Origin of the sequence: Gordonia bronchialis DSM 43247, assembly GCF_000024785.1 — a bacterium.
Classification (GTDB): domain Bacteria; phylum Actinomycetota; class Actinomycetes; order Mycobacteriales; family Mycobacteriaceae; genus Gordonia; species Gordonia bronchialis.
Map to the genome: position 1 here is coordinate 854,283 of NC_013441.1, position 228,665 is coordinate 1,082,947.

The window sequence follows — 228,665 nt, forward strand, 5'->3', positions numbered from 1 at the left end:
CTCCCCACTGAATCGGCGCACCGTGCTCGCCGCTGCCGGCCTCGGCGTCCTCGGCGTTGCGGCGGCCGCCTGCTCGGGCTCGTCGTCGAACTCCGGCGAGGCCAAAAAGCCTGACGCGCCCGTCGTCGGCATCACCTTCACCCCGGCGCTCGACGCCGAGGCGCCCAACCCGACCGCCGAGTTCTCGGTGAAGGTCTCCGACGGCGTCCTGAACCCCGACGTGAAGCTGAGCAACCCGCGCGGACGCGCTGTGGCCGGCAAGCTGTCCGACGACCGAACGACCTTCACCGTCACCGAACCACTGGGTTACGACACCGAGTACACGTGGAGCGGCAGCGCGACCGGCACCGACCGCAAGACCAAACCGATCGAGGGCAGCTTCACCACGCTCGCGCCCCGCAGCCAGCTCAACGTCGTCGTCAACATCGCCGACGGTCAGGAAGTCGGCATCGCGGCCCCGATCATCCTCAAGTTCGACGGCACCGTGGAAGACAAGGCCGCCGTCGAACGCGCGCTGACGGTGACCACCACCCCGCACACCGAAGGTGCGTGGGCGTGGCTGGGCGAGGACAACGGGTCACGCGTGCACTGGCGGACCAAGGAGTACTACGCACCGGGCACCAAGGTGCACATGGCGGCCAAGCTGTACGGCCTCGACCACGGCGACGGCGCGTACGGTGCAGCCGATGTGACCAGCGACTTCACCATCGGCCGGGCCCAGGTGGTCAAGGCCGAGGCGTCGTCGCATCAGATCGTGGTGGTCCGCGACGGGTCGACGCTGATGACGCTGCCGTGCAGTTACGGCGGCGGCGACCTCGACCGCAACGTCACCAGATCCGGCATCCATGTGGTGAGCGAGAAGTACGAGGACTTCTACATGTCCAACCCGGCCGCCGGGTACTTCAACATTCGCGAACGCTGGGCCGTGCGCATCTCCAACAACGGTGAGTTCATCCATGCCAATCCGGAAACCGTTGGCGTGCAAGGGTCGTCGAATGTGACCAACGGATGCATCAACCTGTCGCTGGACAACGCGCAACGCTACTTCGAGTCTGCGATCTACGGGGACCCGGTGGAGGTGACCGGTACCCGCATCGCGCTGTCGGAGGCCGACGGCGACATCTACGACTGGATCTTCGACTGGTCGACGTGGAAAGGGATGTCGGCGATCCAGGGCGAGGCCCGCAGCACATCCGCCCCAGCGACTCCGCGCGGCGCCCCGACCCCCAACGCCACCACCCCGGCGCCGCCACGCTGAGGTTGCGGTTTGGCTCGCTGAGCGAGGCAAACCGCGACGTCGACCTCAGCCCGTCTTCACATTCCGCCGCGCCGACGCCTGATCGCGGGGTTTGAGCACGATCTGATCGAGGTTCACGTGCGGCGGACGGGACGCGACGAAGCCGATGACCTCGGCAACGTCGTCGGCGGTCAGCGGGGTCAGTCCCTCGTAGACGGCGTTGGCGCGTTCTTTGTCGCCTTCGAACCGGACCAGGGAGAAGTCGGTCTCCACCATGCCGGGTGCGATCTCGGTGAGCCGCACCGGTTTGCCGAGCAACTCGTAGCGCAACGTCCGGTGCGTGACGGCTTGCGCATGTTTGGCCGAGGTGTACCCGGCGCCGTTGTCGTAGGCCTCCAGAGCTGCGATCGACGTGATCGAAACGATCAGACCGTCACCCGACGCGATCAGCGCCGGGATCAGCGCCTTGGTGATCCGCAGACTGCCGAGCACGTTGGTCTCCCACATCCAGCGCCAGTCGTCGAGGTCGGCGTTCGCGACCGGATCGAGTCCCTTGGCGCCGCCGGCGTTGTTGACGAGGACGTGCACGGTATCGAGGCCGTCGACGAATCGGGCCACCGATTCCTCGTCAGTGACGTCGAGTTGTCTTCCGTCACCGCCGATCTCGGCTGCGAGTGCTTTGATGCGGTCGACGCGGCGGGCGCCGAGGACCACGTGATACCCCTGCCGCGCGAGTTGTCGGGCGGTGGCCGCGCCGATGCCGGAACTGGCGCCGGTCACCACTGCGATCTTCGACGACGCGCCCGAGCGCGCCCCGGTGGTTTCCGAATCTGTGTCAGTGCTCATGGAATTCAGCTTACGACCGGGCGCCGAGAGGCCCTGCTAGATTCTCACCATGATCGGGGTGGTGCCGGCGACGTTGCAGGTCACGTCTACTCCCGCGGCCGCCGTCCTGCACGCGGTGCGGATGGGTGGTCCGATGACCCGCGATCACATCACCTCGACGACGGGACTCTCGGCGGCCACCGTCAACCGGCAGGTGCATGCGCTCGCCGCGCACGGGCTGATCGTCGAACGCCCCGACCTCACCGACCCGGGCGCCATCGGGCGCCCCAAGAACCCGCTGACCATCGACCGGGATTCGCTGTGTGTGGCCGGGATGCACATCGGGGCCCGACGCACGGTACTGGCGATCGCCGACCTCGGCGGGCGCACCCTCTACAGCCATGCGGTGCTGACGCCGGAGGGTGAGGCGAGCGCAGCCGTCGACGCCCTGTGCGCGCTGCTCGCCGAACTCGCCGGACGATTCAGCGGTCGCCGCCTGCTCTGGGGTGGCGTGGCGATCGGCGGAGCGGTCGACACCGAGACCGGTGTGGTCAGTCACCCCGTCCTCGGCTGGCGCCAACAGCGCATCGGCGCGCGGCTCGCCGAGGCGCTCGGCGTGCCGGTCTCGGTGTGCGAACACGTCGAGGCGATGGCCGCCGCCGAACTGCTGCTCACCTCACCGCGCGCCGACGACGGGTCCGGCCTGTTCTTCTATGCACGCGAAACCGCCGGTATGGCAATGACTCTCGACGGCCGAGTGCACGTGCCGCAGCGGGGAGCGGGAACCATCGCGCATCTGCCGGTGCAGGCGCCGGTCCTCCTCGGCGACGACGCGCAGGCCCGCCTGCAGGACGTCATCGGCGACGAGCCGGCACTGGCCGCCGCAACCCGCCTGGGTGTGGGAGTCGACGATCCGCGCATCGTCGACGAACGCGCGCGCCTTCTCGGCCGGTGTGTCGCGATGATCCGCGACGTCATCAATCCCGACTCGATCGTCGTCGCCGGTGACGCCTTCGCGGCACATCCCGCCGGGCTCGCGCCGGTACAGGCCGCCTTCGACGAGGCCACCACCCTCGCGTGGCCGTTGGAAATCTCACCGTCGAGATTCGGTGTGCGAGTTCAGGAAGCGTCCGCGATCGTGGTTGCGCTCAGCGTGATTTATGCCGACCCGGTGGCGGCGGTCGTGCCGATCTAGGCAGATCACCCGTGGCCCGATGTGCCCTGCGCAGCGGATTACCCTACGGTGGGGTCCATGACCCTACCCCGCGATGTCGCCGCCAAGCTCGAGGTATTCGTCGGCGCGCCCACCGAACTGGAAATGCAGATCACCGTCGCCAAGCTGCCGGGCCTGGAGCTGACCGAGGAACTCAAGGTGGAGGTCGACGGTTCCGCCATCACCCCCGAGGAGATCGTCGACGAACACGGGTCGCGGATCCATCGGCTCGATCTGCAGGGCGGACTGGTCACCATCGACTACTCGGCCTCGGTCACCAAACCGGCCGACCCGCTGGCGGTGAACATCACCGACCGGTCGAAGTATTTGCGGCCCAGTCGGTATGCCGAGTGCGACAAGTTCTTCGGCTTCGCTGCCGGCCAGTTCGACCCGTCGCTGCCGGACGCCGAGCTGCTCAATCAGGTGACCGCCTTCGTCGAAGATCGGCTGAGCTACATCCCGGGCGCGAGCGACCCGATCGACGGGGCCGCCGACACTCTACTGGCCGGGGCCGGCGTCTGCCGTGACTATGCCCACCTCGTGGTGGCGCTGTTGCGCGCACTCAACATCCCCGCCCGGCTCGTGGCCGTGTACGCACCCGGCTGCGATCCGATGGACTTCCATGCGGTGGCCGAGGCCATCATCGACGGACAATGGGTGGTCGTCGACGCCACGCGGCTGGCTCCGCGGCAGAGTCTGGTCCGGATCGCCACCGGACGCGACGCCGCGGACACCGCGTTCCTGGACAACCATCGTGGTTCCATCACGCTCAACTCCTATGAGGTGACCGCCACCGTGCGCGGTGACCTGCCCGTCGACGACGGGTCGCAGCGCATCTGCATCGGTTGAGCCAGGTGCGGCAGCCGTGACATAGGGTGAGCGCGTGCATGCGCTCACCTGCCCGATCTGCAACGGGCTGTCGGGGTTCGACCATCGTGAGTGTCCGTTCTGCGGAACGCCCGTCGGGGTTCACCTGCCCAGCCGGTCGCTGGTGGTCGCGTCCGACGAGGGCGTCGAGATCGGTGGCCGGCGCTGGGCCACCTGTTCCAACCGCGCCGACACCGGCTGCAACTGGATGACGCTGGCCGAGGTCGACGACGCCAGTCTGGGATTGCGCGGCCGCTGTTTTCCCGGGTCACTCGTACGTAACCGTCCGGATGCCGGTGACACCATCGCGCTGGAGAAGCTTCGGCCGGCCACCTTCGATCTGCGGATGCTGATCTATCAGCTCGTCGACCTCGGCCTGCCCGTGGAACCGTTCTGGCGCTCCGACGGCGGACTCGCCTTCGACCTGCTCTCCAGCCAGACCCTCGGCCGACCCGTCACCATCGGACATGCGAACGGCGTCATCACCATCGACCTCGCCGAGACCCAGGACGCCGGACTTCGCGGAATGCTTCGCGCACTACCTGCACATCACCGGAACCATCGACACCGCACGGGAATCCGGCCTCATGCTGGAGAGCGATCAGGTGCGCTTCTCGATGGACCGCGACATCGTGCCGCTGGAATCCTACGCCGATCAGCCCATCGAACGTCTGCTGTATGACTGGAAGTGGTTGTCCACCATGTTCAATCGCGTCAACGTCGCGATGGGACTCTCGCCGCTGTACCCCTTCGACATCCCCACGCCCGTTGTACGAAAACTGGGTTTCGTGCACCGCGTCATCCGGGAGTCGGCCAAGCGGCACCCATCGTCGGATCCGTTGGTGGTGGCGCCCCCAGCTGCTGAGTGAGCTGCTCCCTGTTCGGCTGGTAGCCGCTTTCCGTTCTGCTGGTTGAGCCGCGACCGGCGAGCGCAGCGAGACGGCCGCGTGTCGAAACCGCCAGTGAGACAACGATGTCAGCGCCCACCGGCTTCCTGTGGTGGCGAATACTTCTGTCTCACCGGTGGTTTCGACACGCGGCGGACATCGCTCCGCTCGTCCGTCGCGGCTCAACCAGCGAAACGGGCTGCGGCTCAACCGGCCTGACCGGGGGCCGCCCGCATGGCCTCACGCAACTCGCGCAGCGACCGTTCGGCTCTCGCCACCTCGTCGGCGGTGCCCGATGCCCGAAGGCGCTCGAGCGTGACCAGCCAGTCGTCGATCTGCCGCACGGTCCGCGCGGTATCCGACGACGTGGTCGGAGGCGAGGACAGGGTGGTCGCGAATTGCATCACGCGATAAGGCCAGTGGGTGCGGGTATTCCATTGCGACACAGCAAGATGAATCCCGCCCGGGGTGTCGAGGGATGAGCCGGGCACGATGTAGCCGCCGTAGGCCTGGGCGACGCGACCGGCCGGGTGATCCTCCTTGCCCCAGTCGGAGATCTCGGATATCGGCATCGTCTTCACCCGCGCACCGACGTCGTCGGTGGGGTCGGCGAGCACTCGGTAGGAGAGTCCGCGGTCGGAGATGCAGTAGCCGCCGAGCACCCACCCGACGCCGGCAGTACCCCGAAGTCGCCGAAAGGTGGTCTCCCGCCACAGTTCTCCCTGCGGAGTGATCACCGTGGGCGGATTCCCCCAGTCCCATCGGCCGTCGCGGAAACCCCAGGTCTCATACAGGTGGCGATCGCCGATACCTGCGGGCCGGACGCGACGCAGGATCATTCCCGAACCCGACTGGAACGCCGACGACATGACGTACACCCAGCCGTCGTCGGGGTCGAAGTCCCATGTCCACGACTGCGCGAAACCGCCGTACAGATCGGCACCGAAGACGGCGTCGCGACCCATGTGTCCCCAGGTGACGCCACCGTCGGAGGAGCGCCAGATCTCCGTCCAGTGCACATGCGGGAATCCGCGAATCACCATGACGTGCAAGAAGAGATCGTCGCCGACGCGCAGGATGTCGCTCGGGATCACGGTGGAGAAACCCCCGCTGCGCCACGGCGGCGAATCATGTACATACGGCCAGAGTTGCCGCGCGTACTCCGGGTCGGGCCCGCCGGCACGGTCCCAGACGAGTTGCCCGGCGTCGTCGCGGTGGCCGATCAGGATCACCGGTGACCGCCAGTCCGGCGATCCGGCCCGCGCATCACGGTAGGTGTCGCCGAACACCGAGATGATCTCGCCGCCCGGCAGATCGGTCATCGCCCCGAGATCGGCTGCGCCGACGCCGAACCGGTCCGAACACTGCGGGCCGGTCAGATCGCAGACCTTCATTCCGCCGACATCGTCGGTGGCCTGCTCGGTCCGTCGCCAGCGCATGGGCGTCGCCTCAGGTCCCGCCTGTGAGGAATGTCCGGCGTCGGGCCGCGACGAACTCCAGAACCGTTGCGACGTCATCGGTGTCGGTGATCCGGTACGCGGCGACGGTGTCCCCGTCGCCGACCTTGATGCCGACGTCGCCGGCACGCAGGTGGGCGAACGCCTTCTCGTCGGTGACGTCGTCACCGAGGTAGATCACCGAGTCGGCACCGAACTTCGCCCGCAAGGCGTCGATGGCGTGGCCCTTGCTGGTTTCGATGACGGCCAGCTCGATGACCGATTTGCCCTCGGTCACCTGCACTCCCGTCCAGCCGGCCGGGCCGGAGCGGGCCGCATCGAGCGCGGCGTCGGCGTCCTGCGCCGACGCGTTGCGGACGTGCAGCACCGTCGACGCCGGTTTGGTCTCGACCATGGTTCCGGGGAACCGACCTGCGATGGAACGCAATTCGTCGATGAGTCGAGCGAGCAGGGCACGGTGGGCGTCGGTCACCTCGACCGCGAAACCGGTGTCGAACTCGCTGCCGTGACTGCCGACCAGACTCACGGGCGTGCCGAGACCGGACAGTTCGGTCAACACCGCGAGTTCACGCCCGGACACCACGGCCGCGTATGTGCGGGGCAGTGCGGCGGCCGCCTCGATCGCGGCGATCGACGCAGGGTTGGGCACGGCGTCCTCGGGTCTCGACACCAGCGGCGAGATGCACCCGTCGTAATCCGAGGACACCAGCAGCGTTCCGCACTCGGCGGCGGCCACCAGCGCGGTCCGCAGGTCTGGGGGAATCCCGTTGGCGCTCATGCGTTCTGGTCGGGCGCGGCGACGAGTTGTACCCCGCGGTCGGCGGACGTCGTGGTCTCCGCATCCGCGGACAACGCACCCAGGAACGACTCGGCCCACTTGGCCACGTCGTGGGTGAGGACCTGGCGACGCAACGCCCGCATCCGACGACGTCCCTCGTGCGGGGTTTGATCAACGGCGGCCGCGATCGCATCCTTGACGCCGTCGAGGTCGTACGGATTGGCCTGGTAGGCCGACTTCAATTCTGCTGCGGCACCGGTGAACTCACTGAGCACCAGGGCTCCGCCGAGATCGCTGCGGCAGGCCACGTACTCCTTGGCCACCAGGTTCATCCCGTCCCGTAACGGCGTGACCAGCATGACGTCGGCGGCGACGAAGAATGCGATGAGTTCATCGCGGGGGACCGGGCGGTGCAGGTACTGGATGACCGGCTGCCCGACGACGCTGTAGCTGCCGTTGATGTTGCCGACCAACTGCTCGATCTCGGCCCGCATCTTCACATAGCTGTCGACGCGTTCGCGGCTCGGTGTCGCCAGCTGCACCATCACCGTCTCGTGCGGGTCGATCCGTTTCTCGGCGAGCAGTTCGGACAGCGCGCGCAACCGGACGTCGATGCCCTTGGTGTAGTCGAGGCGGTCGACACCGAGCAGGACGGTCTTCGGATTGCCGAGTTCCGCCCGGATCTCGGCGGCGCGTGCGCGGATCTCCTTGGAGCGCGCCTTCGCGTCGAGTTCGCCGGAATCGATGGAGATGGGGAAGGCACCCACGCGGACCGTGCGGAAGCCGACCTGCACCACACCGAAGCGGGACCGCACGCCGACGCTGCCCTTGCTGGTGGCCTGTCCGGCGAGGCGCCGGGCCAGGTAGAGGAAGTTCTGCGCACCACCGGGCAGGTGGAAACCGATCAGGTCGGCACCGAGCAGACCTTCGATGATCTCGGTCCGCCACGGCATCTGCATGAACAGTTCCACGGGCGGGAACGGGATGTGCAGGAAGAAGCCGATCCGCAGATCCGGCCGCAGCATCCGCAGCATCTTCGGGACGAGCTGCAGCTGATAGTCCTGCACCCACACCACGGCGCCGTGACCGGCAGCCTTGGAGGTCTCCTCGGCGAAGCGGCGGTTGACCTCCACGTAGGTGTTCCACCACTCGCGGTGGTACTCGGGTTTGACGATGACGTCGTGATAGAGCGGCCACAAAGTGGCGTTGGAGAACCCCTCGTAGTACTCGGCGATCTCGCTCGTCGACAGCGGCACCGCATGGATGTCGATGCCCTCGATGTCGGGGTTGTCGTCGGAGTCGGCGATGCCCGACCAGCCGACCCAGGCACCCGTCCGCGATCGCAGGATCGGTTCGAGTGCGGTCACCAGTCCGCCGGGACTGCGTTTCCAGTGCACCGTCCCGTCGGCCTGGACCTCTTTGTCCACCGGCAGCCGATTGGCCACCACCACGAATTCGGCACCGCGGTGCCCGTCTGCGCGGGGATCGGCCGTCGGCTGAAGTTCCTCGCCCGGCTGTGGCGTCACCGGGTTAGGCGTTCTCGCCCGGCGCGATACCCAGCATGGACAGCAGCATCCGGCACTCGTCGGCGTCGGTGGCGTACGCGGCGACGACGCGGCGCGCCGAGTTGGCGGTCTCGTCGGCTACCGGCGCGAGCTCTTCGTCGGCGGCGATGTCGGTGGTCTTCGCGGGCATCTCGTCCTCTCGTCGTACTCATGATCGGTCGTCATGAAGGCTGGTCGCGGCGGTCTCGTCCGAGGTGGACATACAGACACGCCCCGAGGTGATTCTACCTGGCCATCGGCGTGCCCCGGTCCGGCACCGGTCGGCGTACTCAGACGCGCGGGCGCCGCCGCTACTCACGGGCGGACAGCCGCCGGCGCAGCAACCACTCGGGATGCGGCGGGGTGAATCGCGGACGCCGCATCGTGCGCGCGACGAACTCGCCCAGAGTGACGCCGGCGGCCAGCGCGCACCCCACAGCGAGTGCCGACGCGACCCAGGTGAAACCTTCGAGGGTTTGCTCGTTGAGGATGCCGTAGAGGCCGCGGTACACGGCCAGACCCGGTAGCAGCGGGGTGATGCCGGCGACGGCCACAACAAGCGGCGGAACCAGTGCGCGACGGGCGAGCAGACCACCGATCAGGCCGACGCAGGCAGCGGCGACACCATTGGCGATCACGTCGCCCACCGAGAGGAAATACGTCACGGCCACCACCACACCCGAGCCGATCAGACCACCGAGGAAGGCCACCGGCAGCGCCCGTCGCTGCGCATAACAGCCCAGCGCATAGGCCCCGGCGGCAACCGCACCCGCGGCCACCCGGGCCGGGATCTCGACCGCATCGAAGGCTGTCGACGTGGTGATGGTGGGCAGATAGATGCCGGTGATCTCGAGTCCGCGCAAGGCGATGCCGACGCCGGCGATGATGCCGCCGGTCATCAGCAACAGTTCGAAGAACCGCGCGACACCGGTGATCGGAGCCCCGGTGATGGCATCCTGCACGGACCCCACCAGCGACAACCCGGACAGCAACACCACGATGCCGGCGGCGATGACCTGCGAGGGTGCGATGGTGATGCCCAGGCGCTCGGCATTTCCGTACACGACCGCCGCCGGGACCACGGCGATGAACCCGCCCATCACCTGCTGGAAGAAGACGGGGGTGCCGATCCGGTTCAGCTTGCGGTTCACCGTGATGGTGACGACAGTGCTGACGAAGGCCAGCACCGCCACCAGGACGTGCCCGCCGAGCAGGACGCCGATGGCCGACGCCATGACCCCCCACGCGGCGGTGGCGATGGAGTACCGGTAGGGGTGCGGCGCGGTGATGATGGCGTCGACCAGCCGGTGCGCGGTCGACGGTGTGATACCGGTGTCGCGGATCTTGCGGATCAGCCGGTCCACCTCGGCGAGGCGAGTGAAGTCCATCGAGCGGTAGTAGACCTGCTCCATCGTCGTGATCGGCGGGAGGGTGGCGCCGCGCCGGGCGCTCACCACGATCGTGTTGTAAGTGACGTCGACGTCCACATCGGCCAGGCCGTAGACACCGGCGACGAACTTGATCTGACTCTGGGTATCGACGGCCGCGGTACCCGAATCCAGCAGTACCGCGCCGATCTTGGTGGCGAGATCGAGAACCTCGGTGATGGCCGCGACGTCGAACCGATCGATCGGTTTGCGCGGCGACACCATGATGCTGCCGGGTTCGATGGTGTCGATCGTCGCCTGGCTGGTGCCGGTGAGGCGACGCAACGCGCGGCCGATATACTCGCGCACGCAGGCCTCCTTAGCTCAGTGGTAGAGCACTCGCCTTGTAAGCGAGCGGTCGTCAGTTCAATCCTGACAGGGGGCTCCACTACGTTTCGTGGCGGGAACCCCGACGGCAACGACCTCCGACGTCGCGTGGGTTCCGACGTGTGACGAGGCTCATCGAGCTTGTCGCGACCCCCGGCCGGGGGCATCAGTACACCAGTCACACCACGCAGCGAAAGCCCAGATGTGACGTCGCGCTGTCGTCGGATTGCGCCGACCGCGCCGCCGGACGATACCGCCGGCAGTACTCGGGGGCGCAGATGTAGGAGCCGCCCTTGGTGACCCGCATGATCCTCGGCGAGGTCGTCGGCGCCAGGAGGTCGGGGCGGCCGTCGGCGTCGACGTGGACGTCGTCGGGCCGGACGTGACGGGGTGTGAAGACGTCAGACGTCCGCTCCCACACGTTGCCGATCATGTCGAACAGCCCGAAACCGTTGGGCGGGCACGTCCCCACCGGTGACGTGGTGCCCCAGCCCTCGTTGCGGTACGGGAAGCGGCCCTTCCAGGTGTTGGCCAGGTCGGCACCGTCGGGGTGGAGTTCATCGCCCCAGGCGAATTCGGCTGCGGCGAGCCCGCCCCGTGCCGCGTACTCCCATTCGGCTTCGGTGGGCAGTCGGCGGCCCGCCCAGCCGGCGTACGCGGCCGCGTCGCGGTAGGCGATGTGCACGACGGGGTGATCCGGCCGGTCCTCGACGCCGGACCCCGGACCCTCGGGGCGATGCCACGCCGCGCCGGGCTGCCACCGCCACCACTGCTGCCAGTCGGCCAGGTTCACCGGACCGGCGGTCGGGGTGAAGACCAGCGCACCGGGGACGAGGTCGCCGGGGTCGGCGCCGGGGAAATCGGCGGGGTCGATCGGTTCCTCGGCGACGGTGACATATCCGGTGTCGGCGACGAACTCGGCGAAGGCGGCGTTGGTCACCGGATGGCGTTCGATGGCGAAGGCGCCGACCGCCCGGTCATGGGCGGGGCGTTCCTCGGCGTAGTGACGGTCCGAGCCCATGCGGAAGACTCCGCCGGGCAGGTCGACGAGTTCGGTGAGCGCCATGGCTTCGACCATAAACCTGTATGGGTTCCTCGCTCGCGGCATGATCGGACCATGTCGACCGACAACACGCCCCGAGCTGCGGCCCCCACCGCCGACGATGCCGCCGTCCCCGCCGATGGTGCGCAACCGGCGGTGCGTACGCACCTCGGTCCGGTCCGTGGTCGACGACGGGAATCCGGAGCCGGCGCGGTTGACGTGTGGCGCGGCATCCCGTTCGCAGCGCCGCCGGTCGGCGAGTTACGGTGGCGGCGAGCCCGGCCGGCGACGCCATTCGAGGGTGAATTCGACGCCGCGACAACCGGTCCGGTGTGCCCGCAGGAACGCAACCCGGCGATCCGGCTCGGCGCCGACACGGTCATGGACGAGGACTGTCTGAACTGCAATGTCTGGCGACCGGCCGATACCGGGCCGGACGCGCGCTTGCCGGTGATGGTCTGGATTCACGGTGGTGCTTACGTTTTCGGCTCGGGGAGTCAACCGCTGTACGACGGCGCCCGGCTGTCCGCGACGGGCGGCGTCGTCGTCGTGACCTTCAACTACCGCCTCGGCGCCCTCGGATTCGCCGACCTGTCCGCTCTCGGCGACGAATTCGAGACCAATGCCGCGCTGAGTGATGTGCTCGCCGCGCTGGGCTGGGTGCGCGACACCATCGGCGCCTTCGGCGGAGATCCCGCCAATGTGACCGTCTTCGGCGAGTCCGCCGGTGGGGGCATTGTCACCACGCTGCTGACCATGCCGGCCGCACACGGCCTGTTCCACCGGGCCATCGCGCAGAGCTCGCCGGCGACGTCGATGTACGAGCAGGCCCGGGCGCAACGCGTCACCGCAGCCTTCCTCGAAGCGCTCGGACTCGGTGACTCGCCGAGCGTCGATCAGCTCCGTGAGGTCGATGCGGCGGCCACGGTGGTGGCCTCGATGCGCGCGTTCACCGACGTTCCGAGCACCAACCCCGGCACCATCGCCTTCGCCCCGGTGATCGACGGTGACCTGGTGCCGCAGCATCCGCTCGACGTGTTCCGGGCGGGGGAATCCCACCCGGTGCCGTTGCTGATCGGTACCAATCGCGATGAGGCCAATCTGTTCAAGTGGATGAAATCGCCACTCATGCCGATCACGACGGCCGACATCGAGCGCATGTTCGCCGACATCGCGCGTGAACACCCGGAGGTGACGCTGCCCGCCCGGGCCGAGGTGGCCGCGGCCTACTCGGGGTTGCGCCCCAAGGTGGCCGGGCTCGGCGTCGCCCGCGATGTCGCGTTCCGGATGCCCACGATCTGGGTTGCGGACGCGCATTCGGCGCGGGCGCCGGTCTATGTCTACCGGTTCGACTGGGCCACCCGAATGCTCCGGATGCTGCGCCTCGGGGCCGCACACGCAACCGAATTGCCGTATGTCTGGGGCAATCTCGTCAGTGGCTCCAAGGACATCACCTTCTTGCTGGGTGGTCGTGCCGACGGTGAGAAGCTCTCGCGCCGGACCCTGGGGCGGTGGGCGGCGTTCGCCCGGACCGGTGTGCCGGACGTCGACGACGACAATCAGGACGCGCCGGAGTGGGTCGGCTACACCACCGACTCGCGAGCCGTCCTCGTCATCGACGCGCAGGATCGGGTGGTCGACGATCTCGACGCAGATCTGCGTCGCGCGTGGGGAGCCGACGTCCTGGGCTTCCGCTGAGGCGACCACTCTGCGGCCGCCGACTGTTCACTCGTTTGTCACGTTGTGGCGCAGGAGAATTCGACGTTCCCCTGCGATCTGCATCACATGCGACGACGGGCGTTCGCGAATCGGGGGCGGCGATCGTAGATTGAGCATGCCATCAGGCAGCAGTCTTCAACTGAACAGGAAAGGCAGTCCAATGGGTCGGGGAATCAATGGATTGGATATGTCCGCAGGGGGATCGGCGATCGCGTCGTCGGGCACCGCGGCGGGACGCACGTGGATGGGCCGCGCGGTGGGCGCCGGACTCGCCGGGATCGCGATCACCGGCGCGCTCGCCGTGGCCACGCCGTCGGCGAGTGCCGGGGTGACCGCCACGCGGGCGGTCACTGAGACGGTGATCTCCGCGACCTCGTCGGTGGACCAGGTGTCGTCGAAACTCGTTCGCACGGTGGTGATTCCGGCGAGCCCGGTGGACCTGACCGCCGCCGCACCGGGTCGGACGGTCGTCGCCTATCTGCCCGGGCGCCATGAGGTCGCCTCGCCGGAGGCCATCGGGACGTCGACCGCCGTCGGCGCCGGTGTGGGTGCGGTGGTGGGCTTCGGTATCGGCTTCCTGGCCGCCCCGCTGGTGGGCACCATCGGGGCGGCAGTGGCGGGAGCGGTCAGCGCGGCGGTCTGCGCCGGCGCCACCGCGGGTCTCACCTGCGGCATCGTGATCCCACTCGTCGTCGCCATCTCCTGGCCCGTTGCGGTCATCGCCTCACCGCTGGTGGGCATGGGGATCGGTGCGGCCATCGGTGCCGGAATCGGCGCGGCCGTGGGCACCACCTATGCATCCGCGGAGGTTTCCGCGCCGAAGGTGCCGCAGGCCACCCGGGTGCAGGCGCCCGCAGCGGTTGTCGCGCCGAAGCCCGTTGCGGAGATCGCCAAGGACCCGACGGTGCAGAACATCGTGACCGCCGTCGACCGTGCCATCGCCACGAACCCGCAGCTGGGACCGGTCGGCGACCTCGCCCGGTCGTTCCTGCCCAAGCACTGACGCGAACGTCCGGGGGCGCGACGCTGGTCGTCTCGTCCCCCGGATCAGTTCGTCGGACGTGACCTGCACCACGGCAATTTGCGATCGGCGTGAGACGCAACCTAAGGTTCGTCTCGTTGTCAATGAATGATGTCGTGATCACCTGACTCGCGGGGGTCTGCCGGGTGGGCGCATCCCGCGAGCAAAGGTGTGCAGTCGTGATCAGTCCCCGTGCCGGAAAAGATCGTCGACGGTCGCCGAATATGTTGTGGCGAACCGTGATCGGCCTGTCGGTGGCCGTTGCCGCGCTTGTCTCGGTCGTCATGGCGGCCGGGGCGCCGGCCGCCGCCGCGCCACCCAACCGGACTCCGAATCCGAACGAGATCTTCAACGGATACGTCCTCGGCACCTTCACCAACGGCCGGGTGGCCAGTCCGCAGGAGATCTTCACACCGCTCGTGTCGGCGGATCCGTGGTACGTGGAACCGCGTCTGCGCGGTACCGAGAAGCCCGGCGCGATCGTGAAGGCGCGCAAGGTCGCCGTCCAGTTCACCGGATTCCGGCCGGGCAATCTCGACGCCTACCAGCTCATGTACGTCACCCGCGGGCTGCACGGTGAACCGGAGATCAGTACCGGAATCCTGATGGTCCCGGTGGACGGCCGCGCGAATGCGACACGCCGCGTCGTCGGCTATCAGTTCGCCAACGACAGCGTCGGAGCGTGGTGTCATCCCTCCACGATGTGGACCGGCAAGGACCCGATGGACGGTGCGTCGTGGTCGGCGTTGGGTCCGCTCGCGCTCATGTTCGGCAAGGGCTACGCGGTGATGATCAGCGACGTCGGCAACAACGGCGACCCGCATCCGCACGGCGTGTTCGCCGGGAAGTTCGGCGGTAACGCACTTCTCGACGGACTTCGGGCTGCGCTTGCCCATCGCGACGCCGGACTGTCGGCTTCGGCGCCCATCTCGTTGTTCGGCATCGCCGGCGGCGGTGTGGGAGCCGCCTTCGCCGCGGAGAACGCGGCAGCCTATGCGCCCGAACTCAACATCAGGGCAACGGTTCTCGAGGGCATGGCTGTCGATCAGCGCAACTTCATCCGGACGTCGTCGGGCTCGATCGGTTCCGGTTTCGCCTTCGCCACCCTCCTCGGTCTCGAACCCCGCTACCCGGAGATGAAGATCGACGAAAAGCTGTCCCCGGCGGGCAAAGCCCTTGCCGACGTGTTCCGCACGCAGTGTCAGACGCCCGCCTATTTCGCCACCCCATTCCTGCCGCTGCAGGCCTTGTTCAAGAACGGGCAGCATCCCGCCGACATCCCCGACTTCCAGGCCGCCTATCGCGACAATGTGTTGGGGCACAAGGCACCCAAGGCGCCCGTCCTCATCGCGTCCTGCGCCGCCGACGACTCGTTCATGTCGATCGTGCCCGCCGCCGACGCCCGAAAGCTGGCCAGGCAGTACCGCCGCGGCGGCACACACGTCGACTACCATCCCACCAACTGCAGCATGGTGAACTTCCTGACCAACATGTACGGCTGGGGCACAGACCTTTTCGGCATGCAGACGATCGATTGGATGGCGGCACGGCTGGCTTAGCCTCGATCCACCGATTTGCTTGTGATCGGTCGGTGAGGGATAAACGAAATGCCCTGTCTGAGTGACAGAATGGGACTTCTCTAGGGTTCCATCCACACACACAGGAGGGCATGTCGTAGATGCGATTGTCTCACACTCACCCGGTCCGGTCTGCATCCTGTGACGATCCGAATCTCCTCGCCGCTGCGGGGGTGGTGCCGGTGATGGCGCTGGCCGAACGCGCCAGCCTGTCGGAGTTGGCCCGCGAGCATCTGAGCGTGCCCACCGACAAGGGCGCCCATCCGGATCGGAAAATGTTTTCCCTGGTGGCGGGGATGGTGGCGGGCGCCGACAGCATCGACGACATGGCCGTGTTGCGACACGGCGCGATGGGCAAGGTGTTCGACCATCCTTACGCCCCGTCGACGTTGGGATCGTTTCTTCGCGAGTTCCGGTTCGGGCATGTCCGCCAAGCCGATGCGATCGCCACCCGGCTGTTGGCGGGACTGGCTCGCCATACTCCGGTGCTGGCGGGGATCGACGGGCCGGTGATGATCGATATCGACGACTCGATCATCGAGGTCCACGGCCCGGCCAAGCAGGGCGTCGGATTCGGCTACACCCGAGTGCGTGGGCTGAACTCGGCGATCACCACCCTCACCTGTGGTGACGGTGCGCCGGTGATCGCCGCTCAACGCCTGCGCAAAGGGGCGTGTAACTCCGCGCGCGGGGCGCATCGGTTGATCGCCGACACCCTGGCCACCGTGCGGCGGCTACGGTCGTCCGATGCGTCGGGACCGATACTGCTGCGAGCGGATTCAGCGTTCTACGGCCATCGCGCGATCACCACCGCGCTCCGGGCCGGTGCGCAGGTGTCGGTCACCGTGCGTCAGGATTCCCACGTCCGAGCAGCGATCAGCGAGATACCGGCAGATGCATGGACGCCGATCGAGTACACCGACGCCGTCTTCGACGAAGACAGCGGCCAGTGGGTCTCGCGGGCCGAGGTCGCCGAAGTACCGTTCACCGCGTTCACCTCCAAAGCCAAGCGCCTGCAGGTATCCGGACGGCTGGTGGTGCGCCGTATCCCTGACTTCGCAGCCGAGGGAGACGGCTTGTTCGACGTGTGGCGGTTTCATGCGTTCTTCACCACCAGCGACCTGGACACCGTGACCGCCGACAAGACTCACCGCGGTCATGCGATCATCGAGCAAGTCCACGCCGACCTCAAAGCCTCCGCATTGGCGCATCTGCCCTCGGGAAAGTTCTGCGCGAACGCCGCATGGCTGGTGTGTGCGGTCATCGCGTTCAACCTGACCCGCGCCGCAGCCTGTCTCGGTGGACAGCGTCTGGCGAAGGCGACTACCTCCACCATCCGACGCACCCTGATCTGCATACCCGCTCGAATCGCGTCCTCAGCGCGGCGCATCACGATGCATCTACCCGCCCGATGGCCGTGGGAACGCGAGTGGAACCTGTTGTTCAACAACACGATCAAACGACAACACTCAGCCTGACCCCTAACCATCGGCCAGAACCGGCCCCGACACGAAACCCAGTGAAACACGCCGACACCAGAGATCGGCGACTCACCCACGCCCACCGCCACCCCGAACATACACAACACATTTCACGAGACATCAAAAAGCCGATCGGTGGATCGAGGCTTAGTGGTCCCCACCGAATACCCCCGACGAATTTCCGGTGGCAACCACTCAGGGTCCGGGCGTGTTGGTTGAGCCGGCGCGGCGGTTTCGCTCGTCCGTCGCGGTTCAACCAGCAGTAACGCAGTGGCGGCCCGACGAGCGGTAGGAGGGCGGTCGGGTCAGTCCGAGCAGTCGGCACCGATCTCGGTGTGCGGCAGGTAGGCCTGGCGCTGGGCGGGACGCAGCGGTGGGGTGGTGCCGCAGATCCAGGCGCGGGCGTCGTCGACGCGCAGCGTCTGCAGATAGATGGCGCCGGTGGTGTCACCGCCGGTGAGGATCACGTCGTCGGTCGTCGTGCGTGCCGGGAACTGCCAGGTGGTGGTGCTGTCGGTGGTCGCCAGCAGTGGCCGGACGGCCTGCGGATCGGCGATCCGGCCGTCGGTGGTGACCGCGATACTCAGCAACTCGTGGGTGGCGGTGCCGACGATGACGCGTGACGGCGCCAGCGACAGGGTCGACACGTGCATCTCCGGGCGCCGGTCGATCTGGGTCGGCCGGCCGCCGCCGTTGAGGTTCCAGGTACTCAGGTCGCGTGCACCGACCACGAGCACCTGTCCGCCGTCGGCGAAGACGGCCTGGGTGACCGGTGCGTCGTCGGAGATCACCGCGATCGGGTCCGGACCTGGTCGTCGCAGGTCGTAGAGATAGACGCGTTTGTCGTCGGAGGTCACCGCCAGACGGCTGCCGTCGGGACTGAAGGCGACACTGCGGATGAGGTCGGACGGACCGACGAGTCGTGGTCCCAGCGGTGTCGGCCGGTCCGGGTTGTCGGTGTTCCACAGACGGATGCTGAAATCGTCGGTGAACCGCCCCGGGTTCGTCGGAGGCTCTCGAACCTGTGAAGGATGGAGAGCATGGCAGCACCTCGGAAGTACAGCATTGAGCTGAAGGAGCGAGCGACGCGGATGGCGGTGGAAGCCCGCAAGGACCCGGCCACACGGCCGGGAGCGTTCAAACGGATCGGCGATCAACTCGGTGTGCACCCGGAGGCGCTACGCACCTGGGTCAAGCAAGCCGAAATCGATGGCGGGCAGCGGCCGGGTACCACGAGCAGCGATTCCGAGCGGATCGCGCAGCTCGAGCGGGAGAACCGCGAGCTGCGGCGGGCGAACACGATCTTGAAGCAGGCGTCGGCTTTTTTTGCCGCGGAGATCGACCGCCCACAGCGTTGATCGTGGAGTTCGTCGCCGCTTCTCGCGACGAACACGGAGTCGATCCGATCTGCGCGGCCCTACGCGACACGGCCGCCCAGATCGCTCCGTCCACGGTACGAGCCCACCTGAGTGCGAACAAGACCGAGGCGCCACGCACGGTGCGTGACCGGGAGATGCTCGGCGAGATCCGCACCGTGCACGCCGACAATCTCGGCGTCTACGGTGCCCGCAAGGTCCACGCCGAACTACGCAGAAAGGATATCGACGTGGCGCGCTGCACTGTCGAACGATTGATGAAAGCCGATGGACTGCAAGGGATACCGAGGTTGAAGACACGCAGGACCACCCGCAGCGATGGCGCCGAAACCCCGCAACCGGCCGACCGAGTCGGCCGGCAGTTCACCGCCGAGGCGCCGAACACCTTGTGGGTGGCGGACCTGACCTACATCCGCACCCACTCCGGGTGGGTGTACGCGGCGTTCATCCTCGACGTGTACTCGCGCGTGGTCGTCGGCTGGCAGGTCTCGACCACGATGCACACCGACCTCGCATTGGACGCCTTAGACATGGGATTGTGGGCGCGTGATCGTGCCGGCCAGGATGTGGCCGGACTGATTCACCACTCGGACCGCGGAGTGCAGTATCGAGCGATTCGTTACACCGAGCGTCTCGCCGAAGCTGAAGCGGTGACTTCGGTTGGCTCCAAGGGTGATTCGTATGACAACGCGATGGCCGAGGCGTTCAACTCGTTATTCAAGGCGGAATGTATCCGCAACCCGATCATGCGCCCGAAGAGCGGGTGGGGCGGTGTCGGCGACGTCGAGATCGCGGTCGCCGAGTACATCGAGTGGTTCAACCACCGCCGTCTGCACGGCGAGATCGGACACGTCCCGCCGGTCGAGTACGAGGCCGCCTACTGGGCGGCCCACACGGTCACCAGCTACCGTGAGAACCCGGTCCCAGCAGAGGCCGGAACCAACTAACCGAGCCTCCAGCAAACCCGGGGCGATTCACGGCGCCGGTGGCGAGTATGTTGGCGCCCGACGTGGGTCCGCCCGGCGATACCGGCGCGAATGCCAACGGGAACGTGTAGCGGGTGTCGATCGCGAGTTCGGCTGCGCGACGGGGCCGTGCCGGATCGCGGGTGTCCCACAGTTCCACCGAGCCACCGTTGTTGACGGTGGCCACCTGGGTGCCGGATGTGTTGACGCTGACCCGGGATGGTCGTTGACCCGACGCTGGATCGGTGTGCGTGACCGCAGGGTCAGCGAGCCGCCGCGGGCGGACCACAGATTGAGTGTCGTGTCGGTGCCCACGGTGGCGACCGTCGTACCGTCGGCGCTGAGTCCCATCCCGGTGATGGTGCCGCCCCGGTCGGCGAGGGTGGTCTGGGGCAGACTCCACACGTCGATCGTGCCGTCGGATCGTCCGGATACCAATTGCGTTGCGTCCGGACTGAACTGGGCCGAGAAAGTCCGGACCGAGCCCTGCTCGGAGGCGGTCTGCAGTGCCCATCGGGTGATGGGGGTGCTCGGTTGGCGGTGTTCCACACGGTCACCGTGCCGTCTGCGCGGGCCGAGGCGAGGGCGGTGCCGTCGCGATTGAAGGTCATCGACCAGGATCCGGCCGTGGTGTTCGGCAGCGACGAGCTGATCGGGGTCGGGCGCGCCGGGTCGGCCACGTTCCACAGTTGCGCGTTGGGGCTGTCGCCGGTCACCGCGAGCGACCGACTGTCCGGGCTGAACGCCACCGCGTGGGTGATGCTGGGGAATCCGGTGATCGGCGGTCCGGCCGGAACCGGGCGATCGCCGGTGGTCCACAAGTGCACCACCTGGTCGTCGCCGCCGCTGGCCAGCAGGCGCCCGTCCGGACTGAAGGCCAGGGTGCGGGCTGCGGCGTTGTGCCCGCGCAGCACCGCGGTCTGCACCGGAACCCCGGCCGTCGGGACCGCGAAGATGGTGACCGTACCGTCGTCCGACGACGCTGCGAGGGTGGTGCCGTCGACGGCGAAACGGACCATGTACACGGTGCCCCGCCCGGGTGACATCGTCGCAACGAGACGCGGGGAGGTGGCAGAGCTGATGTCCCACAACCGAACCCGGCCGTCGCCGCTGCCCGCGGCGAGGATCGGACGAGTCGGATGGAAGCTCACCGACGTCACATACTGGCCGAACCCGGTCATCACCGCTCGCTGCTGATATCCGGCGGCGGCCGGCACGCGCTCCCAGAGCCGGACTTCCCGATCGCCGCCCGCCGACGCCATGAACCGGCCGGTCGAGTCGAAGTTGATGTCGTAGACCGGTCCGGTGTGACCGGTCAGCGGCAGGGCAAGTGGGCTGGTGGCCGCCCCGCGGATCCGGCTGGTCACCGTCGGTTCGTCGGGGTAGAGACCGTGGGCCACGAGCAGCAGCCGCGCGGCCAGCGACGGGTTGGACTGCTGCATGCTGTCGATGTGGGAGAGCAGGGCGGCGCGTTCGGCGGCATTGCGCTGCAGGGTGAGGTCGTGGGCCTGACGGAAACTGATCGCGGCGGTGATCGTCGACGCGATGGCCAGACCCGACGATCACGGCGGCGACGATGACCAGCACCCGGCGTCGACGTTGCCCGCGGACCGCGGCGTCGAGGAACTCGTCGTTCTCCCGGCTCAGCAGGTGCTGATAGCTGCGGCGCAGCGATGCCCGATGATCCCGCGCGTCCTCCAGTCGTGAACCGGTGTAGAGGAACGATCGGCTCCGCCCGGCCGCCAGCCACGACGCGGTGTCGGCGTCGAGCTGCTGCCGCCACAGGTGGGTGCCGGAATCGGCGGCGATGGATTCGGCCAGCCGTGGCCACGCGGTCAGCACCACGTCGTGGATCAGCATCACCGAATCGGAGGAGACGGTGAGCAGGCGTGCCTGCGCGAAGACGTCGATCACCGACGACACGTTCGGCGGGAACCGGCCGGCGATCGTCGCCGGCGAGAGCGGGACACGCAACGCGATCCCGGCCGGTCCCACATGGACCAGCGCGAGCAGCAGGGCCCGCGCCACGTCCCGGTCGGCCGGTTGTAGGGACGTCCACGCCGATTCGGCGGTGTCGGCGACAGCCCGCGCGATCCCGCCGGTGGCCCGTCAGGCCGACAGCGTCATCCGGTTGCCGGACCGGCGTGTCCAGGTGGCCTGCAGGACGTGTGCGAGCAGCGGCAACCGGCCGGCCCGGTCGCTGACCGTCGACGCCTCGTAGAGGTCGGTGATCATGACGTCGGCCAGACCGGATTCGATGCGGCCACCGGCCAGCCGAACCGGCCCGGTGATGACCTCGCGCAACTGGCTGCGCGTCATCTCCGAGACGATCACGCAGCGCGACTGCCACGCCTCGGCGAGCAGGGGGAACTCGACGCACTGGCCGAAGAAGTCGGCGCGTATCCCCAGGACGACCACGGTGTCGCGGGCCATCTCGGCCACCTGCTGCATCGTCGACGCGAGGACGGCCGGGTCCGAGGAGAAGACGTTCTCGAACTGGTCGATGACGATCGCCGTGCCGGGCCCGGGTGGCCGGTCGTCGCCATCGCAGGCGGGCTCGGAACCGGGCTCAGTGGATTCGTCAGCGTCATCGAGGCGGATGCCGTCGGGTGTGACGGTGGCATGGCGGGGCGGCGCGATCCGGGTGTCGCGCGCCAGGCCGGCCCGCAACAGCGACGACTTCCCCGACCCGGAAACACCGGTCACGATGACCAGTCGGCAGGCGGGCGCCGCGTCGTCGGGACCCGTCTCGGCTGCGCTGAGAATCGTGTCGACCAACGTGCCGATGAGGTCGTCGCGGCCGAACAGCGCACGTTCGGCGGCGGTGAGGGTGGCCAGACCGGCATACGGACGAGTCAGGACGGGTGCCGGTTCGGCCGCGTCGAGCCCCTCTTCGGTGACGCGGTGGTCCCACAGCTCGCGCCACTGCGGGATGCTGAGTACGTCGGCCTCTCCGGCGGCCACCGCCCGCGAGGTCAGCCAGAGGAGCAGCGGTTCGACGGTCGCGAAGTCCCGGGGCAGATGCCGCCCGTTGCGCCAGTCGCTGATCCGCTGGGCCGACACCCTGGCCCGCGACGACGCGGCGCGCAGCGTCGGCCGTCCCGCTTGGACGACAGACGCGCGAGCGCCTCACCGAAATCCACTGACCATCACCCGCGACCCCGACCGACACACACCCGAGGAGAACCGGGTACCGCACCATCATCCGGTACCCGTCCCGGCGACGCCAACACAGGTGGGCCGGCCCACTTGCGGTCCGTCCGGCCCCAGTTGGTCATCTGACCTGATTTTGTCCGGATCCGGCGTGAATCCTGTCCGGTCCGGAATCTCCATTCCGCCCTTGACCTGGTGTTTTACGGTCCTCGGCGGGTTCGGGCTGGAGTCCGGGTGCGCGGTGGGGTGAGCTTACGGAGCGCCCCGGGGGGAGCGCGCGGAGTCGGACGGCCGGACGACACACGGAGGTGCGGTGCACCGCCTGTCGGGGGTTGTGTGTCGCACGGCGGCCGCATCCGCAGGGGGTACCGGGGCCGGGGCCGATGGGGGTCGGTCCGGCCCCGGGCGACCCACCTCCGTCGATACGATCTCCGCATGACCAACCCTCCGGACTCCTCCGGGACCGGCGTGCCGCGGGTGATGCGCCACGCCGCGGCCGGGCTGCCCGACGGCGGATTCCCGTACAGCGCGACCGTCACCGCCGGGCCCCTGCTCGTCACCGCCGGCATCTCGCCGTTCGACACCCCGCCCGCCGATCCCGGCAACCCGGCCATCTCGGCTCCCGGAGACGTCGCCGCCCAGACCCGACGATGCCTGCGCAACCTGCGTGACGTCCTCGCCGAGCGCGGTGCCGGATTCGACGACCTCGCCAAACTGACCGTGTACGTGGCGACCGGCGAGCGCTCGGAGCTGGCCGCGGCGTGGGGTGCGGTCCTCGAGGCGTTCGGTCCCGACATCGTGCCACCGGCCATGCTCGTCGGGGTCACCGTCCTGCCCTATGACGGTCAGGTCGTCGAGGTCGATGCCCTCGTCGCGCCACCGGTGTCGACATGAGCGCGCGACCGTTCGTATCCGACGAACAACGCCGAACCCGGCTCCTGCGCCGGCATCGCCTGGCCACTGAAACCCGCGCCGGCACGGTGGTGGAGGCGGTTGACGCGATGGTCGGCCTGCACGCCACCACCCCATCGACGGTGTATCTCTCGGCCTGGGCGCGGGTCGCCGGATTCACCCCGGACGCGATGAGCGCCGCACTCTACGACGACCGCACCCTGATCAAGCAGCTCGCGATGCGGCGCACCCTGTTCGTCTTCCCCCGGCCCGTCCTGGCCGACGCGGTCGGTGCCATCGGCCGGCGGGTGTGCGCGTCCGAGCGCACCAACATGCTGCGCGACCTGCGTCGCAGCGACGACTTCGACGATCCGGAGGGATGGATCGACGCCGCGAGCGCGGCCGTCCTCGACGAACTGTCCGACGGCAGCGCGCTCACCTCGAGCCAATTGCGTGACCGACTGCCCGCCCTCGACGGATATGTCACCTACGGCGTCGGAACCTCGTGGGAGGCACGCACCCCGATGGGACCACGGGTGCTCAACATGATGAGCGCGGCGGGTGAGATCGTGCGCGGGCCCAACGGCGGCGGCTGGCACGTGTCGCGGCCGTCGTGGGCGCTGATGTCGGCATGGCTCGGTGAGCCACTGCCGGACGTCGACGCCGCGCAGGGGCATCGGGCGATGATCGCCCGATGGTTACGGTCCTTCGGACCGGGGACCGAGACCGACCTGGTGTGGTGGCTGGGTTCCACCAAGACCGCGGTCCGCGCCGCGCTGGCCGACCTCGACGTCGTCGAGGTCGATCTGGTCGGCGGCGGCACCGGATACCTGCATGCCGACGACCTCGACGCCGACGATCCGGTGGAACCGTGTGCGCTGCTGTTGCCCGAGCTCGATCCGACCACGATGGGACACAAGGAGCGGGATTTCTACGTCGGCGATCACGTGCGCCACGTCTTCGACAGCAACGGCAACGGTGGTCAGACCGCGTGGTGGGACGGTCGGATCGTGGGCGGCTGGTCGCAGCGGGAGGACGGGACGGTGCGGGTGTCCTTGTTCGAAGACGTGCCCGCCGCGGCGCGGAACCTCTTCGACCGTCGTGCCGAGGAACTCTCCGCTTGGCTCGGTCCGGTGCGGCCGCGCCCCGGCTACCCGGCGCCGTTCATGCGTTAGGCATTTCTCCTGGTCAACACTCACAGATTTCTTCCAGGAAGTATCCAGGGCCATGTCAGACTGGTGCGGGAGTGTGATGACGTGAGTGAATCCGGCAAGAACCAGAACCCGGGACAGGGCGCCAAGATCCTCGTCGTCGACGACGAGGAGAACATCCGCCAGCTGTTGTCGGTGTCGTTGAAGTTCCAGGGCTACGAAGTGGAGACCGCCGAGAGCGGTCCGGCCGCCATCGACCGGTGCCGGACCTTCAAACCCGACGCCCTCATCCTCGACGTCATGATGCCCGGCATGGACGGCTTCGGATTGTTGCGCCGGCTGCGCGCCGACGGTATCGAGGCTCCCGCACTGTTCCTGTCCGCGCGAGATTCGGTGGAGGACAAGATCAACGGTCTGACCATCGGCGGCGACGACTACGTGACCAAACCCTTCAGCCTCGAAGAGGTGGTCGCCCGTCTGCAGGTCCTGCTGCGCCGCAGCGGCTTCGACGCCACCGAGAAGCAGGCGTCGCGTATCACCTTCGCCGACATCGAACTCGACGACGAGACCCACGAGGTGTTCAAGGCGGGCAACCTGGTGTCGCTGTCGCCGACCGAGTTCACCCTGCTGCGTTACTTCATGGTCAACGCGGGCACGGTGCTCTCCAAGCCCCGCATCCTCGACCATGTGTGGAACTACGACTTCGGTGGCGAGGTCAACGTCGTCGAATCCTATGTGTCCTATCTGCGCCGCAAACTCGACACCGGCGACAAGCGTCTGATCCACACCCTGCGCGGTGTCGGGTACGTGATGCGTGAGCCCCGCGACTGATGTCCACCGAGTCACGCGGCATGCGGCCGGCGCTGCCCGTCGATGACCTGGCGACGCAACGTACCCCCAAGCGTGGTCTCCCGCTGCGTATGTCGCTGGTGGGGCTCACGCTGATCCTGGTGACGCTCGGTCTGCTCGCCTCGGGTATCGCGGTGACGTCGGCGATGAAACAGGATCTGGTCGACCGCACCGATGCGGGTCTGGTCAACGCGATCAACACCTGGGCCAAGCCTCGTAACCAACAAATGGAGCCACGGCCGGGACCGCCGGGGCCGCGTCGGCCACCGTCGCCGTACTACGTCGTGTCGATCACCAACGACGACGGTGCTTCCGGTACCACCCGAGATGTCTACAACTATTTCTCCGACGAACCCGATCTCAGTTCGCTGTCCGGAAACAACGTCGGGCCGATCACCGTCTCGTCGACCAACGGCGACGGCCCCGACTGGCGGGTCATCAAGCACACCAACCAATTCGGGCAGTCGATCGTCGCGACCCCGCTGACCGACGTGCAGAAGACGCTGTCGAGACTGATGTGGCTGCAGGCCGGTATCGGGCTGATCGTCGTCGTCGTGCTGGGGGTGCTGAGCTATCTGCTGGTGCGGTCGAGTCTGCGCCCGTTGCGCCGGGTCGAGGAGACCGCGCACGCCATCGCGGCGGGCAACCTCAACATGAGGGTGCCGCCCGCCGCCCCCAACACCGAGGTGGGAAGTCTGTCGTCGTCGCTGAACACGATGCTCGGGCAGATCCAGCACGCCTTCGCCACGACGGCCGCCTCCGAACAGCAGGCCCGGGCGTCCGAGGAGAAGATGCGCCGGTTCATCGCCGACGCGAGTCACGAACTGCGCACGCCGCTGACCTCGATCAAGGGGTTCGCCGAGTTGTACCGGCAGGGCGGGGTGCCCGACGCGACCGACGCCATGCGCCGCATCGACGACGAGGCCGGCCGGATGACCCTGCTCGTCGAAGATCTGCTGGTGCTGGCGCGTCTCGACGCGCAGCGGCCGGTGGACAAGCAACCACTGGATGCGCTGGCGCTGGCCGCCGACGCCGTCCAGTCGGCCCGGGTCGCCGCCCCGCAGCGAGAGATCACCCTGAAGGTCGGCGAGTCCGAACTGCCGCCGATGGTGACGGGCGACGCCGCACGATTGACCCAGGTCATTCGCAACCTCGTGAACAACGCGGTGGTGCACACCCCACCCGAGGCGTCGATCACCGTCGGGGTTGGCGTGGAGGGCGACGAGGTGGTCCTCAGTGTCGCCGACACCGGCCAGGGGCTGACCGCAGAGGAGACCGCCCACGTCTTCGAGCGTTTCTACCGCGGCGACAGCTCACGGTCGCGCGGCGACAGCTCCGCCGGCGGCAGCGGCCTCGGATTGTCCATCGTCGCCGCCCTGGTGGCCGCGCACGGCGGGCGCGTCGGGGTGGACTCGACTCCCGGTGCGGGAGCGACGTTCTGGGTGCGTCTGCCCCGACTCGACGACTGACGCCCGCATCGATCGTGCAGGCGAACACGTTCATCGTGCAGGCGAACACGTTCACTGGGTAGGCGAACACGTTCACTGGGCGCCCCAAACCGTTGATCGTGCAGCCATTTTCGTTGATCGTGCAACGCGGCGCCGGCCCGTGCACGATGAACGTGTTCGCCTGCACGATCGACGCGGCTTGGGGCGTCGTCGACGCCGGTCCGATCAGATCAGCCGACGCAACTGCGCGAACTCGGTGACGTCGTCGCGGAAACGGTCGAGTCCGACGAGGGTGTACATGCCGTCGATCTGCCGGTCCGCCCAGAGTTGATGGATGCGACGAAGATCGGATTGTCGTGATTTCCAACCGATCCCGTCGATCACGGCCAGCACGAGCTGCTTGGGTAACCGCACCTCGGCCATCTCCTCGATCTCGCGTACGGCGTCGGTGAGTTTGGAACCGGTCGAGTCGAAACCCTTTGCGGCGACGACGATGTCGGCAGTTTCAGGATCACCGATGATCAGGTCGGCCGGGGCGGTGCGTCCGTTGCGTCCGGTGAACCGTGAACGGGTGGTGTAGTCGAGCCCGAGATCGCGTGCGATGTCCTCGATCTCGTCCTCGATTCGACGACCCGACGCGCCGGCCCGGGTGGCGGTCACGCGGCTGCCGGCGCGGGCCACCAGTATGTCGGCGAAGGTGTAGGTCCGCGTCATCTGCACCCGCAGCATGCGGACCAGATCGAATTCGGCGTCGAGCCACGACACCAGCTCGACCGGTTGCGACCGCGCCAATCCGTGCCAGCCGGTGGTGTCGAAGCGGTCACGCAGGGCGTTCTTGAGTTTCTCCTGCGACAACCCCACCGCGAGTCCGAGGACGGGAACCTCGCCGGGGTTGTCGCGTACCCACGCGGCCAGCCCGGTGAGGTCGGTGTCGAGCAGTCCGCCGAGACGGTCGGCAGCCGCCACGATCCGCTCGGCCTCCGGCGTCGACGCTGTCGGATCGACATGAGAAGTCAACCGTCCCAAGGTTTTCAGGTAGTCGTCGAAGTCGCCGGCGTCGCTCATGGCGCAGATTTCAGTCCCGACCGATGAACAGATACTCGCTGACGTCGCGTCGGGTCGCCGATGCATGTGTCCCGAAGCTGTACTTGTGATCGATGGCGATCACCTCCACCGACGGTTTCACCTTGCCGAGCAGGTCGACGATGCGATCGGCGCCGGGCAATGCGTTCGACGAGTAGGACAGCACGATCGCTCCGGCATCCTCGAAATGCTCGAAGGTGCGGCTCAGCGCGTCCTCGATGGTGCGTTTGTAGGCGAACGGCGTGAAGCGTTTGGGGAGCTTCTTGGTCTTGGTGTTCTCCATGATGCTCATGCCCTGCCAGTACGCCGAGAGCCCCTCGAGGAAGTGGTAGCGCTTGATGTAGTCGTTGTCGTCGGTGGGCGGCGCGTAGGGCGGGTCGAGGTAGACCAGGTCCGGCGGCGACGACCAGCCGGTGTCCAGCTCGAAGACGTCGCCACTGACGCTGCGGCTCGAACGCCCGTTGCTGAACACCGTGGCGTTGTACTCGGCGACGGACCGCAGCCGGAAGTGATCCCGCAGGCTCATGGTGAGGTCTCGGCGACCGTCGGCGTAGCGGGTGGAATCGGTGAAGGTGAAGACCCCCCGGGGTTGCTTGCGCGCCGCGGACAGCACCAGCGCCGAGATCGCGAGGTCCCGCCGGTAGCCGCGAAGGCGGTCGATGTGCGACCAAGCGGAATCGAGGAACGCGCGATCGGCCGGGGTGAAGTACAGGCCGTCGAAGGTGGTGGTGATGAAGTCGCGGTCGTCGGCGGGCGGGCCGCAGATCTGCTCGACGAGGTCGGGCTCGAGGCGGACGCTCGAATTGGCCACTGTCGCACGGGTGATGATGTGCGGGAAGGTGAGGAAGTCGTTGCTGACGACCTCGAAGCCCTGCGCCTTGAGCAGGTAGGAGACGACGCCCGAACCGGAGAAGGCGTCCACCGCGGTCTGTCCGCCGATGTCGGCGAAGACGCGTTCGAGGTGGGGGAGCAGCCGGTATTTGGAGCCCATGTAGCGCAGACGCGGAAACCGTTGAGCACGCGCGACGACGTCGCTCGAACTGATCTCGCGCCCCGATGTGGGGGTGAACTCTGGCCGACTCACATGCAAAGAATGTCATGGACCCCCGACAGTGTTCATTGCGACTGGCCGGATGTGCGCCTGGACCATCGCTCTTCGTCGTCATCGCATCGTCGCTGCGCTCCTTGCTCCTCCTCCTGCATCGCGGTGCGGCGCACATCCGGCCAGTCGCGGGTGCCACCGCCTAGACTCGACGTCATGGCATCGGTCTTCAGCATGATCATCAACGGTGAACTGCCCGGACGATTTGTGTGGAAGGACGGCCAGGCGGTCGCCTTCCTGACCATCGAGCCGGTGACGCCTGGACACGTGCTCGTGGTCCCGCGCAAAGAGGTCGATCACTGGGAGCAGATGGACACCGCCGCCTTCACCCATCTCTCCGACGTCGCGCAGAAGGTCGGCCGGGCGGTCAAAGAGGCCTTCGACGCCCCGCGGATGGGTCTGCTGGTGGCCGGCCTCGAGGTTCCGCACGTGCACGTCCACGTGTTCCCCGCGCTGAGCATGGAGGCCTTCGATCTCGGCAACGCCCGCAAGGACGTCACCGGCGAGGAACTCGACGCCGACGCCGAGAAGATCCGAAAGGCGCTGCGCGGCCGCGGTTTCGGCGAGTACGTTCCGGACTGAGCGTTCCCGCGTACCCGTTTCCTTCCCGCTTATTGGACGCAATAAGCGGGAAGGAAATGAGGGTGCGGGAGCGTGATCACACCGTCCGGTGGATCAGCAGCGGCAGCACCGCCGTCGCCCCGGCCTCGCGCAGCCTGGCCGCGGCCAGGGTGATCGGCCAGCCGCTCGACGACGCGTCGACGACGAGCAGCACCGCCTGCCCGGCGACGTCGGGGGCGTCGCCGAGATGATCACGCCAGTAGGCGGCCTCGACGGCGCCGGTGGCATCGGTCGGCGGGTCACCCATCCGAACCGGGAAGGTGCCGCCGCCCCGTCGGCCCACGTCGCGCAGATGAGCCGCCAGCGTCTCGGCCAGATTCGTGCCGGTCAACCTGAGCGACACGATGACGTCGGGACGCATGCCGGTGTCCCGGACCCACGCCGACAAGGTGGCCACCGCCGCGTCACCCAGTTCGCCCAACGCATGCTCGTCCCCGTTGCGCGCGGCCGCGAGCACTTCCGTCCATTCCGGTGCGTCGGCATGGGCCAGAACCCGCCCGGGCTCGGCCGCCACGCCCGCCGGAACCCGGCCACGCGTCCCGAATTCCCCGCCCGGCCACATCTTTCGCGGCTCGAGGACCATCGATGATCTGCGCAGCACCGATGTCACCGACCGGACGATCTGCGGGTCGACGGCGTCGGGCAGCCCCTCGCTGAGCCGGCCGCGGCACACCGAGCAGCGGCCGCAATCGGCGGCCTGCGGATCGTCGAGCGATTCGGTCAGCAACCGCATCAGGCAACGCCGGCCCGCGACGTAGTCGCGCATGATGTCGGCCTCGCGGCGCCGGACCGCGATGATCCCGTCGTAGTGCTCGGCGTCGTAGGTCCAGGGCGTGCCCGTGCTCACCCAGCCGTCCGGCGTGCGTTCGGTGGCTCCGTCGACGGCGAGCTGCTTGAGCATCAGTTCGATCCGGGTTCGGCGAAAACGCGTCGACGCCTCCAGCGCGACCACGGACTGGGGTTCGTCGGCGTCGTCGAGCGCGGTGATCAGATCGCGCATCTTGTCCGGGTCGGGGATGGTCGCGGTGGCGAAGTACTGCCAGATCCGGTCGTCGGTGGCCGACGCCAGGAGCATCACCACGGCGTCGTCGAGGGCACGGCCGGCACGTCCGACCTGCTGGTAATACGACACCGGGGACGGCGGCGAACCCACGTGGACCACAAAGCCGAGGTCGGGTTTGTCGTAGCCCATGCCCAGCGCCGACGTCGCGACCAGCGCCTTGACCCGGTTGTGCAGCAGCGCGTCCTCGAGTTCGTGACGACGGTCGGCGTCAAGCTGCCCGGTGTAGGCGGCGACCGCGATGTCGTCGCCGTGCACCGCCCGGATGGCGTCCACCAACCGGTCCGCGTCGGCGACGGTGAGTGCGTAGACGATCCCCGATCCGGGTAGCGCCGGCAACGACTGCGCTACCCAGGCGTACCGCTGAATCGGCGAGAGCCCGTCGAGAACGTTGAGGTGCAATGACTTTCGGGCCAAGGGGCCGCGCAACACCAGGGTCTGGGTGCCGAGCTGCTCGGCCACATCCGCGGTGACCCGCGCGTTTGCGGTGGCCGTGGTCGCGAGCACCGGGGTGGCCGGGTTGAGATCGCGCAGCACATCGGCGACGCGGCGGTAGTCCGGGCGGAAATCGTGACCCCAGTCCGACACCGCGTGCGCCTCGTCGATCACCAGCAGCCCCAGGTTCCCGGCGAGCGCATCGAGCACGCGCCGCCCGAACCCCGGATTCGCCAGCCGCTCGGGCGAGACCAGCAGCACGTCGAGGTCCCCGCCGCGCAACCGCTCCTCGATTGCCGACCACTCACCGATGTTCGACGAGTTCAGCGTCGCCGCCGACAACCCGCCTCGATGAGCCGCGGCGACCTGATCGCGCATCAGGGAGAGCAGCGGCGACACGATGAGCGTCGGACCGCCGCCGGCCGCCCGGATGATGGCCGTCGCCGACCAATACACCGCCGACTTGCCCCAGCCGGTGGCCTGGACCACCAGGACCCGGGCACCCGGTGCGGTGAGCGCCGACACCGCGGTGAGCTGGTCGTCGCGCAGCCGTGCACCCGGCCCGGCGAGACTGGTGATCACCGCATCGGCGGCATGCTGCTGGGCGGCGGTCAGGGTCGCGGGGGCCGTCATGGGTTCCACCGTAGTGGCCGCCTGCGACATGGTCGGAGGTTGTCCACAGGCGTCCCCGCGAGCCACCGGAACGCTCACAGCAATCTGGCAGGTTCGACCCAGAACCACGGCAGCGAGGGCCACCACTGTTGTACCCATGACAGCACAAGCACTCCCTCGCGCGGCTTCGCCGACCACCACCGTCGCCGACAGCTCGGCGCAGCTCCCGATCCTCGACATCGTGGTCCCGGTGTACAACGAGGAGGCCGATGTGGCCGACTCGGTCCGCCGCCTCGCCGACCATCTCCGCGCTCACGTCCCGTACTCGGCGCGAATCACCGTCGCCGACAACGCGAGCACCGACGCCACGCTGGCCATCGCGGCCGCCCTCGCCGAGGAGATCGACGGCCTGCGCGTGATGCACCTCGACGAGAAGGGGCGCGGTCGCGCCCTGAACGCGGTGTGGCGGGGCAGCGACGCGGAGATCGTCGCCTACTGCGACGTGGACCTGTCCACCGACCTGAATGCGCTGATGCCGTTGATCGCGCCGCTCATCTCGCGGCACTCCGACATCGCCATCGGCACCCGCCTGGCCCGGACCTCGCGGGTGGTGCGCGGACCGAAGCGCGAATTCATCTCGCGCTCCTACAATCTCATCCTGCGGACGACGATGCGGGCCAAGTTCTCCGACGCCCAGTGCGGCTTCAAGGCCACGCGCACCGACATCGCCCGCGAACTGTTGCCCTACGTCGAGGACACCGGCTGGTTCTTCGACACCGAACTGCTGGTACTCGCCGAACGGATCGGCCTGCGGATCGCCGAGGTCCCGGTGGACTGGGTCGACGATCCCGACAGCACCGTCGACATCGTCTCCACCGCCGTCGAGGACCTGAAGGGTTGTGCGCGAGTGGGTTACGCACTGACCGCCGGCCGGCTGCCGATCGCCGAGCTACGGACCACGATCGGTCGCGATCGTGCGCCGGGACCCGAGATCGCCGGGGTGCCACCGGGTATGGTCGGGCAGCTGGCGCGGTTCTGCGTGGTCGGCGTGGCGTCGACGATCGCCTATGCGGTGCTCTACCTGCTGCTGCACTCGTTCCTCGGTGCGCAGGTGTCGAACTTCGTGGCACTCGCGGTGACCGCGGTGCTCAACACGGCGGCCAACCGTCGCTTCAGCTTCGGCGTGCGGGGGCGTGAAGATGCCCTCCGACACCAGATGTTCGGACTCGGGGTGTTCCTCTTCGGCTGGATCGTGACCGCCGGATCGCTGCTGGGGCTGCACCACTTTGTCCCCGACGCCACCAAACACGTCGAGCTGGCGGTGCTGGTGATCGCCAACCTGGTGGCCACCATGACCCGCTTCGTCGGATTGCGCTGGGTCTTCCGCTCACACCTGACCCCGGCCACCGGGCAGATCGCCCAGTGACCGCCACCGTGGTCACCGAGCGGCCGTCGGATTCCGCACCCGCGGGACCGACGGCCGCCGGTCGTCGAGTCGATTCGGTTCTCTGGCAGCGTATCTCGCTAGCCGTTCTGCTCGTGGGTACCGGAGTCCTGTATCTGTGGAACCTCTCGATCAACGGCTGGGCCAACTCCTTCTACTCGGCCGCCATCCAGGCGGGATCGCAGTCGTGGAAGGCATGGTTCTTCGGGTCGTCGGACATGGCGAACTCGATCACCGTTGACAAACCTCCTGCCTCGCTGTGGATTCCGGCGATTGTCGTGCGGATCTTCGGGCTCAACTCGTGGTCCATCCTGGTGCCGCAGGCCCTCATGGGTGTTGCCTCGGTGGCGCTGCTCTACCTGATCACGCGAAAATACTTCGGCCACTGGGCCGGTATCTTGGCCGGCCTCACGCTGGCCCTGGTCCCGGTGTCGGCGATGATGTTTCGGTTCAACAATCCCGAAGCCCTGCTGATCCTGCTGATGATCGCCTCGGTGTGGGCGATCCTCAAGGCGGTCGAGACCGGGCGGCTGCGGTGGCTGATCCTCACCGGGGTCTTCGTCGGATTCGGTTTCCTGACAAAGCAACTGCAGGTCATGCTGATCGTTCCGCCGCTGGCGATCACCTACCTCGCCTTCGGGCCCCGCGGGTGGTTGCGACGTCTCGGTGAACTGTTCGCGTCGCTCGCCGCGATGATCGTCAGCGCGGGCTGGTGGCTGCTGACGGTGGAATTGTGGCCGGTGTCGTCACGGCCGTGGATCGGCGGTTCGCAGGACAACTCGATCCTCGAACTGACGCTGGGGTATAACGGCCTCGGACGTCTCAACGGCAACGAGCGCGGCAGTGTGATGCCCGGTGGTGGCCGCGGCATGGAGGCCGGAATGGGCGGGCCGGCAGGCTACTTCGGTAACGCCGGCCCCGGCGGTATGGGCGGACCGGGTGGTCGCGGCAGCATGTGGGGTGAGACCGGGTTCTTCCGCATGTTCGAGCCTGCGCAGGGCGGTCAGATCGCGTGGCTCATCCCGACCGGGCTGATCGTCGGCATCGCCGCGCTGGTGGTGATCGGCCGGGCCGCACGCACCGACATGCGCCGCGCGTATCTGGTCGTGTGGGGGTTGTGGTTGCTGGTCACCATGGCGGTGTTCAGCTACATGGCCGGCATCTTCCACAGCTACTACACGGCGGCTCTGGCGCCGGCGGTCGCGGCCGTGGTGGCCGGTGGTGCGGCGGTGTGTTGGCAACAGCGACAACGACTCTGGGTGCGTATCGGGCTCGCGGCCGCGGTCTGGGTTGCCGCGATCTGGGGCTTCGTGCTCCTGGACCGGTCGCCGGACTTCGTGCCGTGGCTGCGCTACCTCGTGCTCGTCGTCGGGCTGATCGCCGGTGGCGTGCTGATCGCGGCGCACCGGATGTATGTCGGTGCCGTCGCGGCGACGCTGGCGATCCTGGCCGGCCTCGCCGGACCGCTCGCCTACACCATCGACACGGTGGCGACGGCCAAGCAGGGCTCGATCATCAGTGCCGGTCCCCGCGTGGCCGGCGAGTTCGGCCCGGGTGGCATGGGCGGACCCGGACATCACGGCGGACGCGGCGATAGGGGGATGCCGGGTGGCATGGGCATGCCGGGTGGTCCCAACGGCATGCCGGGGATGCCCGGTGCGACAGGACAGTACCGCGGCATGGGCGGACCCGGCGGACCGGGCGGGCTGCTGAACGGTACGCGGCCCAGTGCGGCGATGGTCGACCATCTCACCCGGGACGCAGATCAGTTCACCTGGATGGCCGCGGCCGTCGGCTCCAACGAGGCGTCGGGCTACCAGTTGGACACCGGCTACTCGGTGATGCCGATCGGCGGCTTCAACGGTACCGACCCGTCGCCGACCCTCGAGCAGTTCCAGAAGCTGGTGGCCGAGCGCAAGATCCACTTCTTCATCGGTGGCGGACGCGGCTTCGGCTTCGGCGGCTCGGATACGGATCGGCCGTCGTCGCAGATCCGGACCTGGGTGACGGAGAACTTCACCTCGACCACCATCGACGGTGTGACGATCTACGACCTGACGTCGCCGAAGTAGTCATCGATCGGGTGTCCGAACACGTTCATCGGGCACAGACGGGGTGCTCGGCGGCGATACCGCGCGCCGTCCCCTAAAGTCATGCGTCATGAGTTCGGATGGCATGAACCCCGACGGAATGAATCCCGGCGGCACCGTGGTCGATTCGACGTCCATCGGCCACCGGTTACGCGCGATGACCGGTCGCGATCCGCACCAGGAGGGGCGGGTCGCGACCAGTCTGGAGCTCTTCTACGACCTCGTCTTCGTCGTCGCGTTCTCCTTCACCGGCACCGCGGCGGCACATCAGATCGCCGAAGGTCACTTCCGCAACGCGCTCATCGGCTTCCTGCTGTGCACCTTCGCGGCCATCTGGGCGTGGATCAACTTCGCCTGGTTCGCGTCGGCCTTCGACACCGACGACTGGTTCTTCCGCATTGTCACCCTGGTGCAGATGATCGGTGTGGCGCTGATCGCGCTCGGCGTCCCCGAGGTGTTCCATTCGCTCGATGAGGCGCACCTCGAGAACCGTGTGATGATCCTGGGCTACATCATCATGCGCGTCGGGATGGTCGCCCAGTGGCTCCGCGTTGCAGTGCAGAGTCCGCGGTACCGGCGGGCGGCCCTCATCTACGCCGGGATGACGCTGCTCGCGCAGCTCGGATGGGTCGTGATCCTGATCGCCCACATGGCGTTGCTGCCGACGGTGATCGCCATGATCGCCTGTGTGGGCGTGGAACTCGTCGGCCCGTTCCTGGGCGAGACCCGAACTCGCGGCGGGACGCCATGGCATCCGCACCACATCGCCGAGCGGTATTCGCTGCTCACCATCATCACGCTCGGCGAAGGTGTGGTGGGAACGGTCACGGTGCTCGGAGCGCTGATCGAGGTGCAGGGGTGGTCGACGGACACGGTCCTGCTCGGCACGTCGGCGATGACGGCCACCTTCGCCATGTGGTGGGTGTACTTCATCGTGCCGGTCGGCGACGCCCTCCATGAACACCGCCACAAGAGTTTCTGGTGGGGGTACGGCCATATCCTGATCTTCATGGCGGCGGCCGGGTTCGGCGCCGGGCTGCACGTCGCCGCGCTCTACATCGAGCACGAGTCACATGTGGCGGGCGGCGCCGTGGTGGCGTCGGTGGCGATTCCGCTGGGCTTCTACTGCCTCGGGATCATCGCCATGTACGACTATCTGCTGCCTTTCGATCCGTTGTCGCTGGTGCTCGCGGTCGTGGTGGTCGTGGTTCTGGCCGGCGCGGTGTGGTTGTGCGTGGCCGGGGTGTCGGTGGTGGTGGCCGTCGCGGTGGCTGCGCTTGCACCCGTGGCCATGGCGATCGTCGACGAGGTCCTCGGCGCGCCGCGGCGCGCCTCGGCTTCGGCGGACTCGAGCTCGCCCGGTCTGCTCTGAGGCGCGCTCGGCCGTTAGAGTCGTGGGCGTGCGCGTACTCGTGATCGGCTCTGGTGGCCGCGAACATGCCCTGCTCATCGGACTGGCCAAGGATCCCTCGGTCACCGAACTGCACGTCGCTCCGGGGAACGCCGGAACCTCGGCACTGGCCACCAACCACGACGTCGACGTCGCCTCGGCCGATGCGGTCCTGGCCCTCGCCCGCCACGTCGACGCCGACCTGGTGGTCATCGGACCCGAGGTGCCACTGGTCCTCGGCGTCGCCGACGCCCTGCGCGCCGCCGGGATCGCGACCTTCGGACCGGGTGCGCAGGCCGCGCAGATCGAGGGTTCCAAGGCCTTCGCCAAGGACGTGATGGCCGCAGCCGGGGTGGCGACCGCGCACAGTGAGGTGGTCGACAATCCGGCCCACCTCGACGCCGCGCTCGACCGTTTCGGTCCGAGGTGGGTGGTCAAGGACGACGGCCTGGCCGCCGGCAAAGGTGTGGTGGTCACCGCCGATCGTGCCGCCGCGCGCGACCACGCCGCCGAATGCCTCGAGAGCGGCCACCCGGTCCTGTTGGAGAGCTTCCTCGACGGGCCCGAGGTGTCGCTGTTCTCCTTCGTCGACGGCGAGACGGTGGTACCGCTCATCCCGGCGCAGGATCACAAACGCGTCGGCGACGACGACGCGGGCCCCAACACCGGCGGGATGGGGGCGTATACGCCGTTGCCCTGGCTGCCTGACGAGGTGACCCGCCAGATCGTCGACGATGTCGTGAAACCCGTTGCGGCCGAACTGGTCAGGCGTGGTACCCCGTTCTCGGGCCTGCTGTATGCGGGGCTGGCCATCGGCAAAAACGGGCCGTCCGTCGTCGAATTCAATTGCCGCTTCGGCGATCCCGAGACCCAGGCGGTCCTCGCGTTGCTGAAATCCCCACTCGGACAGGCTCTTCACGCGACCGCGACCGGCACGCTGGCCGATCTGCTGCCGCTGGAATGGATCGACGGTGCCGCCGTGACCGTGGTACTCGCCGCCGAGAACTATCCCGGCAAGCCGCGCACCGGAGACGTCATCACCGGAGCCGACGGCGACGGCGTGCTGCACGCCGGCACGGCACGTAACGCCGACGGTGCGGTGGTGTCGTCGGGCGGCCGTGTGCTGGCCGTCGTCGGAACCGGGGCCGACCTCGCCGAAGCACGCGCCCAGGCCTACGAGCGGCTGGCGACCGTCAAATTGCCCGGATCGCACTACCGCACCGATATCGGCCGCAACGCGCTCGAGGGCCGCATCAGCATCTAAGTGGTCCCCACCGGAAGTCACTGAGCACCCGTTCATCGGGTGCCCCAACCCGTCGATCGTGCAGGGTGAACGTGTTCGGCAGCACGGTCAACGGGTCAGCGGGCGAGATTGCGGCCCAGGAACTCCACCTGATCGGGTAGCGCGCTCCGCCAGTAGCGATTGGTGTGTCCGCCCGCGGCGGTGCCGAAGGCGGCCGGCGGGTGCAGACCGGCAGCCCACTGCCGGGTGTAGGTGAAGAACTGGTCGCTCGAGCCGATCGAGATCATCAGCGGGATCTTGGCGAAGGCATTCTGCGCCCCGAACAACGAGTGGGCCTGATAGTCGGCCAGGTTGTCGAAGGCGCGCGGCGGGAAGTTCCGCGGATCGGCCCACAAAGCGGGGGAGCTGACCGCGACGGCAGCCACCCGCGGCGCGCCGAGCAGCGACGCGAGGCGCAGTGCGCCATAGCCGCCCATGGACCAGCCGAACAGTCCGATGCGGTCGGTCGAGACGTCGAGGTCGCGGTTGTGCGCGAGCATCGGGATGAACTCGTCGAGCACCATCGCCGCGGCGTCGGTGCCGTCGGCCCGTGGATGGTAGTAGTTGCGCCCGGCGTCGGCCGCCGCGATCGCGAACGGCGCGTTGCCGGCGTCGACGTAGCGCTGCAACACCGTCTGGATCTCGAGCTTCGACGAAAAGATCGATTTCTCATTGGTGTTCAACGCATGCAATACGACGACCACCGGCATCCGACCGGTCACGCCGTCGGGTCGGACCACCGCCCACCGGGTGGGGCGGCCGCGCATCTTGGCCGAGACGAAACTGCCGGTGACCAGCGGCGGACCACTGGCGATCTGTGGCGGGGTGGTCTCGGCGGGCAGTTCGTCGTCGGCGGCCTGCGCCTCCAGCTTGCGTGGCTCGACATCCGTGGAGCGCTCGTCACGGGTGCAGGCGGCCAGCCCGAGGGCGGCCGTGCCGAATCCGGCCGCGAGGACCGAACGACGACGCACCCGGGCGCGGTCACGCTCGGGTGCGGGGTTCGTCTGGGTCAATCGAGGCATCGAGTCAACAGGGTACTGCCGTCGCGCCCGCGGGCGCGAAACCGACGACGAACCCGCCGCGCAGGTGTGGCGGATTCCTCAGCTCGGCGTCGGATGTCAGGAGTTCGTGGACGCGCCGACGGTCGAGTTCTCCAGTGTCGCGATCGCCGCCCGCAGGAGCTCCGCGGCGCCGTCGGCGATCTCGGGCAGTCCGGGGGCATCGGCGACGGCGACCATCACGCCGGGATTCATTGCCTCCACGATCACCGTGCCCTCGTTCTCGGTGTCATCGCGAACCACCACGTTGCACGGCAGCAGCAGGCCGATCTGGCGTTCGACGCCGAGCGCCCGGTGGGCGAAGCCGGGATTGCAGGCACCGAGGATGAGGAATTTCTCCATGTCCTCGTCGAGCTTCTTCTTGAGTGTGGCGGTCACATCGATCTCGGTGAGCACGCCGAAACCCTGTTCGCTCAACGCTTCTCGGGTACGTGCGACCGCGTCGTCGAAGGTGGTGTGCAGGGTGGTTCCGAATCCGAGTTGCATGGTCGGTCCTTTCTGATGTGGCGTTCTTCAGGCCAGTGCCAGGAACAGCTTCTCCAGTTCCGCGGTGGTCATGGGTTCGGAGTTCTCGGCGGTCTCGCCGGTCAGGCACTGCCGCAAGCCGGTCGCCACGATCTGGAACCCGGCGCGATCGAGGGCACGTGACACCGCCGCCAGCTGGGTGACGACCTCCTTGCAGTCGCGGCCCTGATCGATCATCGAGATCACCCCGGCGAGCTGGCCGTGCGCACGTCGAAGACGGTTGCGTACCGCCGTGATCGATTCCTCATCGCCTACCACGATGTCTCCTCTCGCCGGCATCGTCGATGCCCCAGGGGGTATTGCCGGGACGACACCGACTATACCCCAGGGGGTATATGGGGTTACGCGCGGACGACCACTCAGCCTGCGGTGGCGAGATCGCACCGGTACCCGCGCGGCCGGCCCTTCCGGTCGAAATCGATGTGCGCCGTGGATGTTCCGTCGGTGAGTTCACATACCGGTGAGCGTGTGCTGTCGTCCCCGGACACCCACGAGATGTGCCAGCCGAGTCGCGCGGCCAGCCCGTGCACGGCGACGCGGGGATCGTTGACGGTGAGCGCGTTCAGCAACCCGGGCATTCGGGTGGCGAAGTCGGCGAAGGTGGGTTCGGGTAGTTCGATGCCGTCGAGCAACAGCACCGCGCGACTGCCATCGCCCAGTCGAGCGGTGACATGCGGGCTGATGCCGGTGCTGCCGACGGCTGCGGCCGCGACGATGTCGGTGGCCTCGTCGAGGAACTGGTCGGACGCGGCGCCACTGAGGTGACCGGGCAGGCCGACCCGGGGATGCACCAGGTCGGCGACGCCAAACCGTTTACCGGCCTCGCGCAACGCGACCGCGACACCGTGCGGATCGCCGTCGGGGTGTGCCCAGCCCCAGGTGATCTGATCCTGGTCGAGGACCGCCGCGAGCGTCGTCGTGGCGCGGATCTCGGACCGGTCATCGGCGGCGAAGGTGAGCTGGCGGCCCGCGATGTCGGCATCGGTCCGGTAGTCGCCGAGCTCGTCGTCGAGGAACCTCTCGAGGGCGTCTTGCCGGAGCAGCGCGTAGAGCGCGGCGTAGTCGGCGACAGCATGCAAACCGTCGAACTGCATGCCGTCACGGTAGTGGCCCCGACCGGGTATCCCCGTACCTGTCCGACGTCCGACTGACACGCCCCTGATCAGTGCAAACACTGCACCGCCGTGCACTTATACGGCAGTTGCCGTGCGCACGGACAGCTTTCGTGAAAGCACCCCGGCCGTCGGGATCGCTTTGGCAGCATGAGCACATGACGTCGGCGGCCACGCCCAAAGGGACGCGACGGCGGTCTCGCCTGATCGAGGCCGCCGGTGCACTGCTGCTCGAGGGGGGATTCGACGCCGTGCGCCACCGCGCGGTCGCCGAGCGCGCGCAGCTCCCACTGGCGTCGACGACCTACTACTTCGCCTCACTCGACGATCTGATGGCCGAGGCCGCGGCGTACCTGTGCCGCAACGACGAACGCTGCATCGCCGAACGCACCGATGCGGTTCCGCGCCGTCGTCGTGGTAACGGTGCGACGGCCGGGGTGCTCGCCGAGGTCTTCGTCGGAGAGGCCACCTCCATCGAGGAACTCGCCGCCCGGTACGAGATGATCGCGCTGGCCGCCCGCTATCCGCGCCTGCGCGAGGTGGTGACCATCCGCAGGCAGACGCTGGCCACGCATCATTCCGATGTGCTGACCCGATCGGGCCGGGTGGCCGAACCCACCCACGTCAACCAGCTGATCGCGATCGAGGACGGTGCCATCGTCGGCGCGCTGGGTCAATCCTCGATCAGTCCGATGGTCGCCACCCGCGACGCCCTGCACGAGGTGGTCGACGTGCTGGCGCCGCGGACGTGACGTCGGGTCGGCCGGGCGGCTGTCGGCGATTCGCTGTGCGCCGGCGCGCAAGAGTGTCACCATGGGCAGACGGGCGCCCGGGGGAGTGGCGCCCACGACGGACAGGGGTGGTGGCGGTGCGGTTCTCGACGACAGGCCGGATGATCGGTGCGACGATGCTCGGACTCATCTGCGCGGCTTCGGTGCTGGTGGGCACGGCGAGCAACGCCGACGCCGCACCGGCCGGACGCCCGAACGCGGGGGTCCCGTTGTCGTCGGTGGTCTACGGAACGGGATGCACCTACCCGGTGACCCTCGCGGTCAACAGCTCCGGCTGGGTGGCGTTCTACGAACAGCGCACCGGTTATCCGCCGATCTTCGTCGGACGTGACCTGCCCAGCGGTGCGCTGGCGAGCATCACGTGGGTGCCGCGGCGGATCGGTGATCGCTACCTGTATGCCGTGCAGAACGGCGTGAAGTCGCCGAAGACGCTGGTCCGGGTACGGCAGGGCTACGGCTCCAACGGCCTCTGCTTTGGTGTCTGACCAGCGGCAACTACACTGGCGGGGTGCCCACCACCGCCGGTAAACCGGTCATCTCCAACGTCCTGGCCAACCGCTACGCATCTGCTGAGCTGACCGCGATCTGGTCGGCGAGCGCCAAGATCGAACTCGAGCGGCAGTTGTGGATCGCGGTTCTGAAGGCACAGCGCGATCTCGGGATCGACGTCCCCGCCGACGCCATCGCCGATTACGAGCGGGTGGTCGGCCAGATCGACCTTGCGTCCATCGCCGAGCGAGAGCGCGTCACCCGCCACGACGTGAAGGCCCGGATCGAGGAGTTCAACGCACTCGCCGGTCACGAGCAGATCCACAAGGGCATGACGAGCCGCGACCTCACCGAGAACGTCGAACAGCTGCAGATCCTGCGGTCCCTCGAGCATGTGCACGCCCACGGGGTGGCGGTGTTGGCGCGGCTGACCGAACGCGCCGCGCAGTACTCCTCGGTGGTGATGGCCGGCCGCAGCCACAACGTCGCCGCGCAGGCCACCACGCTGGGCAAGCGGTTCGCGTCGGCCGCAGACGAACTGATGATCGCCCTCACCCGGCTGCGCGAGCTGATCGACCGGTATCCGTTGCGCGGCATCAAGGGTCCGATGGGCACGTCGCAGGACATGCTGGACCTGCTCGGCGGCGACGCCGACAAACTCGCCGACCTCGAGAACCGCGTCGCCGATCACCTCGGCTTCGCGCGGACCTTCACCTCGGTCGGCCAGATCTATCCGCGTTCGCTGGATCACGACGTCGTCTCGGCGCTGGTCCAGATGGCCGCGGCCCCATCGTCGCTGGCGCACACCATCCGGCTGATGGCCGGCCACGAGCTGGTCACCGAGGGCTTCCAGCCCGGCCAGGTGGGGTCCTCGGCGATGCCGCACAAGATGAACACCCGCAGCTGCGAACGTGTCAACGGGCTGGCCGTGGTGCTGCGCGGTTACGGTTCGATGGCCGCCGAACTCGCCGGCGCCCAGTGGAACGAGGGCGACGTGTTCTGCTCGGTGATCCGACGCGTCGCGCTGCCCGACGCCTTCTTCGCGATCGACGGCCTGATGGAGACCTTTCTGACCGTGCTCGCCGAATTCGGTGCCTACCCGGCCGTGATCGCCAACGAACTCGACCGCTACCTGCCATTCCTGGCGACCACCAAGGTGCTGATGGCCTCGGTGCGCGCCGGCGTCGGCCGGGAGACCGCGCATGAGGCCATCAAGGAGAATGCCGTGGCCGTCGCCCTCGCCATGCGCGAGGAGGGACGCGAACCCGATCTCCTCGACCGTCTCGCCGCCGACGACCGCATCCCCCTCGATCGATCCCAGCTCGACGATCTGCTCGCCGACAAGGCGGCATTCGTCGGCGCCGCACAGGCCCAGGTCGCCGACGTCATCGCGGCGGCCGAGAAGATCATCGCCCGCTATCCCGAGGCTGCGGCCTATGTGCCGGCGCCGATCCTCTGACCTCCGGCTACGACTCGTCCGCCCGGTCGGCGTGCCCGATGTTCCAGTCCGGTAGCGCGACGTCGCGGACGAGCTTCTTGAGGGTGACGACATCGGGGAAACCGCCGTCGCGCTTGCGTTCCCACACCTGGGTGCCGTCGACGTCGATGTGGAAGACGCCGCCGGTGCCCGGCACCAGGGTCACCGACCCGAGTTCGGTGCCGAAGGTGTTCAGCAGTTCGCCGGCCATCCAGGAGGCGCGCAGCAGCCAATTGCACTGCGTGCAGTAGGTGATGGTGATCTGTGGCCCCGTCATGGCTGACAGCGTGGCATACCTCTAGGGTCGAGTGCATGCGACCCGATTTGCAGTCCTACCGGCATCTGGCGTCGGGCAAGGTGCGCGAGATCTACGAGATCGACTCCGACACCCTGTTGCTCGTCGCCTCCGACCGGATCTCCGCCTACGACCACATCCTGAGCCCGGCGATCGGCGACAAGGGACGCATCCTGACGGCGATGAGCTTCTTCTGGTTCGACGTCCTCGGCGTGCCCAATCATCTTGCCGGCGGACCCACCGACGAGCGCATCCCGGCCGAGGCCGTCGGCCGTTCGATGGTGGTCCGACGACTCCCGATGGTGCAGGTGGAGTGCGTGGCCCGTGGCTACCTCACCGGCTCGGGCCTGCTCGACTATCAGGCGAGCGGAGCAGTGTGCGGTATCGCGTTGCCGGCCGGGCTCGGCGAGGCGAGCAAACTGCCCGAACCGATCTTCACCCCGGCCACCAAGGCAGAGCAGGGGGAGCACGACGAGAACATCAGCTTCGAGCACGTCGTCGCGCAGGAGGGCGCCCAGCGTGCCGAGGCCCTGCGCCAGGCGACCCTCGACATCTATTCGCGCGGCGCCGAGATCGCCGCCGAACGTGGAATCATTCTGGCGGACACCAAGTTCGAGTTCGGTCTCGGCGACGACGGTGAGTTGGTGCTGGCCGACGAGGTGCTCACGCCGGATTCCTCCCGCTACTGGGAGGCGGCAACGTACCGGCCGGGTGAGGTGCAGCCGAGCTTCGACAAGCAGATCGTCCGCAACTGGCTGACTGGCCTCGATTCCGGTTGGGATCGAGCCTCCGATACACCGCCACCCGCGTTGCCCGACGACGTGGTCGCACGGACTCGGCAGCGCTATATCGAAGCCTACGAATGGATTTCGCAACGCAGCTTCGCGGATTGGCCGGATGCGGAGGTCAGCCGATGAGCGCGCCCGTCGCCAAGAAGATCCCGACCGAGCGAATCCACCACGGGGAGACGGTCGTCGACCACTACGAATGGTTGCGTGACAAGGACGATCCCGAGGTGATCGCCTATCTCGAGGCGCAGAATGCGTTCACCGAGAAGCACACCGCTCATCTCGATGGGCTGCGCAAGCAGATCTTCGCCGAGATCAAGTCGCGCACCAAGGAAACCGACATGTCGGTCCCGTCGCGTCGTGGAAAGTACTGGTATTACGGGCGGACCCAGGAGGGCAAGCAGTACGCGGTGCATTGCCGGTGCCCCATCGCCGACGACGAGGACTGGACGCCGCCGGAGGTGTCCGAAGAGGTCGAACTGCCCGGCGAGGAGGTCCTGCTCGACTCCAACGCCGAGGCGCAGGGGCACGACTTCTACAGTCTCGGTGCGCTGTCGGTCAGCGACGACGGTGACTGGCTCGCCTACAGCACCGACGTGGTCGGTGACGAGCGATACACGTTGCGTTTCAAGAACCTTCGCACCGGAGAGTTGCTCGACGAGTACATCGCCGACACTGCGGGGGGTGCGGTGTGGTCGGCCGACGCCCAGCACGTCTTCTATCAGACCGTGGACGCGGCGTGGCGCCCGGACACGGTGTGGCGCCACGACTTCGGCACCGACGGGCCCGACGTCAAGGTGTTCCACGAACCCGATGAACGCTACTGGGTCGGGATGGGGTCCACGCGCAGCGACCGCTACCTGGTGATCGGGGCGGGCTCCAAGGTCACCTCCGAGGTGTACGTTCTCGACGCGCATGATCCGACGGGCGAATTCCGCAGCGTCGCACCACGGGTCGACGGTGTGGAGTACAGCGTCGAACATGCCGTCATCGACGGCGCCGACTACTTCGTCATCGTGCACAACGACATCCGCGACGGTGCCAAGGCGGAGAACTTCGCCATCGACATCGCTCCCGTCGACGATCCGGCAGACCGTCGCGAGCTCATCGCCCATGACGCGACTCGGCGGATCGAGGACCTCGACGCCTTCCGTGACTATCTGGTGCTCTCCTATCGGCGGGAGGCGTTGCCGCGCATCGCGATCGCCGATCTCCGCACCATCAGCGGGGTTCCGGCGGACCGGGATTTCCACGAGGTCGTCTTCGACGAGGAGTTGGCCTCGGTGGGACTCGCCGGGAACCGCGAATGGGCCACACCCAAGCTCCGGATCGGATACGGCAGCTTCACCGAGCCCAGTGAACTCATCGAACTCGACGTCACCACCGGCGAGCGCACGCTGCTCAAGCGGCAACCCGTGCTCGGTGGGTACGACGCCGCCGACTATGTCCAGTCCCGCGAATGGGCCACCGCAGCCGACGGCACTCGCATCCCACTGTCAATCGTGCGTCGCAAGGGAACCGACGAGCGAAAACCTGCCCCGTTGCTGTTGTACGGCTACGGGTCGTATGAGAGCAGCATCGACCCGTACTTCTCGGTGTCGCGTCTGTCGATGCTCGATCGCGGCGTGGTGTTCGTGTTGGCGCATGTGCGCGGCGGTGGCGAGATGGGCCGATATTGGTACGAGAACGGCAAGGAACTCAGCAAGAAGAACACCTTCACCGATTTCGTCTCCGCGGCACAGTATCTCGTCGACTCCGGCTGGACGACTCCGGCCCAGATGGTGGCCGAGGGCGGCTCGGCCGGCGGACTGCTGGTGGGTGCGGTGGCCAACCTCGCGCCACAGCTGTTCAACGGAATCCTGGCCGCGGTGCCGTTCGTCGACGCCCTCAACTCCATCCTCGACCCGTCCCTGCCGCTGACCGTCATCGAGTGGGATGAGTGGGGCGATCCGCTGCACAACCCGGATGTCTACTCCTACATGCGTTCCTACTCGCCCTACGAGAACGTCGTGGAGCAGCCCTATCCGCGGATCCTGGCGCTGACCTCTCTCAACGACACCCGGGTGTTGTTCACCGAGGCCGCGAAATGGGTTGCGCGGCTCCAGGAGTGCAATACCTCCGGCAACCTGATCTTGCTGAAGACGGAGATGTCGGCGGGGCACGGTGGGGTCAGCGGACGCTATAAGCAGTGGGAGGAGGTCTCGTTCGAGATCGCCTGGATTCTGCAGCAGACGGGTGCGTTGGCCGCGACCTGACGTTGCGCCGCACGTGACAAGCACAAAGGCTCCGCCGGGAGCAATCACCCCGGCGGAGCCTTTGTGCGATCGGTGATCAGTGCATGATGACCGGTGCCGGCTTGTCCATGTCCTCTTCGACCAGCGGCGAGTCGATCTTCTTGCGGGGCAGGAAGAACGCCGGGATCAGGGTCACCGCGACGAGGACGACGGCGACGATGAAGGTGTTGGCGAACCCGGAGGCGGCTGCGTCCATTCCGCCGGTGGCGGCGGACTTGAGGTTGTTCACCAGTAGCACCGAGATGACCGCGGTACCGATCGACGACGCGGTCTGCTGCACGACGTTCATCAGCGTCGAGCCGTCGGGGACCTGCGAGTTCTTCAGGGTGGCCAGTGCGGCCGACATGATCGGCATCATCGTCATACCCATACCGAGGCCCTGGACGAACAGTGCGCCGCAGAGGAGCCAGTAGGAGGTGTCGGCGGCCAGGAACACGAACGTGCCCATGCCGACGAAGATCAGCACGATACCGGCGAGAACGAACTTGCCGGGCCCGATCTTGTCGGTCATGCGCCCGGCGATCGGCATGGTGAGCATCGCGCCGAGACCCTGTGGGGCCAGCAGCAATCCGGCCATCAGGGTGGTCTCACCCCGCACACCGATGAAGTACTGCGGGTACAGCAGCGACGCGCCGAAGAACGCGATCATGAACAGCGTCATGGTGATGACGGCGATGGACAGGGTCCGGTTGCGGAAGAGTCGCAGATCCAGCAGCGGATTGCTACTGCGCAGGGCATGGAAGATGAACCCGGCGATCAGCGCGGCACCCACGATGGCCGGCCCGAGAACCTTGGCGGCGATGAATGTGCCTTCTTCGGCGCTCGAGGAGATGCCGTAGAGGAACAGTGCGAGACCCGGTGACAGCAGCAGCAATCCGACGATGTCGATGGACGGTCGCGAGGTCGCCTCGTCGTCGCGCAGCACGATCCACGAGTAGATCAGCGCGGCGATGCCGATCGGGACGTTGATCAGGAACACCCAGTGCCACGAGGTGGTCTCGATCAGGAAACCACCCAGGATCGGTCCGCCGATGGGGCCGAGAAGCATCGGGATGCCCAGCACTGCCATCACGGAGCCCACGCGCTCGGGCCCGGCCGCCTTGGTCAGGATCATCATGCCGATCGGCATGAGCAGTCCGCCGCCGAGTCCCTGGATCACACGGAACGCGACCAGCATGCCGATGTTCTGGGCGAGCGCGCACAGCGCGGACCCGAGCACGAACAACACCAGCGAGGTCATGTAGACCTTCTTGATGCCGAATCGGGCTGCGGCCCAACTGGACAGCGGGATCACCGCGGCGAGGGCGAGGGTGTAGCCGGTGGCGGTCCACGCCGCTCCGGCGGCGTCGGTGCCGAACTCGGACTTGAAGGTGTCCTGCGCGACCGCGACCACGGTGACGTCGAGGATCGACATGATCGCGCCGAGCACGACCACGCCGGCGACCATCAGCACGTGACGGTCGAGCTTGGTGTCCGGCGGCCCTTGGTGGAGGTGCCCGCCGGTGGAGGTTTCGGACATGGATCTTCCTGTCGTTTGTCGGGAGCGTCGGGTGAGGTTGTGGTTCAAGGTTTTTCGGCTGCGGCGACGATTTCGGACAGTTCCTCGTCGGAGATGTCGAAGTAATCCACGTCGTCGTCGACGATGGGCCGCAGGGTTCGGCACAGGTCGCCGCGCATGTTCGCGGGGAGTCCGCTCACGAATCGCCGCACGATCTCCTGCTTGATGGTCAGCTGTGAGTCGAGGAACTGCTTGCCGTCTGCGGTCAGGGAGACACGTTTGACACGGCGATCGGTACTGTCTTCGCGGCGGTCCACGAGATCGCTGACAACCAGCTTGTCGACGGTACGTCCGGCTGCGGCCAGCGAGAGGTGTACGTGGTCGGCGATCTCGTTCACCGACATCGGCGCCTCGTGGGCTCCCAGCGCGAACATCACCTTGAGCTGGGAGAAGGTGAGGTCGGTGGCCGCCAGTGAGTCCATTGTGTGCGCCTTGCCGAGACAGGCGAGGCGGTCGAGGAATTCCAGCAGCGCCGCGTACGCGGCGTCGACGGAGCACGAACGCTCGTCGTCGGACGCGGTGGGCACGGCAGAGTCAGGCACTGGAAAATGCTAACTCCGATGCAACTATTTCTCTAACGCAATTATCGGTGACGTTGGGCACACTTGACCCGCCGGCAGTGTGCGCGGTCACAGCGAGTGCGGCGCTACATCATGTGCTTCGGGTGGACCGACGACGGCATCAGCTGCAGCATCGACATGTTGTAGCCGACGAGCCGCATGCCCTCGGTGGGTTCCGCGTAGACCTCGGCACGTGCCGCGGACCCCAGGTTGTGTGGGCCGACCACGCGATAGCAAGACTGGTTGAAACTTCCGAACCAGATGCGGATGAACAACTTCGGGTTGAGCATCAGCCTCCACATGGGGATCAGGCAGCCGATCTCGCGCGCCAGTGAATCGAGGTAGACGACCTGCGACGGGATGGACTCGGTGTGACGTGGGCTCAGCGCGGTCCAGTACGGGCGAACGAAGCCGTACACAGGACGATGGTGTCGAACTGCGCCGACGTCGAATTATCTTGGTGGTGAGCGCGGACGGTTCCGTGATCGGTCGACTTGTCACCGTCGAAGACGCGCGGCAACAGCCAGGTGCAGGAACGGATCGACAGCGCGCAGGACTCGGCGACATCGCCGATCTCCCGGACGATATCGGCGCCGGATTCGGCCAATCCGACAATCAGGACCTTCGTGCCGCAGAATCGGTCACTGTTGCGGTATTCGGCCGAATGGACGATTTCGCCGGAAGAGTCTTCTATGCCCGGTAAGTCAGTATTCGGGGTTTTGAACCGGAACAGACGGCGACTGCGCCGAATTCCTCGAACAGGTCGGCGTACTCCCGCAGATAGCCGTGATATTGACTGCGCGAGGTGAGTCCCGAGCGGGGCCCCGTCCTCCTCGTGAACCTTCCGCTAGCGTTGTGTGACGTGAGCAACGTCAAAGACATCCCGGTTACCGCGCTCGATGGCAGCGCACTGAATCTCACCGACTTCACCGGCCCACTGCTGGTGGTCAACGTGGCCAGTAAATGCGGCCTGACACCCCAGTACACCGGACTGGAAGAGCTGGCCAAGACCTACGGCGATCGCGGCCTCACGGTCGTCGGTATGCCGTGCAACCAGTTCATGGGCCAGGAGCCGGGCACCGCCGAGGAGATCGCCACCTTCTGCTCGACCAGCTACGGCGTGACCTTCCCGCTGCTGGAGAAGGCCGACGTCAACGGCGACGACCGGCACCCGCTGTACGCCGAGCTGACCAAGGCGACCGACGACTCCGGCGAGGCCGGCGACGTGCAGTGGAACTTCGAGAAGTTCCTCGTCAACGCCGACGGTGAGGTGGTCAACCGCTTTCGGCCCCGCACCGAACCGACCGATCCCGCGGTGGTCTCGGCTATCGAGAGCGTCCTGTAGAGGATTCACCCCGATGTGTAGTAGAAGGTCACTCCTGAGATGACCTTCTACTACACATTGCCGCCCGGGTGGACGGCAGGCGCTCTGCTCGACACCGTCGATTCCGGAGCCACCCGGTAAGGTGATCGCTGGAGATGGCAGCAGTGAGAACGGAGCATGTGCCCATGGCGCGAGTGGTGGTCGACGTGATGCCCAAGGCCGAAATCCTCGACCCCCAGGGGCAGGCGATCGTCGGAGCCCTGGGACGCCTCGGATTCAGCGGCGTCGCCGACGTCCGGCAGGGCAAGCGGTTCGAACTCGAAGTCGATGACACCGTCGACGACGTGACACTCGAGCGCATCGCCGAGGAACTCCTCACCAATACGGTCATCGAGAACTTCAGCGTCTCCCGGGTCGCGGAGTAAGCGAGCGATGACAGCACGTATCGGGGTCATCACTTTCCCGGGCACGCTCGACGATGTCGACGCGAGCCGCGCCGTCCGGCTTGCCGGGGCGCAGGCCGTCGAGTTGTGGCACGGCGATGCCGACCTCAAGGGTGTCGACGCGGTCGTCGTACCCGGCGGATTCTCCTACGGCGACTATCTGCGCGCCGGTGCGATCGCCCGCTTCGCCCCCGTGATGGGGTCTGTGGTGGAGGCCGCCGCCAAGGGGATGCCGGTCCTCGGGATCTGCAACGGTTTTCAGGTGCTGTGCGAGGCCGGCCTGCTGCCGGGTGCCCTGACCCGCAATGAGGGTCTGCACTTCATTTGCCGCGATCAGTGGCTGCGCGTCGAATCCACCACCACGGCATGGACATCTCGATTCGAGCGTGGCGCCGAGATCCTCATCCCACTCAAGTCGGGTGAGGGACGCTACGTGGCACCTCAGCGCAAACTCGAGGAGCTCGAGGGCGAAGGACTGATCGTGTTCACCTACGCCGGTGACAACCCCAACGGATCAGCCCTCGACATCGCCGGCATCAGCAGCCCCGACGGACGCATCGTCGGCCTGATGCCGCATCCCGAACACGCCACCGAGGCGTTGACGGGTCCCAGCGACGACGGCCTCGGCCTGTTCTATTCGGCAATCGACGCCGTCCTCGCCGCCGCACCATGATCACGGCCGTCTTCGCGCTGATCGGGGTGGCTGTCCTCGCGGTCGGCGTGATGGCGATGCGGATGCGGTGGCGCGTCGGATCGGTGGCGCTCGCGGTGGCCATCATCTGCGCAGGTATGGCCTACGACAACTTCGCGGTCGCCGTGGGACGGTTCATCGGGTACGGCGACGCGTTGATGGCGATCAACGTGCCGCGCTACTGGATTCACGCACTGTTCGTCCCGATGCTGATCCTCATCGCCGGTGTCCTCGTGTATCGGCTCGGGGTGCGCCAGATCGGTTCTCGCGGCACCGTGATCGCCGGCTCGGTACTCGTCGCGATGCTCCTGGTTATCGGCATCATCACCGACATCGCGCGTCTCGACCTGAAACCCGAGGACACCGGTGACGCACTGCGGTATGTGAACGAGGGCGCGAGCGGGCCTCCGGTGGCGGCGGTCGTCACGGTGCTCGCCCTGATCGTGCTGGGCGGGATGGCCTGGCGCTACGGCTATTTCAAGTGGTTGCTGGTGGGTGCGCTGATCATGCTGGTGGCAGCCGCGGCCGGTACCGCCGTCGTGTGGCTGGGCAACCTGGGTGAGCTCGCGCTGATGATCTCGCTGCTCGCGACGATGGCCAAGGTCGGCGACCGTGAGGACGATCTGCGTGCCGAGGCGGCCGCGAAGGAGGAACTGGAGTGAAGGTCACGACAACGGCCACCGCTGCCGGACTGGGCGAGTTCATCGACGCCTCACCGTCGCCGTTCCACGTATGCGCAAGCGTCGCAGCCGAACTGGAGCAGGCCGGATTCCGGCGACTCGACGAGGATCGCGAGTGGCCCGCGCCCGATTCGGCGGAGCGGGGCCGCCATTACGTGATCCGCGGCGGTTCCATCATCGCGTGGGACAGCGGCGACGGCGATACCTTCCGGATCGTCGGCGGCCACACCGACAGCCCCAATCTGCGCGTCAAGCAGCGCCCCGACCGGAGTTCGGCCGGGCTGGCGATGGTGGCACTGGAGCCGTACGGCGGTGCGTGGCTCAACTCCTGGCTCGACCGTGACCTGGGGTTGTCCGGACGCCTGGCCTATCGGGTGGACGACCGGGTGGAGCGCACCCTGGTGCACGTCACTGAGCCGGTGATCCGGGTGCCGCAGTTGGCCATTCACCTCTCCGAGGACCGCAAGGGGGTGTCGCTGGACCCGCAGCGCCACGTCGACGGTCTCTGGGGCCTGGGTGACGCGGTGCCCGACGTGCTCGGCTGGGTGGCGCAGTACGCCGGTCTCGACCCGGACGCCGTTCTCGGCTGGGAGCTGATGACCCATGACGTGACGCCCAGCCGACTCATCGGCGTGGACGAGAACCTCCTGAGCGCACCACGATTGGACAATCAGGGCACGTGCTATGCGGGGCTGCGTGCCCTCCTCGACGGCACGCCGTCCGCGCACACCCGCATGCTCGCGCTGTTCGACCACGAGGAGGTGGGCAGCGGGTCGGAGCGTGGCGCCGCGTCGGATCTCCTGGCCACGGTCTGTGAGCGAATCGTGCTGGCCCGCGGTGGATCTCGCGCCGATTACCTGCGTGCGATGGCCGGCAGCGTGTGCCTGTCGGGTGACATGGCGCACGCCACCCACCCCAACTACCCGGAACGCCACGAACCCGGCCACCGCATCGCGATCAACGGCGGGCCGGTGCTCAAGGTGAATCAGAACCTGCGCTACGCGTCGGATGCGTTGGGCGAGGCCATCTTCGCGCTCGCCTGTGACACCGCGGGAGTCCCGATGCAGCGCTACACCCATCGCGCCGATCTGCCCTGCGGCTCGACGATCGGGCCGATCACCGCGACGCGCACCGGGCTGACCACCATCGACGTCGGTGCGCCACAACTGGCCATGCACAGTGCACGGGAACTCATGGGTGCCGACGACGTGCCGATGTATTCGGCTGCCCTGCAGGCGTTTCTGTCCGCGTCCTGATGCTCCCGGAGCCTGAATCCATGGACGCGCCGCCAGTTCCGGCTCAGTAGGACCGCGCAAACCCCAGCACGTTGTCGACGTAGGTCATCGAGTTGTTGTAGCGCAGGATGGCGGTCACCCGGGAGGCGTCGTTGCGCAGATCCAGGTTGCCGTCGCACAGATAGCGGGCGGTGGTGAGCGCGGCGTCGAAGATGTTCTGCGGGTCGGCCTTGCCGTCGCCGTTGGCGTCGGCTGCGTAGTGATTCCAGGTCTCGGGCAGGAACTGCATCGGGCCGACGGCGCGGTCGTAGGAGGCGTCGCCGTCGAGCCGTCCGTGATCGGTGTCGGTGATGACCTGATTGCCGGCCAGCGAGCCGTTGAGGACCGGCCCGAAGATGGGGTCGCGCAGGGTGCCATGGCTGTCGACGTTGCCCTCGTCGGCGTGATGGGACTCCACCTTGCCGATGCCGGCGATGAGGCGCCAGTCGATGCCGCAGCGCGGGTTGGTCCGCGACATGATGTCGGCGGCGTTGACGTAGGCGTCGTAGTTGCTGACCGGTACCTGGCCGTCGACCACGCTCACCGGGCGCACCGGGGCGGGCGGGGGCGTCGGCGCCGGCGTCACCCGGGGTGCGGTCTCCTTGGTGACCACGGCCTCGGCGAGGACGACGTTCTTGTGGTGGGCGGCCGCCGGTGCGGACGGTAGCGCCGAGGGGGTGGCGTCGGGTGCTGGACCGGCTTCCGCGGTTGCCGCGGCGGCCAGGATGCCGATCGGCAGAAGTGCCGTGGCGACGAATGGCGCGCGTGATTTCCGTGGTTTCGAGTGCTTACCCAAACTGATCGACCTCGTGTGTACTGCTCGTGGTGCGGTGAACTCCGGCCGACCGTACATGAATCCGTTAGCTGGCCGTTATTTCACCGTTACCAAATGGCGCCGCGGGGCCGACGGGGGAGTCCAACGGCGCAGGCCGTCGCAGCCGTCGAGACATCTTTGTGAGACGGACCACAGCGGCGGGTCCGACGCCGCGACCACAGGAACCGCGTGTCCCGTCAGAAATCGCGTTCACGGAGGCGGTTTCTGACGGGACACGCGGTTCCTGCGTGGCGACACGCCGAGTCACGAGCCCGAGTCAGGACGGGCGCAACACCGACAACGTGGTGCCCTGCGTGAGCACGACATATCCGTCGACAGCCGACGCGGCCCCGTCACCGGAGAGCGCCACCGCCCAGCGCACCTGGCCGTCGGGCGCCATCGCGCTCACCTGTCCCCATCCCGCGACGACCATCAGGTCCCCCGACGACCCGACGCACCGGAGCAGATCGAGGTTGGTCTCCGGGTGGCGTGGATCGGGCGGCAGCATCCCGCCGAGCCGCGAACCGTCGGAGAGCTCGAACATCACCCGGGAGCCGTCGATGCGCGCCAGCGAGAGCAGCGACCCGCAGGGCCGCGCGCCGGCCTTGGACACCTGCTCGTCGACGACCTGCCAGGTCTCGTCGTGGCCGGCCGGGTCGTATACCGAGTAGACGCCGTGCGACGCGAACACCGAACCCTGGATCGCGAGCACCGGCTTCGTCGAGGTTCCCGAGACAAGGCGGACGCCCGGGACCACCGACGTCGGTGCCGAATCGAGTCGCCCGTTCGCCAGTCCGTACATCGCCACCCGCTGGTTGACGGCCTCGTCGTACTGCACCACGAGACCGCCCGGGTAGAGCTGCATCCGGCACTGCGTGCAACTCACGCGCGCCTCGCCGTCGCTGCGCCGCAGGGCGTACTCGCTGCCGTCCGCGGTCGGGAGGACCGCCACACCGTCACTGATCTGCACCCGGTCGCGCACGACCGCCTGCGCGAAGCGTTGGGTCCACAGGGTGCGTCCCCCGGGGGCGACGAGGCTGACCTGATAGCCGAACTTGTTGATCCGCAAGAAGTTCGATGCCCATCCGAACACCGTGCTGGTGCCGTCGAGCGCCGAGCTGCCGCTGATCGTGCCGTCGGGGTCGACGAGATAGAAGGCCGGAGTGGGCGGGTCACCGAGCTCGATCGCGCACCCGACCTGCCCGGTCTCGGTGAACGCACAGTCGCCGAGTCCGGCCCGGACGATCTGATCCCAGCGGGCCCGGCCGTTGCGGCGGTCGACGGCCATGAACGCGCGACCGATCCCGCTCGGATACGACACCAGCCAGGTGTCGTGGTAGGTGTCGGTGACCTTGATCTGTCCGGCTCCCGCATAACCGGGCAGATCGGCGTCGGTCAGGGTCCAGGCGACATCCGGCGTCGACCGGTAGTCGCGTAGCAGCCCGAAGTCGTAGTCGGTGTCGTCGGAGTCGGTGGGGCCGCCGATCAGCACCGCACCCGCGCCGACCACCATCACCACGCACAGCACCGCAACCACCGATCCGATGCCGAATGGGAGCCGACGCGCAACAGCGGAGACCGACGAGCCGATGGACATGCCGATCAGTCAATCATTGCCGTCTCGCCCAGACGGTCTCGGGTGGTCGAGCGATGTGCCGCATATCGGGTGGGACTCATGCCGAACTCGCGGGTGAACGCGGAGCTGAGCGCAAACGGGCTTCCGTATCCGACGCGATGGGCGATGGCGCGCAACGAGATGTCGGGGTCGGCGAGCAGGTCGGCGGCGAGCGCGAGTCGCCACCGCGTCAGATATCCGATCGGAGGTTCGCCCATCAGCTCGGTGAATCGACGTGCGAGCGTGGCCCGCGAGACGCCGACGCTCTGCGCGATCCCCGCCAGGGTCCACGGGTGTCCGGGATTGGTGTGCATCAGCGCGACGGCCGGCCCGACGACCGGGTCCCGCGACGCCCGGAAGTAGGCGGGCGGGGCGTCGGAGCGATCCATGAGGTCGCGGATCGCGGTGATGAGGATCAGGTCGACGAGCCGGTCGATGACGACCTCCTGCCCGGGCAGGGTGCGCACGATCTCCGCTTCGGCCAGCGCGACGAGCGGATCGTCGGGATGGTCGAGCACGCTGATCCGCGGCAGTGATTCCACCACCTGCCGGCTGATCTCGCCGGCGCGATAGGTGGCGATGAGCATCGTCGTATCGCGCGAATCAGAAGCCGCCTGCGGTCGCCGGTTACCCCACGTGCGTACCCCGACGCTCATCTGCTCGGCGACGCTGTGGCGTCCGGTCGGGTCGAAGCACCGTCCGTCTTCGTCGATGTGGGCGATGACGGGGCTACGCGCGCGGTCAGACACCGTGTACGGCTCGGTCCCCCGGATCAGGGCGACGCACCCGACGCCCAACTCGTACTCGGTGCCGTCGTCGTATCCGGCGACGCCGACGCCCTCGGTGACCGCAACGAGGGTGAGCGCCGAGGAGTCCTCGATCCGGATCGCCCAGCGGTCGGTCATCGCCATCCGCAGCGTGGTCGGGTGGGTGGCGGCCGGACCCCGCAGAAGCCCGTCGAGCGCGTCCATGGCTGTCAGATTAGCCGTGATGAGACGATGACGGATGTCTTTGCGTTTTTCGACCATGGATCGTCTCACGCTTTCGCGGTGAGATGAGTTCATGAACGGACTCAAGGACACCCTGCTCACCCTCACCGTCGTGACCACCGGTCTCAGCGCCGGACTGCTCGCCGCGTTCGCGTACGCGGTGATGCCCGGCCTGGACCGGGCGGGCCCGTCGGTCGCCGTCCCGGCGATGCAACGCATCAACGTCGCGATCCTCAACCCGCTCTTCGCCGTCATCTTCGTCGGCGGCGTCGTCTTCGGGGTGCTGAGCCTCTGGGCGTTCTGGCGCGACGATCTGCGCTGGTGGATCGTCGCCGCGGTGATCCTGGTCGTCATCGGACTGGTGATCACCGGCATCGCCAACGTGCCCGCCAACAACAGGCTCGACGCGGCCGGCGATGTCCACGGGCCCGACGCTGCCCGCGCGTGGTCGGATTTCTACGGAAACTGGGTGCGCTGGAACGTTGTTCGAGCCGTCGCGACGGCGGCGGGGTGTGCGACGCTGGTCGTGGGGGTGCTGTCCACGCGGTGAGTCATCCTGCCGGGTGAGTGGCTCGGTCCTGTTGGTTCCTTCGTGCTGGTTGAGTAGCCTTCTCCCGCTGGCTGAGTCGCTTCCTTCGTGCTGGTTGAGTAGCCTTTTCCCGCTGGCTGAGTCGCTTCCCTCGTGCTGGTTGAGTAGCCGGAGCGCTAGCGGAGGCGTATCGAAACCACTCGCGAGTCAACCGTGTCGGTGGGTGCGGATCAACCAGTCAGGTGTTCCGGTCAGAAGAGTTGTCCCAGATAGAATTCCGCACCCTGGTCGTCGGTGCAGCGGGCGGTGATGCCGTACGGTGCACGTTCTGGTTCGTCGAGAACCTGCCCGCCGGCGGCGCGGACCCGCTGCACGGCGGCGGCCACGTCGTCGGTGTTCCACATGGGCACTGCGACAGCAGAATCGGCGCCGCCGGCGACACCGATCTGCGGCCGCACATCGGTGACCTCCCAGCCGTCGTCGATGCGTCCGGGACGGAAGTCCCAGCCGAGCACCGCGCCGTAGAAGGCTCGATAATGCGCACTGTCGGGGGTGTGCACCGTCAAGTACGACATCTCGCCGATGCCCCGCGGGTGTTGCGCGCCTCGCGGTGCCCCTGGGTCGGGGACATGAACCGCGAAGGCAACCCCCTGGTTGTCGACGGCATCGACGACGCGTGCTCCGTCGGCCGACACCTCGCCGATGTTGCCTGCCCGGCCGCCGGCGGCGACGATGGCGGCCTGCGCGGAGGCGAAGTCGTCCACCGCGTACACGCAGAACAGGGTGTTGGAGCCGTAGCCGGCGGCGTTCGAGATGCCAAGTCGGTGACCGAGATTGGTGACCTGACGAGTCTGGGGGTCGTACTCCCAGCCGAGCACCGCACCGTAGAAGCGGGCAGCGCGCGCTGCGTCGGGGGTCTGCAGGGACATGTAGACGATGTCGCCCGGATGAATCCGTTCGGCCGCACCGACTTTCGATGGTCCCGTCAGCATCCAGCGATGGCCGAAGGGGTCGACGATGGTCCCGGTCCGAGCGCCGTAGGCCTCGTACGGTTCCCGGGTGACCGACCCGCCGCCCTGCTCAGCGCGTGCCATGGCGGCGTCGGTGTCGGCAACCGGCAACATCAGGCTCACCGAGACGTGGCCGGGCGCCGGGGCCCGCAGCCCCATGTCGGGGAACTCGGTGGCCAGATAGATGACGCCGTCACCCATCTCGAGTTCGGCGTGACCGATCGAACCGTCGTCCATGACGATCGGTTCACCACGCAGCCGGGCGCCGAGATGGTCGACGTACCAGTCGATGGCACGGCGCGCGTCGACGACGGTGAGATAGGGGAGAGCGCCGGGGCGTTCCACGGTGGAGGAGACCGAAACTGTTGTGTCAGAGATCGTTTCCACTGTGCTCACGATGACTTCCTTCGGTAGGGTCGCGCCGCGGGAGAGCCGATCACGCAGTGCGCGGGCGAAATCCGGGTCAGGTGCGACGGGGTCGTCGAAGCCAGGGGTATCCGCGGCGCGCAGGATGCGCAACGGGTCGCCGGTCGGGTCCGGGTACTCGGTGCTGTTCATGCGTGACCTCCTCTCCGGCTCGACGTTGTCTGATCGGGTTGGTGATCCGGGTAGGCGGCACGAAAGGCGCGCTTGGCCCGGGTGAGCAGTGCCTCGGTGGCGCCGACGGTGCGATCGAGGATCTCCGCACACTCCGCCACCGGCAGATCGTCGACGTAGCGCAGAGTGAGTGCGCTGCGATGGATCGGCGAGAGTGTGGCGAGGGTGTGGTGGGCCACCATCGCGTCGAGATGGGCGTCCCACGCGTCGTCGGCGGATTCGGGAAGATCATCCACCGGCTCCGGTGTGCGCTGCATCCGCCGCCAGTGATCGGCCAGCTTGTGGCGTGCGATCCCGATCAACCACGGCGTCGACGGTTCGGTGGACTCGTCGCGGCGGACGGTGTCCATCGCCGCCAGGAAGGTCTCCGAGGTCACGTCCTCGGCGACCGCACGATCACGGCAGCGGCGCACGACGAAGCCGTACACCGCCGGAAGCGCCTCGTCGTAGACCGCCAGCAGCCCGTCCGGGCCGCTGCGGGAGACCGTGTGGTCACTGCTCACGTCTCTATCGTCGTGTGCGGGGCCCGGAATCCGACGCCGGATTGGGAAGAATTTCTCGCCGGGCGTGTCAGCGCACGCCGAACCAGCCCGTCACCCCGGGCCGACGGTTCTCGTAGACGTGTTTGGCCTCGCGATACTCGTCGAGACCCGACGGCCCGAGTTCACGGCCCACGCCCGAGCGTTTGAACCCGCCCCACTCGGCCTGCGGCAGGTACGGCCCGAAGTCGTTAACCCACACGGTGCCGTGGCGAAGGCGGTCGGCGACCCGACGTGCCCGGGCGGTATCCGACGACCACACCGCCCCGGCCAGCCCGTATTCGGTGTCGTTGGCAATGCGAACGGCCTCGTCCTCATCGGTGAAGGTCTCCACGGTGACCGTCGGCCCGAAGGCCTCGTCGTGCACACAGGCCATGTCGCGGCGGGCATTGTCGATGACGGTCGGCAGATAGAACCAGCCGTCGTCGAGTGACCCGGACCCCTGGTCGCCGGTGGCGAAGGCGCCTCCGGTCCGGATGTCGGCGCCCTCGGCGCGGGCCTGCTCGACGTAGGCGTGGACCTTGTCGCGGTGTGCCGAGGAGATCAGTGGGCCGGTCTCGGTGCCGTCCGCGAACGGCCGCCCGAGCCGAATCCGTGCGGCACGACGGACGAGTTCGTCGACGAAGCGGTCATGCGCCGACGCCTCGATCACGAGTCGGGCGCCTGCCGAACAGACCTGGCCGGAGTGCAGGAACGCGGCGTTGAGGGCATTGTCGACGGAGATGGCGAGCCGGTCCGGAGTGTCGCAGGCGTCGGCGAAGACGACATTCGGGTTCTTGCCGCCGAGTTCGAGAGCGACCTTCTTCACGGTGGCCGCGGCCTCGCGTGCGATGACCCGGCCGGTGGCCAGCCCGCCGGTGAACGACACGAGGTCCACGTCGGGATGCGAGGCCAACGGCGCACCCGCGATGGCCCCGGCGCCGAGAATCAGGTTCGCGACGCCCGGCGGCAGGTTCAGGTCGGCGAAGACGCTCATCAGCAGGATGGCGGTGTGCGGCGTGAGTTCGGCCGGTTTCAGCACAAAGGTGTTGCCGGCCGCCAGCGCGGGTGCGATCTTCCATGCCGCTTGCAGCAGTGGGTAATTCCACGGCGTGATCAGACCGCACACCCCGACCGGCTCGTAGACGATGCGAGAGTCGATGTCCGGTGATCCGGCGTCGACGACCCGCGTGGTGTCGTCGCCGGCGAGTGCGCCGAAGTAGCGGAAACAGTGGGCGATGTCAGACATGTCGATGTCCGACTCGCGCAGACGTTTACCGGTGTCAAGGGACTCTGCCCGGGCGAATTCTGTTCGGCGGCTCTCGATCTCGTCGGCAACCCGAAGCAGAAGGGCGCCCCGCTCGGCGGCCGGGGTGTGCGGCCACGGCCCGTCGTCGAAGGCGCGGCGGGCCGCACCGATCGCCTCCTCGGTGTCCAGGGAGTCGGCCTCGGCAACCAGGCCGACGACGGAAAGATCTGCCGGGCAGCGTATTTCCCGCGTCTCACCCGATGCGGCGGCCCGCCACCGGCCGTCGATGTAGAGCGTCTCAGTCATGAGCGGCGGTGCTCGGGCCACCGTTGGCCGACGACCCTCGGGTGCCGATGTCGACGATGGCCGCAACGACGGCCTGCGGCCGGTCCATGGCGACGAAGGTCCGCGCGCCCGGGACCTCGGTGAATGTCGCGTCGGGGAACACGGCGGCCAGGCGGCGGCCCAGCGGCGGACGGAAAGCCCGGTCGGCGGTGCCCCACACCACCGATACCGGTACCGTCACCGCGGCCAATCGTGCTGTGAGCGCGGCGAGTTCACGCTTGTCGATGGCGCGCAGGAAGGCGGCGAGGTCGTCGCGGACGCGCTCATCGGTGCGCAGCGGGTCGAGGATCGACGCGGACAGGTCGGGATCGGGATCGGTGACCAGCAGCCCGAATCCGAGCGGCGAGTGCCGCAGGGCACGCGACCTCTGGAGGAGTCCGGCAAGCCGCCGCGTCAGGCCGGGGCGTCGGAGAAGGGCGAAGACGACAGGATAGGGCTGCGGTGGAAACTGTTCGAACGCATCGCAATTGGTGAACACCACGCGCCCGGCCAGGGTCGGGTCCCCGTCGAGCGCGAACTGGCAGATCGCGCCACCGGTATCGCATCCGACGAGAGTCGGTTCATTCAGCCGTAATTCGGCGATGAACTCGGCGACAATGTGCGCCGCGCCGCGCGGGCTGCGGTCGGCCGCGGGACCCCACGGGATGCGATGTGCGCCGAGCGGGAGGGTTGGTACCAGGCAACGGAACCCGTCTTCGGCGAGACGCTGGGCGACTGCGGTCCACATCCGTCCGTCGACCACCACCCCATGCACGAATACGACCGGTGGATGCGGCGAATCCGCGGGACCGAATTCCTCGAACTCGATGGTCGCCGAGGGGAGTTCGATGGTGGTCATGGCCGCCTCCGTCGTAGGCTGGTCGAGGTCACTTACAAACACTCGGTATGAAAGTTACGTGCAGGCTGTATGAAAGTCAACCGTCGGACCCAGGCAGAGCGCACCGCGGCGACTCGCGCCGCCCTCATCGGTGCCGGTCGCGAACTCTTCGGCGAACACGGTTACGCCTCGGTCGGCACCCAAGTCATCGTCGAGGCCGCCGGGGTCACCCGCGGAGCGCTCTATCACCAGTTCGGGGACAAGAAGGGGCTGTTCACGGCGGTATTCGATGCACTGGAGCAGGAGGTGGTCGCACTCTGCGCCGACGCGATGACCGACCTCGCGCCCACCGACCCGATCGCCGCGCTCAAGGTCGGCATCCGGGCGTTTCTCGAGGTCTTCACCGATCCGGTGCGTCATCGTATCGGCCTCGTGGATGCCCCCTCGGTCCTCGGCTGGCAGGAGTGGCGTGCGCGCGGTGAAGAGTTCGGCTTCGCCCTGATCGAGGGACTGCTGCAGGCGTCCATCGAACTGGGGCAGATGGCCGATCAGCCCATCCGGCCGATCGCGCACGTCGCCATCGGAGCGCTCGACGAGTCCGCGCTCTATGTCGCCGCGGCCGCCGACCGCCAACAGGCCGTCGCCGAGGTGACGGTGGTGCTCGACCGCATCGTCGATTCCTTTGCGATCACCTGAGTGTCGCCTGGCCGATGGGTCATTCGCCCGAAATGCGGCTCCCTCAGGACGTTCATAGCGATCCGGCATACGTTGATCGTCGTCACGCTGACTGGAGGTGATCTCGGCGTGGGGAGATACGGGTGGATGAGGGAGGTGACGAATGCGTCCGTTCCCGGAAAGGTCGCGGTCGCAGGGCCGGAGATCCGCGACCGCAGGGCCCGGCGGGCGCGGTGTCGGACGTGCGGGCGGTCCGCCGGCCAGTACGCGTCTCACTGCCGGTGAGGTGGCCCGGCGGGCACGCGAACGCGGCAACCCGTGGATCGTGCCGGACCCGCAACACCCCCGTCCGTATCACCCGCGCCCACCACATCCCCGGCCGTCCGAAGCCGGCGCCATGCCGGTGCTGCCCCGACCCGAGTCCCGACCCGAGTCCCGGCCCGAGTCCCGGCCCGTGGCATCGTCTCGGTCGTCGGCCGGGCCACGGGGAAAGCCGGTGTCCTCGGCCCTGCGCTTCGCCCGGCTCGGATGGGCCGTGCTGTCGGTCATGACGCTCACGATCGTCGTGGCGCTGTCGAATCCTGGTACTCGCGCGCCGTGATTGGCACCGTGTTCACTTCCGTGTCGCCCGTTCGTACGAAAGGGGGTGGAAACAAGGGTTTTTCGTCCAAACGGGTGATGCTTCGGCCCCTCGGTCCTCGATAGCGTGGCCGCGTCGGGGACGACCCACTCCATCGCCATTCCGCTATCGAAACCCTTGAGGTGTGAAACGTGAAACGCAAACTCATATCTGTCGCAGCGGCCGCTCTGGTGAGCTGCGGTATTGCCACCACCGTCGCGGCGACGCCCGCCTCGGCCGACCCGTTGTCCGATCTGATCGCCACCCTGCTGGCGGGATCCAGTGACGGCGGAAACGGCGGCGGGCCGGCCAATCCGGGGCCGGCGTCCAACGGGGTGACCGCAGTTCAGGTGACGACCGGGGTGTATCGCGGCCCGGGGAATCAGTATGGCCGGAAGCTCGGTCCCGATCTGTACGCCATGACAAAAGGGAAATTCCGGGTGTCGGTCAAGTACAACGCCGTGACGTCGGCCGGCGGCGAGAACCGAGCCGACAACTGCCGAATCGAGTTGCGAGTCAGCGGACCGCAGAACACCGACGTGTACAAGACTGCCAAGTGCAGCGGGTATGGCGATGGGCCGGTTGTCACCCAAACCGGCCGCTACACCGCGACCGTCACCGACCGGGTCTCTGGTCGTACCGGGCAGTCCACCTTCACCATCGAGTGATCCACCATCGCTGCGCCCCGTCGATGAGTTTCGCGGGGCGCAGCGGTCTATCCCGGTATGGCAACCGCAACGATCAACTCCATGCTCCTGTCCACCGACGATCCCGCCCGATTGTGCGAGTGGTACGCGGCCGCTTTCGAGGCCGCCCCGCAGACGACGCCCGGTGACCCCGGTGCGTCGTACCGCGTGATCGCCCTCGACGGCTTCTACCTGATGTTCGACAAACGTGACGACGTGTCCGGCCGCAACACCGGCGGGGCACGGGCCATCTTGAACGTCGAGGTCGACGACCCGCAGGCCACCGCGCAGCGCCTCGACGACCTCGGGGCCGAGTGGATCAGCCCGCTTGAGAATCGCGACGGCAGCTTCTTCGGCACCGTCGCCGACCCCGACGGCAACTGGCTGCAGATCCTGCGGCTCTCCGACGAGCACGAGGTCGAGATGAGCCAACCGGAGTCCGCGTTCAGTGGCTTCGCGGTGCGTGACCTCGACGCCGCGGAGACGTTCTACCGGGATGTGCTCGGGATGCGTGTGCTGCGGTTCCCGATGGGCATCTTGGGGATCCGGATCAACCGTCAGACCACCGTGATGGTGTACCCCAAGCCCGATCACGAACCCGCCACCTACACGATCCTCAACATCCCGGTCCCTGATCTCGAGGCCGCCGTCGACGACCTCACCGCCAAAGGCGTCGCGTTCCTGCGCTACGACGGTTTCGATCACGACGAACGCGGCATCGTCGGTTCCGGTGCGCACGGCGGACCCGACCTCGCCTGGTTCACCGATCCATCCGGCAACGTGCTCTCGGTGCTGCGCAACTGAGCGTCGTCGAACCCTCCGACCGGCGAGAACGCGGGAATCCGGGGCGCCTCGCGGGCGTTCGCTCTGGGCGTAGCCAACGGGGAACAGCGCCGCAGCCTGCGCGGTTGTACCCGGCAGACCCCTGTCGCACCCGATGTCCGCCATCATCTGGACGGACGTTAACCATAGGTGCACTCCCGACGACCACTAGAGTGGAAGCAGGCTGGTCGTCGGGAAGTGCATGATTCGCACACCATGTTGTCGCTGACGCGTCTGACACGGCGGCCGGGGCGCTAGCAATGTGAGGGAGAACAATGTTCGAACGGTTCACCGACCGCGCGCGACGGGTTGTGGTTCTGGCCCAAGAAGAGGCGCGGATGCTCAACCACAACTACATCGGAACCGAGCACATCCTCCTCGGCCTCATCCACGAGGGCGAGGGCGTGGCCGCCAAGGCGCTCGAATCACTCGGGATCTCCCTGGAAGGCGTTCGCAGCCAGGTCGAGGAGATCATCGGCCAGGGGCAGCAGGCGCCGTCGGGACACATCCCGTTCACGCCGCGCGCCAAGAAGGTCCTCGAGTTGTCGCTGCGTGAGGCCTTACAGCTCGGCCACAACTACATCGGCACCGAGCACATCCTCCTCGGCCTCATCCGTGAGGGCGAGGGCGTGGCCGCGCAGGTCCTGGTGAAGCTGGGCGCTGACCTCAACCGGGTCCGCCAGCAGGTCATTCAGCTGCTGAGTGGCTACCAGGGCAAGGAGCCGCAGGAAGCCGGCACCGGCGGTCGCAGCAGCGAGTCCGGCACCCCGTCGACCTCGCTCGTGCTCGACCAGTTCGGCCGGAACCTGACCGCCGCCGCGGGCGAGGGCAAACTCGACCCCGTCATCGGCCGCGAGAAGGAAATCGAGCGGGTCATGCAGGTGCTGAGCCGCCGCACCAAGAACAACCCGGTGCTGATCGGCGAGCCCGGCGTCGGCAAGACCGCCGTCGTCGAGGGTCTCGCGCAGGCCATCGTCAACGGCCAGGTGCCCGAGACGCTCAAGGACAAGCAGCTCTACACCCTCGACCTCGGGTCGCTGGTGGCGGGCAGCCGCTACCGCGGTGACTTCGAGGAGCGCCTGAAGAAGGTGCTCAAGGAGATCAACACCCGCGGCGACATCATCCTGTTCATCGACGAGCTGCACACGCTCGTCGGCGCGGGTGCCGCCGAGGGCGCGATCGACGCGGCGTCCATCCTCAAGCCGAAGCTGGCTCGCGGTGAGCTGCAGACCATCGGTGCCACCACGCTCGACGAGTACCGCAAGTACATCGAGAAGGACGCCGCTCTCGAGCGCCGGTTCCAGCCGGTGCAGGTCGGCGAGCCGTCGGTGGAGCACACCATCGAGATCCTCAAGGGGCTGCGCGACCGCTACGAGAGCCACCACCGGGTGTCCATTACCGACGGAGCCCTGGTGGCCGCGGCGACGCTGGCCGACCGCTACATCAACGACCGGTTCCTGCCGGACAAGGCGATCGACCTCATCGACGAGGCGGGCGCGCGGATGCGCATCCGCCGGATGACCGCGCCGCCGGACCTGCGCGAGTTCGACGAGCGCATCGCTGATGCCCGCAAGGAGAAGGAGTCCGCGATCGACGCGCAGGACTTCGAGAAGGCCGCCAGCCTCCGGGACAAGGAGAAACAACTCGTCGCCGAGCGTGCCGAGCGTGAAAAGCAATGGCGCAGTGGCGATATGGACGTCGTGGCCGAGGTCGACGACGAGCAGATCGCCGAGGTCCTGGGCAACTGGACCGGCATCCCGGTGTTCAAGCTCACCGAGGAGGAGACCACCCGTCTACTCCGCATGGAGGACGAGCTGCACAAGCGGATCATCGGCCAGGAGGATGCGGTCAAGGCCGTCTCCAAGGCGATCCGCCGTACCCGCGCCGGACTCAAGGACCCCAAGCGTCCGTCGGGCTCGTTCATCTTCGCCGGCCCGTCCGGCGTCGGAAAGACCGAGCTCTCCAAGGCGCTGGCGAACTTCCTGTTCGGCGAGGACGACGCACTCATCCAGATCGACATGGGCGAGTTCCACGACCGGTTCACCGCGTCGCGTCTGTTCGGTGCCCCTCCCGGTTACGTCGGCTACGAAGAGGGTGGCCAGCTGACCGAGAAGGTGCGGCGTAAGCCGTTCTCGGTGGTGCTGTTCGACGAGATCGAGAAGGCGCACTCGGAGATCTACAACACCCTGTTGCAGGTCCTCGAAGACGGTCGGCTCACCGACGGTCAGGGACGCACGGTCGACTTCAAGAACACCGTGCTGATCTTCACCTCGAACCTCGGTACCTCCGACATCTCCAAGGCCGTCGGGCTGGGCTTCACCAAGGGCGACGATTCGCAGTCGAACTACGAGCGGATGAAGCTCAAGGTCAACGACGAATTGAAGAAGCACTTCCGTCCCGAGTTCCTCAACCGCATCGACGACGTCATCGTGTTCCACCAGTTGACGCGCGACGAGATCATCCAGATGGTTGACCTGATGATCAACCGTGTCGAGACGCAGCTGAAGAACAAGGACATGGCACTCGAGCTCACCGACCGGGCCAAGGCGTTGCTCGCCAAGCGCGGCTTCGACCCGGTGCTCGGTGCGCGTCCGCTGCGTCGCACGATCCAGCGTGAGATCGAGGATCAGCTCTCCGAGAAGATCCTGTTCAACGAGATCGGCGCCGGGCAGATCGTGCTGGTCGACGTCGAGGGCTGGGACGGCGAGGACGACGGTGAGGATGCCAAGTTCACCTTCACCGGCTCGGAGAAGCCACGTGAGTTCCCCGATGCTCCCGTCGAGCTGACCAAGGCAGGAGAGGGCGGCAGCGAGTCGAGCTGAGCTCGATAAGCGCCCCGACACACAGCGGCACCACCTTCGGGTGGTGCCGCTGTTGTGTACGGCCCGGCCACCCAACCGTCGGAACGCTCGCTCGGTCCATCGGATAGGTTGTGTGGGTGACGTCACGTACCGAGAACTCCGATACCGCGCCGATCATCGTCGAACGCGACGACGAGATCGCCATTATCCGGCTCAACCGGCCCGACCGCCTCAACGCCTTCACCGTGCAGATGGGGCAGGCACTGATCGACGCCTTCGACGAGACCGACGCCGACGACTCGGTGCGCGCGGTGGTGCTCACCGGTAACGGTCGCGCGTATTGCGCGGGCGCCGACCTGGGCAGCGGGGGAGACACCTTCGACGCGTCCGGGATCACCGACGAGGTGCCGCCCGACGAGGGCGGGCGGCTCTCGTTGCGGATCTTCCGGTCGCTGAAGCCGGTGGTGGTGGCGGTCAATGGTCCCTCGGCCGGTGTCGGGGTGACGATGACCCTGCCTGCCGACGCCCGAATCGCCTCGGAGGACGCCAAATTCGGGTTTGTGTTCGCCGCCCGCGGCCTGGTCCCCGAAGCCGCGTCGAGCTGGTTCCTGCCGCGCCTGGTGGGTCTGCCGACCGCGTTGCGCTGGACCATGGGCGCCCAGATGGTCTCGGTCACCGAGGCTTTCGAGCACGGTCTGGTGCAGCAGGTCGTCCCCAAGGACGAGGTGTTGTCCACCGCGATCGCCGTGGCCCGCGAGATGACCGCCAACAGCGCGCCGGTGTCGGTGGCCCTGACCCGACAGCTGTTGTGGCGCATGGCCGGTGCTCCGTCCCCGCTGGACGCGCACACCGCCGATTCCAAGGCGATCTACTATCGCGGGCAATCGGGCGACGTTTACGAAGGGGTGACCGCCTTCCTGGAGAAGAGAGCGGCGGTGTACCCGAACACCGTGTCGAAGGATCTTCCGGAGATCTTCTGACCCGTCGTGCGGCTACCGCCCAGCAGGGTGAGACCGCGTCGACCAGCGGCGTGAGCCAGGAACTGTCGGTCGGCCGGACCGATACCGGGGCGGCATCGTCGAAGGTGACCCCGGATATGTGAAACTGTGCAGCATGAGTCGTCGTCGCTGGTGGTCGCGTGGTGCCGCGCTCGCGGTGTCCGCGGCTGCGGCTGCGGCGCTGGTGATCCCGGGTTCCGGGGTCACGCCGGAGCCCAGCTCGCCGGTACGGACCACCGCGTCCGGGGCGGAGACCCCCGTGCTGGACGTGTATGCGTTGAGTAAGTACGTGTCCCTGGGCAGTTCGTACGCAGCCGGGCCGGCGGTGTCGCGGCTGCACACCGTGTGTCAGCGGTCGGCGGACAACTATCCGCATCAGGTGGCGGCTGCGCTCGGGATGCGGCTGTCCGACGCCTCGTGCAGTGGGGCGCGCACGGTGAACATCCTGCGCGTGCCGCAACGGCCGCTGCGGATGCCGCAGATCAGCGCGGTCACCCCGGACACACGCCTGGTGACGATCACCACCGGCGGCAACGACCTCGACTACATGGGACGCCTGCTGGCGATGGGATGCGCCAACAGCGATCCCCGCCACATCAGCCCGCTGACCGTGCGTGCTTGTGCCCGCCCCAAACCGATCCGCCCGGAGCCGGTGGCCCGTGACTATGTGGCCGTCGAACAGTCCATCGCGGCGACCGTCGGCGCGGTCCGCGCCCGTGCACCGCATGCGCTGGTCGTCATCGTCGACTATCTGCCGCTGGGGCCTGTCGGCCAGCGATGCGCCGGGCTGGCGTTGACGCCCGCGCAGGCGATCTCCACGCGCCGCGTGTACGACGCGCTGGTCGCCGCGACCGCCCGGGCGGCCGCGGCCTCGGATGCGGTGCTGGTTCGTGCGTCGCGGGCCGGCGCGGGACATGGCGTGTGCTCGAAGTCGCCGTGGCTGAGCGGCTTCGGTACCGGTGGGGTTTCCTATCACCCGAACGCGCAGGGCAAGACCGCCGTCGCCGACCTGGTCCTCGCGGCTCTGCGTCAGCCCTCGACGGTGGCCGAATTCGTGACGCTGGGGGTGCTGCCTGCCTCGGGCGTCGTGGGGCCCGGCGTGGCACCGTCGCGGTAACGCCGCCAGAACACCGCGAGCGCCGACACCACCAGCAGCGCGCCGGTGGCCATCACCAGGTTGCCGGGTAGCGGCTCGACCAGGATGCGGATCGCGGCACCGACGATGATCCCGAACACGCCGACGAGCAGGGAACGTCCCGCGTTCTGAGTGCGCCAATCGATGCGATTGCGCCCGGTGGTGATCAGGCTGATGGGGCTGCGGCGCAGGACCTCGACGATGAACACCGTCAGCACCACGGTGCCGACGAAGGACAGCAGCAGCAACGGCCACGGCGCGCCGCCGGCGTGCTTGGTGATGACCGGCATCAGAGCGCTCAACGCCAGCGCATGCGCCAGGTAGATCCCGAAGGAGCGGTCCGCGGCGGTCCGCATGAACCCGTCGGCCACCGAACCCGGCCGGCGTCGGTCCTGCCATAGGGTGCCCAGGCAATACAGGATCAGGATCACCGCGATGTAGGCGAAGACGTTGTGCACGAGGAAGACGTTCGACGCCCGCTCGATGGTGATGCCGAGGTCCACCTGGTGCACGAAGTAGATGATCGTCGCGGCGATCACCGCAACCGACACCACGATCACCGGCAGCCGCCACCGCACCATGAACCGCTGGAAGGCGGGGTAGTGCATGGCGGCGACACAGCCGGCCAGGATGAAGAACTGATACGGCAGGATCGTCGCCACGAGGTGGCGGGCGATGGTCATCTGCACGCCGTGGTCGAAGAACGGCACCGGCGGACTGGTCATCAGATAGATCAGCCCGAGGTGGAAGGCGAAGCTCCCGACGAGCAGATAACGGTGGTAGTCCCAGGTGCGGCGCAACACCCACAGGATGCCGGGGAACACCAGGTAGATCTGCATGCTCACCGACAGGAAGTACAGGTGATACCAGGCGTTGCCGGTGATGAGGTCGTAGCAGATGGATTTCAGCGCCAGGCCGATCGACGCGGCGGAATCGAACAGCGCCCGCAGGTCGGTCCAGCCGCCGGCGATGTAGCGGCCGTAGACCCAGTAGAACAGGCTCCACGTGACGAACGGCAGGCCGATGAGTTTGTAGCGGCGCCGCCAGAAGGTCAACGCCTTCAGTTCGCGATCCCGGTACTGATAGGTGAGGACGAAGCCGGTGAGCGCGAAGAACGAATACCGCGTGTACCGCATCATCAGCCCGACCGCACCGGTCGACATGTTGACGATGTGCGGGATGTTGAGGATGACGTGATCGAGGATGACCGACGCGAAGGTCACCAGCCGGACGAAGTCGATCTGATAGAGATGCTTGTCGGGCTTCTTCGCAGGCGCGGGCGGGGTAGATGTCGCCGGGGCCGATGCGCCGTCGTCACGCTCGTCGGGGTCGAGATAGTCCTCGGTGACCGTTGCGCGTCGCTCGCTGACGATGATCGGCCTCCGCTCTCCCTCGCCGGCCGTCTCTCGGCCGGGTGCCCGCGGAGAGGGTACTCCCTCTACCTGTGAGGTTCCTCGTCACCCGGGACGCGACACGGCCGGAGATCTCAGTTGATCGGCCCGGCCTGCGACGCGAGGGCGAAGACGACCGGGATCAGCAACAGTTCGAGGACACACCCGGCGAGCGCGAACGGGAACGCGCGGTGTCGGTGAGTCACCCGACGGATGACCAGGAACAACGACGCCGCCAGTAGTGCCAGACTGCCCAGGATGCCCGTCCAGGCCGCCGCGTCGATCCATCGCGGACTGCCGCAGTCCTCGTAGGCGCAGGCGTCGGTGCCCATCGCCGATGCGAAGGTCACGATCAGCACACCGCCGGCGATCGCGACATGGCAGGCCAACAGCAGAACGGACACCGTGGTGTCCGCGACGCGGATGGGCCGCTGGTCGGTCATGTACTGACGATATCGGTGGGATTGTTCGGTCGACCTGGAAAATTCACTTGGGCATGACCCGCCCGTCGCGCTAGCGTCATCCGTCGCGCCGACTATCGTCGTCGGCACAACCCCTAACACCCAGCACGATCACGACCCAGCGAGAGGAGGTGGCGCAGATGTCCTTCGTCGACGACGAGACCGGCGGCAGCCGAGATCGGGACGAGAAATGTCTGATCGAAGCCACCACCGCTCGCGCCGAGAATCGCGGGATCGACCTACCAGGCTGATCCCAGACCGTTGGCGCACCACCAGTTCGCCACGTCTCGAGGAGAAGCCATGACCATCTTCGTCACCAACGCCGGGTTGCAGATCCTGGCGCGGGTCACCTGGCGTCGGGCCGCCGTCCTGCTCACCGCCGAAGTCGCCCGCAACGTCGAGGGCACGCCCCTGGTCCGCGAGGTACATTCGCCGACGCTGACCCTCCCGATCCACAAGGTCGTCGCGATCAAGCGCAACGCCTACCGCCCGTTCGCGGGCAAGTCCATGGACTCCTACGCGTCGTCGCCGACGATCCTGCGCCGCGATCAGTGGATCTGCGCCTACTGCGAGGGCCCGGCCGACACCGTCGACCACATCGTCCCGGTGTCGCGGGGCGGGCGGAGCACCTTCGGGAACCTCGTCGCCGCCTGCCGCTCCTGCAACGGCTTCAAAGCCGACCGCACCCCACGCGAGGCCGGGATGGCGTTACGTCACGCGCCCTTCGTGTACGACCCCTGGGCTGCGGATCAGAAAGAGGTCTGGGAGCTGTTCACGCTGCGCTGGAAGACCGACTGAATTCGTAGTAGAAGGTCACTCCTCGCGTGACCTTCTACTACGAGGTGCGGTTAGGTCGGGAGCGGATCGGCGTTGCGTGCCTTGAGCATCAGCGTCATCTGGCCGATCTCGTCGCCCTGATCGCCGATCATGGTCAGCGCCCACTGCTTGGTGGGGGCGCTCGCCCGCTCGTCGTTGTAGGCGGCCTGCGCCATCTCGAGGCCGCCGTGGTGGTGACGGATCATCAACTGCAGGAAGTAGATCTCGGCCGCGCCGCCGGTGAGGGTGGACAGTCGGCCGAGTTCGTCGATGCTCGCCATACCCGGCATCGGCGGCTGATCGGAGGCATCGGCGGCGTCGGCGGATGCCGCAGGAACGCCACCATGATGATGTGCCGCACCGTGATCCATCCACGACATCGGGCGGTCGATGCTCAGCGGCTCACCGAACCACTGCAGCCAGCCACGCATGGTGGCGGTCTCGGTGCTCTGCGACAGGATGAGCCGGTCGGCGAAGACGCGGATCTCCCCGGAGACCCCAGGTAGTCCGGAGACGGTGCGCGCCATCAGGATCGCCTGATCGTGGTGGGTCGACATGTCCTGGGCGAAGCCGATGTCGACGGCACTCGGGGCGTGATCGTCGGCGTGGCGCGACGACTGCCAGGCCACGCCCGCGACGGCGCCGATGGCCAGAATCAGCACCGCGACGGCCACCAGCCCACCGATCCGCAGTGGACCGGACAGCCGAGAACCGGATGGGCGAGAACTCGTCATCCGATCGTCGAATCCTGGTCGGCCGGCGGGGTGTACACGCGAGGACTCAGTTCCAGTGCGTAGAACCCGCCGTCGGCGCAGGTGGTCCAGATCTGGTTGCCGCGCCATTCCGGTGGTGAGGAGCACCAGTCGGTGGCCATGTCGCCACCGATGATCATCCCGGAGCGCGGTCCGATCATCTGCGGCAACGACACCTTGCCGTGCAGGATCGCCATACCGAGGCTGAGGAATTCCACCGCCGGAACACCTGAGATGGATGCCAGGACGTGCGGCGAGTTGGGGAGCTCAGCGATGGTCGCATTCTTCTGGGCCGGCGGATTGTAGTAGCCGATCTCCTTGATGCTCTTCAGGTTTCGGATATCGAAGACGCGGATGCCCGACGATTCCCAGGAGCAGGCCAGCGCCGTGGGGTTGGCCGGCCGATCCACGGTGCAGTAGTGCGGATTGCTGTTGAACACGCTGCCGCCCATGCCCGACCGGAAATTGGTGTCGAGGTTCTTCGGCAGATTGATCTCGAGTTTGATCTGCGCCACGTACTTCGGACGATCGGGTGCGGTGACGTCGAAGAACTTCACGCCACCGGAGCCGAGCTCGTCGACCGTGATGATGTGTGACACACCGCGATAGGTCACCGGGATGGTGTGCTGATTGACCTGCCCGTCGGGCCACAGGTACGTGGCGATCACCGGTACCTGCGGATAGGGCGCGCGCCGCTGGATGGCGCGCGTGTCGAGGATGTTGATGCCCAGCCCGTTGGAGATGAACATGCGGTTGCCGTCGGGCGTCATCCCGAAGCCATGACCGAGGAAACCGTGCAACCCCTGCCAGATGACCCGAGGCACAGCCGGATTCGAGATGTCGATGGCCGAGAGGTGTCCGGGCCAGATCCCCGATGCCCAGTAGGTACGGCCGTCGGGGGAGAAACCGCCCTCATGTGAGGTGAACGGGAGCGGGGTGGCGATGCCGGGCCCACGGTTGAGCAGGCGCGGATGCTCGCAGTCGGAGATGTCGTAGACCGCGAAGAATCCGCCACCCCACAGCAGCGGCACCGAGGTGGCGGCGAGCAGTTTGCGTTTCTTGTTGACCTTCAGGGTCTCCCACGTGCCGCCGCGCATCGCGGTGTCGGCGAGCGAACCGACCACCCGGGGCCGTGCAGGATTCGACGCGTCGATGACCTGTACGCCGGGCTGCCGGACGACGTTGTTGCCCGGGAAGAGGCTGCCGGTGTAGCTGCAGTGCTCGAAGGTCGCCGACACGATCCCGCCGCCGGAACCACGCAGGTTGCCGACCTTGCTCATGTTGCAGCGGTAACCGAGGCGACTGCGTCCGGAGTTGCGGTCCTCGGCGCTCACGTCGCCCTGCAGCCCGCGCTCGGGCAGTGAGCCGGGTCCGCAGTCCGCACGCGGCACCGACACCTCGGAGATGTCCGGGAAGTAGTGGGTGGCAGCTGCGGCCGGCGTTGCGGTCACCGCGGTGGCCGCCAGCACCGCGCCCACCGCGAACATCCCGGCTGCACGCAGCCCCCGACTATGACCTGCACCCCAGCGACGCCTCATCACATACCCCCCGTTGTTCACCAGATCGTGACCGGTGACACAGCCTAGTCTCAGGAATCCAGGGGCGGACGGGATTCGACGATTTGTATGGTCAGGACTCCAGCCGGACGCGAACCCAGTCGAGATTGGCCTGCATACCCCGACGCCAGTCGGACATCCGGCGAGCGATGATCCGCCCCTCGAGATCGGGCTTGGACTCGATGACCTGAGACAACCGGGACGGACCGGGCCCAAGGCGCGCCCATTGCCGCACGATGACACCGTCGGAGGCGCGGTCGATCTCGAAGGCCCACGTCGCCCACGGCTCACCCGTGGGTCCGCCGGCCGTCCACGTCCAGCGTCGAGGGGGTTCGACCTCGGTGATCACGCACTCGGCCGTCCAGGTGCCGAGTCCGTCGGCCGAGTTGGTGCCACGGAACCGGGCTCCGACGACGACCTCGGCGGGCGACCCGACCCAGTCCACCGACACCAGTTCGCCGTCGGTGTGGGTGGGCAGTTCGATGTCGGTGACCACGGCCCAGGCGTCCTCGGCCGTCACCCCCCGGATCAGTTCGGACACTTCGACACTCGGCGCATCCCGATAACGCATCACGATCCCTTCGTCGGCACCCTCAGGGTCACATGTGCCGGATCCGCGCCGGCTGGCGGGTACGGATCCGAAAGACCGTGTACGCCATGGCGGCGGCGACAAAGCAGGCCGCAGCACCCACCCCGAGCGCGACCCGGGCGCCGGCGTATTCGCTGATCGCGCCGATGATCGGCCCGCCGATGGGGGTCGAGCCCATGAACGCCACCGACCACAGCGCCATCACGCGACCACGCATCTGTGGTTCCGATTCGAGTTGCAGCGTGGCGTTGCCGGTGGACATGAACGAGACGGACAGCCACCCGACGAAGAACAGCGCGACGATGGCCATCATCACCAGCGGCACCCACAGCGTGGGCCGGCCGCCCACATACCGCAGTCCCTCGCGCAGTTGCCCCTTTGCCCGGGCGACGGGTTCCTCGTAGGCGATCTCGTCGGTGCGCATCATCCACAACGAGACGACCACTGCCACGAAGCTCGCCGCATTGATCGCGAAACACCAGCCGGCACCGACCGCCGCGAGGATGACGCCGGCTGCGGCCGGCCCGATCGCGCGGGCCGCGTTCACCAGCACCGAGTTCAGGGTGACAGCATTGCGGATGAGGTCATTGCCCACGATCTGATGGATGAATGCCTGGCGGGCCGGATTCTCGAAGGCATTGTTGAGCCCGAGGAGGACCGCGAGCACCGCCACCTGCCAGACCTGCACCCAACCGCCGAGGGCCAACACGGCGAGCACCGCGGCGAGTAAACCCATGACCGACTGCAGGACGATCATCAGCTTGCGCCGGTCCACCCGGTCGGCGACGACGCCCGCATACGGACCGAGGAGCAACACCGGCAGCGCCTGCAGTGCGACGACCACACCGAGGACCGCCGCCGAACCGCTGAGGGTGAGCACCAGCCAGGCCTGCGCGGTGGCCTGCATCCACGTGCCGATCAGCGACAGCGCCTGCCCGCAGAAGTACAGCCGGTAGTTGTGATTGGCCAGCGAGGCGAAGACCGCATCGGAGGTGCGACGTGACCGGCCGGGGGCAACGTCTGTGTCGTCGGCCGGGGCGTGCGGTCATCGGGCATCACCCGCCAGCCTGATCAGGGCGTGGGTACTACCGGTTGTCCTGATGGGCGGTGAGCAGCAGGTTGTCGAAGGCGCGCCGTTCGTTCTCCGGGAGCACGACGTGGCGATCCACACCGGTGACCACGTTGCGGCACAGTTCGTGCAGCTTCACGTTCTCGTTCTGCGACAACCACTTCAGCACCTCGAAGGCGCGGTCGGCGTCCACCCCGTAGGCGAGCATGATCATGCCCTTCGCCTGTTCGATGACCCCGTTGTGCTCACGAAACCTCGACACGTGCGCCGCGACCCGATCGTTCACCCCGTCCTCGATGTCGCTGACGTCGAGGTAGAAGCCCTCGGTTCCGACGGCCGTGCCAGTGGTGTCGGTGAGGGGTTGGGCGATGACCACCACATGGTGGGTGTCTCCCTTGCGGTCGACGATCCGGTGCCGACTCGAGAAGGGCGTTCGCCGGGTGATCATCTCGTCGAGTATCGCGAGAAAAGACTCACGGTCGTCGGGGTGCTTGTGACCGACCACGAGTTCCGTGGTCGGGGTGACCTCGCCGGGCCGGTAGCCGTGTAGCTCGGCGACCTCCACGGACCATTCCCAGTTCTGGGAGTCGAAGAAGAACCGGAACCGTCCCACGTGCTGGGGCCGTCGGCTCGGCGCACCGCCGGCTCGAGCGCGATCATCGATCACTGGTCCACCCTTTGCGAACAACAGCACCAACAAGTAGTCGCCACCGGTCTCGGGCGGATCACACACTACTGGTTGGGCCGCGGGTAGGTCCCGGGTGGGCCTCCTACCGGCGATGCCGTCGACATCGGATCAGCGTGCGAGCCTCACCCAACTCTCGGATCGCCGCCCGGACCAGTTGGCCAGTTGCTCGGTCAGGCCGGCGCCGTCGCGGGGTTCGACGACGGGGCCGAAGGGCACAGCGTCGTCGCCGCGGATGTCGGCGGAGATGAACTGGCGGGCCACGGCGAGGGCGGGGGCGACGACGGCCGGGTCGGCTTCGGGGTCGGCGCCGATGGCGACGGCCAGATCCCAGCCGTGCACCAATGTCTCGTTGACATAGCCCCAGAGTGCGCCGGCGCCGGGCACGGTGCCCCACGGCACGCTCACCATGGCACCGAGTTTGGCGTCGTCGGACCAGAGTTCGATCGCGTGAGCGACGGTGTCGGCGTAGGTCGCAGCGTCGTGGACGGCGGGAAAGCCGTCGATGGCGAAGATGTCTGCGCCGGCGGCCAGTCCTTCGGCGCGGCGTGCGGTGCCGATCAGGTGGCCACAGAGCGCTTGCACGTCGAGCTTGGTGCACGGCGTCCGGTTCTGGAGCTGGTCGGGGGCCACGCGCTCCATCAGCGACGCTGTCCAGCTGGTGGCAGCGGCATAGACGGGACGCGGGTCGGTGGGCTGGTTCATGACGATCCTTTTCTCGGTGGTGTGCTGTCAGAACCCAGTCAACGACCAAATCCTGACACCTTCTGTCATGTTTTGCAGGAGAATGTTCAGGCATGCGTGCCGAACGTCTGCTGGCTGTCCTGATGCTTCTCAAGACGCACTCGCGGATGACGGCGGCCCAACTCGCCGACGAGCTCGATGTCTCCGAACGGACCGTGTTGCGCGACATCGATGCCTTGTCGTTGTCGGGGATACCGGTCTACGCCGAGCGCGGCCGGCACGGTGGATTCGCGCTGCTGCCCGGCTATCGGACCGACCTCTCCGGTCTCACTCTCGACGAGGCGCGGACCCTGGTGGCCGGGGGTGGGCGCCTCGACTCGCCCGCGTTTGCCTCGGCGATGCGCAAGGTCGCGGCCTCGCTTCCTGACGCATTTCGGACCTCGGCGGTCCGTGCTGCCCAGCGAATCCTGTTGCGGCCCGAGGGGTTTGTGCATCCACCGCGGGAGATCGATGCGCTCGGTCCGGTGCAGCAGGCGGTGTTCGACGGTCGGCGGATTCGCGTCCGATATCGCCGGCGTGGGGCCGAACGCGCCGCCGAGCGCGTTCTCGACCCGATCGGATTGATTGTCGCCGGCGACACCTGGTATCTCGTCGCCACCGCCGACGGCACCGAGCGGATGTACCGGATGTCGCGGATGTCGGACGTGGAGATCCTCGACGAGCCCGCGGCGCGCGCCGACGATGTCGACCTCGAGGAGATCTGGCAACGCCACCGCGCCGAGTTCCGGGCCGGTTTCACCGAGGTGCCGGTGATGGTCCGCGCGTCGCCGGAAACCGCCTCAGCGCTGCGGGGGATCGCCTCAGAGATCGCGTCGTCGGCACTGCCGGACGGCCGCGTCGAACTCACGCTCGGGTTCATGGGCGAGGGGCATGCGGTCAACGCGTTGTGGACGTTCGTGGCCGACGTCGAGGTGAGGCAACCGGACGGGGTGCGGACCGCGATGGTCGAGCGGGTGCGCGCGATGGGGCGGGTCTATGCCAAGGATGACCGGCGCGACAATGACCGGCCCGACGACGGCTCACCCGAGGATGACCGGTGAGTACCGCAACGACACGGTCACAACTGGCTAACGGGAGCCGCCACGAGTTGGGGAACTCCCTGAGAGCTGGATAAGCTGTGACAGTTGTGACAAATGAGACTAAAGGGGTTTGTGGTGCATAGTCGGTGGATGACACGAGCGCTGGCTGTCGTCGGGTCCGTCGGAGTCCTGGCCGGCCTGTGCGCCGGCGTGGCCGCAGCCGACCCCGAACCCGACCCCGGCGTCTCGCGGATCGACACCGTCATCCACGACGGACCACAACAAGCGACCGTGATCGTGTACTCGGCGTCGATGCACAAGATGATCCCGGTCAACGTGCTCCGCCCCAAAGATGCGAGCAAGCCGCGACCCACGCTCTATTTGCTGAACGGCGCCGGTGGTGGCGAGGACTCCGCGACGTGGGCGGCCAAAACCAGCTATGTGCAGTTCTTCGCCGACAAGAACGTCAACGTCGTGACACCCATCGGCGGTGCCTTCTCCTATTACACCGACTGGCAGCGCGACGACCCGGTGCTCGGTCGCAACAAGTGGACAACGTTCCTCACCAAGGAGCTGCCGCCGCTGATCGACAAGGAGTTCAAGACCACCAAGGTCAACTCGATCGCCGGCATCTCGATGGCCGGCACCTCGGTCCTGAATCTCGCGATCGCCGCTCCGCGTCTCTACCGGTCCGTCGCGGCCTACAGTGGATGTGCGCGCACCAGTGATCCGTTGGGGCAGGCCTACATTCGGATGGTGGTGGCCGATCGTGGCCAGGGCAACCTCAACAACATGTGGGGCCCACCTGCCTCGCGTGGCTGGCGGGACAACGATCCCTTCATCAACGCCGCCAAACTCCGCGGGACCAAGGTCTATATGACCAGTGGCAGTGGACTTCCCGGCAAGTACGACCGTGCCGATTCGCCGCTGATCAACGGTGACCTCATCACGCTCGGCAACCAGATGATTCTCGGTGGCATCATCGAGGCCGCGGTCAACGACTGCACCAAGCAGATGGCCGTGCGCCTGAACAAACTGCACATCCCGAACAAGGTGTTGTTGCGACCCAACGGAACCCATTCGTGGTCGTATTGGGAACATGACCTGCACACCACCTGGCCGATGATCGCCGCCGACCTGCGGTGAGCGGCGTCTACGCCGACGATCTCGAGGTGGGCCGGGTCTACCAACTCGACTCGTACACGCTGACCGAAGACGAGATAGTCGAGTTCGCGAAGACGTGGGACCCCCAGATCTTCCATGTCGACAAGGCTGCGGCCGAGGCCGGCGCCTACGGGGGTCTCATCGCCAGCGGCCTGCACACCCTCTCGATCTATCAGCGCCTGGCCGTCGCCGGCTCCTTCGGCGAATGGAATGTCATCGCCGGAAAACGATTCAGCGACGTGCAATTCCTGCGCCCGGTCCGTCCCGGTGACACCCTCACCGGGACCCTGGTGATCGATGCCGTCGACATCGATCCGCGCGGTCGCGCGTTGGTGACCACCACCGCCGAACTCGTCAACGACCGCGGCGCCGCCGTCCTGAGCGTCACGGTCGACGCCTACGTCCGCACCCGTCCCACCGGTTGAGCGGGTCCCGCCCCCCATTCTGTTGGTTGAGCCGGCACATGCGAGCGTAGCGAGTGCGCGCCGTGTCGACACCATGTGGTGTTTCTGGGATGGGCAGGTGTTGCGGATGCTGTTGTGTTGTTTGTGGTTTCGACGCGCGTCGTGCTCGTTCCTCGCTCGTCGCGGCTCACCAGCAGGCGGGGGTGTCGGCTCAACCAGCGGGTGGAGGCGTGGATCGTCGCGCGTGAGAGGCGCTACCCGAACATCCGCCGCAGTGCGGGCGCCACGTCGTGGTGATCGCGCACCGGCAGGCATCGGCCATGGCCGACAAGGGCGAGGTCGCGTCCCAGATCGGTGTCGTGCTCGCCGGAGACGTCGAGCAGCACATCGAGCCGGGGGAGACGGGCCGCGGTCGAGCGCGGGTCGGGACCGGCGTTGTGGACGCAGTCGCTGAGCAGCAGAACCCGCGCATCCGCGACCGGAACCCCGGCGAGTTCGTCGGCGGCCACTGACAGTGCGAAGTCGAGATTGGTGAGTCCCTGGGCGGGCAGCGTCAACAGCGCATCGACCACACGGTCGGGTGACATCGGTTGACCCAGCCGCGAGATCACGGCGGCGTCCGACCAGAATGCGATGACGCCCACCGCATCTCGGCTCAGCTCTCCGGCCAGCGCACCGGCGGTGGCGGCCGCGGTGCGCACCTGCTCACCGCGTGCGGAACCGGAGACGTCTACGACGAGAACGATCGAACGCCGACGACGGACCCGCTCGCGCACCAGGATGTGGTCGTCGGTGGGCAGCGGTGTCGCGGCGACGGCCTCGAGAGTCCGGTCCAGGTCGATCTCGTCGGACACACCGCGCCAGCGCCGGGTCGTCAAGGTCCCGGTTGCCGATCGCGGTGCATCACGTGGCCGGATCACCTGCGACAGTGCGAGTTTCCGGGCGATCTGCCGCGCCCGCCGACGGGCGTCCGGATCGGCCGTCACACCGGGCGAGTCGGTGTCGCGCTCCCCGGTTTCCTCGGTCACCCCGGGTGCGCCGGAGCCGACGCCCCGTCCGCGGTGCCGGCCACGGTCGGACCGGGAGGTCACCACGAACCCGCCACCGCCGGTGGCCACCAGCAGATCGGGCTCGCCGTCGAGCTGCTTGGGTTTGCGGCGCAACGGTTTCAGAGTGTGTGCCGGGCGCGGTGCGGATGTCCGGCGGGTCAACGGCGAGTCGGCCTCGACGGCTCTTCAACCGGGCTCGGCCGCGGCGGGCGAGAGCAGGAAGTGGTCTTGCCAGATCTCGGCGAGAATGGCTTCGGGTGTGGCAAAAGCGGTGTCGTCGAGGTGGATTCGACCTGACAGCGACACCGTCATCGCGTCGAGGAAGCATCCGGTGTAGTCGGTCGGGAGGTCGCGCGGCGGATCGATGGACTCGACCTCCGGAATTCTGATGGCGCGCATCGCGCACAACTGCGTCGCCACCAGCGCCAGGTCGATCGCGCCGCGTACACTGCTGCCCTGGCGGATGTCGTCTCGTTCGCGCGTGGCCCGGGTGACCGCCACCGCATCCGCGACGACTCGCGCAGCGACGGGATATGCTCGGCGGCTGACGATCTCGCGTTCCGCGGCGGCATTCTGGTAGTCGACGACGAGCCGGCACATCCGGTCGTACACCGACGTGGACAGACGCGTCGTGCCGATGTTGTCGTACGGGTTCATCGACGCCACGATGCGGAACGAGTCCTTGGCGGCCACCGTCCCCACCCGCGGCACGGTGATCACCCGCTCGGCCATGGCCGTCAACAGTGTGTCGATGGTGTCCTCGGGGGCTCGGTTGAACTCCTCGACGTAGAGGAAGCCGCCCACCCGCATGGCCTCGAGGAGCGGGCCGTCGACGAAGTTGTCCGCGCTGTAGTCCTCCCGCAGCACACGAGACGGATTGTGGTGGCCGACGAGCCGGCTCGGCGTGAGGTCGGCGTTTCCTTCGACGAGTACCAACGGGATCCCCCATTCCGCGGTGATCGCCCGCAGCAGCGTCGATTTCGAGGTTCCCGGCGGCCCCTCCAGGATGAGGTCGCGACCGGCGGCGACCGCCGCGAGGACCAGGTCGAGTTCGCGGTCGCGGCCGACGACCTGTGCCGCGATCGCCGATCGGATCGCGGCCAGGTCGAGCAGACCCATGGTGACTCCTTTGTCAGCGGCTGTGGTCAATGCCGGTTACAGACGTCCGCCGGCGTCGATGGTCTGGGTGGAGTCCGCTGCCGAGCTGGCCCGGTTCCGTCGGCTCCTGACCGAGGCCGACCCCGCCGATGATCCAGCGAAAGTGGTTGCCGCGGCGTTCATCTCATCCATCGATCACGGACGGGACAAGGATGAATGGGCGCGGCACCGTGCCGAGCTGATCCTGCACGCGCCCGCGGTGCAGGCGCAGGCCAACAACGTCTATCGTCAATGGCGCAGCGCAGTAGCGCATTTCGTCGCCCACCGGCGCGGCGAAGGACCCGACGCGCCTTATCCGGTGGCGGTATCACATGCGGTGCTGGCGGCTTCGGCTGCCGGACATGAGATCTGGCTCGCCGACCCGACCGCCGATCTCGTGAGCTGCCTACGGAAGATGTTCGCGATGATGATGCCGACGGACGACGCTCAGGTGGCCATGAAGAGGATCTCATCCCGCGAATAGTCATGTCCGGGATGGTTTTCGGTCAGGTGGGCGCGCACCTTCTCGACCAGTTCGTCCTCGTCGGCGCCGCGCAGCATCTCACCGCACGGGCAGGTCAGTCGTGTCTTCATGATTCGCGTATCCGATCTTTGAGCAGTAGTCGAACCGTCAGTTCGAGCCGGTTGGTGACGTCGGTCGCCGATGCCCGGCGGGTCAGCCACTGCACCAGATTCGACATCCACACATCGGCGAGCACCCGGGCGATGGCCAGATCTTCGTCGGTGGGTTCACCCTCGTCGACGATGGCGCCGGCGAGAAGTCGGTCGATGATGCTGGCCACCTGATCGACCTCGGCGGTGGCCGACGCGTCGGCGAACATGAACGCCCGCGTCATCGCCTCGGTGAGCAGGGGATCGCGCTGCATCGCGAAGGTGATCATGTCCAGGACGTGCCGCAGTCGCTCGATCGCGTTGTCGCCACGCAGCTGGGACCGGTCGACCTTGGATTCGACGCGGCCGAGTTCGCGGGCCAGCGAGGTGACCAGCAGGTGCACCTTGGAGGGGAAGTAGCGATACAGGGTGCCCACCGCGACGTCGGCTTTGTCGGCGACGGTGCGCATCTGGACGGCGTCATAACCGCCCTTGGAGGCCAGCGCGAGAGTCGCGTCGAGGATGCGGCGCCGGCGTTCGCGCTGCGCGCTGGAACCTGCTTCGGGGACGGAGGTGTTCGGCGCCGCATCCTCGTCGGGAGCGTCGATCGCGGCATTGCCTGATGCGGAACGGGCCATGTGCTCTTCGGACATCCTCACGTTTTCGAAGTCGGGATGGACGCTATCGGGTGGGTACCGAATCTACATCCACTCATGGCATATTAGAACAGGTTCTATTTATTCGTCACTCGACATTCGCAAGGAATCACCGTGACAATCGCCACGTCCGAAGAGCAGAACGCTGTCCGTCAAGCGATCGCCGACTGGGCGCGGACCGTCGGCACCGCCGACCTCGTCCGCTCCGATCTCGACAAACCACGCGATCAGTGGGCCGATCTGCTGGCACAGCTCGCCGACTTCGGGGTCTTCGGTGCCGCGGTCGGCGAGGATCGCGGCGGACTCGGTGCCCGCTTCGCCGACGTGGCGGCGATGCTCGAACAATGCGGCACGAGTCTGGTGCCGGGTCCGCTCGCACCGACGGTGGCCGCGGCCGTTGCGCTCGGTCGCGTCGACGGAACGCGTGCGCAGCAGGTACTCGACGCGCTGATCGTCGGTGGGTACGCCGCGGTGACACCGGCGGCGGCCACCGCCGGTGATGCGCCGGTGATCGTCGACGGTGTCCTGGATCTGGGTCTCGTCGCCGGCTTCGTCGATGGCGCTGCGGTGCTCACCCCGCTCGCGTCGAACGGGACCTGGTACGTCATCCCACCGGGTTGCGGTGTCGCCGAAGTGGTTCCGCAGTCACCGGTGGACGGCACGTCGTCGGTGTCGCGGGTGCGCATCACCGACATCGCCGACGACGATCTCATCGCCCTCGATGACTCCGTGTTGGTGACCGGCCTGATCTCGGCGGCGCTCGCGGCATACCAGAGCGGCGTCGCGCGCTGGTGCCTGACGACGGCCGTCGACTACGCCAAGGTGCGGACCCAGTTCGGAGCCCCGATCGGGTCGTTCCAGGCGATCAAGCACATCTGCGCCGAGATGGCGTGCCGCAGCGAACGGATCACCGCCGTCGCATGGGATCTGGCGCGTGCCGTGGACGCCGTGCTCGACGGCGAGGAGGACGCGCACGAGCAGATGCGGATCAGTCGGGCCGCGGCCGATGCGGTGGCCGCCGCCGACCCGGTCGCCAACGCCGAGGACTGCATTCAGGTGCTCGGCGGCATCGGATTCACCTTCGAGCACGACGCCCACCTGTATCTACGCTCGGCGCTGGCCGCCCAGATCACGCTCGGGTACGGCACCGCTGCGCGCATTGAACTCGCCCGTCTCGGTCTCGCCGGAGGGCGTCGCCGATTCCGGCTGGATCTATCCGACGTCGAGCACCGGCGCGCCGAGGTCCGGGCCGACATCGCCGACATCGCCGCCGCCGATCCGGCTGATCAGCGTCGGCTGCTGGCCGAATCCGGTTACCTGACCCCGCATTGGCCGGCGCCGCACGGACTCGGGGCCGACGCGGCACTGCAGTTGCTGATCGACGCGGAATTCGACCGTGCGCAGGTGCACCGGCCCGACCTGGTCATCGCCGGCTGGGCGATCCCGACGATCCTCGAACACGGCACCGACGAGCAGCGCGACCGCTTCGTGGGTCCGACGCTGGCCGGCGACATCGTGTGGTGTCAGCTGTTCAGCGAACCCGAGGCGGGCTCCGACCTCGCGGCACTGCGCACCCGCGCCGAACGCGTCGACGACGGCGAGAACGGTGCCGGGTGGCGGCTGACCGGACAGAAGATCTGGACCTCGCAGGCCCACAACGCACAGTGGGCGATCTGCCTTGCGCGCACCGACCCGGACGCCCCCAAGCACAAGGGCATCACCTACTTTCTCGTGGACATGGCCTCACCCGGTCTCGACATCCGGCCGCTGCGTGAACTCACCGGCCGCGCGAACTTCAACGAGGTGTTCCTCGACGACGTGTTCGTGCCCGACGACTGCGTGGTCGGCGAGGTCAACGGCGGCTGGCGGCTGGCCCGGACGACCCTGGCCAACGAGCGTGTCGCGATGGGCGGATCGGGGTTGGGCAAGGAGATGGAAGCCCTGCTCGCGCAGCTCGCCGACAGTCCCCGCGAGCCGACGCCGGCCGATCTCGCCGATCTCGGGGCGATGGTCGCCGACGCCCATGTCGGCCGGGTGCTCGATGCGCGCGCCGTCACCGAGCGACTGGCCGGACACGACCCGGGTGCGTTGTCGAGCATCCGCAAACTGATCGGCGTCGAGCATCGGCAGGCGGTCCCCGAACTCGCGCTGCGACTGCTCGGCGTCGAAGGTCTCGCGGCGTCGGAGGCCTCCGATCTGCTGCTCCAGAACCGCTGCCTGTCGATTGCCGGTGGGACGACGCAGATCCTGCGGACCGCGGCAGCCGAACGCATTCTCGGTTTGCCCCGCGGCTGAGGCCGGGGTCTGGGTGGAGAACCGCTGCTAAACCCCCGCGACGTTCGCTTCGGCACGCTACTCTGATACAACTAGAACAGGTTCTAATTCCGGGTCGGTCTCCGGCCCTGGCACGAGGAGGCTCCGGGGTGGATTTCGCCCTCGATGGCACCGCGATCGCGGTCCGCGACGTCGCCGACGACGTGTTCGCGCGACATCAACCCGATTGGGAATCGACCTTCGGCGCCGCCGGGTCCGATGCCCCGCGATTCGACACCGAACTCTGGCGCGCGCTCGTCGACGCCGGGCTGCTGGCGCTGCCGTTGCCCGCCGAGTTCGACGGTGACGACGTCGGTGTGCTCGGCCTGCTGCCACTGCTGCGTCGGATGGGCGAGTCCGCGGCGGTGACCCCCGCGCTCGGCACTCTCACCGCAGCGCTCGTGTTCGCCGCGGCCGACACGAATCCATGGCAGCGATGGCCGGAGGCGCTGATCGGCGGCCGGTGGGCGGCCATCGCACTCGGTGAGCCCGGCGACGCGCTGACCGCCACCCCGCACACCACGGTCCGGGGCGGGCGCTGCAGCGGAACCAAGGTCGGCGTGCTGCACGCCGACGGCGCATCGGTGTTGCTGGTCGGCACCGACGCCGGGGTCGCCGTCATCTCGGCCGACGCCGACGGGGTGAGCATCACGCCCACCACGTCATCGAGCGGCTGGGGCGAATCCACCGTCGTCTTCGACGACGTGGCCCTCGACGACGCCGACATCGTGACCCGCGATCTCAGTGTGCTCCGCGACCGCTACCGCCTGGCGCTGTGCGCCTACGCCGACGGACTGATCGCCGGTGCCACCCGGCTCACCGCCGACCACGTGTCCACGCGCGAACAGTTCGGCAAACCGATCGCGTTGTTCCAGGCGGTCGGCCAGCAACTTGCCGATATCTACGTGATCGGCCGCTCACTCGATCTCGCGGTCACCTCCGCAGGTTGGCGCCTCAACGAAGGTCTCAGCGCCGCAGACGATCTCGCGATCGGCATGTACTGGATCGCCGACGAGGTGCCCGCGACGATGCGCACCATGACGCACCTGCACGGCGGTGTCGGCGTGGACATCACCTATCCGTTGCACCGCTACTTCTCCATCGCCAAGGACCTCGCGCGGCTGGCCGGAGGTGCCACGCAGCGCCTCGACGAGTTGGCCGATGTGCGCGACCTGGCCACCCACGAGTCCGACGACACCGCCGAGGATGCCGCCGATGTTCATTGACCTGACCCCCGAGCAGCGGGCTCTACGTGCCCAATTGCGTTCCTACTTCGCCGATCTCGTCACCCCCGACGAGGCCCGGGTGATGCTGACCGAACGCCACGGACCCACCTACCGCGAGGTCATCCGACGCATGGGCCGCGACGGGTGGCTCGGCGTCGGGTGGCCGACAACGTACGGCGGGCGGGGGTTCGGTGAGATCGAGCAACAGATCTTCACCAACGAGGCCATCCGTGCCGACGTCCCGCTGCCGGCGGTGACCCTGCAAACCGTCGGCCCGACCCTGCAGGAACACGGCACCGAAGAGCAGAAACAGAAGTTCCTGCCGGCGATCCTGGCCGGCGAGGTCCATTTCGCCATCGGCTACACCGAACCGGAGGCCGGGACCGATCTCGCCTCGTTGACCACCAGTGCGGTCCTCGACGGCGATCACTACATCGTCAACGGGCAGAAGATCTTCACCACCGGCGGCCATGACGCCGACTACATCTGGCTGGCGGTCCGCACCGACAAGGATGCGCCCAAACACAAGGGCATCTCGATCCTCATCGTCGACACCAAGGATCCGGGTTTCAGCTGGACCCCCATCATCACCGCCGACGGCGCCCATCACGTCAATGCGACGTACTACAACGATGTCCGGGTACCGGTGTCGATGCGCGTCGGTGACGAGGGTGGCGGCTGGAAACTGATCACCACCCAGCTCAACCACGAGCGGGTGATGCTCGGGCCGGCCGGCCGGATCGACGGGCTGGCGGCACGGGTGCGTGCCTGGGCGCAGCGACCGGGACCCGACGGCACCGTGATCGCCAAGCACCCCGACGTCCGGCGCGCGCTCGCGCAGATCGACGCCTATGCCCGCATCAACGAACTGCTCAACTGGCAGGTGGCCTCCACCGGCGAGGCGATCTCGATGGCCGACGCCGCGGCGACCAAGGTGTTCTCCACCGAACGGGTGCAGGTGGTGTGCCGCATGATCAACGAGATCATCGGCCGCAACGGCGATTTCACCGATTCGGAGACCGCCGAACTCGTGGACTGGCTCGACGTGCAGCAGAAGCGACACGTGGTGATCACCTTCGGTGGCGGTGTCAACGAGGTGATGCGCGACATGATCGCCACCGCCGGACTGGGATTGCCGAGGGCCAAACGATGACGACCAGCGCCGACACCATCCGCGCCGCCGCGCAGACCATCATCGACGACGGGCCCAGCGCGCCGATCGCCGGCCGCGACCCGATCAATCAGCCGATGATCAATAACTGGGTCGAGGCGATGGGCGACGAAAATCCCATCTACACAGACGAATCCGCGGCTCGGGCGGCCGGGCACCCGGGGATCGTGGCGCCGCCCGCAATGGCGCAGGTGTGGACGATGCGCGGCCTGCACGGTGCCCGCACCGACGACGATCCGCTGGGCCGTGCGTCGCAGCTCTTCGACGACGCCGGGTACACCTCGGTGGTGGCCACCAACTGTGACACCGTCTATCACCGTTACACGCAGCTCGGGGAGGAAGTCAGTCTCTCCGCGGAACTGCTGGATGTGGTGGGCCCCAAGAACACCGCGCTGGGGGAGGGCTGGTTCTTCACCACCCGCAACGTGTGGTCGGTCGACGACGAGGTCGTCGCGGAGATGCGCTTCCGAATCCTGAAATTCCGTCCGGGTCAGCAGAAGCCGGCCGGACCGACGGTGCCCGAGGACCTCGATCCGTCGAAGATGCTCAAACCCAGTGCATCTCGCGACACCGCCTTCTTCTGGGAGGGCGTTGCCGCCCACGAGCTGCGGATCCAGCAGACCGGAGACGGCACGCTGCGTCATCCGCCGATCCCGGCGACGTGGAAGCCGCGTGGCGAGGACGGTTCGGTACCCGAGACCGACTACGTGGTCGCGGCCGGAACCGGCACGATCTACAGCTTCGTGGTGCATCGCGCGCCCAAGGTGCCGGGTCGTGCGCTGCCCTTCGTCGTCGCACTCGTCGAACTCGATGAAGGTGTGCGCATGCTCGGCGAGCTGCGCGGTGTCGACCCGGCCGACGTGCGGATCGGTATGCCGGTGACCGTGACCTTCCTGGACTTCCCGGCCGACGACGCAGCCGGCCAACCCGCGTGGACCCTGTATGCGTGGCAGCCCGCCGACCAGGAGGATCGACGATGACAAGCCTTGCGCCACAACCGGTCGCCGTATCCGACGCGTTGCCGCCGCTGGTCATCGAGGCCACCCCGACATTTGTGGTGTCCACGGCACTGGCCACCCGTGACTTCCAGGATGTCCACCACGACCGCGATCTCGCACAGGCCAAGGGGTCGACGGACATCTTCGTCAACATCCTCACCGACACCGGACTGGTGGAGCGTTTTGTCACCGACTGGGCGGGCCCGTCTGCCCGAATCCGTTCCATCGCACTGAAACTCGGCGTCCCCTGGTACGCCTACGATGCGGTCACCTTCACCGGTGAGGTCACCGCGGTCGACGGAGGACTGGTCACCATCGCCGTCACCGGCACCAACAAGCTGGGCAAACACGTCATCTCGACGGTGACCGTCGACATGGATGTGCCTGCCGGGGAGGGCAACTGATGGGCAGATTGTCGGGTCAGGCGGCCATCGCCGGCATCGGGGCGACGGAGTTCTCCAAGGACTCCGGCCGAAGCGAACTGCGACTTGCCACCGAGGCGGTATCGGCTGCCATCGCCGACGCCGGACTACAGCCGTCCGACGTCGACGGTCTGGTGAGCTTCACGATGGACACCAACGCCGAGATCGCCGTCGCCCGATCGGTGGGAATCGGTGAGATGACCTATTTCTCACGCATCCACTACGGCGGCGGCGCGGCCTGCGCGACGGTGCAGCAGGCCGCGATGGCAGTCGCCACCGGAGTCGCCGACGTGGTGGTGGCCTACCGGGCATTCAACGAACGGTCCGGCCTGCGGTTCGGCCAGGTCAACAGCGCGGTGGCCAATCAGGAGAACTCGTCGGGCACCGACAACGCCTTCAGCTACCCCCACGGCCTGTCCACACCGGCCGCTTTCGTGGCGATGGTTGCGCAGCGATACATGCACGACTTCGGCGCCACGAGTGCGGATTTCGGCCAGGTTGCCGTGGTGGACCGCAAACATGCCGCGGTCAACCCGGATGCGTTCTTCTACGGCAAGCCGATCACCCTCGAGGATCACCAGAACTCCCGCTACATCGCCGAACCGCTGCATCTGCTCGACTGCTGTCAGGAATCCGACGGTGGGGTCGCCATCGTCGTCGTCTCCGCCGAACGGGCCCGCGATCTGCCGCATCCGCCCGCGGTGATCGCCGGCGCCGCGGCGGGCAGTGCCGACGACCAGTTCATCATGACCAGCTATTACCGCGACGAGTTGGCGGGCCTGCCCGAGATGGGTCTGGTGGGCCGACAGTTGTGGAAGCAGTCGGGACTACGGCCCGAGGACATGGACCTCGCCATCCTCTACGACCACTTCACCCCGTACACGTTGATGCAGTTGGAGGAGCTCGGCTTCTGCGGGCGCGGCGAGGCCAAGGACTTCGTCCGGGAACCCGGTGCCCTCGAGGTGGGTGGCCGGTTGCCCTTGAACACTCATGGCGGACAACTGGGCGAGGCCTACATCCACGGCATGAACGGCATCGCCGAGGCGGTTCGACAGCTTCGTGGCACCTCGGTGAATCAGGTCCCAGGTGCCGAGAAGGTCGTCGTCACGGCCGGAACCGGTGTTCCCACATCAGGTTTGGTCCTCACCCGATGAGCACCCACCCGTCAGTCCCAACGACCCAGACCGCAGGCAACAAGGAGTGCGCAGAATGAAGTTCAACCTCGCCGACGTTTTCGAGACGGTCGCCGACTCGGTGCCCGAGCGGATCGCACTGAGCTACGAGGGTAGGCAGATCAGCTACGCCGAACTCGACGGCCTCGCCAACCAGGTCGCGCACCTGTTCGCCGGCAACGGAATCGGTGCCTTCGACAATGTGGCGCTGTTCCTGAAGAACAGCGTCGAGCACGTCACGAGCCTGCTCGGTCTGCTCAAGGTGCGTGCGGTTCCGGTCAACATCAACTACCGCTACACCACTACCGAGCTGCAGTACATCTTCGACAACTCCGATTCCCGTGCGATCATCGTCGAGCTGCCCGAACATCAGCGCAGCGTCGCCGAACTGCTCGTCGAGGTCCCGACCGTTCGGACGGTGTTCGTGATCGGTGACATCGTCGAGGAATTGACCACTGCGGCAGCCGATCTGCCCGGCGGACGCACAGTCGAGATCGTGTCCTTCGGCGATTATGAGTCCAAGCCCACCGAACGCGACTTCGAGGCGCGGACCGGTGAGGAGCTCTACCTGCTCTACACGGGCGGCACCACCGGCTACCCCAAGGGTGTCATGTGGCAGCACGACGACTTCTTCCGCAAGCCACTCTCCGGCGGCAACCCGTACGGCGAGGCGCGCAAGGACCTCGATGAATTGGGCTCGGCGGTCAAGGATTTCGGTTCCATCGCGTTCCTGCTGGCCGCTCCGCTCATGCACGGCGCGGCGTCGTACTCGCTGTTCACCTTCTTCACCCTCGGCGGGCGTCTGGTGATCCAGCGCGACTTCGACCCGGCGGCCATCGTCACCGAGGTGGAGCGCGAGAAGGTCAACATCGTGCTGATCGTCGGCGACGCCATGGGGATGCCGCTCGTGGAGGAGCTCGAGAAGCGCAAGGGCGACGTGGATCTGTCGTCGATGTTCTCCATCACCTCCGGTGGCGCGATCTGGTCGCAGCACGTGCGTGACCGGATGCTGGCGGTGAAACCCGATCTGGTGTTGCGGGACAACTTCGGAGCGTCGGAGTCGGGTAACGACGGCGAGATCGTGATGGACGAGAACGGCAATCTGAAGGTGCCGCCGACCGACCGGATGATGGTGGTCGATGATCGGCTGAACAAGATCGAGCCAGGCTCGGGCGACGTCGGTTACATCGCCCGCATCGGCAACGTCCCGCTCGGCTACTACAAGGACGAGGAGAAGTCCGCCAAGACCTTCCCGACGCTGCCCGACGGTCGTCGGATCTCCATCCTCGGTGACATGGGAACCGTCGAGGCCGACGGCAGCATCGTCTTCCTGGGCCGCGGTTCGCAGTGCATCAACACCGGTGGCGAGAAGGTGTACGCCGAGGAGGTCGAGGCCGCCCTGCACGCACATCCGGCGATCGCCGACGCCCTGGTGGTGCCCGTGCCCGACGAGAAGTACGGCCAGCGGGTGGCCGCGGTGGCCCGCGTCGCCGACGGCGCGGTGGAACCGTCGCTCGACGAGATCCAGCAGCATTGCCGCGAAACCCTTGCCGGATACAAGGTTCCGCGGACGATCGTCTTCGTCGACGAGGTGAAGCGCACCCCGGCCGGCAAAGCCGACTACCGCTGGGCCAAGAACGCGGCCGCCGCGGCGGAGCAGTCGGCGGCGGTATAGCAACCCGCCTGTCGGTGGAGCGTCGGGGATCTCTGGGTCCAGATGTTGCGTCAGACGGTCGCCGGCTCAGCTCACCGACAACGCAATCCACAACGCCACCACGGCGGCGACAAGCGTCGGCGGGACGGTCAGCAGGCCGAGCGTGAGGTATTGCCGGGACGTCGGGGAACCGGTGTGGCGGTGCATGATGTCGCGCCACAGCAGGTTGGCCAAGGACCCGAAGTAGGCGAGATTGGGGCCGATGTTCACACCCAGCAGGACGGCGAGCACCACCCCGGGACGGTCAGCGACGAGCGGTACCAGCAGCAGGGTCGCGGGCAGGTTGTTGAGCAGGTTCGCGAGTATCGCGGCCAGGGCGGCGACGGCGAGCAACGTGAGAAGGCTTGTGCCGGAGGGGATGAGGTGGGCCACCCCGTCGCCGACGGGGCCCTCCCGGACGGGCAGGATGATGATGCCGAGCGCCGCGACGAAGGCGAGGAACGGGAGATTGACCGCGCGCAGACTCGACCGCAGGGTGGGCAGCGGTGTGCGTAGCAGGGACGGGATCAGCATCGCCGCGGCACCGATCCACGCGATCGCATAGAGCGGAACACCGAGCGGTTCGGCCACCACGAAGGCGACCAGTAGGCACGTCAGTGCAGTCAACGCCGCGACCGGGGCGGGCGGATCGTCGGACACGTCGTCTCCACTGTCCACCGGAGCATGCAGGGGTGCGGCGAGCTGGTCGGCGAAGTACCAGCGGAAGATCAGGTACTCCACCACGATCGCCGCGATCCAGGGGGCCACCATCAGCCCGGTGAAATGCACGAATCCCAGGCCGGTGGCCGAAAAGGCCAGCAGATTGGTCAGATTGGAAACGGGCATCAGCGTCGACGCTGAGTTGGCGAGGTGATCGCTGGCATATCCCACCGGCGCGACACGGGCACCGACCCGACGCGCGGTCAGCACCGCGACGGGGGTCAGCAGCACGATGGTGGTGTCGATGGAGAGCACCGCGGTGGTGATGGCCGCTGCGACGAAGACGATGCCGAGCAGCCGGGTGGGGGAGCCGCGGCTGCGTCGGGCCAGCACCGAGCCGACCCAGGCGAACACCCCAGAACGGGCACAAACGTCGGCCACCACCAGCATCGCCGCCAGGAACGCGATCGTGGGTCCCATGAAGGTGAGTTCGTCGTCGGCGGCGTGCACATCGGTGAGGCCGAGGAGCAGGAGGAGGCCGGCGGCGGGAACCGCGACCACCGCGGCCGGGACACGGCGTAAGGCGACGGTCGCGACGATGACCACCACCAGAATCGTGAGGGCGACGATGGCCCCTGCGACGCTGTCGGTGGTGAGCACCGTCGCAGGATACGCGGTCAGTCGAGTGCGTGATCCCCGGCCGGGTCGGACTCGCGCGGGGTCTCGTCGCCGGTCTGGTCGCCGGTCTGGTCGTCACCGTCGTCGAGTCCGGGAAGGACGTCGACGACGCGTCTCGGGGTGAACCAGAACAGCACGACGGCGCCGACGATCAGCACCGAACCCAGCACCACGCAGGCCTGATTCATCGGATGGACAAAGGCCTGCTGGGCGCCGTCGGCGAGTCGCGCGGCGAGCGGAGCGGCCTCGGCGGGCAGTCGTGCGATGACCTCGGTGGCCTCGGCCAGCGACTTCGAGATGCCGCCGGCCACCTGATCGGCGCCGTCGATGAGCGCCTGCCCGCCGGCCACGTCCCCGGCGGCGATCCGCTGTTCACCGGCCGCGGTCAGCTGGTCGCGGGCCAGGTCGGCGGTGCCGGTGATCCGCGACGAATAGCCGGCTGCAAGGATGCTGCCGGCCAGGGCGATGCCGATCGCCGCGCCCAGTTCGCGCGCGGTGTCGTTGACCGCCGATCCGACACCCTGGTTGTCCAGCGGAGTGTTCGACATGATCGCGGTGGTCGACGGTGCGGTCGCGATGCCGATCCCGGTCGCGCAGATCGCGATCATCCACACCGACTGCCAGTACACGTCGTAGTCGACGACGCCGAGCAGGACCATCCCGATGCCGGCGATGAGGATGCCGCCGCCCAGGACGAAGCGCAGCGAATGGAATCGGACGGCGAGCCAGTTGCCGAGCAGGCCGAAGGTTACGGTTCCGGCCACCATCGGCATCAGCGCGAGCGCCGACTGCAGCGCGGTGAAGCCGAAGACGAGCTGCAGGCGCTGCAGGTAGAGGTAGAACACGGCGAACGACGCGAAGAACTGCAATGCCACCGAGAGCGCGCCGGCGCCGAAGGCGCGGTTGGTGAACAGCCGGACGTCGAGCAGTTTGTGCGGCCGGCGCAGCTCGATGACACAGAACAGAACGCCGCACAGCGCACCTCCGATGAGCGCGACCAGGACCAATGGGTCGTCCCAGCCGCGGTGCGGTGCCTCCAGCAGGCCGAGCACCACACCGGTGACGGCCACGACGGAGGTGATGGAGCCGGGGAAATCGAAGGGATCCGGGTCGCGGTCCTTGGAGGTGCCGATGGTGAGGCAGAGCAGTGCGGTCAGGGTCGCCGAGATGGCGAAGGTGATGAAAATCGAATGCCAGGAGAAGAACTCGAGCAGCAGCCCGGTGACGAAGAACCCGGCGATGGCGCCTGCGCCGGCGACCGCCGCCCAGATGCTGATCGCGATGGGACGACGCTCTGCCGGAACACCCGAGGTGATCAGCGACAGCGTCGTGGGCATGATGAGCGCGGCCGCCGCGCCGGCCAGGCATCGGGTGGCGATCAGCTCGGTGGGACCCGAGACCCAGATCGCCACCAGCGACGCGACGGCGAACAGGATCAGACCGGCGATGAGAACACCGCGCCGTCCGACCCTGTCGCCGACGGCGCCGGCCGGCAGCAACAGCGCCGCGAGTGTGAGCGTGTAGCCGTCGATGATCCAGGTCATCTGCCCGGCGTCGGCCCCGGTGTGGATGGCGATCTGCGGCAACGCGGTGTTGAGCGCGGCCATGGCGGCGACCACCATGCTCACCGCGGAACACGCGATCAGGATCAGCCAGGCCGACCGCAGATCCATCCCGCCGATGGTCCGACGCGTCATCCTCAACCCCCGACTAGTCGTGTTGCGGTTTCGTTACCGCGACACGCGTGTCTCATGCACCTCTCAGCAATGCAACATGTGACACATTTATCACTGCAGTACCAACCCGGTGATCGCGGAACCACCGGACCGCGCTGATCCGGACAACCGAAAGTGGTGACAGGTCATGGCCTCTCCCCAGGTCGCTCCTTCACAACGTACCGACTACTCACCTGCGCGCGTGCATGTTTGGCGTGTGCTGTCGATGCTCGCTGCGCTCGTCGCGATCGTCGTCGGCTTGCTCCTCATCGTGACCTCCGCCGCATAGGCGGACGATTCAGCTCGCGTGGCGCTCGATGGCGGCGCCGACGCGCGGCAGTGCGGCGATGACGTAGTTCTTCGCCTTGCCGCGTAGCGATCCGTACGCCTTCGCAAGCGCCGGCCGGGCCGAGTCCGCCTGATCGTCGGTGACCGTCAGCAGTGCCTCGGCGGCCGCGTCGCCGTTGGCCGCGAGATGCTCGCCGAAGCCGACACCTGCGGGCTTCGAGTCCCAGAACGGTGCGAGTGCCGCGAGGAAGTCGGGCAGCATCTGGTCGGTCGCATTGGCGACCACGCCCGGCTTGACCTTCTGCGCGGCCGCGTAGGCGGTCTTGACCGCAGCGCCGGAGAGGCCCTTCTGGTCGGCCACCTCGGCGTCGATCACCTCGACGAGATCGGCGACCACGGCGGGCCGGTCGGTCTCCAGCAGAGGCGTCAGCGAATCAGACATGTGTACTCCTTCTCGACGGCCGGCGGCCGCGACGGTCAGCGAACGCGAACGGGTGCTACATCTTCTGACACGCCCGGTCGCGGTGAGTGGTCTCACCGTCGAAAAGTCTACGGGGGCCGACCTTCTGCGACGAGGCCAGCTCACTGCTCCAGAGGCCACCCGTGGTACCGGTACGGCAATGGCCGCCGGCGAACCGGCGGCCATGTCACCTGGACGAGGGGTGATCAGTACTTCTCGGACTGCCCACCGTCGATCGGGATGACGGTGGCGTTGATGAACGACGCCTCATCGGAGAGCAGGAAGGCGACGAGATGTCCGACCTCCTCGGGGCGTCCGAAGCGCTTCATCGGGTTGACGCTGACGAATTCGCGGCCGGCCTCTTCCCAGTTGTCGGCATCGATCTGCTTGAGCGAGGCCTCGACCATCGGCGTCATGATCGCACCCGGAGCGATGGCCTTGACGGTGATGCCGAACTGGCCGTACTCGATGCCCGAGTTGCGGGTGAGCCCGACGACACCGTGCTTGGCTGCGGCATAACCGGATTGGTTGCCGACACCGCGGATCCCGCCGACCGATGCGGTGTTCACCACGCTGCCCGAACCCTGCTTCTTCATCACGGCGAGTACATGCTTGAGGCCGAGGAACACGCCACGCAGGTTGATCGCGACGACCTTGTCGAATTCGTCGGTCCCGAAGTCCTCGGTGAGGTTCTGCTTGCCCTCGATGCCGGCGTTGTTGAAGAACCCGTCGATGCGTCCGAAGGTCTCGACGGTCTTCTCGACGTAGCGCACGACGTCCTCTTCGTTGCTCACGTCGGCAACCACGGTCAGCGTCTTGGCTGCGGGATTGACCTCACCGATCGCGGTGACGGTCTCGTTCAGCCCCTTCTCGTTGAGGTCGACGAGGCCGAGCGCACCGCCCTCGGCTGCCACTGCAGCGCGGCGGCGCGGCCGAGTCCGGACCCGGCACCGGTGATGAGGACGACCTTGTCGGTGAATCGTTCTGTCATGGGGGACACCTACTTTCGCTTCCGGTGGCCCGTCCCGACGGCGGGTCACGCATCACATTCCGTACAGTGGAAATAACGGAACACTACGTTTCGTTATTCCGGGTGTGAGCGATCAGACACCGAACTCCGGCCGTGGACGTGGTCGGCCCCGCGATCCGGCGGTCGACCGGCGCATCCTGGCATCGGTCCGGCGCCTCGTCGATGACATCGGGTATCACGCCGTGACGATGGAGGCCATCGCCGCGGATGCCGGCGTGGGCAAGGCGTCGCTGTATCGGCGCTGGCCGTCGAAGGCGGCGGTGATCACCGAGGCCTTCGCCGACGATCTCGCGGCTCCGCCCGCCCCGGACACCGGATCGGTCCGCGGTGATGCGCTGGCGTTTCTGCACGGCGTGATCGGCACGCTCACGCTGCTCGGTGGTCCGACGGTGGTCGCGGGCGCGCTGGCCGAGCGCGGCGAGGCCGGCCAGATCGAACTGGGCGACATCCTGCGGGCGCGGACGCCAGTGGGGCGAGAGATTCTGCGCCGGGGGATCATCCGTGGCGAACTCCCCGACGACCTTCCGTGCGATCTGATCGTCGACGAGTGGCTGGGCTTCGTCCTCTACCGGATCGTGTTCGCGCGCAGCGTTCCCGACGATGACGACCTGCGCGGCATCGTCGACATGTTGCCGATCAACGACGTGTGAGGACCACGTTCTGCAGGGCCGGGGCGTCGTCACGGTCGGCGACGGTCGTCGTGATGAGCAGACGGTCGTCGTCCTCCCAGGCATTGACATTGAGTGTCTCGCCGGGGAAAACGATGCCGGCGAAGGTCGTCGCGAAGTCCGCCACCGCTGACACGTCACCGCCGAGAAGCTCGTCGGTGACGGCGCGGCAGACGGTACCGTAGCTGCACAAGCCGTGAAGGATTGGCCGGGGAAAGCCTGCCCGAGAGGCGAACTCGGGGTCGGAGTGCAGGGGATTGCGATCACCGCACAGCCGGTACAGCAGGGCCTGCTGCGGCAGGGTGGGTACCACGATCCGGTGGTCGGGTTCGCGGTCGGGGTAGGCGATCTTCGACGAGGTGCCGCGCTCGCCGCCGAAGCCTCCCTCGCCCTTGGCGAAGATGGACGACCGTGCGGTCCAGAGGGGTTCGGCGTCGTCGTCGCTGGTGGTCACCGATTCCTGCACGATCACCGCGGCCGAACCCTTGTCCTGGAGTTCGGCAATCCGGGTGCGCGTGGTGGCCGTGCCGCCGGGCGGCAGCGGCCGATGGGCGGTGATCTGCTGGCTGCCGTGCACCACTTTCGCGAGGTCGATGTCGATGCCGGGGAAGGACACCCGGGGCGCCTCGGTGGCGTGGAAGGTCGCTGCGACGGTGGCGAAGGTGGGCAGCACCTTCGGCTTTGCGTCGTCGACGTAGGCGAGGCCGGTGGTGTCGAGCGGATCGGCCGCCGCACCCACCGCGAGGTGATACAGCGCCACATCCGACGGCGTCCAGGAGAAGCTGACCTCGGGCAGTTGCGCGCCGAGGGCGACGGACGGATCGATCGGCATGGGTTAGGCTCCTGTCGATGGTGTTGCGGCGCTTGCAGTTTTCGAGGTCGCAGCGGCGCAGTCGAGCGCCGCGAGGTAACCGAAGACCATGGCGGGTCCGATGGTCGCCCCCGGTCCGGCATAGGTGTGACCCATCACCGGTGCGCTGGTGTTGCCGGCCGCGTACAGGCCCTCGATGACCGATCCGTCGGCGCGCAGGGCGCGGCCGGTGGCGTCGGCGTCGATGCCGCCCTTGGTGCCGAGGTCGCCGGGAACCATCTTGACCGCATAGAACGGCGCCTTGACCAGGGCGCCGAGGCTCGGGTTGGGCTTGTTGGTGATGTCGCCGTAGTAGTGGTCGTAACCGCTTTCGCCGCGGCGGAAGTCCTCGTCGACGCCGCTGCGCGCAAACCCGTTGAACCGCTCGGTGGTTGCGGCCAGCGCGTCGGCGGGAACCCCGATCTTCTCGGCCAGTTCGGCGATGCTGCCGGCCTTGACCACCACGCCCGATTCGAACCACTTCTTCGGAAGTGGTTGACGCGCATTGATTCCCGCGAACAGATACCGGTTGCGGCAGCGCTGGTCGAAGATCATCCAGGCCGGGACGTTCTCCCCGGGACCCTCGCCCTGACCGAAGTCGCCGCCGTACATCCGGTGCACGGCTTCGACGTAGGGCAGCGACTCGTTCATGAAGCGTTCGCCGCGCATGTTGACGATGAAGGTGCCCGGCACCGACCGCTCGGAGAGCGCAAACCACGGCCCGCGCGGCAGCGGGATCGTCGGACCCCACCAGGCGTCGTCCATATGCGAGACCGCGGCGCCGATCTTGAGGCCGGCATTGATGCCGTCACCGGTGTTCGACGTCGCGCCGGTGGTCCAGTCCGATCCGATCGGTTCGCGCTGATACTTCTTGCGCATCTCCGCGTTGTGCTCGAATCCGCCGCACGCCAGGATGACACCGCGGCGGGCGTGCAGGTTGATCTCGGCGCCGTCGGCTTCGGCGATCACACCGGTGACGCGACCGTTCTCGGTGACGAGGTCCTTGAGGCCGGTGTTGAACCTGATCGGTACGCCGGCGGCACGGACGCCGAGGAGCAGTTCGGCGGCGAGCGCGGCACCCATCGCGATGTTCTTCTTGCCGCGGCTGCGTGCCCAGAAGAATCGTCCGGCGACCTTGGCCATCCGGCCGATGCCCCGGGGGTGACGCATCCCGATGTTGAGCCAGCGGTAGTCCGACTGCAGCACCACCATGTTCAGGGGCGCCTTGGTGTACTGCGGGTGCAGGGTCTTGAGGTCGTCGCCGAGGCGGCTGGCGTCGAAGGGGCGTGGCTCGATGGACCGTCCGCCGAGCCGTCCGCCGGGGGCCTCGGGATAGTAGTCGGAGTAGTTCTTGACCCACTCGAGGTCGAGCGGTGCGTGCGCCATCAGGAAGTCGAGGGCCTCGGGTCCCCGGTCGATGTAGGCGTCGATGCGGTCGGCGGGGGCATGTTCGCCGATGATCGCGTGCACGTACTCGCGCGCTTTCTCGACGCTGTCGTCGACGCCGTCGCGCTTGAGCACCGAGTTGTTGGGAATCCACACGCCGCCACCCGACCGCGACGTCGAGCCACCCCAGTACGGCGACTTCTCGATCAGCACGGTGCTGAGGCCCTTGGCGGCCGCGGTGATGGCCGCGCTCATGCCGGCCGCCCCGGCGCCCACAACGATGACGTCGTAGGTCTCCGGTTCGGTGCCTTGTGCTGGTTGGGTCGCGTCGGCCATGGATGTCCCCTTCGTGCGCCGCGGGTGCAACGTGTTCTACCCCAAATTAGAACACGTTGCAGAAATGCTGCGCCAGGGGTGGCTTGCCGTGGGTTCGAGCTCTGGTTGTGCCGCCGGGTGCGAGCTGGTTGACCAGTGTCATGTGTTCAGTTGAATTGCGCGTGCTGTATCCGAAACACCGTGGCGTGTCCCCAGTGAACCGGCCCGGGTGGTTTTAGAGTCCTGATTGCCCTGATGAGGGCGAAGAAGGGACGATGAAGAACATGGCAGGACGGAAGCGTCATTCGGCGGAGGACATCGTGCGCAAGCTGCGCCGGGCCGACGAACTGGCCGCGGAAGGCAAGACCGGCGAGGAGATCGCCGCCGACCTCGAGGTGTCGGCAGCGACCTTGTACAACTGGCGCCGCCAGTACGGCGGTATGGACGGCGACGCCGCGAAGGAACTCAAAGAACTACGCGAGCAGAACAACCGACTGAAGCGACTGCTCGCCGATGCCGAGTTGGAGAAAGACGCGCTGCGGGAGATCGCCAGGGGAAAATTCTGAGCCCAACCGCCAAACGCGCCGCCATCGACATGCTCAAAGACGTCAAGAACATGTCAGAACGGATGGCGTGCAGGGTAGTTGGGCTGTCCCGTTCCGCCTATCGTCGGCTGCCGCAAGCACACACCCCGGCCGATCCCGACGCCGCACTGCGCGAGCAGCTGCGTGTCTATGCCCGCAAGAATCCACGGCACGGGTTCCGGCGGGCGTGGGCACACCTGCGGTTCGACGACGGCATCGAGATCAACAAGAAGAAGGTGCACCGGTTGTGGAAGGACGAAGGACTGCAGGTCCGGCGCGCTCCGCGCCGGAAACGGGCCGGCCAGTCATCGGTCCCGATTGTTGTCGCGGACGCGCCGAAGGTGGTGTGGGCATTGGACTTTCAGTTCGATTCCACCGTCGACGGCAAGAAGGTCAAGATCGCTTCGATGGTCGACGAACACACCCGCATGTCGCTGCTGAACATCGTGGACCGGTCCATCCCGGCCGAGCGGTTGATCGAGGAGTTGGAGAAGACATTCGCGATCTGGGGTGGCCCACCGATGGTGCTGCGCATGGACAACGGCCCCGAGTTCATCTCAGAAGCCCTACAAGCGTTCTGCGCAGGGTCGGTGGGGATCTCCTACATTCCGCCCGGCACACCGTGGAACAACGGGTTCATCGAGTCGTTCAACAACCGGTTGCGCGATGAGTGTTTGAACCGCAACTGCTGGCCCACACTGATCGAGGCCGCGTGGTCATCGAAGACTTCAAAAACGACCACAACCACCGACTCCGGCACTCGGCGCTGGGCTACCAAACCCCGGCCGAGTACGCTGCCCGATGCACCCACCAACATCACCCCGTGGGCTGCGAGATCGACTGACGATCACAACGAGGAACCGGCTCTAGAACTACCTGGACCGGTTACCGGGGACCTGCCAGTGCAGCCGCCCGTGGATCTTGAACTGACGCTGGCTGGACAGTCCGATTTGCGGGATTGGCCCCACCGAAAGCTATTCGGGGAGCGCTGGGGCCATTTCGGTGCCTTCGCGTGGAAGTGTGGCCGAGAGCACGACTGGCTGTGGGGGCGGCTCGACTGTATCTCCCTGATGGCAGATCATCTTGCGAATGGCAGAATTAGCAGCAGCGATCTTGACTCTATCAAGCGCGATTTAATGAACGAGATTCTGCAGGCTGAGTTGGTAGAAAGCGGAAACGATTCGTCTGGCGGAAACGCAGCCGATCCCACTCCCACTCAATCGTTGCCGATAGCACGCGCCGACGTACTTTCCCAGCGGGCTCGTTTCGTGTTTCAGATGTCTGCCGAACAACTGCTCGCACTAGCCTCGGGCTTTCACGCTTTTTCGTGTCGTGAATGAAGAATGGTGCCCTGACCTGGGATGATTGAACTTGCGAAGGTATCAATCGGACCAGATCGAGGAGCACCATTCAGGTGGGTAAGTCTACGTCGCCCTACCCCATGCTGTCTGCAGATGGCACCGGAACCGGGGTGGTGTCGCACGTCGGCGCCATGGTGGTCCTGCGGGCCGCGGAGAAAACGGGTCTGACCAGCCGATTGTCCGAAGCGTTGGCGCCGTGGCGTAAACCCCTTGCGACCCATGACCCGGGCAAGATCATCGCTGATCTGGCCGTGGCCGTCGTGATCGGTGGCGACTGTTTGGCTGACATCAACCAGTTGCGCGCCGACCCGGCGGTGTTCGGTCAGGTCGCCTCTGACCCCACGGTGTCACGACTGATCTCGACGTTGGCTGATGATGTGCCGGCGGCACTGTCGGCGATCACGACTGCCCGCGCCGGCGCGCGGGCAGCGTGCTGGTCGGCAGCCGGTACCGCTGCTCCCGATCATGACGTCGACGTCGATGATCCGATGATCCTCGACCTCGACGCCACCTTGGTCACTGCGCATTCAGAGAAAGAGGATGCGGCACCAACCTACAAGCGGGGGTTCGGGTTTCACCCGTTGTGCGCGTTTGTCGATCACGGCAGCGAGGGCACCGGCGAACCCCTGGCGATCGAGTTGCGACCGGGTAATGCTGGTGCAAACACAGCTGCCGATCACATCGCGGTCACCGCCGCCGCACTCGAGCAGCTACCGCAGGTGCACGGGTATCGGGTCGGTAAGTCGGTGCTGGTGCGTACCGACTCAGCCGGCGGCACCCACGACTTCCTCGACTACCTCACCCGCCGGCGCCTGGCCTACTCGGTGGGGTTCGGACTGACCGAGACGACCGCGGCCGCTATCGACCGCATCAGCCCCGAGGCGTGGACGCCGGCCTACGACGCTGACGGCGTGCAACGCGACGGGGCATGGGTGGCCGAGTTGACCGGGCTGATCGACCTGGCGGGCTGGCCTGCCGGGATGCGGGTGATCGTCCGCAAGGAGCGCCCGCATCCCGGTGCGCAGTTACGGTTCACCGACCACGATGGGTTGCGGCTCACCGCATTTGCCACCAACACCAGCCGTGGTCAACTCGCCACACTCGAGCTACGTCACCGGCGTCGGGCACGCTGCGAAGATCGTATCCGCACGGCCAAAGACTGTGGCCTGACGAACCTTCCGTTGCACGGATTCGACGCCAACCGCATCTGGTGTGCCATCGTGATGCTCGCCTGCGACTTGATCGCCTGGACCCAGATGCTCGCGTTCACCGATCACCCCGCCCGCCGGTGGGAACCCAAACGACTGCGCCATCGCCTGTTCGCGATCGCCGCCAAGATCACCCGCCACGCGCGGCGAACCCGGTTGAAACTCGCTGCCCACGCACCCCACGTCGACCTCCTGCTCGACGGAATAGCCAGACTCGCAGCGCTTCCCGCGCCGGCCTGACCACCAGGCCCGATCCGATCATCGATCCAGAAAGGATGCTTCACCTCGGGACCGTGAACCCCGACGCCCACCGACGCCTCGGGCAACACGCCACGGTCCACACCCGGAATTCAGTCCTCAGACCACTCATCCGGGCCACTCAACAAGGGACCGCCACCTCACGAAAGATTGAGGCTAATGTGGTACGGCGATGGCGAGGACTGGGACATTCCGCCTGAAGTGCGCGTTCTGGTCGACACTGTAATGATGTTCATCCAAAGACGGATGGAGGGTGTCAAATGGTTAGGCCGCTTTCGAGGGCCTATCACGCGATTTGGTGGTCGGCGACTCGTATCGAAACTGAACAAGGTCGCGACCGCGGGGATGGGCGAGATCAACGCGTCCGATGACCTATGCGCGACGCTCAAGAACTGGATCGTCCTTCCGGAGAAGGATGGGGCTTCTGCCTCGGGAGCCGCCTCGTGAGCACCGTATTATCAGCCATAGGCAGATTCCCAGCGCGAAAGCTGGTAGGCGTACTCATCTCCGTTTCGCTGATCGCGACAGCACTGGCAACGTGGTGGAGTGTGCGTGATCTGGCAGCGTGGCTTGCAGTCGAACTTGCTGCCGCATCACTTGGTGCACTCCTCGGCTTTCTCATCGGGCTGCCGGGGAAGGCTCCAGGAGAGGCGGGGAATCCGGAGGGTTCTCAGACGGGAGGCCGGCAATCAGAAGTGCAATGGCGCAGAATCTCGGTGTTCTCGGACTGGATCGCTGGGGGCGCATTCGCGCTGGCGCTCTCCAACGGTGGCACTATCGGTCGCGTGATCGGCGAGGTCAGCGCATGGACGGTTGCCGAAGACACCAACTCGTTGACAGGGGGTGAGCGGACACAACAAGTGGCGCTTGTGGCCTTCTCGGTCGCGTACTTTATCGCGGCATTCATTGTTGCGTGGTGGCAGACGACGACCAACGGCTATCAACTGTTGGCGCGAGCGCGCACCTTGTCGTGAGGGCAGTCTGACGATCACGAGGGAAGGGTTCGAACTTGGCGGCGACGATCAAGTTCTGCATGCTGATCGCCTCGATCCCCGTGGTGCATGCGTGTTCGCACTCCTCGTCTCTGTGGTGGCCGAGGTCTTGGGAAGCGGCGCCAAGGCTCGACACACTTACGACGGTGGTCTGTGTGTCGTGCAGTTCACCGCGGGCGTGGGGATCGTGCTGATCACCATCTGCATCGCGATCCCACATTGATTTGGCTGTGCTGGAACCTCCGGAAAGGAATGTAGGCAAGGGCCCACGCAAGGTGGCGTAAGGGTGCGCATCACGCCGTCATCTGTACATCCTTCGCCGCGAGCGTGGTAGCTCCGGCCTGTACGGCGAGACCGGCAAGGAGCACGCAGAAAGCCGTTGTCCACGAGTGTGTCCAGTCATGAATGGCGCCGAGCGCGATAGGGCCGACGGCGGCCAGGACATACCCCACGGATTGGGCCATTCCCGACACCCGGCCGGTCTGCTCGGAATCGCGACTCCGTAACACCATGAACAGCAACGCAAGTCCGATGGATGAACCGGGACCGATCAGCACCAGCACGATCCACAGGACCACCAGGCCGTCGGTCGTGATCAGGCCGATCAATCCGACGGCGCTGACCGCGACGACGATGAAGGTGATGAGCCGTTGGTCGGCGAATCGGCCGGCGATGATCGGCGCGACCAGCGACGCCGTGAGGGCGACGACCTGACCTGCGGCCAGGATCAATCCTGCCTCACCGCGTGAATGTCCCTGATCCACCAGATAGGCCGGTAGCCAGGCCGTGAAGGTGTAGAACACCAACGACTGCGCACCCATGAACGCGGTGACCGCCCACGCCACCCGATTGGTCCAGAGGCTGCCACCGCTCACGGGCACGACCACGTGCATCCGGGTCAGTTGCGGCAGCCAGATCACGAGCGCGATCACCGCGAGGACCGCCCACGACGCCAGCGTCAGGCGCCAGTTCCCGTCGAAGGCGTCGTCGATGGGGATGGTCACCGCCGCGGCGACCGCGGCACCGCCGGACAGCGTCATCGAGTAGAGACCCGTCATCAAGCCGGACCGATGCGCGAAGTCGCGTTTGATCAGTGCCGGCAGCACCACATTGCAGATGCCGATGGCGACACCGATGATCGCCGAGCCGGCGAAAAGTGCTGTGGCATTGGGCACCCAGCGCAGCAGAATGCCGGCGATGAGAAGGATCATCGAGCCGAAGATCGTTCGTTCGATACCGAATCGTGCGGCCAGCCTGGGCGCGACAGGTGCGCTGAGGCCGAAGAACAACACCGGCAGGGTGGTGAGCATCCCGGCCGTGGCGCTGCTGAATCCCTCCTCGGCGCTGATGTCGTCGATCAACGGCGCCACTGCGACCACCGCAGGTCGTAAGTTGGCGGCCACCAGCATGATTCCCGCCGCGGTGACGATCGTCAGCAGGCTCGAGCGGGTCTGTGCGTGCGTCCGATCCCCTCGCGTTGCCGTCATTGCAGACCCGCGATCGCGTCGTCGACGTAGCTGTACACCGCATCCCGGGCGCGTAGCCGGTCGCCGCTGGCGATGGCGTCGATGACCTCGGCGTGGCCGGCCGGGTTGCGTCTGTCCCGGACCGACGTAGCGACCAGAGCGGCGTGGTGGCGGGCGATCACCTCTCCGACACCTTCGTAGAGGGAGATGAGCAGCCGGTTGCCCGAAGCGGCCACGAGTGCGTGGTGAAATGCGACGTCGGCGACGGCGTACCGGTCGACATCACCGGACGACAGAGCGGCATCTGCCGTGGCCAGGAGCTCGCGTAGACCTTCGAGGTCCGTGGCCGTGATGCTGTCAGCGGCCAGTGCCGCCGCCTCCGATTCGAGTGCCCGTCGAGTGGTGAGCAGGTCCATCAACTCGGACTCGTTAGTGCACCGGGCGATCGCCTCGGTGAGCACATTCGCGCTGCGTACGTAGGTGCCGTCGCCACGCCGGGGCGCCAGGAGCCCGGCGTGTTCCAGTGCTCGGACCGCTTCCCGGATGGTGTTGCGGCCGACTCCGAATAGCGCGACGAGCTCCGGTTCGGCGGGGATGCGGCTGCCCACCGGCCAGTCGCCGTCGGCGATCAGCTGGTGCATTCGGTCGACGACGAGCGAACTCGTGCGCGGTGGTGGGGCGATCAGCGACATGGAAAGAACCTAACATCCCATGTTTAGGGTCGTCGGGTGGCCCCCAGCAACAACCCCGTACCCGACTCCCCGCCCTGGCGGTGCCGATTCATGAGTTCCACGAGCAGTGCGCCGTTGCCCGCGGCGTACGCCTCGACGATGTGCTCGTGCTCGTCGAGCACTCGCCGTCGGGCGACCGGGTCATGGAGGTAGACGGCGTGATACGGCATCGCCATGGTCCAGAGGCGGCGAAGCTCGCCGACGACGAGGTTCAGCGGCGAGCGGTCGAACATGGCGAAATGGAAGTCCTGGTTGCGCAACCGCATCTCGAGCACGTCCCCGGCCTCGGCGGCCTCGGCGACGCGCAAACCGAGCTGCCGCACACGGTCGAGGTCTGGCCCGGCGGGCAGCGGAAGGCTCAGCAGTACTTCGCGTTCGAGGGCGGCGCGCATGAGATAGATCTGATCGAAGTCGGATTGCTCAAGGCGCGCAACGGCATACCCGACGTTGGGCTCATGGACGACGAGACCCGCCGCGGTGAGGTGCCGGAGGGCTTCGCGGATGGGTAGGCGGCTCACGCCGAGACGCCGGGCCATCGACTCCTGCCGGATGGGTTGACCGGGGAGGAGTTCGCCGGTGACGATGAGCTGTTCGATCTCGCCGACGACGCGTCCGGCCGCTCGGCCCATCGTCTGGTCCGGTTGCGTTGTCACCGAGCATCTTCCGCCGGTGGAGCGTCGATCGCGATACCGTCGGCGATCAGTGCATTGATCTCCTCGACGGTGAATCCCATTGCTCCCAGGATGCCACGGGTGTCCTGGCCGCGCGGCACCGCCGGACGTGGAGTCCGATAGCCAGAGCGGCTCAACGTGATCGGGACGCCGATACCGCGATACTCGTCGGTCTCGAGGAAAAGCCCGCGATGCCGGACCTGTTCGGACTGCAGCGCCTCGTCGACGGTGTGCACCGCACTGGCCGCCACGCCCACCTTCTCCAGCGCCGATGCCAGGTCCTCACGATCACGTTCGGCGATACGGGCAGACAGTGCCTCGATCAGCTCGTCGCGATGCGCGTGCCGGTCCGCGTTGGTGGCGAACCGTGGATCCGAACCGAGCTCCGATAGACCCAACACGGTGACCAGCGAACGGAACTGACGATCGTTGGCGGCGCTGACGAAGAAGTCGCCGTCCTTGGCGGCGAACACCTGATACGGCACCACGGTCGGGTGGACATCACCCGTGCGTGTCGGTACGGCACCACTCGCGATCCAGTTCGCCGTGTGCGGGTGCAGGATCGAGATGACGGAGTCGAGCAACGTGATGTCGACGAGCTGACCACGCTCGCTGAGCTCACGTTCCAGCATCGCCAACAGGATGCCCTGCACGGCCAGATTCGCCGCCACCAGGTCGACGATCGGAACGCCCATCCGTAGTGGATCACGGTCGGGATAGCCGTTGATGCTCATCAATCCGCCGAAGGACTGCAGCACGGCGTCGTACCCGGGCAGGCCGCCGAGTGGTCCGTCGACGCCGAATCCGGTGATACGACAATAGATCAGGCGTGGATTGGTCCGCGTGAGCACGGACTCGTAGTCGAATCCCCAGCGAGCCATGGTGCCTGCCTTGAAGTTCTCGATCACCACATCGGCTCCGGCGAGCAGCTCGCGCAGGATGTCGCGGCCGGCATCGGTCCCCAGATCCAGGCCGATGTTCTCCTTGCTGTGGTTGAGGCCGGCGTAATAGGCGCTGCCCGCGCCTGATTCGACGAACGGCGGTCCCCAGCCCCGGGTCTCGTCACCGGCGGGACCCTCCACCTTGATCACCTCCGCACCATGGTCGGCGAGAATCTGTGCGGTGAACGGTCCGGCGAGCACGCGACTGAGATCCAGCACGCGCACACCCGTGAGAGCGCCGTTGCCGGCGGCGGTGTCAGCGGCCCGCCAGGCACGCCGGCCGTCGATGCCGTGGGGGGTCTCGGTCACCGGGGCGCTCCGTCGGCTCCGGGTGATCCGGTGTCCCCGGCCACCACCGCATCCCAGACATCGATTCCGTCGTCGAGGATGTGGGAGGCGAGGACATCGGCCCAATAGCTCTCGGAGCCATAGCGATCGCGCCAGGTCCACAGCTCGGTGGTGAATCGCCCGAGTGCGTGCTCGGCGGTGAATCCCATCGCGCCGTGGATCTGATGGCCGATCGCGGCGATCTCGCGGGCCGACGACGAGGACACGACTTTGGCTGCCGCGACTGCCATCTCGGCCGACGCTGGGGTCATCCCCGCCGATTCGACGACCTCCACCGCGCAGGACGCCGCGGTGTCGGTCATCGCCACCAGAGCGGCCAGCCGAGCCAGGTGCTGCTGCACGGCCTGGAACCGTGACAGCGGCCGCCCGAACTGTTCACGATCACTTGCGTGTTGCACGGTTCGGCCGCGGACAGCTCGGGCCGCCCCCGCCGACGCGACCGCGTACGCGAGCGCACCCCTCCTGGTCAGTTCGTGCACATCGACGGTTGACGGGGCGACATGCAGCACCGGGCAGGTGTCGAAGGTGAGGTCTGCCACGCACACTCCCACCAGGTCGGTGCCGGCTTCGGCGGTCACCCGGGCATCCCGCAGCGACACCACGACCACGGTCGACGACTCCACGTCGGCGTCGATGAGCACCACGAGGATGCCGGCGACGTCGGCGAACACCACATCGGCGATCACACCGTCGAGAACCGCACGGCCGCTATCGGTCCGCAGACGACAGCGGTGATCGGCCACCGCTGTCGTCGCCGTGGCCGAGCCGAGGTCGTAGCCCGTGGTTGCGGCCAACCAGGCGGCGAGGACGGTGTGCTCCACGACGGGCAGCAACGCGCCCTGTTCGGCGGCAGCGGCGACGACGCCGAGTGCGTCGGCAAGCGATCCGCCCGCGCCGCCGGCGTCCGCCGGCACGCCCACCGCCGTGAAACCCGAGTCGCGCAGCGCATCCCACGCATCGGTGTCGGGGGCGCGCGCCGGTGTCCGGGTGTCCACGCCGACGCGCTGGATGATGCCTGTGATCGCTTGTCTCAGTTCATCTGTGGAATCACTCATCGGATACCCATTCCGCGGGCGACGATGCCGCGCAGGATCTCGTTGGTTCCGCCGCGCAGCGTGAACGCGGGGGTGTGCAGGATGCTCCGGGCGAGCAGTCGGGCAAACGCATCGCCACCGGTTCTGCGGGCCAGGTACCCACCGGAACTGCGGACGGCTTCCACCACGTCACCCTCGAAGGTGGAACCCACGTCTTTGACCATGGCGGCGAGGATGTCGGGTTTGCGTCCGGCGGCCAGTTCCCCGGCCACCGCCCACGACATCCGACGCAGCGCCCACGCCCGCGCGGTCAGGGTCCCGAGGGCGACTCGCTGCTCGTCGGTGGCACCGGTCGAACGCAGCAGATCGGCCCACGCGCGCAGCAGCGGCATCGTCGAGAGATACCGCTCGGGACCCGACCGTTCGAAGGCGAGCTCGCCCATGACCTGCGCCCAACCGTTGCCACGTTCACCGAGCAGAGCTTCCGGGCCGACGCGGGAGTCGTGGAAGATGACCTCGTTGAAGTGTTCGGCTCCGTCGATGCTCTCGATGGGGCGGATCTCGACGTCCGGATTCGGGAGGTCGATGATGAACTGCGACAGACCTTTCTGTCGGTCCTCGGTGGTTCCGTCGGAGCGCGCGAGGAGGACCATCGCATGCGCCAGGTGCGCGCCGGTGGTCCAGACCTTGGTGCCGCTGATGCGCCACGAGCCGTCGTCGCAGTGGCGGGCACGGGTGCGGACCCCGGCGAGATCGGACCCGGCGTCGGGCTCACTCATGCCGATCGCGAAGAACATCTCGCCGGCGGCAATCGGGGGTAGATACCGCTGCTGCTGAGCGGCCGTGCCGTGCGCGAGAATGCCCGGAGCCATCTGCCGATCCGAGATCCAGTGCGCGGCAACAGGAGCACCGTGCGCGAGTAGCTCCTCGGTCACGACGAACCGCTCGATCGGGGAGCGGCCGTGGCCACCATGGGACTTCGGCACGGTCATACCGACCCAGCCGCGACGGCCGAGCCGAGCACTGAACGCGGGATCGAAGCCGGTCATCCAACTGTCGGAGGTCGGCTCGAAGGTCCCGGCGTCGAGTTCCTCGCGCAGGAAGGCCCGAACCTGTGAGCGCAGGCCATAGACTTCGGTCATGACTTTCCGGGACCGCGAGATGACCAGGAGGACTGTCCTTTCCGCGACATCGACCACATCTGGACGCCGCGCTCGATCTCCAGAGCAGACGACCAGCTCACCGCGGGCGGCCCCAACTCCAGCCGGGCACTGTTCATGACGCGACGGGTCAGCTCAGGGTCCTTGGCAGCGGCCGCGGCCAGAGTGGCGATGTAGGAATCCATCGCGTCTTCGGCGACCGCGGCATGCGCGAGCCCACGGTCGACGGCCTCCTGACCGGTCAGTGCCTGTCCGCAGGCCGCCATCGCGATGGTGGTTGACCAGCCCACCGCCTTTCCGAGCAACGAGAGATGGCCGCCGCCGGGATGGATGCTGCGCGCCAGAAAGCCGCTGTCCAGCACGGTGTCCGGGGTGATCACGGTGATGTCGGCGGCCATCGCGAGGTTGAGGCCGGCGCCCACCGCGCCCCCGACCACCCGGGCGATGGTCGGCACGGGCAGGTTGCCGATGCGGACGAAGACGCCGTAGACCGCGGACACGCCGGCGACCGCATCGGGGGAGGCCGGATCCGACGACGCGGCGGCCAGCGTGCGCGTGTCGGCGCCGCTACAGAAGTACTCGCCGTTGGCACGGACGATGACGGCACCGATCTGCCCATCCGACTCGACGCGGTCGCAGAAATCGGTGATCAGCTGCGCCATCTCCAGGGTGATCGCGTTCTTGCGGCGCGGGTTGTTCAGCGTCAGCGTCGCCACCCCGTCGGTGACATCGGTTAGTACCGGGGGTAGTGCGTCGGATCCGGGATCGTTGTCGTCGCTCATGGGGCGAACGGTAGCAGATTGGATACAAAATGAGATCCGATTGTGCGGTCTCAGTCAGCGGTCGTCAGCGCGCGGCCCGAGGGGTCAACTGCTGGGATCGAGATGCTCGAAGTAGAGACGCGACCGGGCATGTCGCAAATCTGCAACATGTTCTAAACTAGAACACGTTCACCTACCGGAAGTGAGGCTCGAATGGCCGTCGACCAGGCAATACGCGAGCAGATCGCGGCCGACCTGTGGCAGGCGGAGGTGACCGCTGTGGCGATCGATCGGCCGACCGACGCCCACCCGGATGTCGACGTCGTCGACGCCTACGAAATCGCGCTCATCAACATCCGCAAGCGTCTCGACGCGGGAGCCAAGGTTGCCGGTCACAAGGTGGGCCTGGCGTCGGAGGCGATGCAGAAGATGATGAACGTCGACGAGCCGGATTACGGGCACCTGCTCGACGAGATGCAGTACTTCGAGTCGACGCCGATCGACCGGTCGAAACTCTGCTACCCACGCGTGGAGGTGGAGGTCGGCTTCATCCTCGGTGCCGACCTCCCCGGCGAGGGCTGCACCAATGAGGACGTCATCGAGGCGGTCGAGTGGGTGGTGCCCTCGATCGAGCTCATCGACTCGCGGATCAAGGACTGGAAGATCACGCTGTGTGACACCATCGCCGACAACGCGTCGTCGTGCGGCTGGATTCTCGGCGAGCAGCGGGTGCCGATCTCGGCGATCGACACCGGCGACATCGACGCCACGATCCACCGCAACGGCGAGGTGGTCGCGAAGGGCAATTCGTCTGCGGTGCTGGGTCATCCGCTGAACGCGGTGAGCTGGCTGGCCCGCAAGGTGGCCGGCTTCGGCGTGCGGCTGCGCAAGGGGGACGTGATCCTGCCGGGCACCGCGACGCGGGCCATCGACATCGACGCGGGTGATCACTTCGTGGCCGAGTTCGCCGGACTCGGCAGCGTCACACTCGACTTCTATTAGCCGACTTCGATTCGACGACAATACTTTTCCCAACAATCAACAGGAGGCGCAGGTGGCAGCCAAGCTGACCGCAGCGATCATCGGGTCGGGCAACATCGGCACCGACCTGATGTACAAGCTCGAACGTTCGGAGGTGATCGAGCCCCGGTGGATGGTGGGCATCGACGCCGACTCCGAAGGGATGAAACGGGCCGCCGATCATGGCCTGATCACGTTGAGCGGTGGGGCCGACGAACTCCTCGGCTCCAGCGAAAGGCCCGACCTCATCTTCGAGGCGACCTCGGCCTATGTGCACCGCGAGTATGCGCCGAGGTATGCCGACGCCGGCATCACTGCCATCGACCTCACCCCCGCCGCGGTCGGTCCGGCGGTGGTGCCACCGGCCAATCTGCGCGAGCATCTCGAGGCGCCGAACACCAACATGATCACCTGCGGTGGCCAGGCCACCATCCCGATGGTGCATGCGGTGAGTTCGGTTGTGCCGGTTCCGTATGCGGAGATCGTCGCATCGGTGGCCTCGGTGTCGGCCGGACCGGGTACCCGCGCCAACATCGACGAGTTCACCGCCACGACGTCGAAGGGCATCGAGACCATCGGCGGTGCGACGCGCGGGAAGGCCATTATCATCCTCAACCCGGCCGATCCGCCGATGATCATGCGCGACACCATCTTCTGTGCCATCCCCGACGATGCCGACACCGATGCCATTGCGGAGTCGATTCACAAGCGGGAGAAGGAGATCCAGTCCTACGTGCCCGGCTACCGGTTGCTGCAGGACCCGCAGTTCGATCCACCGAGCGTCCTCAACGGCGGTCACGCCCGGGTGTCGATCTTCGTGGAGGTCGAGGGTGCGGGCGACTTCCTGCCCCCGTACGCCGGCAACCTGGACATCATGACCGCCGCCGCCACCAAGGTCGGCGAGGAGATCGCGAAGCAGAAGTTGAGAGTTCCGGCATGAGCACGGCAGCAATGGATCTGATGGCACACGCCCGCAAGTACTCCGACACGCTCGACATCCGCATCACCGACTCGTCGTTGCGCGACGGGAGCCACCACAAGCGCCATCAGTTCACCGAGGACGAGGTGCGCTCGATCGTCGGAGCCCTCGACGAGGCCGGTGTTCCGGTCATCGAGGTGACCCACGGCGACGGTCTGGGCGGGTCGTCGTTCAACTACGGCTTCTCCAAAACCCCGGAGCAGCAGCTGATCAAGGCCGCCGCGGAGACGGCGAAGCAGGCGAAGATCGCCTTCCTCATGCTGCCGGGACTTGGCACCAAGGACGACATCCGGGCGGCCCAGGACAACGGTGGCCAGATCTGCCGGATCGCCACCCATTGCACCGAGGCCGACGTGTCGATCCAGCACTTCGGACTCGCTCGTGACCTGGGACTGGAGACCGTCGGTTTTCTGATGATGAGCCACAGCCAGCCACCGGAAGTCCTTGCCGCACAGGCGCGGATCATGGCCGACGCCGGGTGCCAGTGCGTGTACGTGGTCGATTCGGCGGGCGCGCTGGTGCTCGAGGACGTCACGGTGCGGGTGCAGGCGCTGGTCGCCGAACTCGGCGATGACGCCCAGGTCGGGTTCCACGGGCACGAGAATCTCGATATCGCCGTGGCGAATTCGATCAACGCGATCCGCGCCGGTGCCCAGCAGATCGACGGCTCGATCCGGCGCTTCGGTGCTGGTGCGGGTAACACACCCACGGAAGCCTTTGTGGGCGTGTGCGACAAGCTGGGCATCACCACCGGCGTCGACTTCATGAAGATCGCCGACGCCGCGCAGGATGTGGTGCGCCCGGCGATGCCGTCGGAGTGCCTGGTGGACCGGTCGGCCATGATGATGGGGTATGCCGGCTGCTACAGCTCGTTCCTCAAGCACGCCGAGGGTCACGCCGAACGCTACGGGGTGTCGGCGGCCGAGATCCTCATCGAGGCCGGCAATCGCAAACTCGTCGGCGGACAAGAAGATCAGCTCATCGACATCGCACTGGAACTGAAGAAGAAGGCCGACGCCAACGCGGGGGTCTGATAGGGAGGTCGAATGTCGACCCGCGATGCCGTCATCGTCGAAGCCGTGCGGACTCCGATCGGAAAGCGCAATGGCTCTCTGGCCGGCGTTCACGCTGTCGACCTGTCTGCATTGGTGCTTCAGGAACTCTTGCACCGCACGGGGGTCAGGCCCGAGTCCGTTGATGACGTGATGTGGGGCTGCGTAACGCAGCTCGGTGACCAGTCGAGTAACGTCGCGCGGTTCGCCGTGCTGGCAGCGGGGTGGCCGGAATCGATACCGGGTGTGACGATCAACCGTGCATGCGGGTCCGGGCAGCAGGCGATCGAGTCCGCAGCGCACGCCGTGATCGCGGGCGCCTATGATATCGCGATCGCGGGCGGGGTCGAGACGATGTCTCGTGTGCCGCTCGGTGCGACCCGACAGAGCGGTGTTCCCTACGGACAGACGGTTCTCGACAGATATCACGTAGACCGACTCGATCAGGGGCTGGGCGCCGAACTGGTGGCGGAGAAGTGGGGGCTGTCGCGACGGGTACTTGACGAGTACGCCTCGCGCTCACACGAACTGTCTGCACAGGCGATCGATCGCGGTGACTTCGAGTCGCAGGTGGTCCCGGTCGACACCGAGTCCGGCGTCTTCGCCGTGGACGAGGGTGTACGCCGGGGTACCACTCCGGAGAAGCTTGCGGGACTCGAGCCGTCGTTTCGCGAGGATGGAGTGATCCACGCCGGCAATGCATCTCAGATCTCGGATGGTGCGGCGGCCGTGATGATCATGACATCGGAACTCGCGAAACAGCTCGGGCTGCACCCGATCGTGCGCTTGGTGGCCGGTTCAGTCGTCGGCTCGGACCCCGTGATGATGTTGACGGGCCCGATTCCGGCCACCGCGAAGCTGCTGGAGCGAACCGGTCTGTCGATTGCCGATATCGGAGCTGTGGAGATCAACGAGGCGTTCGCGCCGGTGCCACTCGCGTGGCAAGCGGAGTTCGATGCCGATCCGGCCGTAGTAAATCCACTGGGAGGCGCGATTTCGGTGGGCCATCCACTGGGTGCGTCGGGAGCAATTCTCACCACCAGGCTGATCTACCACATGCGCGATCGCGGCATCCGCTATGGCGTGCAAGCGATCTGCGAGGGCGGTGGCACGGCCAACGCCACACTCTATGAACTCGTCGACGTGCCCTGACCGGCATCGGCCGCCGGCATCGGCGCAACCTCGTCCACGAGGCCCCACCGGAGAGCAGCCTCGGCATCCAGGGTCACACCTGACAGGACAAGATATGCACTACGCCATCGGCCGATTCGGCGGGTGACGCTATAGGTTCCGCCGGCACCGGGAATCAATCCGATACCCAATTCCGGCAATCCGAACCGGGCATCGGGGTGTGCGACGATGTGCCCGCAGAAGGCGGCCATTTCCAGACCGCTGCCCAGTACTTGACCGTGCACCCGCGCGCGGAGATGTGTGTCCATACGGAGCCGGAGCGCGTTCAGGGCCAGTGCGGGACTGTGCCGGGTACGGGCGATGTGCGCGGATGCTGGATCGTCGAACTGCCCGAACTCGGCGAGATCTCCTTCGCTGCAGAATGATTGACCGGATCCGCGAAGCTCGACCAACCGCACCGCGGGGTCGAGATGTGCGACGGTGAGCGCCTCGAGCAGGCCGACACGCATGGCATCGTTTAACGCGTTGTGGCGGTGTGGCCTGTTGAAGGTGATGAAGAGGTCATCGCTGTCACGGACGTATGTCAGGGGCTCCTCATCCGATATGGCTGGGCGGGACGGTCCTCGTTCGCAGAGCCAACGGGCGAACTCGGGACCCGCTTGCAGTGCCGAATAAGCGAGGGATTCGGTGACGAGTGCGGGGCGGGCGTCTCCGTCGGTGTTAACACTCGCGAGGACGTCGGTGGTGATTGCGGCGGTGATGGGGTTCCGGGCACAACGTGCCGCAATGGATGACAGGGTGTCCTCCACGGAATCGACACGTACACAACGACGGTCGTCGGTGTCAAACTCAGTGATCGTGACCGCCGCACACCGAAGCCAATGATCGGAAGTGAGCCTTCCCGGATCGTCGGTGACCGCGATGATCGGCGGTGCGATGGCTGTTGCGGCCGGCAATTCGAGTTCGGGCGGGCTTCCGGCGTCGACTACTCGCAGCGGCGAGGTGTCCGAGGTGAGCGACATCTGTCCTTGATACCGCGACTACGGTCCGGTGCGGTAGCGCACTCTGTGATGCTGCCTCGCACCGAAGCTCGGTCAGGCATCACATGCCGTTCGGCGGATGGCCGAGTGCGATCACCGCGCCAAGCGGGTCGGTGATGACGGCGAGCGTGCCGTACGGCGTGACCTCGCCCGGCATCAACGCGGTGCCGCCGAGTTCCTGGGCATGCTTCACCGAGGCGTCGACGTCGTCGACGGTGATGTAGACCTGCCAGAATGAGGGCACCTCGGCGGGATGCAGCTTGGCGGCGTCCATGATCCCGCTGTAGGACATGTCGCCGATGAACATCTGGCCATAGTGGTCCGGGCCGACGGCGTTGGGGTCGCCACCGGTGCCGACCTCCTCGATGCGTGCGCCGACGACGCCGGCGTAGAAGGCCACCGACTTCGCATAGTCCTTGGTGTGTTCCTCGAACCAGTAGGGCGTCCCGTGATCGCCGTGCTCGGTGTATCCCACATGCGTGCCGGGTTGCCAGAAGCCGATCACTCCGCCCGCGGGGTCGACGCCGACCAGCATGGTGCCCTCGTCGCCGACGGCCATCGGCGGCACCATGATCGTGCCGCCGGCAGCCTCGACCGCGCGGGCGGTGGCCTCGGCATCGGTGGTGTGCAGGTAGATCGACCAGACGTCGGCAGGTCCGCCCGCCTCTTGCATGTAGGGGCTCAGGCCGGCCACCCGCTTCCCGTTCTTCGTGAAGTTCTGATAGCCGCCGAACTCCTCGCGTGGCGGTTCGGTCTCCCAGCCGAAGAGCTCGCCGTAGAAGGCTGCGGACTTGGTCGGGTCGCTGCTCATCAGGTCGAACCAGATCGGTGCGCCCACCGGGGCGGAGTACTCGGCCATCGGGTGTCCCTTCACAAAGAAGTTGGTGATGTACATACCGGTCGACTCTCAGCGTCGTCGAAACTCATCGCGGCCGAGGCCGAACACCCGGAACACGGCGTCGCCGACGATGAGTTCTGCGGGCGACCCGGGTCAGTCGATGTGTACCCACCCGAAAGGACACCCGGATGTATGCGCACCAGATCGAGATCGCGGCGGTGACGATGATCGACGTCGCCGCCAAGGTGACCGATGATCAACTCGACCGTCCGACACCCTGTGGTGACATGCGACTGTCGGGTCTGCTGGGGCACGCGATCGGACTCAGCCTGGCCTTCGCCGCGGCCGGACGCAAGGAATTCGGTCCGCTGACCGCGACCACCCCCTCGCCCGGCAACGAGACCCTGCCCGACCCGTGGTGGCCCGCGCTGACCGGCAACCTGCGAGAGCTGGTGCGCAGCTGGGAGGACCGCGCCGCATGGGAGGGAATGACGCAGGCCGGCGGCTTCGACGCCCCGGCCTCGGTGTTGGGAACGGTGGCGCTCAGCGAACTCGTCCTGCACGGCTGGGACATCGCGCGGTCCATCGGCGTCGCCTACCCGATTCCCGACGACGTCGCCGCGATCGTCTTCGACTTCCACCATCCGCCGCAGCCACAAGAGGAACGCGACGGCATGTTCGGGCCCGTCGTCGAGGTTCCCGACGACGCCCCGATCCTCGACCGCACCGTCGGGATCGCCGGGCGTGACCCCTTTTGGCCCCATGGCACGCTGGAGGAATGACTTCGACGGGCCGGTTGGCACGATCGTCGGCCCTGGTGTGGCCGGCCGCCTGCGTGGCGGGTCTGCTCCTGATCGCCTTCGCGCAGGTCAAATGGGGCATCTCGGATGAGGGTGTGCAGCCCTCGATCACCGGATTGGGTCGGGTGAGCGTCCCGGGTGCCAGCGCCGACGACGTCGCCTACTTCTTCGACGGGCAGACGCGGCGACCCGGACTGTGGGTGGTGATCGCCGGTGCGGTGGTCGCCGTGGCTGCGCTGGCCGGGTGGTTGCGGCGGCAATTCCGGTGGCCGGCCGCGGTCATCGTCGTCGTGGCCGCGCTGGTGTCGTTGGTGACCGCGGTGTGGACCATCAGCGATCCGGCCGCACGGCTCTTCTCCGAGCGACTCACCGAGGCCCTCGACCTGGATCTTCCGACGATGCAGCCCGGCTACGGTGTGATCGGCACAGCCGTCGTCGCCGTCGTGTTGGTCGGACTGATGGTGTTCTGGGTGGCGGTAGGGCGGCGGGCGGACTCGTCCGACCCGATCAGCCGAACCGACGAATCGTCTTGATCGGCGGCATGCCGTCAAGTGGCGTGAAGCCGATCGGTACCCCGTTGGGTCCGAAGGCGTTGAACACCTGCCCGAACCCGGCATAGATGCCGATGTGGCTGGCGTCGCGCCAGAAGACGATCGCGTCGCCGGGTGCCAGCGCCGACATCGGGATCGCATGCCCGACGCGGGCCTGCTGCTGGCTCACCCGCGGCAGCCGGATGCCCGCGGTGCCGAAGGCCCACTGGACCAAACCCGAGCAATCCCACGAGTTGGGGCCCACCCCACCCCACTTGTACGGCTTGCCGATCTGGGTCATGGCAGCGCTCAACGCCTGCAGCCCCGCCGGGGTGGGAATCGGGAGGTAGATCTCCACCGAGCCCGACGACCCCGACGACCCGGTGTCGGCGGACGCGACCGGCGCGCCCGCGACGACCGGTGCACCGACCGCCACACCCGTGGCGCCGATGAGGGCGGCACAGGCCGTGGCGGCCAGACGGGAACGAAGACTCGGCACGTGTTCACAGTGACGCAAGTGCCTGATGTGGACCTCGAGTAACGGTTGAGATGTTATCGATATGTGACTCGAGGTCCGGCGTGTCCGATGGACCCGACGGCTCGGATCACCAGTAGCCGTCGGGATCGGATTCGGGCGACTCGGACGGGATGATGCCCTCGGACACACCGTGATCGATGCTCGCCGACAACCGCGGACAGGTCGGCATCATCGCGGTGTTTCCGCCCTCACGACGGATTCGCTCGAGCTCGTCGCAGCGTGCCCTCGCCTGCGCATTCCACTGCACACTGGTGTGAAAGGGGCTGGTCTTCTTGACCATCACGCAGGCATGACAACTGCGGCACTCGATTTCGGTCATCCCGCCGCGCAGGTAGTGCTCACGATCGCGGGCGGTGGCCTGATGTACCGCTGCCAGTCGGCCCGGGTCGTCGCCGAAGTCGGGCGCCTTGGCCCAGCCCGACTGTGATTCCGCGATCACCGGTGTGGTCGCGGAATGCTCGGCGGCGCGGGTCATGGCCTCAGACCTCGGCCTTCTCCGAGGTGCCGGTGGAGTCTGCGGCCTCCGATGCGTTCTCGGCGTCCTTGGCCTCTCGCTGGAGTCGCAGGTTCTCCTCGATCTCCACACCCCAGCTCTCGAGTGCCTTCTCGGTGTCGATCTCGTACTCGAAGCGTCCGGTCATCTCCTCGGAGACGTCGGCCTTGTCCACATAGAACTGCTCATACCAGCGTCGCAGCTGATAAACCGGGCCGTCCTCCTCGACGAGCAGCGGATTGTCGATGCGGGTCTTGTGTTTCCAGATCTCGACATCCTGCAAGAACCCGACCTCGACGCCGGCGCTGATCTTCTTGGCCATCTTGTCGGCCTGCTCGGCGGTCAGTCCCTCCGGCACCTTGGCCATCACGCCGTACATCAGCACGAACGAGTTCGCGTCGATGGGGTAGTGGCAATTGGTGAGGATCGTCTCGACGGCATAACCGCCGTAGTACTGGATCATCGGGTTGAGCATGTATGACGGTCCGTAATAGGCGGCGATCGACTCCAGCCGGCTGTCACCGTAGTTGGTGCCGAGCGTGACATCGGGGCGCCCATGGGAATTCATGTACTGCGCCGCGGTCTCGCCTTCGAAGACGTTCTTGAAATAGTCGGGCAGGGCGAAGTGCACATAGTAGAAGTGCGCCATGTCCACGACGTTGTCGATGATCTCGCGGCAGTTGGCGCCCTCGATGACGATGCGATTCCACGTCCAGCCGGTCCACTCCGACGACCCGACCTCATCGAGCGCCGGGATGATGCAGTCCTCGGGCGGCGGATCACCCTCCGGATCGTTGTAGACGAAGACCTGAGCATTGCGGATCATCGTCGGCCACGATCGGGTCTTGGCCAGCTTGGGGTTCCGTTTCGCGTAGGGCACACCGGCGCATCGGCCGTTGCCCTTCCACAGCCAGCCGTGGAACGGACAGGCGACGTTGCCGTCGTCCTTGATACTGCCCTGCGAAAGATCGCCGCCCATGTGTCGGCAATAGGCGTCGAGCACGTTGACCTTGACCTCGTCACCACCGGCGCGGGTGACCCAGACGACCAGTTTGGTGCCGAAGATGTGGATCGAATGGGGCTGCCCGTCGTCGAACTCCTCGACGAGACCGAGGCAGTGCCATCCCCGGGCGAAGCGGGTGGGTGGCGCCCCGGTGTCGATCTCCCGGATACCGGGCTCGTCGCCCGTGTGTACCGAACCGATCGCCGTATCAGGTGTCGCCGACATCCGTGTCTCCTGTCATTCGACTCGCGTGGGCTGGATCCGCAGACATGAGCGGACCGCATGAGCTAATACTAGAACATGTTTCAATTGTGATCGAGCGATCGGCACGGATGGTGCTGATCTGCGCTGGTACTGGCACCAAAGGCCCAGTACTCGACATAAATGAGAACGTGTTCTAATCTCAAGTCTGACGAGTAACACGGCCGGCCACCGAGGCCGGCGACAACGAGTAGGAGCGGGCGAGATGCCGAGCGAACGCAGCGAAGCCGCAGAGCAGGTCCTCGAGAAGATCAACGCACTGCTGCCCGAGATCGAGCAGCGCGCGCAACAGACCGAGGATCTGCGTCGGATTCCCGACGAGACGGTCTCGAGCCTCGAGGGCGCGGGCTTCTTCAAGTTGATGCAGCCCGAACAGTGGGGTGGCTACCAGGTCGATCCCGTCACCTTCTACGAGGCCGTGCGCCGAATCGCGAGCGCGTGCGGCTCCACCGGCTGGGTGTCCGGGATCATCGGCATCCACAACTGGCACCTGGCGCTCTTCGACCAGCAGGCGCAAGAAGACGTGTGGGGTGCCGACACCTCGGTGCGGATCTCGTCGTCGTACGCGCCGATGGGTATGGGCGAGGTCGTCGACGGCGGGTACAAGGTCAACGGCTCCTGGGCGTGGTCGTCGGGTTGTGAGATCGCCGACTGGGTCTTCGTCGGCGGTCCCGTCATCAAGAACGGCAAGCCCGTCGACTTCGTGAGCTTCCTGATCCCGCGCAGCGACTACACGATCAAGGACGTGTGGAATGTGGTGGGTCTGCGCGGCACCGGGTCCAACACCATCGAGGTCAAGGACGTCTTTGTTCCCCGTCACCGCATGCTGAGCATGCGCACGATGAGCATGGGCCAAAGCCCGGGTCTCGAGCGCAACACCGCACCCGTCTACAAGATGCCCTGGGGCACAATCCATCCGAGCACCATCTCGTCACCGATCGTCGGCATGGCCTACGGCGCCTACCACGCTCACGTCGAACACCAGGGCAAGCGTGTCCGTGCCGCCTACGCCGGTGAGAAGGCCAAGGAAGATCCCTTCGCCAAGGTGCGAATCGCCGAAGCGGCCAGCGACATCGACGCCGCGTGGCGTCAGCTGTCGGGCAACCTGCAGGCCGAGTACGACCTGATCCTCGCCGGCGAGGAGGTCCCGATGGAACTGCGGCTCGCCGCCCGCCGCGATCAGGTGCGCGCGACCGGCCGGGCGATCGCCGCGATCGACCTGCTCTTCGAGAACTCGGGGGCGCACGCACTCGAGAACGGCACCCCGATCCAGCGGTTCTGGCGCGACGCACACGCCGGCCGGGTGCATGCCGCCAACGATCCCGAACGCGCTTATGTGGCATTCGGCAACGGCGAGTTCGGGATTCCCATCGGCGACACGATGGTGTGACCCGTCGAAGCTCGCACCCCAGGGAACCGGGCAGGCCCGTGAAAGGAATCGAGAAGATGAGTGACAGCCCCATCCGGTCGCTGGGCTACATGCGCATCGAGGCCACCGACATGGCCGCGTGGCGCGAGTACGGACTGAAAGTCCTCGGCATGATCGAGGGTAAGGGCACCACCGACGGCGCGCTGTACCTGCGGATGGACGACTTCCCCGCCCGCTTGGTGATCGTGCCGTCGGACCGCGATCACCTGGGTAGCTCGGGCTGGGAGTGTGCGAACGCCGAAGCGCTGCAAGAGCTCCGGGACCGGCTCTCGGCAGCCGGAGTGGTGTATCGCGAGGGCAAGGACGAGGAGCTCGCCGACCGTCGGGTCGTCGAGATGATTGTCTTCACCGATCCGGCGGGCAATACACTCGAAGCGTTTCACGGTGCGGCACTGGAACATCGGCGCATCGTCAGTCCGTACGGTCATCGCTTCGTCACCGAAGAGCAGGGCCTCGGGCATGTGGTGCTCACCTGCGACGACGACAAGGCGGCACTCGAGTTCTACCGCGACGTCCTCGGTTTCAAGCTGCGTGACTCCATGCGGTTGCCGCCGCAACTCGTCGGACGCGAAGAGGGAGACGAGGTCCCGTGGCTGCGGTTCCTCGGCTGCAATCCCCGGCATCACTCGCTGGCGTTTCTGCCCATACCGAACGAGACGGGGATCGTGCACCTCATGGTGGAGGTGGAGAACTCCGACGACGTCGGGCTCTGCCTCGACCGTGCCCTGCGCAAGAAGGTGAAGATGTCGGCCACCCTCGGCCGCCACGTCAACGACTTGATGCTGTCCTTCTACATGAAGACACCGGGTGGCTTCGACGTCGAATTCGGTTGCGAGGGAAGAACAGTGAACGACAAGGACTGGATCGCGCGGGAAAGTACCGCGGTGAGTTTGTGGGGACATGACTTCAGCGTCGGATTCCAGGGCTGATATGACCCGCACCCCCTACGGATCGGCAGAGTTCGATTCCCGTCAGTTCCGCACCGCGATGGGGCAGTTCTGCACCGGGGTCACCGTCATCACCACCCTCGACGACGACGGACGGCCCGTCGGATTCGCCTGCCAGTCGTTTGCCGCCCTGTCACTCGACCCGCCACTGGTTCTCTTCTGCCCCAAGAAGACCTCACGGAGCTGGCCGGTCATCGAACGATCCGGCAAGTTCTGCGTGAACGTCCTGTCCAACCGGCAGCAGGACGTCAGTGCCGCCTTCGGGGCGCCCGGTGACGACAAGTTCGCCGGCGTCACCTGGGATCCGTCACCGGCCGGGCTGCCGGTTATCCGGCACGCGCTGACCTGGGTGGAGTGCGACGTCGCGCGTGTCACCGACGGTGGCGACCACCACATCGTGATCGGCCGCGCGCTCACCCTCGGTGAAGTCCTGCAGGACAAGCCACTGCTGTTCTATCGCGGCGGATACCTGTCGACCGAGCATCCGCGCGTCACTCCCGCGCAAGCGGAACTGGAGAACTTTCTCACCTGGACCGGAGGAGACACCTGGTTATGAGTTCGGCTGTCGACACACCCGTTTCCGTCACCCGCCCCAGCGACGTCACGAAGCCGCTCACCGACGCCATCGCCGCGGCCGAGGCACTGATCGCATCGGCCGAATTCGTGGAGAGCGAACAGGATCTCGCCGAGGGCTACGACTACCTGGCCGGCAGTATCGCGGCAGTTGTGCAGTTGGTGCGTTCGCGCCAGCCGAGTCACCCGAACTTCATCACCTCCACCGGGCCGTCGACGAAGATGGCTCTGGACAACCCGGACACGCTGTACTACCACGCCGACATCGAGAGTGGTGGAACCTATCTGGTGCGCGGACACCGGGGCAACACCGCCGATCTCAGCTTCCAGGTGCTGCGTGGTGACTACACGCCGTCGGAGGTCCCCGGCGGGGACGACGCCTTCGACGACCGGCGTATCCCGATCGACGCCGACGGCAACTTCGAGATCACCTTCGGGCCACCCGTCGACTCGCCCGCAGACGGCTATTTCGTGCTGGGAGAGGGTGCGTCGATGCTCGCGGTCCGCGAGGTCTACTCGGACTGGGCCGCGCAGAAGGGTTCGATCTCCATCGAACGCGTGGACACCATCGGCACCGCCCCCGACGAGCCGGACCTGGCGCGGGTGATGAAACGCTATGCGACGGCGGGCAAGATGCTGACCGCGCGGATCAACACCTGGTTCAACTTTCCCAAGTGGTTCTATCTCGACGAGCCGGTGAACACCTTCACCGCACCGCGACTGACACCGGGCGGACTGGCCACGCAGTTCTCGTCTGTCGGTCACTTCCGGCTGGCCGACGACGAGGCGATGATCATCACGGTGCCGAAATCCGATGCGCCGTACCAGGGTTTCCAGCTCGGCTCGATGTGGTACATCTCGCTCGACTACGTGAACCATCAGACGAGCCTGAATTCTGCTCAGGCACAGGTCGATCCGGATGGGATGATCCGGATGGTGGTATCGAGGCGAAATCCCGGGGTGGCCAATTGGATCGAGACCACCGGCCGAACCACGGGCATCCTGCAGTTCCGTTGGCAGCGCGTCGACGCCCCGGTCCGCCCGGAGGACGGGCCGACCGCGCAGGTCGTCGGCGTCGACGATGTGCCGGCCCATCTGCCGTATCTCGAACACAATCGGATCGATGACGCCGGCTGGCGGGAACGGATCGCGGCGCGACAACGCGCATTCGCGGAGAGGATGCTGGGATGAGCGGCTTGCTCGACGGCAAGATCGTCGTCGTCTCCGGCGTCGGCCCGGGCCTGGGCCGATCGATCTGTCTGCGTGCGGCCGCGGCCGGCGCGACGGTGGTGCTGGCTGCACGCACCGAGTCACGGTTGAAAGAGGTTGCCGCCGAGGTGGATGCCGCCGGCGGTACCTCGCAGGTGGTACCCACCGACATCACCGACGATGACGCGGTGGGCTCGCTGGTGCGCTCGGTGATCGCCGAATTCGGCCGTGCCGATGTGGTGGTCAACAACGCCTTTGCCCTGCCGTCGATGAAACCGTTGGCTCGCACCGACTTCGAGCAGATCGCCGCCAGTCTCGATCTCACCGTGCTGGGCACGCTGCGGGTCATCAAGGCGTTCACCAAGACGCTCTCGGAGTCCCGGGGTGCGATCGTCAACATCAACTCGATGGTCATCCGTCATTCCGAACCGCGTTACGGCAGCTACAAACTGGCCAAGTCGGCGTTGTTGGCGATGTCGCAGACCTTGGCAACCGAGCTGGGCGACAAGGGGATTCGCATCAACACGGTGGCCCCGGGCTATATCTGGGATGACCAGCTGAAGTGGTACTTCGGCGAGGTCGCCAAGAAGTACGGCATCACTCCCGAGCAGGTCTACGAGCAGACCGCCGCCAAGTCTGATCTGAAGCGATTGCCCGAACCCGACGAGATCGCCGAGGCGGTGGTCTTCTTGGCGTCGCCGATGGCGAGCGCGATCACCGGGCACACCCTGGACGTGAATTGCGGTGAATACCATGACTAGCACCGCCTCGGTGGGCGCTGGAGCGCCCCGCACGAGTGTGGGGACCGTCGAGGATCTGCACGCCTCGGCCACTCGGGCGACCGGGCTCGACGACTTCGGTGATGACGCCTATCTCGAGCCGCTGGCGATCCTGTTGGATTCGTACAAGAACGAGGCCGGGCTGACCAAACTGGGCAGCAAGATGTTTCGGTTCTTCCTCAAGGGTGCGCTGATCGCGCGACTGCTCAGCGAGGCAGCCTGGAAGGCCAACCCCGGCCAGACCGACGTCGAGATCCGCCGGCCGATCTTCGTCACCGGGCTGCCCCGCACCGGCACCACCGCGTTGCACCGGTTGCTGACCGCCGACCCCGCTCATCAGGGACTCGAGATGTGGTTGGCGGAGTTCCCGCAGCCCCGTCCGCCCCGCGACGCCTGGGCCGATAATCCGGTGTATCAGCAGATCGACGCGGGACTGGCTCAGCATCATGTGGAGAATCCCGAGTTCATGGGCGTGCACTACATGGATGCCGCCGAGGTCGAGGAGTGCTGGCAGTTGTTGCGGCAGAGCGTGATGTCGATCTCCTACGAATCCCTGGCGTATCTGCCGACGTACTCGCGTTGGCTGTCCGAGCAGGATTGGACGCCGGCCTACCTGCGGCACAAGCGGAACCTGCAGATGATCGGACTCAACGACCCGGACAAACGCTGGGTGCTCAAGAATCCGAGCCACCTGTTCGCCCTCGATGCCTTGATGGCAGCCTACCCCGATGCCTTGGTGATCCAGACGCATCGGGCGCCGAGCACGATCATCGCCTCGATGTGCAGCCTCGCCGAGCAGGCGACGCCGGGTTGGTCGACGACCTTCGTCGGCGACACCATCGGGGATACCCAGCTGGAACTCTGGTCCCGTGGGTTGCGCGAGTTCTCCTCGGCACGAGCACGTTACGACCAGTCCCAGTTCGTCGACGTCGACTTCGCGGATTTGCGCAACGACCCGATGGGCACGGTCGAACGGGTCTACTCCGCGTTGGGGGAGCCGATGTCCGACGACGCCCGCGCCGCGGTGACGGCCCTCGACGAGGAGAGCAAGACCGGCGCCCGCAAACCCCAGCACCGCTATCAGCTCGCCGATTACGGTCTTGACGAGGCGAGGGTTGTGGCGGCGTTCGACTAGCCCTCGATTGGGAGGAATGCCAACACGACACGGAGTGTCGTTCGATAGAAACCGCGTTTCACGTCAGAAACTCTGTTCACAAACCAGGTTTCTGACGAGAGACGCGGTTGCTGTGTTGCGCCTTACCCGTTGGCGGTGCTGCGTAGTGCGGCCACCGCTCGTGCCACCGCCTGGTGCGGTGCGCCAAGCAGCTGGGCGCTGCCGTGCGCCCGTTTGAAATACAGCTGAATGTCGTGTTCCCAGGTGATGCCGATGCCGCCGTGGAGTTGGATCGCTTCACCGGTCACCGACTTGAATGCCTCTGAACAGTAAACGTGTGCGGCGACAGCGAGTTCGTCGGCAGCCGGGTCGCCGGTCACGACCGCGTCGACGGCGGCCCGCGAGATAGAGCGAGCGGTCTCCACCTGGACGTACATGTCGGCTATTCGGTGTTTGAGCGCCTGGAAGGAGCCGATGGTCCGGCCGAACTGCTTGCGGGCCTTGGTGTATTCGACGGTGCGGTCCAGTGCGGCTTGCGCTCCGCCGACTTGTTCGGCCGACAGCAGGGCCCACGCGATGGTGCGCAACCGATGTGGGAGATCTCCTGGCGCCGCGATGGTGGCGGACGGAGCTTCGTCGAAGTGCACCGCACCGAGGGGACGGGTCGGGTCCATGGTGGGGAGCGGCGTGACGGAGACGCCGTCGGCGGTGGTGTCCACTGCGTGCAGGGTCACCTGTTCGCCGCTCGATGCGAAGACCAAAAGGGTATCCGCGGCCTCGCCATCCACGACGTAATGGGCTGTGCCGGTGAGGAGTCCGGCGTCAGCGCGGACGCCGATGCGTTCCCAGCCGGTTGCGTCCGCCCAGCACACCGCAGCGATGCGCTCACCCGACGCCAGGTGCGGCAGGAGTCGTTGTGAGGTGTCGGCATCGTCGGCGAGCAAGATCGTCGCGGTTGCGAGCACAGCCGAACCGAAGACGGGCACCGGTGACAACGCGCTCCCGAGCTCTTCGAGGACGGCCGCGGTTTCGGCGAACGTCGCACCCGCGCCGCCGTACTCCTCGGGGATCGGCAGAGCGGCAACACCGATTTCGGTGCACAGCGTGCGCCACAGGTCACGGTCCATCCGCGGGGTGCCACGCATCGCCGAGCGCACCGACGCCGAATCACCGCGCCGCTTGATCAGTTCCCGGATCGCTTCGGCGAGGGCCTCGCGTTCCTCGGCCGAGACAGCCTGGCCGGTCGTGGTGTCGGCGGTCAGCACAATGACTCCAGAATCCGATCGCGGTGTACCGCAGGTGTTCCCCACGCGCCGATCAGCGCGCGCGTCTTGGTGATGTAGAGCGACAGGTCGTGTTCGGCGGTGTAGCCGATGGCTCCGAGGACCTGCAGCGAACGGCGGGCGGACAGGTGTGCGGCATCGGCCGCGGCGACCTTGGCGGCGGCGACGTCACGGCGGACGTTCGTGCCCTCGGGAACCTGCCCGTCGATGCCCAGGGCCGCCGCGTGGACGAGTGGACGTGCCATCTCGAGGGCGATCGCCACGTCGGCGAGATGGTGTTTGACCGCCTGGAAGGAGCCGATCGGCCGGCCGAACTGTTTGCGTGCCTGCGCATAGTCGGCTGCGATCGTCAGCATCGCCTGTCCGAGCCCAAGTAGTTGTGCGGAGGTGGCGAGGACACCGGCGTCGACGGCGTCGTCGACATCGATTCCCTCCGCGAGGGGTTCACCGGCGCGAACACGCGTCAGCGTCCGGGTCGGGTCCACCGAACGCTCGGTGTCCACGATCTCGGCGACGGACAGAGTTCCGGCGGTGACGACGTAGACGTCGGCGTCGTCGGCGTCGGCGTCGGCGGCGAGCGGGGCGAGTGGGGCGATGGCACAGGTGGCGGGCCGTCCGTCAGCCAGGTCGCTCAATCGGTCGGTGAGGTCGGCGTCGCGCAGCAGTACCGGAAGCACGGCGATGCTCTCCGCGATCGGACCCGGGACGCAGTGCTTGCCGAGTTGTTCGGCGGCGACCACCATTTCGATGGCGCCCGCACTGGATCCGCCGTGTGATTCGTCGATCAGGAGACCGCAGACACCGGCGTCGGCGAGTTGCGCGTAGACCTTGGCCATGGCGGTGCGGTCGCCGGATGTCCAGGCCCGCGCGGCGGTGGGGATGTCGGCCTTGCCGAGCATGGCGTCGATGGTGGCCGCCAGATCGTCATGTATGTCCGAGAGCAGGAATTCCATCTCGCCTCACCGATCTCCGCGTGGCAGTCCGAGCAGGCGCTCGGCGATCACATTTCGTTGTATCTCGTTGGTACCGGCGTAGATCGGGCCGGACAGCGAGAAGAGATAGCCGTCCATCCAGGGGTCGTCGATCTCGCCGAGCGGTCCCTGCAGATCCAGGGCGGTCTCGTGTGCCGCGATGTCCCACTGGGACCAAAAGACCTTGTTGATGGAGGATTCCATGCCGAGCTGCCCTCCCGCGGCCAGCCGGCTCACTGTCTGGTAGGTGGACAATTCGTAAGCGCGCGAGCCGATCCAGGCATCGGCGACGTGAGCGCCGACGTTCGCGGTCGACGGGACATCGTCGCGACTGTCCCGCCAGAGCGACAGCAGCCGGTCGGTGGTCGCGAGGAAGCGGCCGGGGGACCGCAGCGACAACCCGCGCTCGTTGGCGGCGGTGCTCATCGCCACCCGCCAGCCGTTGTCGACCTCGCCGATGACACCCGACGCGCCTGGGTCGGACGGGTCGTCGGGGACGAAGACATCCTCGAGGAACAGTTCGGCGAACCCGGCCTCGCCGTCGAGTTGGGCGATCGGTCGGACGGCCACGCCGGGACTGCGGAGGTCGAACATGAAGTAGGTCAATCCCTTGTGCCGCTGCGCCTCTTTGTCCGTGCGGAACAGCCCGAAGGCCCAGTCGGCGAAACTCGACCGTGAACTCCAGGTTTTCTGCCCGTTGAGGAGCCACCCACCGTCGGTGCGGGTGGCGGTCGACCGCAGGGACGCCAGATCGCTGCCGGCCTCCGGCTCGCTCCACGCCTGTCCCCAGATGTCGTCGGCGCGTGCCATCCGCGGCAGGATGCGCGCGAGTTGGTCGGGGTGGGCGTGCTCGAAAAGGGTTGGTGCCAAGAGGAAGATGCCGTTCTGGCTGACCCGCCCGGGTGCACCGGAGCGGTAGTACTCCTCCTCGAAGATCACCCAGTGCAGTAGCGGTACGTCACGTCCGCCGTACTCCTCGGGCCAGCTGACCACCGACACCCGGTCGGCGGCCATGGTGGCCTCCCACTTCCGGTGGGCCTCGAAGCCCTCTGCGGTGTCCATGGACGGCAGCGGTTGTGCGGGAACGTGTTCGGCGAGCCAGGACCGCACCTCGGTCCGAAACTCGTCGGCCGCCGCGTCGAACAGAAGGTCCACGTCAGCTCCCCGATCCGTTGGTTGCGGCATTCTCGGTCGACGCCGCGGATTTCATCGACTTGGCGTCCATTCCGCCGAGGGAATCCCCACCGCCCTCGGCGTTGGCGGCATGCGCGAAGTGGTGCCAACCGAAGACGGAGTCCATCGCATTGCGCAACCCCATCTGGTCCTCACAGATGTTGACGGCCTTCTTGCTCAGCATCAGTCCCTGGATCGGCATGGAGGCGATCTGTCCGGCGATCGCGTCGACCTTGGCGGCGAGTTCGTCGCGCGGGACCACGTGATTGACCATGCCCCACTCGGCGGCCTGCGCGGCGGTGAACCGCTCACCGGTGAACAGGATCTCCTTGGCCCGCCGGGTACCCAGGGCGTAGGCGTGCGCGAAGTATTCGACGCCGGGAATGCCCATGCGCGCCACCGGGTCCGAGAAGAAGGCATCGTCGGAGGCGACGATGAAGTCGCAGATCCACGCCAGCATGAGCCCGCCCGCGATGCATGCGCCGTGCACCTGGGCGATGACCGGTTTGGGCATGTCCCGCCACCGGCGACACATTCCCACGTAGACCTCCATCTCGCGGGCGAGGCGCTGGTCGGCACCGGACCGGTCGGTGTGATCCCAGTACAGGGTGGCCACATTGGGGTAGAAGGTGTCGAAATCGCGTTCGGGAGTGCCGATGTCGTGTCCGGCGGAGAAGTGCTTGCCGTTGGCCCGCAGCACGATCACCTTGATTGCCGGATCGTCGACGGCGCGACGGAAGGCGGCATCCAACGAGTAGGTCATCACCGAGTTCTGCGCATTCCGGTACTCCGGACGGTTCAACGTGACATAGGCGATCGAATCGGCGGCACCGTCCACGCCGCCGGTCTCGTAGGCCACCGGGGTGGTGTCCGGACCGAGCTGGTCGGGCCGGAGGGCAGGAGGGATCACCGGGTCACTCATGGCTTCGAGGGTAACCTAGCAAGTGCTTGGTTGGTAGGGGTGGGTCTGCGTCGCCCTGACTGGCGGCAGTCGGAGATACGAAAACGGGCCACCCGGCCCCGGGAAGGGTCGGGCGGCCCGCTGGTCGGCGCCGGGGAAATCCGTGTCACCACGACCTTCTGCTCGTCGCCGACGCTCCTTGCGCCTCAAGGAGCGCTAGGGGGATCGGGGGACGGTGGGGTGCGACTCGTCAGGACACCGTGATCACGCCACCGCAGGTGGGGGTGGGCAAGGCCCACAACGCGTTTCGATTGACCGTGCTGAGCGTGACCTGCACACGGCCCTTACCGATCCGGTTGGTCGGAATGGTGAAGACATGGGTGCCGGTGTAGGGCGGTTTGACGGCCGACCGGTTGGTCATGCTGCCGCGCTGTCCGGTCTGCAGGTTGCGCCAGTCCAGACGCGCGGTGGATTCGTAGCCGACGCCGAACCAGTAACTCGAGAACTCGGTGGTGATGTAGGTCTTGCCCGCGTACTGCGCGACGATCGCGCGCGTGGGCCAGTATGGTGCGTCAACGATGTTGGGGCTGAGTCCGATGCAGTTGTTGAGCGGGTAGGCGCCGTCGGCGGCGGCGTCACCGGTGCCGGTGGCGGCGGCGACGCCGACGACCCCCATGGCTGCGATGGTTGCGGCGGCGATGCGCGTACGGATTCGGGTGCTGATCATGGCACGCTCCTGAGGCTGGTGGATCCCGGTCCGGGCGGTCGCAGACCGGGAATCGGTTGTGAGACTGCTGTGGACATAACACCGAAATCCGGCATCGAACCGTTAGCGATGTGTACCGAATGTGACCCGGTTGTTATGGCCGAGCACCGCTGCTCAGGGCAGCTGGGCGCCGATACGCTCTGCGGCCGCGATCGTGGCGGCCGCGAGTTCGCCCAGTTCGCCGGGCGTGAGGAGGGTGCTGGGACAGGTGACCACCGAGGCGATCACGCTGCCGGCGGCGTCGAAGACGGGTGCGCCGACCGTGACCACCCCCACCTCCTCCGTCGGCGTGGTCGCGGCGAGTTCGGATTCCAGATAGTCGATGACGGTCAGTTCGCTGAGGAGGTCGCCGACACGGATGCGCAGCGCGTCGGACACGTCGTCCAATGACCCGAGGGCGTCGATCATCGCGAGATGGTCGGAGCTCATGCGTTCGATCGAGTAACCGCGCGTCCGGATGTCGTCGAGCACCAGCCTCAGCCGGGTTCGAGAGGCGGGCGCGGCTCGCTCGATCCAGGTCTCACGTACCTCCGGCGCCGACCATGCGATGAATTCCCGGCAGATCGGCGGACGCAGCCGGACCTCGCGTCCCGGATGAAACCACCGTCGCGAGTCGACCGGGTCGGAGTCCGGCGTGGGCAGGCAGTGTTCGGCGACGGTGATCGTGTCGGCGGTCAGGCGACGCGCCAGGAAGCACGGAACGCCAAGTGTGCGGGCCAGATCGGTGATGACCTGCCGGCCCCAGGTGCCCAGCAGATCGGCGTGCGCGGCTTTCCCGGCGAGCGAGACAAAGGCTGGCCCGAGGCCGAAGGCGCCGGTGGCTGGATGGCGCAGCGCCCAGCCCTGATCGGCCATCTCGGTGAGGATCGCGTGCGCTGTCGCGCGGGATTGACCGGTGGCGCGGACAATCTGAGCCAGCGTGAGTGCGTCGGGAGCGGCGTCGGCGAGCAGTTCCACGACGCTGATCACCCGTGCCGTCGGAGGCGAGGGTGACCGGCCGTCCGGGCGGGTCTGTTGACCGCGCCCGTCGGATTCGCTTACCGTGTGTGTCACATAGTCAATACTGAGCGTCGAATATTCGACATGTCAAGGAGGTGCGCGACGATGGGACCGGACCAGGGGTCCGCGACGGGTGCGAATGCGACGCGCACCTATGAACTCAGCCATCTCGAAGCGCTCGAAGCCGAATCGGTGCACATCTTCCGAGAGGTCGCCGCCACCTTCGAGCGGCCCGTGCTGCTGTTCTCCGGTGGCAAGGACTCGGTGGTCATGTTCCACCTGGCGCGCAAGGCATTCTGGCCGGCGCCGATACCGTTCCCGCTGATGCACGTCGACACCGGACACAACTTCGACGAGGTCATCGAGTTCCGTGACCGCGTGGTCTCCGAGACCGGGGTGCGACTGTTGGTCAGTTCGGTCCAGGAAGACATCGACGCGGGGCGGGTGGTGGAACCCACCGGTCCGGGTGCGAGCCGAAATCGGTTGCAGACCACCGCATTGCTGCGTGGCATCACCGAGAACCGCTTCGACGCCGTGTTCGGTGGTGCCCGCCGCGACGAGGAGAAGGCGCGCGCGAAGGAACGGGTGTTCAGTTTCCGCGACGAGTTCGGCGCGTGGGATCCGCGGCGTCAGCGTCCCGAGCTATGGAATCTGTACAACGGCAGGCACAACCGCGGCGAACACATTCGGGTGTTTCCGCTGTCCAACTGGACCGAGCTCGACATCTGGAGCTATATCGCCGACGAGGACATCGCGCTGCCGTCGATCTACTACGCCCATCGGCGTGAGGTGATTCCGCGGGATGGCATGCTGCTGGCCAAAACGCGCTTCCTGGAATCACTTCCGGGGGAAGAGGTCCGGACGGAAACGGTGCGCTTCCGCACCGTCGGCGACGCGACCTGTACCGGATGTGTGCTCTCCGAAGCCGACACCAACGAGCGTGTGATCGCCGAGGTCGAGGCCACCCGCCTGACCGAGCGGGGCGCCACACGGGCCGACGACCGGATCTCGGAATCGGGGATGGAAGACCGTAAGAAGGAAGGGTACTTCTGATGTCTCTGGCACCGTCGGCGAGCGGGTTGCACACCGGCACCGGGATGGAGATGCTGCGCCTGGCCACCGCGGGTTCGGTGGACGACGGCAAATCGACCCTGATCGGCCGACTGCTTTATGACTCGAAGTCGATCTTCACCGATCAGCTCGAGTCGATCGAACGCACGAGTGCCGAGCGTGGCGACGAGTACGCCAACCTCGCGCTCCTCACCGACGGCCTGCGCGCAGAACGCGAGCAGGGCATCACGATTGACGTCGCCTACCGCTACTTTTCCACGCCCAGGCGGAAATTCATCATCGCCGACACCCCAGGACACGTGCAGTACACCCGCAACATGGTGACCGGAGCGTCCACGGCAGACCTCGCCATGATCCTCATCGATGCGCGCAAGGGCGTACTGGAACAGACCCGCAGGCATGCATTCCTCTCGTCGTTGCTGGGAATCCCGCACCTGACCATCTGCGTCAACAAGATGGACCTGGTGGACTGGTCGCAGGAGAGATTCGACGAGATCTGTTCGGAGTTCGTGAATTTCGCCACCAAGCTGAACGTCTCCGACCTCACCTTCATACCGCTGTCGGCGTTGCGCGGCGACAATGTGGTGGACTCCTCGTCACACATGCCCTGGTATGAGGGCAGGCCGCTGCTCAGTCACCTCGAGAACGTGTACATCGCCTCGGACCGCAACCTCATCGACGCCCGGATGTCGGTGCAGTACGTGATCCGGCCGCAGCGGGCCGACGGTGCCGACCACCGCGCCTACGCGGGCACCATCGCCGGCGGCGTGTTCTCCCGTGGCGACGAGGTCGTCGTTCTCCCAAGCGGATTCAGCACCACCATCACCGATATCTGGGGGCCGGGCGGCGCCGCGATCGATGAGGCCTTCGCGTCCATGGCGGTGTCGGTGGAACTCGCCGACGAGATCGACATCGTGCGCGGGGACATGCTCGCCCGACCCAACAACCGGCCGTTCGTGGGCCGCGATCTCGACGCCATGGTGTGCTGGTTCGCCGACGACACCGAGTTGCGGGTGGGCAACCGGTATCAGCTGCTGTGCGGAACGCGCATGACCCGTGCGCAGATCTCCGGGTTCAACTATCGGCTCGACGTCAACACCCTGCATCGTGATGAGAGCGCGGAGACATTGCAGCTCAACGAGATCGCACGAGTGGCGGTGCACACGCAAGAACCTGTCATGTTCGACGCCTACGCCCGCAACCGGGAGACCGGAAGCTTCATCCTGATCGACGAGGCCACCAACAAGACGGTCGGGGCGGGCATGATTACCGCACCTGTGCGCCATGACAGCCACGTGGTCTGGCAGTCCAGCAAGGTCTCACGCGAACAGCGGCCGCACCGCGGTGCGACCATCTGGCTCACCGGGCTATCCGGTTCCGGGAAGTCGTCGCTGGCAGTGGAAATCGAGCGCCGGCTGGTGGCGCAGGGCCATCCCGCCTATCTCATGGACGGCGACAACCTGCGGCACGGTCTGAACTCCGACCTGGGTTTCTCCGATGACGACCGGCGGGAGAACATCCGCCGGACCAGCGAGGTGGCCGCTTTGTTCGCCGACTCGGGTGCGGTAGCGATCGTGTCGCTGATCTCGCCATTCGCCGACGAGCGGCAACGGGCACGTGAGATCCATGCCGAGCGCGGCCTGCCGTTCTTCGAGATCTTCGTCGACACCCCCATCGAACTTTGCGAGCAACGTGATCCGAAAGGCTTGTACGCCAAGGCGCGTCGTGGTGAGATCAGTCAATTCACCGGCATCGATTCGCCCTACGAGCGACCAGATCATGCCGAGATCGTGGTGACGCCGCACGACGGTGAACCGGCCGATGTGGCCGATGCGGTACTCCGTAACCTGGGCTTGTGACCGGAACCGAGAGAAGTGGGACAACCGTGACCGACGACCGCGCACTGGCCGGTGACCTCGCCACCGCAGCCGGGGAATTGCTGCTCGACGTGCGGGCCAACTCTGGTCTGGCCGGCAAAGAACTCGGCCGGGCCGGAGATCTGCGCTCCAATGACTTTCTCCTGGAACGGTTGCGGGCGCAGCGGCCCGACGACGCCGTGCTCTCCGAGGAGTCGGCCGACGACAAGTCGCGGCTGTCCGCCCCGCGCGTCTGGATCGTCGACCCCGTCGACGGGACCCGTGAGTACGGCACCGAAGGCCGCTCGGATTGGGCTGTGCACGTGGCGCTCTGGTCGTCCTCGGGTGGACTGATCGCGGGTGCGGTCGCCCTGCCCGCGCTCGGTGTGACCTACGTCGATGACGCCGAACCCGTCGAACCCGTGGACGGGCTGGCCGCCGAACCCAAAGGCGAGACCATCCGGGTGGTGGTCAGTGGCTCACGACCACCGGCGTTCTCGCAGGCGGTCGCCGACGCCCTGGGTGGTGAGGTCCTGCAGATGGGGTCGGCCGGTGCCAAGGCGATGGCCGTGGTGCGCGGCGAAGCCGACGCCTACGTCCACGCCGGCGGACAGTATGAATGGGATTCCGCCGCCCCGGTTGCGGTCGCCCGGGCAAAAGGGTTGTGGTGCGGGCGAATCGACGGTTCGGAGTTGGTCTACAACCGCGACGACACGTATCTGCCGGACCTGGTGATCTGCCGTCCAGAGTTCACCGACACCATCATCGGGGTGACGGCGCCGTACGCGTGAGCGCATCTGGGCTCAGTGCGTGAGCACGATCTTCACGATCACCACCGCCGTGGCCACGAACAGGATGGCGCCGGCTCCGGCGAGGGTTGCCCGCGTGGGGCGTTCACCGTTGAGACGGTCGATCACGAAGACGATTCCGCCGATGCGGGCCAGGATGACGATCTCGGCGAGCAACTGGGCGGTGCGCGGCTCCAGCCAGTCGAACAGTCCCGCAGCGAGGACCAGGCACGGCATCACCGCCGAGGTGAGGATCGGAACCGAATTGCGCAGGTGACCCAACACCGACGCGGTCGTGGCCGGTTGAGGGCCCGCGCTGACCTGTCGGCCGATCGCCTCGGCGAACACATGGGCGATGAAAGTCGATGCGGCCGTGCCCAGCACCAACGCGATCCCGAGGTGTTGCTGGGTGGGTTCCACCGGGACCAGGACGGCGAGGATCAAGACGTTCCCGTAGATATAGGCACTGATCCGTGCGGCCGCGTGCCTGCGGTCCAAGGGGTTACGCCGGGAGAACAGTGGGCGGTGCAGCAGGGTGCCGCCTGTCCGCGCAGTCAGACCTGATCTCGCCGGAGAGGTCGAAATGCGGTCGGACACTGTTGGCTCCCACAGGGTCAGTGGCTGAGCCCTGACAATACCCCGGTAAGCGCCGCACGAACGTCGCGCGCCTCGATCCGCATCAGATCCTCCTCGGAGAGCGATGCGAAGTCGCCTTGCGCGGACAGGCGATACTCGCGTTCTTCTTCGGCCGCCTCGATGATGTTGCGGATGAAGCGTCCGTTGCCGGCGAGGTCGCTGGCGCGGCGAACCAGCGAACCCTCGGTTCGCAGATCGTGATAGAGCGGTGTGCAGGCCGCCTCGAGTTCGGTGACGGCATCGGAGGTGAGTAGCGAATCACGTTGCCGAGCAATGAATTCACCGATCCGGGCGAGTTCGTTCGGCGTGTAGGAATCGAACCGGATCCGGCGCGCGAAGCGGGAGGACAAGCCGTCGTTGGCGGCCAGGAATCGGTCGATCTCGGCGTCGTAGCCGGCGATGATCACCACGAGCCGATCGCGGTCGTCCTCCATTCGGGCGAGCAGCGTGTCGACGGCCTCGCGGCCGAAGGCGTCACCGCCGGAGAGTCCCTGCTGGATCAGCGTGTAGGCCTCGTCGATGAACAGCACTCCGTCCATCGCCGAATCGATGAGCGCCGATGTCTTGATCGCGGTGCTGCCCAGATGCTCGCCGACCATGTCGCGGCGGGTCGCCTCGATGACCTTGTCGGACTTGATGAATCCCAGTCCGCAGTAGATCTTTGCGACGATCCGCGCGATCGTCGTCTTGCCGGTACCGGGCGGCCCGGTGAAGGCGAGATGCAGGCTGCGGGCCGAGGTGGCCAGGCCACGATCGGCGCGCACCCGGGCCAGCGTCGACGCCGACTGGAGTTTGGCGACCTGCTCCTTCACCGACTCGAGCCCGATCTGGCGGGACAGTTCGCGCTGGGCGTCGGTGACCATCTCGTCGAGTTCGGGGGCGCTATCGGCCATCACCGACTCGCCGCGCGCCGGGACCGACGCCGGATCCCACCGGTCGGTGCGTTCGGCGATGGCCTCCGGGGTGGTGACGGTGAGCCGGATGGAGGGGGAGCGCAGGGCGTCGTTGGCCGCGGTCATCGACGGGTCACGGGCGAAGACCTGCTCGAAGAGCGCTTTCGCCTTCTCCTCATGACCCTGCTCACGCAGCGCGAGCCCGAAGGCGTACATGGCGCGCGTGGTGCAGGCCGGGATCGGGCCGTCGATCGCCCGCTGTAGTCGGCGCATCCCTTCGCCGAGCATGCCCAGCTGGATGCATGCGCTGCCGGCCATGTGGTCGGCCACCGCCTGCATGCAGGTGTCGCCCCAGCGGTCCGACGAGATCAACGCGGTCAGGACGTCGGGCCAGCGCTGGGTGCGCAGATGCAGCAGCGCCCGGATAAAGTCGAGGATCGGCACGACGGCCGACGGTGGCACGTCGTCGAGCACCTGCTCGGCTCCGGCGTAGTCGTGGCCGGCGATGAGGCTCGCAGCGTAGGCGGCGGTGGCCTCGACGGCATCGGAGGCGGGGTAGTCGATGAACATGCCGGTGTACCAGCGTCCGACCAGGGTGCGCGGCGGTAGACCCAGCCGGCGCTGCTCGGCGCCGATGGTGGCGCGGGTGCGGTAGAGACCCAGCAGTACCTCGTTGCTGGCGTCGCCGCAGGCCAGGCGCCCGATCCAGGCGTCACCCACCGACGGGTCCCATTCGGTGGCGCGGGTGAAGGCCTTGGCCGCCTGGGCCGGGTCGTGCACCGGTTCCTGGCCTTCGACGGGAATGTTGAGGGAGAGCACGCCGAGTTCGAAGAGTGCCCTCGCCTTGCGGATGTCGGCCACCGACCCCCCTGCCCCTCTGTCTTGCGCCCCGCTGTTCTGGGCCCGCTGTTCTGGTTCCCTGCGGGTATCACCCCACGCTGTTCACGCGACCCGAACGTGCCGGGCAACAGCCTATCGCCTGCAAGCACGAACGGAGATCGTTAGTACACCGATCTGCCGGCACGGCCCGATTTGGCACGGCTGACTAGAATCGAGCACGTGAGCTCCAGTTCCCACAGCACCGTGGATACCGTCTCGATCGCCGCCCAGACTCCCGACCAACCGCAGCCCTTCCGCGAACTCGGTCTCAAGGACGACGAGTACGCGCGGATTCGCGAGATCCTCGGCCGACGACCCACCGACGCCGAGCTGGCGATGTACTCGGTGATGTGGTCTGAGCACTGCAGTTACAAGTCGTCCAAGGTGCATCTGCGCTACTTCGGCGAGACCACCACCGATGAGATGCGCGCGGGCATGCTCGCCGGGATCGGGGAGAACGCCGGCGTCGTCGACGTGGGTGACGGGTGGGCGGTCACCTTCAAGGTGGAGTCGCACAACCACCCGAGTTACGTGGAGCCCTATCAGGGCGCGGCGACCGGCGTGGGCGGCATCGTCCGCGACATCATGGCGATGGGCGCACGGCCGATCGCGGTGATGGATCAGCTGCGCTTCGGACCGGCCGACGCCCCGGACACGCGACGTGTCGTCGACGGTGTGGTGCGTGGCGTCGGTGGCTACGGCAACTCGCTGGGTCTGCCCAATGTGGGCGGCGAGACCGTCTTCGACGCCAGCTATGCGGGCAACCCGCTCGTCAATGCGTTGTGCGCGGGGGTGCTGCGCACCGAGGATCTGCATCTGGCGTTCGCGTCGGGTGCCGGCAACAAGATCATCCTGTTCGGCGCGCGGACCGGCCTCGACGGGATCGGTGGCGTCTCAGTGCTGGCGTCGGAGACCTTTGACGACGAAGGGGATTCATCCGGGCCCAATCGTAAGAAGCTGCCGAGTGTGCAGGTGGGCGATCCGTTTACCGAGAAGGTGCTCATCGAGTGTTGCCTCGAGCTCTATCACGCCGGGCTGGTGGTGGGTATCCAGGATCTCGGTGGTGCTGGATTGTCCTGTGCCACATCGGAACTGGCTGCCGCGGGTGATGGTGGCATGCATATCGACCTGGAGAAGGTGCCGATGCGCGCGGTCGGGATGACCCCGGCCGAGGTGCTCTCCAGCGAGTCGCAGGAGCGGATGTGTGCGGTGGTCACCCCGGACAACGTCGAGAAGTTTCTCGAGGTCTGCCGCAAGTGGGATGTGCTCGCGACCGTCATCGGCGAGGTCACCGACGGTGACCATCTCGTCATCACCTGGCACGGGGAGACGGTCGTCGATGCGCCGCCGCGCACCATCGCCCTCGAAGGCCCGGTCTACGAGCGTCCCGTCGCTCGCCCCGACTGGCAGGACACGGTGATCGCGTCGACCACCGAACCGCTCGAACGGCCGGCCACGCCCGACGAACTGCGGGAGACGCTGCTGAGGCTGCTGGCGTCGCCGGCTCTGTGTAGCCGCAAGTTCATCACCGAGCAGTACGACCGGTACGTGCGCGGCAACACGGTGCTCGCCGAGAATGCCGATTCCGGGATGATCCGGATCGACGAGAAGACCGGCCGCGGCATCGCTCTCGCGACGGATGCGTCGGGCCGCTACACCTTCCTCGATCCCTATCGCGGTGCGCAGCTCGCGCTCGCCGAGGCATACCGCAACGTCGCCGTCTCCGGTGCGGCGCCCAAGGCCGTGACCAACTGCCTCAACTTCGGGTCCCCGGAGGATCCTGCCGTGATGTGGCAGTTCCAGCAGGCCGTACGCGGTCTGGCCGACGGCTGCGCACAACTGGGCATCCCGGTCACCGGCGGCAACGTCAGCTTCTACAACCAGACCGGTTCGACGGCCATCCTGCCGACGCCGGTGGTGGGGGTACTCGGGGTCATCGACGACGTCCGCCGGCGCATCCCGACCGGAATCGGCACCGAGCCGGGCGAGACGCTCATCCTGCTCGGCGAGACCCGCGACGAATTCGACGGCTCGATCTGGGCACAGGTCACCCACGATCATCTCGGCGGGGTGCCGCCGCAGGTGGACCTCGAGCGGGAACGGCTGATCGGGGAGATCTTGGTGGCCGGTTCGCGTGACGGGCTCATCTCGGCAGCCCACGACGTCAGCGAGGGCGGTCTGATCCAGACCGTCGTCGAAGCCGCACTCGCCGGCGAAACCGGTTGCCGCATACTGCTTCCCGAGGATGCCGATCCGTTCGTGTGGTTGTTCTCCGAGTCCGCCGGCCGGGTCCTGGTGGCCGTGCCGCGCACCGAGGAGTCCCGCTTCGTCGGCATGCTCGACGCCCGGCAGATGCCGTGGACGCGGATCGGCGTCGTCGATCAGGGTAGCGATTCGGTGGAGGTCCAGGATCACTTCTCGGTGACCCTCGACGAGCTGCGTCGGACGTATGAAGCCACGTTGCCCAGCCTGTTCGGCTGATCCTGCACTCCCAATTTAGGATGCTGGAATGAGCAACCCCGGCGGATGGCCGTCGCAACACGATTCCGGATACGGCGGGCAGCAGCAACAGCCCGTCTACGGCCAGCCGCAATACGGTCAGCCCCAATATGGTCAGCCGCAATACGGTCAGTCACCGTACGGGCAGCCCGGATACGGTCAATCGGCCTATGGCCAGGGTCCTTACGGCCAGGGCGCCTATGGGCAGCCCGGTGGTTACCCGACACCGCGGCCGTCGGGTGGAACCGCCATCACTGCCGCGGTGCTGAGCTTCCTCGGTGGTGCCGCGGCACTGTTCGGGATCATCGCCAATGTGGTCGCGGTGGTTGCCATTGCGGCGCTGTCCGACCTCGAGGCCAGCCTCCCCGGCTGGTACACGGGTGTCCTCGTGATGAGCGTGATCGCCGAGATCATCCTGGCGGTGTTGCTGATCTGGGGCGGTGTGGCCGTTCTACGGCACAAGATGATCGGACGCCTGCTCGTCGCCGGCGGGTGCGGGGTCGCGATCGTGTTCGGATTGATCGGGTCCATCGCCGGACTGGCCGTGGAAGCGCAATTGCGCGACGACAACATCAGCACCGGAATCGGAAGCGGGGCGTTCGGCTTCGTCGGTCTGATCTTCCCGGTGGCCACGATGATCCTGGTTCTGGTTCCGCCCACCGCGGAATGGATCGCGGCCGACTGAGGTCGTCGGATCAACCGAGGGCGGCGAGCGCTTCCGCATCGTCGGTGGTGATCTGGTCGACACGCAGGTCGATGAGGCGTCGGATCATCGGGATTGACTTGCGGTCAACACGATTCACGGTGTAGCCGTCGACCAGCCGGCCGGCGTCGTGAAACGCCCCGATGATGTCGAAGGCGAGCCGGTCGGCGTCGAGGATGAGTCGGTTCTCCAGGTAGACCATCTCGGCCCGCGGCGACGCCGTCACCGCCGCCCTGACGAAGGCATCGAAGTCGCGGCTGCGCATTGCCGCGTCGGCGGCTCCGTGATGGCAAGGGTCGTAACCGATCCGGATGCCGGGGGCGGCGTCGGTGAGGATGCGCACCGCCTCCGCGTCTCCGCAGGAGAGGATGGCGTTACGGGCGAACGGGGCCACCGCGGTGGCGAACACCTCGACCGCGACGTCGTCGAGGGCTGCGGCATCCTCCTTGAAGTCCAACTGCAGCAGGGCATCCGGCGCGACCTCGACATCGGCGAGCAACGAGGCGAGATCCTCGAGCAAGAGCACCCGCTGATAGAGCGGGCGTCCGCGATTGGACCGTAGCGAGACCTCACGCAACTGTGCCGCCGACAGATCCGCCACCCGGCCCACACCTGTCGTCGCACGGTCGACGGTGCGATCGTGGAGGACGGCGTAGCCGCGGTCGGCGTGCAGGACGAGGTCGACCTCGACGCTGGCGCCCAGACGCATCGCCTCGATGATGCGGCGTGCGGTGAACGGCGGATCGTCGGGCCGGCGGCGCGCCCGATGCCACTTGATGCGGGTACGGTGCCCGTCGTGGTCGAGGTGCAGCGGTGCTCCTGGCACATCGTCGGGATCGTGTCGTCGAAACATCACCGCCCAGGCTAACCGCAGCCTCTCATTGACCGTGCGCCCAGATCCGTTGATCGTGCAGGTGAACACATACATCGTGCACGGGGGTGGGGCGGCGATACCCACTGAACGTGTTCGGCTACCCGATGAACGTGTTCGCCTGCACGGTCGACGCGGGAGCGCGGATTCTCGCCCGTGAAACTGCAACGTGTTCTAATTTAGGGACATGACACTTCGTGTGGTCGAGTGGTCGACCGGAACCGTGGGCAGGCATGCGATCGCCGGGATCGACATCCGGCCCGACCTCGAATTGGTCGGCGTCTGGGTCTCCGACCCGGCCAAGGTGGGCCGCGACGCCGGTGAACTGGCCGGCCTCGGGCGCGAGCTGGGTGTGATCGCGACCAACGACCGCGATGCGCTCATCGCGTTGAAACCCGACTGCATCGTGCATACCGCCATGACCGATGACCGCATCTTCGAGGCCATCGAGGATCTGATCTTCTTCCTGGAGTCGGGGATCAACGTGGTCTCCAGCGGGCCGGTGGTACTGCAGTTCCCGCACGGCATCCTGCCCGCGGACATGATCGCGCGCATCGACGATGCCGGGCGCAGCGGGAATGCCAGTCTGCACGTCAACGGCATCGACCCCGGATTCGCCAACGATGTTCTGCCACTGTCGATGACGAGCCTTTCCCAGCGCATCGACGAGGTGCGGTGCCTGGAGATCGCCGACTATTCGACCTACTACCAGCCGGTCGTCATGTCCTCGATCTTCGGCTTCGGGCAGCCCATGGACACCACACCGATGCTGTTCACGCCGGGAGTGTTGTCGATGGCGTGGGGGCCGGTGGTGCGTCAGATCGCCGCCGGCCTGGACCTCACGCTCGACGAGCCGCTCGTCGAGCGCGTCGATCGCGTGGCCGCCGACCGCGACTATTCGACGGTGTCGGTCGAGATTCCCGAGGGCACCATGGCGGCCGTACGCTTCGAGGTCGCCGGGCAGGTCGACGGCGTCGATCGCGTTGTCCTCGAACACATCACACGCACCCACCCGGACCAGTGCCCGCAGTGGCCCACGCCCCTGCAGGGGGATGGCAGCTATCGCATCGTCATCTCCGGCGAACCGCAGATGCAGGTGGAGTTCGCCCACCACGGCGAGCACGGCGACCACAACGTGTCCGGGATGATCGTCACCGCCATGCGCCTGGTGAATTCGGTTGCGGCCGTGGTGGATGCCGAGCCCGGCCTGGTCACCGCGCTGGATCTGCCGCAGGTGTGGGGGCGGGGGCTGGTGGCCGGGCGTGCGTCCGTGTCGACGTCGTAGCGGAGGCCTTCTGGTTCGGTCGGGCCGGCCACCAGATCGCATCACCAATCACGGTCATCGCGGCCGGCACCAGGATTGTCCGCACGATCGCGATGTCGAGTAACAGGCCGACGCCGACGGTGAAACCGATCTGCACGAGGTTGAGTACCGTCCCGCTCATGAGGGCGAACATGGTGAGCGCGAACATGATTCCCGCCGTGGTGATCACGCCGCCGGTACTGCCGAAGCCGCGGATCACCCCGCGGACCATGCCGCCCTGGGCCGATTCCTCGCGGATGCGCGACGCGAACAGCATCGAATAATCGGCACCCACCGCGATCACCGCCATGAACGACACCGGGAACACCGACCAGTCCAGGTCGAATCCGATGATGTGTTGCCACACGAGGATGCTGATGCCGGCCGCCGACGCGAACGACAGGATCACCGTCGCGACCAGCAGGACTGGCGCCAGGATGCTGCGCAGCAACACGATCAGGATGAGGAGCACGGCGGTGGCCGCGACGGCTGCGAAGAGCACGAAGTCGCGAACCAGCTGATCCTGCATGTCAGCCGACAACGACGCCAGGCCGGTGGTGGACACCTCGGCGTCGGCGAGTGAGGTTCCCACCAACGCTTGATGCGCGGTAGCCGGCAGAACACGACTCGTCGCCATCGCCTCCTGACTGTAGGGGTTGATATCCCAGGTCACGATCATCCGGGCCGTCTTGCCGTCGGGCGAGATCAACAGCTTGCTGCCCTCCACGAAGCGCGGATCCGAGAGCGCCTCCGGCGGCAGTTAGAAGCCGGCGCCCGGGCCGGTACGGGTCGCGGTGCCGAGCGTGGAGAGATACGTCGATGCCCGGCGAAGCCCGTCGGTGAGCGCTCCGGTGAGGGCGACGGTCTTGTCGGTACCCGCCTTCACCTGACGCAACCCGTCGGCGAGTTGTGTCATGCCGCCGGCGAGTTCGCTCACGCCGGAGGTGAGACGGCGCGGGTCTGCGCGCACCTGTTCGGGGGTACGCCCACCGAGCTGGTGCATCAGCGTCTCGACGGTGGCCAGGGCGGCTCGCAGATCGGGAAGCATGCGGCGCAGGCCATCCAGCGCCGCGGGGCGAGCCGTGGCCAGGGCCTGGGCGTATCGCAACGCGGCACCCGCACGACCGCCGAGCGCGCGGTCGAGCTGCGCGAAAGCGGCTCGGGCCACGAGACATTGAGGGTCGGCGGCACATTGCGGGGTGGGCGTATCGGTGAGTACGGGACCGAACGCCGCGTCGAGCCGGCCCAGTGCTGTGGTGGAGGCGGCGTCGTGGGTGTCGAGGGCCGCGACGACCTGGGTGATGGTGCTCAGCGCGACCCGGAGGGTGGGCAGCGATTGAGAAAGGCTCTGCCCGCCGGTGCCGGTGGTGACGATGCGGTCGGCCTGTTCGAGTCCGGTGAGAACGGTCCCGACCATCCGCGCGACCTCATTGGTTCCGTCGACGAGCTCGGGCATGCGCGTCAGCGCGTCGTCGGCGCCGGTCGACAACTGGCTCACACCCTGTGCGAGTCGTTTGAGTTCTGGTGTGGCGGTGACCATCTGACGGTGCGGGTCGCCGAGTTGGCGGCCGACCACGCCCGCCTGATAGCCGGTGGACGCCTCGGGGAGTGGCTTGCCGTCGGGTCGGGTGATGGAGCGGAGCATGGCCACCTGCGGGATCTGGGCGACGGCCATCCCGGCGAGTTCGAGCGCGGCGAGATCGGTGGTGTTGCGCAGGTCGTGATCTGCCCGGATGGTTAGGTACTCCGGCGCGATCTCGTTGTGGCCGTAGTGTTTCCGGACGGCATCGTAGCCTTCGGTGGAATCGGTCGTCCGCAGCGGCATCGCCGACTCGTCCCAGTTGGGCCGGTAGGTGGTGGTGATCAGCGCGGTGCCCACGAGGAACAACAGCGCAACCGTCGTGTACACGCCCGCGTGGCGGATGACGCGCGCACCGCGATGGCGCCAGGCGGTCTCCGACGATCGTCGCGGTTCTGCCAGACCGCGCCGCCCCGCGAGGGAGAGCAGCGCGAACGGTACGGTCAGCGCGACCAGCAGGACCAGGAGGACGGCCAGGGCGGTCGGCGGTCCGGCGGTGTTGAACATGCCGATCTCGGTGAACACCATCGATGCACACGCGGCAGCGATGGTCAGCGCGGAGGCGATGAGGATGGGCGCGGTGCGTCCGGATGATCGGGCGACCGCGTTGCCCACCGGAAGCCCTTTTCGACGCCCCTCGTGGTAGCTGCCGACGGCAAAGATCGCATAGTCGGTGCCCGCGCCGAGCACCAGCGCCGTCATGATCGCGATGGTGAAATTGGAGATCGACAGGTGGCCGGTGTCGCCCAGCCAGGAGATCACCGGACGCACCACGGCGAGCCCGATCCCGATGGTGGCCAAGGGAATCAGCGCCGTCACCAGATCGCGGTAGGCGGCGAGAAGAAGCAAGGTGATCAGCAGGACCGAGACGCCGGTGATGATCAACAGAGAGACGTCGATCGCGGAGAAGAGGTCGGCCAGCGTCGCCGTCGGACCGCTGTAGTGCACCTGGAGCCCGGCCGGTTTGTCGAGCGCGTCGATCTGGGCGCGGATGCCCACCGTGCTGTGGTGTGCTTGTGTGGAACCGACGGCGCCCTGTGCGGCGACCATCAGGTTCACCGCCTTGCCGTCCGGGCTCAGGGCGACGTTGCGCGTGACGGGGTTGCCGTAGGTGTCCAGGATGTAGGCGACGTTCTCGTGATCGGCGACCAGCTTCGCGACCAGCGCGCGGTAGTACTCCTCGTCGGCCGGGCCGAAGCCGTTCTCGTCGACGAGGACCACGCTGCTGACCGCATTCGACGGCGCGACCTCGAAGTCGCGCGCCATCTTCTCCAGGCTGATGTTGGCCGGGACATCCCGGGGCAGGAAATCTGCGGAGTGACGCGCCACGGTGTGCTCGAGTTGGGGAATGGCGATGTTGAGTGCCAACGGCGAGCACGACCCAGCCGAGGAGCACGATGCCGGCGTGCCGATGGGTCCATGCCCCGACGGAGGTGAGCCGGCGGCTCTGCCCGTGTGCCATTGCGCTCCCCCTGCTACGTGACAATGCGAGTTGATATGTAGACCTGCATACAGATAGCGCAGAGAGTAGCTGTGACGCAGGGTTACGGTCAACGGGTGCGACAGGATCGCCGCGATATGCGCTGGTCAGCGACATGTGTGATGGAGCGCGCCGGTGTTGCGGTGAGTGGTGGGGATCGTCGACGCCCGGGGAACGCGCCGCTGAGAAGTGGCGTCAGATGTCCCAGGTGTGGACCGGCTCGCCTTCGTGCATCGCGACCACGTAGTCGCGCAACATGCCGCGCAACGCGTTCTCGCGGGATTCGCCTGCGGCCTCCCGGGCGGCGACCGCGGCCCGCTGCCACACCGACCCGGTCTGCCGGTTGATGCAGCGGCCCTCGATCACCGACAGATAGCGGGAGCGTGCTTTCCCGGAGACCCCGAAGGAGCGCAGGCCGTCGTCGGCGATGGGCAACAACCGGCGCAGCGTGAGTTCGTCGGGCCGGACCCAGCCCACGTTGGGCCAGTAGATCTGCGATTCGAGTCCGGATCGGGCACCCGACTGCAGGTTCTCGGCCGCGGCGTTGAACGACATCTGCGACCACAGTGGACGATCGGCCTCCACCAGCCCGCGGACGACGCCGTAGTAGAAGGCGGCGTTGGCCAGGATGTCGACGACGGTGGGACCGGCGGGAAGCACCCGATTCTCCACCCGCAGATGGGCATGGCCGTCGACGACGTCATAGACCGGACGGTTCCAGCGATACACCGTGCCGTTGTGCAACTTCAGTTCGTCTAGCGTGGGGATCTCGCCGTTGTCGAGTTGCTCGAGGGGGTCGACGTCGGACGAAACCGGAAGCAGCGCAGGGAAATAGCGGGTGTTCTCCTCGAAGAGGTCGAAGATGGTGTTGATCCAGCGTTCGCCGAACCACACCCGCGGCCGCACGCCCTGGTTCTTGAGTTCGAGGGGTCGCGTGTCGGTGGCCTGCTCGAAGACGGGTATGCGGCTCTCGTGCCACAGCGCGTGACCGGCCAGGAACGGTGAGTTCCCGGCGAGTGCCACCTGGATGCCCGCGATGGCCTGTGCCGCATTCCAGTGCGCCGCAAAGTCTTCCGGCGCCACCCGAAGATGAAGCTGCAGCGACGTGCAGGCGGCCTCGGCCAGGATCGAGTCGGTGGAGGTGTGCAGTCGCTCGCTGGTCGCACCCTCGCCCAGCGGGATGCCGGTGATGTCGAGTTCGAGGTCCTCACCCCGGGCGGCAAAGATCTGCTGATTGAGTAGGTCGTAGCGTGGATTCGCCGAAATCCATTGGTGCGCAAAGTGTTCAGTCCGCAACGTGGGAAGCATGCCGACCATGACCAGGTGGTTGGCGGTGCGTGCCGCGCGCTGTTCGGCCCGATTGAGCGAGGTGCGCAGGGCCTGTTCGAGGGAGATCGTGTCGTCGGCGAAGAACGGGCGCGGCGAGACGTTGATCTCGATGTTGAACTGGCCCAACTCGGTTTGGTAATCGGGGTCGGCGATGGCGTCGAGCACCGCCGCGTTGGCCATCGCGGGATTCATCGCGTCGTCGATGAGATTGAGCTCGACCTCCATGCCCAGCAGCGGTTCCGGAGGCCGTCCGTGATCGGTGAACAGGCCGTCGGCGAGCATGCGCGCGATGGCCTCGGTACCGCGCGACACCCGCTGGCGGAATCGCACGCGATCGGCGCCTGTGAACTGTTGGCTGGTCACGTCGGTGCCCATGAGTTCATACTGCCCGATCTGCGGGGATCTGGTGCTCGGATCGCCCGGGGTCCACACCCGCGCCCAGGGTTGGTGCTGCAAGATGGCAGCCGTGCCACCCCACAAGAGAGTCGACGCCGCGCAAGTGCGGGCCGCGATGACAGCGGTGGCGGACTGGCTCGTCGACGATGCCGCACCGGCCCCGTCCCGCGACGCCCTCGCCGCCGCCGTCCGCACGTCGGCACGCACGCTGGCCCAGCTCGCCCCGGGAAACTCGGTGGAGGTGCGGGTGCCGCCGTTCGTGGCGGTGCAGTGCGTTGAAGGTCCGCGACACACCCGCGGCACTCCGCCGAACGTCGTCGAGACCACGCCCCGGACGTGGCTGCTGCTGGCCGCCGGCCTGCTCGACTTCGACGCCGCGGTGGCCGACGGTCTCGTCGACGCCTCGGGTCACCGGGCCGGTGCGATCGCGGACTGGTTGCCGATCGTGCCGATGCGGAGCACGAAGACGTCTGAATGATCGGGTCCGCGTTCGCGGCCACCCACGTGGCACCCTGTTGCGGTGTCGTACTACTCCACCGCCCCCGTCACCGCTGCTGACGCGAAAACCGCGGGCCAGCGGGCCGCGCTGACGGGCAAATGGTTGCTGGTCGTGGCCCTCATGGCGGGTTTCGTCGGGGTCATCGCGCTGTTCTTTCTGATCGACGACCCGAGCGCGTCCCCGGCCTGGATCACCCTGCTGATCTGCGTGGCGATCTGCACTGTGTTCGGCAGTCTCACGCGAATGGTGAACAAGCGTCTGCGGTACCGGATCACCGTGTCGTTCTCGCCGTTGCGTCTCGTGGGCGCGCCTATGTGGTTTTCGGGGTGATCCTGGCCGCGGTGATCGGGACCTTCTCCGCTCTGGACGTCGACGAAGGCCCGGCGTCCGTGGTGGTCCACCCGCTGTTCATGGTCGGCACGATCGGCATCGTGGTGTGGCACATGGCGAAGTCGACGCTGTTCCAGGCCACCTGGATGACCCTGATCATGCGCGGCACCACCGTCGGTTGGGATGAGGTGGAAGCCGTGGTGCTGACCACGGGCAGTGCGCACGGAACAGTGGAACTCGGCGTCATGCCGCGGCCGGGAGGTCAGACGCCGACGCTGGATGTGCGCCCCGGTGAACGGCTCGTCGACATACCCATGCGAGTGGTGGTACCGGCGTCGAAGGTCGACGTCGACAAACTGCACTGGGCGATCAATCAGACCGGCCGGACCGACATGCTGCTGATCGAACGGACCGCCGGCGGTGATCGGGTGCTCCGGCAGTCCAACACCCGCGGAGCTGGCTGTTGCTGGTGATCGGTGACGTCGACTTCGATGACCTGGTAGCCGCCGGGTCGATGACCGCATCCGGTAACCGTCCCGGTGACGTGGCGCAGTGGCTGCCGCTGATCAAGGTGGGTGATCGTCGACTGCGGTCGATCGAACGACGGCGATGTGCAGAATTGGCACACGTCGTCCGATACTCGGGCGGTGGTCGAACATCATCAGTGGCGGTACTGGGAAGCCAATCGCGAGATCGCCCATCGGAAGTCGCTGCGACGCGCCAAGGTCGTAGGGACCGCCGCGGTCTTCACCGGAATCGCCGCTCTGGTCGCGCTCCTCTTCATTCTCGACGAGAAGACGAGATCGCCGGTCGCCGGGGCGGCCTTCGTGGTGCTCGTCGCCTGTGCGTAGGACTGTCCCTCGTCATCCGGCGGGCGCTGGCCGCAACGCGCTATCGGGTCGCCTCGCGGTGGAGTGCCGTCTGCCTGGTGGTCTTGACCCCGATCCTCTATGTTGTGCTCTTCGCGGTGCTGCGGGTTGTCGGTCCGCTGCCCAGTGATTCCTTGCGAGGTTCCGGCTTTGTGCTCGCTCTGCCGATGATCATCGCCATCTACGCGGCGATGAACTTCTGCACGCTCTTCGCGGTGACCCCGGTGGGCGTGACGACTCGCCTGGCCGTGGCGAAGTGGAGCCACGTTCGGGCAATCGTGTACACCCGTGCCGGCGCGCCGGGAAGCGTCGAGGTCGGGGTCGTGGCCACGCCGGATGCCGGTCTCTGGTCGAAGCCCATGCCGGTGCGCGCGGGTGAGGTGTTGACCGATCTGCCCATGCGGGTGCGGATACCCGACTCGAAATTCTCCGCCGACCGGCTCGCGTTCACGATCGCGCGCTTCGCCGGTCCCGGCACCGAACTCGTCGAGCGGATCGACAGCGGCTTCGGAGAGCGTCACGTGCGTGTGTTCGGTAACCCCGCAGGCGGTTTGCGGAATAACTGAGCGACCCACGCCGCTGCATGATTCGCAATCGATGGCTACCGACACGTAAACTTCGAGACGTCTCCCAGCCCACCGATGTGTTGGCCCCGATCCGCAGCCCAGGGAGCTCGTTGATGACCGACTTGTCGATCCACAGCAAAAACCTGATAGCTCCTACCCAGAAATGCCCGTCGGGTGCGCTCGACGAGCCGGAGAACGAACCCCGCGAGGAATGCGGTGTCTTCGGTGTGTGGGCTCCGGGGGAGGACGTCGCCAAGCTCAGCTACTACGGCCTCTACGCCCTGCAGCATCGCGGTCAGGAGGCCGCGGGCATCGCCGTCGGCGACGGCAGTCAGGTGCTGGTGTTCAAGGATCTCGGCCTGGTCAGCCAGGTGTTCGACGAGCAGAACCTCGGCGCGATGGTCGGACATGTCGCGATCGGGCACTGCCGCTATTCGACGACGGGGTCGACCACGTGGGAGAACTCCCAGCCGATCTTCCGGACCACCGACGCCGGCACCGGTGTCGCGCTCGGGCACAACGGCAACCTCGTCAACACCGCCGAACTCGCCAGCCGCGCACGTGCGGCCGGGGTGATGAGTTCGGGCGCCACCTCCGACTCCGACATCGTCGGGGCGCTGCTGGCCCACGGTGCGGCCGACAGCACCATCGAGCAGGCGGCCATGGAACTGCTGCCGACACTGCGCGGCGCGTTCTGTCTGACCTTCATGGACGAGCACACCCTCTACGCGGCGCGCGACCCGCACGGCGTCCGCCCGCTGTCGCTGGGCCGGCTCGACCGGGGCTGGGTCGTCGCCTCGGAGACCGCCGCCCTCGACATCGTCGGCGCCTCCTTTGTGCGCGACATCGAACCGGGTGAGCTGCTCGCCATCGACGCCGACGGCGTGCGCAGTTCCCGCTTCGCCGAGGCCACCCCGCGTGGCTGCGCCTTCGAGTACGTCTATCTGGCCCGGCCCGACAGTGTCATTCACGGTCGGTCGGTGCATTCGGCGCGCGTCGACATCGGTCGCCGCTTGGCCCGTGAACATCCCGCCGAGGGTGATCTCGTCATCCCGGTTCCCGAATCCGGAACCCCGGCCGCCGTCGGTTTCGCGCAGGAATCCGGCATCCCCTACGGCCAGGGCCTGATGAAGAACGCCTACGTGGGCCGCACGTTCATCCAGCCGTCGCAGACCATCCGACAGCTCGGTATCCGCCTCAAACTCAACCCGCTCAAAGAGGTCATCCGCGGCAAACGCCTGGTGGTGGTGGACGATTCGATTGTCCGCGGCAACACCCAGCGCGCCCTGATCCGGATGCTGCGTGAGGCGGGCGCCGCAGAGATCCACGTGCGGATCGCGTCGTCGCCGGTGCGCTGGCCGTGTTTCTACGGCATCGACTTCGCCTCGCCGGCCGAACTGATCGCCAACGGCATGGATTCCGAGGAGCACATGGTCGAGGGTGTCCGGCAGGCCATCGGCGCCGACTCTCTCGGCTACATCGGCATCGACGAGATGATCGCCGCCACCGACCAGCCCGCGTCGGCCCTGTGCGCGGCCTGCTTCGACGGCAACTACCCGATCGCGTTGCCCGAGGAGACCTCGATGGGCAAGGCGGTGCTCGAGCACATGCTGGCCAACGCGGCGGGCGAATCCCGCGTCGACCCGCTGACGGCGGGCAACGACAATGTCAGCGCCGTGATGCGGCCCTGAGCCTCCTCACGACGTACCCGACGGGTAGCGTGTGAGCCGTCCCGTACGACGTGAAACCGTGGGTGTCGCGCGTCCGGAACCACGCTGGAGGGCCCGCTGCCGGGCGCTCCAGGTATCCACGAACACTCGACAAGGGGAGCTGCGGTGATGAGCGAGCGGGATGCCGCCGCCGACGAATCGACCGGTGCACCGGAACATGCGTCCTACGCTGCCGCCGGAGTGGACATCGACGCCGGCGAGCGTGCGGTGGAACTCTTTGCGCCGCATGCCAAGCGCGCCTCCCGCCCGGAGGTCATGGGCGGGCTCGGCGGCTTCTCCGGACTCTTCGCCCTCAAGGGCAACTATCGCGAGCCGGTGCTCGCGGCGGCCAGCGACGGCGTTGGCACCAAACTCGCGATCGCGCAGGCCATCGACAAGCACGACACCGTGGGCCGCGATCTGGTGGCGATGTGCGTCGACGACCTGGTGGTCTGCGGCGCCGAGCCGCTGTTCCTGCAGGACTACATCGCCGTCGGGAAGGTGATCCCGGAGACCGTCGCGCAGATCGTCTCGGGTATCGCCGACGGCTGCGTCGACGCCGGATGCGCGCTGCTGGGCGGCGAGACCGCGGAACATCCCGGGTTGATGCAGGACAATCATTACGACCTGTCGGCAACTGCCGTCGGAGTGGTGGAGGCCGACGAGGTGCTCTCACCCGACAAGGTGCGTGCGGGTGACGTGGTGATCGGAATGGGGTCGTCGGGTCTGCACTCCAACGGATACTCACTGGCCCGCAAGGTGCTCCTGGAGTGGGGGCACATGGATCTCTTCGGCCACGTCGAGGAATTCGGCCGCACGCTCGGTGAGGAACTGCTCGAACCCACCCGCATCTACGCGCGCGACTGCCTGGCACTGACCGCCGAGGCGGACGTCCGTACCTACGCGCACATCACCGGTGGCGGGCTCGCCGAGAACCTCGCCCGGGTGATCCCGTCCGGGCTGGTCGCGGAACTGGAACGCAACACCTGGTCACCCGCACCGATCTTCTCGATGATCGCCCAGCGCGGCCGCGTCGCCCAGCCCGAGATGGAACGCACCTTCAACATGGGTGTCGGGATGGTGGCCGTCGTCGCCCCCGAGGACACCGACCGCGCCCAGGCCGTCCTGACCGCCCGGCACGTCGACAACTGGGTCCTCGGCACCGTCAAGCGTTCCGGGGAACGCAAGCAGTCCGACGCCGCGCGGGTCACGCTCGTGGGTGAGCACCCGCGCTTCTGACGGGTCGACCGCGGCTGTCTGGTGGTCCGACGGGTGGTCGGCTCACGTGTGGTTTCGACGCACGGCCGACTCGCTGCGCTCGTCGGTCGTGGCTCAACCAGCAGTGGGGGAGTCGTGGCTCAACCAGCAGTCGGGAGTCGTGGCTCGACCAGTGGTGGGGAGTCGTGGCTCGACCAGTGGTGGGGAGTCGTGGCTCGACCAGTGGTGGGGAGTCGTGGCTCGACCAGTGGTGGGGAGTCGCGACGCCGCAAAAGGTTGGGGGTGCACACGAAAACCGCGCCGCGTACGGCGTGGTAATCGTTGTCTGGACCGCGAGATCGGCGGTCGGGGGTGGGCGCGGGGCGCGCGTCAGGCGCGCCGCCACTCCTCTTCTTCAACCCACTCGTCCACCGGATCCGGGCGGTCTGCCGGATCAGCCGATCCCGAGAGCTCGCGTTGCAAGCTGTCGAAGTCGGTATGGGGAGTGGAGTACTTCAGCTGACGAGCAACCTTCGTCTGCTTTGCTTTTGCCCGGCCGCGGCCCATTCGGGACCCCCTCGCACAATGACGGGGCGGCCAAACACTTGGCGGCCCCGTTCTCTTGAAGTAATTCTGTCGTGCTGACCAGTCTAGCGCGCCGTTCCCGGTTGTGCGGACGGCCCTGCCGCGCCGCGCCGTCAATGCCCGTCCGGACCGACGGAACCGTCATGACCTGGCGAGTTGTTTGCGTGCCTCGCGCTCGACCTTGGGTGCCAGCGTGCGGGTGGCGAGCAGGGCCTCGAGGGCCTCGCGCTGTGTTCCGTGCATGAGATCGCGAACCCGCACACCGTGGTCGGGACGGTGGATCACCGTGATCCGATCACCCGCTCCGACGCTGCCGATGTGATGAACACGCAGGTAGGAGCCGGTGTCGCCGCGTTCGGCGAACCGTTTCACCCACTTGGGCTCGGCGGACCAGAGTGCGAACCGCCGGCACGGGGTGCGCGGGATCGTCGTCTCCAGGATCAGACCGTCGTCACCTATCTGCCATTGTTCGCCGACGATCGCGTCCGTCACCGGCAGGCCCGTGACGCGAAGGTTCTCGCCGAACCATCCGTAAGGAAGGTCACGGCCGAGTTCGTCGGCCCAGCGTCGTGCCTCGGCGTCGTCGTAGGCATACACCGCCTGATCGACGCCGCCGTGGTGTTTGGTGTTGCACACGTGGTCGGTGACCAGACCCAGTTCGCCGACGTGGACACGACCGTCCGCCGGGCGCTTGTCGATGCCGGACGGGCCGACGCCGTCGAGCAGCACGTCGTCGGACGCGGCGCACACCGCGAGCACGAGGCCGTCGGTCATGATCCCGCCCCTCGACGCAGTCGCTCCACTGCCGCGCGCCCGGCCTGTACGTGGTCGTCGGCGCGTACCGAGTCCGGATCGATGCGCGCGCTGACCGGGTTCTCGGTGCCGACGACGAGGTCGGTGTCGGCGGGCACGTTGCGTTTGACCAGGGCCAGCGCGACGAGACCGAGCTCGAAATGGTCGACCACGGTGCCCAGACGCCCCACGGTGCGCCCGCCCGCCACAACGGGATCGCCGGTGGCAGGTCGCCCGTCGGCGCTGCCGTCGAGATGGAGCAGCACCAGCCGGCGCGGCGACTTGCCCAGGTTGTGGACCCGCGCGACGGTTTCCTGCCCGCGGTAGCACCCCTTGTCCAGGTGGACGGCACCGAACTCCGCCGGGCCGCCGATCCAGCCGACCTCATGCGGGATGGTGCGATCGTCGGTGTCGGCGCCCAGCCGCGGACGGACCGCCGCCACCCGCAGTGCATCGAAGGCCCAGGTGCCGGCCATTCGTGCGCCGGCGTCCACGAGTGCCGACCACCAGCGGTCGAGCAGATACTCGGGCAGGACCACGTCGACGACCGGCAGCGTGGCGTTCTCGCCGATCGGCGGCATCACCCGCCAGAAGCCGAGGGGCTCGTCCTCGTGATGTGTCTCGGGTAGGTCGCCGGCCGCGTAGATGGGGGCGTCGGGATCGATCTCGAGCAGTTCCGCGATCTGCCCGCTCCGGGCGGCGGGACCGACGAGGGTGACGACCTTCATGTCCGGGCGCAATACCGGCTCGGCCTTGGCCCAGAACACCATCTTGGCGAGAAAGCCGTGCAGGGCGGCGCCGCGCGAACCCTCGGTGTCGACCCAGGTCACGCCGTCGACGTCGGTGAGGACGAAGTGTTCTTCGACGCGACCGTTGACGTCGAGGGACAGATTCTCGGCACTCGAACGGTCCGGCAGATTGCTGATGTGCTGACTGGAGATGGTGTGCAGCCAGGTGAGCCGCTCGTCGCCGGAGATCTCGATGACGGCGCGGTCGGATCGGTCGACGATGATCGCACCGCAGGCCGCCGCCCGTTGTTCGCCGAGCGGATCGCCGTAGTGCCAGGCGATCGAGACCGCCGTCGCTCCGTCGGACTCGGGCACTGCTCCCGAGCCGGAATACCTGGTCAGGATGGGTGAGGGGGTCACATGTCGATTCTACGGACGCCGACGTCGGCGCGGTGGACGCCAGGGTGGATGTGACAGTCACCGGCGCTGCCTGGCAGCCTCGTCCACATGACGAACTCGGTTCTGATGACCCTGGACGGCACGGCACACGACTTCGACGCACCCTTCCTGGCGGCCGACGACCTGGCCGCCGTACGCGGCGACGGCATCTTCGAGACACTGCTCGTCCGCGCGGGACGCGCACAGGGTGTCCGCCTGCACCTGGAGCGACTGGTCAACAGCGCCCACGCGCTGGGGCTCCCCGAACCCGACGTCGACCAGTGGAGTTCGGCGATCGAGGCGGCGGTGAAGACCTGGGATGACGGACAACCGAACGGGGCCGAGGGGCTGCTGCGGCTGGTCTACTCACGCGGGCGGGAGAGTGAACCGGGTTCCACGACAGCGTATCTCACCGTGACTGCCGTGCCCGACCGCGTGATGCAGGCCCGTTCTGAGGGTGTTTCGGTGGTGACTCTGGAACGAGGCTTCTCCGTCGATCTCGCCGAGAAGGCGCCGTGGCAGCTGCTGGGGGCCAAGACCCTCAGCTACGCCACCAACATGGCGGCGCTGCGGCACGCCGCCGAGCAGGGTTTCGACGATGTGATCTTCCTCAGCAGCGAGGGCGCGGTGCTCGAGGGACCACGCTCGACCGTGATCGCGGTGACGGGCAAGGCGCTGGTCACCCCGCCGACCGAGATCGGCATCCTGCCCGGGACCACCGCGCGCGCCGTCTTCGAACTCGCCGCCCAGGAGGGATGGTCCACATCCACGCGCGTCCTGCGTCCGGCGGATCTCATCGCCGCGGACTCGGTGTGGATGGTCAGCAGCGTGACGCTCGCGGCGCGCGTCACCGCGCTCAACCGCTATGTGATGCCGGTGTCCGCCGCGAACGACGAATTCGTCGATTTGGTGGACCGTGCCGTTTGTGTTGACTGACAATAGGTGTGCCGACTGAGACACAGCACACAACTTCAACCCGACGGTGATGGGACCTTGGTCGCTTGATGCCCGTCGCGACCAGGCGTAACGTTGGCCGCAAGAACTACTACTGCCAGTAGTAGTCGATGAGTTCGATCCACTCGGTTCCGCCGCGCCCGCAGCCCGGGCGACGACTCGATTAGAGGCGACATGGACGCATTGGACGTCTCCCGTTGGCAGTTCGGGATCACCACCGTTTATCACTTCATCCTGGTCCCGCTCACCATCGGCCTGGCGCCGATGATCGCGATCATGCAGACGGTCTGGCACGTCACCGGCAACGAGCAGTGGCTGCGTGCCACCAAGTTCTTCGGGAAGCTCTTCCTGATCAACTTCGCGCTCGGCGTCGCCACCGGCATCGTGCAGGAATTCCAGTTCGGGATGAACTGGAGTGAGTACAGTCGCTTCGTCGCCGACGTCTTCGGCGCCCCGCTCGCGCTCGAGGGCCTGGTGGCCTTCTTCCTGGAGTCGACGTTCATCGGGTTGTGGATCTTCGGCTGGGGACGCCTGCCGCGCAAGGTGCATCTGGCCTGCATCTGGCTGGCCGCGATCGGCGTGACCGCCTCGGCCTACTTCATCATCGCGGCGAACTCCTGGATGCAGCACCCGGTCGGCGTCGAGTGGGATCCGGAGCGCGGCCGGCCGGCGATGAACGATTTCTGGGCGGTCATCACCAACAACACCACGCTGGCCGCGTTCCCGCACGTGCTCGCCGGTGCCTGGCTCACCGCGGGAACCTTTGTCGCGGCGGTCGGCATCTGGTGGATGGCGCGAAACACCTGGCGCGCCAAGAAGCTTCGCGAAGCCATCGAGACGGGTGACACCTCGGGTATGCCCAAGACCACCTCGCCCAGCCAGATCGACGCCACGCCAGAAGATCTCGAGCGGGACGCCCGCCAGTTGTGGCGCCCGGTCACACGATTCTCACTCTGGATCATCATGATCTCCGGTGTCGCGCTGTTCATCACCGGTGATCTGCAGGCGCAGATCATGTTCAAACAGCAGCCGATGAAGATGGCATCCGCGGAATCGTTGTGCGACTCCACCACTGCGGGCGCACCGTTCTCGGTGCTGTCCATCGGACGGCAGAACAACTGCGACAACGTCGATCACGTGGTGGAAATCCCCGGCATGCTCTCCTTCCTCGCCGACCATCGCTTCGACACCCCGCTCCAGGGCGTCAACCAACTGCAGGTGCAGTATCAGGAGGCGCTGCAGATGCCCGGGCAGAACTTCGCGCCCAACCTGTTCGTCACTTACTGGGGATTCCGCGCGATGATCACCTGGGCGCTGGGTTCGGTGGTCGTCGCGTTGGGCGGACTGTGGCTGACGCGGCGAAAGCGGGTGGTGGAATCCAGACGTTTCGGGTTCATCGCGCTCTTGATGATCCCGACCCCGTTCCTGGCCAACAGTTCCGGCTGGATCTTCACCGAGATGGGTCGTCAGCCATGGGTGGTCGCGCCCAACTGGCAGGACAACCTGGACCCGACGCGTATCCACATGCTGGTGGCCGACGGGGTGTCCAATCACACCGCCGCCACGGTATGGGTGACGCTGATCGGATTCACCCTGCTCTACGGCGCGCTCGGCGTGGTGTGGTTCATGCTGCAGCGACGCTATGTGATCGAGGGGCCCGCGACCTACGACGCGATACCACCCGACGAGCCATCGGCGCACGACGACGATTCCGATGAGCCCAAACAACTCTCGTTCGCCTACTGAGGAGGGCACACGATGGGATTACCCGAGTTCTGGTTCCTGGTCATCGCGGTCCTGTTCGTCGGCTACTTCGTGCTCGAGGGCTTCGACTTCGGCGTCGGGATGCTGATGCCCTTTCTCGGCCACAGCCATACCGGCGGTGACGACGTGGTCGCGCCCACCGACGAACTCGCCGGCCCGGACAACCGGCGTCGCGCCATCCTGAACACCATCGGACCGGTGTGGGACGGCAACGAGGTGTGGTTGATCACCGCGGGCGGAGCGATGTTCGCCGCGTTCGGCGGTTGGTACGCAACGATGTTCACCGCCTTCTACCTTCCGCTGTTCCTCATCCTGATCGGTCTCATCGTCCGCATCTGTGCCATCGAGTGGCGCGGCAAGATCGACAATCCGCGCTGGCGGATGTGGGCCGACATCGGCATCGGGCTCGGCTCCTGGATTCCGGCACTGCTCTGGGGTGTGGCCTTCGCCAACGTGATTCGCGGCATCCCGATCGACGCCGACGCGCAGTACACCGGCGGGTTCTTCAACCTGCTCAATCCGTACGCGTTGCTCGGCGGTGCCACCACGCTGCTCGCCTTTCTGACCCACGGTGCGGTGTTCCTCGCACTCAAGACCAGCGGTGTGCTGCAAGAGGATTCGATGCGCTACGCCTCGCGTCTGGCGATTCCCACGCTGGTGGTCGCCGCGGTGTTCCTGCTCTGGACGCAGTTGGCCTACGGCAACGGCTGGACCTGGATTCCGGTGCTCATCGCCGCAGTGGCCGCCGTGGCGATGGTCATCGCGACCCAATTGCGTCGCGAGGGTATCGCCTTCCTGGCCACCTCGATTGCCATCGCCGGGACCGTGGCCGCCCTGTTCGCGGTGCTGTACCCGAACGTCCTTCCGTCGTCTACCGATCCGGCCTATAACCTCACCATCGCGAACACATCGTCGAGCAGCTACACCCTGACGGTCATGACGTGGGCGGCCGTGATCGTCACACCGGTGGTGATCGGCTATCAGGCGTGGACCTACTGGGTGTTCCGCCAGCGGATCTCCGTCGACCACATCCCGGCACCCACCGGCCTGCCGTCGCTGCGGGTGCCCGGCGAGTGAATGAGTACTGATACCGCGACAGACGCCCAGGTCCGCAAGGGCCGTCCGGGACCGCCACTCGATCCGCGATTGCTGCGGTACTCGCCGACGGCGCGTGGATATGTCGCGCTGACTGCAGGTTTCGCCGTGGCAGAAGTGATCGCGGTGATCGTCGTGGCCGCGATGATCGCCTCGATCGCCTCCGAGCTGATCGTCGATCCCGGCAGGCGCACGATGGCCGCGCAGAGCACGCATCTGGTGGTACTGGCCGTCGCTCTGGTGGCCCGTGCGGCGATGACCTTCGGGCACGATCGCTATGCGCACCGCGCTGCCGCACGATCCATCGCCGAACTGCGGTCGGCGGCGCTGGCGACGGTCACCGACCCCGAGCACACCTCCCCGCGGGACCTGCTGGGCAGGCGCGAACACGCCGCCTCGGTGCTGCTCCGCGGCCTCGACGCCGTCGGGCCCTACCTGTCGGGATACCTTCCGGCGCTGATCATCTCGGTCATCGCCACGCCGGTGGTCATCGTGGTGATCGGTCTCGCCGACCTGCCGTCGGCGCTGATCGTGGTGATCACGTTGCCACTGATCCCGGTGTTCATGGTGCTCGTCGGCCTGATGACCCGCGAGAAGACCGAACGCAAGCTGGCCACCATGAGCCGGTTGACCTCGCAGCTCCTCGACCTGATCGCGGGGCTGCCGACGTTGCGGGCACTGGGTCGGGCGCAGGCGCCGGCTGCTCAGGTGGCCGAACTCGGTGCGCGACATCGGCGTAGCACGATGTCGTCGTTGCGGGTGGCCTTCCTGTCCGGCGCGGTACTCGAGCTGCTCGCCACCCTGTGTGTGGCGCTGGTCGCCGTCGGTATCGGACTGCGTCTCGTCTACGGCGAGATGAGCTTGTACGCCGGGCTTTTCGCGCTGATCCTGGCTCCGGAGGCCTACCACCCGCTGCGTCGGGTGGGGACCCAGTTCCACAACTCCACCGATGGTGTCACCGCGGCCCGCGAGGTGTTCGACCTGATTCAAGCGCCGGACCGACATCCTTCCACGGCGACGCCGATTCGTACGACAGGCGTTGCCGGACAACCGATCAGACTGCTCGACGTGGGGGTGCACGGCCGCGACGGCTGGGCTCCGTATCACCTGGATGCGACGGTGCCCGCCGGGGCGGTCACCGTTTTCACCGGGCCCAACGGGTCGGGTAAGTCCACTGCGCTGGCTGCGATCATGGGACTGCTCGCGCCTGATGACGGGTCGGTGCTCATCGGATCGGTACCGGTCGTCGAACTCGAGCCGGACGCGTTTCACGAGCAGATCGCCTGGCTGCCCCAGCAGCCGGTGATCGTGCCGGGAACCGTCGCCGACAATCTGGAGCTCTTCGGCGCACTCAACCGGGTCGGCCTCGCAAGGGCAGCGGCGGCAACGGGATTCGACGAGGTGCTGGCCGCTCTGCCGGACGGGTTGGACACCACCCTCGGTGCCGGTGGCGTCGGACTGTCGGCGGGCCAGCGGCAGCGACTGGCCCTGACCCGGGTGCTGGCGTCGCCGTCGCCGCTGCTGTTGCTCGACGAACCGACCGCCCATCTCGACGCCGCGTCGGAGGTGGCGGTGTTGACCGGTCTGCGTGATCGGGCGCGCGCCGGCGACACCGTGCTCATCGTCGCCCACCGTGACATCGCCCGCGAGTTCGCCGATCATCTCGTCGATGTCGGGGGAGGTGAACGGTGTCCGGTGATCCGCTGATCCGTGCGCTCGGCTTCCTCGGTCTGCGGGGTCGGCCAGTGTTGCGGTCTCTGTTGCTCGGGGTCGGCGGCGCGTTGTCGGCGCTCGGCCTGGCCGCGCTGTCGGCGTGGCTGATCACCCGCGCATGGCAGATGCCGCCGGTGCTGTACCTGTCGGTGGCCATCACCGCCGTTCGCGCACTGGGCATCTCGCGGGGGCTGTTCCGCTATCTGGAGCGGCTCGCCACCCATGACCTCGCGCTCGGCGCGATGGCCTCGGCACGGACGCGCGTGTACGTGGCACTGGCGTCCGGGTCGCCGGCGTACTCGGTGACGCTGCGACGCGGTGATCTGCTGACCCGCACCGGCGACGACATCGACGAGATCGGCAACGCCCTCATCCGCGGTCTCATCCCGATCGGGGTGGGTCTGACGACCTCGGTCGCGGCGGTGATCATCATGGCGCTGGTGTCGCCGTGGGCAGCGCTCGTCCTTGCGGTGGCGTTGCTCGTGAGCGGGGTCCTCGCGCCGTGGCTGGCCGCCCGGGGCTCGGCCCGCTCCATCGCCGACGCCGCAGCGGCCACCACCCGGTCGGCCGAGGCGACCACCACCGCCCTCTGGCACGCCTCGGAACTCGTGGTGGCGCGTCGACGCGACGCAGTGCTGGCGGCGGCGTCGACGGCCGATCGGGAGGCGGTGGCCGCGGCGGACCGCGGAGTCAGATGGCAGGCGGCGGCAGCTGCGGCCACCCCGCTCTCGCTGGGGGCCTCGGTGCTGGCGGCCTGCGTGATCGGCATCCACCTGGCCGGCCAGGTACCCGGCTCCCTGGCCGAGGTGTCGTCGGGGCACGGATTGACGCCGATGATCCTGGGCGTGCTCATCCTGCTGCCACTGTCGGCCTTTGAATCGACCGCTCCGCTCACCGAAGCCGGTGTGCAGTTGGAGACATCCCGACAGTCGGCGGCCCGGGTGATGGCGCTGGTCGACGGCGCGAAGGCGACGGGGGCGTCGGATGCGGATGTGCCGGTCCATGATGGCCCGGTGACCCTGCACGCCGATCAGATGCGCTGGGGCTGGCCGGATTCCGGCCTCCTGGGCCCCGACGACGGACTCGACCGCACGCTTGTGCCGGGCTCGCGACTGGCTGTCGTGGGTCCGAGTGGTTCGGGAAAATCCACGCTGCTGTTGACTCTCGCCGGGCTGCTCGAACCACGCTCCGGGGCCCTCCGTGGTGCCGGCGCGGGTGGTGAATATGTCGATCTGCGCTCGGCCGCATGCTATTTCGCTGAAGAGGCGCACATCTTCTCGACGTCGCTGCGGGAGAACCTGCGCGTCGCGCGCGGTGATGTCGCCGACGACGAGATCGTCGGAGCGCTGGACCGGGTGGGACTCTCGGCGTGGGTGAGCGGGTTACCCGACGGCCTCGACACCGTGCTGACCGGTGGCGCCGACGCCATCAGCGGTGGGCAGCGACGCCGCCTGCTGCTGGCCCGCGCCCTGATCCACCGCGCACCGGTGGTGCTGCTCGACGAACCCACCGAGCATCTCGATGTCGCCGACGCGGAGAGGTTGTTGCGATCGATCCTCGACCCGGTCGACGGCATGTTCGGACCGGAGCGGACGGTTGTCGTCGTCACCCATCAGCTTCCCGCCGAAAGCGACTCCGACGTCGTTGATTTGACGTCGAGTGTCGTCTGAGTTCCGCCGATTTTTCGGCGGGTTGAGCGATTCTGCCGTTCTCACCGTGTTTCGACACGCGACGGTCTCGCTGCGCTCGACCGTCGCCGCTCAACCATCGCTCAACCAGCAGATGGCGGCGCGGACGATCGGGCAGGGGAGAAGACAAGTTCGGGGTCGGACACCCCGCGATGTCCGACCCCGAACCTCCTGTGAGAGAGGCTTATTGCTGCGGTTCGTAACCCATCGGCAGCATCGTCGACTTGTGCTCGAGGAAGGACTCGAGTCCTTCGCGACCGTTCTCGCGGCCGATGCCGGAGTTCTTGTAGCCGCCGAACGGTGACTCGGGATCGATTGCGTACCAGTTGATCCCGAAGGTTCCCGTCCGAATCTTGGTGGAGATCTCGATGCCGCGTTCGACGTCGGAGGTCCACACCGTCCCGGCGAGGCCGTAGCTGGAGTCGTTGGCGATGGCGATGGCCTCGTCGACGTCGTCGTAGGCGATCACCGAGAGCACCGGGCCGAAGATCTCCTCCTGTGCGATGGTCATGTCGTTGGTGACGCCGGTGAAGATCGTCGGGGTCAGGAAGTAGCCGGAATCCAGTCCGTCGGGCCGTTCGCCGTCGAGAACCGCTGTGGCACCGGCCTTCTTGCCGGACTCGATGTAACCTTCGACGCGCTGACGCTGCTTCTCGGTGATGAGCGGGCCGAGCTGGGCTTCCGGATTCGACGGCAACCCCACCTTCATGGTCTTCGCCGCCTCGATCATGGCTCCGACGATCTCGTCCTGGCGACTGCGCGGCACCAGCACCCGGGTTTGTGCGACGCAGGCCTGGCCGGTGTTGAACAGGCCGAGGAAGGTGAGCATGAAGGCGTTGGCCGCGATGTCGACGTCGTCGAGCACGATGGCCGCAGACTTGCCGCCGAGTTCCAGTGAGCAGCGCTTGAGGGATTCGGCGCAGGCCGCCCCGATGGCCTTACCTGCCGCGGTCGACCCGGTGAAGGTGATCTTGTCGACCTCGGGATGGGCGACGAGCGCCTGGCCGGTCTCGGTTCCGCCGGGCACCACCGAGATGACACCCTCGGGGACGCCGGCCTCGATGAACAGTTGCGCGATGTAGTTGCCGGTCAGCGGGGTCTCCGGAGCGGGCTTGAGCACCACCGAACAGCCCGCGGCGAGCGCCGCGCCGAGCTTGTTGCAGGTGATGAACAGCGGCACGTTCCATGCACAGATGGCGCCGACGACGCCGACCGCCTCGCGGGTGATGCGGGTGGTGCCGAACAGGCCGGTCCGGTATTCCTCCCAGGCGTAGTCGCGGGCGGCGTTGGCGTAGGCGCGCAGCACGCCGGTGCCGGGCAGCTGCTGCAGCGTGCTCACCGCACTCGGCGGGGCGCCCATCTCGGCCGACACCAGTGCGGTGACCTCGTCGGAGCGTTCGTCGATCAGATCGGCGACCCTGGCGACGATGTCGGCGCGTTGCGCTGGGGGAACCGAAGTCCAGACCCCGGCGTCGAAGGCGGCCCGTGCGGTCGCCACGGCGGTGTCGACGTCGGTGGCGTCGGCGTGCGGCACCGATCCGACGCGCTCGCCGGTGGCGGGGGAGAAAACCTCGAGGGTCTCGGTCGAGTGCGGGTCGGTCCAGGTGCCACCGATGAGCAGTTTCGGCTGGTCGCCACCCCCGGCGACGGATGCGGCGCGGGACTCGACGGTTTCGGTCATGAGTGAGTGCTCCTGGATCGTGATGGACGGCCAGCGGTGTGAACCACCGCACATCCCGATACTAGAACACGTTCTAACTTTGCGGCCAGGGGTGCGGCCAAACCCGTGTCAGGCGCCGAACTGCATCCGCGCGGCGAAACCCTCGGCGGCCTCGGTCAATGCGTCGAGCGCGGCGTCGGCGTCGGCGGCCTCGAGCAGTCGTTGCCGATCCAGTGGCCCGGCGGGCAGGCTCGCCACCCACCGATACAGCGTGCGCACCGGGTCGGCGTCGACGGACGAGTCGTCGAAGATCGCCTGCAACTCCGCAGGGTCCACGTCGCGTGCGCGGGCGAAATCGCCGACGAGCTCGCGGATGCGTGCGCCCTGATCACGCAGCCGGGTGTGGGCGGCGTCGGTGAACTCGAGGTCGGCGAGGGTCTGCACGCGGGCGCGCGGATACGGGTCGTCGGGCAGCCACTCGACGACGCGGAACCGCGCGGTGCCCGAGCAGACGACGGTCGCGCGCCCGTCGGGCAGCCGGTCGACGGCGTCGATGGCGGCGAAGGTTCCCACGTCGTGGCGCACGTCGCCGCCGCCGACCTCCGAGCCACGCGCGATCAGCACCACCCCGAAGCGGGCGTCGGCGTCGGGGCCGTCGAGACAGTCGCCGAGCATCGCGCGGTACCGCGGCTCGAAGATGCGCAGCGGCAACGGTTCGCCCGGCAGCAGCGCGGTGCCGAGCGGGAACATCGGCGCGATCGACGCCGCGCCGTCGTCGGTGTCAGACAGGGTGGGTCAGGAGCTCGGTTTGGCGTCGAGGACGACCTCGAACTCGAGGAGGTCGGCACCCGAGGCGACCGGCTTGGCGCGCTCGCCTGAGTGCGCCTCGCGGGCCGGACCGGACGCCCAGGCCTGGAAATCCTCTTCCGATTCCCATTGCGTGACAACGAAGTAGCGGTCGTCGCCCTTGACCGGGCGCAGCAGCTGGAACCCCAGGAAGCCCTGGGAACCGTCCACCGCGTGCGCACGATTGGCGAAGCGTTTCTCCAACTCGGGGCCCGCGCCGTCGGGGACCGAGATCGCGTTGATCTTCACAACAGTCATGACCACCACCTTACTGTCGTGCGGCGCGTGCAATAGGGTTCTGCCCGTGACAATTCGCCCGACGCCGGAGTTCGCCGACGTCGGGCTGCGCGATCACGGCGGACCGGTGCTCGCCGAGGACGCTGCCGGGTCCGTCGTCGGATTCGGTCTGGGTGGATCCGGTTTGGGGCCGATCGTGTTGTTGCACGGCCTCATGGGGCGCGGGCGCACGTGGCGCCGTCAGATCCCGTGGCTGCGGTCCTACGGGCGGGTCTTCACCTTCGACGCCGCGTTCCACACCGGCGCAGACGTCGAGATGCCCGACGACCCCGCCGAACTCGCCACCGAACGCTTTGTTGCCGACCTCGCCGAACTGCTCACCTGGATCGACCTCGGTCCCGCCGTCCTCATTGGCCACTCGATGGGTGCGCTGCACGCCTGGTGCACCGCGGCGGCCTACCCGGAACTGGTGTCGGCGCTGGTCATCGAGGACATGGCACCCGACTTCCGGGGACGCACGACCACCAACTGGACGCCGTGGTTCGAGGCGTGGCCCGATCGGTTCGACTCAATGGCACACGCGTGCCAGATGTTCGGGCCGGTGGCCGGCCGATACTTCTACGAGGCCTTCGACGACGGACGGTTGCACGGCCGACTGCCCATCTGGACGGCCATCGCCGACGAATGGGGGACGCGCGACTTCTGGTCGGAATGGTCGGCGGTGTCGGTGCCGGCGCTGCTGATCGAGGCCGAGCACACCGTCACCCCGCCCGGTCAGATGCGCCGGATGTGCGCGGTCAACGAGCGGGCGAGCTACTTGCGGGTGCCCGGCGCCGGACACCTCGTCCACGACGACGAGCCCGACGTGTACCGCGGTGCGGTGGAGGCATTCCTGTCCGGGCCCGACGTCGGGCGCACCTGACGACGCAACGTTGATCGGGCGCCCGAAACCGTTGATCGTGCGTCCGATTTCATCGACCGGGCGCCGAAAACCGCTGACCGTGCATCACACGTTTCCGGCGATGCACGATGAACGGGTCTGCCCGCACGATGAACAGGTTCGCCTGCACGATCAGCAAATTCGGGCGCCCGGTCAACGAAGCGGCCGGCCCGTCGGTTCGACGGGCCGGCCCGGTGACGGACTGGGATCAGATGGCGGGTATCAGGCGGGATCGGGCGGGGCGATCGCCGCACCGTTGAGGCGGCGCCAGCAGTGCACGTAGAACAGCTGCGCGAGCGGGGCGGCGACGATGAGACCGATGTAGCAGATGATCGCGCCGACGAGAACGATCGCGTAGGTGACGAGCAGCGTGATCAGTGAGTCTCCGACCTTGGCTTTGGCGAGCTCGAACGAGGCCTTCATCGCCTCGATCGGCGAGAGCGCCTTGTCGATCGTGGCGACTACCGAGAACTGCAGGAAGAAGATGGCGATGAGGCCTGGGATGATGCAGAGCACACTGCCGATCGCCACGATGATGCCCACCAGGATGGCGGTTCCGATCACCGGGCCGAATCGGATCGGGACCAGGAATGAGGCGGCGCTGATCGGTTCACCGTTGGCGACTCGGATCGCTCCCGAGATGATGCTCGCCTGCAGGTAGAGCAGCCCGATGTAGAACAGCAGCTGCACCAGGATCAACAGGATGGTTCCGCCGGCGCCGAGCGTCGTGGACTGGACGTCCGTTGCATACTCGCCGGAGCCGATGGTGGTCGTCTCGGTGGTACCGAAGATCGATGTCGCGAAGATCGCGATGAGCAGAACCACGAGTGCAAGAGCGAACACCGCAAGGCCCGGCAGAATCATCACGCCGACGTTGTTCTTGAACTTGCCCCAGGCCCAACCGAACGCTTCGCCGACGTCGACCTTGGTGGGATCTGCGCCATAGCCGGGCGGCACCGCTCCGGCGGGCGGCACCTGTCCGTACTGCGGACCGGGCGGGGGAGGGGGAGGCGCCTGCCCGTACTGCGGTGCGGGCGGCGGTGTCTGGCCGTATTGCGGGGGAGGGGTCTGCCCATATTGGGGCGTCTGCCCGTACTGGGGTGGTGGGGTCTGGCCGGGCTGCTGCCCGCCGACGGGATCGTTGGGGTCAGGCGGGTACGGCGGCTGTGTCATGGACCGGGACATTAGCAACATTTGTGCCCCGAGGGCACCCATTGCTGCGGGGCGTCGACGATCCAAATGGCATGGCATGGCGTGCCATAACCCTCGTGCCGGGGCTCCCGTCGAATGTCAGCGGTCCGGCGACTCACCCGCCAGGCAGTAGCGGCCGTCGTCGGTGATCTCGACCAGGCCGTCGACGAGGAGTGAGTCCAGGGCGCGGTCGCGTTGCGCGGTGTCGGTCGTCCACGCCAGATCCAGCCGACCGCGGTTCACCGGGGCGTCGGTGCCGCGCAGGACGTCGAGCAGCAGTCCACGGACCTGACGGTCGGTGCCGGCGAATTTCTGCACCTTACGCGGCGGGCCGGAATGCGGCGGCCGGCCCAGACGGACCCAGGTGCAATCCGGCACCGGGCAGTCGCCGCATCGCGGATTGCGAGCGGTGCAGACGAGCGCGCCGAGCTCCATCAGGGCGGCCGAATACCGCGGTGCCGTCGGGGCGTACCCGCCCGAACTGGCCCGCGGAAGCAGCGCCTGCGCGTCGGCGAGGTCGGCGCGGCCGGGATTGCCGGGTTGTTCGCGGCCGTGGACGGCGCGGGCGATGACCCGACGAACGTTGGTGTCGACCACCGGAACGGCCTGGCCGTAAGCGAAACAGGCCACCGCGCGTGCCGTGTAATCGCCGATCCCCGGCAGGCTCAGCATTGTCTCCACATCGGCGGGGACGCGGTCATCGTGTTCGCGCGCAAGGACTTTCGCGCATTCGTGAAGCCGGAGTGCGCGTCGCGGATAGCCGAGTTTTCCCCACGCGCGCAGCACCTCACCGGCGGGGGTATCGGCCATGGCCGACGGCACCGGCCAGCGTCGGACCCACTCCCGCCAGGGGTCGATCACCCGGGACACCGGCGTCTGCTGCAGCATGATCTCGCTGATCAGGATGTGCCACGCGGAGCAGGCGGGGTCACGCCACGGCAGATCGCGTTCGTGGACGTCGAACCAGCCGAGTATTGCGCGGGGTGGCAGACTAGACCGCATGGCGGCAGTGACACCCAGACAGGCATGGCGCATCCTGCGCGAGGGCAATGACCGGTTCGTGGCGGGTGAGTCTCAACATCCCAGTCAGGGTATCGAGGACCGTGAGCGTCTGGTGTCCGGCCAGCATCCGCACGTCGTGCTGTTCGGCTGTGCCGACTCGCGCCTGGCCGCCGAGATCATCTTCGATCAGGGACTCGGCGACATGTTCGTGGTGCGGACCGCCGGTCATGTGATGGATTCCGCGGTCCTCGGCTCGCTCGAGTACGCGGCCGAGATCCTCGAGGTCCCGCTGATCGTGATCCTCGGTCACGACAGCTGCGGCGCGGTCAAGGCCACCCTCGACGCACTCGACGACCTGCAGATCCCCGGCGGCTACATCCGCGACGTCGTCGAGCGGGTCACACCCAGCATCCTCGCCGGACGTAGCGAGGGACTGACCCGCGTCGACGAATTCGAAGCTCGGCACGTGGTCGAGACGGGGCAACTGCTCATGCAGCGTTCGCGGATCGTCGCCGACCGCGTCGCGACCGGCAAACTCGCCATCGTCGGACTCACGTATGCACTCAACGAGGGCCGTGTGCAGCTTCGAGGTGCCTACGGCGACATCGGTGAGGGTACGACGCCGCTGCGGCGCGTCGAATCGGCCTGAGTCGGGTCCCCACCGGACCCCGAATTCCGGTATCCCTGAAGCCGAACTCTAGACTTTGCTCCTTCCGGGGCGATTTCGGTGTGCGACACGCCGGGGCGTGATCAGCCGAAACGTCCGAATCGGCCGTTAGCGTTGGTTTCGTGATCGAACCCCAGGGCCCACTGCCACCAGAGATCTACTGGCGGCGGCGCATCGTCGCCGCGGCCGGTGGCCTGGTGGTCGTCGCGGTCGTGGTCGGTCTGATCGTGTGGATGACCTCGGGTAACGGCGATCCGCAGAACACCGCCAACAACGCACCGCTGAGTTCCACCACCACTCCCGCCGCACCGAGCGTCGCGCCGTCGGAGTCACAGCCGCCCGGCGACGGCGGGACCGGTGGCAATGGTGGAAACGGTGGAAACGGAACGGGCGGAACCGATTCGACGGCCCCGTCCGGCTCCACCGCCCCGACGACACCGGGACAGACCACCCCCGGCCAGACAAGCAACGTGCCCGCCGGTCCCGCGCCGGCCGGTGGTCTGTGCCCTGATGAGGCCATCTCCGTGGTCCTGCTGCTGGACAAGCCGACCTACACCGTGGGGCAACGACCGGTGTTCACGCTGGTGATCACCAACGCCGGGGTCAGCGCCTGCACCCGCGACGTGGGCAAGGCGTCGCAGAACGTCATCGTCCGCACCCTCGACGGGACCCGGACCCTGTGGAGTGCCCGGGACTGCTCGCCGTTGCAGACCGTCAACAACCAGCTCCTGCAACCGGGCCAGCAGGTCCGCGACACCATCACCTGGTCGGGCACCACCAGCAACCCCGGATGCAACCAGCCGCGTCGGCAGATCCCGGTGGGTGCCTACAAGGCGGTCGGCAAGATCGGTGAACGCGAGTCGTTCCCGCAGACATTCAACGTCGTCGCACCGGCTCAAGAGCCGTAGGATTTCTCGCCCGGGATGCGGGCTACTCGTAACGTTCGATGCTGGTCTCGGCCAGCCGGGACAGTCCCTCGCGGATGTGCCGCGCCCAGATGCTGCCGATCCCCTCGACGGCCTGCAGGTCGGCCGCACTCGATGCCAGGAGTGTCTGCAGGGTCCCGAAGCTGCGCACCAGACGGTCGATGTGGGCGAACTGCAGCCGCGAGATGCGCGCCAGCAGCCGGTAGCCGCGCGGACTCATGGCGGTGTCCTGGGCGTCGATGGTCGTCGGGTAGCCGAAGGCGCCGGCCAGCAGGGTGAGGTCGAGCAGATCGACGTCGCTGAGGTTCTCGACGATCTCGAGGGCCTGGCGCACTTCCTCGGTGGTCGCCGGTTCCGGGCTGGCGTAGTAGTCGCGGACCAGCAGTTCACGCATGGTGTCGTTGTCGGAGATCAGCTCCTCGAGTTGCAGGCTGACCTGCCGCCCGTTGACGCCGAGCTCCAGGACGTACTCCTCGATCTCCACCGACACCCGCCGGACCATCTCCATGCGCTGGGCCGTTGACATGCCGTCGCGCAGCAGCACGTAGTCCTCGATCTCCGCGCGCGACAGCGCCGAGATAACCTCGTCGAGGCGCATCTTGTAGCGCTCGAGGGTGGCCAGTGCGACGTTGGCGCGCGACAGGATGGGGTCGGGGCTCTCCACCACGCGACGCGCCCCGTCGACATAGACGCTGACGATCGACATCGACGCGCTCACCGAGATCACCGGATGCCCGGTCTGGATGGCGGTGCGCTCGGCCGAGCGGTGGCGGGTGCCCGACTCCTCGGTCGGGATCGACGGGTCGGGCACCAACTGCACGTTGGCGCGCACGATGCGTTTGCCGTCGGTCGAGAGCACCACCGCGCCGTCCATCTTGGCCAGCTCACGCAGCCGGGTGGGCGCGAACTCGACGTCGAGGTGGAACCCGCCGTCGCAGATCTTCTCCACGTCGGAATCGTGGCCGAGCACGATCAGCGCGCCGGTCCCGCCGCGCAGGATGCGCTCGAGCCCGTCGCGCAGGCCCGTGCCGGGTGCCACCCGCGCGAGGGTCTCGCGGGTCAACTCCGTCGCCGCGTCGGCCATCGGGGTCCTCTCCTCGTCCTAGTGGTCCGTCTGACTAGGGTAACTGGACGTGAGGACCACGTTTTCCATCCCCGACGGCCTTGACCCGGTGCAGCGTCACCCGAAGGCGGTCCGGCCCGGTGAGGTGATCGGCCGGCACAACCCCGCCTGCTTCGGTTGCGGACCCGACTCACCCCGCGGTCTGCACCTCGAGGTGATCGCGGGCGACGGGTTCACCGCGCGGACCACACTGGTCACCCAGCCGTGGATGGAAGGCGGCCCGGGTGTGGTGCACGGTGGTCTGGTGTCCGCGGGGATGGACGAGGTGATGGTGAAGTTGCCGCTGCTCATCGACCCCGCGGCCGTCACCGCGCATCTCGAGGTGGACTTCCGTAAACCGGTGCCGGTGGGTCCAGACATCATCTTCGAGGGCCGGGTGCTCGGTCGGCAGCGCCGCAAGATCTACGCCGAGGCGATCGCGCACCTCGGCGAACCCGACGACCCACTGGCCACCGGGGTCGCGATGTTCATCAGCATTGACGCCCGCGCCCACTTCGCCGACCATGTGGGGGCCAGCCAGATGCCCGACGAGTACAAACAGCGAATGTCGCGACCCTGAGGGTGGTACGCAAAGATGTTGTCGCGCAGTGGACTTCGAGGATCTGGACCTGCGCCTCGAGTGCCTCGGGCAGCGTCGGGGTGGCGTCGTCGCGGAGTGTCGGCGTCAGAACGGCGCGTCGGTGACCGCAGTCACCCCGGCTGCGGTCACCGCAGCCAACAGATCGCCCACGCGCGTGATCCGCATGCCCTTGGGTAGCTTCTCGTCGGTGCCGCCGGGGATGATGGCGTGCCGGAAGCCGAGCCGCTGGGCCTCGGCGATCCGACGGGACACCGCCGACACCCGACGGACCTCGCCGGCGAGGCCGACCTCGCCGATGGCGATCGTGGTGGCGGGCACCGGACGTTTGGTCATCGCCGAGTGCACGGCGAGCGCGATGGCGAGATCGGCGGCCGGCTCGGTCACCCGCATCCCACCGACGGTGGCGACGTAGATCTCGTTCTTGGCGATCTGCTCGAGGCCCATTCGGCTCTGCAGGACGGCGAGCACCATGGCCACTCGTGCCGAGTCCATCCCGGATACCGCGCGACGCGGAGTGGCCATCTGCGAACCGTTGGCCAGCGACTGCACCTCGCCGACGAGTGGCCGCTTGCCGTCCATGGTGACCATCGTCGCCGTGCCGCTGACATCGGAATCCCGTTGGTGCAGAAAGATTCCCGACGGATCGGTGACCTGATGGATGCCGTCGTCGCGCTGCTCGAAGCAGCCGACCTCATCGGCGGGACCGAACCGGTTCTTGATGCCGCGCACCATGCGCAGGGTCGAATGCCGGTCGCCCTCGAACGAGAGGACGACGTCGACGAGATGCTCGAGGGAGCGCGGTCCGGCGACCGCGCCGTCCTTGGTGACGTGTCCGACGAGGATGACGGCGATGCCGCGGTTCTTGGCCAGCGACACCAAGGCCGTGGTGACGGCGCGGATCTGGGTCACACCGCCGGTCACGCCGTCGGCGCCGGTGGCCACCACGGTTTGCACCGAGTCGACGATCATCAGCGACGGGCGCACCGCATCAACCTGGCCGAGGATGGTCGCGAGATCGGATTCGGCTGCCAGATAGACATTCTCGTGGACGGCGCCGGTGCGTTCGGCACGCATCCGCACCTGGCCGGCCGATTCCTCGCCGGTGATGTAGAGCGCGGTACGGCCCAGGCCCGCCCAGTGCTTCACGGTCTCGAGCAGGAGCGTCGACTTGCCGACCCCGGGTTCGCCGGCGAGCAGGATGACCGATCCGGGGACCACGCCGCGCCCGAGGACGCGGTCGAACTCGCCGATGCCGGTGGGCACCGCGGCCGACGATGCGGCATCGATCTCGGTGATCCGGCGGGCCGGACTCGACGGTGCGACGGCAGCGGTCGCCGACGTGCCGGCCGCGAAAAGCGTGGTCACCTCGTCGACCGAACCCCATTCACCGCAATCAGGGCATCGCCCAACCCATTTGGCGACCTGACGGCCGCAGGCAGTGCAGCGGAAGGTCGATTTCGGTTTGGCCACGGCCTCAACCTAGGACGGCGTACCGACAAGAGCGGCCGGCGACAGGCCGGGCCGGGAACCGGTGGTCAGTGCCCGCCCTCGTGCTCGCCCGCACCCTGCTCGCCCGTCGTGTGCTCGCCGGAACCGTGCTCACCCTCGGCATGCTCACCGGGCGGCGGCTCGGCAGAGTATGCGGCACCCTGACGCGGGTACTCGGGCTGGGTGTCGACCGGTGTCAGGACCGACGTCTCGCCCGCGTCGCGCCACGACCCGTCGGCCTGCTTGTGCTCGAAGACGAAGACCAGGTTGGTGGTGAGGCCGGCGGCCACCGACTTGCCGGCGCCGTTGAGCGTCGCATCGATGCGGTTCTCCTCGGTCGCACGCTCCACGGCCTCGTTCTCGAGGCCCACCGGGGTTCCGCTGCGCAGCTCACGGTCCGGGGTGATCTCGAGTTGGGGACCCGACGACGGCACGAGCGTGACGGTGCCACCGCTGGGTGCCTTGATCTCCTTGAGGCGGAAGTAGTCGGTCGGACTGGTGGTGCCGATGACGAAGGAGAGTTTGAACGGCCCGCCCGCGCCGAACACCTCGTCGGCCTTGTCGGTGGGGTAGACGATCTGCACGTTGCGCAGCGTCAGCGACAGATAGTTGGCATTCGCGCCGTTGACAGCGGGGAGCTGGTTGGCGGTCTGCGAGATCTGGCCCGCACCACAACCGGTGGTGCCCAAGGCAACTGCGACGCCGAGCGCGGCGGCGGCGGTTGCGAACCGCATCCGCGCACGCACCGATCGCCGTGCGGATTGTGGAAGCTTTGACACCCGTTCCTCCCAGGTCAACGAAGCCGACAGCGCAGAAAGCGAACCCTGCACTACGCAGCGTAGTGGGCGCGGCCCACAAAAGTCCGGCGGGGTGCCGGATTGGTGTCTTCACGCCGTCCCGCCGGACCCCGGTGACGCCCTGTGTACACCACTCTTGCGTTGTGGGTCCCTGCCTGCTAAGGCCAGGCTCACTACCTCGCAAAACGTGTCGGCGGGTCCGCATCATGGCCTTGACCTGCACCGTTGGGAGCTGCCCTCGGAACGGCCGTGCTAGACTGGCCATACTCGAAAGGGGCAAGGAACATTGAATTTCAAAGTTGGCGACACCGTCGTTTACCCCCATCACGGTGCTGCCCGGGTCGAAGACATCGTGACCCGGACCATCAAGGGTGAGCAGATCGAATACCTTGTTCTCAAGGTTGCCGACGGTGACATGACCGTTCAGATTCCCTCCACCAAGCTCGAATATGTCGGCGTGCGCGACGTGGTCGGTCAAGAGGGGCTCGATCAGGTATTCCAGGTGCTCCGCGCTCCGCACACCGAAGAACCCACCAACTGGGCACGCCGTTTCAAGGCGAACCAGGAGAAGCTCATCTCCGGTGACATCATCAAGGTCGCCGAGATAGTGCGTGACCTGTGGCGTCGCGAACAGGACCGCGGTCTGTCCGCGGGTGAGAAGCGGATGCTGACCCGTGCGCGCCGCGTGCTCGTCGACGAGTTGTCACTGGCGCAGAACACCGACGACGAGAAGGCGACCAGCATTCTCGACGAGGTCCTCGCCGCCGCGTCCTGACGACCGGACGCGTGGCCGACACGCCGGAGAAATCCGGCTCCTCCATCTGTGTCGTCATCCCGGCCGCCGGGTCGGGTACCCGACTCGGTGAGTCACTCCCCAAGGCATTCGTCGACGTCGACGGACAGACGATCATCGAGCGATGCGTGGCCAGTGTGCCGCGTTCGCTCGGGGCGTCCGTCGTCGTCGTCGTACCGGCCGACATGATCGACCGCGCCCGGTTGCTGCTGCCCGACGACGTCGTCGTCGTGGCCGGTGGCGCCCATCGCAGTGAATCGGTGCGGGCCGGGGTCGCCGCAGCCGGCGACGTCGAGGTCATCCTCGTCCACGACGCCGCCCGTCCGCTCACACCTGCCTCGGTGTTCACCCGCGTCGTCGACGCGATCCGTAGCGGGCACGACGCGGTGGTGCCGGGTCTGCCGGTCGTCGACACCCTCAAATCCGTGACACCGGGCGACACGCCCGGCCTCGAACGCGTCGCCGCCACCGTGGACCGCGAGCCGCTGCGTGCCGTACAGACCCCGCAGGGGTTCACCCGGGACGCGTTGCTGGCGGCGCACGCCGACGATTCCGGACTCGCCACCGACGACGCCGGACTAGCCGAGCGCGCCGGCATCGACGTGCACGTCGTCGCCGGCAGTCCCCGGGCCATGAAGATCACGACGCCGTGGGATCTCGCGATCGTGCGGCACCTGCTGTCGAGCGGAGGTGGGGGCCCGTGAGGGTCGGCATCGGGACCGACGCGCATCGCGTCGACGAGAACTGCGACTGCTGGATGGTCGGGCTGCATTTCCCCGATACGCCCGGTTGCGCGGGGCATTCCGACGGCGACGTCGGCGCGCACGCGCTCTGCGACGCGGTGCTCTCGGCGGCCGGTCTCGGCGACGTGGGATCGGTGTTCGGGACCGGGCGGCCCGAGTGGGCCGGCGTGTCCGGGGTGGCGATGCTCGCCCATGTGGCCACGCTCGTCGCCGACGCCGGATTCACCGTGGTGAACGGCGCGGTACAGGTCATCGGGAACCGGCCCAAGATCGGTCCACGGCGCGACGAGGCGCAGCAGGTGCTGTCCGAGGCGCTCGGCGCGCCCGTGTCGGTGTCGGCCACCACCACCGACGGTCTGGGGATGACCGGACGTGGTGAGGGCGTCGCGGCAGTTGCAACCGCACTGATTGAATGACCGCCGGGCCGGGTGGTCTTGGCTCGACCGTTGCCGGGATCGGCCGCACCGACAGGTAGAATCGCACGTCGTGACCCTGCGCCTGTATGACACCGCCACGCGAGAGGTGCGCGACTTCGTGCCGCTGCACCCCGGCCGGGCGTCGGTGTACCTGTGTGGCGCGACCGTTCAGGGCGTCCCGCACATCGGCCACGTCCGCAGCGGCATCGCCTTCGACATCCTGCGCCGCTGGCTCGCCCACGGTGGCCTCGACGTCCTGTTCGTCCGCAACGTGACCGACATCGAGGACAAGATCCTGCGCAAGGCCGCCGAGGCCGGCCGCCCGTGGTGGGAGTGGGCGGCCACCCATGAACGCGAGTTCACCGACGCCTACGACGCCCTCGGCGTGCTGCCGCCGTCGGGCGAGCCGCGGGCGACCGGGTTCATCACGCAGATGGTTGAGTACATGGACCGCCTCATCGAACGTGGGCACGCCTATGCCGCCGACGGCAACGTGTACTTCGACGTGCGCAGCCTGCCCGACTACGGTGCGCTCTCCGGGCACAAACTCGACGACGTCCACCAGGGGGAGAGCGCCGGTACCGGTAAACGGGATCCGCGCGATTTCACGCTGTGGAAGGCGGCCAAACCCGACGAACCGTCGTGGCCGACGCCTTGGGGCCCCGGGCGGCCGGGCTGGCATCTCGAATGCTCCGCGATGGCCACCGCGCTCCTCGGCCCTGAGTTCGACATCCATTGCGGTGGAATGGATCTCATCTTCCCGCACCACGAGAACGAGATCGCCCAGGCGCACGGTGCCGGCGACCCGTTCGCCAGGTACTGGCTGCACAACGGCTGGGTCACCATGGGCGGGGAGAAGATGAGCAAGTCGCTGGGCAACGTGGTCGCCATCCCGGCGATGCTGCAGCGCGTGCGGGCCGTCGAACTGCGGTATTACCTCGGGTCGGCGCATTATCGCTCCATGCTCGAGTACTCCGACGGCGCGCTGACCGAGGCGGCGGCGGGTTACCGTCGGGTGGAGTCCTTTCTGCAGCGGGTCGTTGCGCGCGTCGGCGAGGTCGCCATCGGCGAGATCGATCCGGAGTTCGGTGTGGCACTCGACGACGATCTCGGTGTGCCGGCCGCTCTCGCGGTGGTGCACAACGTGGTCCGCCACGGCAACACCGCCCTCGAATCCGGTGACGGCGCCGCGGCATTGGCGGCGGCGTCGTCGGTGCGCGCGATGATGGGCGTTCTCGGCGTCGACCCGCTCGACGAGCACTGGGCCACCGCCGGCGACGATTCCGCCGCGACGTCGGCACTCGATGTGCTGGTGCGGGCCGAACTACAGCGACGCGCGGACGCGCGCGCCGCCAAGGACTGGGCGACCGCCGACGGCGTCCGGGATCGCCTCGCGCAGGCCGGCGTCGAGGTCACCGACACACCCGACGGGGCACAATGGGCGCTCAAGGGTGACAACTGATGGCAGGCAACTCCAAACGCAAAGGCGCGATCCGCAAATCGGGCACCAAGAAGGGGCAGACCGTCGGCTCCGGAGGTCAGCGTCGTCGGGGTCTGGAGGGTCGCGGTGCGACCCCGAAAGCTGTTGACCGGCCCTATCATCCGGCGCACAAGCGGGCCAAGACGGCGGCGAAGCCGGCCGGCCGGGGTGCGCCGCGCCGCAAGGAGGACGGACCCGAGTACGTGCTCGGCCGCAACCCGGTGCTCGAGTGCCTGCGGGCCGGTGTACCGGCGACCGCGTTGTACGTGGCGTCGAACTCCGAACCCGACGAGCGCGTCGCCGAGGCCGTGAAGATCGCCGGCGACGCTGGGATCGCGCTGCTCGAGGTCGGCAAGCCGGAGCTGGACCGGTTGTCCACCAACGGTTTACATCAGGGCGTGGCACTCCAGGTGCCCGAATACACCTATGCTCACCCGGATGACCTGCTCGCCGCGGCGAAGGCCAGCGGCACGCCGGCGCTGCTGGTGGCGCTGGACAACATCACCGATCCGCGCAACCTGGGTGCGGTGATCCGTTCGGTGGCCGCCTTCGGCGGGCACGGCGTGGTGATCCCGGCACGACGCAGTGCGAGTGTCACCGCGGTCGCGTGGCGTACCAGTGCCGGGGCGGCTGCCCGCCTGCCTGTCGCCCAGGCGACGAATCTGACTCGCACACTGAAGGATTGGGCCGAATCCGGTGCCCAGCTGGTCGGTCTCGACGCCGACGGCGATGTGACCCTCGACGATTACGACGGCACCGGTCCGACGGTCATCGTCGTCGGCTCGGAGGGCAAGGGACTTTCGCGGCTGGTCCGGGAGAGCTGCGACTCGATCCTGTCCATCCCGATGGCCGGCGACGTGGAGAGTCTCAACGCGTCCGTCGCCGCCGGAGTGGTGCTCGCCGAATTCGCCCGTCAGCGTCGGCAGGCCTGAGCGCACGGTCGACGTGTCAGGACGCTGCGACGGTGATCCCGGCGTCATCGAGAGCGGCTCGCACCGCTCGGGCGTGCCCGACCGCGCCGGGGGTGTCGCCGTGCAGGCAGATCGATTGGGCGGCAATCGAGATCGTGGTGCCGTCGATCGCGGTCAACTGGTTCTCGGTGACCAGCCCGACGACGCGGCGCGCGATCTCGTCGCTGTCGGTGAGTACCGCGCCGGCCTCGGTGCGGGGGACCAGGGTGCCGTCGCCTCGGTAGGCGCGGTCGGCGAAGGCCTCCAGGATGACCGGGAGCCCGGCGTCCTCGGCGCGGCGGATGACGACCGCACCGGGTAGGCCCATCAGCGCGAGGGAATGCCCCAGTTCGGCGACGGCGGTGACGACGGCGTCGGCCTGCTGCTCGTGGTGCACGATCGTGTTGTACAGCGCCCCATGGGGTTTCACGTAATCGACGGTGGCTCCGACGGAATGGGCGATGGCCTCGAGTGCGCCGATCTGATACGTGATGTCGGCGATCAGGTCGCTCGTGGTCATGTCCATGAACCGTCGGCCGAACCCGGCTCGGTCCGGATAGGAGACCTGCGCACCGATGCGCACTCCGGCCGCGACCGCGGCGGAACACGTCGCGAGAAGTTCGGCGGGTGTCCCGGCATGGAAGCCGCACGCCACGTTGGCGCTGGTCACGACGGTGAGCATCGCCTCGTCGTCGCCGACACCCTCGCCGAGGTCGGCATTGAGGTCGATGATGCGCGACGAGAGGCTCACGTGGGCCAGTCTAGTTTCCAACACGGGACACTAGGCGGTGGGGACCGCCGGGCCGTTGCCCGAAGAGACGTTTCGACTACGGTGTTTCTCATGACATTGCTCGATAGCAAGGTGACGACCGTCAATGGCATCGTCGAGGGGGCGCGGGGCAAGCGGACCCGCCGCGGAACCATCAGCTGGCGGGGTATCCCGTTCGCGGCTCCGCCGGTCGCGGGGCGTCGATTCCGGGCGCCTGAACCCGCGCCGAACTGGCCGGGTGTGCGGGATTGCACAGCGATGGCCAAGGCCGCCATCCAGGAGAAACGCTTCACCGCGGTCGCCCCGGGGAAGTTCGCGCCGATGAGCGAGGACTGCCTGACCCTCAACGTGTACTCGCCGGATTCGGTGTCGTCGAAGCCGCGACCGGTGATGGTGTTCATCCACGGCGGCGCCTACATCCTCGGCACGGCCGCCACACCGCTCTACGACGGGTCGTTCCTCGCGCGTTCCCGCGACGTCATCGTGGTGACCGTCCAGTACCGGTTCGGTCCGTTCGGTTACCTCGACCTCGGCGCCTACGCCACCGACGACCGGCCCTTCGACAGCAACTGCGGCCTGCGCGATCAGGTCGCCGCCCTCGAGTGGGTCCGCGACAACATCGCCGCCTTCGGTGGCGACCCGGCCAACGTCACCGTGTTCGGCGAGAGCGCGGGCGGGTCGTCGGTGCTGTCGCTGCTGTCGGCGCCCGCCGCGCAGGGTCTCTTCGTCCGGGCGATCGCGCAGAGCCCGGCCCCCGAACTCACCGTCGATCAGGACCTGGCGCGGCTCTACGCCGACGAGTTCGTGCGGATCCTGCGCGACCCGCAGCGTCGCAACACCACGCTGGAGCGCACCGAAGCCCCGATCGAACCGGAAGAGGCGCAGCGTCTTCTGTCGATCGCCAACCCCACCGAGCTACTCCGCGCCGGCAGTCATCTGATGAGCTTCACGATGAAAGTCGGTGCTCCCGACCCGATCCCGTTCGGCCCGGTCGTCGACGGCAGCTATCTGCCGCGGTCACCACTCGACGCCGCGCGGGCTGGCACCACGCATCCGGTGCCGCTGATCATCGGTACCAATCGCGAAGAGGGACAGCTGTTCTCGAAGTTGTGGAACGTGCTGCCCGAGACCGAGCAGGCCTTGCTGAAGGTCACCGACGACGAGACGCGGCGCGAGATCGCGGCGCTGTATCAGGGCGGCGACCGCGACCTCATCCGGCTCGCCGGCGATGCCATCTTCTGGGCACCGATGACCGCCTTCGCCGACGGTCACAGTGCCGTCGCGCCCACCTACGTCTACCGCTACGACTACGAGACCCGCATCCTGAAAGCCACCGGATTCGGCGCGACGCACGCCACCGAATTGTTCAGCGTCTTCGGTGCCTATCGGGCGCCGATGGGAGTGGGCCTCGCGGTCGGCGCGTGGCGCGCGAGCGGACGAGTGATCGACGACGTGCAGACGCGGTGGACCGGCTTCGCGCGCACCGGCGACCCCGGCATCGGCTGGCCGGCCTACACCACCGGGGACCGCAAGGTGCTCGTCATCAACGACCCCGACCGCGTCGTCACCGATCCGGACGCGCAGCGTCGGCAGGCGTGGTCGAAGGCGCACGCCGAAGTGGGTTCCTGAGGCGGGCGGTCGTCCTCACGGCCGCCACTCGGCGGGCGGCTCGGCGGCCAGGAACGACGACACCAGCGGATTGAACAGTTCCGGCGCCTCGACCGGCAGGATGTGCGTGCCGGGCAGGACCGCGAACCGGCCGTTGGGCAGGGTCCGGGCCAGTTCCAGGCTGTGTTCGATGCGCACCACGCCCCGGTCGGCGGCGATCACCAGCGTCGGCGTTTCGACCTGCGCGAACCCGTGCACCTCGAAGTCGGGTTCAGTGGTGAGCATGTCGACCAGCTTGTCGTAGACGACGTGGAAGTGGGCGGCACCGTCGGGTGACATGGTGTCGAAGTCGCTGCGCAGGAACTCGATGATGTCGGGGTGCGCCGTACGCACCCGTTCGACGAAGTCGTCCGAGTCGCGCCCCGCGGCGTCCACATAGCTGCCGAAGACGACCATCCGGTTGACCAGGTCGGGGCGCGCACGCGCGACCAGTAACGCGAGCACGCCACCGTCGGCCCAACCGACGAGATGTGCGGGTTGCCCGACCACCGATTCGAGGTAGTCGACGATCTGATCGAGCAGCGCCGCGAACGAGTAGACGCCGTGCGAGTCGGGACTGTGGCCGTGGCCGCTGCGTTCGGGAACATAGACCTGCAACCCCACGTCCATGAACCCGGCGATCTGGGCGCCCCAGGTGGCGGCCGACGCGAACGCGCCGTGCAGTAGGACGGTCGGCGGGCCGTTGGGTTCGCCGCCATGGAAATGCCAGATCACCTGACCGCCCGCGGCGACATATCGGCCGCCGTCGACCGGGTCCCCGACGTGCACAGCGGGCATGTACTGATCCTGTCCTGTCGTGGGCCTGTCACCCACCGGCGTCGGGGCGGTGGTGCTGCGCGTCGGGAACGAAACGGGCATCCGCCATCGTCCCAGATGTCGTGTCAGTGCGGTGACACGGTTATGACTCGAATCGGCAACGGCCCCCGGGCATTCTCGATGTGGCGGGCACTCACCTGCGTTAGCGTGTCCCTGGACTGCAGCATTGCGAATCCGGCGATACAACGCGAAGGGTGTACACATGCAGCCACGACGACCGTCGCGCTTCGGCCGTGTTCTGGCAGTCATTCTGATCGGCGTGTTCGGCGTCGTGCCGCTGATCATCCCGATGGGTGCCGAGGCGACCGCCGCGCCCGGCGATCCGCCCGGACCGTTGAGTCTGCGCGACATCGGGTCGTCGTCGACACTGGCCTTTCCCGGGCAACAGGGCGCGGTGAGCGTGTCGCTGCCGGTGCCGCAGAACCTGGCGCCCACCGAGATTCGCGGCAGCGCTCAGCTGCCTGCTTTCGTCACCGGTGGGAATGTCGATGTGGTGCAAGGCGATCGGCTGATCTCCCGCAACCCCATCCCGACCGCACCGGGTGCGCCCATCACGCTGTCCCTGCGCGGGGTCCGGGTCGATCGCAATGCGGTGGACATCGTGTTGCGGTCGTATCTGCGGGCCGAGGGCTTCTGTCAGTTCGACCCCGACAACGCTTTTCGGATCGTCAACGCCTCGGTGACCTACACCGGTCGTGAGGCACGGCCGAGCAGCGTCGCCGACTTCCTGCCGCCGATCCTGCAGAAACTGACGATCTATGTGCCCGACGACGTGTCGCAGGCCGAGGGGGCGTCCGCGGTCAACCTCGCCGCGGCCGTGGTGGCGAACTACGGAACCACCCCGGTCGAGGTGGTCACCGAGTCGTTGCCGAGGGCGTCGCTCACACCGACCACGACCCCGGGATCGCTGGAACGCCAGATCGTGGTGAGCACCTCCGCCCCGGCCGGTCTGACCCTGCGCGACGGCCCCGGCTGGCCGTATCTCGTCATCGGCGGGTCGTCGGATGAGCTGCTGGCACAGACGCAGTTCCTCGGCACCGATCTGTCGAGGATTGCGATGACGTCGTCGGCCGTCGCCGGGCCACTGCACACCGCACCCCAGCTCGCCCCGCCGGTCCAGACGCTCGCCGACCTGGGCGTCAACGACCAGCTCGTCACCTCCAGCGCCTGGCCGACGGTGTCCTTCGGCATCGACCAGACCCGGCTCGGACGCCCGTCGCACAACCTGCGGCTGCAGGTGAAGGGTTCCTACTCCTACGGGTCCGACACCGGCGGCCAGCTCTCGGTGCGGGTGGGCAACCGGACCATCGACTCCTGGGCGGCCGATTCGTCGGGCGCCTACGACCGCTGGGTCGACGTCCCCCACGACGTGGTGGGCCGATTCACCGAGGTGTCGATCGTCTACACCAGAGCGCAGGTCGGCGAGCAGTGCGGGGCCGGAACGCGCGCCTCGCTGAGCCTCGACTCCTCCGGAGAGGTGACCTCCGATGCCGCCGATCCACCCACCCCGGCTGGTTTCGGATCGCTACCGCAGGCGCTGATGCCGCGCACCCGCCTTGCCTGGACCCGTGGCGACGTCGCCGACGTCACGCGGGCGGTCGCGATCATCACCGGGTTGCAGCGGATGTCCTCGGTGGCCCTCGGCGTCGACGTCGTATCGATGTCGGACGCGATGAGCGCCGAGGCGCCGGCGATCCTGATCGCGGCCGACGGCACCGGACTGGGAGACCTGAAACTCCCGGTCACGGCGGATGGTTCGACGGTGACGGTGACCAACACCGGTGGCGAGGAGTCGCAGGTGACGATGACACTCGCACTGCGCTACGGCACGCTGCAGGTGGTCCGCGAGGACGACCGGACGGTGCTGGTCGCCACGTCCACCGCCGACACCGCCGACCTCGATGCGATCCTCGCCTGGCTGGGCGACGACCCGGATCGTTGGCCGGGGTTGAGCGGTGACGCGGTGTTGCAGGTCGCCGGCAAGGAACCGGTGTTCGTGAGCAGCGACGCCGTGGTGCCGCCGGCCTCGTCGACCGATTCGGGATGGTCGGTGTTGCAGGCCGCCGGTGTCGCCTTCGGCGCGGCGGTCGCCGCCATCGCGGTCGCGGTGCTCGTGGTCGTCAGCGGTCGACGCCGACCGCGACGCGAGTGACGGTGTCGTCGCCGTGACGGTGACCGAACAGCCGGTCTCGACACCGGGGCGGCAGTCGATCGCGATCTGGTCGGCCGCGCATCCGGGGTGGACCATCGTCGGCCGGTGGGTGGTCCTGGTGACGCTCACCGTCGCCGGCTTCTGGAACACCATCGCCGCGATCGTCGCCGAGATCTATGCGCAGACGCTCATCGGTTACGTCCCGGTCCTGGTGCTGCTCTGCGCGATCGCCGCGGTGGGCGTCTCCTGGCGCCGGCACCCGGAGCCACCCATCTATGACCGCCAGACCGATGTCATCGTCGGCATGATCGTGTTGCTGCTCGCGATTGCCGTCAAATACCTTGTGACCCCCCGCTATTCGCAGGCATATCTCACCGCGCACATGGATCTGCTGGCGCTGTGGCTGTTCGTGCTGGGCGCCGCGATCATCCTGTTCGGACTCCGGCCGGTCGCCCGGTATCGCTGGGTGTTGCTGATCCTGATCGCCATCTGGCCGATCCCTACACGCGTGGTGGTGCTGAGCCTGGGCGGGTCGGCAACCACGGTCGAGGGCGCGGTCACGGTGGCCTACGCCGCTGCGGCGACCGCTGTCGCAGTGGGCCGGACCTGGCGTCGAGCCGTTGCCGGAGCGGCGCTGGCGTTCGTCGTCGGCGGTGTCGGGCTGGGCGTGACGGTCGTCGTGGACGCCCCTCGAGGCGCCGTCGTCACACTGCCGGCCCTCGCGGCAGCACTCGCCGCGTCGGCCGTGACGTACGTCGAGTACCGACATCGCGGCGGCCATCCGTGGTCACCCCTGGGCCGGCAGGTGCTGCCGCCGACGCTGTCGCGGGTCGGCCGGCCGACAGTGGTGCTGGTCCTCGCGGCGGGGATCCTCGCGTTCATCCCGGTGCCGCCGGTCGGCACCTGGCCCAGCGCACGCATCGACGGTCTGCCGACCGGGCAGCCGCTGGCGGTGCCCCCCGGCTGGCGGCAGGCCTCGCTGGACCGCTACGACTGGGTGACGCGCCTCTACGGCCGGGACTCGGTGCTGATCCGGCAGGTCATGGTCCAGACCGCGGGCGATCCCGCGTTCGACAAGTTCGCGCGTCCCCGCCGGGTGATGGTCGACAGCGTCGACAGCGCGCGACCGCTGGCACTGGAGGTGTACCCGTACATCTTTCGGTACGACCTGGTGGGCGACCGGTTTGCTCCCGCCGAGGAGATCGACCTCCCGCACGGCGTGCAGTCGTGGATCTGGAACGTTGTCGATGACCGCCGGTATCTGACATACACCGTGCTGTCGTGGTGGTGGACCAACGGGTCGCGGACGCAGCAGATCATGCTGTGGTCGGTGGACAACCACGAGTCCGACGCCTTCTTCCCGCCGCCGCAGATGACGGTCGGTGGCAATCTCAACACCATGTTCACGGTGCTCTTGCGGGGCAACGCCGTGATCCGCGCGAGTGCGGCCAAGCAGAACGATCGAGCCCTGCTCACCGATCTGGCGACGGGACTGGTGCAGTCACAGGCCGCCCGGGCCGCACAGTCGGCCGGCGGGTGATGGCGATGAGTGATACATCCGGCCTGAGCCGGCACACCCGGTCCGATCGTGACGTGGCCGAACTCCTCGCCGACCCGCAGTACCGGGCCGCCGCGCTCGACGACGCGGTCAACCGCATTCGCACCGCCGACGTCGACCGGTCGGCATCGGTCCCGTTCAACCGCACCCAGAAGCTGCTCGGTCTGCTCGGAGCGGTGGTGAGTGTTGTTGCGCTGGTGCTGTTTCCGGTCGGCGCGGTCGCGACCTTCGTGTCCGTCGTCACCGTCGCCTACGTGATCACGCTGGTCGACCGGTTGGTGATCTTCCGCCGCGGACTGGTAAACGGGGCGATCCGGGTGACCGACGAGCAGGCCCGTTCCATCCCCGACGACGACCTACCGCCCTACACCGTGCTGGTGCCCGCCTACGGCGAGCCCGAGGTGGTGGGTGACCTCATCGCCGCCGTCGAATCGATCGAGTACCCGCGCGACAAACTACAGGTGCTCCTGCTGCTCGAAGAGGATGACGAGCCGACGATCGTCGCCGCTCGTGCGGTCGAGGCGTCGGGGATCGTGACCGTGGTGCTCACCCCGCCGGCCGATCCCCGCACCAAACCCAAGGCGTGCAACTACGGGCTGCATTTCGCCACCGGCGACATCGTCACGATCTTCGACGCCGAGGATCAGCCCGACCCGCTCCAGCTTCGCCGCGCGGTGCACGTGTTCACCCACATCGACGACGACTCGGTGGTGTGCGTGCAGGGCAAGCTCAGCTTCCACAATTCGCGCGACAACATCCTCACCGAGTGGTTCACCGCGGACTACGGCATCTGGTTCGGTTTCCTGCTGCCCGGCATGATGGTCAGCCGCGCGCCGATTCCGTTGGGCGGCACGTCGAATCACTTCCGCCGTGACGTGCTCGACCGCATCGGCGCCTGGGATCCGTTCAACGTCACCGAGGACGCCGACCTCGGTGTCCGCATCGCCGATTCGGGATATCGCACGGCCGTACTGGATTCGGTGACACTCGAGGAAGCCAACGTCGACGCCATCAACTGGATTCGGCAGCGATCCCGTTGGTACAAGGGTTATCTGCAGACCTGGCTGGTGCACATGCGTCATCCGGTTCGGTTGTGGCGCATCCTGGGCACGGTGGCGTGGCTCCGGTTCACCCTGCTGATCGCCGGCACGCCGCTCATCGCCTGCGTCAACATGCTGTTCTGGCTGATCCTGGTGCTCTGGGTCGCCGGGCAACCACCGGTGGTCGCCGACCTCTTCCCGGGCCCGATCTACTACCTGGCGCTGATCTCACTGATCTTCGGCAACGGTGCTGCGATCTACATGAACCTCATCGCGATCCGCGAGAACGGGCGCAGCGACCTGGTGGTCTCCGCGCTGCTCGTGCCGGCCTACTGGTTGCTGATGAGTGTTGCCGCGATCAAAGGGGTCTGGCAGATCCTGGTCAATCCGTCCTACTGGGAGAAGACCTTTCACGGACTGTCGACATCCGATGCGGCGAGCGGGGACAGCTCCTCTGACGGGAAAGCCGGGTCGGCGTGAGTACCCGCCGGACACCGTCGCCCGGTGCCGCGCTGCTGGTCTTCACGATCTGCTTCGTCGCCTACCTCGCGTTCGGGGTGTACCTGGCGGCCGGCCTGAATGTCTTTGTGGGCGACTCGCTGGCGCGGGTGCAGGCGGCCCAGAGCGTACTATTCAGTCGCGATCCACATCTGGCCGCGATCGGCTTCATCTTCACCCCGCTCACGGCGATCGTGCAGCTTCCGTTGACCGCACTCACGCCGTGGTGGCCGGAGATGACCACCGAGGCGCTGTCCGCGGCGGTGATGTCGGCCGCGTTCATGGCCGGCTCGGTGGTCCAGGTGTCGGGGGTGGCCCGCGACCGGGCCCTGCCGCGCTGGGTGTCGGTCACCGTCACCGTCTGTTACGCGGTCAACCCGATGATCGTGGTCTACGCGGCCAACGGGATGAGCGAGGCGCCGTATCTGTTCTTGCTGGCCTGGGCGTCGCGCCGGCTGATCCGATGGGTGGACAACGACGATGTCCACGAACTCACGGTCGCCGCAATCGCTTTGGGGCTCGGCTACCTGACCCGCTACGACGGGGGTGCGGCCACGATCGCGGCCGCGGCGCTGGTGGCCGTGGTGTCGTTTCGCCGCGCCGGACCGGGTGGGGTCGCGCGAGCGGTTCGCGCGGGGGGATCGATCGCGGCGTCGGACCGGTGGTATCGGACCATCCTGGACGTGACGCTCGTGGTGTTGCCCAGTGCGGTGGCCTTCATCGGGTGGGCCTTCACCAGTTGGCTGATCACCGGAAACGCCTTCGCCCAGTTCTCGTCGGAGTACGGAAACGCCTCGATCATCGCGCAGTCGGGCGGCAGTGGGTCGGCGACCGTGTCTGCGGCACTGGCGTTCTCGGCCACCGAGCTGTTGATCCTGGCGCCGCTGCTGCCGCTGCTGCTGGTCGTCGTCGCGACGACGCGGACGCTGCGACATCGGCTATATCCCCTGATGCCGTCGGTGCTGTTGATCGGTGCGGTCCTCGCGTTCCAGGTCCTGAGTTACAGCCGGGGTTCGACCTTCGGTTTCCTGCGCTTCTACATCACCGTGATCCTGTTGTCGGGGCTGGTGGCGATGCTGGCGACCCCCGCCCGCCGCCGGGTGCCCACCCGCCGGCCGGGGTTACGCGCCGCGCCGCCGGCGGTCGAGACGGGCCCGCACACAGGGCGATCCGCGACCGTCCTGGGGATCTGCGCGGTGGTCACCATGGCACTGGCGATCCCCGTCACCGCCGTCGGTATGACATCGCCCAAACGGGCGCCCCAGGAGTTCGCGCTCGAGGCGGTGATCGCACCGCGGCCGGATTCGACCGACCAGCGCCACCTCGACGCGCGGCGCCTCCTGCGTACGTTCTCGACCGAGCGGCGGCTCGCGCAGTACCTCGACTCACTGAATCTCCCGGACGGGAGCGTCCTGACCGACACCGTCTACGGATTCGCCGTGGTGGTCGCCTCCACCCGGCCACGACAGTTCGTGATCCCGTCGGATCAGGATTTCACCAACATCCTCAACGACCCTGCGGCACACGGTGTTCGATACCTGCTCACCGTGCCCAAGGCGGGACGCGGTGTCTCCGACGCCCTCAACGTCCGCTATCCGACGCTCTACGACAACGGTGCCCAGATCTCCGTGTTGGTGCTCGAGGTCCCCAATGATGGTGCCGACCAGATCGATTGGCGGGTCTACCGGGTGATCCCGACCTGACGGTGCCGCATCATCGAATCCGAGCCCGCCGTTGACCGGGCGCCCAAATCCGTTGACCGTGGGCAGGCTCAAGGGGTCGGGTGCCCGGTCAGCGCGCGGTGTCGGTGACGACCCGCCACGCCGGGTCGTCTGGCCCGATGTCGTAGGTGCATTCGTTCTCGCGCGGATCAGGGACGAAGGCCCACAGCAGGGCGCCGGCGACACCGGCGGCGCGATCGTCGGCGATGATCTTCCGGAAGCATGCGGCACGTGCGGCGATCGGCAGGCAGGAACCGGCATCGATGCCGATCTCGTTGACCACCAGGGGTTTACCTGCGGCACGTGCCTGGGTGAGGCGGGCCGGTAGGTCGCTGCCGTGCGGTCCGGAGGCATCGATGGCGGAGAGATAGTCGTGGAAGTCGGCCACGTCTATGCCCGGGGAGGCGAGCACCCGGCCGTAGTCGTCGTCGGCGGTGCCGCACTGGTCGCCGCCGACCAATCCGGAGAAGATCGGGCGGGTGGGGTCGAGGGACCGGAGCATGGCTCCCGCGGTGTCGAAGAACGTGCGGAGTACGTCGGCGGCATCCGAGGGGCACGTGCGCTGCTGCCAGGCACACGATGTGGTGCACATGCTGGGCTCGGGTTCGCCGACCAGCTCCCATCCGGCGATGGATCGCGAGCCGCGCCAGCGGGTGACGGCGGTCTCCAGCCAGGCGGCGTAGGTGAGTCGCCCGACGCCGGTGGTGGTGCGCCAGCCGTCCACGTACCAGGGGAGTTGCTTGAAGACCTTGTCCTCACAGGCGCCCTCGTTGCTGGTCAGCACTGGCAACAGCATCTGGTGGTGGCGTTCGTCGGCGGCGATGACGGCATCGAGTGGACCGAAGTTCACCAGCCCGGTCCGTTTGTCGACGACGAACGACGAGTAGAGGTTGAACCGCGTCAATGCGCGCGGTGGTAGTCGTCCGAAGTAGTCGTCGAGGTTCACCGCCGCGCCGCACCCGCGGTTCACCGACCAGTCGGTGCCGAGCTGATAGGCATTGAATCCCGTTGGCCACCAAGGTGTTTTGTCCAGTGTCAGGCCGGTCGGGGTCGCCTGCACCCGCCCGGTGCGCGGGGGGGAGGTCGTCGGACCGGCACTGTCCTGTGATGACGTGCAGCCGGCCACCACGAGCACGACGAGGACGAGCAGGCACACCGCGATACGGCGAACGGTCGGGAGCGCACAACGCCTCGTCACAGCTGAAGGCTACTCGCGGTGACGGACACGCACCGCGGGCTCGGAAAGAGAACCCGGTGCGGTCGGCGCGTCACTGGGCGGGATTAGTGTGCACCGTATGCCACTCTCCCTCGGATGCCGCGATGTCGATCGAGCTGTGGTCGGAGTCCTCGCCCTGATGTGCGTCGCGCTGCTGAGCGCTTGCGGGGCCGACGATGGTCCCGCCGGGCCGGTGTCGTCGACGGCGGAGGTCGCGACGTCGTCGAGCACCGCGTCCACGCCGCCGCGGCCGAGCACCCCGAGCTACCCGCCGCCCTACATCGATCACGTCACCTGGGTACAGACCGCCGTCGGACCGAGCCTGCAGGTCTACCCGACGACGTCGGGCCGCTACACCGCCGACGCGTCGGCCATGAACGCCGCCTGGGCCGAGGTGGTGCGTCTGGACCGGTCCGCGGACACCCCGGGCATGCAGGCCCAGTTCGACTGCCACTGGCGGTTCGCGCGGATCGTCGAACCGGAGAAGCCGAGCTGGAATCTCGAACCGGGCCGGCCGGTCGTCGACGAGAACACCATGATTGCCACCCGCTGCAACCCGGGATTCGCCGAAGAATAGGGTCGCCGCGCGGTTGGCCCCTCAGCGCGTGCGGTACACCCGCCGTCGCCCGATCATCCGGCACGCCAGGTAGATCAGGAACGAGATGGTGGTGACGAAGACGGACACCGGCAGCTTGGGGGCCAGCGACAGGATGAGTCCGCCGACGGCGGCGACCTCCGCGAAGACGACCGAGAGCGCGATGACCTTCGTCGGGTTGGCGGTCAGACGAGCCGCCGCGGCACCCGGCGTGATCATCAGCGACATCACCAGCAGGGCGCCGATGATCTGGACTCCCTGTGCGCAGGCCAGACCCATGATGATCGCGAAGACCACCGAGAGGGTCCGCACCGGGACGCCGTGGGCCTGGGCGACGCGCGGATCGGTCGAGGCGAACAACAGCGGCCGGTAGATCACCGCCATCACCGCCAGCACGACGCCGGTGGTGATCGCGATCGCGGTCAGGCCGCTGACCCCGACGCTGACCACCTGCCCGGTGAGCAGCGCGAAGCCGGTCTGGCTGGAGCCGTAGAGCGCGAGGAACAGCACGCCGAGGCCGAGCCCGAAAGCCATCACCACGCCGATCACCGAATCACGTTCGCGCGCTTTGTTCCCCAGGAACCCGAAGACAGCGGCCGCGATCACCGCGCCCACCACGCCACCCACGTTGACGCTGACGCCGAGCAGTAGGGCGGCAGCCGCGCCGGTGACCGACAGCTCGCTGATGCCGTGGACGGCGAAGGACATCTGCCGGGTGACGATGAGCGGCGCCAGGATTCCGCCGAGCAGACCGAGCAGCGCCATGGCGAGCAGGGCCTGCAGCATGAAGTCGTAGCCGAGGAGTCTGGCGGTGAGTTCGAAGTTCCACAGGTCGCTGAACTGGCGGTCTGCCGCGGCCAGCGTCATGGTCATGAGCCGACGTCCTCGGTGGTCTCGACGCAGTGGTGTCCGTCTTCGCCGCCGATGACCACCAGGCGTCCCTTGACGCGCAGCACCTCGACGTCGCTGCCGTAGAGCTCCGACAGGGTCGCGGTGTTCATGACCTCGGCGGTGGTGCCGACGCGGAAGCGGCCGCCGACGAGGTAGAGCACCCGATCCACGTACGGGAGGATCGGGTTGATCTCATGGGTGACGAAGACGATCGCGGTGTTGGCGCGGCGTCGTCGAGCGTCGATCAGTTCCACCACCCGCTCCTGGTTGGCGGGGTCGAGGCTGGCCAGTGGCTCGTCGCAGAGCAGCAGCCGGGGGTCGGTGGTCAATGCCTGGGCGACCCGCAGCCGCTGCTGTTCGCCGCCGGAGAGCACCCCCACCGGCGCGTTCGCATACGCCTGCGCGCCCACCTGCGCCAGCGCGTCGTCGACGATCATCGCCCGCCGTCGGCGCCCGGCGAGGCCGAGTCCCCACCGCTTGCCGTCGACACCGAATCCGACGAGGTCGCGTCCGCGCAGCGCCATCGGGTCGGCGTCGTCGGAATGTTGTTGCGGCACATAGCCGATGGGTTCGGTCACGGTCACCGAGCCACCCGTCAGCGGATACTGGCGCAGCAGGGTGCGCAGGAACGACGTCTTTCCCGAGCCGTTGGGACCGAGGACGGCGACGAATTCGCCGGGGGCGATCTCGAGATCGAGGTGATCCCACAGCACGCGGTCGCCGAAGGCGAGCCGCGCATCGTGGAAGGCGACGGCGGGCTGTCCGGTCATCTGGCCGGCTCGGCCAACGCCGCGGCCAGGGCGTCGATCTGCGCCGTCTGCCAGGCGATGTAGCTGGTGACGCCGTCGGGCAGGGTCTCGGTGAACCGCAGCACCGGGACGCCTGCGCCCTCGGCGATGGGCAGCATCTGCTTGGTCACGGCGTCGACGGCCTGAGTGTTGTAGATGAAAGCGCGCACGGTCCGATTCTTCAGCAGATCCTGCATCGCCGCGATGTCGGCTGCCGCGGGGGAGTTGCCCTCCTCCACCGACTGGGTGAATCCGGCGGGGGAGGCATCCACCAGACCGGCTTCGGTGAGCAGGTAGCCGGCCAGGGGCTCGGTCTGGGCGACCTTGGTGCCGTCGTGAGCGGTCTTGATGGCGGCGAGCTTGTCGCGCAGGGTGGTGATCTGGCCGGTGAAGGCGGCGGCGTTGGCCTTGTAGGCGTCGGCGTTCGCGCTGTCCTTCTCGCCGAGCGCGGCGGCGATCTTGTCGGCCACCTGGGCCACGACGGCGAGGTCGTAGAAGACGTGCTCGTTGATCACGCCGTGGTCGTGGTGGTGACCGGACTCGTGGTCGTGCTCGGTCCCGTCACCGTGTCCGAGCAGCGAGAATGCGTTGACCACCGCGGAGTCGGTGCCCGCGGACGCCTTCTCCATGTAGGCGTCGTAGCCGCCGCCGTTGAGGACCACGACATCGGCGTCGACGATCGAGGCGGTGTCGGCGGCCGACGGCTCGAACTCGTGCGGATCACCGTCGGCGTTGGTGTAGAGCGCGGTGACGGTGGCCTTGTCACCGGCCACCGCGGCGGCGACCGACCCCCACACGTTGGTCGAGGTCACCACCGTGGGCTTGCCGTCACCGGAGTCCGAACCGCCCGAGCAGCCGGCGATGACCAGCGTGACGGCGGTGAGCAGTCCCGCCAGAGTCCAGACGGTTCGCCGCATCTTTCGACCTCCCACAAGTGGCAAATGATAATCGTTACCGACAAGAGTGTAGGGCAGGAGGAAGGGCAAGCGAAATCGGGATGCGAGGGGGATCGATCACCCGGTCCCGGTAATGATCACCGGCACCACGAATCGTCGGAGCAGGTCGGCTTCGGCATCGGGGGAGCCGGCCGGGTCGCTCAGCAACGAGACGATCACCCGGACCAGCCAGCGGGCCCGCTCGGTGCGGTCGGTCTCGTCGGACGCGGGCGCGACACCACCCAGAAACGACGTCGCAATCGACTCGATGGCCGGTGACACGAGTGCGAGATGAGTTGCCGGACCGGCGGTTTCCGGCGTGAACCAGGCTGCCAGGGCGGGGTTGCCGCGAACGCCGTCGAGTGCGGTGCGCACCGCGGCGACGAGGCGCTCGGCGGGATCGGCGACGGTGCGGGTGCCCCGCGCTATCTCCTCGGCCAGTTCGCCGGCCGCGCGGTCGACGTAGGCGGCCAACAGTTCCGTCTTGCCCGGGAAGTAGCGGTACAGCGTGGCCCGTGAGCATCCGACGGCCTGCGCCACATCGCGCATCGTCACCGACGACACGCCCCGGGCGGTGAAGAGTTCCTCGGCACGATCGAGGATGCGACGGGACGCGAGATCGGCGCGTTCGGCGGCCAGCCAATCGGTGGAACTCATGCTCCGACGCCGGACGGGTAGAACGGCACGTAGGTGGGTCGGCGTACGTAATTGCCTTCTGCCCAGCGGATTCCGGCGACATCGACCGCGAAGTCCGGGTACCGGGACAGTAGTTCGGTGAGCGTGACGCGCGCCGCGAGGCGGGCTGCCGCGGCGCCGAGGCAGTGGTGGGCGCCGTGGCTGAACGTCAGGATGTTGCGGGGTCGCCGCCCGACGTCGAGGTGCTCGGCGTCGGGGCCGAAGGCCTGCGGATCGCGGTTGGCCGCCGCGTAACAGAGCAGCACCTTGCGGGCCGCCGGGATGGTCACCGGGCCGTCGGCGCCGGCGAGCGTCACCGCCCGCGTGGTCGTCCGCGCGAGGTTCTGCACCGGCGAGGTGAGGCGCAGGAATTCGTCGACGGCGTCGCCGATCAGCGCCGGGTCGTCGAGTAGCCGGGCCCGCTGATCCGGGTATCGGTGCAGCAATTCGATGCTGCCGCCGAGCATTCCGGTGGTGGTGTCGTTGCCGCCGGCGACCATCGTGAAGGTGAATGCCAGCACCGAGAGCACCCCGGCGTCCTCGTCGGCGATCCCGGCGGCCACGAGATGGGACACGGTGTCGTCGGCGGGATGATCGCGGCGGTACTCGATCAGCCGGCCGAAGTAGCCCAGCATGTCCAAGGTCGCCGGACCCGCGTCGGGCGAATCGGGAGAGGCACCGACGATCGCATCGGTCCATCCGTCGAACTGTGCCCGGTCCGACTCGGGCACACCGAGATAGTGGGCCACCACCATGCTCGGCAGCGGTTTGAACAATTCGCCGACGATGTCGGCGGGCCCGTCGGATGCCCCGTCGATGCGATCGAGGCGTTCGCGGACGAAGTCGCGGATCTGCGGTTCGAGTGCGGAGACCTGCCGCGGGGTGAACCCCCGGGCGACGAGGCGGCGGAACGCGGTGTGGGCCGGCGGATCGGTCATCACCATCGGCGGGTTGTCGGTCATGCCGATCGCGGCGAGTTCACCGTAGGTGACGGTGAGGCCGTCCGCGGAGGAGAAGGTCGACGGGTCCGACGCGGCCGCGAGCACGTCGGCATGCCGGGTCAGGACCCAGTACTCGCCCGGGTCCGACGCCGACGCCGCCCCGGTGGCAACGCGGTGCACCGGTGCGGCAGATCGCAGGCGGGCGTACATACCGAAGGGGTTCGCCCACGTCGCGCCGGATCGGAGGGTGAATACCGGGGCGTGAGACGTTGTCGACGTCATGTGTCCATCGTGAGACACATCGACCAGAGTGTCAACGGCCGTGGATGGGATTTGTGGTGTGGGCCATTAAGGTGGAGGGATGACCACCGGCCCGCTCCCGCGGCGTGTAGCGCTGATCTCCGTGCACACCTCGCCGCTGGCGCAACCGGGCACCGGTGACGCGGGCGGGATGAACGTCTACGTGTGGCAGACGGCCACCCGGCTGGCCCGGCGCGGGGTAGAGGTGGAGATCTTCACCCGGGCGACGTCGTCGAGCGATGCGCCGCGAGTGGCCGCGGCTCCCCGGGTGACGGTCCGCAACGTCGTCGCCGGTCCCTTCGAAGGGCTCGACAAGCGTGATCTGCCCGCGCAGCTGTGCGCGTTCACCGCCGGCGTACTCCGTGCCGAAGCGGCGCAGGAGCCCGGGTACTACGATCTGATCCACTCGCACTACTGGCTGTCCGGGCAGGTGGGCTGGCTGGCGCGCGACCGGTGGGGTGTGCCGCTGGTGCACACCGCGCACACCCTGGCCGCGGTGAAGAACGCGTCGCTGGCCGCCGGTGACACCGCCGAGCCGCAGTTGCGCGTCATCGGTGAACAACAGGTGGTCGACGAGGCCGATCGCCTCATCGCGAACACCGAAACCGAAGCGAGCGAACTGATCTCGATGTACGGTGCCGACCCCGCCCGCATCGACGTGGTGACCCCGGGCGCCGACCTGGACTGCTACACCCCCGGCCCGCGGGAGATGGCACGCACCTCGCTGGGGCTCGACCAGAACGAGGCCATCGTGACCTTCGTCGGGCGCATCCAGCCGCTCAAGGCCCCCGACCTGCTCATCGAGGCGGCGGCCCCACTGATCCGGCGCTCGCGGACCTCGCGTCGGCCGGTGCGCGTCCTCATCGTCGGCGGCCCGTCGGGTTCCGGGCTCGACCGGCCGACCGCGCTGATCGACCTGGCCCACGACCTCGGGATCGCCGACGCGGTGACCTTTCTCCCACCCCAGGCGCCGGCCCGCCTGGCCGATGTCTACCGGGCGTCGAATCTTGTTGCGGTGCCGAGTCACTCGGAGAGCTTCGGCCTGGTGGCCATCGAGGCGCAGGCATGCGGCACCCCGGTGCTGGCTGCCGACGTCGGCGGGTTGTCGGTGGCCGTCGCCGGGGGCCGGACCGGCGTGCTCGTCGGCTCCCATGCGGTGGGGGACTGGACCAACGCGCTGGAAAAGGCACTGGCACAACCAGATCGGCTGGCCGAGATGGGCCGCAACGCGCGCGTTCATGCCGAACAGTTCTCCTGGGACCACACCGTCGACGCCATGCTGTCGAGCTATTCGCGTGCGATGCAGTCGTTCGCGGCGCGCAATCCCGATGCGGCACAGTCGGTTGCGGCGCAGAACGTGACCGGCTCGTCGTCGCGGACGCGGCGGCCGTGGCGTCGTCGGCGCAGCACCTTGTTGCCCATGACCGGACGGAGTTGAACTCGTGTCTCATACCGACGTCATCGAACTGCTCGAGAAAACGCTGACCGCGCGGGAAATCGAGTTCAGCCGCAAGAGTTCCGGCGGTGCCGAATCCGAGCATCTGGTGCTCGAACTTCCCGGTGAACGCAAACTGAAGACGACGGTGCTGCTCACCGCGAGCCGCTACGGCGTGCGGGTCGAGGCGTTTGTGTGTCGCCGCCCCGACGAGGACCACGAAGCCGTCTACCGGTTCCTGCTCAAACGCAATCGCAGGCTCTACGGCGTCGCCTACACCATCGACAACACCGGTGACATCTATCTCGTCGGCCGGATCTCGGTCGACGCACTGGATTCCGACGAGGTCGACCGGGTTCTGGGCCAGGTCCTCGAAGCCGCCGACGGCGATTTCAACACACTGCTCGAGATCGGCTTCCACACGTCCATCCAGCGTGAATGGGCCTGGCGGGTGTCGCGTGGGGAGTCGCTGCGCAACCTGCTCGCCTTCGAGCGCCTCATCGACAAGGAATCGCTCCCCGAACCCGGCGAGCCCCTTCCGGATCGGTACATCCCAGGGATCACCGGGGTCGACGAGCCTGGTTCGCCGGACGACTGAACCTAGTCGCGTTCTTCCTCCTGCAATGTGTTCGTCCTCCCTCTGCAAACGGAGGATGAACACGCTGCAGGAGGAAGAGCCAATCCGGCTCAGACCGGTGGATAAATTCTGAGCGATGGTGCCAGCGCGAGGCATGATCTGCCGTATGGCCGATTTCGACGCCGACGACCTGGTGTTTCGCGCGGACACACTCTCGTCCGGCCGCACTGATGGCGATTTGCGGCGCGATGTCCGAGACGGAGTGGCACAACGTATCTGGCGCGGCGTCTACCTGCCTGCCCGCGACGGCGCGCACGGCTATGAGGCACAGCTCGAGAAGTATCGCGCGACGATCCGGGCGGCCGCACTCAGCGGTGGGGATATGCGAGTCATCAGTCACGCGTCGGCTCTCGCGGTGCAGCGGATTCCGATGTTGCGTCCAGATCTGTCGAAGGTGCACTTCACCGCGGAGGGATCGGGCAAGACCACCAAGCGTGCGGTGATTCATCAGGCATCGCTCGACGGCGACGTCATAGAGGTCGACGGACTCTCGGTCACCACTCTGCCGCGATCGACGTGCGATCACGCCCGGATGGGCACGCTGGAGCAGGCGGTGTGTGTACTCGACGCCGGGATGCATGCGGGTGTGACAGAGGATCAGCTTGCGCAGCAGATGGCCCGGATGCGTCGTGGTCATCGCATTGCGATCCTGCGGGCCGCGATTCCGCTTGCCGACGGCTTGGCCGAGAGCGTGGGCGAATCATTGAGCCGTTTGGTCATGGTCCGACACCCATTGATACCCGCGCCTGACCTGCAGGTACAGATCACCATCGACGTCGGTGGTCAACGCAGGCAGGTGCGTGCCGACTTCGGATGGCGCGACCAGGAGGGTGTGCTGCGCCTCATCGGGGAGTTCGACGGTCGATTCAAGTACCACCGTGCGAATCCGTTCGGTAGGGATCGCCTCCCCGAAGATGTGATCTACGCCGAGAAGCTGCGGGAGGACGCGATCCGTGACACGGGACCGCACGTCGTCCGATGGACATGGTCTGACACGCAGCGTCCGAAGGTACTGCACGCCAAGCTGATCGGCGCTTTGGAGGTGGCTGGTCTGATTCGCTGACGTTCTTCCTCCTGCAACCCGCTCGTCCTCCTGCTGCAAACGGAGGACGAACAGGTTGCAGGAGGAAGAACCGGGCGTCGTAGAGTGGTGCTGCTCACAGATGTGCGCACCCGAATCGGACGATGCGGACATGGGTCGATCAGACTCTGACAATGAGTGTTGTTACGATTGCGGTCACACTCACCAACGGAGGTGCCATGAGTTTCACGAGTCCATTCCCCGACGTCGAGATCCCGAATCTGAGTGTCTATGACTTCCTGTTCTCCACGATCGAGGAGGCGGACATGGACCGGGTCGCCCTCGTCGACCCGAAGTCGGGCGACGAGACCAGCTACGCGCGGCTGATCGGGCAGATCCAGGCCGCTGCCGGAGCGCTGGCCGCACGCGGCATCGCGGTCGGTGACGTGGTGGGCGTTCTCTCGCCCAACATCCCCGCGTTCGCGACGGTGTTCCACGGCATCCTGCGCGCGGGCGGCACGGCGACGACGATCAACGCGCTGTTCACCGCACCGGAAATCGCCAAGCAACTCACCGACTCCAAGGCGAAGATGCTGGTCACGGTGTCGCCGCTCTTCGAGCAGGCGGCCGCCGCGGCCAAGGAGGTCGGGATCGCCGATGAGAACCTGATCGTGCTCGACGGTGAGGGGCAGAAGGCCACCGGCCATCCCAACGCGATCGACCTGCTCGCTCCCAACCTGCCGGCCCCCGAGGTGAGCTTCGACCCGGCGACCCACGTCGCGGTGCTGCCCTACAGTTCCGGCACCACCGGAAACCCGAAGGGTGTCGCGCTCAGCCATCGCAACCTGGTGGCCAACGTCGCCCAGATCGCGCCGCTGCAGGGCGCGAGCCCCGACGACGTGGTCATCGCGGTGCTGCCGTTCTTCCACATCTACGGCATGACAGTGTTGCTCAACGCCGCCCTGCACAACCGGTCGCGGCTGGTCACCATGCCGCGCTTCGACCTCGTCGAATTCCTGGAGAACATCCAGAACTTCAAGGTCACCCATGCCTACATCGCACCGCCGGTGGCGGTCGCGCTGGCCAAGCATCCCATCGTCGACAACTACGACCTGAGCTCGCTGACGACGATGATGTCGGGTGCCGCCCCGCTCGACGACGAACTCGGGCAGGCCGTCGCCAAACGCCTGAACCTGCACATGCTGCAGGGGTACGGCATGAGCGAGCTGTCCCCGGTCAGCCACATCATCCCGGCGGACACCAAAGCAGCTCTGGGGCAGGATGATCCGCCGCTGTCCTCCACTGGATGGGCGATCCCCAACACGGAGAACAAGATCGTCGATCCGGCCACCGGAAACGAGATCGACCTGCCGGCAGAGGGTCTGTCCGAGCCCGGGGAACTCTGGGTGAAGGGCCCCAACGTGATGCTGGGCTACCTCAACAACGAGCAGGCCACCGCCGACACCATCGACGCCGACGGATTCCTGCACACGGGTGACATGGCGCAGGTCGACCCCACCGGGTGCGTCTACATCGTCGACCGGCTCAAGGAACTCATCAAGTACAAGGGCTACCAGGTGCCGCCGGCCGAGTTGGAGGCGCTGCTGCTGACCCACCCGAAGGTCGCCGACACCGCCGTTGTCGGGGTGATCGATCAGGAGAGCGGCGAGGAGATCCCGAAGGCCTTCGTCGTCACCCAGCCCGACGCCGAGCTGAGCGCCGACGAAGTGATGGAGTTCGTCGCGGCGAAGGTGGCCCCGCACAAGAAGGTTCGGGCCGTCGAGTTCATCGACGCGATCCCGAAGTCGGCCTCGGGCAAGATCCTGCGCAAGGATCTGCGCAAGTAGCGCTGCCCACTCGACGCCCCGCGGCCTGCCGGTTCACCACCGGTGGGCCGCGGGGCGTCGAGGTCAGTTCACGTCCTCGAGGTGCCCTTCACGATCATTCTGCCGTCTGCGGTGCCAGTAGGTGAGCGCCCACAGGACAACACCGAGCAGCAGTAGCCAGCCGGCGATCACATACTGCTCGGTGTCGCGTCCGGTGAACGGCAAGGTGAGATACCCGGCGGTGAGCGCGCCGAGGACCGCGACGACGGCGTTGGTGCGGAAATGCTTGTGCTCCACGTGATCTCGTCGCAGCACCAGAACCGAGATGTTGACGACGGTGAACACCGCGAGCAGCAGTAGTGCGGTGGTGCCGCCGAGCAGTCCGACGACGGAACTGTCCGGGTCGGCGCTGACGTAGACCAGCAGGCACAGCGCGATGACGGTGGTGAAGATGATCGCCGCGAACGGCGTGCGACGCCCGGGGTGCACGTAAGCCAGAAAGCCCGGCAGCACACCCTGTTTGGCCATCCCGTAGAGCAGCCGGCCGGCCATCATCATGTTGATGAGAGCGGTGTTGGCGACGGCGAACATCGAGATCCAGGGCAGCAGATCGGTGATCGGGAAGTTCGGCGCCGCGGCCTGCACCACGTCGACGAGCGGTGTCTCGCTCTCGGCAAGGACTCCGACCGGGACGATCGCGACCGCGCAGATCGAGATGAGCACGTACACCACGGCGGTCAGGGCGAGCCCGGAGAGCATCACCTTGGGGAAGATGCGGACCGGGTCCTTGCATTCCTCGGCCATGTTCACCGAGTCCTCGAAGCCCACGAGCGCGAAGAATGCCAGCGCCGTCGCCGCGGTGACGGCGATGAAGACGTTCTTGTCGTCCGGGGTTTCGAAGGCCACCACGGCATCCCAGTGCTGGGCCTGCCCGCGAACGATGAACCAGTAGCCGATGAAGATCACCATCAGCAGGCCGGACAGTTCGACCAGCGTGAGAACCACGTTGGTGCCCACCCCCTCGGCGACGCCGCGGAAATTGATGAACATCACCAGCAGTAGAAACGCGATCGCGAAGAACAGCAACGCCGGGTTGGTGGGGTCGGGTTTGTCGCCGCCGGCGAAGGCGGTGAGCATGTTGACCGCAAAGGCGCGCGAGGCCGTCGTCGCCGACGTGATCCCGGAACACATCACCGTGAACAGCACGATGAAGGTGATGAAGTGAACGCCGAAAGCCTTGTGTACGTAGAGCGCAGCGCCGGCGGCCTGCGGGTACTTGGTGACCAGTTCCAGATAGGAGAAGGCGGTCAGTGTTGCCACCGCGAAGGCGATGAGGAACGGTAGCCACGCCGCGCCGCCGACCTCGCCGGCCACCTGACCGGTCAGCGCGTACACGCCGGTGCCCAGGATGTCGCCGATGATGAACAGCAGCAACAGCTTCCAGCCGAGGACGCGTTTCAGTTCGGGTTGTTCGGTGCTCGGCGCACCGGTGTCAGTGCTCGTCATGATCCGACGCTAGACCCGATATGTCCGCTTTATGAGTTTTTGCGTCCGATTCGAGACACTGGGGTCCGGTGCGCACCTGCGGTGTTGATGTGCAGGCCGTGCGAGTGGCGGCCGTCGGCGGGTTCTTGGGCCTGGCGTACCTGACCGTCTGGTCGCTGGCCGGACTGGTGCCGGCCCGCCACCGATGAGCGCGGCCGAGGCAACGTCTTCGGCCGTCGTCACCCCTCTCGGTCACCGCGAACGCGATGCGCCGGTGTGACAAACTGAGGCCCATGAGCAACGGCACCCTGATCCTGATGCGGCACGGCGAGAGCGAATGGAATGCGTCCAATCAGTTCACCGGCTGGGTGGACGTGGCACTCACCGAGAAGGGTGAGGCCGAGGCGGTGCGTGCCGGTGAGCTCCTCGTCGAACACGATCTGCTACCCGACGTCCTGTACACGTCGCTGTTGCGCCGGGCGATCCAGACCGCGCAGATCGCGCTGGACAAAGCCGACCGGCACTGGATTCCGGTCAAGCGAGACTGGCGACTCAACGAGCGTCACTACGGGGCCCTGCAGGGACTGAACAAGGCCGACACCCTCGAGAAGTACGGCAACGAGCAGTTCATGCTGTGGCGTCGGAGCTATGACACCCCGCCGCCGCCCATCGACCCGAATGCCGAGTACAGCCAGACGTCGGATCCGCGGTACGCCGACCTCGACGAGGTGCCGCTCACCGAATGCCTCAAGGACGTCGTCGCGCGGATGATCCCGTACTTCACCGAGTCGATCGCCGCCGACATCAAGGCGGGTAAGACGGTCCTCGTCGCCGCGCACGGCAACTCGCTGCGCGCCCTGGTGAAGTACCTCGACGACATCTCCGACGCCGACATCGCCGGGCTCAACATCCCGACCGGCAATCCGCTGCGTTACGACCTCGACGAGAACCTCAAGCCACTCAATCCGGGCGGAACCTACCTGGACCCCGAGGCAGCGGCAGCGGGCGCGGCGGCGGTGGCCGCCCAGGGGCAGAAGAAGTAGCCGACGCCGGCAACCCGGGCACTGGCGTAACACAATCGTCATGGTGCGATCGGTGTGATGCGCGCTACATTGGTTTCCATGGCGGATCTGGGGACCCTGCGAATCAACCATTCTCCTGCCCAGGAGCGTTACGAGGCGGTGCTGACACCGGACCCGAGCGATCGTGAGTGGGGTAATACCGACGACGTGGTGGTCGGCTACGTCGATTACGTCTCCGAGCCCTATCAGGTGGTCCTGACCCACACCGTGATCCGCGAGCAGTACAGCGGACACGGGTATGCGTCGCAGCTGGTGCAGTCGGTACTCGAGGACATCCGTGCGAGCGGCAAGCAGGTGGTGCCGGTGTGCTCCTACGTCCAGCGCTTCATCGAGCGGCACCCGGAGTATGCGGACATGGCGGTGCCGGTTCCGCAGTAGCGTCCTGCCCTATCGGTGGATTTCGACGCACGGTCGGTGGTGGTGAACCGGGTGCGGTCGGCGAGCGCGGCATTATGGGCGAATTCCGCGTGAACAGCTGCCGAACAAGCCCGGAGGATGTGCGCTCGACGTTTGTCGGGCCGTAAGCTGCGCTTGTGTTCGTTGCATTCGTTGCCGCGGCGATCGTGATCGCTCTCGTCGTCGGCATCGTGGTGGGTCGCCTGGTGGTGGCCCCCCGATTCCCTGGTCGTCGGCCCGCGGTGGCGGTGTCCTCGACGCAGGACTCCGATGCCACGACCTCGACGACCGCTCGGACCAAAGAACTCGTCTTCGAACGTGCCGACGCTCCGCGTGCGGTTCCCGACTCCGCCGAACTGCGGATCTCCGATGTCCGCGCCACCACCGACGACGGCCGGATGACCCGAGCCGGGCTGCTCAGTCTCATCGTCAGCAACACCGAAACCGCGGTCGCGGTGGTCGACGAGTTTCGCGACGTCGTCTTGTACAGCCACCGCGCCGTCGACCTGGGCATGGTGCGCGATCAGCTGCTCGCCGACGCCGTCTGGGAGGCCGCCAAGGATGTCCTCGACACCGAGGAACAGCGGCGCTTCGAGTTCAGCCCGCCGGCCTCGTCGCTGGGGTTCGTCTCCACCGGGCGCACCCGCAAACCGGCCGTGGAATCGGTCCGCTGCCTCGCCCGCCTCGTCGCACATCAGGGGGAGCGGTACGCCGTCGTCTACGGCCAGGACGACACCGAGCACATGCGGGTGGAGGCAACCCGGCGCGACTTCGTCGCCAACGTGTCCCACGAACTGAAGACGCCGGTCGGGGCGATCGGCCTGCTCGCCGAGGCGATGCTGGAATCGGCCGACGACGCCGATTCGGTACAGCATTTCGGTCGGCGCGTGGTCGCCGAGAGCGCCCGGATGGGCAACATGGTGTCCGAGCTGATTGCGCTGTCGCGGCTGCAGGGCGGGGAGACCGCCGAGTTCACCTCGGTGGACGTGGATGCTCTCATCGACGACGCCATCGAGTCGGCCACCATCGCCGCCGAGGCGGCCGCGATCGCGATGCGCGCCGACGACCCCATCGGCGTGACCGTCCGCGGAGATCGCACCCTGCTGCTGACCGCACTCAACAACCTGATCGCCAACGCGATCTCGTACTCACCCGCGGCCACCACGGTGTCGATCAGCCGGCGCGTCACCCGCGTCGACGGACGCCCGATGGTGGCCATCGCGGTCACCGACCGCGGTATCGGCATCGCCCCCGACGATCAGCAGCGCGTCTTCGAACGGTTTTTCCGCGTCGATCAGGCCCGCTCCCGGATGACCGGCGGCACCGGCCTGGGTCTGGCCATCGTCAAACACGTCGCGGCCAACCACGGCGGAGTGATCAAGCTGTGGAGCAAGCCGGGCACCGGCTCGACCTTCACACTGTGCATCCCCGAGGACCTCTCCGACGCCGCCTGGATCGACGAGGTCCACGGCACCGACGCCCATGCCGCCGCCGAACTCCCGCCCGGACTGGTCGACCCGGAGTCGGCCGCGGTGACGATCACCTCCCACGAACCGGATCCACAACAACCGACCGAAGGAAATCGATAGGTGACCCACGTTCTGATTGTCGAGGACGAGGAATCGCTGGCGGATCCGCTGGCCTTCCTGCTGCGTAAAGAAGGCTTCGAGGCGAGTGTCGTCAACGACGGAGCCCAGGCGCTGTCCACATTCGACCGCGTCAGCCCCGACATCGTCCTCCTCGACCTGATGCTGCCCGGCATGTCCGGTACCGAGATCTGCAAAGCGCTGCGCACCAGGTCATCGGTGCCGGTCATCATGGTGACCGCGCGTGACAGCGAGATCGACAAGGTGGTGGGCCTCGAACTCGGGGCCGATGACTATGTCACCAAACCGTATTCGGCCCGCGAGCTGATCGCCCGGATCCGTGCGGTACTGCGGCGCGGCGGCGACCTCGCCGAGGAGGACCTCGACATCGGCATCCTGGAGGCCGGTCCGGTCCGGATGGACGTCGAACGCCACATCGTGGCCGTCAACGGGGAGCAGATCACGTTGCCGCTCAAGGAATTCGATCTACTCGAGTACCTGTTGCGCAACGCCGGGCGGGTACTGACCCGCGGTCAGCTCATCGACCGGGTATGGGGCGCGGACTACGTGGGTGACACCAAGACACTCGACGTCCACGTCAAGCGGCTGCGGTCCAAGATCGAGCCCGACCCGGCAAACCCGAAGCACCTCATCACCGTTCGAGGATTGGGTTACAAGCTCGAGGCCTGAGGTCGACGGGCATCGCGCAGGCTGGTCACTCCGACGGCTGGATCTCGTACTTGATGTCGGTGTCGCGTCGCGTGGTCGCGGCCGCGGTGGCCGGGTGGACGGCGATGAGTCCCAACCCGTTTCGGCGTCGGCAGGCGGCGGCGAGGACGTCGTAGGCGGGTTTTCCGATCAGCTCGGTCAGCTCGGGTGCGTAGGACTCCCAGACCTGTGTCGCACCGACGTGGGCATCGGGGGAGCCCGAGCAGTACCACTGCAGGTCGTGGCCACCCTCACCCCAGCCGCGGCGGTCGAACTCGGTGATCGTCGTCTTGAGAACCTGTGTGCCGTCGGGGCGTTCGACCCAATCCTGTTCGCGCCGGACCGGCAGCTGCCAGCACACGTCGGGTTTGACGGTCAGCGGTTCGAGGCCCTTGCGTAACGCCATCGAGTGCAACGCACAGCCGACACCCCCGGCAAAACCGGGACGGTTCAGAAAGATGCAGGCGCCCTTGTGAAGTCGGGTCTTGAGGGCCGGCTCGTCGTCGAGGTCGCCCTCCTCGAGATACCCACGCGGACCGAGCGGATCCTTGCCGGAGCCCTTCTTGTGGTACTGCCAGTCGTCGGCGGTCAGCAGCGACACCCCGTGGGCGAGGCGTTTGCGGTCGTCCTTGTCGGACAGATAGGCGCCGTGACTACAGCAGCCGTCGGTCTCCCGCCCGGCGATGATGCCCTGGCACGCAGGGGTTCCGAAGACGCACGTCCAGTACGACAGCAACCACGTGAGGTCGGCGTTGATGACGTGTTCGGGGTTCGCGGGGTCGGCGAATTCGTACCATTCGCGCGGGAAGTCGAGACCGACCTCGGGGGTCGGGCGCATGCGCGCCCCAGACGTGTGGACTGACACCGTTCCACGGTAACCGGGAAAGGTGCCTGCGCGCCGCCCGGGACGCCCACGGACGCGGGATTGCCGACCTGCTGACGATGGCGATCGGTGAAGCCGTATTTTGTAATCGTGCGCTTAGGTGTTCTCGATGTGGGCAGCAACACTGTTCACCTGCTCGTGGTCGACGCTCATCGTGGCGGCCATCCGACCCCGATGAGTTCGACCAAGGCGGTTCTGCGCCTCGCCGAGCAGATCGACGGCGACGGACGGCTGTCCGACCGTGCCGCCGGCAAACTCATCGACTCGATCGATGAGTTCATGCACATCGCGACCAGTTCGGGCTGCCAGCAGATCATGGCGTTTGCCACCTCCGCGGTACGCGACGCCACCAACTGCGACGACGTACTCGCTGACGTGGCCCGCCGGACCGGAGTGCAGGTGCGGGTGCTGTCCGGCCACGACGAGGCGCGACTGACCTCGCTGGCCGTCCGGCGCTGGTACGGCTGGAGCGCCGGACGCGTCCTGGCCCTCGACATCGGCGGTGGCTCGCTGGAGATGTCCAACGGCGTCGACGAGGAACCGGATGTGGCGCTGTCCCTGCCGCTCGGGGCCGGGCGGTTGACCCGTGAATGGCTGCCCGATGATCCGCCGGACCGTCGCCGGATCGGGGTCCTGCGCGACTGGCTCGACGCCGAACTCCGGGTACCCGCCAAACAGCTCCTCGATCCCGGGCAGCCGGATCTCGCGGTCGGCACGTCGAAGACGTTCCGAAGCCTGGCCCGGCTGACCGGTGCCGCGCCGTCGAGCGCCGGTCCACGGGTGAAACGCCAACTCACCTCGAGCGGTCTGCGCCAGCTCATCGCATTCATCTCGCGCATGACCCGAGACGACCGCGCCGAGCTCGAAGGCGTCAGCGCCGACCGTGCCGGACAGCTCGTCGGGGGTGCGCTGGTGGCCGAGGCGGCCATGCGGGCACTGCAAGTCGATACACTGGAAATCTGTCCATGGGCGCTACGGGAGGGGGTCATCCTGCGTCGTCTCGATACAGAGCCGGCCGACACCCCCGAACCCATGGGAACCGAAAATGCTGGTCGGGGCGTTTAGGGGAGGGATTCGGTGCACATCACCGAAGCGCGACCAGGCCGGTGACGGACACCGGCAACACAGAAGAACGTAGAGCGATGAGCGTCGACGCCGGCTGACTGGCGGCGGCGCGCGAGGACGGAGAGCCAACGCATGGCGAACGAATCGGGACCCGATTCCCGGCCGATCTCGGTGGCGGAACTTCTCGCCCGGTCTCAGGGGGCGGATTCTGCAGAGGCAACCCGCCGTTCGGGCGACCGAGGACGACGGCGGGTGGGCCGCGAGGGCACGGTGTCGGTGTCCGAACTCACCGGCGAGATCCCTCGGGTCGGCGACGACCCCACGCCGCCGGCCGGCTCGCGCGCGCAGTCGCAACCGACCCGCCCGGCTCCGGCCACCCCGGCTCGATCTGCTCCGGCCGCCCCGGCTCGATCGGCTCCGGCTCGATCTGCCCCGGATCGATCTGCTCCGGATCGATCTGCTCCGGCGCCCGCGAGTGGTGCGTTCCCGCGGTCGACGAATCCGGTGGCGCGCCGAGGTGCCGACGACCGCGCGGTCACCGACCGTGACCGCACCGACCCCGATCGCGACCGGCCCGTCCGGCCGTCGGGCGCGCGCTCGGCCAGCGGGATGCCCGGCTTCGGCGCCCCGCCCATGTCGACCCGGGATTTCAGCGCCGACGCCGTCGCCCAGCGTCTCGGTGGGTCGGATCGTCAGCAGCCGGGACAGGCCGCCGATGACGCCGGCATCGACGAGCGCGCGGCGAACGCGGTCACCGGCATCATCCCGGTGGTCGACGGTCCCGACGACGACCTCGTGGTGGTCGACTCCGATGACGTGGTCGCCTACGACCTGTCACCCGCTCCCGCTACCGACGATGACGTCAAGGTGCGCGACACCGGCGGCTTCGCCGAGGTGATGGACGACTTCGAGGCTTATCGCTCTTTCGCCGACGTCGAGGACCAGCCGGCCGAGCCGAAGAAGAAGCGACGATGGTTCGGTCGCAAGAAGGACACCGCCGCCAGCGAATCCACCGCCAGCGAATCCACTACTGATGAACCCGTCAGCGATCGTTCGGCCCGGCGGGCCGCGGCGCAGGCGGCGACCGGGACGACGGCCGCGAGGCCGGTGGCGGACGCTCCCGCGACCGTCGAGACGTCGTCGACGCCTGCATCGACCGAGCGCAGCGCCTGGGCACCCCCCGCCGAACCGGTGACCTCTCCGGCCGACTCCGAACGCGACGAGGAGCACGACGGCCTCGAGCGTGGCGACGACTGGGCGGAATTCGACAGGACGGAATTCAACCGCGACGAATTCGATGTGGTTGCGGTCGCCGACCCTGCCGACCGCGCGAACACCGGCACCGCAGATCACTCCGACACGGCGCGAGCCGATGTCGCCAGAGCTGCCGTGCCACCAGCGCGTGCCGCTGATCCGGCCGTCGAGGAGCCCGCAGACACCTTCGACGACGACACCGTCGACGACGACACCGTTGCCGAGGACACCGTCGACGACGACACCGTTGCCGATCACCCCGTCGATGCGGCTGAGCAGTCGCCGACGAAGGCGTGGCTCATCGTCATCGGGCAGATCGTCGCGGGTCTCGCGATCGGCATCGGACTGTTCTGGGGTTTCACCGAACTGTGGAAGTGGAGCGTGTACTTCGCGCTCGTCCTGGCCGTGGTGGTCATCTTCGGGATCGTCACCTTCGCGCATCTGGTGCGTCGGACCAGAGATCTGCCGACGACGCTGCTGGCGCTCGGTGTCGGTCTGCTGGTGACCATCGGACCGCTGGTCCTGCTGGCGAGCCGGTGACCGGTTCGGCCGTCCTCTCCTGCATACCGGCCGCGGTGGGTGCGCGATGATCCCGCACCTGCCCCGGCCCGAGATCCTCGTCGGCCTGTCGACGGCCTCGGTGTATCCGCAGAACACCGAGGCGGCCTTTGCCTACGCGTCCGAACTCGGGTACGACGGCGTCGAACTCATGGTGTGGGGGGAATCGGTCAGCCAGGACATCCGCCACGTCGAGTACCTCTCCGAGCGCTATCAGATGCCGGTGCTCTCGATCCACGCGCCCTGCCTGCTGATCTCGCAACGAGTGTGGGGCCGCGACCCGCTGGTGAAACTGGCGCGATCGGTGCAGGCGGCGGAGGATCTCGGCGCGCCGACCGTCGTCGTCCATCCGCCGTTCCGCTGGCAACGCGCCTACACCGCGGCCTTCGACGACACCGTCGCCGGACTCGAGGCCGACAGCGGCGTGGCCATCGCCGTGGAGAACATGTTCCCGATGCGTGCCGACCGGCTCTTCGGTGCCGGTGACCGGTCGGTGCGCCGTCTGACCCGGCGGGGCGGTACACCGGGTGTGGCGATGTCGGCGTTCGGGAAATCCGTCGACCCGACCGATGACGGGTACGCCCACTACACCCTCGATCTCTCGCATACGGCCACCGCGGGTGCGGATGCGCTGGCCATGTTCGAGCGAATGGGGTCCCGGCTCAATCATCTGCACCTCGCCGATGGACTCGGTGCGGCCACCGACGAACACCTCATTCCCGGGGACGGGTCGCAGCCGTGTGCGGAGATCTGCCGTCGGCTCGCGGCCAGTGATTTCACCGGCGCGGTGGTGCTGGAGGTGCACACCGGCTCGGCCCGCACCAAACCCGAGCGCAGCGCACTGCTGGCCCGTTCGCTAGATTTTGCGCGGCGACACCTCAAACGCGAACTGCACAGCGGGCGGGTCACCTCCTGACCTCGCCGCGGGTCGCCGACGACGAGATGGGAACAACCGTGCCGACCCCGACCGACGACGTGACCCCCAACATCACTGTCACCGATGCCCCTGTCACCGACGATGTCGAGACCGCAGGCCCGGTGCGCAACGCGGCTCTGTCGCGTCTGCTGGCGCTGACCGAGATCGGTCGCACCGCCGAGCAGACCATCACCTACCGTGCCGAGGTCGACCCGGTGTTCACCATCGGACCCAAGGTGCACGGCGGGAGCCTGCAGATGGTGGTCGCGCACGCCGCACGGCTGGCGCTGACCGCACTGAGCCCGGACGCGGATGTCGAGCAGATCCCCGTCGCCATCTCCAGCGACTTCCTCGCCGCCCCCGACGCCGCACGGATCGACCTCGAGGTGACCCTGCGCAAACGTGGCCGGACGGTGACCGTGCTCTGCGTCGACGCCATCCAGGATGGCCGGGTGCGGGTCGCGTCGTCGGTCACGATGGTCCGCCCGGACACCGGGGAGTCCCATCACACCGCCGCGTCGGTTCTCGACGGGGTGCCCGCCGAGCCGACCTCCGAGGGTCTCGCTCTTGACGATTCGCCGATCGCGCAGATCAACCATCTGAGTCCGGCGCTCGACCTCGTCCTCGACGCGGCGAGCCTGCCGGGGTTGCGCGGGGAGACCGGCGAACCGCTGGTCCGCGGCTGGGTGAAACCCAAGGGAGCCGACCCCGACACCGACTTCGCGGTGCTGGCCTGCGACATCTCGCTGCCCGTCGTCGCCAACCTCGGTCTGCACGGCTGGGCGCCGACCGTCCAGCTCACCACCTACATCCGTCGCCGCCCGGCGCCGGGCTGGCTGCGGTTCGCCGCGACGAGCCTCGAGGTGGGACCCGGCATGTTCGAGGAGGATCATCTCGTGGTGGACTCGACCGGGACGATCGTCGCGCAGTCGCGTCAGCTCGCACTCATCCCCCAGAAGTGACCTCGCGCGGGGCCGAGATCCCCGAATCACATCGACAATTGATCAGCAGATCAGGAAGGCGGCCAGGAGTGACCGAACGCATCGCCATCATCGGCGGCGGCAAGATCGGGGAAGCGTTGCTCGCCGGCCTCATCGCCTCGGGAACACCGACCAAGAACCTCGTCGTCGCCGAGCATTCGCCTGCGCGCGCCGCCGAGATCGCCGACGAGTACGGGGTCCTGGTAACCGACGTCCGCAACGCCGCCGAAAGCGCGCAGTACGTGTTCCTGGCCATCAAACCCGACGATGTCGACGGCGTGTTGCGTGAACTCGCCGCAGCCCAGGACAACGCCGAGACCGAGCGGGTCACCGTCACGCTGGTCGCGGGTCTGCCACTGGCCCGCTACGAGAACGCACTGCAGGCCGGCTCGCCGGTCATCCGGGTGATGCCGAACACGCCGATGCTGGTCAACGAGGCGATGTCGGCGGTCTCGGCGGGCCGCTACGTGGCGGCCGAACAGCTCGAGTCCGTCGTCGAGTTGCTCAAGACCGTCGGCCGGGTGGCGGTGGTGCCGGAGAAGCAGATGGATGCGGTCACCGCGATCTCCGGGTCGGGTCCCGCGTACGTCTTCCTGCTGACCGAGTCGATGATCGACGCCGGCGTCGCTCTCGGACTCACCCGCGCGCAGGCGTCGGAGATGGCCATCCAGACGATTCGTGGCGCGGGGATCATGCTCAGCGACGCCGGGATCTCGCCGGTGGACCTGCGGGCCGCGGTGACCTCACCCGGCGGGACGACCGCCGCGGCCATCCGCGAGTTCGAGGCCGGCGGCCTGCGACACACGGTGTACGAGGCCGCCCGCGCCTGCGCGGAGGCGAGCGCGCGGGGTGCACGTCGAGTCGAAGTCGAGGGTTCGGGCCCGACCAACGGCTGATCGGCGTGTCCCGGGACCGGCAAGAATTGTGGTCGACGACCCGCTAAACCCCAGGATGTTGTGTCGATCCGGAATCAAAGCCAGATTTACTGGCAACTCACGTCGCTTTTTTCACATCTGCCACGCTAAGCTCCTCTAAGCACGTGCGTGTCTGATGTCCGCCGGAGGGGAAGCCGGCGGCCGCGACGCGTGCACCGGAGGTATGAGTGATTCATGGCACCTGCAGACACTCCTGGTGACAGGAACAACGCAGTCGGCAACGGCCCCGTGGGCAATGCGGCATCGGGGTCGCAGTTCCTCACCGTCGCCGAGGTCGCATCGTTGATGCGCGTTTCGAAGATGACCGTCTACCGTCTTGTTCACAACGGAGAGCTGCCCGCGGTGCGCGTGGGCCGGTCCTTCCGAGTGCACGCCAAAGCCGTACACGACTACCTCGAGACGTCGTACTTCGACGCCGGCTAGAGAACTGGGTCTGTCCGACCACGGCGACCGACTCCCGCGGGCGGCGACGTCCCTGCGGGAGTCGAGCTGTCTGGGGGCGTCGAGGCGAGGGGCGAATTTCTTCTCACCGGCGCAGCCCGGTAGGCTAGATCGCTGGTACCTGGACACGCCGCGCGAGTTGGCTGATGACCAGGATCGAGCAGAACAACAGCATCAATCGTGAGGAAGCACCCCGATGGGTTCAGTGATCAAGAAGCGCCGCAAGCGCATGTCGAAGAAGAAGCACCGCAAGCTGCTGCGCAGGACCCGGGTGCAGCGTCGCAAACTCGGTAAATAGTCTTACGACGACACGAGGGACCCGCCACGGCGGGTCCCTCCTGCGTTGACCGTGCGTCGGATCCCGTTGACCGGGCGCGGTTCGGCGCGCCGGTCGTGAGTCGACGCACGGTGAACGTGTTCGGCAGCACGATCGACGGGAGGCTCGGCGCGCGAGTTGTCCGGTGCGGCCGTTAGCCTGAGGTATGCCCGAGCACACCCAGCAGCCCCCGCGAACCGTCCTGGTCACCGGGGCGTCGACGTTCCTGGGCGGCTATCTGGTGGCCCGCCTGGCCGCCAATCCCGAGATCGAGCGGATTCTCGCGGTCGACTCCCGGGTACCCCGCAAGGATCTGCTCCGCCGGATGGGCCGCGCCGAGTTCCTGCGCCTCGACATCCGGCGTCCCGCCATCGCCAAGGCACTCGCCAGCTACGACGTGGATACCGTGGTGCACGCGGCGACGTCGATCATGGAGACCGCGCCACATTCGGCGGCGATCAAGGAGTTCAACGTCGTCGGCGCCATGCAGGTGTGTGCGGCCTGCCAGCGCACGCCGTCGGTGAAGCGTCTGGTGCTGCGATCGACGGCCATGGTCTACGGTGCGAGCGGTCGCGATCCGTCGCACTTCGCCGAGGAAACCCCCGCCCGCCGGGAGCCCACACGCGGCTATGGTCGCGATCTACTTGACGTCGAGGGTTATGTTCGCGGGCTCGGGCGGCGGCGTCAGGACATCGACATCACGATCGTGCGACTGCAGGCGATGCTCGGTCCGCGGATCAACACCCGGATGAGTTCCTACCTGTCGCTGCCGGTGGTGCCGACGGTGATCGGTTACCAGCCGCGGCTGCAGTTCCTGCACGAGGAGGACGCGCTCGCCGCGATGGAGCACGTGACGCTGGCCGGCAAGGCCGGGACGTTCAACATCTCCGGCGACGGTGTGGTCACCCTGACGCAGGCCATCCGACGCGCGGGGCATGTCGAATTGCCTGTTCCCAGTGGGCTTCTCGCGCCCATCACCGGTGTCTTTCAGGACCTGCGGTCGGCCCGTCTGCGGAGCTCGCAGACCGAGTTCCTGACCTACGGTCGCGTGCTCGACACCACCCGGATGCGCACCGAACTCGGCTTCGTCCCGCGCTACAACACCCTGGAGACGCTCGACGATTTCCTCGAGCGAGGGGGAGTCACCCCGGTGGTCTCGGCGGACGCGTGGCGCAGTCTCGAGCGCCGGGTGATCGCAGCCGCACATCAACTCCAGTGAAGTGTGAGTTGACGCTGGTAGGGGCTACTGATGTCGGGATGCGCAACGTTCTTGCAACCCTTACACTTGGACGCCAGACCTACGTCACACATGGTTACGATGGGTCAATCGTCTCACTGAAGAAGCTGAACACAACGTCGTACCGCATGGCCGGATCCGCGCCGGAACCCGGCACCGGCGAACGGCGTTGTATTCGGTGGGTCGGAACGAAACCAGTGACTGCATCAGACGAGACAGGGACGGGGTGAGCATCTTGGGTGGTGGTGGTGCGACCGACGCCCGCACGGCCAAGGTCATCCAGCTCTACGCCACACCCGGTGGCCCGGACGGGGCCGGTGCTCGACGCGGTTCGTCCGACCAGGGTCGCCGGCGGCATCCGAGCCAGCAGGCCGGTGCTCCTGCGGCATCCAGATCAGTTCGGGCACAAGCAGATTCGGGGCATCCGAACACCGACGGTTTCGGCCGGCCGCCCGCCGTGGTGACGCCGATCAGTGACGAGATCGCCCTGTCCGACGAGGCGCTCGGCATCGAACACCGCGGGCCGTCGAAGTCGTCGCCGCTGTTCAGTCTCGGTGGTCTGCGCGGCGCGGTCGCTGACTCGCTGACCGCCACGGCCGGCTTCATCCGGGAACGGATGGCCGGCGAGTACGACGTCGACGAGTTCGGCTTCGACCCGCACTTCACCGAGGCCGTCTGGTTTCCCGCGATCCGTCAGGTCTACGAGAAGTGGTTCCGCGTCGAGGTGAGCGGCATCGAGAACCTGCCCCGCGAGGGTGGGGCCCTCCTGGTGGCCAATCACGCCGGCGCCATTCCGATCGACGCGATCATGACCTCGCTCGCCGTGCGCGACAATCACCCCACGGGGCGTTACCTGCGTCTGCTCGCCGCCGACATGGCCTTCGAGTCGCCCGGCGTCAGCGAGGTGGCCCGACGGATCGGCGCCACCGTGGCCTGCACCAACGACGCCGATCGGCTGTTGTGCGCCGGTGAACTCACCGCTGTGTGGCCGGAGGGTTTCAAAGGCATCGGCAAGCTGTACAAGGACCGCTACAAGCTGCAGCGCTTCGGCCGCGGCGGATTCGTCACGACGGCGCTGAAGAATGCCGCGCCGATCATCCCGGTGTCCATCGTGGGTTCCGAGGAGATATACCCGATGCTCGCCGATCTCAAGCCTCTCGCCAAGATCCTCGGGCTGCCGTACTTCCCGGTCACTCCGCTCTTTCCGTGGCTCGGGCCGCTCGGCATGGTGCCGTTGCCGTCGAAGTGGCACATCCACTTCGGCCGGCCCATCGAGACCGGCGGTTACGACGAATCGTCGGCCGATGACCCGATGGTGGTCTTCGACCTCACCGATCACGTCCGCGAGGAGATCCAGCAGACGCTGTTCCGGATGCTGAGCCGGCGGGGAAGCGTCTACCTCGGCTGACGAGCGCGCCAACTCGTCCAATCTGCGGTATCCGGCAGCACGGAACGGCAGAATGGCCGGACAGTCGTCGTCGGACCGGAGGGTGGGGGATGCGAGCAGTCGTCTGTCGTGCAGGGGAGCTGACCGTCGAGGAACTGCCGACGCCGGTACCCGGCCGGGGTGAACTCCTGCTCCGCGTGACACGCGCCGGGATCTGCGGCTCGGATCTGCACGCGCGTCACCACTGCGACGCCACCGCCGATGTCTCCGCGGAAGTGGGCTATGACGCGTTCATGCGGTCGGATCAGGCCGTGGTGATGGGACACGAGTTCGCGGGCGAAGTGGTCTCCTACGGTCCCGGCTGCCGCAAGAGATGGAAGCCGGGTACCGCGGTCGTCTCGGTGCCGATGATCAAGCACGGCGACACTGCGCATCTGACCGGGCTCTCGGCGCAGGCGCACGGTGCCTACGCCGATTTCATCCTGGTCTCTGAGGATATGACAATGCCTGTGCCCGAAGGTGTTTCGGTCAACCAGGCGGCGCTGACCGAGCCCATGGCGGTGGCCTACCACGCGGTGCGGCGCAGCGAGATCGGTAAACGCGACGTGGCCGTCGTCGTCGGGTGCGGTCCGATCGGGCTGGCCGTCATCGCCATGCTGAAAGCGGCGAACGTCCGGACGGTCATCGGCAGCGACCCATCCGATGGCCGACGCGTGCTCGCCCGCCGCGTGGGCGCCGACATCGTCGTCGACCCGACCGTCGACTCCCCGTGGGACCGATGCGCCGAGAAGGGTGGGTACATCACGGCGGCCGGTGATCTGCTGGGCGCGGCCTTCGCCGGGATGCGGACGCTGCGTCGTATCCCGGGAGTGCCGTGGGCGCCGGTGTTCCGCATGGCCGACCGGCTCGGCGCCACGCCGAAGGGGCCGGTCGTCTTCGAGTGCGTGGGTACCCCCGGCATGATCGAGCACATCGCGTCCTCGGCGCCCTTCCGCTCGCGGATCGTCGTCGTGGGCGTGTGCATGGAGCCCGACACCTTCCGGCCCGCGATGGCGATCAACAAAGAATTCGAGATGCGATTCGTGTTCGCCTACGACCCGGCGGAGTTCCACCACACGCTGGGCATGATCGCCGACGGCACCGTCGACGTCACACCGCTTATCACCGGGACCGTCGGACTCGACGGGGTGAGTGCCGCCTTCGACGCCCTCGGCTCGGCCGACCAGCACGCCAAGGTGCTCATCGACCCGACCAGCGAGGTGGCCACACTCTGATCTGACGCCGCGGCCGACCCGGCCCCCGCATCGATCGTGCCCCCGAACACGTTCATGGCGCGCCCGAACACGCGCGCGGCTCAGCTCTGCGCGGTCGACGCGGCGTCGGGGCCGGTTGCCATGGCCGCCGGGTCCATCCACATGATCTGCCACGAGTGGCCGTCGAGGTCGTCGTAGCTGCGGCCGTACATGCAGCCGTGATCCTCGGTGTCGCCGGGCTTGGCGCCTGCCGAGATGGCGTTGTCGACCAACGTGTCGACGGCTGCGCGGCTCTCGGCGTCGACGCAGACCACGCACTCCTTGGTGGTGGTGGCGTCGGCGGTGGTGACCGGATGGAACGAGCCGAAGAAGTCGCGCTGGAGCAACATCGCGACCATGTTCTCGCCGAGCACGAGACACACCGCCTTCTCGTCGGAGAACGCCTCGTCGAACGAATAGCCGAGTTCGGTGAAGAACTCACGCGAACGGTCGACGTCGGCCACCGGCAGGTTGATGAAGATCTTGCTGTGCATGGAGATTCCTCCGATCGACATGCGCGTCCGTCGTCGGACTGCGTCACATCTATCGACATCGAGCGGCGGCGAAACTCATCGCTCGGCCGCGCACCTCTTCGCGACCACCGCGCGGCCCAGTGAACGTGTTCGCCTACCTGGTCGACGGACGGTCGGGCGCTACCGGTTGCGGATCAGCTTGGTCGCCGCAGCCGCCCCCGCACCCGCGGCTCCGACGAGCAGCGCGGTGCCGGCGCCGTACTTGGCCGCCTTGCGGGCAGTCCGGAAGTCGTACATCTCCCAGCCGCGTACCTTCGCGACCTCCTTGAGGTCGGCGTCGGCATTGATCGCGACGGCCGTGCCGACCAGCGACAGCATCGGGACGTCGTTGTGCGAGTCGGAGTATGCGGTGCACCGCTTGAGGTTCAGTCCCTCGCGAATTGCCAACGCGCGCACCGCATGTGCCTTACCGGGGCCGTGCAGGATGTCGCCGACGAGGCGGCCGGTGAACACCCCGTCGACCGATTCGGCCACGGTGCCCAGCGCACCGGTCAGGCCGAGCCGCCGTGCGATGGTCTGGGCGAGTTCCACCGGCGTCGCGGTCACCAGCCACACCTGCTGCCCGGCGTCGAGATGACGCTGGGCCAGCGCGCGCGTACCCGGCCAGATCTTGTCGGCGATGTACTCGTCGTAGATCTCCTCCCCGAGTTCCACCAGCTCCGACGTCGGGCGGCCCGCGATGAACGACAACGCCTTCTCCCGACCCTCGGCGACGTCGTTGGCGTTCTCCTTGCCGGTGATGCGGAATTTCGCCTGCGTCCACGCGAAATCCAGGACGTCGCCGTAGGAGAAGTACTTCCGCGACGCGAGTCCGCGAGCGAAGTGGACGATCGAGGCACCCTGCACCAGGGTGTTGTCGACGTCGAAGAACGCCGCCGCGGTGAGATCGCGCGGGGCCTGGGTGGGGTCGGTGTCCTCGGGTGGCTGCGCGCGCAGCGAGTCGACGGCGGCTTTGGCGCTGGCCTCGCCGGCGAGCGACTGACGCAGCTCGTGGGCGGTCTGCCGAAAACGGCCGGTGGCAGCCGAGGCGCGCTCCGAGACCCATGCGGTCACGCGGCCGGATTCATCGTCGTCACCGAGGCCGTGCAGTTCGGCGTCCTCGGAGAAATCGTCGTCGATGTCACCGGCGGCTGCGGCGTGGTGTTCCCAGTCGTCGGCGGCCGGGCCGGTCTCGCCCACAACGTCCTCGGCCTCGATGAACCCGGGCGACCCGCCGGCTGTGACGCCGCCCGGTGTCGTGTCGGCCGGCTTGTCGGAACCCGGCTTATCGGACCCCACTTCGTCGGACTCCACTTCGTCGGACCGCGGTGTGTCGGGCACAGCCCACCTCCCTTGCCAGACAGCAGGCCGCTACCGCGTCCCGCCGACTCCACAGTAGTGCCCCGGCGGGCGTGGGGACCGTCGGGCGTGAGTGAGGGCGACCACCGCGTTCCGGCGCTCGGGGGACGGTGCGAGGATGGCGAGATGACCCTCGAACTGCTCACCCGGGCGGGCTGTTCGGCCTGCGCGGCCGCCCGCGCCGACCTCGACCGCGTCTGTGCCGATCTCGGTGTGCGCTACGCCGAGGTCGACGTCGACGACGCCGCCGCGAACGGTGACCCGGCACTGCGTGCCGAGTTCGGAGACCGGTTGCCGGTCGTGTTGCTCGACGGCGTCGAACACAGCTACTGGGAGGTCGACGAACCACGGCTGCGCGCCGACCTCGCCGGACGTGCCGGTTCCGCCTGACGCCTCGTCGGGCGCAACAGGCAGCCGCAACAGACGGCCACATCCAGACCGGCCACCTGCAGACCGGGCGAACGGGCAACCGGTCGAATACCCGTCCGGGGCAAGAAATCGACGGGTATAGGCTGACCCGATACGTCGATGTTCTGCGACGACGAGGCGAGAGCGGGGTGTGTGGCGGTGAGCGGGAAACCGGAGTCCGACCCACCTGCGGACGACTCCGCGCCGGTGCTGCCCGGCACCGACATCCCCGCCCCCTCGGTGGCCCGACTGGCCGCCTACCTCCACGTCCTGCGCAGTTTCAGTGAGCGTGGCGTGCTCATCGCCTCGAGCGGCGAACTCGCCCGCGCCGCCGGGGTCAACCCGTCGATCCTGCGCAAGGACCTCTCCCACGTCGGCGCCAACGGTGTGCGCGGCGTCGGCTACGACGTCGGCCGCCTCACCGCCCGCATCGCCATGGCCCTGCACACCGACAGCGTGCACACCGTCGCCCTCGCCGGCGCCGGACGTCTCGGACACGCTCTCCTCGCGCACACCGGATTCGGCCGTGGATTCCGCGTCGCCGCTCTCTTCGACGACGACCCCGTCCTCATCGGGACGGTCCTGCAACCCGGCGGTCCGACGGTGGCGCCGCTGGCCGACATCGAGCGGGTGTGCGCGACGCTTCCCGGCCCACGCGTGGAGGTCGCGGTGATCGCCACGGCCGACGCCGACGCACAACGCGCTTTCGACGCATTTGTCGCGGTAGGGGTACGTCAGGTGCTCAACGTGACCCCGGTGAGTCTGGTCGTCGCGCAGACGGGTTCGGCCGATTCAGGGGAGTCGGATGTCGTCATCCGACAGGTTGATCTAGCCTTGGAGCTACAGGTGTTGGCATTTCAGGCGTCTCGCAGCCCGAGTTCTCCGGACTCCGAGCGCTCTTCGCGGGGCCGACGCCAGGCAAGCGGTATGGGTGAAGAAACGGTGACAGCGTGAGTGTTCTGTTGTTCGGGGTGTCGCACCGCAGTGCGCCGGTCGAGGTGCTCGAGCGGTTGGCGGTCTCCGACCATGACCGACCCAAACTGGTCGACGACCTGCTCTCCTCGCGCTCCATCTCCGAGGCGATGCTGGTGTCCACCTGCAACCGGGTGGAGATCTACGCCGTCGTCGACGCGTTCCATCCGGCGCTCGAAGCCGTGGGCGGGGTCCTCGGCGACCACTCCGGCATGACGATCAACGAGATGACCCGGCACGCCTACGTGCGGTACTCCGAAGCCGCCGTCGAACACCTCTTCACCGTCGCCGCGGGACTCGACTCGATGGTGGTCGGCGAGCAGCAGATCCTCGGGCAGATCCGCAACGCCTACCTCAACGCCGACGCCAACCGGTCTGCCGGCCGAGTGCTGCACGAACTCGCCCAGCAGGCCCTGCGCGTCGGCAAACGCGTGCACACCGAGACCGGTATCGACCGCGCCGGGGCATCGGTCGTGTCGGTCGCCCTGCACCGCGCGGCCGCCGTCCGCGGCGATGCGCCGATGCGGCGCGCCGTCGTCGTCGGGGCCGGTGCGATGGGGGCCCTGGCGACCGCTCAGCTGGCCCGTGAGGGCGTGACCGACATGGTCGTGATCAACCGGACCATCGACAACGCCGAGCATCTGGCGGGCAACGTCGCGGCCAATCACGGCATCAACGTGCGCGGTGCCGGACTCGACGAACTGCCATCGGTGATGGCCGCCGCCGACGTCGTGGTCACCTGCACCGGCTCGGTCGGCACCGTCGTCGGCGTGGGTGAGGTGCATTCGGCACTGGCCGGCCGCCTCTGCCCCGAGCCGCTGGTCATCTGCGACCTCGGGCTGCCCCGCAACGTCGACCCCGTCGCGGGCCGGCTGCCCGGCGTGCACATCGTCGACATCGAGGGCCTGCGCGGCGATTCCGAGACGCAGGCCGCCGAGAACGACACGCTGGCCGCCCGCGGGATCGTCGCCGGTGAACTCGCCGACTACCTCACCCACCAGCGCCAGGCCGAGGTCACCCCGACCGTCGCCGCGTTGCGTCAGCGCGCCGCCGACGTCGTCGAAGCCGAGATCCTGCGTCTCGAGACCCGGCTGCCCGAACTCGACGATCCGTCCCGTGACGAAGTCGCCAAGACCGTGCGCCGCGTCGTCGACAAACTCCTGCATGCCCCGACGGTGCGCGTCAAACAACTCGCCTCCACCCCCAACGGCGACCACTACGCCGAGGCGCTGCGTGAGCTCTTCGAGCTGAAACCCGGTGCGGCCGAGGCGGTTTCTGCCACTGATCATCTGGGCCCCGATCCGTTGGGTCCGGTCGCCGGCGACACGCCGGCCGATGCGGCCGAGAAGTGAGTGGCGCGACGCCGGGTCCGATCCGCATCGGCACCCGCGGCTCGTTGCTGGCCACCACCCAGGCCCAGACCATCGCCGACGCCCTCACCGAAGCCGGACACCCCGCTGAACTCGTGATCATCCGGACCGCCGGCGACGATTCGGCCGCGCCGGTCGCCGAGATCGGTGTCGGGGTGTTCACCACGGCCATCCGGATCGCTCTGCACAACCGCGAGGTCGACGTCGCGGTGCACTCCTACAAGGACCTGCCCACCGCCGACGAGCCCGGCCTGTACATCGCCGCCGTACCGCCGCGCGAGGACCCGAGAGATGCGCTGGTCAGCCGGGACAACATGGTGCTCGGCGAGCTGCCGCCGGGATCGACGATCGGCACCTCGGCGCCGCGGCGGGTGGCACAGCTTAGAGCATTGGGTCTCGGTTTGGAAATCCGCCCCCTACGAGGCAACCTAGATTCTCGGTTGGGCAAAGTCGCCAGCGGTGAACTCGACGCAGTCGTGGTCGCTCGCGCCGGTCTTGTCCGAATCGGACGGGCCGACGAGGTCACCGAGTCGTTTGATCCGGTGGTCCTGCTACCGGCTCCGGCGCAGGGTGCTCTCGCTGTGGAGTGCCGCTCCGATGATGCCCAGCTGGTGAGAATACTCGCCGAGTTGGACGATGAGTCCACCCGTGCGGCCATCGATGCCGAGCGGGCCGTGCTCGCGGCTCTGGAAGCCGGGTGCACCGCCCCGATCGGAGCGATTGCCGAGGTGGTCGAGTCGATCGACGACGACGGGCGCATCTTCGCCGAACTGTCGCTTCGCGCGGCGGTGGCGGCCGAGGACGGATCGGATGTGATCCGGGCCTCGGTGGTGGGTCCGGTCGATCGCGCGGCCCAACTCGGTGCGGATCTCGCCGCCGAACTGCTGGAACTGGGAGCAGGCGACCTCGTCACTCCCTAGTTCCGGCAAGGAACTGCAGCCTTCCTCGCGAGGGCAGGAGAGTGCGAACGCATGAGCCGTACGACGAAGAAGTCCAATCCGGGCCGAATCCTCTTCGTGGGGTCCGGCCCCGGGGACCCAGACCTGCTCACCGTGCGGGCGCGGACCGTCATCGCCCACGCGACGACTGCCTACATCGACCCGGATGTCCCCGCCGCGGTGATTTCCCTGATCGGCAGCGCGTACCGCGCCGAGCCGACTCCGGACAATCGCCGCTCGACCAAGAAACCGGCCGGCGCCGACGACGCCCCGGCCGACGGGGTCGCGAAAGACGGGGTCGCGAAAGACGGGGCGGCGAAAGACGGGGCGGCCAAGGACGACGCAGCGAACAAGGACGCCGCGGCGAACGGTCCCGAGGCCACCGCCGACGAGCCGGATTCGCCCGTCCATCCCGCGCTCGGCGATCCCGCCGAGGTCGCCAAGACCCTGGTCGCCGCCGCGAAGGCCGGCGACGACGTGGTCCGCGTGGTCTCCGGCGACCCGCTGACCACCGATTCGGTACTAGGCGAGGTCAACGCCGTGGCCCGCACGTCGGTCGCCTTCGAGGTGCTGCCCGGTCTCCCGGCCGCCTCAGTGGTGCCCAGCTACGCGGGTATGCCGCTGGGCTCCACCCACACCGAGGCCGACGTGCGCGGCGAGGTCGACTGGGCGGCGCTGGCCGCCGCCCCCGGCCCGCTGGTGCTGCACGCCACCTCCGGTCACCTCGCCGAGACCGCGAGCGCCCTGACCGAGCACGGAATGGCCGCGCAGACCCCGGTCGCCATCACGGTCAACGGCACCACCTGCCAGCAGCGCACCATCGAGGCCACCCTCGCCAGCCTCAACGAGCAGGGCAACGCCCTGACCGGACCGCTGATCCTGACCATCGGCAACGTCGTCAGCGCCCGCGGCAAGCTCTCGTGGTGGGAGTCGCGTGCCCTGTACGGCTGGACCGTGCTGGTGCCCCGCACCAAGGACCAGGCCGCCGACATGAGCGAGCGCCTCGTCAGCCACGGCGCGGTACCCAAGGAGGTCCCGACCATCGCGGTGGAACCGCCGCGCAGCCCTGCGCAGATGGAACGCGCGGTCAAGGGGCTCGTCGACGGGCGCTACCAGTGGGTGGTGTTCACCTCGACCAACGCCGTGCGCGCCGTGTGGGAGAAGTTCGCCGAATTCGGGCTCGACGCGCGGGCCTTCTCCGGGGTCAAGATCGCCTGCGTCGGGGAGGCAACCGCGGAGCGCGTGCGTTCCTTCGGTATCAACCCCGAGCTGATCCCGTCCGGCGAGCAGAGCTCACTCGGCCTGCTCGACGAGTTCCCGCCCTACGACGACGTCTTCGACCCGGTTAACCGAATCCTGTTGCCGCGGGCCGACATCGCCACCGAAACCCTCTCCGAGGGACTGCGTGAACGAGGCTGGGAGATCGACGACGTCACCGCCTACCGCACCGTGCGCGCCGCACCGCCGCCCGCGGCGACCCGCGAGATGATCAAGACCGGCGGCTTCGACGCGGTGTGCTTCACGTCGAGCTCCACGGTCCGCAATCTCGTCGGAATCGCCGGGAAGCCGCACGCGCGTACCATCGTTGCCTGCATCGGACCCAAGACTGCCGAGACCGCAACGGAATTCGGTCTGCGCGTGGACGTGCAGCCGGAGACCGCGTCGATCCCGGACCTCGTCGACGCCCTCGCCGAGCACGCCGCCCGGTTGCGCGCCGAAGGCGCACTTCCGCCGCCGCGCAAGAAGTCTCGGCGGTCGCGCTCGTAGCACTCCGGCTCCTGTGAGGTGTGCGAGAAGCGACATAAAAGGAGTAAGCCATGGCCCCGGTGATCCGCCCGCGTCGACTCCGGTCGACGGCCGCCCTGCGCCGACTGGTGGCCGAAACCACCCTGGCGCCAAGGCAACTGGTGCTGCCGATGTTCGTCGCCGACGGTCTCGATGCCCCGCGGGAGATCTCGTCGATGCCCGGCGTGCTCCAGCACACCGTCGACTCGCTGCGCAAGGCCGCCGACGAGGCGGTCCGCGCCGGCGTCGGAGGTCTGATGCTCTTCGGGGTGCCGGACGAAAAGGACAAGGACGCAACGGGTTCGGGAGCCGACGCTGACGACGGCGTGCTCAATCGAGCGTTGCGTGTGCTCACCGACGATCTCGGCGATGACACCGTCCTGATGGCCGACACCTGCCTGGACGAGTTCACCGACCACGGCCACTGCGGCGTCCTCGACGCCGCCGGCCGCGTCGACAACGACGCCACCCTCGACCGCTACGTCTCGATGTCGTTGGCGCAGGCGCGCAGTGGCGCGCGGCTGCTGGGACCGAGCGGGATGATGGACGGGCAGGTCGCCGCGATCCGCACCGCGCTCGACGACGCCGGGTTCACCGACACCGGAATCCTCGCCTACGCCGCCAAGTACGCGTCGGCCTTCTACGGACCGTTCCGCGAGGCTGTCGGGTCGTCTCTGCAAGGCGATCGTCGGACCTACCAGCAGGACTCCGCGAACCGGATCGAGGCATTGCGCGAGGTGCGCCTCGACCTCGACGAGGGCGCCGACATCGTCATGGTGAAACCGGCCATGAGCTACCTCGACATCGTGCGCGACGTCGCCGAGATCTCCGACGTCCCGGTTGCCGCCTATCAGATCTCGGGCGAGTACTCGATGATCACCGCGGCTGCCGAACGCGGCTGGATCGACCGGGACGCCGCGATCCTGGAGTCGCTGACCTCCACCCGCCGCGCCGGCGCATCGATCATCCTCACGTATTGGGCTACCGAGGTGGCGCTCCGGTTGTCCTGATCGACAGGTGCTCGCGAATCGCTCGCGAGCAGATGCTCGACGACGCTCAGCGCCGGGTGAACGCCATCAGCGCACAGCCCGCCGCACCCGCGAGGCTCCCGGCCAGCGCGACGTACACCCCGATGTCGGACACCGTGCCGTCGGCCACCGCCAGCGAGATGAGGGCCCCGCAGAATGCGGCCACCAGACATGCGATCGCGGCCTGATGCCACGCCTCGCCGGTGGATTCGGCCGGACGCAGCAGTCGGGCGAGGGCGATGACGATGACCGCGATCGCTGCGATCAGCGCCACCCAGTGCAGACGGGAGGTCGCGACGTCGTAGCCCGGTTCGCTGGCGGAGCCCCACCCGTTGACGGTCACCGCGTCGTCGACCTCGAGGCGGTAGTAGGAGAGGAAGTACGACGCGATCACCAGGACTCCGCCGACAAGCGCGAGGACGGCGCCCGGGCGTGCGGGCACGGTGGAGGTGTCGGTGTTCGGCCTGCGACCGGCGGCACGGGACCCGGGTTGCGGAATCCGCGCCATGCCGCCCCCTCTCGCCCTGATCCGTCGTCGTCACACCTGGTCGATTGGCCGAGTCAATCACGGGCGCGGTGACCTGTCGACTTCACGGTCGGGCTGTGCGGGCAAGTAGGACCGAACGAACGACAGATTCGTCGGACCTCGTTGTACCGCCTCTCGCAGGTCCCCGGCAGCGGCGTTCATTACCCTGGTGGCATGTCCGCACCGATCGGCCCCCTGCCCGACGACGCGTCCGGCACGCCGTCCCGACCAGCCCGGCCCGACTCCGTCTCCATCGCCTCGGAGCTGTGGCTCGTGGTGGTGATCGGCCA

General features: G+C 67.4%; 215 protein-coding genes, 1 tRNA gene, 5 pseudogenes and 1 other annotated feature (2 of these 222 cut by a window edge). Of the genes and pseudogenes, 126 read left to right on the forward strand and 95 right to left on the reverse strand.

All coding sequences use genetic code 11. From position 1 onward, the window contains the following. Positions 1 to 1,258 carry the 3' portion of a L,D-transpeptidase gene (locus tag GBRO_RS03955; RefSeq protein WP_012832698.1) on the forward strand. It extends 14 nt beyond the left edge of the window, so only the last 1,258 of its 1,272 coding nucleotides appear in the window; the start codon falls outside the window, past its left edge; it ends in the stop codon at positions 1,256 to 1,258. A 45-nt stretch (positions 1,259 to 1,303) separates the two neighbouring features. Here GBRO_RS03955 and GBRO_RS03960 read toward each other — a convergent pair whose 3' ends face one another. After that, positions 1,304 to 2,083: an SDR family NAD(P)-dependent oxidoreductase gene (locus GBRO_RS03960; RefSeq protein WP_012832699.1), complete on the reverse strand. Its 780-nt coding sequence runs from the start codon at positions 2,081 to 2,083 to the stop codon at positions 1,304 to 1,306. Positions 2,084 to 2,132: 49 nt separating this feature from the next. Between GBRO_RS03960 and GBRO_RS03965 the strand changes: the two genes are divergently transcribed. The 3 genes and pseudogenes from GBRO_RS03965 (at position 2,133) to GBRO_RS03975 (ending at position 5,011) form a co-directional block, all read left to right on the forward strand. Continuing rightward, on the forward strand, positions 2,133 to 3,257 hold the full coding sequence (locus GBRO_RS03965) for an ROK family transcriptional regulator (RefSeq protein WP_012832700.1): 1,125 nt from the start codon (positions 2,133 to 2,135) through the stop codon (positions 3,255 to 3,257). Between the two features lie 57 nt (positions 3,258 to 3,314). Beyond that, positions 3,315 to 4,124 (forward strand): transglutaminase-like domain-containing protein, encoded by an 810-nt coding sequence (locus tag GBRO_RS03970; RefSeq protein ID WP_012832701.1) that lies wholly within the window; start codon positions 3,315 to 3,317, stop codon positions 4,122 to 4,124. Positions 4,125 to 4,158: 34 nt separating this feature from the next. Beyond that, positions 4,159 to 5,011, forward strand: a pseudogene (locus GBRO_RS03975) (putative zinc-binding metallopeptidase). Between the two features lie 224 nt (positions 5,012 to 5,235). Here GBRO_RS03975 and GBRO_RS03980 read toward each other — a convergent pair. From GBRO_RS03980 to GBRO_RS03995, 5 genes are all read right to left on the reverse strand, one after another. After that, a complete protein-coding gene (locus GBRO_RS03980; RefSeq protein WP_012832702.1) occupies positions 5,236 to 6,468 on the reverse strand; it encodes a DUF4185 domain-containing protein in 1,233 nt (410 codons plus the stop codon). Between the two features lie 10 nt (positions 6,469 to 6,478). Then, on the reverse strand, positions 6,479 to 7,264 hold the full coding sequence (gene otsB / locus GBRO_RS03985) for a trehalose-phosphatase (RefSeq protein WP_012832703.1): 786 nt from the start codon (positions 7,262 to 7,264) through the stop codon (positions 6,479 to 6,481). Beyond that, positions 7,261 to 8,790: an alpha,alpha-trehalose-phosphate synthase (UDP-forming) gene (locus GBRO_RS03990; protein ID WP_012832704.1), complete on the reverse strand. Its 1,530-nt coding sequence runs from the start codon at positions 8,788 to 8,790 to the stop codon at positions 7,261 to 7,263. The genes otsB and GBRO_RS03990 overlap by 4 nt, the downstream gene beginning before the upstream one ends. A gap of 4 nt (positions 8,791 to 8,794) precedes the next feature. Next, a complete protein-coding gene (locus GBRO_RS26235; protein WP_012832705.1) occupies positions 8,795 to 8,959 on the reverse strand; it encodes a hypothetical protein in 165 nt (54 codons plus the stop codon). Between the two features lie 160 nt (positions 8,960 to 9,119). Further along, entirely contained in the window at positions 9,120 to 10,544 is a 1,425-nt protein-coding gene (locus GBRO_RS03995) for a threonine/serine exporter family protein (RefSeq protein ID WP_012832706.1), read from the reverse strand. Positions 10,545 to 10,548: 4 nt separating this feature from the next. Here GBRO_RS03995 and GBRO_RS04000 point away from each other — a divergent pair. Beyond that, positions 10,549 to 10,623: transfer RNA gene (locus tag GBRO_RS04000), tRNA-Thr, on the forward strand. Between the two features lie 117 nt (positions 10,624 to 10,740). Here the strand turns inward: GBRO_RS04000 and GBRO_RS04005 are convergent. Further along, positions 10,741 to 11,628, reverse strand: a complete 888-nt coding sequence (locus GBRO_RS04005) for a formylglycine-generating enzyme family protein (protein ID WP_115311772.1) — start codon at positions 11,626 to 11,628, stop codon at positions 10,741 to 10,743. A 51-nt stretch (positions 11,629 to 11,679) separates the two neighbouring features. Between GBRO_RS04005 and GBRO_RS04010 the strand changes: the two genes are divergently transcribed. The 4 genes from GBRO_RS04010 to GBRO_RS04025 all read left to right on the forward strand — a co-directional run bounded on the left by GBRO_RS04010 (position 11,680) and on the right by GBRO_RS04025 (position 17,399). Then, positions 11,680 to 13,302: a carboxylesterase/lipase family protein gene (locus tag GBRO_RS04010; protein ID WP_012832708.1), complete on the forward strand. Its 1,623-nt coding sequence runs from the start codon at positions 11,680 to 11,682 to the stop codon at positions 13,300 to 13,302. Positions 13,303 to 13,510: 208 nt separating this feature from the next. Further along, positions 13,511 to 14,326 carry a hypothetical protein gene (locus tag GBRO_RS04015; RefSeq protein WP_041919713.1) on the forward strand — a complete coding sequence of 272 codons (816 nt, stop codon included), beginning with the start codon at positions 13,511 to 13,513 and terminating at the stop codon, positions 14,324 to 14,326. Between the two features lie 242 nt (positions 14,327 to 14,568). After that, positions 14,569 to 15,903 (forward strand): lipase family protein, encoded by a 1,335-nt coding sequence (locus GBRO_RS04020; protein WP_012832710.1) that lies wholly within the window; start codon positions 14,569 to 14,571, stop codon positions 15,901 to 15,903. A gap of 119 nt (positions 15,904 to 16,022) precedes the next feature. After that, positions 16,023 to 17,399 carry an IS1380-like element ISGbr1 family transposase gene (locus tag GBRO_RS04025; protein ID WP_012832711.1) on the forward strand — a complete coding sequence of 459 codons (1,377 nt, stop codon included), beginning with the start codon at positions 16,023 to 16,025 and terminating at the stop codon, positions 17,397 to 17,399. A gap of 308 nt (positions 17,400 to 17,707) precedes the next feature. On the opposite strand, the gene GBRO_RS27470 is transcribed toward GBRO_RS04025, so the two are convergent. After that, on the reverse strand, positions 17,708 to 18,559 hold the full coding sequence (locus GBRO_RS27470; RefSeq protein ID WP_324608862.1) for a WD40 repeat domain-containing protein: 852 nt from the start codon (positions 18,557 to 18,559) through the stop codon (positions 17,708 to 17,710). Between GBRO_RS27470 and GBRO_RS04040 the strand changes: the two genes are divergently transcribed. Continuing rightward, a protein-coding gene (locus GBRO_RS04040) for an IS3 family transposase (protein ID WP_370452859.1) occupies positions 18,443 to 19,725 on the forward strand; the annotation gives its coding sequence in 2 pieces (ribosomal slippage) (positions 18,443 to 18,725 and positions 18,725 to 19,725; 1,284 coding nt in all). The genes GBRO_RS27470 and GBRO_RS04040 overlap by 117 nt on opposite strands. Then, positions 18,721 to 18,849: a sequence feature (AL1L pseudoknot), on the forward strand. It overlaps the preceding gene by 129 nt. Before the next feature lie 27 nt (positions 19,726 to 19,752). Here GBRO_RS04040 and GBRO_RS27665 read toward each other — a convergent pair. Next, entirely contained in the window at positions 19,753 to 20,430 is a 678-nt protein-coding gene (locus GBRO_RS27665; RefSeq protein ID WP_370452944.1) for a WD40 repeat domain-containing protein, read from the reverse strand. Then, a pseudogene (locus tag GBRO_RS27670) lies at positions 20,322 to 21,185 on the reverse strand (WD40 repeat domain-containing protein); the annotation flags it as partial. The gene GBRO_RS27665 and the pseudogene GBRO_RS27670, both read right to left, overlap by 109 nt. Before the next feature lie 103 nt (positions 21,186 to 21,288). Here GBRO_RS27670 and GBRO_RS26770 point away from each other — a divergent pair. Continuing rightward, a complete protein-coding gene (locus GBRO_RS26770; protein ID WP_227892850.1) occupies positions 21,289 to 21,450 on the forward strand; it encodes a hypothetical protein in 162 nt (53 codons plus the stop codon). A gap of 78 nt (positions 21,451 to 21,528) precedes the next feature. On the opposite strand, the pseudogene GBRO_RS26775 reads toward GBRO_RS26770, so the two are convergent. Beyond that, positions 21,529 to 22,806, reverse strand: a pseudogene (locus GBRO_RS26775) (nSTAND1 domain-containing NTPase); the annotation flags it as partial. Between the two features lie 525 nt (positions 22,807 to 23,331). On the opposite strand from GBRO_RS26775, the gene GBRO_RS04050 reads away from it, so the two are divergent. From GBRO_RS04050 to GBRO_RS04065, 4 genes are all read left to right on the forward strand, one after another. Next, positions 23,332 to 23,790 carry a RidA family protein gene (locus tag GBRO_RS04050; protein WP_012832713.1) on the forward strand — a complete coding sequence of 153 codons (459 nt, stop codon included), beginning with the start codon at positions 23,332 to 23,334 and terminating at the stop codon, positions 23,788 to 23,790. Next, entirely contained in the window at positions 23,787 to 24,962 is a 1,176-nt protein-coding gene (locus GBRO_RS04055) for a winged helix DNA-binding domain-containing protein (protein WP_012832714.1), read from the forward strand. Before GBRO_RS04050 ends, GBRO_RS04055 begins: the two co-directional genes overlap by 4 nt. 81 nt (positions 24,963 to 25,043) lie before the next feature. Beyond that, the gene (locus tag GBRO_RS04060) at positions 25,044 to 25,769 is read left to right on the forward strand and encodes a response regulator transcription factor (protein WP_012832715.1); all 726 of its coding nucleotides are present in this window, start codon (positions 25,044 to 25,046) and stop codon (positions 25,767 to 25,769) included. Between the two features lie 20 nt (positions 25,770 to 25,789). After that, positions 25,790 to 27,256, forward strand: a complete 1,467-nt coding sequence (locus GBRO_RS04065; protein WP_012832716.1) for a HAMP domain-containing sensor histidine kinase — start codon at positions 25,790 to 25,792, stop codon at positions 27,254 to 27,256. Between the two features lie 204 nt (positions 27,257 to 27,460). On the opposite strand, the gene GBRO_RS04070 is transcribed toward GBRO_RS04065, so the two are convergent. Continuing rightward, entirely contained in the window at positions 27,461 to 28,300 is an 840-nt protein-coding gene (locus tag GBRO_RS04070; protein WP_012832717.1) for a hypothetical protein, read from the reverse strand. A 10-nt stretch (positions 28,301 to 28,310) separates the two neighbouring features. Further along, complete coding sequence (locus tag GBRO_RS04075; protein ID WP_223373322.1) at positions 28,311 to 29,402, reverse strand: DNA adenine methylase; 1,092 nt, start codon at positions 29,400 to 29,402, stop codon at positions 28,311 to 28,313. Positions 29,403 to 29,576: 174 nt separating this feature from the next. On the opposite strand from GBRO_RS04075, the gene GBRO_RS04080 reads away from it, so the two are divergent. Then, positions 29,577 to 30,002, forward strand: coding sequence for an HIT family protein (locus GBRO_RS04080; RefSeq protein WP_012832719.1), 426 nt, complete (start codon positions 29,577 to 29,579; stop codon positions 30,000 to 30,002). Between the two features lie 76 nt (positions 30,003 to 30,078). Here GBRO_RS04080 and GBRO_RS04085 read toward each other — a convergent pair whose 3' ends face one another. Continuing rightward, entirely contained in the window at positions 30,079 to 32,169 is a 2,091-nt protein-coding gene (locus GBRO_RS04085) for a RecQ family ATP-dependent DNA helicase (protein WP_041919714.1), read from the reverse strand. A gap of 136 nt (positions 32,170 to 32,305) precedes the next feature. Here GBRO_RS04085 and GBRO_RS04090 point away from each other — a divergent pair, with 136 nt between their 5' ends. From GBRO_RS04090 to purD, 4 genes are all read left to right on the forward strand, one after another. After that, positions 32,306 to 33,574 carry a glycosyltransferase gene (locus tag GBRO_RS04090; RefSeq protein ID WP_012832721.1) on the forward strand — a complete coding sequence of 423 codons (1,269 nt, stop codon included), beginning with the start codon at positions 32,306 to 32,308 and terminating at the stop codon, positions 33,572 to 33,574. Beyond that, the gene (locus GBRO_RS04095; protein ID WP_012832722.1) at positions 33,571 to 35,664 is read left to right on the forward strand and encodes an ArnT family glycosyltransferase; all 2,094 of its coding nucleotides are present in this window, start codon (positions 33,571 to 33,573) and stop codon (positions 35,662 to 35,664) included. Before GBRO_RS04090 ends, GBRO_RS04095 begins: the two co-directional genes overlap by 4 nt. Before the next feature lie 175 nt (positions 35,665 to 35,839). Continuing rightward, positions 35,840 to 37,054 (forward strand): low temperature requirement protein A, encoded by a 1,215-nt coding sequence (locus GBRO_RS04100; protein ID WP_052298360.1) that lies wholly within the window; start codon positions 35,840 to 35,842, stop codon positions 37,052 to 37,054. Between the two features lie 28 nt (positions 37,055 to 37,082). Beyond that, positions 37,083 to 38,336: a phosphoribosylamine--glycine ligase gene (gene purD, locus GBRO_RS04105; RefSeq protein WP_012832724.1), complete on the forward strand. Its 1,254-nt coding sequence runs from the start codon at positions 37,083 to 37,085 to the stop codon at positions 38,334 to 38,336. A gap of 95 nt (positions 38,337 to 38,431) precedes the next feature. Here purD and GBRO_RS04110 read toward each other — a convergent pair whose 3' ends face one another. From GBRO_RS04110 to GBRO_RS04125, 4 genes are all read right to left on the reverse strand, one after another. Continuing rightward, positions 38,432 to 39,376, reverse strand: coding sequence for an alpha/beta hydrolase (locus tag GBRO_RS04110; RefSeq protein WP_012832725.1), 945 nt, complete (start codon positions 39,374 to 39,376; stop codon positions 38,432 to 38,434). 96 nt (positions 39,377 to 39,472) lie between these two features. Beyond that, a complete protein-coding gene (locus GBRO_RS04115) occupies positions 39,473 to 39,898 on the reverse strand; it encodes a DUF302 domain-containing protein (protein WP_012832726.1) in 426 nt (141 codons plus the stop codon). A 27-nt stretch (positions 39,899 to 39,925) separates the two neighbouring features. After that, positions 39,926 to 40,195, reverse strand: coding sequence for a metal-sensitive transcriptional regulator (locus GBRO_RS04120; protein ID WP_012832727.1), 270 nt, complete (start codon positions 40,193 to 40,195; stop codon positions 39,926 to 39,928). Between the two features lie 101 nt (positions 40,196 to 40,296). Further along, positions 40,297 to 41,031, reverse strand: coding sequence for a DUF6882 domain-containing protein (locus tag GBRO_RS04125; RefSeq protein WP_012832728.1), 735 nt, complete (start codon positions 41,029 to 41,031; stop codon positions 40,297 to 40,299). 176 nt (positions 41,032 to 41,207) lie between these two features. Between GBRO_RS04125 and GBRO_RS04130 the strand changes: the two genes are divergently transcribed. From GBRO_RS04130 to purB, 3 genes are all read left to right on the forward strand, one after another. After that, positions 41,208 to 41,801, forward strand: a complete 594-nt coding sequence (locus tag GBRO_RS04130) for a TetR/AcrR family transcriptional regulator (RefSeq protein WP_012832729.1) — start codon at positions 41,208 to 41,210, stop codon at positions 41,799 to 41,801. Between the two features lie 155 nt (positions 41,802 to 41,956). Next, positions 41,957 to 42,325, forward strand: coding sequence for a hypothetical protein (locus GBRO_RS04135; protein ID WP_012832730.1), 369 nt, complete (start codon positions 41,957 to 41,959; stop codon positions 42,323 to 42,325). A 23-nt stretch (positions 42,326 to 42,348) separates the two neighbouring features. Then, on the forward strand, positions 42,349 to 43,788 hold the full coding sequence (purB, locus tag GBRO_RS04140) for an adenylosuccinate lyase (protein ID WP_012832731.1): 1,440 nt from the start codon (positions 42,349 to 42,351) through the stop codon (positions 43,786 to 43,788). A 7-nt stretch (positions 43,789 to 43,795) separates the two neighbouring features. Here the strand turns inward: purB and GBRO_RS04145 are convergent, their stop codons facing one another. Continuing rightward, positions 43,796 to 44,083 carry a SelT/SelW/SelH family protein gene (locus GBRO_RS04145; protein ID WP_012832732.1) on the reverse strand — a complete coding sequence of 96 codons (288 nt, stop codon included), beginning with the start codon at positions 44,081 to 44,083 and terminating at the stop codon, positions 43,796 to 43,798. A 35-nt stretch (positions 44,084 to 44,118) separates the two neighbouring features. Here GBRO_RS04145 and GBRO_RS04150 point away from each other — a divergent pair, with 35 nt between their 5' ends. Together GBRO_RS04150 and GBRO_RS04155 are read left to right on the forward strand one after the other, a co-directional pair. Then, entirely contained in the window at positions 44,119 to 45,018 is a 900-nt protein-coding gene (locus tag GBRO_RS04150) for a phosphoribosylaminoimidazolesuccinocarboxamide synthase (protein WP_012832733.1), read from the forward strand. Continuing rightward, positions 45,015 to 47,144, forward strand: coding sequence for a S9 family peptidase (locus GBRO_RS04155; protein WP_012832734.1), 2,130 nt, complete (start codon positions 45,015 to 45,017; stop codon positions 47,142 to 47,144). Before GBRO_RS04150 ends, GBRO_RS04155 begins: the two co-directional genes overlap by 4 nt. A 76-nt stretch (positions 47,145 to 47,220) precedes the next feature. Here the strand turns inward: GBRO_RS04155 and GBRO_RS04160 are convergent, their stop codons facing one another. The 4 genes from GBRO_RS04160 to GBRO_RS26785 all read right to left on the reverse strand — a co-directional run bounded on the left by GBRO_RS04160 (position 47,221) and on the right by GBRO_RS26785 (position 50,094). Next, a complete protein-coding gene (locus GBRO_RS04160; protein ID WP_012832735.1) occupies positions 47,221 to 48,702 on the reverse strand; it encodes a DHA2 family efflux MFS transporter permease subunit in 1,482 nt (493 codons plus the stop codon). A 44-nt stretch (positions 48,703 to 48,746) separates the two neighbouring features. Further along, positions 48,747 to 49,283 carry a MarR family winged helix-turn-helix transcriptional regulator gene (locus GBRO_RS04165; RefSeq protein ID WP_012832736.1) on the reverse strand — a complete coding sequence of 179 codons (537 nt, stop codon included), beginning with the start codon at positions 49,281 to 49,283 and terminating at the stop codon, positions 48,747 to 48,749. A 104-nt stretch (positions 49,284 to 49,387) separates the two neighbouring features. Then, complete coding sequence (locus tag GBRO_RS26780; RefSeq protein ID WP_012832737.1) at positions 49,388 to 49,720, reverse strand: hypothetical protein; 333 nt, start codon at positions 49,718 to 49,720, stop codon at positions 49,388 to 49,390. Beyond that, complete coding sequence (locus tag GBRO_RS26785; protein WP_317630015.1) at positions 49,684 to 50,094, reverse strand: hypothetical protein; 411 nt, start codon at positions 50,092 to 50,094, stop codon at positions 49,684 to 49,686. Before GBRO_RS26785 ends, GBRO_RS26780 begins: the two co-directional genes overlap by 37 nt. A gap of 69 nt (positions 50,095 to 50,163) precedes the next feature. On the opposite strand from GBRO_RS26785, the gene GBRO_RS04180 reads away from it, so the two are divergent. The 5 genes from GBRO_RS04180 (at position 50,164) to GBRO_RS04200 (ending at position 53,695) form a co-directional block, all read left to right on the forward strand. After that, complete coding sequence (locus tag GBRO_RS04180; protein ID WP_041919720.1) at positions 50,164 to 50,646, forward strand: glutathione peroxidase; 483 nt, start codon at positions 50,164 to 50,166, stop codon at positions 50,644 to 50,646. A gap of 164 nt (positions 50,647 to 50,810) precedes the next feature. Beyond that, positions 50,811 to 51,050 carry a phosphoribosylformylglycinamidine synthase subunit PurS gene (gene purS, locus GBRO_RS04185; protein WP_012832739.1) on the forward strand — a complete coding sequence of 80 codons (240 nt, stop codon included), beginning with the start codon at positions 50,811 to 50,813 and terminating at the stop codon, positions 51,048 to 51,050. A 7-nt stretch (positions 51,051 to 51,057) separates the two neighbouring features. Next, complete coding sequence (purQ, locus tag GBRO_RS04190) at positions 51,058 to 51,741, forward strand: phosphoribosylformylglycinamidine synthase subunit PurQ (protein WP_012832740.1); 684 nt, start codon at positions 51,058 to 51,060, stop codon at positions 51,739 to 51,741. Beyond that, positions 51,738 to 52,421, forward strand: a complete 684-nt coding sequence (locus GBRO_RS04195; protein ID WP_012832741.1) for a hypothetical protein — start codon at positions 51,738 to 51,740, stop codon at positions 52,419 to 52,421. The genes purQ and GBRO_RS04195 overlap by 4 nt, the downstream gene beginning before the upstream one ends. Beyond that, on the forward strand, positions 52,418 to 53,695 hold the full coding sequence (locus GBRO_RS04200; protein WP_012832742.1) for a M18 family aminopeptidase: 1,278 nt from the start codon (positions 52,418 to 52,420) through the stop codon (positions 53,693 to 53,695). The genes GBRO_RS04195 and GBRO_RS04200 overlap by 4 nt, the downstream gene beginning before the upstream one ends. 43 nt (positions 53,696 to 53,738) lie before the next feature. Here the strand turns inward: GBRO_RS04200 and GBRO_RS04205 are convergent, their stop codons facing one another. The 3 genes from GBRO_RS04205 to GBRO_RS04215 all read right to left on the reverse strand — a co-directional run bounded on the left by GBRO_RS04205 (position 53,739) and on the right by GBRO_RS04215 (position 57,113). Continuing rightward, on the reverse strand, positions 53,739 to 54,509 hold the full coding sequence (locus GBRO_RS04205) for a lytic transglycosylase domain-containing protein (RefSeq protein ID WP_041919721.1): 771 nt from the start codon (positions 54,507 to 54,509) through the stop codon (positions 53,739 to 53,741). Positions 54,510 to 54,804: 295 nt separating this feature from the next. Further along, positions 54,805 to 56,124, reverse strand: a complete 1,320-nt coding sequence (locus tag GBRO_RS04210) for a PQQ-binding-like beta-propeller repeat protein (RefSeq protein ID WP_012832744.1) — start codon at positions 56,122 to 56,124, stop codon at positions 54,805 to 54,807. A 5-nt stretch (positions 56,125 to 56,129) separates the two neighbouring features. Continuing rightward, on the reverse strand, positions 56,130 to 57,113 hold the full coding sequence (locus GBRO_RS04215) for an AraC family transcriptional regulator (protein ID WP_012832745.1): 984 nt from the start codon (positions 57,111 to 57,113) through the stop codon (positions 56,130 to 56,132). 91 nt (positions 57,114 to 57,204) lie between these two features. On the opposite strand from GBRO_RS04215, the gene GBRO_RS04220 reads away from it, so the two are divergent. Further along, positions 57,205 to 57,681, forward strand: coding sequence for an anthrone oxygenase family protein (locus GBRO_RS04220; RefSeq protein ID WP_012832746.1), 477 nt, complete (start codon positions 57,205 to 57,207; stop codon positions 57,679 to 57,681). A gap of 230 nt (positions 57,682 to 57,911) precedes the next feature. On the opposite strand, the gene GBRO_RS04225 is transcribed toward GBRO_RS04220, so the two are convergent. From GBRO_RS04225 to GBRO_RS04240, 4 genes are all read right to left on the reverse strand, one after another. Beyond that, a complete protein-coding gene (locus tag GBRO_RS04225; RefSeq protein WP_012832747.1) occupies positions 57,912 to 59,228 on the reverse strand; it encodes a VOC family protein in 1,317 nt (438 codons plus the stop codon). Then, a complete protein-coding gene (locus GBRO_RS04230; RefSeq protein WP_012832748.1) occupies positions 59,225 to 59,770 on the reverse strand; it encodes an RNA polymerase sigma factor in 546 nt (181 codons plus the stop codon). Before GBRO_RS04230 ends, GBRO_RS04225 begins: the two co-directional genes overlap by 4 nt. Before the next feature lie 67 nt (positions 59,771 to 59,837). Then, positions 59,838 to 61,340 carry an aldehyde dehydrogenase family protein gene (locus GBRO_RS04235; RefSeq protein WP_012832749.1) on the reverse strand — a complete coding sequence of 501 codons (1,503 nt, stop codon included), beginning with the start codon at positions 61,338 to 61,340 and terminating at the stop codon, positions 59,838 to 59,840. Beyond that, positions 61,333 to 62,217 carry an alpha/beta fold hydrolase gene (locus GBRO_RS04240; protein ID WP_012832750.1) on the reverse strand — a complete coding sequence of 295 codons (885 nt, stop codon included), beginning with the start codon at positions 62,215 to 62,217 and terminating at the stop codon, positions 61,333 to 61,335. Before GBRO_RS04240 ends, GBRO_RS04235 begins: the two co-directional genes overlap by 8 nt. A gap of 69 nt (positions 62,218 to 62,286) precedes the next feature. Between GBRO_RS04240 and GBRO_RS04245 the strand changes: the two genes are divergently transcribed. From GBRO_RS04245 to GBRO_RS04270, 6 genes are all read left to right on the forward strand, one after another. After that, entirely contained in the window at positions 62,287 to 62,892 is a 606-nt protein-coding gene (locus GBRO_RS04245; RefSeq protein WP_012832751.1) for a TetR/AcrR family transcriptional regulator, read from the forward strand. A gap of 750 nt (positions 62,893 to 63,642) precedes the next feature. After that, complete coding sequence (locus tag GBRO_RS04250; RefSeq protein ID WP_012832753.1) at positions 63,643 to 64,158, forward strand: hypothetical protein; 516 nt, start codon at positions 63,643 to 63,645, stop codon at positions 64,156 to 64,158. Between the two features lie 57 nt (positions 64,159 to 64,215). Then, entirely contained in the window at positions 64,216 to 64,980 is a 765-nt protein-coding gene (locus GBRO_RS04255; RefSeq protein WP_012832754.1) for a VOC family protein, read from the forward strand. A 293-nt stretch (positions 64,981 to 65,273) separates the two neighbouring features. After that, positions 65,274 to 67,820 (forward strand): ATP-dependent Clp protease ATP-binding subunit, encoded by a 2,547-nt coding sequence (locus tag GBRO_RS04260; RefSeq protein WP_012832755.1) that lies wholly within the window; start codon positions 65,274 to 65,276, stop codon positions 67,818 to 67,820. A gap of 110 nt (positions 67,821 to 67,930) precedes the next feature. Then, positions 67,931 to 68,779 (forward strand): enoyl-CoA hydratase-related protein, encoded by an 849-nt coding sequence (locus GBRO_RS04265; protein ID WP_012832756.1) that lies wholly within the window; start codon positions 67,931 to 67,933, stop codon positions 68,777 to 68,779. Between the two features lie 133 nt (positions 68,780 to 68,912). Beyond that, positions 68,913 to 69,914 carry an SGNH/GDSL hydrolase family protein gene (locus GBRO_RS04270; protein ID WP_012832757.1) on the forward strand — a complete coding sequence of 334 codons (1,002 nt, stop codon included), beginning with the start codon at positions 68,913 to 68,915 and terminating at the stop codon, positions 69,912 to 69,914. Here GBRO_RS04270 and GBRO_RS04275 read toward each other — a convergent pair. Both GBRO_RS04275 and GBRO_RS04280 read right to left on the reverse strand, forming a co-directional pair. Then, complete coding sequence (locus tag GBRO_RS04275; RefSeq protein ID WP_012832758.1) at positions 69,827 to 71,155, reverse strand: acyltransferase family protein; 1,329 nt, start codon at positions 71,153 to 71,155, stop codon at positions 69,827 to 69,829. The genes GBRO_RS04270 and GBRO_RS04275 overlap by 88 nt on opposite strands. A gap of 263 nt (positions 71,156 to 71,418) precedes the next feature. Next, positions 71,419 to 71,766: a hypothetical protein gene (locus GBRO_RS04280; RefSeq protein WP_012832759.1), complete on the reverse strand. Its 348-nt coding sequence runs from the start codon at positions 71,764 to 71,766 to the stop codon at positions 71,419 to 71,421. 318 nt (positions 71,767 to 72,084) lie between these two features. Between GBRO_RS04280 and GBRO_RS04285 the strand changes: the two genes are divergently transcribed. Continuing rightward, positions 72,085 to 72,582, forward strand: a complete 498-nt coding sequence (locus GBRO_RS04285; RefSeq protein WP_012832761.1) for an HNH endonuclease — start codon at positions 72,085 to 72,087, stop codon at positions 72,580 to 72,582. Between the two features lie 50 nt (positions 72,583 to 72,632). Here the strand turns inward: GBRO_RS04285 and GBRO_RS04290 are convergent, their stop codons facing one another. The 6 genes from GBRO_RS04290 to GBRO_RS04315 form a co-directional block, all read right to left on the reverse strand. Further along, positions 72,633 to 73,334: a DUF305 domain-containing protein gene (locus GBRO_RS04290; RefSeq protein WP_012832762.1), complete on the reverse strand. Its 702-nt coding sequence runs from the start codon at positions 73,332 to 73,334 to the stop codon at positions 72,633 to 72,635. After that, positions 73,331 to 74,839 carry an LVIVD repeat-containing protein gene (locus GBRO_RS04295; RefSeq protein WP_012832763.1) on the reverse strand — a complete coding sequence of 503 codons (1,509 nt, stop codon included), beginning with the start codon at positions 74,837 to 74,839 and terminating at the stop codon, positions 73,331 to 73,333. Before GBRO_RS04295 ends, GBRO_RS04290 begins: the two co-directional genes overlap by 4 nt. Positions 74,840 to 74,981: 142 nt before the next feature. Further along, positions 74,982 to 75,479 carry an SRPBCC family protein gene (locus tag GBRO_RS04300; protein ID WP_012832764.1) on the reverse strand — a complete coding sequence of 166 codons (498 nt, stop codon included), beginning with the start codon at positions 75,477 to 75,479 and terminating at the stop codon, positions 74,982 to 74,984. Between the two features lie 28 nt (positions 75,480 to 75,507). Continuing rightward, on the reverse strand, positions 75,508 to 76,467 hold the full coding sequence (locus GBRO_RS04305; RefSeq protein ID WP_041919724.1) for an MFS transporter: 960 nt from the start codon (positions 76,465 to 76,467) through the stop codon (positions 75,508 to 75,510). Positions 76,468 to 76,582: 115 nt separating this feature from the next. After that, positions 76,583 to 77,233 carry a PAS and ANTAR domain-containing protein gene (locus GBRO_RS04310; RefSeq protein WP_041920222.1) on the reverse strand — a complete coding sequence of 217 codons (651 nt, stop codon included), beginning with the start codon at positions 77,231 to 77,233 and terminating at the stop codon, positions 76,583 to 76,585. Between the two features lie 129 nt (positions 77,234 to 77,362). Beyond that, on the reverse strand, positions 77,363 to 77,956 hold the full coding sequence (locus tag GBRO_RS04315; RefSeq protein WP_012832767.1) for a TIGR03086 family metal-binding protein: 594 nt from the start codon (positions 77,954 to 77,956) through the stop codon (positions 77,363 to 77,365). A 92-nt stretch (positions 77,957 to 78,048) separates the two neighbouring features. Between GBRO_RS04315 and GBRO_RS04320 the strand changes: the two genes are divergently transcribed. The 3 genes from GBRO_RS04320 (at position 78,049) to GBRO_RS04330 (ending at position 80,603) form a co-directional block, all read left to right on the forward strand. Continuing rightward, positions 78,049 to 79,035 carry a helix-turn-helix transcriptional regulator gene (locus GBRO_RS04320; protein ID WP_012832768.1) on the forward strand — a complete coding sequence of 329 codons (987 nt, stop codon included), beginning with the start codon at positions 78,049 to 78,051 and terminating at the stop codon, positions 79,033 to 79,035. Positions 79,036 to 79,164: 129 nt separating this feature from the next. Beyond that, on the forward strand, positions 79,165 to 80,160 hold the full coding sequence (locus GBRO_RS04325; RefSeq protein ID WP_012832769.1) for an alpha/beta hydrolase: 996 nt from the start codon (positions 79,165 to 79,167) through the stop codon (positions 80,158 to 80,160). Next, complete coding sequence (locus GBRO_RS04330) at positions 80,157 to 80,603, forward strand: MaoC/PaaZ C-terminal domain-containing protein (protein WP_012832770.1); 447 nt, start codon at positions 80,157 to 80,159, stop codon at positions 80,601 to 80,603. The genes GBRO_RS04325 and GBRO_RS04330 overlap by 4 nt, the downstream gene beginning before the upstream one ends. Positions 80,604 to 80,836: 233 nt before the next feature. On the opposite strand, the gene GBRO_RS04335 is transcribed toward GBRO_RS04330, so the two are convergent. Together GBRO_RS04335 and GBRO_RS04340 are read right to left on the reverse strand one after the other, a co-directional pair. Then, positions 80,837 to 81,754: a vWA domain-containing protein gene (locus GBRO_RS04335; RefSeq protein ID WP_115311776.1), complete on the reverse strand. Its 918-nt coding sequence runs from the start codon at positions 81,752 to 81,754 to the stop codon at positions 80,837 to 80,839. 63 nt (positions 81,755 to 81,817) lie between these two features. After that, positions 81,818 to 82,750, reverse strand: coding sequence for an AAA family ATPase (locus tag GBRO_RS04340; protein WP_012832772.1), 933 nt, complete (start codon positions 82,748 to 82,750; stop codon positions 81,818 to 81,820). Positions 82,751 to 82,760: 10 nt separating this feature from the next. Here GBRO_RS04340 and GBRO_RS04345 point away from each other — a divergent pair, with 10 nt between their 5' ends. After that, positions 82,761 to 83,252 carry an acyl-CoA-like ligand-binding transcription factor gene (locus GBRO_RS04345; RefSeq protein ID WP_147290621.1) on the forward strand — a complete coding sequence of 164 codons (492 nt, stop codon included), beginning with the start codon at positions 82,761 to 82,763 and terminating at the stop codon, positions 83,250 to 83,252. Here GBRO_RS04345 and GBRO_RS25090 read toward each other — a convergent pair. Both GBRO_RS25090 and kstR read right to left on the reverse strand, forming a co-directional pair. Further along, complete coding sequence (locus GBRO_RS25090; protein ID WP_083775524.1) at positions 83,216 to 83,362, reverse strand: DUF1059 domain-containing protein; 147 nt, start codon at positions 83,360 to 83,362, stop codon at positions 83,216 to 83,218. The genes GBRO_RS04345 and GBRO_RS25090 overlap by 37 nt on opposite strands. After that, the gene (gene kstR / locus GBRO_RS04350) at positions 83,359 to 84,018 is read right to left on the reverse strand and encodes a cholesterol catabolism transcriptional regulator KstR (protein WP_012832774.1); all 660 of its coding nucleotides are present in this window, start codon (positions 84,016 to 84,018) and stop codon (positions 83,359 to 83,361) included. Before kstR ends, GBRO_RS25090 begins: the two co-directional genes overlap by 4 nt. Positions 84,019 to 84,150: 132 nt before the next feature. On the opposite strand from kstR, the gene GBRO_RS04355 reads away from it, so the two are divergent. The 7 genes from GBRO_RS04355 to GBRO_RS04385 all read left to right on the forward strand — a co-directional run bounded on the left by GBRO_RS04355 (position 84,151) and on the right by GBRO_RS04385 (position 93,013). Then, the gene (locus tag GBRO_RS04355; protein ID WP_012832775.1) at positions 84,151 to 86,331 is read left to right on the forward strand and encodes an acyl-CoA dehydrogenase; all 2,181 of its coding nucleotides are present in this window, start codon (positions 84,151 to 84,153) and stop codon (positions 86,329 to 86,331) included. A 128-nt stretch (positions 86,332 to 86,459) separates the two neighbouring features. Beyond that, positions 86,460 to 87,575, forward strand: coding sequence for an acyl-CoA dehydrogenase family protein (locus tag GBRO_RS04360; RefSeq protein WP_012832776.1), 1,116 nt, complete (start codon positions 86,460 to 86,462; stop codon positions 87,573 to 87,575). After that, the gene (locus GBRO_RS04365; RefSeq protein WP_012832777.1) at positions 87,565 to 88,728 is read left to right on the forward strand and encodes an acyl-CoA dehydrogenase family protein; all 1,164 of its coding nucleotides are present in this window, start codon (positions 87,565 to 87,567) and stop codon (positions 88,726 to 88,728) included. Before GBRO_RS04360 ends, GBRO_RS04365 begins: the two co-directional genes overlap by 11 nt. After that, on the forward strand, positions 88,725 to 89,726 hold the full coding sequence (locus tag GBRO_RS04370) for a bifunctional MaoC family dehydratase N-terminal/OB-fold nucleic acid binding domain-containing protein (protein WP_012832778.1): 1,002 nt from the start codon (positions 88,725 to 88,727) through the stop codon (positions 89,724 to 89,726). Before GBRO_RS04365 ends, GBRO_RS04370 begins: the two co-directional genes overlap by 4 nt. After that, the gene (locus tag GBRO_RS04375) at positions 89,723 to 90,148 is read left to right on the forward strand and encodes a MaoC family dehydratase (protein ID WP_012832779.1); all 426 of its coding nucleotides are present in this window, start codon (positions 89,723 to 89,725) and stop codon (positions 90,146 to 90,148) included. Before GBRO_RS04370 ends, GBRO_RS04375 begins: the two co-directional genes overlap by 4 nt. After that, positions 90,148 to 91,320, forward strand: coding sequence for a lipid-transfer protein (locus GBRO_RS04380; protein WP_012832780.1), 1,173 nt, complete (start codon positions 90,148 to 90,150; stop codon positions 91,318 to 91,320). The genes GBRO_RS04375 and GBRO_RS04380 overlap by 1 nt, the downstream gene beginning before the upstream one ends. 55 nt (positions 91,321 to 91,375) lie before the next feature. Continuing rightward, a complete protein-coding gene (locus tag GBRO_RS04385; RefSeq protein ID WP_012832781.1) occupies positions 91,376 to 93,013 on the forward strand; it encodes an AMP-binding protein in 1,638 nt (545 codons plus the stop codon). Between the two features lie 66 nt (positions 93,014 to 93,079). Here the strand turns inward: GBRO_RS04385 and GBRO_RS04390 are convergent, their stop codons facing one another. Continuing rightward, the gene (locus GBRO_RS04390) at positions 93,080 to 94,351 is read right to left on the reverse strand and encodes an SLC13 family permease (protein WP_012832782.1); all 1,272 of its coding nucleotides are present in this window, start codon (positions 94,349 to 94,351) and stop codon (positions 93,080 to 93,082) included. A gap of 17 nt (positions 94,352 to 94,368) precedes the next feature. Next, positions 94,369 to 96,066 (reverse strand): MFS transporter, encoded by a 1,698-nt coding sequence (locus tag GBRO_RS04395; protein ID WP_012832783.1) that lies wholly within the window; start codon positions 96,064 to 96,066, stop codon positions 94,369 to 94,371. A 166-nt stretch (positions 96,067 to 96,232) separates the two neighbouring features. On the opposite strand from GBRO_RS04395, the gene GBRO_RS26240 reads away from it, so the two are divergent. Continuing rightward, on the forward strand, positions 96,233 to 96,373 hold the full coding sequence (locus GBRO_RS26240; RefSeq protein WP_169309859.1) for a hypothetical protein: 141 nt from the start codon (positions 96,233 to 96,235) through the stop codon (positions 96,371 to 96,373). A gap of 9 nt (positions 96,374 to 96,382) precedes the next feature. On the opposite strand, the gene GBRO_RS04400 is transcribed toward GBRO_RS26240, so the two are convergent. Both GBRO_RS04400 and GBRO_RS04405 read right to left on the reverse strand, forming a co-directional pair. Further along, positions 96,383 to 96,814 carry a DUF6918 family protein gene (locus GBRO_RS04400; RefSeq protein ID WP_012832784.1) on the reverse strand — a complete coding sequence of 144 codons (432 nt, stop codon included), beginning with the start codon at positions 96,812 to 96,814 and terminating at the stop codon, positions 96,383 to 96,385. 224 nt (positions 96,815 to 97,038) lie between these two features. Further along, the gene (locus GBRO_RS04405; protein ID WP_231140535.1) at positions 97,039 to 97,746 is read right to left on the reverse strand and encodes an SDR family oxidoreductase; all 708 of its coding nucleotides are present in this window, start codon (positions 97,744 to 97,746) and stop codon (positions 97,039 to 97,041) included. A 181-nt stretch (positions 97,747 to 97,927) separates the two neighbouring features. Between GBRO_RS04405 and GBRO_RS04410 the strand changes: the two genes are divergently transcribed. Continuing rightward, positions 97,928 to 98,512 carry a TetR/AcrR family transcriptional regulator gene (locus GBRO_RS04410; RefSeq protein WP_012832785.1) on the forward strand — a complete coding sequence of 195 codons (585 nt, stop codon included), beginning with the start codon at positions 97,928 to 97,930 and terminating at the stop codon, positions 98,510 to 98,512. On the opposite strand, the gene GBRO_RS04415 is transcribed toward GBRO_RS04410, so the two are convergent. Then, positions 98,499 to 99,362 carry a MaoC/PaaZ C-terminal domain-containing protein gene (locus GBRO_RS04415; protein ID WP_012832786.1) on the reverse strand — a complete coding sequence of 288 codons (864 nt, stop codon included), beginning with the start codon at positions 99,360 to 99,362 and terminating at the stop codon, positions 98,499 to 98,501. The genes GBRO_RS04410 and GBRO_RS04415 overlap by 14 nt on opposite strands. Positions 99,363 to 99,365: 3 nt before the next feature. Beyond that, entirely contained in the window at positions 99,366 to 101,102 is a 1,737-nt protein-coding gene (gene kstD / locus GBRO_RS04420; protein WP_012832787.1) for a 3-oxosteroid 1-dehydrogenase, read from the reverse strand. Between the two features lie 263 nt (positions 101,103 to 101,365). On the opposite strand from kstD, the pseudogene GBRO_RS04430 reads away from it, so the two are divergent. From GBRO_RS04430 to GBRO_RS26245, 5 genes and pseudogenes are all read left to right on the forward strand, one after another. Continuing rightward, positions 101,366 to 102,509, forward strand: a pseudogene (locus tag GBRO_RS04430) (IS3 family transposase). Between the two features lie 70 nt (positions 102,510 to 102,579). After that, positions 102,580 to 103,005 (forward strand): DUF3376 domain-containing protein, encoded by a 426-nt coding sequence (locus tag GBRO_RS25895; protein ID WP_169309860.1) that lies wholly within the window; start codon positions 102,580 to 102,582, stop codon positions 103,003 to 103,005. A gap of 74 nt (positions 103,006 to 103,079) precedes the next feature. Next, positions 103,080 to 104,474, forward strand: coding sequence for an IS1380 family transposase (locus GBRO_RS04435; protein WP_012832790.1), 1,395 nt, complete (start codon positions 103,080 to 103,082; stop codon positions 104,472 to 104,474). A gap of 566 nt (positions 104,475 to 105,040) precedes the next feature. Next, on the forward strand, positions 105,041 to 105,466 hold the full coding sequence (locus GBRO_RS25900) for a hypothetical protein (protein WP_147290622.1): 426 nt from the start codon (positions 105,041 to 105,043) through the stop codon (positions 105,464 to 105,466). A gap of 91 nt (positions 105,467 to 105,557) precedes the next feature. After that, positions 105,558 to 105,707 (forward strand): hypothetical protein, encoded by a 150-nt coding sequence (locus tag GBRO_RS26245; RefSeq protein ID WP_012832793.1) that lies wholly within the window; start codon positions 105,558 to 105,560, stop codon positions 105,705 to 105,707. A gap of 70 nt (positions 105,708 to 105,777) precedes the next feature. On the opposite strand, the gene GBRO_RS04450 is transcribed toward GBRO_RS26245, so the two are convergent. The 7 genes from GBRO_RS04450 to GBRO_RS04480 are packed head-to-tail and all read right to left on the reverse strand — an operon-like array spanning position 105,778 to position 112,617. Continuing rightward, complete coding sequence (locus GBRO_RS04450) at positions 105,778 to 106,971, reverse strand: CynX/NimT family MFS transporter (protein WP_012832794.1); 1,194 nt, start codon at positions 106,969 to 106,971, stop codon at positions 105,778 to 105,780. Then, positions 106,968 to 107,642: a FadR/GntR family transcriptional regulator gene (locus GBRO_RS04455; RefSeq protein WP_012832795.1), complete on the reverse strand. Its 675-nt coding sequence runs from the start codon at positions 107,640 to 107,642 to the stop codon at positions 106,968 to 106,970. The genes GBRO_RS04450 and GBRO_RS04455 overlap by 4 nt, the downstream gene beginning before the upstream one ends. A 23-nt stretch (positions 107,643 to 107,665) precedes the next feature. After that, a complete protein-coding gene (locus GBRO_RS04460) occupies positions 107,666 to 108,310 on the reverse strand; it encodes a GntR family transcriptional regulator (protein WP_012832796.1) in 645 nt (214 codons plus the stop codon). A 20-nt stretch (positions 108,311 to 108,330) separates the two neighbouring features. Further along, entirely contained in the window at positions 108,331 to 109,602 is a 1,272-nt protein-coding gene (locus tag GBRO_RS04465) for a CaiB/BaiF CoA transferase family protein (protein WP_012832797.1), read from the reverse strand. Continuing rightward, positions 109,599 to 110,696, reverse strand: coding sequence for an acyl-CoA dehydrogenase family protein (locus GBRO_RS04470; protein ID WP_012832798.1), 1,098 nt, complete (start codon positions 110,694 to 110,696; stop codon positions 109,599 to 109,601). The genes GBRO_RS04465 and GBRO_RS04470 overlap by 4 nt, the downstream gene beginning before the upstream one ends. After that, the gene (locus tag GBRO_RS04475) at positions 110,693 to 111,817 is read right to left on the reverse strand and encodes an acyl-CoA dehydrogenase family protein (RefSeq protein ID WP_012832799.1); all 1,125 of its coding nucleotides are present in this window, start codon (positions 111,815 to 111,817) and stop codon (positions 110,693 to 110,695) included. Before GBRO_RS04475 ends, GBRO_RS04470 begins: the two co-directional genes overlap by 4 nt. Continuing rightward, positions 111,814 to 112,617, reverse strand: a complete 804-nt coding sequence (locus GBRO_RS04480) for an enoyl-CoA hydratase-related protein (protein ID WP_012832800.1) — start codon at positions 112,615 to 112,617, stop codon at positions 111,814 to 111,816. Before GBRO_RS04480 ends, GBRO_RS04475 begins: the two co-directional genes overlap by 4 nt. Before the next feature lie 192 nt (positions 112,618 to 112,809). On the opposite strand from GBRO_RS04480, the gene GBRO_RS04485 reads away from it, so the two are divergent. The 4 genes from GBRO_RS04485 to GBRO_RS04500 are packed head-to-tail and all read left to right on the forward strand — an operon-like array spanning position 112,810 to position 116,799. Continuing rightward, the gene (locus GBRO_RS04485; RefSeq protein ID WP_012832801.1) at positions 112,810 to 113,598 is read left to right on the forward strand and encodes a 2-keto-4-pentenoate hydratase; all 789 of its coding nucleotides are present in this window, start codon (positions 112,810 to 112,812) and stop codon (positions 113,596 to 113,598) included. Positions 113,599 to 113,650: 52 nt separating this feature from the next. Beyond that, positions 113,651 to 114,556: an acetaldehyde dehydrogenase (acetylating) gene (locus GBRO_RS04490; RefSeq protein WP_012832802.1), complete on the forward strand. Its 906-nt coding sequence runs from the start codon at positions 113,651 to 113,653 to the stop codon at positions 114,554 to 114,556. Continuing rightward, positions 114,553 to 115,629 (forward strand): 4-hydroxy-2-oxovalerate aldolase, encoded by a 1,077-nt coding sequence (dmpG, locus tag GBRO_RS04495; RefSeq protein WP_012832803.1) that lies wholly within the window; start codon positions 114,553 to 114,555, stop codon positions 115,627 to 115,629. The genes GBRO_RS04490 and dmpG overlap by 4 nt, the downstream gene beginning before the upstream one ends. Positions 115,630 to 115,641: 12 nt before the next feature. After that, entirely contained in the window at positions 115,642 to 116,799 is a 1,158-nt protein-coding gene (locus tag GBRO_RS04500) for a thiolase family protein (RefSeq protein WP_012832804.1), read from the forward strand. Here GBRO_RS04500 and GBRO_RS04505 read toward each other — a convergent pair. Together GBRO_RS04505 and GBRO_RS04510 are read right to left on the reverse strand one after the other, a co-directional pair. Then, the gene (locus tag GBRO_RS04505) at positions 116,775 to 117,800 is read right to left on the reverse strand and encodes an enoyl-CoA hydratase/isomerase family protein (protein WP_012832805.1); all 1,026 of its coding nucleotides are present in this window, start codon (positions 117,798 to 117,800) and stop codon (positions 116,775 to 116,777) included. The two genes, GBRO_RS04500 and GBRO_RS04505, sit on opposite strands and share 25 nt — an antisense overlap. Positions 117,801 to 117,879: 79 nt before the next feature. Beyond that, a complete protein-coding gene (locus GBRO_RS04510) occupies positions 117,880 to 118,677 on the reverse strand; it encodes a VOC family protein (RefSeq protein ID WP_041920224.1) in 798 nt (265 codons plus the stop codon). A 167-nt stretch (positions 118,678 to 118,844) separates the two neighbouring features. Here GBRO_RS04510 and GBRO_RS04515 point away from each other — a divergent pair, with 167 nt between their 5' ends. Together GBRO_RS04515 and GBRO_RS04520 are read left to right on the forward strand one after the other, a co-directional pair. Continuing rightward, complete coding sequence (locus GBRO_RS04515; RefSeq protein WP_012832807.1) at positions 118,845 to 119,438, forward strand: TIGR03086 family metal-binding protein; 594 nt, start codon at positions 118,845 to 118,847, stop codon at positions 119,436 to 119,438. After that, positions 119,435 to 119,989, forward strand: a complete 555-nt coding sequence (locus tag GBRO_RS04520; protein ID WP_012832808.1) for a hypothetical protein — start codon at positions 119,435 to 119,437, stop codon at positions 119,987 to 119,989. The genes GBRO_RS04515 and GBRO_RS04520 overlap by 4 nt, the downstream gene beginning before the upstream one ends. Here GBRO_RS04520 and GBRO_RS04525 read toward each other — a convergent pair. The 3 genes from GBRO_RS04525 to GBRO_RS04535 form a co-directional block, all read right to left on the reverse strand. After that, positions 119,964 to 120,485 (reverse strand): C40 family peptidase, encoded by a 522-nt coding sequence (locus GBRO_RS04525; RefSeq protein WP_012832809.1) that lies wholly within the window; start codon positions 120,483 to 120,485, stop codon positions 119,964 to 119,966. The two genes, GBRO_RS04520 and GBRO_RS04525, sit on opposite strands and share 26 nt — an antisense overlap. 106 nt (positions 120,486 to 120,591) lie before the next feature. Further along, positions 120,592 to 120,999, reverse strand: coding sequence for a hypothetical protein (locus tag GBRO_RS04530; RefSeq protein ID WP_012832810.1), 408 nt, complete (start codon positions 120,997 to 120,999; stop codon positions 120,592 to 120,594). 4 nt (positions 121,000 to 121,003) lie between these two features. After that, the gene (locus GBRO_RS04535; protein ID WP_012832811.1) at positions 121,004 to 122,245 is read right to left on the reverse strand and encodes a Rieske 2Fe-2S domain-containing protein; all 1,242 of its coding nucleotides are present in this window, start codon (positions 122,243 to 122,245) and stop codon (positions 121,004 to 121,006) included. 241 nt (positions 122,246 to 122,486) lie between these two features. Between GBRO_RS04535 and hsaA the strand changes: the two genes are divergently transcribed. From hsaA to GBRO_RS04565, 6 genes are read left to right on the forward strand one after another with little or no spacing between them, the layout of a single operon-like run. After that, positions 122,487 to 123,671 carry a 3-hydroxy-9,10-secoandrosta-1,3,5(10)-triene-9,17-dione monooxygenase oxygenase subunit gene (gene hsaA, locus GBRO_RS04540; RefSeq protein ID WP_012832812.1) on the forward strand — a complete coding sequence of 395 codons (1,185 nt, stop codon included), beginning with the start codon at positions 122,487 to 122,489 and terminating at the stop codon, positions 123,669 to 123,671. Between the two features lie 56 nt (positions 123,672 to 123,727). Next, positions 123,728 to 124,639 carry an iron-dependent extradiol dioxygenase HsaC gene (gene hsaC, locus GBRO_RS04545; RefSeq protein WP_012832813.1) on the forward strand — a complete coding sequence of 304 codons (912 nt, stop codon included), beginning with the start codon at positions 123,728 to 123,730 and terminating at the stop codon, positions 124,637 to 124,639. A 1-nt stretch (position 124,640) separates the two neighbouring features. Beyond that, entirely contained in the window at positions 124,641 to 125,213 is a 573-nt protein-coding gene (gene hsaB, locus GBRO_RS04550; RefSeq protein ID WP_012832814.1) for a 3-hydroxy-9,10-secoandrosta-1,3,5(10)-triene-9,17-dione monooxygenase reductase subunit, read from the forward strand. Beyond that, the gene (locus GBRO_RS04555) at positions 125,210 to 126,421 is read left to right on the forward strand and encodes a hypothetical protein (protein ID WP_012832815.1); all 1,212 of its coding nucleotides are present in this window, start codon (positions 125,210 to 125,212) and stop codon (positions 126,419 to 126,421) included. Before hsaB ends, GBRO_RS04555 begins: the two co-directional genes overlap by 4 nt. After that, positions 126,418 to 127,200, forward strand: coding sequence for an SDR family oxidoreductase (locus GBRO_RS04560; RefSeq protein ID WP_012832816.1), 783 nt, complete (start codon positions 126,418 to 126,420; stop codon positions 127,198 to 127,200). Before GBRO_RS04555 ends, GBRO_RS04560 begins: the two co-directional genes overlap by 4 nt. Next, entirely contained in the window at positions 127,193 to 128,353 is a 1,161-nt protein-coding gene (locus GBRO_RS04565; protein ID WP_012832817.1) for a sulfotransferase family protein, read from the forward strand. The genes GBRO_RS04560 and GBRO_RS04565 overlap by 8 nt, the downstream gene beginning before the upstream one ends. Before the next feature lie 122 nt (positions 128,354 to 128,475). Here GBRO_RS04565 and GBRO_RS04570 read toward each other — a convergent pair whose 3' ends face one another. The 6 genes from GBRO_RS04570 to GBRO_RS04595 form a co-directional block, all read right to left on the reverse strand. Next, positions 128,476 to 129,597, reverse strand: coding sequence for an acyl-CoA dehydrogenase family protein (locus GBRO_RS04570; RefSeq protein WP_012832818.1), 1,122 nt, complete (start codon positions 129,595 to 129,597; stop codon positions 128,476 to 128,478). After that, positions 129,591 to 130,568 carry an acyl-CoA dehydrogenase family protein gene (locus GBRO_RS04575; protein WP_012832819.1) on the reverse strand — a complete coding sequence of 326 codons (978 nt, stop codon included), beginning with the start codon at positions 130,566 to 130,568 and terminating at the stop codon, positions 129,591 to 129,593. The genes GBRO_RS04570 and GBRO_RS04575 overlap by 7 nt, the downstream gene beginning before the upstream one ends. A gap of 6 nt (positions 130,569 to 130,574) precedes the next feature. Beyond that, on the reverse strand, positions 130,575 to 131,741 hold the full coding sequence (locus tag GBRO_RS04580) for an acyl-CoA dehydrogenase family protein (RefSeq protein ID WP_012832820.1): 1,167 nt from the start codon (positions 131,739 to 131,741) through the stop codon (positions 130,575 to 130,577). Between the two features lies 1 nt (position 131,742). After that, entirely contained in the window at positions 131,743 to 132,681 is a 939-nt protein-coding gene (locus tag GBRO_RS04585; RefSeq protein ID WP_012832821.1) for an enoyl-CoA hydratase, read from the reverse strand. Positions 132,682 to 132,910: 229 nt separating this feature from the next. Next, positions 132,911 to 133,387: a hypothetical protein gene (locus GBRO_RS04590; RefSeq protein WP_012832822.1), complete on the reverse strand. Its 477-nt coding sequence runs from the start codon at positions 133,385 to 133,387 to the stop codon at positions 132,911 to 132,913. A 153-nt stretch (positions 133,388 to 133,540) separates the two neighbouring features. Further along, positions 133,541 to 134,479, reverse strand: coding sequence for a helix-turn-helix domain-containing protein (locus tag GBRO_RS04595; protein WP_052298220.1), 939 nt, complete (start codon positions 134,477 to 134,479; stop codon positions 133,541 to 133,543). Between the two features lie 51 nt (positions 134,480 to 134,530). Here GBRO_RS04595 and cysD point away from each other — a divergent pair, with 51 nt between their 5' ends. From cysD to GBRO_RS04610, 3 genes are read left to right on the forward strand one after another with little or no spacing between them, the layout of a single operon-like run. Then, positions 134,531 to 135,478 (forward strand): sulfate adenylyltransferase subunit CysD, encoded by a 948-nt coding sequence (gene cysD, locus GBRO_RS04600; protein WP_012832824.1) that lies wholly within the window; start codon positions 134,531 to 134,533, stop codon positions 135,476 to 135,478. After that, a complete protein-coding gene (gene cysC / locus GBRO_RS04605) occupies positions 135,478 to 137,355 on the forward strand; it encodes an adenylyl-sulfate kinase (RefSeq protein WP_012832825.1) in 1,878 nt (625 codons plus the stop codon). The genes cysD and cysC overlap by 1 nt, the downstream gene beginning before the upstream one ends. Before the next feature lie 26 nt (positions 137,356 to 137,381). Further along, positions 137,382 to 138,143, forward strand: a complete 762-nt coding sequence (locus tag GBRO_RS04610) for a 3'(2'),5'-bisphosphate nucleotidase CysQ (RefSeq protein ID WP_012832826.1) — start codon at positions 137,382 to 137,384, stop codon at positions 138,141 to 138,143. A gap of 12 nt (positions 138,144 to 138,155) precedes the next feature. Here the strand turns inward: GBRO_RS04610 and GBRO_RS04615 are convergent, their stop codons facing one another. Further along, positions 138,156 to 138,737 carry a hypothetical protein gene (locus GBRO_RS04615; RefSeq protein WP_012832827.1) on the reverse strand — a complete coding sequence of 194 codons (582 nt, stop codon included), beginning with the start codon at positions 138,735 to 138,737 and terminating at the stop codon, positions 138,156 to 138,158. 17 nt (positions 138,738 to 138,754) lie between these two features. Next, positions 138,755 to 140,530 carry a type VII secretion AAA-ATPase EccA gene (eccA, locus tag GBRO_RS04620; RefSeq protein ID WP_012832828.1) on the reverse strand — a complete coding sequence of 592 codons (1,776 nt, stop codon included), beginning with the start codon at positions 140,528 to 140,530 and terminating at the stop codon, positions 138,755 to 138,757. Positions 140,531 to 140,752: 222 nt separating this feature from the next. Between eccA and purL the strand changes: the two genes are divergently transcribed. Then, positions 140,753 to 143,029, forward strand: coding sequence for a phosphoribosylformylglycinamidine synthase subunit PurL (gene purL, locus GBRO_RS04625; RefSeq protein WP_012832829.1), 2,277 nt, complete (start codon positions 140,753 to 140,755; stop codon positions 143,027 to 143,029). A gap of 28 nt (positions 143,030 to 143,057) precedes the next feature. Continuing rightward, on the forward strand, positions 143,058 to 143,732 hold the full coding sequence (locus tag GBRO_RS04630) for a hypothetical protein (protein ID WP_012832830.1): 675 nt from the start codon (positions 143,058 to 143,060) through the stop codon (positions 143,730 to 143,732). A gap of 10 nt (positions 143,733 to 143,742) precedes the next feature. Here the strand turns inward: GBRO_RS04630 and GBRO_RS04635 are convergent, their stop codons facing one another. Then, positions 143,743 to 144,603 (reverse strand): glycerophosphodiester phosphodiesterase, encoded by an 861-nt coding sequence (locus tag GBRO_RS04635; RefSeq protein WP_115311779.1) that lies wholly within the window; start codon positions 144,601 to 144,603, stop codon positions 143,743 to 143,745. A 205-nt stretch (positions 144,604 to 144,808) separates the two neighbouring features. Between GBRO_RS04635 and GBRO_RS04640 the strand changes: the two genes are divergently transcribed. Next, positions 144,809 to 145,906, forward strand: coding sequence for an NAD(P)H-dependent amine dehydrogenase family protein (locus tag GBRO_RS04640; RefSeq protein WP_012832832.1), 1,098 nt, complete (start codon positions 144,809 to 144,811; stop codon positions 145,904 to 145,906). Here the strand turns inward: GBRO_RS04640 and GBRO_RS04645 are convergent. Next, positions 145,833 to 148,965, reverse strand: a pseudogene (locus GBRO_RS04645) (MMPL family transporter). The gene GBRO_RS04640 and the pseudogene GBRO_RS04645 sit on opposite strands and share 74 nt — an antisense overlap. A 213-nt stretch (positions 148,966 to 149,178) precedes the next feature. Then, a complete protein-coding gene (locus GBRO_RS04650) occupies positions 149,179 to 150,687 on the reverse strand; it encodes a glutamate-cysteine ligase family protein (protein WP_012832833.1) in 1,509 nt (502 codons plus the stop codon). Between the two features lie 82 nt (positions 150,688 to 150,769). Between GBRO_RS04650 and GBRO_RS04655 the strand changes: the two genes are divergently transcribed. The 7 genes from GBRO_RS04655 (at position 150,770) to purM (ending at position 155,920) form a co-directional block, all read left to right on the forward strand. Next, positions 150,770 to 151,186, forward strand: a complete 417-nt coding sequence (locus tag GBRO_RS04655; RefSeq protein ID WP_012832834.1) for a sterol carrier family protein — start codon at positions 150,770 to 150,772, stop codon at positions 151,184 to 151,186. Between the two features lie 42 nt (positions 151,187 to 151,228). Further along, complete coding sequence (locus GBRO_RS04660; RefSeq protein ID WP_012832835.1) at positions 151,229 to 151,537, forward strand: hypothetical protein; 309 nt, start codon at positions 151,229 to 151,231, stop codon at positions 151,535 to 151,537. Further along, positions 151,534 to 152,010 carry a hypothetical protein gene (locus GBRO_RS24585; protein WP_012832836.1) on the forward strand — a complete coding sequence of 159 codons (477 nt, stop codon included), beginning with the start codon at positions 151,534 to 151,536 and terminating at the stop codon, positions 152,008 to 152,010. Before GBRO_RS04660 ends, GBRO_RS24585 begins: the two co-directional genes overlap by 4 nt. Before the next feature lie 174 nt (positions 152,011 to 152,184). Continuing rightward, positions 152,185 to 152,388 carry a hypothetical protein gene (locus GBRO_RS04670; RefSeq protein WP_147290623.1) on the forward strand — a complete coding sequence of 68 codons (204 nt, stop codon included), beginning with the start codon at positions 152,185 to 152,187 and terminating at the stop codon, positions 152,386 to 152,388. Positions 152,389 to 152,465: 77 nt separating this feature from the next. Further along, positions 152,466 to 152,972: a hypothetical protein gene (locus tag GBRO_RS04675; protein ID WP_012832838.1), complete on the forward strand. Its 507-nt coding sequence runs from the start codon at positions 152,466 to 152,468 to the stop codon at positions 152,970 to 152,972. Between the two features lie 113 nt (positions 152,973 to 153,085). After that, positions 153,086 to 154,663: an amidophosphoribosyltransferase gene (purF, locus tag GBRO_RS04680; RefSeq protein WP_012832839.1), complete on the forward strand. Its 1,578-nt coding sequence runs from the start codon at positions 153,086 to 153,088 to the stop codon at positions 154,661 to 154,663. 147 nt (positions 154,664 to 154,810) lie between these two features. Then, positions 154,811 to 155,920, forward strand: coding sequence for a phosphoribosylformylglycinamidine cyclo-ligase (gene purM, locus GBRO_RS04685; protein ID WP_012832840.1), 1,110 nt, complete (start codon positions 154,811 to 154,813; stop codon positions 155,918 to 155,920). A 348-nt stretch (positions 155,921 to 156,268) separates the two neighbouring features. Here the strand turns inward: purM and GBRO_RS25095 are convergent, their stop codons facing one another. The 3 genes from GBRO_RS25095 to ygfZ form a co-directional block, all read right to left on the reverse strand. After that, the gene (locus GBRO_RS25095) at positions 156,269 to 156,445 is read right to left on the reverse strand and encodes a DUF3073 domain-containing protein (RefSeq protein WP_012832841.1); all 177 of its coding nucleotides are present in this window, start codon (positions 156,443 to 156,445) and stop codon (positions 156,269 to 156,271) included. Between the two features lie 159 nt (positions 156,446 to 156,604). After that, entirely contained in the window at positions 156,605 to 157,237 is a 633-nt protein-coding gene (locus GBRO_RS04690; protein WP_012832842.1) for an MOSC domain-containing protein, read from the reverse strand. Further along, the gene (ygfZ, locus tag GBRO_RS04695) at positions 157,234 to 158,403 is read right to left on the reverse strand and encodes a CAF17-like 4Fe-4S cluster assembly/insertion protein YgfZ (RefSeq protein ID WP_012832843.1); all 1,170 of its coding nucleotides are present in this window, start codon (positions 158,401 to 158,403) and stop codon (positions 157,234 to 157,236) included. Before ygfZ ends, GBRO_RS04690 begins: the two co-directional genes overlap by 4 nt. A gap of 87 nt (positions 158,404 to 158,490) precedes the next feature. On the opposite strand from ygfZ, the gene GBRO_RS04700 reads away from it, so the two are divergent. The 5 genes from GBRO_RS04700 (at position 158,491) to cydC (ending at position 165,617) form a co-directional block, all read left to right on the forward strand. Continuing rightward, on the forward strand, positions 158,491 to 159,357 hold the full coding sequence (locus tag GBRO_RS04700; RefSeq protein WP_012832844.1) for an aminodeoxychorismate lyase: 867 nt from the start codon (positions 158,491 to 158,493) through the stop codon (positions 159,355 to 159,357). A gap of 192 nt (positions 159,358 to 159,549) precedes the next feature. Further along, positions 159,550 to 161,121: a cytochrome ubiquinol oxidase subunit I gene (locus GBRO_RS04705; RefSeq protein WP_012832845.1), complete on the forward strand. Its 1,572-nt coding sequence runs from the start codon at positions 159,550 to 159,552 to the stop codon at positions 161,119 to 161,121. A 12-nt stretch (positions 161,122 to 161,133) separates the two neighbouring features. Next, positions 161,134 to 162,216 (forward strand): cytochrome d ubiquinol oxidase subunit II, encoded by a 1,083-nt coding sequence (cydB, locus tag GBRO_RS04710; protein WP_012832846.1) that lies wholly within the window; start codon positions 161,134 to 161,136, stop codon positions 162,214 to 162,216. Further along, complete coding sequence (cydD, locus tag GBRO_RS04715) at positions 162,217 to 163,941, forward strand: thiol reductant ABC exporter subunit CydD (RefSeq protein ID WP_012832847.1); 1,725 nt, start codon at positions 162,217 to 162,219, stop codon at positions 163,939 to 163,941. Then, a complete protein-coding gene (gene cydC / locus GBRO_RS04720) occupies positions 163,923 to 165,617 on the forward strand; it encodes a thiol reductant ABC exporter subunit CydC (protein WP_012832848.1) in 1,695 nt (564 codons plus the stop codon). Before cydD ends, cydC begins: the two co-directional genes overlap by 19 nt. A 202-nt stretch (positions 165,618 to 165,819) precedes the next feature. Here the strand turns inward: cydC and GBRO_RS04725 are convergent, their stop codons facing one another. The 3 genes from GBRO_RS04725 to GBRO_RS04735 form a co-directional block, all read right to left on the reverse strand. Continuing rightward, positions 165,820 to 167,316 carry an aldehyde dehydrogenase gene (locus tag GBRO_RS04725; protein ID WP_012832849.1) on the reverse strand — a complete coding sequence of 499 codons (1,497 nt, stop codon included), beginning with the start codon at positions 167,314 to 167,316 and terminating at the stop codon, positions 165,820 to 165,822. A 108-nt stretch (positions 167,317 to 167,424) separates the two neighbouring features. Further along, positions 167,425 to 168,045 (reverse strand): LON peptidase substrate-binding domain-containing protein, encoded by a 621-nt coding sequence (locus tag GBRO_RS04730; protein ID WP_012832850.1) that lies wholly within the window; start codon positions 168,043 to 168,045, stop codon positions 167,425 to 167,427. A gap of 45 nt (positions 168,046 to 168,090) precedes the next feature. Next, a complete protein-coding gene (locus tag GBRO_RS04735) occupies positions 168,091 to 168,399 on the reverse strand; it encodes an antibiotic biosynthesis monooxygenase family protein (protein WP_012832851.1) in 309 nt (102 codons plus the stop codon). 46 nt (positions 168,400 to 168,445) lie between these two features. Between GBRO_RS04735 and GBRO_RS04740 the strand changes: the two genes are divergently transcribed. After that, a complete protein-coding gene (locus GBRO_RS04740) occupies positions 168,446 to 169,300 on the forward strand; it encodes an alpha/beta fold hydrolase (protein ID WP_012832852.1) in 855 nt (284 codons plus the stop codon). A 240-nt stretch (positions 169,301 to 169,540) separates the two neighbouring features. Here the strand turns inward: GBRO_RS04740 and GBRO_RS04745 are convergent, their stop codons facing one another. Together GBRO_RS04745 and GBRO_RS04750 are read right to left on the reverse strand one after the other, a co-directional pair. After that, positions 169,541 to 170,491 carry an integral membrane protein gene (locus GBRO_RS04745; protein ID WP_041919729.1) on the reverse strand — a complete coding sequence of 317 codons (951 nt, stop codon included), beginning with the start codon at positions 170,489 to 170,491 and terminating at the stop codon, positions 169,541 to 169,543. Positions 170,492 to 170,608: 117 nt separating this feature from the next. Beyond that, positions 170,609 to 171,511 (reverse strand): HhH-GPD family protein, encoded by a 903-nt coding sequence (locus tag GBRO_RS04750; protein ID WP_012832854.1) that lies wholly within the window; start codon positions 171,509 to 171,511, stop codon positions 170,609 to 170,611. Between GBRO_RS04750 and GBRO_RS04755 the strand changes: the two genes are divergently transcribed. Next, the gene (locus GBRO_RS04755) at positions 171,510 to 172,160 is read left to right on the forward strand and encodes a carbonic anhydrase (protein ID WP_012832855.1); all 651 of its coding nucleotides are present in this window, start codon (positions 171,510 to 171,512) and stop codon (positions 172,158 to 172,160) included. The two genes, GBRO_RS04750 and GBRO_RS04755, sit on opposite strands and share 2 nt — an antisense overlap. A gap of 140 nt (positions 172,161 to 172,300) precedes the next feature. Beyond that, entirely contained in the window at positions 172,301 to 173,086 is a 786-nt protein-coding gene (locus GBRO_RS04760) for a hypothetical protein (protein ID WP_012832856.1), read from the forward strand. 22 nt (positions 173,087 to 173,108) lie between these two features. Here the strand turns inward: GBRO_RS04760 and disA are convergent, their stop codons facing one another. Beyond that, complete coding sequence (gene disA / locus GBRO_RS04765) at positions 173,109 to 174,188, reverse strand: DNA integrity scanning diadenylate cyclase DisA (RefSeq protein WP_012832857.1); 1,080 nt, start codon at positions 174,186 to 174,188, stop codon at positions 173,109 to 173,111. A gap of 49 nt (positions 174,189 to 174,237) precedes the next feature. Here disA and GBRO_RS04770 point away from each other — a divergent pair, with 49 nt between their 5' ends. Further along, complete coding sequence (locus GBRO_RS04770; protein WP_012832858.1) at positions 174,238 to 174,786, forward strand: PaaI family thioesterase; 549 nt, start codon at positions 174,238 to 174,240, stop codon at positions 174,784 to 174,786. A 105-nt stretch (positions 174,787 to 174,891) separates the two neighbouring features. Here GBRO_RS04770 and radA read toward each other — a convergent pair whose 3' ends face one another. Both radA and GBRO_RS04780 read right to left on the reverse strand, forming a co-directional pair. After that, entirely contained in the window at positions 174,892 to 176,277 is a 1,386-nt protein-coding gene (radA, locus tag GBRO_RS04775) for a DNA repair protein RadA (protein ID WP_012832859.1), read from the reverse strand. Between the two features lie 65 nt (positions 176,278 to 176,342). Then, positions 176,343 to 177,029 carry a hypothetical protein gene (locus GBRO_RS04780; protein ID WP_012832860.1) on the reverse strand — a complete coding sequence of 229 codons (687 nt, stop codon included), beginning with the start codon at positions 177,027 to 177,029 and terminating at the stop codon, positions 176,343 to 176,345. Positions 177,030 to 177,378: 349 nt separating this feature from the next. On the opposite strand from GBRO_RS04780, the gene GBRO_RS04785 reads away from it, so the two are divergent. The 5 genes from GBRO_RS04785 to rlmB all read left to right on the forward strand — a co-directional run bounded on the left by GBRO_RS04785 (position 177,379) and on the right by rlmB (position 181,456). Beyond that, positions 177,379 to 177,867 (forward strand): CarD family transcriptional regulator, encoded by a 489-nt coding sequence (locus GBRO_RS04785; RefSeq protein ID WP_006435671.1) that lies wholly within the window; start codon positions 177,379 to 177,381, stop codon positions 177,865 to 177,867. A gap of 11 nt (positions 177,868 to 177,878) precedes the next feature. Further along, positions 177,879 to 178,589, forward strand: a complete 711-nt coding sequence (gene ispD / locus GBRO_RS04790) for a 2-C-methyl-D-erythritol 4-phosphate cytidylyltransferase (RefSeq protein WP_012832861.1) — start codon at positions 177,879 to 177,881, stop codon at positions 178,587 to 178,589. Further along, on the forward strand, positions 178,586 to 179,044 hold the full coding sequence (gene ispF, locus GBRO_RS04795; RefSeq protein WP_012832862.1) for a 2-C-methyl-D-erythritol 2,4-cyclodiphosphate synthase: 459 nt from the start codon (positions 178,586 to 178,588) through the stop codon (positions 179,042 to 179,044). The genes ispD and ispF overlap by 4 nt, the downstream gene beginning before the upstream one ends. Before the next feature lie 70 nt (positions 179,045 to 179,114). Further along, positions 179,115 to 180,506: a cysteine--tRNA ligase gene (cysS, locus tag GBRO_RS04800; RefSeq protein ID WP_012832863.1), complete on the forward strand. Its 1,392-nt coding sequence runs from the start codon at positions 179,115 to 179,117 to the stop codon at positions 180,504 to 180,506. Continuing rightward, complete coding sequence (gene rlmB / locus GBRO_RS04805) at positions 180,506 to 181,456, forward strand: 23S rRNA (guanosine(2251)-2'-O)-methyltransferase RlmB (protein WP_012832864.1); 951 nt, start codon at positions 180,506 to 180,508, stop codon at positions 181,454 to 181,456. The genes cysS and rlmB overlap by 1 nt, the downstream gene beginning before the upstream one ends. Before the next feature lie 16 nt (positions 181,457 to 181,472). Here rlmB and GBRO_RS04810 read toward each other — a convergent pair whose 3' ends face one another. Beyond that, positions 181,473 to 182,225, reverse strand: a complete 753-nt coding sequence (locus GBRO_RS04810) for a LamB/YcsF family protein (RefSeq protein ID WP_012832865.1) — start codon at positions 182,223 to 182,225, stop codon at positions 181,473 to 181,475. 90 nt (positions 182,226 to 182,315) lie between these two features. On the opposite strand from GBRO_RS04810, the gene GBRO_RS04815 reads away from it, so the two are divergent. Then, the gene (locus tag GBRO_RS04815) at positions 182,316 to 183,872 is read left to right on the forward strand and encodes a carboxylesterase/lipase family protein (protein ID WP_012832866.1); all 1,557 of its coding nucleotides are present in this window, start codon (positions 182,316 to 182,318) and stop codon (positions 183,870 to 183,872) included. Between the two features lie 15 nt (positions 183,873 to 183,887). Here GBRO_RS04815 and GBRO_RS04820 read toward each other — a convergent pair whose 3' ends face one another. Then, positions 183,888 to 184,688, reverse strand: a complete 801-nt coding sequence (locus GBRO_RS04820) for an alpha/beta fold hydrolase (RefSeq protein ID WP_012832867.1) — start codon at positions 184,686 to 184,688, stop codon at positions 183,888 to 183,890. Between the two features lie 241 nt (positions 184,689 to 184,929). Between GBRO_RS04820 and GBRO_RS04825 the strand changes: the two genes are divergently transcribed. Genes GBRO_RS04825 through GBRO_RS04840 form a run of 4 tightly spaced genes read left to right on the forward strand, consistent with a single transcriptional unit; the run spans position 184,930 to position 191,678 of the window. Next, positions 184,930 to 186,879 carry a hypothetical protein gene (locus GBRO_RS04825; RefSeq protein WP_012832868.1) on the forward strand — a complete coding sequence of 650 codons (1,950 nt, stop codon included), beginning with the start codon at positions 184,930 to 184,932 and terminating at the stop codon, positions 186,877 to 186,879. A gap of 13 nt (positions 186,880 to 186,892) precedes the next feature. Further along, a complete protein-coding gene (locus GBRO_RS04830; protein ID WP_012832869.1) occupies positions 186,893 to 188,419 on the forward strand; it encodes a hypothetical protein in 1,527 nt (508 codons plus the stop codon). After that, positions 188,419 to 189,957 (forward strand): glycosyltransferase, encoded by a 1,539-nt coding sequence (locus GBRO_RS04835; RefSeq protein ID WP_012832870.1) that lies wholly within the window; start codon positions 188,419 to 188,421, stop codon positions 189,955 to 189,957. The genes GBRO_RS04830 and GBRO_RS04835 overlap by 1 nt, the downstream gene beginning before the upstream one ends. Beyond that, the gene (locus GBRO_RS04840; RefSeq protein WP_012832871.1) at positions 189,954 to 191,678 is read left to right on the forward strand and encodes a glycosyltransferase family 39 protein; all 1,725 of its coding nucleotides are present in this window, start codon (positions 189,954 to 189,956) and stop codon (positions 191,676 to 191,678) included. Before GBRO_RS04835 ends, GBRO_RS04840 begins: the two co-directional genes overlap by 4 nt. 88 nt (positions 191,679 to 191,766) lie before the next feature. Here GBRO_RS04840 and GBRO_RS04845 read toward each other — a convergent pair whose 3' ends face one another. Then, entirely contained in the window at positions 191,767 to 192,894 is a 1,128-nt protein-coding gene (locus tag GBRO_RS04845) for a beta-mannosidase (protein ID WP_115311657.1), read from the reverse strand. Positions 192,895 to 192,991: 97 nt separating this feature from the next. Between GBRO_RS04845 and GBRO_RS04850 the strand changes: the two genes are divergently transcribed. Beyond that, positions 192,992 to 193,489, forward strand: a complete 498-nt coding sequence (locus GBRO_RS04850; protein ID WP_012832873.1) for a DUF2599 domain-containing protein — start codon at positions 192,992 to 192,994, stop codon at positions 193,487 to 193,489. Positions 193,490 to 193,510: 21 nt separating this feature from the next. Here the strand turns inward: GBRO_RS04850 and GBRO_RS04855 are convergent, their stop codons facing one another. The 5 genes from GBRO_RS04855 to GBRO_RS04875 form a co-directional block, all read right to left on the reverse strand. Continuing rightward, positions 193,511 to 194,380, reverse strand: a complete 870-nt coding sequence (locus tag GBRO_RS04855; protein ID WP_012832874.1) for a metal ABC transporter permease — start codon at positions 194,378 to 194,380, stop codon at positions 193,511 to 193,513. Beyond that, entirely contained in the window at positions 194,377 to 195,168 is a 792-nt protein-coding gene (locus tag GBRO_RS04860) for a metal ABC transporter ATP-binding protein (RefSeq protein WP_012832875.1), read from the reverse strand. The genes GBRO_RS04855 and GBRO_RS04860 overlap by 4 nt, the downstream gene beginning before the upstream one ends. Further along, entirely contained in the window at positions 195,165 to 196,103 is a 939-nt protein-coding gene (locus GBRO_RS04865) for a metal ABC transporter solute-binding protein, Zn/Mn family (RefSeq protein WP_012832876.1), read from the reverse strand. Before GBRO_RS04865 ends, GBRO_RS04860 begins: the two co-directional genes overlap by 4 nt. A 96-nt stretch (positions 196,104 to 196,199) precedes the next feature. Next, a complete protein-coding gene (locus GBRO_RS04870; protein ID WP_012832877.1) occupies positions 196,200 to 196,778 on the reverse strand; it encodes a TetR/AcrR family transcriptional regulator in 579 nt (192 codons plus the stop codon). Further along, a complete protein-coding gene (locus GBRO_RS04875) occupies positions 196,775 to 198,019 on the reverse strand; it encodes a cytochrome P450 (RefSeq protein ID WP_012832878.1) in 1,245 nt (414 codons plus the stop codon). The genes GBRO_RS04870 and GBRO_RS04875 overlap by 4 nt, the downstream gene beginning before the upstream one ends. Positions 198,020 to 198,098: 79 nt before the next feature. Here GBRO_RS04875 and mshA point away from each other — a divergent pair, with 79 nt between their 5' ends. The 4 genes from mshA to GBRO_RS04895 all read left to right on the forward strand — a co-directional run bounded on the left by mshA (position 198,099) and on the right by GBRO_RS04895 (position 202,977). Next, the gene (mshA, locus tag GBRO_RS04880; RefSeq protein ID WP_012832879.1) at positions 198,099 to 199,475 is read left to right on the forward strand and encodes a D-inositol-3-phosphate glycosyltransferase; all 1,377 of its coding nucleotides are present in this window, start codon (positions 198,099 to 198,101) and stop codon (positions 199,473 to 199,475) included. A gap of 4 nt (positions 199,476 to 199,479) precedes the next feature. Next, positions 199,480 to 200,070, forward strand: a complete 591-nt coding sequence (locus GBRO_RS04885; RefSeq protein ID WP_012832880.1) for a type III secretion system chaperone family protein — start codon at positions 199,480 to 199,482, stop codon at positions 200,068 to 200,070. Positions 200,071 to 200,215: 145 nt separating this feature from the next. Continuing rightward, positions 200,216 to 201,172 carry a hypothetical protein gene (locus GBRO_RS04890; protein ID WP_012832881.1) on the forward strand — a complete coding sequence of 319 codons (957 nt, stop codon included), beginning with the start codon at positions 200,216 to 200,218 and terminating at the stop codon, positions 201,170 to 201,172. Between the two features lie 197 nt (positions 201,173 to 201,369). Next, positions 201,370 to 202,977 (forward strand): AMP-binding protein, encoded by a 1,608-nt coding sequence (locus GBRO_RS04895; RefSeq protein ID WP_012832882.1) that lies wholly within the window; start codon positions 201,370 to 201,372, stop codon positions 202,975 to 202,977. A gap of 63 nt (positions 202,978 to 203,040) precedes the next feature. Here GBRO_RS04895 and GBRO_RS04900 read toward each other — a convergent pair whose 3' ends face one another. Then, positions 203,041 to 204,462, reverse strand: a complete 1,422-nt coding sequence (locus tag GBRO_RS04900; RefSeq protein WP_012832883.1) for an APC family permease — start codon at positions 204,460 to 204,462, stop codon at positions 203,041 to 203,043. A gap of 272 nt (positions 204,463 to 204,734) precedes the next feature. Here GBRO_RS04900 and GBRO_RS04905 point away from each other — a divergent pair, with 272 nt between their 5' ends. From GBRO_RS04905 to GBRO_RS04920, 4 genes are all read left to right on the forward strand, one after another. Further along, positions 204,735 to 205,484: a phosphoglyceromutase gene (locus GBRO_RS04905; RefSeq protein ID WP_012832884.1), complete on the forward strand. Its 750-nt coding sequence runs from the start codon at positions 204,735 to 204,737 to the stop codon at positions 205,482 to 205,484. A 78-nt stretch (positions 205,485 to 205,562) separates the two neighbouring features. Then, on the forward strand, positions 205,563 to 205,901 hold the full coding sequence (locus GBRO_RS04910) for a GNAT family N-acetyltransferase (RefSeq protein WP_012832885.1): 339 nt from the start codon (positions 205,563 to 205,565) through the stop codon (positions 205,899 to 205,901). A gap of 155 nt (positions 205,902 to 206,056) precedes the next feature. Continuing rightward, positions 206,057 to 207,508 carry a sensor histidine kinase gene (locus GBRO_RS04915; RefSeq protein ID WP_012832886.1) on the forward strand — a complete coding sequence of 484 codons (1,452 nt, stop codon included), beginning with the start codon at positions 206,057 to 206,059 and terminating at the stop codon, positions 207,506 to 207,508. Continuing rightward, positions 207,509 to 208,195 carry a response regulator transcription factor gene (locus GBRO_RS04920; RefSeq protein WP_012832887.1) on the forward strand — a complete coding sequence of 229 codons (687 nt, stop codon included), beginning with the start codon at positions 207,509 to 207,511 and terminating at the stop codon, positions 208,193 to 208,195. It abuts the gene before it with no gap. Between the two features lie 25 nt (positions 208,196 to 208,220). On the opposite strand, the gene GBRO_RS04925 is transcribed toward GBRO_RS04920, so the two are convergent. Continuing rightward, complete coding sequence (locus GBRO_RS04925) at positions 208,221 to 209,051, reverse strand: hypothetical protein (protein ID WP_012832888.1); 831 nt, start codon at positions 209,049 to 209,051, stop codon at positions 208,221 to 208,223. Positions 209,052 to 209,186: 135 nt separating this feature from the next. Here GBRO_RS04925 and GBRO_RS04930 point away from each other — a divergent pair, with 135 nt between their 5' ends. The 10 genes from GBRO_RS04930 to GBRO_RS04970 all read left to right on the forward strand — a co-directional run bounded on the left by GBRO_RS04930 (position 209,187) and on the right by GBRO_RS04970 (position 219,459). Beyond that, positions 209,187 to 210,161, forward strand: coding sequence for a Ppx/GppA phosphatase family protein (locus tag GBRO_RS04930; protein WP_012832889.1), 975 nt, complete (start codon positions 209,187 to 209,189; stop codon positions 210,159 to 210,161). A gap of 504 nt (positions 210,162 to 210,665) precedes the next feature. After that, positions 210,666 to 211,955 carry a hypothetical protein gene (locus GBRO_RS04935; RefSeq protein WP_012832890.1) on the forward strand — a complete coding sequence of 430 codons (1,290 nt, stop codon included), beginning with the start codon at positions 210,666 to 210,668 and terminating at the stop codon, positions 211,953 to 211,955. Between the two features lie 46 nt (positions 211,956 to 212,001). After that, the gene (locus GBRO_RS04940; protein ID WP_012832891.1) at positions 212,002 to 212,889 is read left to right on the forward strand and encodes a sugar phosphate isomerase/epimerase family protein; all 888 of its coding nucleotides are present in this window, start codon (positions 212,002 to 212,004) and stop codon (positions 212,887 to 212,889) included. 26 nt (positions 212,890 to 212,915) lie between these two features. Continuing rightward, on the forward strand, positions 212,916 to 213,851 hold the full coding sequence (locus tag GBRO_RS04945; RefSeq protein ID WP_012832892.1) for a thioesterase family protein: 936 nt from the start codon (positions 212,916 to 212,918) through the stop codon (positions 213,849 to 213,851). A gap of 68 nt (positions 213,852 to 213,919) precedes the next feature. Continuing rightward, positions 213,920 to 214,765 carry a pyrroline-5-carboxylate reductase gene (gene proC / locus GBRO_RS04950; RefSeq protein WP_012832893.1) on the forward strand — a complete coding sequence of 282 codons (846 nt, stop codon included), beginning with the start codon at positions 213,920 to 213,922 and terminating at the stop codon, positions 214,763 to 214,765. Positions 214,766 to 214,978: 213 nt separating this feature from the next. After that, positions 214,979 to 215,227, forward strand: coding sequence for a helix-turn-helix domain-containing protein (locus tag GBRO_RS04955; protein ID WP_012832894.1), 249 nt, complete (start codon positions 214,979 to 214,981; stop codon positions 215,225 to 215,227). Between the two features lie 214 nt (positions 215,228 to 215,441). After that, entirely contained in the window at positions 215,442 to 215,543 is a 102-nt protein-coding gene (locus tag GBRO_RS25100) for a 30S ribosomal protein bS22 (protein ID WP_003402602.1), read from the forward strand. A 184-nt stretch (positions 215,544 to 215,727) separates the two neighbouring features. Continuing rightward, on the forward strand, positions 215,728 to 216,780 hold the full coding sequence (locus GBRO_RS04960; protein ID WP_012832895.1) for an NAD-dependent epimerase/dehydratase family protein: 1,053 nt from the start codon (positions 215,728 to 215,730) through the stop codon (positions 216,778 to 216,780). A gap of 244 nt (positions 216,781 to 217,024) precedes the next feature. Then, complete coding sequence (locus tag GBRO_RS04965; protein WP_012832896.1) at positions 217,025 to 218,206, forward strand: lysophospholipid acyltransferase family protein; 1,182 nt, start codon at positions 217,025 to 217,027, stop codon at positions 218,204 to 218,206. An 89-nt stretch (positions 218,207 to 218,295) separates the two neighbouring features. Beyond that, positions 218,296 to 219,459: a zinc-binding dehydrogenase gene (locus GBRO_RS04970; RefSeq protein WP_012832897.1), complete on the forward strand. Its 1,164-nt coding sequence runs from the start codon at positions 218,296 to 218,298 to the stop codon at positions 219,457 to 219,459. Between the two features lie 80 nt (positions 219,460 to 219,539). Here the strand turns inward: GBRO_RS04970 and GBRO_RS04975 are convergent, their stop codons facing one another. Together GBRO_RS04975 and GBRO_RS04980 are read right to left on the reverse strand one after the other, a co-directional pair. After that, positions 219,540 to 219,971 (reverse strand): VOC family protein, encoded by a 432-nt coding sequence (locus GBRO_RS04975; RefSeq protein ID WP_012832898.1) that lies wholly within the window; start codon positions 219,969 to 219,971, stop codon positions 219,540 to 219,542. Between the two features lie 159 nt (positions 219,972 to 220,130). Beyond that, positions 220,131 to 221,189, reverse strand: a complete 1,059-nt coding sequence (locus GBRO_RS04980; protein WP_012832899.1) for an HAD family hydrolase — start codon at positions 221,187 to 221,189, stop codon at positions 220,131 to 220,133. Positions 221,190 to 221,474: 285 nt separating this feature from the next. Here GBRO_RS04980 and GBRO_RS04985 point away from each other — a divergent pair, with 285 nt between their 5' ends. From GBRO_RS04985 to hemB, 6 genes are all read left to right on the forward strand, one after another. Then, on the forward strand, positions 221,475 to 221,738 hold the full coding sequence (locus GBRO_RS04985) for a glutaredoxin family protein (RefSeq protein ID WP_012832900.1): 264 nt from the start codon (positions 221,475 to 221,477) through the stop codon (positions 221,736 to 221,738). Between the two features lie 138 nt (positions 221,739 to 221,876). Further along, on the forward strand, positions 221,877 to 222,710 hold the full coding sequence (locus GBRO_RS04990) for a redox-sensing transcriptional repressor Rex (RefSeq protein ID WP_012832901.1): 834 nt from the start codon (positions 221,877 to 221,879) through the stop codon (positions 222,708 to 222,710). Next, positions 222,707 to 224,080, forward strand: a complete 1,374-nt coding sequence (locus GBRO_RS04995; RefSeq protein WP_012832902.1) for a glutamyl-tRNA reductase — start codon at positions 222,707 to 222,709, stop codon at positions 224,078 to 224,080. The genes GBRO_RS04990 and GBRO_RS04995 overlap by 4 nt, the downstream gene beginning before the upstream one ends. Further along, positions 224,077 to 225,018, forward strand: a complete 942-nt coding sequence (hemC, locus tag GBRO_RS05000) for a hydroxymethylbilane synthase (RefSeq protein WP_012832903.1) — start codon at positions 224,077 to 224,079, stop codon at positions 225,016 to 225,018. The genes GBRO_RS04995 and hemC overlap by 4 nt, the downstream gene beginning before the upstream one ends. 51 nt (positions 225,019 to 225,069) lie before the next feature. Beyond that, the gene (locus tag GBRO_RS05005; RefSeq protein WP_012832904.1) at positions 225,070 to 226,803 is read left to right on the forward strand and encodes a bifunctional uroporphyrinogen-III C-methyltransferase/uroporphyrinogen-III synthase; all 1,734 of its coding nucleotides are present in this window, start codon (positions 225,070 to 225,072) and stop codon (positions 226,801 to 226,803) included. Positions 226,804 to 226,853: 50 nt separating this feature from the next. Further along, the gene (hemB, locus tag GBRO_RS05010) at positions 226,854 to 227,831 is read left to right on the forward strand and encodes a porphobilinogen synthase (RefSeq protein ID WP_012832905.1); all 978 of its coding nucleotides are present in this window, start codon (positions 226,854 to 226,856) and stop codon (positions 227,829 to 227,831) included. A 46-nt stretch (positions 227,832 to 227,877) separates the two neighbouring features. Here the strand turns inward: hemB and GBRO_RS05015 are convergent, their stop codons facing one another. Continuing rightward, positions 227,878 to 228,357: a hypothetical protein gene (locus GBRO_RS05015; protein WP_012832906.1), complete on the reverse strand. Its 480-nt coding sequence runs from the start codon at positions 228,355 to 228,357 to the stop codon at positions 227,878 to 227,880. Positions 228,358 to 228,549: 192 nt separating this feature from the next. Between GBRO_RS05015 and GBRO_RS05020 the strand changes: the two genes are divergently transcribed. Then, positions 228,550 to 228,665, forward strand: the 5' portion of a protein-coding gene (locus GBRO_RS05020) for a hypothetical protein (RefSeq protein ID WP_012832907.1). The gene runs 628 nt beyond the window's last position; 116 of the gene's 744 nt are visible here — the first part of the coding sequence; its start codon is at positions 228,550 to 228,552; its stop codon lies beyond the right edge, outside the window.

Excerpts from the sequence above, each read along its gene's own strand:
- GBRO_RS04225 (WP_012832747.1), bottom strand. The coding sequence starts at position 59,228 with ATGAACAGCACCGAGTACCCGGACCCGACCGGCGACCCGTTGCGCATC.
- GBRO_RS04530 (WP_012832810.1), bottom strand. The coding sequence starts at position 120,999 with ATGACCCGCGCCGCCGAGCATTCCGCGACCACACCGGTGATCGCGGAA.
- GBRO_RS04560 (WP_012832816.1), top strand. The coding sequence starts at position 126,418 with ATGAGCGGCTTGCTCGACGGCAAGATCGTCGTCGTCTCCGGCGTCGGC.
- GBRO_RS04010 (WP_012832708.1), top strand. The coding sequence starts at position 11,680 with ATGTCGACCGACAACACGCCCCGAGCTGCGGCCCCCACCGCCGACGAT.
- GBRO_RS04555 (WP_012832815.1), top strand. The coding sequence starts at position 125,210 with ATGAGTTCGGCTGTCGACACACCCGTTTCCGTCACCCGCCCCAGCGAC.
- cydD (WP_012832847.1), top strand. The coding sequence starts at position 162,217 with ATGAGTACTGATACCGCGACAGACGCCCAGGTCCGCAAGGGCCGTCCG.
- GBRO_RS04875 (WP_012832878.1), bottom strand. The coding sequence starts at position 198,019 with ATGACGTCGACAACGTCTCACGCCCCGGTATTCACCCTCCGATCCGGC.
- hsaB (WP_012832814.1), top strand. The coding sequence starts at position 124,641 with ATGACCCGCACCCCCTACGGATCGGCAGAGTTCGATTCCCGTCAGTTC.
- GBRO_RS04780 (WP_012832860.1), bottom strand. The coding sequence starts at position 177,029 with ATGCGGTTCGCAACCGCCGCCGCCGCGCTCGGCGTCGCAGTTGCCTTG.
- GBRO_RS04470 (WP_012832798.1), bottom strand. The coding sequence starts at position 110,696 with ATGAGTGATTCCACAGATGAACTGAGACAAGCGATCACAGGCATCATC.
- GBRO_RS04945 (WP_012832892.1), top strand. The coding sequence starts at position 212,916 with ATGGGAACAACCGTGCCGACCCCGACCGACGACGTGACCCCCAACATC.
- GBRO_RS04300 (WP_012832764.1), bottom strand. The coding sequence starts at position 75,479 with ATGCGTTATCGGGATGCGCCGAGTGTCGAAGTGTCCGAACTGATCCGG.
- GBRO_RS04590 (WP_012832822.1), bottom strand. The coding sequence starts at position 133,387 with ATGATCAGCACCCGAATCCGTACGCGCATCGCCGCCGCAACCATCGCA.
- cydB (WP_012832846.1), top strand. The coding sequence starts at position 161,134 with ATGGGATTACCCGAGTTCTGGTTCCTGGTCATCGCGGTCCTGTTCGTC.
- GBRO_RS04960 (WP_012832895.1), top strand. The coding sequence starts at position 215,728 with ATGCCCGAGCACACCCAGCAGCCCCCGCGAACCGTCCTGGTCACCGGG.
- GBRO_RS04655 (WP_012832834.1), top strand. The coding sequence starts at position 150,770 with ATGGCAGCCGTGCCACCCCACAAGAGAGTCGACGCCGCGCAAGTGCGG.
- GBRO_RS04055 (WP_012832714.1), top strand. The coding sequence starts at position 23,787 with ATGAGCGCGCGACCGTTCGTATCCGACGAACAACGCCGAACCCGGCTC.
- GBRO_RS04985 (WP_012832900.1), top strand. The coding sequence starts at position 221,475 with ATGACCCTCGAACTGCTCACCCGGGCGGGCTGTTCGGCCTGCGCGGCC.
- GBRO_RS03970 (WP_012832701.1), top strand. The coding sequence starts at position 3,315 with ATGACCCTACCCCGCGATGTCGCCGCCAAGCTCGAGGTATTCGTCGGC.
- GBRO_RS04050 (WP_012832713.1), top strand. The coding sequence starts at position 23,332 with ATGACCAACCCTCCGGACTCCTCCGGGACCGGCGTGCCGCGGGTGATG.
- GBRO_RS04565 (WP_012832817.1), top strand. The coding sequence starts at position 127,193 with ATGACTAGCACCGCCTCGGTGGGCGCTGGAGCGCCCCGCACGAGTGTG.
- GBRO_RS04080 (WP_012832719.1), top strand. The coding sequence starts at position 29,577 with ATGGCATCGGTCTTCAGCATGATCATCAACGGTGAACTGCCCGGACGA.
- hsaA (WP_012832812.1), top strand. The coding sequence starts at position 122,487 with ATGCCGAGCGAACGCAGCGAAGCCGCAGAGCAGGTCCTCGAGAAGATC.
- kstR (WP_012832774.1), bottom strand. The coding sequence starts at position 84,018 with ATGGCCCGTTCCGCATCAGGCAATGCCGCGATCGACGCTCCCGACGAG.
- hemB (WP_012832905.1), top strand. The coding sequence starts at position 226,854 with ATGGCCCCGGTGATCCGCCCGCGTCGACTCCGGTCGACGGCCGCCCTG.
- GBRO_RS25100 (WP_003402602.1), top strand. The coding sequence starts at position 215,442 with ATGGGTTCAGTGATCAAGAAGCGCCGCAAGCGCATGTCGAAGAAGAAG.
- GBRO_RS04865 (WP_012832876.1), bottom strand. The coding sequence starts at position 196,103 with ATGCGGCGAACCGTCTGGACTCTGGCGGGACTGCTCACCGCCGTCACG.
- GBRO_RS04750 (WP_012832854.1), bottom strand. The coding sequence starts at position 171,511 with ATGCGGTCTAGTCTGCCACCCCGCGCAATACTCGGCTGGTTCGACGTC.
- GBRO_RS04855 (WP_012832874.1), bottom strand. The coding sequence starts at position 194,380 with ATGACCATGACGCTGGCCGCGGCAGACCGCCAGTTCAGCGACCTGTGG.
- GBRO_RS04315 (WP_012832767.1), bottom strand. The coding sequence starts at position 77,956 with ATGAACCAGCCCACCGACCCGCGTCCCGTCTATGCCGCTGCCACCAGC.
- GBRO_RS04070 (WP_012832717.1), bottom strand. The coding sequence starts at position 28,300 with ATGAGCGACGCCGGCGACTTCGACGACTACCTGAAAACCTTGGGACGG.
- GBRO_RS25090 (WP_083775524.1), bottom strand. The coding sequence starts at position 83,362 with ATGAAGACACGACTGACCTGCCCGTGCGGTGAGATGCTGCGCGGCGCC.
- GBRO_RS04245 (WP_012832751.1), top strand. The coding sequence starts at position 62,287 with ATGAAAGTCAACCGTCGGACCCAGGCAGAGCGCACCGCGGCGACTCGC.
- otsB (WP_012832703.1), bottom strand. The coding sequence starts at position 7,264 with ATGAGCGCCAACGGGATTCCCCCAGACCTGCGGACCGCGCTGGTGGCC.
- GBRO_RS04290 (WP_012832762.1), bottom strand. The coding sequence starts at position 73,334 with ATGACGAGTTCTCGCCCATCCGGTTCTCGGCTGTCCGGTCCACTGCGG.
- GBRO_RS04955 (WP_012832894.1), top strand. The coding sequence starts at position 214,979 with ATGGCACCTGCAGACACTCCTGGTGACAGGAACAACGCAGTCGGCAAC.
- GBRO_RS04825 (WP_012832868.1), top strand. The coding sequence starts at position 184,930 with ATGCAGCCACGACGACCGTCGCGCTTCGGCCGTGTTCTGGCAGTCATT.
- purM (WP_012832840.1), top strand. The coding sequence starts at position 154,811 with ATGAGCGAGCGGGATGCCGCCGCCGACGAATCGACCGGTGCACCGGAA.
- GBRO_RS04895 (WP_012832882.1), top strand. The coding sequence starts at position 201,370 with ATGAGTTTCACGAGTCCATTCCCCGACGTCGAGATCCCGAATCTGAGT.
- GBRO_RS04025 (WP_012832711.1), top strand. The coding sequence starts at position 16,023 with ATGCGATTGTCTCACACTCACCCGGTCCGGTCTGCATCCTGTGACGAT.
- kstD (WP_012832787.1), bottom strand. The coding sequence starts at position 101,102 with ATGGCCGACGCGACCCAACCAGCACAAGGCACCGAACCGGAGACCTAC.
- mshA (WP_012832879.1), top strand. The coding sequence starts at position 198,099 with ATGACCACCGGCCCGCTCCCGCGGCGTGTAGCGCTGATCTCCGTGCAC.
- GBRO_RS04890 (WP_012832881.1), top strand. The coding sequence starts at position 200,216 with ATGGCCGATTTCGACGCCGACGACCTGGTGTTTCGCGCGGACACACTC.
- GBRO_RS04320 (WP_012832768.1), top strand. The coding sequence starts at position 78,049 with ATGCGTGCCGAACGTCTGCTGGCTGTCCTGATGCTTCTCAAGACGCAC.
- GBRO_RS04745 (WP_041919729.1), bottom strand. The coding sequence starts at position 170,491 with ATGACACAGCCGCCGTACCCGCCTGACCCCAACGATCCCGTCGGCGGG.
- GBRO_RS04220 (WP_012832746.1), top strand. The coding sequence starts at position 57,205 with ATGAACGGACTCAAGGACACCCTGCTCACCCTCACCGTCGTGACCACC.
- GBRO_RS04700 (WP_012832844.1), top strand. The coding sequence starts at position 158,491 with ATGACGAACTCGGTTCTGATGACCCTGGACGGCACGGCACACGACTTC.
- GBRO_RS04535 (WP_012832811.1), bottom strand. The coding sequence starts at position 122,245 with ATGTCGGCGACACCTGATACGGCGATCGGTTCGGTACACACGGGCGAC.
- GBRO_RS04375 (WP_012832779.1), top strand. The coding sequence starts at position 89,723 with ATGACAAGCCTTGCGCCACAACCGGTCGCCGTATCCGACGCGTTGCCG.
- GBRO_RS04210 (WP_012832744.1), bottom strand. The coding sequence starts at position 56,124 with ATGTCCATCGGCTCGTCGGTCTCCGCTGTTGCGCGTCGGCTCCCATTC.
- GBRO_RS04520 (WP_012832808.1), top strand. The coding sequence starts at position 119,435 with ATGACTTCGACGGGCCGGTTGGCACGATCGTCGGCCCTGGTGTGGCCG.
- GBRO_RS04340 (WP_012832772.1), bottom strand. The coding sequence starts at position 82,750 with ATGGGTCTGCTCGACCTGGCCGCGATCCGATCGGCGATCGCGGCACAG.
- GBRO_RS04255 (WP_012832754.1), top strand. The coding sequence starts at position 64,216 with ATGGCAACCGCAACGATCAACTCCATGCTCCTGTCCACCGACGATCCC.
- GBRO_RS04690 (WP_012832842.1), bottom strand. The coding sequence starts at position 157,237 with ATGACCGACGGCCTCGTGCTCGCGGTGTGCGCCGCGTCCGACGACGTG.
- GBRO_RS04085 (WP_041919714.1), bottom strand. The coding sequence starts at position 32,169 with ATGACGGCCCCCGCGACCCTGACCGCCGCCCAGCAGCATGCCGCCGAT.
- GBRO_RS05015 (WP_012832906.1), bottom strand. The coding sequence starts at position 228,357 with ATGGCGCGGATTCCGCAACCCGGGTCCCGTGCCGCCGGTCGCAGGCCG.
- GBRO_RS04065 (WP_012832716.1), top strand. The coding sequence starts at position 25,790 with ATGCGGCCGGCGCTGCCCGTCGATGACCTGGCGACGCAACGTACCCCC.
- GBRO_RS04285 (WP_012832761.1), top strand. The coding sequence starts at position 72,085 with ATGACCATCTTCGTCACCAACGCCGGGTTGCAGATCCTGGCGCGGGTC.
- GBRO_RS04005 (WP_115311772.1), bottom strand. The coding sequence starts at position 11,628 with ATGGCGCTCACCGAACTCGTCGACCTGCCCGGCGGAGTCTTCCGCATG.
- GBRO_RS04905 (WP_012832884.1), top strand. The coding sequence starts at position 204,735 with ATGAGCAACGGCACCCTGATCCTGATGCGGCACGGCGAGAGCGAATGG.
- GBRO_RS04400 (WP_012832784.1), bottom strand. The coding sequence starts at position 96,814 with ATGTCTGATTCGCTGACGCCTCTGCTGGAGACCGACCGGCCCGCCGTG.
- GBRO_RS04705 (WP_012832845.1), top strand. The coding sequence starts at position 159,550 with ATGGACGCATTGGACGTCTCCCGTTGGCAGTTCGGGATCACCACCGTT.
- GBRO_RS03965 (WP_012832700.1), top strand. The coding sequence starts at position 2,133 with ATGATCGGGGTGGTGCCGGCGACGTTGCAGGTCACGTCTACTCCCGCG.
- GBRO_RS04460 (WP_012832796.1), bottom strand. The coding sequence starts at position 108,310 with ATGGGCCGAGCGGCCGGACGCGTCGTCGGCGAGATCGAACAGCTCATC.
- GBRO_RS04370 (WP_012832778.1), top strand. The coding sequence starts at position 88,725 with ATGACGACCAGCGCCGACACCATCCGCGCCGCCGCGCAGACCATCATC.
- GBRO_RS04280 (WP_012832759.1), bottom strand. The coding sequence starts at position 71,766 with ATGACCGACCAGCGGCCCATCCGCGTCGCGGACACCACGGTGTCCGTT.
- GBRO_RS04325 (WP_012832769.1), top strand. The coding sequence starts at position 79,165 with ATGACACGAGCGCTGGCTGTCGTCGGGTCCGTCGGAGTCCTGGCCGGC.
- GBRO_RS04125 (WP_012832728.1), bottom strand. The coding sequence starts at position 41,031 with ATGCAGTTCGACGGTTTGCATGCTGTCGCCGACTACGCCGCGCTCTAC.
- GBRO_RS03980 (WP_012832702.1), bottom strand. The coding sequence starts at position 6,468 with ATGCGCTGGCGACGGACCGAGCAGGCCACCGACGATGTCGGCGGAATG.
- purQ (WP_012832740.1), top strand. The coding sequence starts at position 51,058 with ATGACAGCACGTATCGGGGTCATCACTTTCCCGGGCACGCTCGACGAT.
- GBRO_RS04450 (WP_012832794.1), bottom strand. The coding sequence starts at position 106,971 with ATGACGGCAACGCGAGGGGATCGGACGCACGCACAGACCCGCTCGAGC.
- GBRO_RS04635 (WP_115311779.1), bottom strand. The coding sequence starts at position 144,603 with ATGTTTCGACGACACGATCCCGACGATGTGCCAGGAGCACCGCTGCAC.
- GBRO_RS04395 (WP_012832783.1), bottom strand. The coding sequence starts at position 96,066 with ATGACGCGTCGGACCATCGGCGGGATGGATCTGCGGTCGGCCTGGCTG.
- GBRO_RS04835 (WP_012832870.1), top strand. The coding sequence starts at position 188,419 with ATGGCGATGAGTGATACATCCGGCCTGAGCCGGCACACCCGGTCCGAT.
- GBRO_RS04480 (WP_012832800.1), bottom strand. The coding sequence starts at position 112,617 with ATGAGCGACGACAACGATCCCGGATCCGACGCACTACCCCCGGTACTA.
- GBRO_RS04515 (WP_012832807.1), top strand. The coding sequence starts at position 118,845 with ATGTATGCGCACCAGATCGAGATCGCGGCGGTGACGATGATCGACGTC.
- GBRO_RS04365 (WP_012832777.1), top strand. The coding sequence starts at position 87,565 with ATGTTCATTGACCTGACCCCCGAGCAGCGGGCTCTACGTGCCCAATTG.
- GBRO_RS04970 (WP_012832897.1), top strand. The coding sequence starts at position 218,296 with ATGCGAGCAGTCGTCTGTCGTGCAGGGGAGCTGACCGTCGAGGAACTG.
- GBRO_RS04415 (WP_012832786.1), bottom strand. The coding sequence starts at position 99,362 with ATGCCGATCGATCCGTCCGTCGCCCTCGGCGCGCAACTGCCCGAGGTC.
- GBRO_RS04260 (WP_012832755.1), top strand. The coding sequence starts at position 65,274 with ATGTTCGAACGGTTCACCGACCGCGCGCGACGGGTTGTGGTTCTGGCC.
- GBRO_RS04240 (WP_012832750.1), bottom strand. The coding sequence starts at position 62,217 with ATGACCACCATCGAACTCCCCTCGGCGACCATCGAGTTCGAGGAATTC.
- GBRO_RS04160 (WP_012832735.1), bottom strand. The coding sequence starts at position 48,702 with ATGTCCGAAACCTCCACCGGCGGGCACCTCCACCAAGGGCCGCCGGAC.
- hsaC (WP_012832813.1), top strand. The coding sequence starts at position 123,728 with ATGAGTGACAGCCCCATCCGGTCGCTGGGCTACATGCGCATCGAGGCC.
- GBRO_RS04295 (WP_012832763.1), bottom strand. The coding sequence starts at position 74,839 with ATGTTCGCGGTGGGCGCGGTGCTGGCGGCCACCGCGGTGACCGCAACG.
- GBRO_RS04755 (WP_012832855.1), top strand. The coding sequence starts at position 171,510 with ATGGCGGCAGTGACACCCAGACAGGCATGGCGCATCCTGCGCGAGGGC.
- GBRO_RS04990 (WP_012832901.1), top strand. The coding sequence starts at position 221,877 with ATGTTCTGCGACGACGAGGCGAGAGCGGGGTGTGTGGCGGTGAGCGGG.
- GBRO_RS04110 (WP_012832725.1), bottom strand. The coding sequence starts at position 39,376 with ATGCCTCGATTGACCCAGACGAACCCCGCACCCGAGCGTGACCGCGCC.
- GBRO_RS04090 (WP_012832721.1), top strand. The coding sequence starts at position 32,306 with ATGACAGCACAAGCACTCCCTCGCGCGGCTTCGCCGACCACCACCGTC.
- GBRO_RS04115 (WP_012832726.1), bottom strand. The coding sequence starts at position 39,898 with ATGCAACTCGGATTCGGAACCACCCTGCACACCACCTTCGACGACGCG.
- rlmB (WP_012832864.1), top strand. The coding sequence starts at position 180,506 with ATGGCAGGCAACTCCAAACGCAAAGGCGCGATCCGCAAATCGGGCACC.
- GBRO_RS04505 (WP_012832805.1), bottom strand. The coding sequence starts at position 117,800 with ATGTCGCTCACCTCGGACACCTCGCCGCTGCGAGTAGTCGACGCCGGA.
- GBRO_RS04500 (WP_012832804.1), top strand. The coding sequence starts at position 115,642 with ATGTCGACCCGCGATGCCGTCATCGTCGAAGCCGTGCGGACTCCGATC.
- GBRO_RS04150 (WP_012832733.1), top strand. The coding sequence starts at position 44,119 with ATGCGACCCGATTTGCAGTCCTACCGGCATCTGGCGTCGGGCAAGGTG.
- GBRO_RS05005 (WP_012832904.1), top strand. The coding sequence starts at position 225,070 with ATGAGCCGTACGACGAAGAAGTCCAATCCGGGCCGAATCCTCTTCGTG.
- GBRO_RS04215 (WP_012832745.1), bottom strand. The coding sequence starts at position 57,113 with ATGGACGCGCTCGACGGGCTTCTGCGGGGTCCGGCCGCCACCCACCCG.
- GBRO_RS04860 (WP_012832875.1), bottom strand. The coding sequence starts at position 195,168 with ATGACCGGACAGCCCGCCGTCGCCTTCCACGATGCGCGGCTCGCCTTC.
- disA (WP_012832857.1), bottom strand. The coding sequence starts at position 174,188 with ATGGCCGACGCGGCGACGGAGTTGACCCGCGAGACCCTCGCGCGGGTG.
- GBRO_RS03960 (WP_012832699.1), bottom strand. The coding sequence starts at position 2,083 with ATGAGCACTGACACAGATTCGGAAACCACCGGGGCGCGCTCGGGCGCG.
- GBRO_RS04020 (WP_012832710.1), top strand. The coding sequence starts at position 14,569 with ATGTTGTGGCGAACCGTGATCGGCCTGTCGGTGGCCGTTGCCGCGCTT.
- GBRO_RS04455 (WP_012832795.1), bottom strand. The coding sequence starts at position 107,642 with ATGTCGCTGATCGCCCCACCACCGCGCACGAGTTCGCTCGTCGTCGAC.
- GBRO_RS04485 (WP_012832801.1), top strand. The coding sequence starts at position 112,810 with ATGGCCGTCGACCAGGCAATACGCGAGCAGATCGCGGCCGACCTGTGG.
- GBRO_RS04735 (WP_012832851.1), bottom strand. The coding sequence starts at position 168,399 with ATGACTGTTGTGAAGATCAACGCGATCTCGGTCCCCGACGGCGCGGGC.
- GBRO_RS04385 (WP_012832781.1), top strand. The coding sequence starts at position 91,376 with ATGAAGTTCAACCTCGCCGACGTTTTCGAGACGGTCGCCGACTCGGTG.
- GBRO_RS04650 (WP_012832833.1), bottom strand. The coding sequence starts at position 150,687 with ATGGGCACCGACGTGACCAGCCAACAGTTCACAGGCGCCGATCGCGTG.
- GBRO_RS04850 (WP_012832873.1), top strand. The coding sequence starts at position 192,992 with ATGCCACTCTCCCTCGGATGCCGCGATGTCGATCGAGCTGTGGTCGGA.
- GBRO_RS26235 (WP_012832705.1), bottom strand. The coding sequence starts at position 8,959 with ATGCCCGCGAAGACCACCGACATCGCCGCCGACGAAGAGCTCGCGCCG.
- GBRO_RS04475 (WP_012832799.1), bottom strand. The coding sequence starts at position 111,817 with ATGACCGAAGTCTATGGCCTGCGCTCACAGGTTCGGGCCTTCCTGCGC.
- GBRO_RS04940 (WP_012832891.1), top strand. The coding sequence starts at position 212,002 with ATGATCCCGCACCTGCCCCGGCCCGAGATCCTCGTCGGCCTGTCGACG.
- GBRO_RS04135 (WP_012832730.1), top strand. The coding sequence starts at position 41,957 with ATGCTCGGACTCATCTGCGCGGCTTCGGTGCTGGTGGGCACGGCGAGC.
- GBRO_RS04725 (WP_012832849.1), bottom strand. The coding sequence starts at position 167,316 with ATGACCGAAACCGTCGAGTCCCGCGCCGCATCCGTCGCCGGGGGTGGC.
- GBRO_RS04270 (WP_012832757.1), top strand. The coding sequence starts at position 68,913 with ATGAGTCGTCGTCGCTGGTGGTCGCGTGGTGCCGCGCTCGCGGTGTCC.
- GBRO_RS04870 (WP_012832877.1), bottom strand. The coding sequence starts at position 196,778 with ATGAGTTCCACCGATTGGCTGGCCGCCGAACGCGCCGATCTCGCGTCC.
- GBRO_RS04640 (WP_012832832.1), top strand. The coding sequence starts at position 144,809 with ATGACACTTCGTGTGGTCGAGTGGTCGACCGGAACCGTGGGCAGGCAT.
- GBRO_RS26240 (WP_169309859.1), top strand. The coding sequence starts at position 96,233 with ATGGCCTCTCCCCAGGTCGCTCCTTCACAACGTACCGACTACTCACCT.
- GBRO_RS04015 (WP_041919713.1), top strand. The coding sequence starts at position 13,511 with ATGTCCGCAGGGGGATCGGCGATCGCGTCGTCGGGCACCGCGGCGGGA.
- GBRO_RS04900 (WP_012832883.1), bottom strand. The coding sequence starts at position 204,462 with ATGACGAGCACTGACACCGGTGCGCCGAGCACCGAACAACCCGAACTG.
- GBRO_RS04630 (WP_012832830.1), top strand. The coding sequence starts at position 143,058 with ATGAGCAACCCCGGCGGATGGCCGTCGCAACACGATTCCGGATACGGC.
- GBRO_RS04145 (WP_012832732.1), bottom strand. The coding sequence starts at position 44,083 with ATGACGGGGCCACAGATCACCATCACCTACTGCACGCAGTGCAATTGG.
- GBRO_RS25095 (WP_012832841.1), bottom strand. The coding sequence starts at position 156,445 with ATGGGCCGCGGCCGGGCAAAAGCAAAGCAGACGAAGGTTGCTCGTCAG.
- cysC (WP_012832825.1), top strand. The coding sequence starts at position 135,478 with ATGTCTCTGGCACCGTCGGCGAGCGGGTTGCACACCGGCACCGGGATG.
- purS (WP_012832739.1), top strand. The coding sequence starts at position 50,811 with ATGGCGCGAGTGGTGGTCGACGTGATGCCCAAGGCCGAAATCCTCGAC.
- GBRO_RS04510 (WP_041920224.1), bottom strand. The coding sequence starts at position 118,677 with ATGGCCGAGTACTCCGCCCCGGTGGGCGCACCGATCTGGTTCGACCTG.
- GBRO_RS04100 (WP_052298360.1), top strand. The coding sequence starts at position 35,840 with ATGACCGGTCGCGATCCGCACCAGGAGGGGCGGGTCGCGACCAGTCTG.
- GBRO_RS04730 (WP_012832850.1), bottom strand. The coding sequence starts at position 168,045 with ATGTTCCCGCTCGGCACCGCGCTGCTGCCGGGCGAACCGTTGCCGCTG.
- dmpG (WP_012832803.1), top strand. The coding sequence starts at position 114,553 with ATGAGCACGGCAGCAATGGATCTGATGGCACACGCCCGCAAGTACTCC.
- GBRO_RS04910 (WP_012832885.1), top strand. The coding sequence starts at position 205,563 with ATGGCGGATCTGGGGACCCTGCGAATCAACCATTCTCCTGCCCAGGAG.
- GBRO_RS04575 (WP_012832819.1), bottom strand. The coding sequence starts at position 130,568 with ATGGAATTCCTGCTCTCGGACATACATGACGATCTGGCGGCCACCATC.
- GBRO_RS04820 (WP_012832867.1), bottom strand. The coding sequence starts at position 184,688 with ATGCCCGCTGTGCACGTCGGGGACCCGGTCGACGGCGGCCGATATGTC.
- GBRO_RS04235 (WP_012832749.1), bottom strand. The coding sequence starts at position 61,340 with ATGACTGAGACGCTCTACATCGACGGCCGGTGGCGGGCCGCCGCATCG.
- GBRO_RS04195 (WP_012832741.1), top strand. The coding sequence starts at position 51,738 with ATGATCACGGCCGTCTTCGCGCTGATCGGGGTGGCTGTCCTCGCGGTC.
- purF (WP_012832839.1), top strand. The coding sequence starts at position 153,086 with ATGACCGACTTGTCGATCCACAGCAAAAACCTGATAGCTCCTACCCAG.
- GBRO_RS04380 (WP_012832780.1), top strand. The coding sequence starts at position 90,148 with ATGGGCAGATTGTCGGGTCAGGCGGCCATCGCCGGCATCGGGGCGACG.
- GBRO_RS26770 (WP_227892850.1), top strand. The coding sequence starts at position 21,289 with ATGGCCAGACCCGACGATCACGGCGGCGACGATGACCAGCACCCGGCG.
- GBRO_RS04585 (WP_012832821.1), bottom strand. The coding sequence starts at position 132,681 with ATGAGTGACCCGGTGATCCCTCCTGCCCTCCGGCCCGACCAGCTCGGT.
- GBRO_RS04155 (WP_012832734.1), top strand. The coding sequence starts at position 45,015 with ATGAGCGCGCCCGTCGCCAAGAAGATCCCGACCGAGCGAATCCACCAC.
- GBRO_RS04130 (WP_012832729.1), top strand. The coding sequence starts at position 41,208 with ATGACGTCGGCGGCCACGCCCAAAGGGACGCGACGGCGGTCTCGCCTG.
- cysD (WP_012832824.1), top strand. The coding sequence starts at position 134,531 with ATGGGACCGGACCAGGGGTCCGCGACGGGTGCGAATGCGACGCGCACC.
- GBRO_RS04815 (WP_012832866.1), top strand. The coding sequence starts at position 182,316 with ATGACATTGCTCGATAGCAAGGTGACGACCGTCAATGGCATCGTCGAG.
- GBRO_RS04925 (WP_012832888.1), bottom strand. The coding sequence starts at position 209,051 with ATGCGCCCGACCCCCGAGGTCGGTCTCGACTTCCCGCGCGAATGGTAC.
- GBRO_RS04975 (WP_012832898.1), bottom strand. The coding sequence starts at position 219,971 with ATGCACAGCAAGATCTTCATCAACCTGCCGGTGGCCGACGTCGACCGT.